The organism is Streptomyces sp. a15 (assembly GCF_059026085.1).
The window spans coordinates 109,282-284,985 of sequence record NZ_JBWLKM010000005.1 but is presented as its reverse complement, the minus strand read 5'-3'; the positions used below and the strand labels follow the sequence as shown (position 1 = coordinate 284,985).

Annotated in this window: 198 protein-coding genes, 2 pseudogenes and 1 riboswitch (1 of these 201 only partly in view); of the genes and pseudogenes, 66 read left to right on the top strand and 134 right to left on the bottom strand. The window is 70.8% G+C overall.

Features of this window, described 5'->3' with window-relative positions; genetic code table 11:
• Positions 1 to 199 precede the first annotated feature (199 nt).
• The 6 genes from AC5P09_RS08950 to AC5P09_RS08925 all read right to left on the bottom strand — a co-directional run bounded on the left by AC5P09_RS08950 (position 200) and on the right by AC5P09_RS08925 (position 5,286).
• Complete coding sequence (locus AC5P09_RS08950) at positions 200 to 958, bottom strand: endonuclease/exonuclease/phosphatase family protein (RefSeq protein ID WP_493873300.1); 759 nt, start codon at positions 956 to 958, stop codon at positions 200 to 202.
• 170 nt (positions 959 to 1,128) lie between these two features.
• Positions 1,129 to 2,082, bottom strand: a complete 954-nt coding sequence (locus AC5P09_RS08945; RefSeq protein ID WP_493873299.1) for an ROK family glucokinase — start codon at positions 2,080 to 2,082, stop codon at positions 1,129 to 1,131.
• 95 nt (positions 2,083 to 2,177) lie between these two features.
• Positions 2,178 to 2,675: a DUF5304 domain-containing protein gene (locus AC5P09_RS08940; RefSeq protein WP_493873298.1), complete on the bottom strand. Its 498-nt coding sequence runs from the start codon at positions 2,673 to 2,675 to the stop codon at positions 2,178 to 2,180.
• A 57-nt stretch (positions 2,676 to 2,732) separates the two neighbouring features.
• Positions 2,733 to 3,902: an ArsA family ATPase gene (locus tag AC5P09_RS08935; protein ID WP_493873297.1), complete on the bottom strand. Its 1,170-nt coding sequence runs from the start codon at positions 3,900 to 3,902 to the stop codon at positions 2,733 to 2,735.
• A gap of 59 nt (positions 3,903 to 3,961) precedes the next feature.
• Positions 3,962 to 4,405 carry an SRPBCC family protein gene (locus AC5P09_RS08930; RefSeq protein ID WP_307674194.1) on the bottom strand — a complete coding sequence of 148 codons (444 nt, stop codon included), beginning with the start codon at positions 4,403 to 4,405 and terminating at the stop codon, positions 3,962 to 3,964.
• Between the two features lie 125 nt (positions 4,406 to 4,530).
• The gene (locus tag AC5P09_RS08925) at positions 4,531 to 5,286 is read right to left on the bottom strand and encodes a metallophosphoesterase family protein (RefSeq protein ID WP_493873315.1); all 756 of its coding nucleotides are present in this window, start codon (positions 5,284 to 5,286) and stop codon (positions 4,531 to 4,533) included.
• Between the two features lie 360 nt (positions 5,287 to 5,646).
• Here AC5P09_RS08925 and AC5P09_RS08920 point away from each other — a divergent pair, with 360 nt between their 5' ends.
• Complete coding sequence (locus tag AC5P09_RS08920) at positions 5,647 to 7,443, top strand: AMP-dependent synthetase/ligase (protein WP_493873296.1); 1,797 nt, start codon at positions 5,647 to 5,649, stop codon at positions 7,441 to 7,443.
• A 28-nt stretch (positions 7,444 to 7,471) separates the two neighbouring features.
• Here the strand turns inward: AC5P09_RS08920 and AC5P09_RS08915 are convergent, their stop codons facing one another.
• Together AC5P09_RS08915 and AC5P09_RS08910 are read right to left on the bottom strand one after the other, a co-directional pair.
• Complete coding sequence (locus tag AC5P09_RS08915; RefSeq protein WP_493873314.1) at positions 7,472 to 9,094, bottom strand: GMC oxidoreductase; 1,623 nt, start codon at positions 9,092 to 9,094, stop codon at positions 7,472 to 7,474.
• An 80-nt stretch (positions 9,095 to 9,174) separates the two neighbouring features.
• The gene (locus AC5P09_RS08910; protein WP_493873295.1) at positions 9,175 to 10,317 is read right to left on the bottom strand and encodes a glycosyltransferase family 4 protein; all 1,143 of its coding nucleotides are present in this window, start codon (positions 10,315 to 10,317) and stop codon (positions 9,175 to 9,177) included.
• 122 nt (positions 10,318 to 10,439) lie between these two features.
• Between AC5P09_RS08910 and AC5P09_RS08905 the strand changes: the two genes are divergently transcribed.
• Positions 10,440 to 11,684, top strand: coding sequence for a glycosyltransferase 87 family protein (locus AC5P09_RS08905; RefSeq protein WP_493873294.1), 1,245 nt, complete (start codon positions 10,440 to 10,442; stop codon positions 11,682 to 11,684).
• Here the strand turns inward: AC5P09_RS08905 and AC5P09_RS08900 are convergent.
• Positions 11,636 to 12,961 carry an MATE family efflux transporter gene (locus tag AC5P09_RS08900; RefSeq protein ID WP_493873293.1) on the bottom strand — a complete coding sequence of 442 codons (1,326 nt, stop codon included), beginning with the start codon at positions 12,959 to 12,961 and terminating at the stop codon, positions 11,636 to 11,638. The genes AC5P09_RS08905 and AC5P09_RS08900 overlap by 49 nt on opposite strands.
• An 88-nt stretch (positions 12,962 to 13,049) precedes the next feature.
• Here AC5P09_RS08900 and AC5P09_RS08895 point away from each other — a divergent pair, with 88 nt between their 5' ends.
• A complete protein-coding gene (locus tag AC5P09_RS08895; protein ID WP_493873292.1) occupies positions 13,050 to 13,580 on the top strand; it encodes a PadR family transcriptional regulator in 531 nt (176 codons plus the stop codon).
• Between the two features lie 34 nt (positions 13,581 to 13,614).
• Here AC5P09_RS08895 and AC5P09_RS08890 read toward each other — a convergent pair whose 3' ends face one another.
• The 5 genes from AC5P09_RS08890 to AC5P09_RS08870 all read right to left on the bottom strand — a co-directional run bounded on the left by AC5P09_RS08890 (position 13,615) and on the right by AC5P09_RS08870 (position 19,116).
• Entirely contained in the window at positions 13,615 to 14,790 is a 1,176-nt protein-coding gene (locus AC5P09_RS08890) for a hypothetical protein (RefSeq protein WP_493873313.1), read from the bottom strand.
• A gap of 222 nt (positions 14,791 to 15,012) precedes the next feature.
• Positions 15,013 to 16,035 (bottom strand): C40 family peptidase, encoded by a 1,023-nt coding sequence (locus tag AC5P09_RS08885; protein ID WP_493873291.1) that lies wholly within the window; start codon positions 16,033 to 16,035, stop codon positions 15,013 to 15,015.
• A 220-nt stretch (positions 16,036 to 16,255) separates the two neighbouring features.
• Positions 16,256 to 17,290: a C40 family peptidase gene (locus tag AC5P09_RS08880; protein WP_493873290.1), complete on the bottom strand. Its 1,035-nt coding sequence runs from the start codon at positions 17,288 to 17,290 to the stop codon at positions 16,256 to 16,258.
• A gap of 209 nt (positions 17,291 to 17,499) precedes the next feature.
• Positions 17,500 to 18,843: an NYN domain-containing protein gene (locus tag AC5P09_RS08875; protein WP_493873289.1), complete on the bottom strand. Its 1,344-nt coding sequence runs from the start codon at positions 18,841 to 18,843 to the stop codon at positions 17,500 to 17,502.
• A 33-nt stretch (positions 18,844 to 18,876) separates the two neighbouring features.
• Positions 18,877 to 19,116, bottom strand: coding sequence for a hypothetical protein (locus AC5P09_RS08870; RefSeq protein WP_493873288.1), 240 nt, complete (start codon positions 19,114 to 19,116; stop codon positions 18,877 to 18,879).
• Positions 19,117 to 19,283: 167 nt separating this feature from the next.
• Between AC5P09_RS08870 and AC5P09_RS08865 the strand changes: the two genes are divergently transcribed.
• The 7 genes from AC5P09_RS08865 to AC5P09_RS08835 all read left to right on the top strand — a co-directional run bounded on the left by AC5P09_RS08865 (position 19,284) and on the right by AC5P09_RS08835 (position 25,476).
• A complete protein-coding gene (locus AC5P09_RS08865) occupies positions 19,284 to 20,027 on the top strand; it encodes a rhomboid family intramembrane serine protease (RefSeq protein ID WP_493873287.1) in 744 nt (247 codons plus the stop codon).
• Entirely contained in the window at positions 20,024 to 20,305 is a 282-nt protein-coding gene (locus AC5P09_RS08860) for an Lrp/AsnC family transcriptional regulator (protein WP_493873286.1), read from the top strand. The genes AC5P09_RS08865 and AC5P09_RS08860 overlap by 4 nt, the downstream gene beginning before the upstream one ends.
• A 109-nt stretch (positions 20,306 to 20,414) precedes the next feature.
• Positions 20,415 to 20,711, top strand: a complete 297-nt coding sequence (locus AC5P09_RS08855; RefSeq protein ID WP_493873285.1) for a small secreted hydrophilic protein — start codon at positions 20,415 to 20,417, stop codon at positions 20,709 to 20,711.
• The gene (locus AC5P09_RS08850) at positions 20,644 to 22,134 is read left to right on the top strand and encodes a sensor histidine kinase (RefSeq protein ID WP_493873284.1); all 1,491 of its coding nucleotides are present in this window, start codon (positions 20,644 to 20,646) and stop codon (positions 22,132 to 22,134) included. Before AC5P09_RS08855 ends, AC5P09_RS08850 begins: the two co-directional genes overlap by 68 nt.
• Entirely contained in the window at positions 22,131 to 22,796 is a 666-nt protein-coding gene (locus AC5P09_RS08845) for a response regulator transcription factor (protein WP_493873283.1), read from the top strand. Before AC5P09_RS08850 ends, AC5P09_RS08845 begins: the two co-directional genes overlap by 4 nt.
• A gap of 57 nt (positions 22,797 to 22,853) precedes the next feature.
• Positions 22,854 to 24,269, top strand: a complete 1,416-nt coding sequence (locus tag AC5P09_RS08840) for an SLC13 family permease (protein ID WP_493873282.1) — start codon at positions 22,854 to 22,856, stop codon at positions 24,267 to 24,269.
• 10 nt (positions 24,270 to 24,279) lie between these two features.
• Positions 24,280 to 25,476 carry a glycerate kinase gene (locus AC5P09_RS08835; protein ID WP_493873281.1) on the top strand — a complete coding sequence of 399 codons (1,197 nt, stop codon included), beginning with the start codon at positions 24,280 to 24,282 and terminating at the stop codon, positions 25,474 to 25,476.
• On the opposite strand, the gene AC5P09_RS08830 is transcribed toward AC5P09_RS08835, so the two are convergent.
• The 6 genes from AC5P09_RS08830 to ctaE all read right to left on the bottom strand — a co-directional run bounded on the left by AC5P09_RS08830 (position 25,428) and on the right by ctaE (position 32,595).
• A complete protein-coding gene (locus AC5P09_RS08830; RefSeq protein ID WP_493873280.1) occupies positions 25,428 to 26,825 on the bottom strand; it encodes an aminotransferase class V-fold PLP-dependent enzyme in 1,398 nt (465 codons plus the stop codon). The genes AC5P09_RS08835 and AC5P09_RS08830 overlap by 49 nt on opposite strands.
• A gap of 180 nt (positions 26,826 to 27,005) precedes the next feature.
• Positions 27,006 to 27,122: riboswitch (SAM riboswitch) on the bottom strand.
• A 76-nt stretch (positions 27,123 to 27,198) separates the two neighbouring features.
• Entirely contained in the window at positions 27,199 to 28,263 is a 1,065-nt protein-coding gene (gene trpD, locus AC5P09_RS08825; RefSeq protein ID WP_493873279.1) for an anthranilate phosphoribosyltransferase, read from the bottom strand.
• A 146-nt stretch (positions 28,264 to 28,409) separates the two neighbouring features.
• Positions 28,410 to 30,050: a cytochrome bc1 complex cytochrome b subunit gene (gene qcrB / locus AC5P09_RS08820; protein ID WP_493873278.1), complete on the bottom strand. Its 1,641-nt coding sequence runs from the start codon at positions 30,048 to 30,050 to the stop codon at positions 28,410 to 28,412.
• A complete protein-coding gene (gene qcrA, locus AC5P09_RS08815; RefSeq protein WP_493873277.1) occupies positions 30,047 to 31,105 on the bottom strand; it encodes a cytochrome bc1 complex Rieske iron-sulfur subunit in 1,059 nt (352 codons plus the stop codon). The genes qcrB and qcrA overlap by 4 nt, the downstream gene beginning before the upstream one ends.
• A complete protein-coding gene (gene qcrC, locus AC5P09_RS08810; RefSeq protein ID WP_493873276.1) occupies positions 31,102 to 31,911 on the bottom strand; it encodes a cytochrome bc1 complex diheme cytochrome c subunit in 810 nt (269 codons plus the stop codon). The genes qcrA and qcrC overlap by 4 nt, the downstream gene beginning before the upstream one ends.
• A gap of 63 nt (positions 31,912 to 31,974) precedes the next feature.
• The gene (gene ctaE / locus AC5P09_RS08805) at positions 31,975 to 32,595 is read right to left on the bottom strand and encodes an aa3-type cytochrome oxidase subunit III (RefSeq protein WP_266440806.1); all 621 of its coding nucleotides are present in this window, start codon (positions 32,593 to 32,595) and stop codon (positions 31,975 to 31,977) included.
• A 189-nt stretch (positions 32,596 to 32,784) separates the two neighbouring features.
• Between ctaE and AC5P09_RS08800 the strand changes: the two genes are divergently transcribed.
• Positions 32,785 to 33,186 (top strand): response regulator, encoded by a 402-nt coding sequence (locus AC5P09_RS08800; protein ID WP_493873275.1) that lies wholly within the window; start codon positions 32,785 to 32,787, stop codon positions 33,184 to 33,186.
• A 10-nt stretch (positions 33,187 to 33,196) separates the two neighbouring features.
• Here the strand turns inward: AC5P09_RS08800 and AC5P09_RS08795 are convergent, their stop codons facing one another.
• The 4 genes from AC5P09_RS08795 to ctaC all read right to left on the bottom strand — a co-directional run bounded on the left by AC5P09_RS08795 (position 33,197) and on the right by ctaC (position 37,683).
• On the bottom strand, positions 33,197 to 34,459 hold the full coding sequence (locus AC5P09_RS08795) for a L,D-transpeptidase (protein ID WP_493873274.1): 1,263 nt from the start codon (positions 34,457 to 34,459) through the stop codon (positions 33,197 to 33,199).
• Positions 34,460 to 34,589: 130 nt separating this feature from the next.
• Complete coding sequence (locus AC5P09_RS08790; RefSeq protein WP_266440798.1) at positions 34,590 to 34,988, bottom strand: cytochrome c oxidase subunit 4; 399 nt, start codon at positions 34,986 to 34,988, stop codon at positions 34,590 to 34,592.
• Entirely contained in the window at positions 34,985 to 36,727 is a 1,743-nt protein-coding gene (ctaD, locus tag AC5P09_RS08785) for an aa3-type cytochrome oxidase subunit I (protein WP_493873273.1), read from the bottom strand. Before ctaD ends, AC5P09_RS08790 begins: the two co-directional genes overlap by 4 nt.
• Positions 36,724 to 37,683, bottom strand: a complete 960-nt coding sequence (ctaC, locus tag AC5P09_RS08780) for an aa3-type cytochrome oxidase subunit II (RefSeq protein WP_493873272.1) — start codon at positions 37,681 to 37,683, stop codon at positions 36,724 to 36,726. The genes ctaD and ctaC overlap by 4 nt, the downstream gene beginning before the upstream one ends.
• A 272-nt stretch (positions 37,684 to 37,955) precedes the next feature.
• Between ctaC and AC5P09_RS08775 the strand changes: the two genes are divergently transcribed.
• Positions 37,956 to 39,332, top strand: a complete 1,377-nt coding sequence (locus AC5P09_RS08775) for a cysteine desulfurase/sulfurtransferase TusA family protein (protein ID WP_493873271.1) — start codon at positions 37,956 to 37,958, stop codon at positions 39,330 to 39,332.
• Here AC5P09_RS08775 and AC5P09_RS08770 read toward each other — a convergent pair whose 3' ends face one another.
• Positions 39,333 to 40,307, bottom strand: a complete 975-nt coding sequence (locus tag AC5P09_RS08770) for a carbohydrate kinase family protein (protein ID WP_266440783.1) — start codon at positions 40,305 to 40,307, stop codon at positions 39,333 to 39,335.
• A gap of 203 nt (positions 40,308 to 40,510) precedes the next feature.
• Here AC5P09_RS08770 and AC5P09_RS08765 point away from each other — a divergent pair, with 203 nt between their 5' ends.
• Both AC5P09_RS08765 and AC5P09_RS08760 read left to right on the top strand, forming a co-directional pair.
• Entirely contained in the window at positions 40,511 to 40,720 is a 210-nt protein-coding gene (locus AC5P09_RS08765; RefSeq protein WP_493873270.1) for a hypothetical protein, read from the top strand.
• 627 nt (positions 40,721 to 41,347) lie between these two features.
• A complete protein-coding gene (locus AC5P09_RS08760) occupies positions 41,348 to 42,883 on the top strand; it encodes a hypothetical protein (RefSeq protein ID WP_493873312.1) in 1,536 nt (511 codons plus the stop codon).
• Positions 42,884 to 42,970: 87 nt separating this feature from the next.
• Here the strand turns inward: AC5P09_RS08760 and AC5P09_RS08755 are convergent, their stop codons facing one another.
• Positions 42,971 to 43,327, bottom strand: a complete 357-nt coding sequence (locus AC5P09_RS08755) for an iron-sulfur cluster assembly accessory protein (protein ID WP_030596804.1) — start codon at positions 43,325 to 43,327, stop codon at positions 42,971 to 42,973.
• Positions 43,328 to 43,589: 262 nt separating this feature from the next.
• On the opposite strand from AC5P09_RS08755, the gene nadA reads away from it, so the two are divergent.
• Together nadA and AC5P09_RS08745 are read left to right on the top strand one after the other, a co-directional pair.
• Entirely contained in the window at positions 43,590 to 44,786 is a 1,197-nt protein-coding gene (nadA, locus tag AC5P09_RS08750) for a quinolinate synthase NadA (RefSeq protein ID WP_493873269.1), read from the top strand.
• Positions 44,787 to 44,880: 94 nt separating this feature from the next.
• Positions 44,881 to 45,318 carry a hypothetical protein gene (locus AC5P09_RS08745; protein WP_493873268.1) on the top strand — a complete coding sequence of 146 codons (438 nt, stop codon included), beginning with the start codon at positions 44,881 to 44,883 and terminating at the stop codon, positions 45,316 to 45,318.
• 3 nt (positions 45,319 to 45,321) lie between these two features.
• On the opposite strand, the gene AC5P09_RS08740 is transcribed toward AC5P09_RS08745, so the two are convergent.
• The 4 genes from AC5P09_RS08740 to AC5P09_RS08725 all read right to left on the bottom strand — a co-directional run bounded on the left by AC5P09_RS08740 (position 45,322) and on the right by AC5P09_RS08725 (position 48,406).
• Positions 45,322 to 46,005, bottom strand: coding sequence for a response regulator (locus tag AC5P09_RS08740; RefSeq protein WP_493873267.1), 684 nt, complete (start codon positions 46,003 to 46,005; stop codon positions 45,322 to 45,324).
• Positions 46,002 to 47,231 carry a sensor histidine kinase gene (locus AC5P09_RS08735; protein ID WP_493873266.1) on the bottom strand — a complete coding sequence of 410 codons (1,230 nt, stop codon included), beginning with the start codon at positions 47,229 to 47,231 and terminating at the stop codon, positions 46,002 to 46,004. Before AC5P09_RS08735 ends, AC5P09_RS08740 begins: the two co-directional genes overlap by 4 nt.
• A gap of 66 nt (positions 47,232 to 47,297) precedes the next feature.
• On the bottom strand, positions 47,298 to 47,576 hold the full coding sequence (pspAA, locus tag AC5P09_RS08730; protein ID WP_266440758.1) for a PspA-associated protein PspAA: 279 nt from the start codon (positions 47,574 to 47,576) through the stop codon (positions 47,298 to 47,300).
• Positions 47,577 to 47,608: 32 nt separating this feature from the next.
• Positions 47,609 to 48,406, bottom strand: a complete 798-nt coding sequence (locus tag AC5P09_RS08725) for a PspA/IM30 family protein (protein ID WP_493873311.1) — start codon at positions 48,404 to 48,406, stop codon at positions 47,609 to 47,611.
• A gap of 255 nt (positions 48,407 to 48,661) precedes the next feature.
• Here AC5P09_RS08725 and AC5P09_RS08720 point away from each other — a divergent pair, with 255 nt between their 5' ends.
• The 3 genes from AC5P09_RS08720 to AC5P09_RS08710 all read left to right on the top strand — a co-directional run bounded on the left by AC5P09_RS08720 (position 48,662) and on the right by AC5P09_RS08710 (position 51,229).
• Entirely contained in the window at positions 48,662 to 49,291 is a 630-nt protein-coding gene (locus tag AC5P09_RS08720; protein WP_307674222.1) for a DUF3043 domain-containing protein, read from the top strand.
• Between the two features lie 83 nt (positions 49,292 to 49,374).
• The gene (locus tag AC5P09_RS08715) at positions 49,375 to 50,076 is read left to right on the top strand and encodes a class I SAM-dependent methyltransferase (protein ID WP_493873265.1); all 702 of its coding nucleotides are present in this window, start codon (positions 49,375 to 49,377) and stop codon (positions 50,074 to 50,076) included.
• Between the two features lie 58 nt (positions 50,077 to 50,134).
• Positions 50,135 to 51,229, top strand: a complete 1,095-nt coding sequence (locus tag AC5P09_RS08710) for a S1C family serine protease (protein ID WP_493873264.1) — start codon at positions 50,135 to 50,137, stop codon at positions 51,227 to 51,229.
• A 69-nt stretch (positions 51,230 to 51,298) separates the two neighbouring features.
• Here AC5P09_RS08710 and AC5P09_RS08705 read toward each other — a convergent pair whose 3' ends face one another.
• Positions 51,299 to 51,511: a hypothetical protein gene (locus tag AC5P09_RS08705; protein ID WP_266440745.1), complete on the bottom strand. Its 213-nt coding sequence runs from the start codon at positions 51,509 to 51,511 to the stop codon at positions 51,299 to 51,301.
• A gap of 202 nt (positions 51,512 to 51,713) precedes the next feature.
• On the opposite strand from AC5P09_RS08705, the gene AC5P09_RS08700 reads away from it, so the two are divergent.
• Positions 51,714 to 52,916, top strand: coding sequence for a bifunctional adenosylcobinamide kinase/adenosylcobinamide-phosphate guanylyltransferase (locus AC5P09_RS08700; RefSeq protein WP_493873263.1), 1,203 nt, complete (start codon positions 51,714 to 51,716; stop codon positions 52,914 to 52,916).
• On the opposite strand, the gene AC5P09_RS08695 is transcribed toward AC5P09_RS08700, so the two are convergent.
• The gene (locus tag AC5P09_RS08695; RefSeq protein WP_493873262.1) at positions 52,840 to 53,634 is read right to left on the bottom strand and encodes a class I SAM-dependent methyltransferase; all 795 of its coding nucleotides are present in this window, start codon (positions 53,632 to 53,634) and stop codon (positions 52,840 to 52,842) included. The two genes, AC5P09_RS08700 and AC5P09_RS08695, sit on opposite strands and share 77 nt — an antisense overlap.
• 138 nt (positions 53,635 to 53,772) lie before the next feature.
• Between AC5P09_RS08695 and cobT the strand changes: the two genes are divergently transcribed.
• Both cobT and AC5P09_RS08685 read left to right on the top strand, forming a co-directional pair.
• Positions 53,773 to 54,882 carry a nicotinate-nucleotide--dimethylbenzimidazole phosphoribosyltransferase gene (cobT, locus tag AC5P09_RS08690; protein WP_493873261.1) on the top strand — a complete coding sequence of 370 codons (1,110 nt, stop codon included), beginning with the start codon at positions 53,773 to 53,775 and terminating at the stop codon, positions 54,880 to 54,882.
• A gap of 91 nt (positions 54,883 to 54,973) precedes the next feature.
• The gene (locus AC5P09_RS08685) at positions 54,974 to 55,669 is read left to right on the top strand and encodes a hypothetical protein (RefSeq protein ID WP_493873260.1); all 696 of its coding nucleotides are present in this window, start codon (positions 54,974 to 54,976) and stop codon (positions 55,667 to 55,669) included.
• On the opposite strand, the gene AC5P09_RS08680 is transcribed toward AC5P09_RS08685, so the two are convergent.
• The gene (locus AC5P09_RS08680) at positions 55,612 to 56,373 is read right to left on the bottom strand and encodes a hypothetical protein (protein WP_493873259.1); all 762 of its coding nucleotides are present in this window, start codon (positions 56,371 to 56,373) and stop codon (positions 55,612 to 55,614) included. The genes AC5P09_RS08685 and AC5P09_RS08680 overlap by 58 nt on opposite strands.
• Positions 56,374 to 56,433: 60 nt before the next feature.
• Between AC5P09_RS08680 and AC5P09_RS08675 the strand changes: the two genes are divergently transcribed.
• The gene (locus AC5P09_RS08675; protein ID WP_493873258.1) at positions 56,434 to 57,237 is read left to right on the top strand and encodes an adenosylcobinamide-GDP ribazoletransferase; all 804 of its coding nucleotides are present in this window, start codon (positions 56,434 to 56,436) and stop codon (positions 57,235 to 57,237) included.
• 5 nt (positions 57,238 to 57,242) lie between these two features.
• Here AC5P09_RS08675 and AC5P09_RS08670 read toward each other — a convergent pair whose 3' ends face one another.
• The 5 genes from AC5P09_RS08670 to AC5P09_RS08650 all read right to left on the bottom strand — a co-directional run bounded on the left by AC5P09_RS08670 (position 57,243) and on the right by AC5P09_RS08650 (position 63,882).
• Entirely contained in the window at positions 57,243 to 58,043 is an 801-nt protein-coding gene (locus AC5P09_RS08670) for an endo alpha-1,4 polygalactosaminidase (RefSeq protein ID WP_493873257.1), read from the bottom strand.
• The gene (locus tag AC5P09_RS08665; RefSeq protein WP_493873256.1) at positions 58,040 to 58,690 is read right to left on the bottom strand and encodes a spherulation-specific family 4 protein; all 651 of its coding nucleotides are present in this window, start codon (positions 58,688 to 58,690) and stop codon (positions 58,040 to 58,042) included. Before AC5P09_RS08665 ends, AC5P09_RS08670 begins: the two co-directional genes overlap by 4 nt.
• Positions 58,687 to 60,204 (bottom strand): hypothetical protein, encoded by a 1,518-nt coding sequence (locus AC5P09_RS08660; RefSeq protein WP_493873255.1) that lies wholly within the window; start codon positions 60,202 to 60,204, stop codon positions 58,687 to 58,689. The genes AC5P09_RS08665 and AC5P09_RS08660 overlap by 4 nt, the downstream gene beginning before the upstream one ends.
• The gene (gene pelF, locus AC5P09_RS08655; protein ID WP_493873254.1) at positions 60,201 to 61,721 is read right to left on the bottom strand and encodes a GT4 family glycosyltransferase PelF; all 1,521 of its coding nucleotides are present in this window, start codon (positions 61,719 to 61,721) and stop codon (positions 60,201 to 60,203) included. Before pelF ends, AC5P09_RS08660 begins: the two co-directional genes overlap by 4 nt.
• A 118-nt stretch (positions 61,722 to 61,839) precedes the next feature.
• On the bottom strand, positions 61,840 to 63,882 hold the full coding sequence (locus AC5P09_RS08650) for a hypothetical protein (protein ID WP_493873253.1): 2,043 nt from the start codon (positions 63,880 to 63,882) through the stop codon (positions 61,840 to 61,842).
• Between the two features lie 343 nt (positions 63,883 to 64,225).
• Here AC5P09_RS08650 and AC5P09_RS08645 point away from each other — a divergent pair, with 343 nt between their 5' ends.
• The 3 genes from AC5P09_RS08645 to sucB all read left to right on the top strand — a co-directional run bounded on the left by AC5P09_RS08645 (position 64,226) and on the right by sucB (position 69,269).
• Entirely contained in the window at positions 64,226 to 65,755 is a 1,530-nt protein-coding gene (locus AC5P09_RS08645; RefSeq protein ID WP_493873252.1) for a leucyl aminopeptidase, read from the top strand.
• Between the two features lie 251 nt (positions 65,756 to 66,006).
• Positions 66,007 to 67,395, top strand: a complete 1,389-nt coding sequence (gene lpdA, locus AC5P09_RS08640) for a dihydrolipoyl dehydrogenase (protein WP_482710863.1) — start codon at positions 66,007 to 66,009, stop codon at positions 67,393 to 67,395.
• A gap of 53 nt (positions 67,396 to 67,448) precedes the next feature.
• Positions 67,449 to 69,269 (top strand): 2-oxoglutarate dehydrogenase, E2 component, dihydrolipoamide succinyltransferase, encoded by a 1,821-nt coding sequence (sucB, locus tag AC5P09_RS08635; RefSeq protein ID WP_493873251.1) that lies wholly within the window; start codon positions 67,449 to 67,451, stop codon positions 69,267 to 69,269.
• A 59-nt stretch (positions 69,270 to 69,328) separates the two neighbouring features.
• Here sucB and AC5P09_RS08630 read toward each other — a convergent pair whose 3' ends face one another.
• Positions 69,329 to 70,027 carry a hypothetical protein gene (locus tag AC5P09_RS08630; protein WP_493873250.1) on the bottom strand — a complete coding sequence of 233 codons (699 nt, stop codon included), beginning with the start codon at positions 70,025 to 70,027 and terminating at the stop codon, positions 69,329 to 69,331.
• 236 nt (positions 70,028 to 70,263) lie between these two features.
• Here AC5P09_RS08630 and AC5P09_RS08625 point away from each other — a divergent pair, with 236 nt between their 5' ends.
• The 6 genes from AC5P09_RS08625 (at position 70,264) to AC5P09_RS08600 (ending at position 77,401) form a co-directional block, all read left to right on the top strand.
• Positions 70,264 to 70,887 (top strand): GntR family transcriptional regulator, encoded by a 624-nt coding sequence (locus AC5P09_RS08625; RefSeq protein ID WP_266440705.1) that lies wholly within the window; start codon positions 70,264 to 70,266, stop codon positions 70,885 to 70,887.
• A 267-nt stretch (positions 70,888 to 71,154) separates the two neighbouring features.
• On the top strand, positions 71,155 to 73,866 hold the full coding sequence (gene aceE / locus AC5P09_RS08620; protein ID WP_493873249.1) for a pyruvate dehydrogenase (acetyl-transferring), homodimeric type: 2,712 nt from the start codon (positions 71,155 to 71,157) through the stop codon (positions 73,864 to 73,866).
• A 93-nt stretch (positions 73,867 to 73,959) separates the two neighbouring features.
• Positions 73,960 to 74,949 carry a helix-turn-helix transcriptional regulator gene (locus AC5P09_RS08615; RefSeq protein ID WP_493873248.1) on the top strand — a complete coding sequence of 330 codons (990 nt, stop codon included), beginning with the start codon at positions 73,960 to 73,962 and terminating at the stop codon, positions 74,947 to 74,949.
• Positions 74,950 to 75,005: 56 nt separating this feature from the next.
• Positions 75,006 to 75,524, top strand: coding sequence for a DUF4240 domain-containing protein (locus AC5P09_RS08610; RefSeq protein ID WP_493873310.1), 519 nt, complete (start codon positions 75,006 to 75,008; stop codon positions 75,522 to 75,524).
• A 262-nt stretch (positions 75,525 to 75,786) separates the two neighbouring features.
• Positions 75,787 to 76,680, top strand: coding sequence for a helix-turn-helix domain-containing protein (locus AC5P09_RS08605; protein WP_493873247.1), 894 nt, complete (start codon positions 75,787 to 75,789; stop codon positions 76,678 to 76,680).
• A gap of 55 nt (positions 76,681 to 76,735) precedes the next feature.
• Positions 76,736 to 77,401: a hypothetical protein gene (locus tag AC5P09_RS08600; protein WP_493873246.1), complete on the top strand. Its 666-nt coding sequence runs from the start codon at positions 76,736 to 76,738 to the stop codon at positions 77,399 to 77,401.
• Positions 77,402 to 77,763: 362 nt separating this feature from the next.
• On the opposite strand, the gene AC5P09_RS08595 is transcribed toward AC5P09_RS08600, so the two are convergent.
• From AC5P09_RS08595 to AC5P09_RS08585, 3 genes and pseudogenes are all read right to left on the bottom strand, one after another.
• Entirely contained in the window at positions 77,764 to 77,970 is a 207-nt protein-coding gene (locus tag AC5P09_RS08595) for a DUF397 domain-containing protein (RefSeq protein ID WP_266440690.1), read from the bottom strand.
• 279 nt (positions 77,971 to 78,249) lie between these two features.
• A pseudogene (locus AC5P09_RS08590) lies at positions 78,250 to 78,482 on the bottom strand (hypothetical protein).
• Positions 78,483 to 78,579: 97 nt separating this feature from the next.
• On the bottom strand, positions 78,580 to 79,383 hold the full coding sequence (locus tag AC5P09_RS08585; RefSeq protein WP_493873245.1) for a peptidoglycan recognition protein family protein: 804 nt from the start codon (positions 79,381 to 79,383) through the stop codon (positions 78,580 to 78,582).
• Between the two features lie 188 nt (positions 79,384 to 79,571).
• Here AC5P09_RS08585 and AC5P09_RS08580 point away from each other — a divergent pair, with 188 nt between their 5' ends.
• From AC5P09_RS08580 to AC5P09_RS08570, 3 genes are all read left to right on the top strand, one after another.
• Positions 79,572 to 80,765 carry a MarP family serine protease gene (locus tag AC5P09_RS08580; RefSeq protein ID WP_493873244.1) on the top strand — a complete coding sequence of 398 codons (1,194 nt, stop codon included), beginning with the start codon at positions 79,572 to 79,574 and terminating at the stop codon, positions 80,763 to 80,765.
• A 54-nt stretch (positions 80,766 to 80,819) separates the two neighbouring features.
• Positions 80,820 to 81,437, top strand: coding sequence for a TetR family transcriptional regulator (locus tag AC5P09_RS08575; RefSeq protein ID WP_493873309.1), 618 nt, complete (start codon positions 80,820 to 80,822; stop codon positions 81,435 to 81,437).
• Between the two features lie 98 nt (positions 81,438 to 81,535).
• Entirely contained in the window at positions 81,536 to 81,757 is a 222-nt protein-coding gene (locus AC5P09_RS08570; RefSeq protein ID WP_307674249.1) for a hypothetical protein, read from the top strand.
• Here AC5P09_RS08570 and AC5P09_RS08565 read toward each other — a convergent pair.
• Complete coding sequence (locus tag AC5P09_RS08565) at positions 81,738 to 82,226, bottom strand: GNAT family N-acetyltransferase (RefSeq protein ID WP_493873243.1); 489 nt, start codon at positions 82,224 to 82,226, stop codon at positions 81,738 to 81,740. The two genes, AC5P09_RS08570 and AC5P09_RS08565, sit on opposite strands and share 20 nt — an antisense overlap.
• Before the next feature lie 72 nt (positions 82,227 to 82,298).
• Here AC5P09_RS08565 and AC5P09_RS08560 point away from each other — a divergent pair, with 72 nt between their 5' ends.
• Together AC5P09_RS08560 and AC5P09_RS08555 are read left to right on the top strand one after the other, a co-directional pair.
• Positions 82,299 to 83,195, top strand: a complete 897-nt coding sequence (locus AC5P09_RS08560; protein ID WP_493873242.1) for a TIGR01777 family oxidoreductase — start codon at positions 82,299 to 82,301, stop codon at positions 83,193 to 83,195.
• Positions 83,196 to 83,353: 158 nt separating this feature from the next.
• A complete protein-coding gene (locus AC5P09_RS08555; protein WP_493873241.1) occupies positions 83,354 to 84,727 on the top strand; it encodes an NAD(P)/FAD-dependent oxidoreductase in 1,374 nt (457 codons plus the stop codon).
• Between the two features lie 114 nt (positions 84,728 to 84,841).
• Here AC5P09_RS08555 and AC5P09_RS08550 read toward each other — a convergent pair whose 3' ends face one another.
• A complete protein-coding gene (locus AC5P09_RS08550; protein ID WP_493873240.1) occupies positions 84,842 to 86,278 on the bottom strand; it encodes an NsdA family TPR-like regulatory protein in 1,437 nt (478 codons plus the stop codon).
• 217 nt (positions 86,279 to 86,495) lie between these two features.
• On the opposite strand from AC5P09_RS08550, the gene lipB reads away from it, so the two are divergent.
• The 4 genes from lipB (at position 86,496) to AC5P09_RS08530 (ending at position 89,796) form a co-directional block, all read left to right on the top strand.
• On the top strand, positions 86,496 to 87,347 hold the full coding sequence (gene lipB / locus AC5P09_RS08545; RefSeq protein WP_493873308.1) for a lipoyl(octanoyl) transferase LipB: 852 nt from the start codon (positions 86,496 to 86,498) through the stop codon (positions 87,345 to 87,347).
• 212 nt (positions 87,348 to 87,559) lie between these two features.
• Positions 87,560 to 88,525 (top strand): lipoyl synthase, encoded by a 966-nt coding sequence (gene lipA, locus AC5P09_RS08540; RefSeq protein ID WP_307674255.1) that lies wholly within the window; start codon positions 87,560 to 87,562, stop codon positions 88,523 to 88,525.
• Positions 88,526 to 88,821: 296 nt separating this feature from the next.
• Complete coding sequence (locus AC5P09_RS08535) at positions 88,822 to 89,025, top strand: SCO2195 family GlnR-regulated protein (protein ID WP_266440658.1); 204 nt, start codon at positions 88,822 to 88,824, stop codon at positions 89,023 to 89,025.
• Between the two features lie 69 nt (positions 89,026 to 89,094).
• Positions 89,095 to 89,796 (top strand): DUF4191 domain-containing protein, encoded by a 702-nt coding sequence (locus AC5P09_RS08530; RefSeq protein ID WP_493873239.1) that lies wholly within the window; start codon positions 89,095 to 89,097, stop codon positions 89,794 to 89,796.
• Positions 89,797 to 89,899: 103 nt separating this feature from the next.
• On the opposite strand, the gene AC5P09_RS08525 is transcribed toward AC5P09_RS08530, so the two are convergent.
• Positions 89,900 to 90,367, bottom strand: coding sequence for an RDD family protein (locus tag AC5P09_RS08525; protein WP_493873238.1), 468 nt, complete (start codon positions 90,365 to 90,367; stop codon positions 89,900 to 89,902).
• Positions 90,368 to 90,566: 199 nt separating this feature from the next.
• Between AC5P09_RS08525 and glnA the strand changes: the two genes are divergently transcribed.
• From glnA to pspAB, 5 genes are all read left to right on the top strand, one after another.
• The gene (gene glnA, locus AC5P09_RS08520; RefSeq protein WP_266440652.1) at positions 90,567 to 91,976 is read left to right on the top strand and encodes a type I glutamate--ammonia ligase; all 1,410 of its coding nucleotides are present in this window, start codon (positions 90,567 to 90,569) and stop codon (positions 91,974 to 91,976) included.
• Between the two features lie 112 nt (positions 91,977 to 92,088).
• Complete coding sequence (locus tag AC5P09_RS08515; RefSeq protein WP_493873237.1) at positions 92,089 to 92,346, top strand: SCO2583/SCO2584 N-terminal domain-containing protein; 258 nt, start codon at positions 92,089 to 92,091, stop codon at positions 92,344 to 92,346.
• Between the two features lie 2 nt (positions 92,347 to 92,348).
• Positions 92,349 to 93,782 (top strand): hypothetical protein, encoded by a 1,434-nt coding sequence (locus tag AC5P09_RS08510; RefSeq protein ID WP_493873236.1) that lies wholly within the window; start codon positions 92,349 to 92,351, stop codon positions 93,780 to 93,782.
• Positions 93,783 to 93,882: 100 nt separating this feature from the next.
• Entirely contained in the window at positions 93,883 to 94,803 is a 921-nt protein-coding gene (gene htpX, locus AC5P09_RS08505) for a zinc metalloprotease HtpX (RefSeq protein ID WP_493873235.1), read from the top strand.
• A 2-nt stretch (positions 94,804 to 94,805) separates the two neighbouring features.
• The gene (gene pspAB / locus AC5P09_RS08500; protein ID WP_493873234.1) at positions 94,806 to 95,390 is read left to right on the top strand and encodes a PspA-associated protein PspAB; all 585 of its coding nucleotides are present in this window, start codon (positions 94,806 to 94,808) and stop codon (positions 95,388 to 95,390) included.
• Between the two features lie 71 nt (positions 95,391 to 95,461).
• Here the strand turns inward: pspAB and AC5P09_RS08495 are convergent, their stop codons facing one another.
• Complete coding sequence (locus AC5P09_RS08495; RefSeq protein ID WP_493873233.1) at positions 95,462 to 95,743, bottom strand: hypothetical protein; 282 nt, start codon at positions 95,741 to 95,743, stop codon at positions 95,462 to 95,464.
• Between the two features lie 269 nt (positions 95,744 to 96,012).
• Here AC5P09_RS08495 and AC5P09_RS08490 point away from each other — a divergent pair, with 269 nt between their 5' ends.
• Positions 96,013 to 97,638 carry an alpha/beta fold hydrolase gene (locus AC5P09_RS08490; protein WP_493873232.1) on the top strand — a complete coding sequence of 542 codons (1,626 nt, stop codon included), beginning with the start codon at positions 96,013 to 96,015 and terminating at the stop codon, positions 97,636 to 97,638.
• A gap of 30 nt (positions 97,639 to 97,668) precedes the next feature.
• On the opposite strand, the pseudogene AC5P09_RS08485 reads toward AC5P09_RS08490, so the two are convergent.
• Positions 97,669 to 97,893, bottom strand: a pseudogene (locus tag AC5P09_RS08485) (DUF2252 family protein); the annotation flags it as partial.
• A gap of 244 nt (positions 97,894 to 98,137) precedes the next feature.
• Here AC5P09_RS08485 and AC5P09_RS08480 point away from each other — a divergent pair.
• Positions 98,138 to 99,322 carry a winged helix DNA-binding domain-containing protein gene (locus AC5P09_RS08480; RefSeq protein WP_493873231.1) on the top strand — a complete coding sequence of 395 codons (1,185 nt, stop codon included), beginning with the start codon at positions 98,138 to 98,140 and terminating at the stop codon, positions 99,320 to 99,322.
• A gap of 167 nt (positions 99,323 to 99,489) precedes the next feature.
• Here AC5P09_RS08480 and AC5P09_RS08475 read toward each other — a convergent pair whose 3' ends face one another.
• On the bottom strand, positions 99,490 to 99,804 hold the full coding sequence (locus AC5P09_RS08475) for a hypothetical protein (RefSeq protein ID WP_493873230.1): 315 nt from the start codon (positions 99,802 to 99,804) through the stop codon (positions 99,490 to 99,492).
• A 498-nt stretch (positions 99,805 to 100,302) separates the two neighbouring features.
• Between AC5P09_RS08475 and AC5P09_RS08470 the strand changes: the two genes are divergently transcribed.
• On the top strand, positions 100,303 to 100,551 hold the full coding sequence (locus AC5P09_RS08470; protein ID WP_493873229.1) for a helix-turn-helix domain-containing protein: 249 nt from the start codon (positions 100,303 to 100,305) through the stop codon (positions 100,549 to 100,551).
• Between the two features lie 46 nt (positions 100,552 to 100,597).
• Here AC5P09_RS08470 and AC5P09_RS08465 read toward each other — a convergent pair whose 3' ends face one another.
• From AC5P09_RS08465 to AC5P09_RS08330, 28 genes are all read right to left on the bottom strand, one after another.
• On the bottom strand, positions 100,598 to 100,975 hold the full coding sequence (locus AC5P09_RS08465; protein ID WP_493873228.1) for a hypothetical protein: 378 nt from the start codon (positions 100,973 to 100,975) through the stop codon (positions 100,598 to 100,600).
• Positions 100,972 to 101,439, bottom strand: a complete 468-nt coding sequence (locus AC5P09_RS08460; protein ID WP_493873227.1) for a hypothetical protein — start codon at positions 101,437 to 101,439, stop codon at positions 100,972 to 100,974. The genes AC5P09_RS08465 and AC5P09_RS08460 overlap by 4 nt, the downstream gene beginning before the upstream one ends.
• A gap of 81 nt (positions 101,440 to 101,520) precedes the next feature.
• Positions 101,521 to 102,378 carry a helix-turn-helix domain-containing protein gene (locus AC5P09_RS08455; RefSeq protein WP_493873226.1) on the bottom strand — a complete coding sequence of 286 codons (858 nt, stop codon included), beginning with the start codon at positions 102,376 to 102,378 and terminating at the stop codon, positions 101,521 to 101,523.
• A 12-nt stretch (positions 102,379 to 102,390) separates the two neighbouring features.
• Positions 102,391 to 102,912, bottom strand: coding sequence for a DUF6879 family protein (locus AC5P09_RS08450; protein WP_493873225.1), 522 nt, complete (start codon positions 102,910 to 102,912; stop codon positions 102,391 to 102,393).
• Positions 102,893 to 103,153: a hypothetical protein gene (locus tag AC5P09_RS08445; protein WP_493873224.1), complete on the bottom strand. Its 261-nt coding sequence runs from the start codon at positions 103,151 to 103,153 to the stop codon at positions 102,893 to 102,895. The genes AC5P09_RS08450 and AC5P09_RS08445 overlap by 20 nt, the downstream gene beginning before the upstream one ends.
• Before the next feature lie 1,081 nt (positions 103,154 to 104,234).
• Positions 104,235 to 104,495, bottom strand: coding sequence for a hypothetical protein (locus AC5P09_RS08440; RefSeq protein ID WP_493873223.1), 261 nt, complete (start codon positions 104,493 to 104,495; stop codon positions 104,235 to 104,237).
• The gene (locus AC5P09_RS08435; protein ID WP_493873222.1) at positions 104,492 to 104,713 is read right to left on the bottom strand and encodes a holin; all 222 of its coding nucleotides are present in this window, start codon (positions 104,711 to 104,713) and stop codon (positions 104,492 to 104,494) included. Before AC5P09_RS08435 ends, AC5P09_RS08440 begins: the two co-directional genes overlap by 4 nt.
• Positions 104,714 to 104,715: 2 nt before the next feature.
• Entirely contained in the window at positions 104,716 to 105,435 is a 720-nt protein-coding gene (locus AC5P09_RS08430) for a peptidoglycan recognition protein family protein (protein ID WP_493873221.1), read from the bottom strand.
• On the bottom strand, positions 105,435 to 105,674 hold the full coding sequence (locus AC5P09_RS08425) for a hypothetical protein (RefSeq protein ID WP_493873220.1): 240 nt from the start codon (positions 105,672 to 105,674) through the stop codon (positions 105,435 to 105,437). Before AC5P09_RS08425 ends, AC5P09_RS08430 begins: the two co-directional genes overlap by 1 nt.
• Positions 105,675 to 105,741: 67 nt before the next feature.
• Positions 105,742 to 107,715, bottom strand: a complete 1,974-nt coding sequence (locus AC5P09_RS08420) for a hypothetical protein (protein ID WP_493873219.1) — start codon at positions 107,713 to 107,715, stop codon at positions 105,742 to 105,744.
• Positions 107,715 to 108,659 (bottom strand): hypothetical protein, encoded by a 945-nt coding sequence (locus AC5P09_RS08415; RefSeq protein WP_493873218.1) that lies wholly within the window; start codon positions 108,657 to 108,659, stop codon positions 107,715 to 107,717. The genes AC5P09_RS08420 and AC5P09_RS08415 overlap by 1 nt, the downstream gene beginning before the upstream one ends.
• Before the next feature lie 3 nt (positions 108,660 to 108,662).
• Complete coding sequence (locus AC5P09_RS08410; RefSeq protein ID WP_493873217.1) at positions 108,663 to 109,820, bottom strand: siphovirus ReqiPepy6 Gp37-like family protein; 1,158 nt, start codon at positions 109,818 to 109,820, stop codon at positions 108,663 to 108,665.
• Between the two features lie 3 nt (positions 109,821 to 109,823).
• Positions 109,824 to 110,798, bottom strand: a complete 975-nt coding sequence (locus AC5P09_RS08405; protein ID WP_493873216.1) for a phage tail family protein — start codon at positions 110,796 to 110,798, stop codon at positions 109,824 to 109,826.
• Positions 110,799 to 115,403: a hypothetical protein gene (locus AC5P09_RS08400; RefSeq protein ID WP_493873215.1), complete on the bottom strand. Its 4,605-nt coding sequence runs from the start codon at positions 115,401 to 115,403 to the stop codon at positions 110,799 to 110,801.
• A 13-nt stretch (positions 115,404 to 115,416) separates the two neighbouring features.
• Positions 115,417 to 115,815: a hypothetical protein gene (locus AC5P09_RS08395; protein WP_493873214.1), complete on the bottom strand. Its 399-nt coding sequence runs from the start codon at positions 115,813 to 115,815 to the stop codon at positions 115,417 to 115,419.
• Between the two features lie 17 nt (positions 115,816 to 115,832).
• Complete coding sequence (locus AC5P09_RS08390; RefSeq protein WP_493873213.1) at positions 115,833 to 116,174, bottom strand: hypothetical protein; 342 nt, start codon at positions 116,172 to 116,174, stop codon at positions 115,833 to 115,835.
• Between the two features lie 98 nt (positions 116,175 to 116,272).
• Positions 116,273 to 116,830, bottom strand: a complete 558-nt coding sequence (locus AC5P09_RS08385; RefSeq protein WP_493873212.1) for a phage tail tube protein — start codon at positions 116,828 to 116,830, stop codon at positions 116,273 to 116,275.
• An 83-nt stretch (positions 116,831 to 116,913) separates the two neighbouring features.
• Complete coding sequence (locus AC5P09_RS08380) at positions 116,914 to 117,291, bottom strand: hypothetical protein (RefSeq protein WP_493873211.1); 378 nt, start codon at positions 117,289 to 117,291, stop codon at positions 116,914 to 116,916.
• Positions 117,292 to 117,314: 23 nt separating this feature from the next.
• A complete protein-coding gene (locus tag AC5P09_RS08375) occupies positions 117,315 to 117,554 on the bottom strand; it encodes a hypothetical protein (RefSeq protein WP_493873210.1) in 240 nt (79 codons plus the stop codon).
• Complete coding sequence (locus tag AC5P09_RS08370; protein ID WP_493873209.1) at positions 117,554 to 117,922, bottom strand: hypothetical protein; 369 nt, start codon at positions 117,920 to 117,922, stop codon at positions 117,554 to 117,556. The genes AC5P09_RS08375 and AC5P09_RS08370 overlap by 1 nt, the downstream gene beginning before the upstream one ends.
• On the bottom strand, positions 117,922 to 118,275 hold the full coding sequence (locus AC5P09_RS08365; protein WP_493873208.1) for a hypothetical protein: 354 nt from the start codon (positions 118,273 to 118,275) through the stop codon (positions 117,922 to 117,924). The genes AC5P09_RS08370 and AC5P09_RS08365 overlap by 1 nt, the downstream gene beginning before the upstream one ends.
• Entirely contained in the window at positions 118,272 to 118,823 is a 552-nt protein-coding gene (locus tag AC5P09_RS08360) for a mobile element protein (protein WP_493873207.1), read from the bottom strand. The genes AC5P09_RS08365 and AC5P09_RS08360 overlap by 4 nt, the downstream gene beginning before the upstream one ends.
• Complete coding sequence (locus tag AC5P09_RS08355; protein WP_493873206.1) at positions 118,810 to 119,361, bottom strand: hypothetical protein; 552 nt, start codon at positions 119,359 to 119,361, stop codon at positions 118,810 to 118,812. The genes AC5P09_RS08360 and AC5P09_RS08355 overlap by 14 nt, the downstream gene beginning before the upstream one ends.
• Positions 119,358 to 119,570 carry a hypothetical protein gene (locus AC5P09_RS08350; protein WP_493873205.1) on the bottom strand — a complete coding sequence of 71 codons (213 nt, stop codon included), beginning with the start codon at positions 119,568 to 119,570 and terminating at the stop codon, positions 119,358 to 119,360. Before AC5P09_RS08350 ends, AC5P09_RS08355 begins: the two co-directional genes overlap by 4 nt.
• A 15-nt stretch (positions 119,571 to 119,585) precedes the next feature.
• Positions 119,586 to 120,914, bottom strand: coding sequence for a phage major capsid protein (locus tag AC5P09_RS08345; RefSeq protein WP_493873204.1), 1,329 nt, complete (start codon positions 120,912 to 120,914; stop codon positions 119,586 to 119,588).
• A gap of 12 nt (positions 120,915 to 120,926) precedes the next feature.
• Positions 120,927 to 121,832 carry an HK97 family phage prohead protease gene (locus AC5P09_RS08340; RefSeq protein ID WP_493873307.1) on the bottom strand — a complete coding sequence of 302 codons (906 nt, stop codon included), beginning with the start codon at positions 121,830 to 121,832 and terminating at the stop codon, positions 120,927 to 120,929.
• A 13-nt stretch (positions 121,833 to 121,845) separates the two neighbouring features.
• On the bottom strand, positions 121,846 to 123,777 hold the full coding sequence (locus AC5P09_RS08335) for a phage portal protein (protein WP_493873203.1): 1,932 nt from the start codon (positions 123,775 to 123,777) through the stop codon (positions 121,846 to 121,848).
• Positions 123,777 to 123,998 carry a hypothetical protein gene (locus tag AC5P09_RS08330; protein ID WP_493873202.1) on the bottom strand — a complete coding sequence of 74 codons (222 nt, stop codon included), beginning with the start codon at positions 123,996 to 123,998 and terminating at the stop codon, positions 123,777 to 123,779. The genes AC5P09_RS08335 and AC5P09_RS08330 overlap by 1 nt, the downstream gene beginning before the upstream one ends.
• A gap of 36 nt (positions 123,999 to 124,034) precedes the next feature.
• Here AC5P09_RS08330 and AC5P09_RS08325 point away from each other — a divergent pair, with 36 nt between their 5' ends.
• A complete protein-coding gene (locus AC5P09_RS08325) occupies positions 124,035 to 124,283 on the top strand; it encodes a hypothetical protein (protein WP_493873201.1) in 249 nt (82 codons plus the stop codon).
• On the opposite strand, the gene AC5P09_RS08320 is transcribed toward AC5P09_RS08325, so the two are convergent.
• The 22 genes from AC5P09_RS08320 to AC5P09_RS08215 form a co-directional block, all read right to left on the bottom strand.
• Complete coding sequence (locus AC5P09_RS08320) at positions 124,280 to 126,076, bottom strand: terminase large subunit (protein ID WP_493873200.1); 1,797 nt, start codon at positions 126,074 to 126,076, stop codon at positions 124,280 to 124,282. The genes AC5P09_RS08325 and AC5P09_RS08320 overlap by 4 nt on opposite strands.
• Complete coding sequence (locus AC5P09_RS08315) at positions 126,048 to 126,527, bottom strand: phage terminase small subunit P27 family (RefSeq protein ID WP_493873199.1); 480 nt, start codon at positions 126,525 to 126,527, stop codon at positions 126,048 to 126,050. The genes AC5P09_RS08320 and AC5P09_RS08315 overlap by 29 nt, the downstream gene beginning before the upstream one ends.
• 152 nt (positions 126,528 to 126,679) lie before the next feature.
• Complete coding sequence (locus AC5P09_RS08310; RefSeq protein ID WP_493873306.1) at positions 126,680 to 126,925, bottom strand: HNH endonuclease; 246 nt, start codon at positions 126,923 to 126,925, stop codon at positions 126,680 to 126,682.
• A 160-nt stretch (positions 126,926 to 127,085) separates the two neighbouring features.
• Positions 127,086 to 127,397, bottom strand: coding sequence for a hypothetical protein (locus tag AC5P09_RS08305; protein ID WP_493873198.1), 312 nt, complete (start codon positions 127,395 to 127,397; stop codon positions 127,086 to 127,088).
• The gene (locus AC5P09_RS08300; RefSeq protein WP_493873197.1) at positions 127,394 to 127,729 is read right to left on the bottom strand and encodes a hypothetical protein; all 336 of its coding nucleotides are present in this window, start codon (positions 127,727 to 127,729) and stop codon (positions 127,394 to 127,396) included. The genes AC5P09_RS08305 and AC5P09_RS08300 overlap by 4 nt, the downstream gene beginning before the upstream one ends.
• Before the next feature lie 14 nt (positions 127,730 to 127,743).
• The gene (locus tag AC5P09_RS08295; RefSeq protein ID WP_493873196.1) at positions 127,744 to 127,983 is read right to left on the bottom strand and encodes a hypothetical protein; all 240 of its coding nucleotides are present in this window, start codon (positions 127,981 to 127,983) and stop codon (positions 127,744 to 127,746) included.
• The gene (locus AC5P09_RS08290; RefSeq protein WP_493873195.1) at positions 127,983 to 128,312 is read right to left on the bottom strand and encodes a hypothetical protein; all 330 of its coding nucleotides are present in this window, start codon (positions 128,310 to 128,312) and stop codon (positions 127,983 to 127,985) included. Before AC5P09_RS08290 ends, AC5P09_RS08295 begins: the two co-directional genes overlap by 1 nt.
• Before the next feature lie 199 nt (positions 128,313 to 128,511).
• Positions 128,512 to 128,727, bottom strand: coding sequence for a MerR family transcriptional regulator (locus tag AC5P09_RS08285; RefSeq protein ID WP_493873194.1), 216 nt, complete (start codon positions 128,725 to 128,727; stop codon positions 128,512 to 128,514).
• A gap of 105 nt (positions 128,728 to 128,832) precedes the next feature.
• A complete protein-coding gene (locus AC5P09_RS08280; RefSeq protein ID WP_493873193.1) occupies positions 128,833 to 129,405 on the bottom strand; it encodes a DUF4352 domain-containing protein in 573 nt (190 codons plus the stop codon).
• 107 nt (positions 129,406 to 129,512) lie between these two features.
• Positions 129,513 to 129,695 carry a hypothetical protein gene (locus AC5P09_RS08275; RefSeq protein ID WP_493873192.1) on the bottom strand — a complete coding sequence of 61 codons (183 nt, stop codon included), beginning with the start codon at positions 129,693 to 129,695 and terminating at the stop codon, positions 129,513 to 129,515.
• Positions 129,696 to 129,772: 77 nt separating this feature from the next.
• Complete coding sequence (locus AC5P09_RS08270) at positions 129,773 to 130,198, bottom strand: hypothetical protein (RefSeq protein WP_493873191.1); 426 nt, start codon at positions 130,196 to 130,198, stop codon at positions 129,773 to 129,775.
• Positions 130,199 to 130,347: 149 nt separating this feature from the next.
• On the bottom strand, positions 130,348 to 130,722 hold the full coding sequence (locus AC5P09_RS08265) for a hypothetical protein (RefSeq protein WP_493873190.1): 375 nt from the start codon (positions 130,720 to 130,722) through the stop codon (positions 130,348 to 130,350).
• Between the two features lie 160 nt (positions 130,723 to 130,882).
• Entirely contained in the window at positions 130,883 to 131,098 is a 216-nt protein-coding gene (locus AC5P09_RS08260; RefSeq protein WP_493873189.1) for a hypothetical protein, read from the bottom strand.
• A gap of 21 nt (positions 131,099 to 131,119) precedes the next feature.
• Positions 131,120 to 131,290 carry a hypothetical protein gene (locus AC5P09_RS08255; protein ID WP_493873188.1) on the bottom strand — a complete coding sequence of 57 codons (171 nt, stop codon included), beginning with the start codon at positions 131,288 to 131,290 and terminating at the stop codon, positions 131,120 to 131,122.
• A gap of 169 nt (positions 131,291 to 131,459) precedes the next feature.
• Positions 131,460 to 132,140, bottom strand: coding sequence for a hypothetical protein (locus AC5P09_RS08250; protein WP_493873187.1), 681 nt, complete (start codon positions 132,138 to 132,140; stop codon positions 131,460 to 131,462).
• Positions 132,137 to 132,643: a hypothetical protein gene (locus AC5P09_RS08245; protein WP_493873186.1), complete on the bottom strand. Its 507-nt coding sequence runs from the start codon at positions 132,641 to 132,643 to the stop codon at positions 132,137 to 132,139. The genes AC5P09_RS08250 and AC5P09_RS08245 overlap by 4 nt, the downstream gene beginning before the upstream one ends.
• 1 nt (position 132,644) lies before the next feature.
• Positions 132,645 to 132,812, bottom strand: a complete 168-nt coding sequence (locus AC5P09_RS08240; protein WP_493873185.1) for a hypothetical protein — start codon at positions 132,810 to 132,812, stop codon at positions 132,645 to 132,647.
• Complete coding sequence (locus tag AC5P09_RS08235; protein ID WP_493873184.1) at positions 132,812 to 134,413, bottom strand: hypothetical protein; 1,602 nt, start codon at positions 134,411 to 134,413, stop codon at positions 132,812 to 132,814. Before AC5P09_RS08235 ends, AC5P09_RS08240 begins: the two co-directional genes overlap by 1 nt.
• Positions 134,414 to 134,475: 62 nt before the next feature.
• Positions 134,476 to 135,939: a glycosyltransferase family 2 protein gene (locus AC5P09_RS08230; RefSeq protein WP_493873183.1), complete on the bottom strand. Its 1,464-nt coding sequence runs from the start codon at positions 135,937 to 135,939 to the stop codon at positions 134,476 to 134,478.
• Complete coding sequence (locus AC5P09_RS08225; protein WP_493873182.1) at positions 135,936 to 136,109, bottom strand: hypothetical protein; 174 nt, start codon at positions 136,107 to 136,109, stop codon at positions 135,936 to 135,938. The genes AC5P09_RS08230 and AC5P09_RS08225 overlap by 4 nt, the downstream gene beginning before the upstream one ends.
• A gap of 72 nt (positions 136,110 to 136,181) precedes the next feature.
• Positions 136,182 to 136,580 (bottom strand): hypothetical protein, encoded by a 399-nt coding sequence (locus tag AC5P09_RS08220; RefSeq protein WP_493873181.1) that lies wholly within the window; start codon positions 136,578 to 136,580, stop codon positions 136,182 to 136,184.
• The gene (locus AC5P09_RS08215; protein ID WP_493873180.1) at positions 136,577 to 136,882 is read right to left on the bottom strand and encodes a hypothetical protein; all 306 of its coding nucleotides are present in this window, start codon (positions 136,880 to 136,882) and stop codon (positions 136,577 to 136,579) included. The genes AC5P09_RS08220 and AC5P09_RS08215 overlap by 4 nt, the downstream gene beginning before the upstream one ends.
• Positions 136,883 to 137,064: 182 nt before the next feature.
• On the opposite strand from AC5P09_RS08215, the gene AC5P09_RS08210 reads away from it, so the two are divergent.
• The gene (locus AC5P09_RS08210) at positions 137,065 to 137,310 is read left to right on the top strand and encodes a hypothetical protein (protein ID WP_493873179.1); all 246 of its coding nucleotides are present in this window, start codon (positions 137,065 to 137,067) and stop codon (positions 137,308 to 137,310) included.
• 95 nt (positions 137,311 to 137,405) lie between these two features.
• On the opposite strand, the gene AC5P09_RS08205 is transcribed toward AC5P09_RS08210, so the two are convergent.
• The 32 genes from AC5P09_RS08205 to AC5P09_RS08050 all read right to left on the bottom strand — a co-directional run bounded on the left by AC5P09_RS08205 (position 137,406) and on the right by AC5P09_RS08050 (position 154,619).
• Entirely contained in the window at positions 137,406 to 138,089 is a 684-nt protein-coding gene (locus AC5P09_RS08205) for a hypothetical protein (protein ID WP_493873178.1), read from the bottom strand.
• 56 nt (positions 138,090 to 138,145) lie between these two features.
• The gene (locus AC5P09_RS08200) at positions 138,146 to 138,727 is read right to left on the bottom strand and encodes a hypothetical protein (protein WP_493873177.1); all 582 of its coding nucleotides are present in this window, start codon (positions 138,725 to 138,727) and stop codon (positions 138,146 to 138,148) included.
• Positions 138,724 to 138,984 (bottom strand): hypothetical protein, encoded by a 261-nt coding sequence (locus AC5P09_RS08195; RefSeq protein ID WP_493873176.1) that lies wholly within the window; start codon positions 138,982 to 138,984, stop codon positions 138,724 to 138,726. Before AC5P09_RS08195 ends, AC5P09_RS08200 begins: the two co-directional genes overlap by 4 nt.
• Positions 138,981 to 140,321, bottom strand: coding sequence for a WDGH domain-containing protein (locus tag AC5P09_RS08190; RefSeq protein ID WP_493873175.1), 1,341 nt, complete (start codon positions 140,319 to 140,321; stop codon positions 138,981 to 138,983). The genes AC5P09_RS08195 and AC5P09_RS08190 overlap by 4 nt, the downstream gene beginning before the upstream one ends.
• Positions 140,318 to 140,941: a hypothetical protein gene (locus AC5P09_RS08185; RefSeq protein WP_493873174.1), complete on the bottom strand. Its 624-nt coding sequence runs from the start codon at positions 140,939 to 140,941 to the stop codon at positions 140,318 to 140,320. Before AC5P09_RS08185 ends, AC5P09_RS08190 begins: the two co-directional genes overlap by 4 nt.
• On the bottom strand, positions 140,938 to 141,237 hold the full coding sequence (locus AC5P09_RS08180; RefSeq protein ID WP_493873173.1) for a hypothetical protein: 300 nt from the start codon (positions 141,235 to 141,237) through the stop codon (positions 140,938 to 140,940). Before AC5P09_RS08180 ends, AC5P09_RS08185 begins: the two co-directional genes overlap by 4 nt.
• Complete coding sequence (locus AC5P09_RS08175) at positions 141,234 to 141,695, bottom strand: hypothetical protein (RefSeq protein WP_493873172.1); 462 nt, start codon at positions 141,693 to 141,695, stop codon at positions 141,234 to 141,236. Before AC5P09_RS08175 ends, AC5P09_RS08180 begins: the two co-directional genes overlap by 4 nt.
• A complete protein-coding gene (locus AC5P09_RS08170; protein WP_493873171.1) occupies positions 141,692 to 142,057 on the bottom strand; it encodes a hypothetical protein in 366 nt (121 codons plus the stop codon). Before AC5P09_RS08170 ends, AC5P09_RS08175 begins: the two co-directional genes overlap by 4 nt.
• On the bottom strand, positions 142,054 to 142,326 hold the full coding sequence (locus AC5P09_RS08165) for a hypothetical protein (RefSeq protein ID WP_493873170.1): 273 nt from the start codon (positions 142,324 to 142,326) through the stop codon (positions 142,054 to 142,056). Before AC5P09_RS08165 ends, AC5P09_RS08170 begins: the two co-directional genes overlap by 4 nt.
• A 91-nt stretch (positions 142,327 to 142,417) precedes the next feature.
• On the bottom strand, positions 142,418 to 142,663 hold the full coding sequence (locus tag AC5P09_RS08160; RefSeq protein WP_493873169.1) for a hypothetical protein: 246 nt from the start codon (positions 142,661 to 142,663) through the stop codon (positions 142,418 to 142,420).
• Entirely contained in the window at positions 142,660 to 143,658 is a 999-nt protein-coding gene (locus AC5P09_RS08155) for a hypothetical protein (RefSeq protein ID WP_493873168.1), read from the bottom strand. Before AC5P09_RS08155 ends, AC5P09_RS08160 begins: the two co-directional genes overlap by 4 nt.
• A complete protein-coding gene (locus AC5P09_RS08150; protein WP_493873167.1) occupies positions 143,655 to 143,870 on the bottom strand; it encodes a hypothetical protein in 216 nt (71 codons plus the stop codon). Before AC5P09_RS08150 ends, AC5P09_RS08155 begins: the two co-directional genes overlap by 4 nt.
• Positions 143,867 to 145,075 (bottom strand): WhiB family transcriptional regulator, encoded by a 1,209-nt coding sequence (locus AC5P09_RS08145; protein ID WP_493873166.1) that lies wholly within the window; start codon positions 145,073 to 145,075, stop codon positions 143,867 to 143,869. The genes AC5P09_RS08150 and AC5P09_RS08145 overlap by 4 nt, the downstream gene beginning before the upstream one ends.
• Complete coding sequence (locus tag AC5P09_RS08140) at positions 145,072 to 145,293, bottom strand: hypothetical protein (RefSeq protein WP_493873165.1); 222 nt, start codon at positions 145,291 to 145,293, stop codon at positions 145,072 to 145,074. Before AC5P09_RS08140 ends, AC5P09_RS08145 begins: the two co-directional genes overlap by 4 nt.
• Positions 145,290 to 145,607, bottom strand: a complete 318-nt coding sequence (locus AC5P09_RS08135) for a hypothetical protein (protein WP_493873164.1) — start codon at positions 145,605 to 145,607, stop codon at positions 145,290 to 145,292. The genes AC5P09_RS08140 and AC5P09_RS08135 overlap by 4 nt, the downstream gene beginning before the upstream one ends.
• Positions 145,597 to 147,387, bottom strand: a complete 1,791-nt coding sequence (locus tag AC5P09_RS08130; protein ID WP_493873163.1) for a hypothetical protein — start codon at positions 147,385 to 147,387, stop codon at positions 145,597 to 145,599. Before AC5P09_RS08130 ends, AC5P09_RS08135 begins: the two co-directional genes overlap by 11 nt.
• Before the next feature lie 97 nt (positions 147,388 to 147,484).
• The gene (locus tag AC5P09_RS08125; RefSeq protein ID WP_493873162.1) at positions 147,485 to 147,871 is read right to left on the bottom strand and encodes a hypothetical protein; all 387 of its coding nucleotides are present in this window, start codon (positions 147,869 to 147,871) and stop codon (positions 147,485 to 147,487) included.
• Positions 147,872 to 147,949: 78 nt separating this feature from the next.
• Positions 147,950 to 148,498: a hypothetical protein gene (locus tag AC5P09_RS08120; RefSeq protein WP_493873161.1), complete on the bottom strand. Its 549-nt coding sequence runs from the start codon at positions 148,496 to 148,498 to the stop codon at positions 147,950 to 147,952.
• Positions 148,495 to 148,728 (bottom strand): hypothetical protein, encoded by a 234-nt coding sequence (locus AC5P09_RS08115; RefSeq protein WP_493873160.1) that lies wholly within the window; start codon positions 148,726 to 148,728, stop codon positions 148,495 to 148,497. The genes AC5P09_RS08120 and AC5P09_RS08115 overlap by 4 nt, the downstream gene beginning before the upstream one ends.
• Positions 148,728 to 149,249 carry a hypothetical protein gene (locus tag AC5P09_RS08110; protein ID WP_493873159.1) on the bottom strand — a complete coding sequence of 174 codons (522 nt, stop codon included), beginning with the start codon at positions 149,247 to 149,249 and terminating at the stop codon, positions 148,728 to 148,730. Before AC5P09_RS08110 ends, AC5P09_RS08115 begins: the two co-directional genes overlap by 1 nt.
• The gene (locus AC5P09_RS08105; RefSeq protein WP_493873158.1) at positions 149,246 to 149,425 is read right to left on the bottom strand and encodes a hypothetical protein; all 180 of its coding nucleotides are present in this window, start codon (positions 149,423 to 149,425) and stop codon (positions 149,246 to 149,248) included. The genes AC5P09_RS08110 and AC5P09_RS08105 overlap by 4 nt, the downstream gene beginning before the upstream one ends.
• Positions 149,422 to 149,922 (bottom strand): hypothetical protein, encoded by a 501-nt coding sequence (locus tag AC5P09_RS08100; protein WP_493873157.1) that lies wholly within the window; start codon positions 149,920 to 149,922, stop codon positions 149,422 to 149,424. Before AC5P09_RS08100 ends, AC5P09_RS08105 begins: the two co-directional genes overlap by 4 nt.
• Positions 149,923 to 149,933: 11 nt before the next feature.
• Positions 149,934 to 150,248: a hypothetical protein gene (locus AC5P09_RS08095; protein ID WP_493873156.1), complete on the bottom strand. Its 315-nt coding sequence runs from the start codon at positions 150,246 to 150,248 to the stop codon at positions 149,934 to 149,936.
• A complete protein-coding gene (locus AC5P09_RS08090; RefSeq protein WP_493873155.1) occupies positions 150,248 to 151,159 on the bottom strand; it encodes a hypothetical protein in 912 nt (303 codons plus the stop codon). Before AC5P09_RS08090 ends, AC5P09_RS08095 begins: the two co-directional genes overlap by 1 nt.
• On the bottom strand, positions 151,159 to 151,527 hold the full coding sequence (locus AC5P09_RS08085; RefSeq protein ID WP_493873154.1) for a DUF6303 family protein: 369 nt from the start codon (positions 151,525 to 151,527) through the stop codon (positions 151,159 to 151,161). The genes AC5P09_RS08090 and AC5P09_RS08085 overlap by 1 nt, the downstream gene beginning before the upstream one ends.
• Positions 151,527 to 152,000, bottom strand: coding sequence for a hypothetical protein (locus AC5P09_RS08080; RefSeq protein WP_493873153.1), 474 nt, complete (start codon positions 151,998 to 152,000; stop codon positions 151,527 to 151,529). The genes AC5P09_RS08085 and AC5P09_RS08080 overlap by 1 nt, the downstream gene beginning before the upstream one ends.
• Positions 152,000 to 152,608: a hypothetical protein gene (locus tag AC5P09_RS08075; protein ID WP_493873152.1), complete on the bottom strand. Its 609-nt coding sequence runs from the start codon at positions 152,606 to 152,608 to the stop codon at positions 152,000 to 152,002. Before AC5P09_RS08075 ends, AC5P09_RS08080 begins: the two co-directional genes overlap by 1 nt.
• Entirely contained in the window at positions 152,608 to 152,892 is a 285-nt protein-coding gene (locus AC5P09_RS08070; RefSeq protein ID WP_493873151.1) for a hypothetical protein, read from the bottom strand. Before AC5P09_RS08070 ends, AC5P09_RS08075 begins: the two co-directional genes overlap by 1 nt.
• Positions 152,889 to 153,458 (bottom strand): hypothetical protein, encoded by a 570-nt coding sequence (locus AC5P09_RS08065; protein ID WP_493873150.1) that lies wholly within the window; start codon positions 153,456 to 153,458, stop codon positions 152,889 to 152,891. The genes AC5P09_RS08070 and AC5P09_RS08065 overlap by 4 nt, the downstream gene beginning before the upstream one ends.
• Positions 153,455 to 153,928 (bottom strand): hypothetical protein, encoded by a 474-nt coding sequence (locus tag AC5P09_RS08060; RefSeq protein WP_493873149.1) that lies wholly within the window; start codon positions 153,926 to 153,928, stop codon positions 153,455 to 153,457. The genes AC5P09_RS08065 and AC5P09_RS08060 overlap by 4 nt, the downstream gene beginning before the upstream one ends.
• 245 nt (positions 153,929 to 154,173) lie before the next feature.
• Complete coding sequence (locus AC5P09_RS08055; protein WP_493873148.1) at positions 154,174 to 154,350, bottom strand: DNA-binding protein; 177 nt, start codon at positions 154,348 to 154,350, stop codon at positions 154,174 to 154,176.
• A 29-nt stretch (positions 154,351 to 154,379) separates the two neighbouring features.
• Positions 154,380 to 154,619 (bottom strand): helix-turn-helix domain-containing protein, encoded by a 240-nt coding sequence (locus AC5P09_RS08050; protein ID WP_493873147.1) that lies wholly within the window; start codon positions 154,617 to 154,619, stop codon positions 154,380 to 154,382.
• A 169-nt stretch (positions 154,620 to 154,788) separates the two neighbouring features.
• Here AC5P09_RS08050 and AC5P09_RS08045 point away from each other — a divergent pair, with 169 nt between their 5' ends.
• From AC5P09_RS08045 to AC5P09_RS07990, 12 genes are all read left to right on the top strand, one after another.
• On the top strand, positions 154,789 to 155,313 hold the full coding sequence (locus AC5P09_RS08045; RefSeq protein ID WP_493873146.1) for a hypothetical protein: 525 nt from the start codon (positions 154,789 to 154,791) through the stop codon (positions 155,311 to 155,313).
• Between the two features lie 126 nt (positions 155,314 to 155,439).
• Positions 155,440 to 156,276 (top strand): hypothetical protein, encoded by an 837-nt coding sequence (locus AC5P09_RS08040; RefSeq protein WP_493873145.1) that lies wholly within the window; start codon positions 155,440 to 155,442, stop codon positions 156,274 to 156,276.
• A gap of 17 nt (positions 156,277 to 156,293) precedes the next feature.
• Positions 156,294 to 157,496, top strand: coding sequence for a site-specific integrase (locus AC5P09_RS08035; protein ID WP_493873144.1), 1,203 nt, complete (start codon positions 156,294 to 156,296; stop codon positions 157,494 to 157,496).
• A 183-nt stretch (positions 157,497 to 157,679) separates the two neighbouring features.
• On the top strand, positions 157,680 to 158,039 hold the full coding sequence (locus AC5P09_RS08030; RefSeq protein ID WP_493873143.1) for an arsenate reductase family protein: 360 nt from the start codon (positions 157,680 to 157,682) through the stop codon (positions 158,037 to 158,039).
• 58 nt (positions 158,040 to 158,097) lie between these two features.
• A complete protein-coding gene (locus tag AC5P09_RS08025) occupies positions 158,098 to 158,943 on the top strand; it encodes a hypothetical protein (RefSeq protein ID WP_493873142.1) in 846 nt (281 codons plus the stop codon).
• Between the two features lie 107 nt (positions 158,944 to 159,050).
• A complete protein-coding gene (locus tag AC5P09_RS08020; RefSeq protein ID WP_493873141.1) occupies positions 159,051 to 159,710 on the top strand; it encodes an SCO2207 family protein in 660 nt (219 codons plus the stop codon).
• 367 nt (positions 159,711 to 160,077) lie between these two features.
• Positions 160,078 to 161,106: a glutamine synthetase gene (glnII, locus tag AC5P09_RS08015; RefSeq protein ID WP_493873140.1), complete on the top strand. Its 1,029-nt coding sequence runs from the start codon at positions 160,078 to 160,080 to the stop codon at positions 161,104 to 161,106.
• Positions 161,107 to 161,453: 347 nt separating this feature from the next.
• A complete protein-coding gene (locus AC5P09_RS08010; RefSeq protein ID WP_493873139.1) occupies positions 161,454 to 162,026 on the top strand; it encodes a winged helix-turn-helix domain-containing protein in 573 nt (190 codons plus the stop codon).
• Positions 162,027 to 162,094: 68 nt separating this feature from the next.
• Positions 162,095 to 163,120 (top strand): NAD-dependent epimerase/dehydratase family protein, encoded by a 1,026-nt coding sequence (locus AC5P09_RS08005; protein ID WP_493873138.1) that lies wholly within the window; start codon positions 162,095 to 162,097, stop codon positions 163,118 to 163,120.
• A gap of 52 nt (positions 163,121 to 163,172) precedes the next feature.
• The gene (locus tag AC5P09_RS08000) at positions 163,173 to 164,450 is read left to right on the top strand and encodes a sensor histidine kinase (RefSeq protein WP_493873137.1); all 1,278 of its coding nucleotides are present in this window, start codon (positions 163,173 to 163,175) and stop codon (positions 164,448 to 164,450) included.
• Positions 164,435 to 165,088: a LuxR C-terminal-related transcriptional regulator gene (locus AC5P09_RS07995; protein WP_053755370.1), complete on the top strand. Its 654-nt coding sequence runs from the start codon at positions 164,435 to 164,437 to the stop codon at positions 165,086 to 165,088. Before AC5P09_RS08000 ends, AC5P09_RS07995 begins: the two co-directional genes overlap by 16 nt.
• A 202-nt stretch (positions 165,089 to 165,290) precedes the next feature.
• Positions 165,291 to 166,853 carry a DUF1996 domain-containing protein gene (locus AC5P09_RS07990; protein WP_493873136.1) on the top strand — a complete coding sequence of 521 codons (1,563 nt, stop codon included), beginning with the start codon at positions 165,291 to 165,293 and terminating at the stop codon, positions 166,851 to 166,853.
• Between the two features lie 88 nt (positions 166,854 to 166,941).
• Here the strand turns inward: AC5P09_RS07990 and AC5P09_RS07985 are convergent, their stop codons facing one another.
• Positions 166,942 to 167,394 (bottom strand): hypothetical protein, encoded by a 453-nt coding sequence (locus AC5P09_RS07985; protein WP_493873135.1) that lies wholly within the window; start codon positions 167,392 to 167,394, stop codon positions 166,942 to 166,944.
• Between the two features lie 100 nt (positions 167,395 to 167,494).
• Between AC5P09_RS07985 and AC5P09_RS07980 the strand changes: the two genes are divergently transcribed.
• The 3 genes from AC5P09_RS07980 (at position 167,495) to AC5P09_RS07970 (ending at position 170,834) form a co-directional block, all read left to right on the top strand.
• Complete coding sequence (locus tag AC5P09_RS07980; RefSeq protein WP_493873134.1) at positions 167,495 to 168,031, top strand: tetratricopeptide repeat protein; 537 nt, start codon at positions 167,495 to 167,497, stop codon at positions 168,029 to 168,031.
• A gap of 49 nt (positions 168,032 to 168,080) precedes the next feature.
• The gene (locus AC5P09_RS07975; protein WP_493873133.1) at positions 168,081 to 170,024 is read left to right on the top strand and encodes a hypothetical protein; all 1,944 of its coding nucleotides are present in this window, start codon (positions 168,081 to 168,083) and stop codon (positions 170,022 to 170,024) included.
• A 120-nt stretch (positions 170,025 to 170,144) separates the two neighbouring features.
• Positions 170,145 to 170,834, top strand: a complete 690-nt coding sequence (locus AC5P09_RS07970; RefSeq protein ID WP_493873132.1) for a TetR/AcrR family transcriptional regulator — start codon at positions 170,145 to 170,147, stop codon at positions 170,832 to 170,834.
• Between the two features lie 61 nt (positions 170,835 to 170,895).
• Here AC5P09_RS07970 and AC5P09_RS07965 read toward each other — a convergent pair whose 3' ends face one another.
• The 3 genes from AC5P09_RS07965 to pulA all read right to left on the bottom strand — a co-directional run.
• On the bottom strand, positions 170,896 to 171,252 hold the full coding sequence (locus tag AC5P09_RS07965) for a 5-carboxymethyl-2-hydroxymuconate Delta-isomerase (RefSeq protein WP_493873131.1): 357 nt from the start codon (positions 171,250 to 171,252) through the stop codon (positions 170,896 to 170,898).
• A gap of 32 nt (positions 171,253 to 171,284) precedes the next feature.
• The gene (locus tag AC5P09_RS07960; protein ID WP_493873130.1) at positions 171,285 to 172,907 is read right to left on the bottom strand and encodes a SpoIIE family protein phosphatase; all 1,623 of its coding nucleotides are present in this window, start codon (positions 172,905 to 172,907) and stop codon (positions 171,285 to 171,287) included.
• A gap of 71 nt (positions 172,908 to 172,978) precedes the next feature.
• Positions 172,979 to 175,704, bottom strand: partial view of a pullulanase-type alpha-1,6-glucosidase gene (gene pulA, locus AC5P09_RS07955; protein WP_493873129.1) — the 3' portion only. 2,662 nt of this gene lie beyond the right edge of the window; the window shows 2,726 of its 5,388 coding nt (coding positions 2,663-5,388); its start codon lies off the right edge, out of view; its stop codon occupies positions 172,979 to 172,981.

Genomic DNA, 175,704 nt, shown 5'->3' with positions numbered 1-175,704 from the left:
GCCGGACGAAAGGCCCCGTCGATGGCCTGGACGTACTTGGGGTTTCGGCCGGTGCGGCGAGAGTGCGTGCCGGGCGCCGTGGGTGCTGTGCGGGACTTTCGAAACACCCCCTAGGGCCTGTCCGGCGGATCATGCCGCAGACGCGGGGCATGGCGCGTCGATCAGGCACCGCCGATTGACCTGATCCGCCGGACAGGCCCTAGTAGCGCGGGTCCGACGCGGGAATTCTGAGGGCGGCCAGCACCGGAAGGTGGTCCGTGGCCGCCCTCAGGTCTGTCTCCGTCACGCCGGGATGCCCCAGCGGCACCCCGCACCCCAGCACCTCCACACCCTTCGTCGCGAAGATCGCGTCGATGCGCCGGCGGGGGTCGGTGCGTGTCCAGGTGTGTTCGCCGCCCCAGGGGGCGGTGGCCCGGCAGTCCTGGAGACTCTCGGTGAGGCGGGCGAAGGTGCGGCCGCCGGGGCGCTCGTTCAGGTCGCCGCCCGCGATCGCGTGCTCCACGCCCATGCCGGCGAGCCGGTCGAGGAGCAGGCCGGCCTGCTCGTACCGCTCGTCCTTCCGCAGCGACAGATGGCAGCTCAGGACGCCGACCCGGGCGCCCCCGAACCGTACGACCGCGGTGGCGAAGCCGCGGCGGTGCTGGCCCGGGGTGAGGGGGAGCAGAACGTCCTCGGTGCGCTCGACGGTGGCCCGGAGTGAGCAGAGGATCGCCGGTCCGGCCGCCGTGCCGCCGCCGGAGAGGATCACCTGGCCCGAGGCCGCGGCGAGCCGTGCCAGCTTCTTGCGCCAGCGGAAGAAGCGGGGGGCTTCCTGGACGAGGACCAGGTCGGGGGCGCAGGCGCTGATCACTCGGGCCAGGGCGGCGGGGTCGTCGCGCATCGAGCGGATATTGTAGCTCAGGACCCTGATGACCGCGGAACCGTCGGACTCAGTGCGGGAGTTGGGGAGCAGCACCATGTCGATCAATCTACGCCCAAAGGCTCGGGGCGCGAGGTGCATGGGCGACTGCCGGCTCGTCGTGGCTTGTCGCTCCCCCACTCTCGGCTTCGCTCGAGCGGGGGGACCCCCATCGCGGCGGAGCCGCATGTCTATGCAACCCCGCGCCCCTTGGGCCGGAACAGCGAGCGTCACATGATCGGGTCGGGCTCTCTCGCCAGGTCCGCCGCGCCGACCATGCCCGCCTTGTTGCCCAGCTGGGCGGCGATGACATCGGCCACCGGGCGCCAGTTGCCGCCGACCAGCCAGCGCTTGTACGACTTGCGGATCGGGTCGAGGACCAGCTCGCCCTCGTCCGAGAGGCCGCCGCCGACGATGAAGGCGGAGGGGTCGAAGAGGGAGGCGAGGTCGGCGAGGCCGGCGCCGGCCCAGCGGGCGAGCTCGCGGTAGGAGTCGACGGCGACGGGGTCGCCCTGGCGGGCGGCCATGGAGATGTGCTTGCCCTCGATGCCGTCGGGGGTGCCGTCGCCCAGGCCGAGCAGGATCTCCGCGTTCTCGGGGGTCGCGTTGGCGCGCTGCTTGGCGTACCTCACCAGGGCGCGCCCGGAGGCGTACTGCTCCCAGCAGCCCTGGCTGCCGCAGCCGCACAGCAGCCCGTCCGGGACCATGCGGATGTGTCCGAACTCGGCGGCCACGCCGAAGTGCCCGCGGCGCAGCTTGTTGCCGATGATGATGCCGCCGCCGAGGCCGGTGCCGAGGGTGATGCAGATGACGTTGCGGTGGCCCTTGCCGCCGCCGAACTTGTACTCGCCCCACGCGGCCGCGTTGGCGTCGTTCTCCACGACGACCGGCAGGTGGACGCGTGCCTCGACCTTCTCCTTCAGCGGCTCCTGGCGCCAGTCGATGTTCGGCGCGAAGTAGACCGTGGAGCGCTGGCGGTTGACGTATCCGGCGGCACCGATGCCCACGCCGACGATCTCGTGACCGGCGCGCGCACCCTCCACCGCGGAGGCGATGGCGTCCACGATGCCCTCGGACGTACCCGGGGTCGGCACCTTGAAGGTCGAGAGGATGTTGCCTTCCTCATCGACCACGCCGGCCGCGATCTTCGTGCCGCCGATATCGACGCCGATGGTGAGTCCCATGAATCCCTCAGTTTCGGTCGAGCCCCGCTACGGCCAACCGTACCCGAGGCCCTGCCGTCGGGGTCCCGTCGTCCGCCCGTCGGGCGGGGGCCCCGTCAGTCCAGGTCGATGCGCTCGCCGGGGCCCGGCTCGTCACCCTTGTCGGGGCGGCCCTCGTCCAGGTCACGGGGGTCGCTGCCGCCGGTCGTCCAGCGTCGCTCCTGGGCCTCGACGGCGGAGCGGTAGGCGGCGAGCAGTTCGTTGCCCGCGGCGGCCAGGTGGTCGAAGACGTCCGGGTTGCGTTCGATGACGGGTTCGACGGCCGCCTTGGCCTGCTGCACGACCTGCTTGACCACCTGCTGGGCGGCGGGTCCAGCGACGGCGCCGAACAGCGGGGACTGGAGGCCGGACAGCTTGTCCGCGACGCTGTCGACGAACTTGCGCAGTTCCTCGGCGGCCGAGCCCGGCGGCGGGCCGTAATCGGCGCGGCGGCGGGCCTTCTCCGCCGCGAGGTCCTCGGCACACGCCGTCGCCCACGCGTCGGCGTCGGTCGCCCGCACCTCGTCGACGGCCTCACGCCCGGCGGAGTCGGACGGGGGGAGCTCTTCGCTCATGACGGACTCCTGACTACGGTTCGTCCCTACGACGTTACCCGAACGGCCGTATGCGGTTCACCGTGTCCCGGGCCATAGTTCCGGGTCGGGCGCGAACCGGATCCGCAGCTCGCCCTCCCGCAGGGCGGCCCCGTCGACGGTGCAGCGGCGCAGGGCCGACGGCAGCGGGACGATCCGGCGGAACCGCCCCGCGCTGACGACGAGTTCGTCGCCGCGCCGGATGAGGTCCAGTTCGTGGCGTATCGCGCCGGGCAGCGGGAGGTGCCAGATGAGGACGCCGTCCTCGGCGAGGTGGTCGGTGACGGGCCACTCGACCGTGGAGGCCTCCGCCTTGACGCCGGGGGCGGCGAGCTCGGCCAGGTCGTCGGCGCCGCGCGGGTCGCGGCCCAGATGGGCCACGGGCCGGACGTCGTACGACTCCTGCCACTCCGCGAGGACCTTGCGCTGCTGGGCGACGGGCCCGGCGAGCCAGCTGTCCCCCGCCGCCTCCGGCAGCACCCGGTTCGCCACCAGGAGGTCGGGGCGCAGGCCGCGCAGGGCAAGGCCGAGGCCGGCACTGGTGACGGCGTCGGCGCCGGCCGGTGAGGGCTCGGCGACCAGTCGTACGGCGGTGTTCCGGTCGGCGACGACCGCCTCGACGGCGGCCAGTTCGACGTCCCAGCGGGCGGCGGTCTCGTACAGCCACTGCGCGGGCATGGGCACGCCGGCCAGTCGGCCGAGGACGGGGCGCAGGGCACGGGCCGCCTGCCGCTCGGGCGGGAGCAGGCGGCGCAGATAGCGGCGCAGCTCCTCGGGGAGCGCGAGCAGGGCGAGGGCCTGCGGGGTGGGCGGCAGGTCGACCACGAGCAGGTCGTGCGCCTCGGCGAGGACCGCGTCCCGCAGGGCGCGCAGCAGGGTGAGTTCCTCGGCGCCGGGGAGGGGGGTGACCTCCTCGGGGTCCAGGCGGGAGGCGCCCAGGAGGTCGAGGACGGAGGACGCGCGGTCCTGGAAGGCGGCCAGGTCGTCACGGAAGCCCGCGGTCGCGTCGGGGCGCCAGGCGGTGAGGTTCGCCGCGGCCCGTACCGGCGCCGGGCCCGTCGGCGTGCCGAGCACCGCGCCGAGGGTGTCGGTGCGGTCCGCACTGAGGACGAGGGTGCGGGTGCCCTCCCGGGCGGCGGCGAGTGCGGTGGCGGCGGCGACCGTCGTACGGCCGCTGCCGCCCGGGCCCGTGATCAGGATGGTGCGCATGGGGGTGAACGGTACCTCCGCGTACCGCCCTGGCGGGGACGGCGGCTTCGTCCCCGACGCTACTTCGCCCCCGACTCCACCCGCTTCTTCAGGCCGGCGAGCGCCCGGTCGATGATGACCTTCTCCGCCTTGCGCTTGATCATGCCGAGCATCGGGATCTTGACGTCGACGGTGAGCCGGTACGTCACCTCGGTCGCCCCCGCGCCCGCGGGCTTGAGGAGGTACGAGCCGTCGAGCGAGCGCAGCATCTGGGACTTCACCAGGGTCCAGGAGACCTCGTTCTCGCCGGTCCAGGTGTAGCCCAGGACCTGGTCGTCCTTGATCGCCCCGGCGTCCATGACCAGGCGGACCTGTTCGGCGCGCCCCTGGGCGTCGGTCGCCAGGACCTCCGCCTCCTTCACCTCTCCGGTCCAGTCCGGGTAGCGGGCGAAGTCGGCGATCACCCCCATGACATCGGCCGGTGCCGCCTCGATCGTGATGCTCGAGCTGGTGTGTTCCGCCATCGCTGTGGCTCCTCCAGATGCGGGCCGGTAGGCAAGTCCACCGTGCACAAGCCTGCGCACGTGTGTGCAGCGTGAAGGCTACCGCGCGGTCGACCGGCCGCCTTCACCCCCTCAGCTGCGGTCTCTCACCATTCGAGTGCCCAGGGCTTCCCTGATCCCGCGAAGTGCCCGACGTTCACGCATTCGGTCGCCCCGATCCGCATCCGGCGCACCAGCGGCTGGTGGACGTGACCGAACAGCGCGTAGCGGGGCCGGGTGCGGCGGATCGCGTCCAGCAGCGCCCGGCTGCCCCGTTCGAAGCGGCGCGCGACGGTGTCGTAGACCAGCTCGGGCACCTCCGGCGGGATGTGCGTGCACAGCACGTCCACCTCGCCCACCGCCTCGATCTTCGCCGCGTACTCCTCGTCGCTGATCTCGTACGGCGTCCGCATCGGCGTCCGCAGTCCGCCGCCCACGAAGCCGAAGACCAGGCCGCCGATCTCGACCCGCTCCCCGTCGAGCACGGTCGTGCCCGGACCGGCGTACTCCTGCCACAGAGGCGGCATGTCGACATTGCCGTAGGTCGCGTACGTCGGTGTCGGGAACGCCGCGAACATCTCGGCGTACTGCTTGCGCACCGCCTGCTCGATCACCTCTGCCCGGTGCTCGCCGACCCCCGCCCACAGCCGGGCCCCGAGCTCGCGTGCCTCCTCGAAGCGGCGGGCGGTGCGCAGCTCGACGATGCGGTCGGCGTTCTCCACGCCGAAGAGCTCGGGGAAGATCCCGCGCGAGTGGTCGGCGTAGTCGAGGAAGAGGACGAGGTCACCCAGGCAGATCAGGGCGTCCGCGCCCTCGCCGGCTCTGGCCAGGTCACGGGCGTTGCCGTGTACGTCACTGACCACATGAACGCGTGTCCTGCCGTTTCCGGCTGGTGTGGGTGCCATGACGATCAAGCGTAAGCGTGTGCGGCATACGTGAACAGTGGCGGCGGGGCCTGCGGTTACTGGCCAGTCAGTTAGGGGGTGGACTACTGTGCGCGGAGGAAAACCAATCCGTGTGACGCAGCGAACATCTCGCCGGGACCCCCTGTCGAAGAAGCCATACCGGCGGGTAACGTCCGGTCGGTCCAGTCGTGCTCAGGATTTCAACCACCGGGTCCCCGAGTCCCGGAGCGAAGCTCTGAGCACCCGCCCGAGTCTCGGACCGGACCGTCGCGCATCACACAACGTCGTGGCGCCGGCGCCCTATGAGGAGCAGCAGTCTTGCGCGAGTTCAGCCTTCCGGCTTTGTACGAGGTCCCTGCGGACGGCAATCTCACCGACATCGTCCGGAGAAACGCCGCGCAGCATCCGGATGTCGCCGTGATCGCCCGCAAGGTCGACGGTGCCTGGCAGGACGTGACGGCCACCGCCTTCCTCGCCGAGGTGCACACGGCGGCGAAGGGGCTCATCGCCTCCGGCGTCGAGCCCGGCGACCGGGTCGGCCTGATGTCCCGCACGCGGTACGAGTGGACCCTGCTCGACTTCGCGATCTGGTGCGCGGGCGCGGTCACCGTGCCGGTGTACGAGACCAGCTCGGCCGAGCAGGTCCAGTGGATCCTCAGCGACTCGGGCGCCACCGCCTGCATCGTCGAGCTCGACAACCACACGGCCGCCGTCGAGTCGGTGCGCGACAGCCTGCCCGCCCTCAAGCACGTCTGGCAGATCGAGGCCGGTGGCCTGGAGGAGCTGGGGCGCCTGGGCCAGGACGTCTCCGACGACACCGTCGAGGAGCGCAGTTCGCAGGCCAAGGCGGACGACCCGGCGACCATCGTCTACACGTCCGGCACCACGGGCCGGCCCAAGGGCTGTGTGCTGACCCACCGCAGCTTCTTCGCCGAGTGCGGGAACATCGTGGAGCGCCTGCGCCCCCTGTTCCGCACCGGTGAGTGCAGCGTCCTGCTGTTCCTGCCGCTCGCGCACGTCTTCGGGCGGCTCGTGCAGGTCGCGCCGATGATGGCGCCGATCAAGCTGGGCATGGTGCCGGACATCAAGAACCTCACCGACGAGCTGGCGTCCTTCCGGCCGACCCTGATCCTCGGTGTCCCGCGCGTCTTCGAGAAGGTCTACAACTCGGCGCGCGCCAAGGCGCAGGCGGACGGCAAGGGCAAGATCTTCGACAAGGCCGCGGACACCGCGATCGCGTACAGCAAAGCGCTGGACACCCCGTCGGGCCCGTCCCTCGGCCTGAAGATCAAACACAAGACCTTCGACAAGCTCGTCTACAGCAAGCTGCGCGCGGTGCTCGGCGGCAAGGGCGAGTTCGCCATCTCCGGCGGCGCCCCGCTGGGCGAGCGCCTGGGTCACTTCTTCCGCGGCATCGGCTTCACGGTCCTGGAGGGCTACGGCCTGACCGAGTCCTGTGCCGCCACCGCCTTCAACCCCTGGGACCGCCAGAAGATCGGCACGGTCGGCCAGCCGCTGCCCGGCTCGGTCGTCAGGATCGCGGACGACGGCGAGGTGCTGCTGCACGGCGAGCACCTGTTCAAGGGCTACTGGAACAACGAGGCGGCCACCGCCGAGGCGCTGGCCGACGGCTGGTTCCACACCGGGGACATCGGCACCCTCGACGAGGACGGCTACCTGCGGATCACCGGCCGCAAGAAGGAGATCATCGTCACCGCGGGCGGCAAGAACGTCGCCCCGGCCGTGATCGAGGACCGCATCCGCGCGCACGCGCTGGTCGCGGAGTGCATGGTGGTCGGCGACGGACGGCCGTTCGTCGGCGCGCTGGTCACCGTCGACGACGAGTTCCTGGGCCGCTGGGCGGCCGAGCACGGCAAGCCGGAGGGTTCCACCGCGGCGTCGCTGCGCGCGGACCCCGACCTGCTGGCCGCGATCCAGTCGGCGATCGACGACGGCAACGCCGCGGTGTCGAAGGCGGAATCGGTGCGGAAGTTCCGCATTCTGTCCTCCCAGTTCACGGAGGATTCGGGCCACCTGACGCCGTCCCTGAAGCTCAAGCGCAACGTGGTGGCGAAGGACTACGCGTCCGAGATCGAGGCCATCTACCAGAAGTAGCAAGGCCCCTGGCGTATTTGACGGACTGTCATGGCGCGGTGTCCTCCACGAGGACCCGCGCCATCGTCCGTTCGGCGAGCGCGGTGATCGTCACGAACGGGTTCACCCCGATCGACCCGGGCACGAGCGAGCCGTCGGTGACGTACAGCCTGGGATACCCCTTCACCCGGCCGTAGGTGTCGGTCGCCTTCCCCAGCACGCAGCCGCCCAGCGGGTGGTACGTGAAGTCGTCGGCGAAGACCTTGTTGGACGAGCCGAACAGGTCGTACCGGTAGATCGTCGAGTTCGCCGAGTTGATCCGGTCGAACAGCTTCTTGGCCATGGCGACGGAGACTGCGCTGTGGGCGGCCGTCCAGCCCAGCCGCACGCCGCCCGTCCCACTGTCGTACGAGAACGACGCCCGCGACGGGTTCTTGGTGATCGCCAGATACAGACTGACCCAGTGCTCGAGTCCCGTCGGCAGCGGGGCGATCTCCGCGAAGACGGGGTTGGCGGTGTTGGCCCAGTCGTCGATGCCCATGACCGGCATGGTCGACTGGTTCGCCCCGACCGTGTCCCAGAGGTGGTTGGCGCGGCCGAGCATCACGTTGCCGTTGGTGCCCCAGCCGGCGCCGACGCTCGCGTCCAGGGCGGGCAGCGTGCCCGTCTCCCGGGCGCGGACGAGGAGTTCGGTGGTGCCGAGGCTACCGCCGCCGAGGAAGAGGTACGCGCAGCCGTACTGCTTGGTCTCGACGACCGTGCCGGTGGTGTCGATGCGGTCGGCGGTGAGCAGCCAGGAGCCGTCGGCGGCCCGGCTGACGGCCCTGACCTTCTCCAGGGTGTGGATGGTGACGTTGCCGGTGCCGAGGGCCGCGGCGAGGTACGTCTTGTCGAGGGTGCGCTTGCCGTGGTTGTTGCCGTAGATCACCTCGCCGGCGAGCGCGGACTTGGTGGCCGTGCCGGCCGCCTCGCGCTGCATGTACCCGAAGTCGTAGACGTTCGGCACGAAGGTGGTCTTCAGGCCGGTCTTCTGGGCGTGGGCGCGGGAGATCCGGGTGAAGCGGTACCACTCCGTCGACTCGAACCAGGCGGGGTCGACGGTGTTGACGCCCAGCATGGAGCGGGCGCGCGGGAAGTAGGTGCCGTACATCTCGTCGGAGTCGACGGTGGGGAACTGCTCGGCGAAGTACGCCTTCAACGGCGTCACCGCCATCCCGCCGTTGACGAGGGAGCCGCCGCCGACGCCCCGGCCGACGTACACGGACATGGCGTCGAAGTGCACCCGGTCCAGGACTCCCGGGTAGGCGCTGATGTCCCTGTTGACGACGTCCAGCCACAGGAAGGTGGCCAGCGGTGCCTCGGTGCGGGTGCGGAACCACATGGACCGCTGATCCGGGGCGCTGGTGGAGCAGAAGACCTTGCCGTCGGCGCCGGGGGTGCTCCACGCCCGGCCCATCTCGAGGACGAGGGTGCGGATGCCGGCCTGGCCGAGGCGGAGGGCGGCGACGGCACCGCCGTAGCCCGAACCGACCACGATGGCGGGGGCGTTGTCGACGGCGGCGGGCTCGGCGCCCGAGGCCGTCTGGAGACCGATGCGGGTGAGACCGGACGCGGCGGCGGTCTGCAGGGCCACCATGCCCAAGATGTGACGTCTCGTCAGCTGACGTTGCATCAGTTTTGCTGTCATGTGCGCAGCATCGGCGGATTATTTCCCTCCGCCTAGGAGTCGCGCACCGGCAACTGGGAGTTCCGTTACAGCAACGCCTTCAATTCTTCCGCCAGCAGGTCCCAGCGCCACTTCTCCTCGACCCACGCCCGCCCCCGCTCCCCCATCCTGCGGCGCAGCTCGGCGTCCTGGAGGAGGACGAGGATGCGGTCGGCGGCCTCCTCGGCGGAGCCGCCCCGCACGACCCAGCCGGTCTCGCCGTCGAGGACCGCGTCCGGGGCGCCGCCGGAGTCGCCGGCGACGACGGGCAGCCCGGTCGCGGAGGCCTCCAGGTAGACGATCCCGAGCCCCTCGACGTCGAGTCCGCCCCGCCGGGTCCGGCACGGCATGGCGAACACGTCACCGGCGCCGTAGTGCGCGGGCAGCTCGGCCCAGGGCACCGCGCCGGTGAAGCGGACGGAGTCGGCGACCCGGGTCTGGTGGGCGAGTCTGCGCAGCTCCTTCTCGTACGGCCCGCCCCCGACGATCAGCAGCACCGCGTCCGGCTCGGCGGCCAGGATCCGCGGCATGGCGCGGATCAGCGTGTCCTGCCCCTTGCGCGGCACCAGCCGCGAGACGCACACGATCACCGGCCGCTCGCTCAGCCCGAGCCGCGCCCGGACCTCGGCGCCGCCCGAGCCGGGGTGGAAGGTCTTCTCGTCGACGCCCGGCGGCAGCTGCGCCATCCGCCCGGCCGCGTCCGACGTCAGCGCGCCGGCGATTCGCGAGCGCGTGTACTCGCCGAGGTAGGTGATGGTGTCCGTGGATTCCCCGATCCGGCGCAGCAGCTGTCGCGCGGCGGGCAGCTGCGCCCATCCGGCCTCGTGCCCGTGGGTGGTGGCCACGATCCGCTCGGCGCCCGCCTTCCGCAGCGCCGGCGCCATCAGCCCGAGCGGCGCCGCCGCCCCGAACCACACCGAGGTGCACCCGTGCTCGCGCAGCAGCCCGACCGCCCGCCGGGTCGCCGCGGGCGTCGGCAGCAGCATCGTCGTGGAGTCCCGTACGACGGTGAAGGGCTGCTCGGCGTCGAAGGCGGCGGTGGCCTCGGCGCCCTCCCGGCCGCGCTTCCAGGTGGAGGCGTACACGACGAGCCGCTCGGGGTCGAGGCGCAGCGCCATGTTGTGCAGGAACGCCTGGATGCCGCCGGGCCGGGGCGGGAAGTCGTTCGTGACGATCAGGGTCTTGTGCATCGACCCAGACCCTACCGAAACCGCCTGCTCACAGCCGCCTGCGGTGGCCCTTGTGGCACGCTCACAGGAGGGGACGACATCATGTTCCCCTCAAGGCGGGAATCGAACGGGCAGGGGATCACGTGGAGACGACGGGCGCGAGGCGGTCTCTGCCGTGGCTGCTCATGACCTGGGGCGTGACCAGGCTGCTGCTGCTGCTCTTCGTCTTCAAGGTGTACGTCTTCCCGGGCCCGGACGTCACCAGTGACGTGTCGGTCATCTACCACGGCTGGTACGACGTGCTGCGCACGGGCACCTTCCCGCTGGACGACGTCACCTGGCAGTATCCGCCCGCCGCGGCCCTTCCGATCCTCGCCCCCGGTCTGCTGCCCTTCCTCGACTACGCGTCGGCCTTCTTCGTCCTCGCCTTCCTCGCCGACCTGGTCGCCGTGTCCCTGCTGGTGTACGCGGGCCGGCGCCCGAACCGACGGCTGAGCGGCGCCTGGGTGTGGGTGGCGGGCGTACCGCTGCTCGGCCCCACCGTCTACGCCCGCTACGACGTGATGGTCACCGCGGTCGCGGTCGCCGCCCTGCTCGCGGGCTCCCGGCATCCCCGTCTGATGGGCGCCCTCGCGGGCTTCGGGGCGATGCTGAAGGTGTGGCCGGCGCTGCTGCTCCTGGGCGTGCGCACGCGCGGCGCCTGGATGTCGGCGGTGGCGACCATGGCCGCGCTGGCCGCGCTGTTCACCCTCGCGATGCCCGGCGCGTTCGCCTTCCTGACCTTCCAGCGCGACCGGGGCACCGAGGTGGAGTCGCTGGGCGCGCTGGTCTTCCACGTGGCCCGGCACTACGGCTGGGACGGCCAGGTGCTGCTGAACTACGGCTCGGTCGAGTTCCTCGGCCCGTGGGTGAACATCGTGAGCACGGCCGCGCTGGCCCTCACCGGCATGACGTTCGGCTGGCTGCTGCTGTGGCGGCTGGTGGCGACCCGGTTCGAGGCACACACGGCGGCCGACGCGGCCTTCGTCGGGGTGCTGATGTTCACCGTGACCAGCAGGGTCATCAGCCCGCAGTACATGGTGTGGCTGGTCGGCATCGCGGCCGTCTGCCTGTGCTTCCGCGCCACCCTGATGGGCCTGCCGGCCGGCCTGGTGCTGGCGGCGTGCTTCGTGACGGTCCTGGAGTTCCCGCTCTATTTCGGGAACGTCGTGGCCAGCGACCCCCTCGGCATCACCCTGTTGGTGGTCCGCAACGGCCTGCTGGTCCTCGCCGCCGTCGTCGCGGCCCGCCGGCTGTGGCGCTCGACGGTGCCGAAGCCCGTCCCGGCCGAGCTGCCCGATCAGGCCGCCGGCGCCGGTCGCGCCAAGGAGACCTCGGCCTCCTCCTGATTCCGGGCCCGCCGGAACAGCACCACCAAGGCCCCGCACTGCACCGCCATGGCCAGCGCCAGCGCCAGGCACACCCCCGGCAGGCCGAGGCCCGTGAGGCCGTACGCCAGGGGCAGCTGGACCGCCGTGCCGAGCACGGTCACCCGCAGCAGCGCCGGAGCGCCCCCGCTGCCCTCGAAGACCCCGCCGGCCGCGATGAAGCAGGCCATCAGCAGCAGATAGGGGCCGACGCAGCGCAGGAACAGGGTGCCGTCGTGGGCGACTTCGGGCCCGGCGCCGAAGGCAGCCATGATCCAGGGGGCGGCGACGAACAGCAGGGCGGCCGCCGCGAGCCCCGCCGCCCCGGACACCAGCACGGCCTGCCGCCCGATCTCCCGGCGCGCGTCCCGCCCGGCGCCCCGGGTGTGCGCGGTGTGGATCGAGGCGGCCTGGCGGACGGCGTAGAAGGCCATGGTGGCGACGTACATGACCTTGTACGCGATCGAGTAGGCGGCGACCGCCGTCACCCCGAGCCGCGCCACGATCGCCACCAGCGCCAGCGCCCCGGCCTGCCGCACGGTGAAGTCGGCGGACATCGGCAGCCCGGTCCGCAGCGTCCGCCGCGCTGCCGTCCAGGTGCCCTCCGAGGGCCGTACGCCCGCGCACTGCCGGAGCAGCTTGTTCCGGCGCAGGGCGAGCAGCCCCACCGCGAAGGCCACGCACCGGCACAGCACGGTGGAGACGGCGGCGCCCTGGACGCCGTAGAGGTGGATGAAGAACGGGTCGCAGACCAGGATCAGCCCGTTGGCGAGGAGCGCGAGCCGCATCGGGGTTCTGGTGTCGCCGGTGCCTTTCAGGATGCCGTCGACGAGGTTCTGCGCGAAGAAGACGGCGATGCCCGGTATCGAGACCGCGAAGTAGGCCACCGCGAGCGACACGGCGGCGCCTCCGCCCAGCACCAGCCGGGCGAGCGGCTCCCGCAGCAGCAGCCCGCCCGCCACGACCACCGGCGTCACCAGCGCACACAGCGCCCAGCCCCCGCGCACCGCCGCCCGTACCGCACCCGGATCCCGTGCACCCCTGGCGTGCGCCACCAGCACGGTCGTACCGGAGCCGAAGACCAGGGCGACGCCGAGCAGCACGTTCTCGGCGTTGGTCGCCACGGCCACGGCGGCGACGGCCGGACCGCCGAGCCGGGAGACCCAGAGGGTGTTGATGATCCCGGCGGCGACGGAGGCCAGGAGCGCGAAGTAGACGGGCTGGGCGAGCACTGTGAGCTGCTTGCGGTGGGCGTTCACCCTTGGCCTCCCTCGATTCGAGCTACCTCTAAGCGAGGTAGCTCGATAAGAGGTAGCATGGCGCTACGACACCCGCAAGGAGGAAACAGTGCTGGAGCTGTCGATCCTGGGCTTCCTGGCCGAACAACCGCTGCACGGTTATGACTTGAAGGAGCGCATCAAGGCGCTCAGCGGCCATGTCCGCCCGGTCAGCGACGGTGCCCTCTACCCGGCGATCAGCCGCCTGGTGACCGCGGGCAAGCTGGACCAGCACACCGAGCCGGGCACGAGCGCGGCCCCGCGCCGGATGCTGTCCCTGACCGACAAGGGCCGCGAGGACCTGCTGGAACGCCTGCGGCACCCCAAGCAGGCCGAGATCACGGACCACGTGCGCTTCAACACGCTCCTGGCGTTCCTGCGGCACCTGCCCGACCGCCGGGAGCAGGCCGCGGTGCTGCGCCGCCGGCTGGAGTTCCTTCAGACGCCCGCGAGCTTCTTCTACGCGGACGGGAAGCCCGTACGGGCGGAGGAGACCGGCGACCTGTTCCGGGAGGGCATGCTGCGGGTCGCCCGGGCGACCGGGCGGGCCGAGCGGGCCTGGCTCGAAGAGGCCCTCGCACAGCTCGATCAGCCGGGCTGACACGCCTCGGTCAGCCCGGCCGACACCACCTCGATCAGCCCAGCTGCTCCCGCAGATACTCCCGCCACTGCTCGGTGAACTCCCCCGGCGTCGTGCCGAGCACCTTCCGCATCGCGTCCTCGACCGCCCCCGGCCGCTTCTCGTGCGCCCCCACGGCCTTGTAGAACTCCTTCAGCCGCACCTCGCCCCAGCGCTCGGCGATCATCCGGCAGGCCATCCAGCCGCCCTCATAGGCCCGCGCGAGCCCGGCCGCGTCGCCGCTGAAGCCGAAGTCCCCGTCGGTCGGCAGCGCGGCCGGCAGGCTGCCCTCGGCGACGGCGTCCCACAGCTCGGGCGCGGCCTGGACCGGCGTACGGCCGCTGCCGCGGTAGCCGACCCAGTCGGCGTACCCCTCGGACAGCCACAGAGGCGTCGCGGGGGTGGTGTCGGCGCGGGTGGCGACATGGGTCGTCTCGTGGGTGAGCACGACCTGCTTGCCGACCGAGCCGAGGACGCCGTACGCGTCGGGGTTGACGATGATCCGGTCCGCGGGCGCCTCGGCCGGTGCGCCCGTCTCGCCGGTGGTGACCGCCGCGATGCCGCGGTAGGAGGAGGCGGGCGAGCCGAGCAGCCCCGCCATGCCCTCCAGCGACCTCGGTACGAGCACGACGACGCGCCGAGGCCAGTCGGTGCCCCACGCGTCCGACACGGCCGGTACGGCGCGGTCCGCCAGATCCGCGTAGGAGTGCAGTTCCTCGCCGGACCGGCCGACCCCGAGGACCAGGCTGTGCCGACCGCGTACGGCCATCACCTCGCCTTGGTCCCACAGTTGTTGGGCGGTCTTCTTCGCGGGCTGCTCGGCGTCCACGTACCACTGCCCGCCCGCGTCCAGGCTCAGGGTCAGGGTGCGGCCGACGGTGACGGGGGCCCGGTCGTAGCCCTGGACGCGGTAGCGCAGTTCGACGTCGGCGGTGGCGGTGCTGCCGGTGCGGTGCAGGGCGGTGACGCGGTAGGACCAGTCGGCGAGCGGGACCGCGGTGAGGTTCGCGAACCAGCTCAGCGCGCCCGTCTTCACGAACGCGGCCCGGTCGCGGTCCAGGACCGCGGTCGCCCGCCGGTCCAGGACCCGCTGCACATCGGCCTTCGCACTGTCGGTGGCGGGTTTCCCGCCGCATCCCACCAGCGCGACGAGCAACAGCAGACACAGCGCGACGACTCCGCGTCCCCCCAGCGCCCCAGGCCCTGTCGTCGAATTCCCGTCGTCCGCCCGGAGGGCGGGCCGCGCGGCGTCAGGTGCGTGCTCTCGGCGTGCCGGGCACAGACCCTCGTACTGGTTGTACGTGGGTTTGTGCCCGGTGCGGCGAGAGCGCGTGCATGGTGCCGCGCGGCAGGCGGGAATTCGACGACAGGGCCTGGCCACGCCCCCGATCGTACGGTGGTCGCGGCCGCCCGGTCAGACCCTGGTCACGGTCGCGCCCGGGATCATGCCCACCGGGTCGTAGCGCACCGGCGCTCCGGGATAGGGCGCGTGGATCACCTGGCCGTTGCCCATGTACATCGCCACATGGCTGGCGTCCCCCCGGTAGGTGACCAGGTCACCGGGCTGTGCCTGGGACAGCGGGACCTGGCGGCCGGCGTAGCGCTGGCCCTGCGAGGTGCGCGGCAGGGAGACGCCGGCCTGTGCGTACGACCACTGCATCAGGCCCGAACAGTCGAAGCCCGAGGGGCCGTTGGCGCCCCAGACGTACGGCTTGCCGAGCGCGGAGCGGGCGGCGGCGATCGCGGCGGCCGCACGGTCGGACGGCGGGGCGACGCCGCCGAGGTCGGGCAGGTCGGAGCGGCCGGAGCGGGAGGCCCGCTCGTAGGCGTCTCGTGCGTCGGACGGCAGGGCGTTGAGGAGCGCGCGTGCCTTGGCGAGCTTCTTCTCGACGGTCCGCTTGTGGGAGGCGACGGCCTTGCGGCTCTTCTCCAGTTCGCCGAGCTTCTCGGCCGCCTCGGAACGCTCCTGGGCGAGTTCGCGCATGGCCTCCTGGAGGTCCTTGAGCTCGCCCGCCTGGCGCGCGGTGATCCGGTCGAGGACGCCGGCCTTGTCGAGGTAGTCGTCCGGGTCGTCGGAGAACAGCAGGGCGAGGGAGGGGTCGAGGCCGCCGGAGCGGTACTGGGCGCCGGCGAGCGCCCCGAGCGCCTCCCGCATGCGGTTGATGCGCTCCTGCTGCCGGGCGATCCCGTCCTGCGCGGTGCCGACCTCCTCGCGGAGGTCGTCGGCGCGCTCGTCGGCCTTGTTGTAGGCCTCGGTCGCCTGCTCTGCCTCCTCGTAGAGGCGGTCCACCTCCGCGCGGGTGTCGTCGTGCGGTGCGGCGACGGCCGACGTGGCCGGCAGGACGCCGAGGGCCGCGGCGGCGACTGACAGGACGCAGAGCGCCGTACTGGCGCCCCGGTCGAACCCGGACGGTGCAAAGCGGCGATGGGACCCCACGGGAAGCCGCACTCCTTCCGCTGGCGGACAGGGAAACGCGGCAGACATTAGCCCCGAGGAGGGGGGCGCACCAACGACCTTGGCGGGCACACAAAGTGACGCCCCGCCTCAGACGCAGGTCATGGGCGGGGCGTGGGGTCAGTTCACGTGGCGATGATTCGCCCGAACGGGCGGTGCGGCGTGCCGATCTTGATGGTGATCGGACCCGTCCTGAGGGTGATCAGATCCGGACGCCGAACTGGAACGGCATGTTGTTGATCGACTCGTAGCGGACGACCGTGCCGGTGCGCGGGGCGTGCAGCACCTGGCCGTTGCCCGCGTAGAGGGCGACGTGGTGCAGGTCGCCGTAGAAGATGACGAGGTCGCCGACCTTGAGGTCGCTCTGCGAGTAGATGCGCGTACCGGCGTTGGCCTGGGCCTGCGAGGTGCGCGGGATCCCGACGCCGGCCTGCGCGTACGCCCAGGAGGTCAGGCCCGAGCAGTCGTAGGAGGCGGTGCCGGTGGCGCCGTAGACGTACGGCTTGCCGATCTGGGTCTGCGCGGCCTGGAAGGCGGCCATCGCCCGGCCGGAGCCGACGGGGGCGTCACCGAGGTCGACGCGCTCGCCGGCGTCGCGGCTGGCGCGGGCGTCCTCGGCGGCGAGGGCGGCCTTCTCGGCGGCCGTCAGGGTGTTGAGGAGCTTCTGCGCCGCGGCGAGCTTGCCCTGGACTTCCTTCTTCTTCTTGCCCAGTTCGGTGCGGGTGCTCGCGAGGTCCTTGAGCTTCTCGGAGGCCTCGGAACGGTCCTGGGCGAGCTCGCGCTGCTTGTCCTGGATCTTCTTCAGCGCCTCGACCTGCTGACCGCTCAGCTGGTCCATGGTCGACGCCTTGTCCAGGTAGTCGTCCGGGTCCGAGGAGAGGAAGAGCTGGACCGAGGAGTCGATCGACCCCGTGCGGTACTGGGCCGCGGCCGCCAGGCCTATGGAGTCGCGCAGCTCGTTGAGCTCCTCCTGGCCGCGGGCGACGTTGTCCTGGATGGTGGAGATCTCCTTCTGGAGCTTCTCCTGCTTCTCCGTGGCCCCGTTGAGCTTCTCGGTGGCCTGCTCGGCCTCTTCGTAGAGCTTGTCGACCTTGGCCTTGACCTCGTCCTTGCTGGGCTTCTCGCTCGGCGCGGCATTCGCGGCCTGCGAGCTCAGGGCGACCGCAGCGGCGGCTGCGGTGGTCAGCACGGTCACGCGTGCACGGCTCGGTTGCTTGGGTCGACGGTGGGACGCCACGGAGGTGAACTCCTTCTTTTGAGTGATCACCCGCTCGGAGGTTCGAGGCCAGACCCTAGTGACCTTCCCGTGATCAGTTCAAATCCTCACGAGAAAAATCTCGTCACACCCGTCATTCTTTACACTCAACTCACATGCAGTGAGGTTTGCTTGACGCTACGTTGCGTGACGGTTCCGTCAATTCGGACATTAGGCCCGTACGTTGACCTTCAGGACAACCGCTTGAGAAGCATCGCGGAAGCGACCGGCCGCGCCCCCGCCCGGGCCACCCCGTCGGCGACCTCACGGTCGGTCGAGGCGACGATGACCGGACGCCCCGGCGGCTCCGCGCGCACCAGCTGGCGGATCAACTCATCCGCGGTGACGCCCGGTTTGGAGAACAGCACCCGCACCCCGCGCGGTGGCGCCAAGAGCACCGGCGCGGCCAGTTCGGCCCCGTCGAAGACACACGTCACCTCGGCGCCGGTCTGCGCGGCGAGCTGGGAGAGCTGCCCGAGGAGCCTCAACCGCTGCTTCTCCAGGGGCATTTGGGGATAGCCTGTCTTGGTGACGTTGTAGCCGTCGACCACCAGATGGGCCTGCGGCAGCGCGAGGAGCTGGTCGAGGATCGCGGGGTCGTTCTCGGACAACGCCCGCGCCGCGATGTCCTTCGGGGTCATACGTCCCGGTTCGACCGCATCCACGGTCTCGGCCGGCCGTACGGACACCGGCGGCAGCGCGAGTTCCCGCCGCAGTCCCTGGGTCGCGTCGAGCAGGGTGTCGAGCAGCAGCCGTACGCGCATGTCCTCGACGCTGCGTCCCTCGCGGGCCGCCTTGCGGGTGGCCTCCAAGGCCGCCTCCGCCTCGCCGAGCCGTGACTTGAGCCGCCGGGACTCGCTCTCCGCGGCGGACACCTGGGCCTGCCCCTCCGCGCGCAGGGTCTCCATCTCGGCGTGCAGCTTGCGCAGGGCGGCCTCGCCGCGCTTGACGTCGCTCACGGCGGCGCGCAGCTTGCGGTGCAGCGAGTCCGCTTCCTTCTTGGCCGAATCCAGCTCGGTGCGCAGCCGCTCGGTCTCGCTCCGGGTCTGCTCACGGGCCCGGTCGAGTTCCTCGCGCAGCCGCTCCAGCTCGGCGCGGCTCTCCTCGTCGGCGCGCTCGGCGTAGGCCCGCTGGGCCTCCTCGCCGGCCGCGGTCACGAGCTTCACCCAGCCGGTGGGCCGCAGTACGTAGGCCGCGGCCGCCACGTCGAGCGGGTCCGCGGCCGGGGGCGGCGAGCCGGAGTCCAGGGCGCCGGAGAGCTCCGGCTGCGTCTCTCTGAACTTCTCCCCGATGCGCTGCCGGAACAGCGGATCGGTCTCCAGGGCGGCCGCCATGGCGTTGCCGGCGAACTTGGCGCGCCGGTTCGGCGCGAACCGGGCGTACTGTCGTAGCTGCGCGGGCAGTTCGCCGACGGTCAGTCCGCCGAACCCGTCCGAGACGATCTGTACGACCCTGCGGCGCACGCCGTCGGGCAGCGGACGGTCGAGCACCTCAGCGGCGCCGTCGCCCGGCCCCCCGCCTGCGGTCTCCACCATCCTCACCCCATCGCCTGTGCGGGGCCCGCTCCCTCAGGAGCCGGCGCCCGGCCTGTCCACGAGTTCCACCTGATCCACGGCGTTGCACCAGCGGCAGCGCACCGACTCGATGGTCTCACTGACCACGTCGCGCTCCTCGACCTTCGGCTCACCGGCCAGGTCGAGGTGGACGTACTCGACCACCTTCGACGAGCGGGTCACGTCGAAGCGCGTGAGGTTGCCGCAGAGGCTGCAGCGCCACCGCGTCGAGGCAGTCGGCAGGGGAACCGTCATCGTGGCTGTTCGCCTTCCTTCTTGTTCCTTCTAGTGTCCGTGACGCGCCGGGAACCCCGGTGCGTGTGGCTCGTTACCCTACGGCCTGGCGGGTACTCGCCGCTCCGCCGTCCACAGCGGCGAGGCGCTCCGTGCCGTCCGGTCCCCTTGCGTCATGCTCTGTGTTCATGATCAGCAACTGGAGCGGGACGGTCGGCAGGGCGGTCGGGGCGGTCCGGCGGCCGTCGGCGCCGATGACATACGGGCTGATCACCGTGTGCTGTCTGCTCTTCCTGGCCGGCCCGGCCTCGGGGCTCAATTCGTCGTACGGCTCCGGCGACGCCCTGCTCGCGGGGCAGCGGGCCTATTTCCACCGCTGGGGCGTGGTGCCCGCCGAACTGTTCGAGGGCTCGGCGCGGGCCGCGCTCACCCCCGCCACGGCCCTCTTCGTCCACGGCAGCTGGGTCCACCTGCTGGGCAACATGCTCTTCCTCTACGTCTTCGGCGTGCTGACCGAGGAACGGATGGGCCGCTTCCAGTTCACTCTCTTCTATCTGGGCTGCGGCTACCTGGCCCTGCTGGGCTACGCGGCCGCCAACGCCGACTCCGAGCAGTCCCTGGTCGGCGCGTCCGGGGCGATCTCGGCGGTCCTCGGGGCGTTCCTGTACCTGTTCCCCGGAGCCCGCGTCACCAGTCTCCTGCCGTTCCTCTTCTTCCTCCCGCTGCGCTTCCCGGCCTGGGTCGTCCTGCCCTTCTGGGCGGCCCTCCAATGGCTGGCCGCGGGCCGGGCCGGCCAGGGCCCCGGCGTGGCCTACCTGGCCCACCTGGTGGGCTTCGGCCTGGGGCTCACGTTCGCGTGGGTGCGCTTCGGGCGTGCGACTAGAGTGAAGGCCGCCCGAACTCCGTCCCCCGAGGGAGAGAACCAGCCGTGATCACCGCGATCGTCCTCATCAAGACCAGCGTGGACCGGATCCCCGAGATCGCGGAGTCGATCGCGGCGCTGGAGAACGTCAGTGAGGTGTTCTCCGTGACCGGCACGTACGACCTGATCGCGATGGTCCGGGTGAAGCGGCACGAGGATCTCGCGGAGGTCATTCCCGGGCACATCAGCAAGATCCCGGGCGTGGAGGGGACGGACACGCACGTGGCGTTCCGGACGTACTCGCAGCACGACCTGGAGGCGGCGTTCGCGATCGGCCTCGACAACTGAGGATCCAGCGCTTCCCGGCATGAAGAGTTCAGGATCAAGAGTTCAGGATGAAGAGTTCTTCATCCTGGGCTCATCCTCGCCACCGGGAGGCGGCCGCAGGATCGGGCCCATGGTCTTCTCTCGCCGGTTGGCGGCCCTCGCCGCCGTCGTGGTGATCCCGCTCGGCATCGCCGCGACCAGTTTCGCCCTCGCCGACAGCCCGCAGTCCCCGAAAGTCCCCTCCAAGGTGGAACTGGACAGCGGCTCCCCCTCGGCCACACCCACCCGGCCCGGGCCGACACCGAGCGACGAGGTGGTCTCCCGGCCCGAGGTGACCGACAGCCCCGCGGGGGACGACGATGACGACGATCGCGGCCAGGACGGCACGGACGACGGACCCGGCGACGACGGGCCCGGCGACGGCTGACGGCCCGCGCCGCCGGGTCACCGCCCGGGTCCGCATCCTGCTCTGGCTGCTGTTCGTGATGGCGGTCGCGCTCGCCTCGGTGGTCACCACCACCCGCTCGATCCTGCTGCGGGACGCCGACCACCGGATCGGCGGCCTGCTCGCCCAGGAGGCCGGCGAGTTCACCAACTTCGAGGAACGTGGCGTCGACCCGGCGACGGGCCGCCCCTTCACCGATCCGGCCCGGCTGCTCAGGGTCTTCCTGGAGCGGCAGTACGCCGACCCGGACGAGGAGCTGATCGGCCTGGTCGGCCGGGCGGACCGCGGCCCGGCGCAGATCATCCAGCCGCGTGACATCCCGGTCGCCGTGCCCCTGCACGAGGACGCCGGTGCCCGGCGCCGCGTCTTCGACTCCCCCGACTCCACCGGCACCCTCGACCGGGCCTCGGGCGAGATCCGCTGGGCCAAGGTCGCCGTCGCCCGGCACGGCAGCGAACCGGACGCCGCGTTCGTCGTCGCCTTCCACCCGGAGCGCGAACAGGCGCGCGTGAACGAGGTGTTCCGCATCCTGCTCGCCATCTCCGGGGTCGCCCTGCTGCTGACGACCGGCATCGGCTGGGTGGTCGCCGGACGGATCCTGAAGCCCGTACGGCTGGTGCGGACCGCCGCCGCCCAGCTCACCGAGCAGGACCTCACCCGCCGTATCCCGGTGCACGGCCACGACGACATCGCGGCCCTGGCCGACACGTTCAACGCGATGCTGGACCGGCTGGAGCGCGCCTTCGCCGCCCAGCGGGAGTTCGTCGACGACGCCGGCCACGAGCTGCGCACCCCGATCACCATCGTGCGCGGCCATCTGGAGCTGATGGGCGACGATCCGGCGGAGCGCGAGGAGACCGTCCGGCTGGTCACCGACGAACTGGACCGGATGAGCCGCATCGTCGAGGACCTGCTGCTGCTCGCCAAGGCCGAGCGCCCCGACTTCGTCACCCCGGAGCCGGTGCAGCTCGCCGAGCTCACCGCCGACGTCTTCGTCAAGGCCCGCACCCTCGGCGAGCGCGACTGGCAGCTCGCCGAAGTCGCCGACCAAGAGGCCGAGTTGGATCCCCAGCGGATCACGCAGGCGATGGTGCAACTCGCCCAGAACGCCGTGCAGCACACCACAGCCGGCCAGACCGTGCGCATAGGCTCCCGCGCCGACGGCTCCCGCGTCGAGCTGTACGTCGCCGACTCAGGGCCCGGCGTCCAGCCGCAGGACGCCGAGGTGATCTTCGAACGGTTCCGGCGCGGCACGGCCCGGCGCGGCACCCGCGGCTCGGGCGCGGGGCTCGGCCTGTCGATCGTGCGGGCGATCGCGGAGGCCCACGGCGGCCGGATCCGCCTGCACCACACCGAGGGCGGCGGCGCCACCTTCGTACTCATCCTGGAAGAGGCACGCCCGTGAACCGCATTCTCATCGTCGAGGACGAGGAGCGCATCGCCTCCTTCGTGGAGAAGGGCCTGCGCGCCAACGGCTTCACCACCACCGTGGTCGCCGACGGCGACGCGGGCTACGAGTACGCCCTGACCGGCGGCTTCGACCTGGTCGTCCTGGACATCGGGCTGCCCGGCCGGGACGGCTTCACGGTGCTGCGGCAGCTGCGCGAGTCCCGGGTGACGGTCCCGGTGATCGTGCTGACCGCGCGGGACTCCGTACGGGACACCGTGGCCGGCCTGGAGGGCGGCGCCGACGACTGGATGACCAAGCCGTTCCGCTTCGAGGAACTGCTCGCCCGGGTGCGCCTGCGGCTGCGTACGGCGGCCCGCGCGCCGGAGGTGACCGTGCTGCGGTCCGGCACCCTGAGCCTGGACCTGCGGACGCGGAGGGCTCGGGCGGGCGAGCGCACGATCGACCTGACGGCCCGCGAGTTCGTGCTCCTGGAGCTGTTCCTGCGCCACCCGGGCCAGGTGCTCTCCCGCGAGCAGATCCTGTCGCACGTGTGGGGCTACGACTTCGACCCGGGCTCCAACATCGTGGACGTGTACGTACGGGCACTGCGCAAGAAGCTCGGCGCCGAGCAGGTGGAGACGGTGCGGGGGATGGGGTACCGGCTGCCCGGCGGGTGAAGTCCCCTTCATGTACGGCTCATTCAGGGCTCACCGCCCGGATGAACCGTAGATGACGTGACCCTGAACCTCCGCCTGGCCGCCGCCCTGTGCGTGGCCCTCTCCCTGTGCGCGCTGCTCGCGGTCCCCGGCAACTTCCCCGGCCTGGGCGGGGAGGCGCGGCTGACCCTCGCGGTGTTCGCGCTGGCGACCTGCGCCTGGATCGGTACGCCGATCGACGACACGTACATCGCGCTGGGCGCCGGACTCGCCCTCACGGTGACCGGGGTGATCAGCAGCGACACCCTGTTCGGCACCCTCGGCGACTCGACGGTGTGGCTGCTGATCTGCGCCTTCGTCCTGGCGGCGGCGGTGGCCCGGACCGGGCTCGCCGGACGGGCGGCGGCGTTCCTGGTGGGCGGGGCGCGCACGGTACGGCAGCTCGTGCACCTGACGACGGCCGCGCTGGTCGTCACGGCGTTCGCGGTGCCGGCGACCTCCGGCAGGGCCGCCCTCGCACTGCCGGTGTTCCTGGCCCTCGCCAAGGCCCTTGCCGACCGGAAACGACTGGTCGTGATGCTGGCGCTGCTGTTCCCGACCGTGATCCTGCTGTCTGCGGTGGCGACCCTGATCGGGGCAGGCGCCCATCTGATCACCGTGTCGGTGCTGTGGGAGGCGGCCGGCGAGCGGATCGGCTTCACCGAGTGGCTGCTGCTCGGGCTGCCGCTGGCGGTGGTCTCCTCCCACCTGGCCGCCGAGGCCGTCCTGTTGACGACCACGCGACGCGCGGACCGCCGGGGCCCCGTGCACATCACCGCCGAGGAGATCCAGCAGCACACCGACAGCCCCGTCACCGGCCCCTGGACCCAGGCCGAGACGCGCTGCGCCCTGCTCCTCGGTACGGTCGTGCTGCTGTGGTGCAGTGAGCCGTTGCACCGGGTGCCGCCCGCGGTCGTCGCGCTGATCGGCGCGGTCGTGGCGGCCTCGCCCGCCCTGGGCACCGTACGCCTGAAGGACGCCCTGCGGACCGTGCCCTGGGCGCTGCTGCTGTTCATGGCCGCGACCATGGCGATGGGCGTCGCGCTCGCCGACTCGGGGGCGGCGAAGTGGCTGGTGTCCGGGCTGCCCCCGGGCGTTACTCCCCTGGTGTTCCTGACGGTCGTGGTCGTGGTGAGCACAGCGGCGCACCTGGTACTCCAGTCGCGTTCGGCCCGTTCGTCGGTGCTCGTCCCGCTGGTCGTCGCGGCGGCCGCCGGTGCCGGCGTCAACCCGGTCGCGGCGGCGCTCGCGTCCACCGCCGCCGCGGGTTTCTGCCACACGCTCCCCGCCTCGGCCAAGCCGGTCACGCTCTTCGCGGAGATCCCCGGCACGCCCACCTACACGCCCCGCGACCTGCTGCGCCTGTCCGCCGTCCTGGCACCGCTGACCGCCGCGCTCGTCCTGCTGTTCGCCGTCGCGGTGTGGCCGCTGCTCGGTGTTCCCGTCGTCCGTTAGGAGCTTTGCCATGCTGAGCCGAGTCGTCGTAGCCCCCAGCGGCTTCAAGGAGTCCCTGTCCGCGCAGGCCGCAGCCGACGCCATCGCGGACGGCGTCCGCCGGGTCCTGCCGGACGCCGCCCTCGACCTGATCCCCCTGGTCGACGGCGGCGAGGGCACGGCCGCCGCGCTGGCCGCCGCGACCGGCGGACGGCTCGTCGCGCTGCCCGCCACGGGCCCGGTCGGCGAACCGGTCGGCACCCACTTCGCGCTGCTCGGCTCCCGGGACACCGCGGTCGTGGAGATGGCCGCGGTCGCCGGCCTCTCCCTCGTGCCCCGCGCCCTGCGCGACCCGGGCGCCACCACGACGTACGGCGTCGGCGAGCTGATCCGCGCCGCGCTCGACACCGGCGTCCGCAGGATCCTGGTCGGCTGCGGCGACTCGGGCACGTCCGACGGGGGCGCGGGCGCGCTCCAGGCGCTCGGGGTCCGGCTGTTGGACTCGGACGGCTTCGAACTGCCCCACGGCGGGCGGGAGTTGATCCGGCTGCACCGCATCGACCCGTCCGGCCTGGACCCCCGCCTCAAGGGCGTCGAGCTGCTCGTCGCCTGCAATCCGTACAACGTGCTGTGCGGGGAGCGGGGCGTGGCCCGCGTGTTCGGCCCGCAGAAGGGGGCGACGCCCGCACAGGTGGAGGAGCTGTCGGCCGGCCTGGAGAACTGGGCGTACGTCCTCACCCGTGACCTGGCGGTCGCGGGCACCGACCTCCACGGCGGCCCCGGCACCGGTGCGTCCGGCGGCCTCGGTGCCGGTCTCGCCGCCCTCGGTGCCCGTCTCCTGCCCCGCTTCGACGTACTGCTCGACCACCTCGACCTGGACGCCCGGCTGGCCCGCGCCGACCTGGTCGTCACCGCCGAGGGCGCCCTGGACCGCCAGACGCCGCGCGGGAAGGTCCCCGCCGAGGTGGCCCGGCGGGCCAAGCTGCACGGACGCCCGGTGCTCGCGCTGGCGGGCACCCTCGGCGAGGGTGCGCACGACGTGCCGGGCGTGGACGCGTGCAGCGGGATCCTGCCGGCGCCGATGGCTCTGGCCGAGGCGCTGGTGCGGGCTTCGGAACTGCTCACCGACGCCACCGAACGCGCCCTGCGGATGATCCTGCTGGGCGCCCGGCTACCGGGTCACGCCGAGGTGGTGTCCGGCACGCAACGCCCGTCCTCGGTACGGTAGTTCCACTTCGCTCCGTCCCGGACCAGCTCCTTCACGGCGCTCACGAAACGCTCCACGTGCTCGTCCGGCGTGCCCGCGCCGAAGCTCACCCGGATCGCGTTGAGGGACTTCTCGCCGGGCGCGGCCTCGGGGGCACCGCACTCACCCTGGCTCCGGGGGTCGCTCCCGAGCAGGGTGCGCACCAGCGGGTGGGCGCAGAAGAGGCCGTCGCGGACGCCGATGCCGTACTCGGCGGAGAGCGCGGCGGCGAAGTGGGAGCTGTTCCAGCCCTCGACGACGAAGGAGATCACGCCGACCCGCGGGGCGTCGTCACCGAAGAGGGAGAGGACCCTGACCTCGGGGACCTCGGCGAGACCCGCGCGGACCGTGTCGATCAGGTGCTGCTCCCGGGCCACCAGCGTGTCGAAGCCGGCCTCGGTGAGGGCCTTGCAGGCGGAGGCGATGGAGTAGACCCCGATGACGTTGGGCGAGCCGGCCTCGTGCCGGGCGGCGCTCTCGTGCCACTCCACGTCCACTCCCCCGTCCTGGCGCCGCGTGACCTTGCGGCTGGCGCCGCCGCCCGCGAGGTACGGCTCGGCCGCGCGCAGCCAGTCGGCACGGCCGGCCAGGACGCCGGAGCCGAAGGGGGCGTACAGCTTGTGCCCGGAGAAGGCGACCCAGTCGACGTCGAGGTCCCGCACCGACACCGGGTGGTGCGGGGCCAGCTGGGCGGCGTCCAGGACGATCCGGGCGCCGTGCGCATGCGCGGCGGCCGCGAGCTCCCGTACGGGCCACAGCTCACCGGTGACGTTCGAGGCGCCGGTCACGCAGACCAGGGCCGGGCCGTGGCCCTCTTGAATAGATGCAGTGCGGTCGGCGAGGGCGCGCTCCAGGGTCGCCACCGCCTGGCGCGGGGTGCGCGGGGCGTCGAGGTAGCTGACGCGGGCGTCCTGCCAGGGCAGCAGCGAGGCGTGGTGCTCGGTCTCGAAGACGAAGACCTGGCAGTCGGCCGGGAGCGCGGCGGCGAGCAGGTTGAGCGAGTCGGTGGTGGACCGGGTGAAGACCACCTGGTCGTCGGCTCGGCAGTCGAGGAACTCGGCGACCGTCGTGCGGGCGTTCTCGAAGAGGTCGGTGGACAGCTGGGAGAGGTAGCCGGCGCCCCGGTGGACGCTGCCGTAGTACGGGGCGTAGGCCGCCACGTCGTCCCACACGCGCTGCAGTGCCGGCGCGCTGGCCGCGTAGTCGAGCGCGGCGTAGGTGACCTCGCCGCCGGTGACGAGCGGGACGGTGACATCCCGGCCCAGAACGGGCAGCGCGCCCGAAATGTCACTGCAAAGGGACTGGGCGGCGGCAACGGTGGAGACAGACATGGCGAACTCCCGTGAGAGGCAGGTGGAATCACCGCGCGAGCGGACGTGGCTCAGCGCAGGAGAAGGTGAAAAGGGGTGTGCGGAGGCGGGGCTCTGCGGCCCTATCGCATTCGCTTGCTCACGGAAGGCTCCCTCGACGACCAGGACCCCTGGTACTGCGCTCGTTCAAGAGCCGCGAGGGGTCCGCGCTTGCCGCGGGCCTTGCTGCCCACGACCTGGTCTTCACCCGGGGCACCCCGCCACGGACGGAGGGTTGCCGGACAGTCGGCCGGGGCCTCATGACTGTCACTCATGACCTGGTTCAAAAACGTACGCGAAGTGATCGCGGTCCCGCAACCCGAGTCCGGATCGCGGGACATCACGACGTGCGGTGCTACGCGTTGCTGGCCGCCACCCACCGCTCCAGCGTCCGCTTGGCCGCGCCCGAGTCGATCGACTCGGCCGCCTTGGCCATGCCGACCCCGAGCTGCTCGGCCAACGGTGCCCCGGTCGGCTCCAACGCCACCAGCGCCGCCGCCGAGTTCAGCAGTACGGCGTCCCGCACCGGCCCGGTCTCGCCGTCCAGCAGCCGCCGGGCGACCTCGGCGTTGTACGACGCGTCCGCGCCCCTGAGCGCCTCCACCGGCACCAGTTCGAGGCCGACGTCCCGCGGGTCGAAGGCCTCCTCGGCGACCTTGCCGTCGCGCACGACCCACACCCGGGAGGTGGCCGTGGTGGTCAGCTCGTCGAGGCCGTCGTCGCCGCGGAACACCAGCGCGGAGGAGCCGCGCTCGGCCAGTACGCCGGCGATGAGCCCCGCCATCCGGGTGTCGAAGCAGCCGATCGCCGAGGCGGTGACCCGGGCGGGGTTGGTCAGCGGACCGAGGAGGTTGAAGGAGGTCGGGATGCCGAGGTCCCGCCGGACCGCGCCGACGAATCGCATCGACGGGTGGAACTTGGCCGCGAAGCAGAAGGTGATCCCGGCCTCCTCCACCACCCGCGCGACCCCCTCGGGCGACAGGTCCAGGTTGATGCCGAGCTTCTCCAGCACGTCGGACGACCCGCTCGCCGAGGACGAGGCCCGGTTGCCGTGCTTGACGACCTTCGCCCCGGTGCCCGCGATCACGATGGCGGACATCGTCGAGATGTTGACCGTCTTGGCCCGGTCGCCGCCCGTACCGACGATGTCGACGGCGGGACCCGGGATGTCCAGCGGCTGCGCGTGCGCGTACATCGCCTCGACGAGACCGTTGATCTCCTCGACCGTCTCGCCCTTGGCCCGCAGCGCCACCATGAAGCCCGCGATCTGGGCGTCCGAGGCCTCACCGCTCATGAAGCGGTCCATCGCCCAGGCCGTGTCGCCGGCGCTCAGGTCCCGCCCGCCGAGCAGTGCGCTCAGTACCTCGGGCCAGGAACGGTCCGCCGCGGTGTCGCCTCCAGCGGGGGTCACAGCGCTCATAAGCCGCTCCTGGGTGTAGTCCCGTCCGACGGGACGCGAATCTCAACAGGGTCCACCCTATCCAGCGACGGGCACGGCAAAGGGCCCCGTCCGGTCTTCGGACGGGGCCCCTTCTACAGCTCTACCGCGCGTGGCGAGCGCAGCGATCAGTGGTGGCCGTGGCCGCTCGTGATCTCCTTGTACTCCTCGACGGTCGGCTTGGGGATCTGGGCCTCTTCGCCGTAGTACGCCTCGCTGAGCTTGGCGCGCAGCTTCTCGGAGCCCTTCACCTTGCGCTCGACGCCGTTCTCGTCGACCGTCGGGCCGATCTGCGCCGACACGTACTGCTCGTGCGCCGTGAGCGTGTGCAGCTGCTCCTGGCTGAGCGGCTCGTGCACCTCGATGAACTCACCGTGCGGCAGGCGCTTGATGATGCCCGACTCGCGGCCGTGCAGCACCTTGTCCTTGTCCCGGCGCTGGAGGCCGAGGCAGATCCGCTTGGTGATGACGAACGCGATGACCGGGGCGACGAAGAACGCGATCCGTACGAACCAGGTGATGGCGTTGATCGACAGGTGGAAGTGGGTGGCCCAGAGGTCGTTTCCACCACCGATCAGCAGCACCATGTACCAGGTGATCCACGCGACACCGAAGGCCGTACGGGCCGGCGCGTTGCGCGGGCGGTCCAGGATGTGGTGCTCGCGCTTGTCGCCGGTGACCCAGGACTCGATGAACGGGTAGACCGCGATCGCGACCAGGACCAGCGGGAAGATCATCAGCGGGATGAACACGCCCAGGACGAGCGTGTGGCCCCAGAAGTTGATCTCCCAGCCCGGCATGACACGGATCAGGCCCTCGGAGAAGCCCATGTACCAGTCGGGCTGGGCGCCGGTGGACACCTGGTCCGGGCGGTAGGGGCCCATGGACCAGATCGGGTTGATCGAGGCGATCGCCGAGATGGCCGCGATGACACCGAAGACCAGGAAGAAGAAGCCTCCGGCCTTGGCCATGTAGACCGGCAGCAGCGGCATGCCGACGACGTTCTTGTTCGTCTTTCCGGGGCCCGCGAACTGGGTGTGCTTGTGGTAGAAGACCAGGATCAGGTGGGCGACCACCAGACCGAGCATGATGCCCGGCAGCAACAGCACGTGGATCGAGTAGAAGCGGGCCACGAAGTCGCCGCCCGGGAACTCGCCGCCGAAGAGGAAGAACGACAGGTACGTGCCGACGATCGGCACGGACAGGACCGCGCCCTCCATGAAGCGGACACCGGTGCCGGAGAGCAGGTCGTCCGGGAGCGAGTAACCGGTGAAGCCGGTGAACATGCCCAGGACGAACAGCAGGAAGCCGAACAGCCAGTTGACCTCACGCGGCTTGCGGAACGCACCCGTGAAGAACACGCGCATCATGTGCACGAACATGCCGGCGAGGAAGATCAGCGCCGCCCAGTGGTGGATCTGCCGGATCAGCAGGCCACCGCGCACATCGAAGGAGATGTGCATGGTCGAGTTGAACGCCTCGGACATCAGCTGTCCCTGCAGCGGGACGTAGCTGCCGTGGTACTCCACCTCGTTCATCGACGGGTGGAAGAACAGCGTCAGATACACACCCGTGAGGATGATGATGATGAAGCTGTAGAGGCAGACCTCACCCAACATGAACGACCAGTGGTCGGGGAAGATCTTGCGCATGTTGGCCTTGGCCAGGGAGTAGATCCCCAGCCGGCCGTCGGCCCAGTCGGCGACGCGCTCGCCGGCCGGTGCCTTCTCGCGCGAGCGCGAGTCCTTGGTGGTGGTCTCAGTACTCATCCGCGCTCCCAGAAAGCAGGACCGACGGGCTCATCGAAGTCGCCGAGCGCCTCGAGGTAGCCCTCGTCGTTCACACCGATGCGCAGCTGCGGCAGGGCGTGACCGGCGGGGCCGAAGATCACCCGGGCGCCGTCGGAGAGGTCGAAGGTGGACTGGTGACAGGGGCACAGCACGTGGTGCGTCTGCTGCTCGTACAGCGAGATCGGGCAGCCGACGTGGGTGCAGATCTTCGAGTACGCCACGATGCCCTCGTGCGACCACTCGAGTTCGCGCTTGTCCTTGATGTCGTCCGGCTGGATCCGGACGATCATCAGGGCGGCCTTGGCGATCTCGGTCTGGAACTCGTGGTCGTGCTCCTCCAGGCCCTCGGGCTTGGCGAAGGTCAGCGAGCCGACCGCGACGTCGGAGGCCCGCAGCGGCTCGTTGGTGTTCATGTTGACGAGCAGCTTGCCCTTGGACCACAGGGTGTGGCGGAGCTTGGTGCCCGGCAGCGGACCGAGGTCGCGCAGCAGCATGACGCCGGAGAGCGGGAACAGGGCCAGCGCGCCGAACATCGTGTTGCGGATCAGCTTGCGGCGGCCGAGCGCGGACTCCTTGGCGCCCTGCTTGAAGTCGGCCATGACCTTGGCCTTGACCTCGGGCTCCGCCTCGATCGGGTGCCGCTCGTCGGCGATCTCCTCGTCGGACATCAGGGTGCGGGCCCAGTGGACCGCGCCCGCGCCGATCAGGAACAGCGCCGCACCGAGGGTCAGACCCAGGGCGAAGTTCAGCGCGTTGATGCGCCCGATCGGGAAGACGTAGATCGCCTTGTCGTGCGGGATCGCCACGTACGAGACGATGAAGCCGACGGTGGCCAGCATCGACAGCACGAACATCATGGCGACCGTGCGCTCGGACCGCCTGGCGGCCCGCTCGTCGATGTCCTGGATGCGGTGCTCGTGGGGCGGCAGCCCGGGGTCGGCGAACGGGTTCTTCTCGTCCGCGACGCCTACCGCACCGTGCGCGTGGTCCTGCTCAACGGGCAGGTTCTCTTCTGGAGTGTCTTGGCTACTCATGACTTCTTGGCCTTTGCGGTCCGAGCGGCGACCCAGACGGCGACCGCGATCAGCGAGCCGAGTCCGAAGATCCAGCCGAACAGGCCCTCGCTGACCGGACCGAGTCCGCCCAGTTCGAGGCCGCCGGGGCTCTCGGTGTCCTCGCCGTTGACCGCGTCGAGGTACGCGATGATGTCCTGCTTGTTCTGCTCCGACAGCGTGGTGTCGGGGAAGGAGGGCATGTTCTGCGGGCCGGTCTGCATGGCCTCGTAGATGTGCTTCGGGGAGACGCCCTCGAGGTCGGGTGCGAACTTGCCGTGCGTGAGCGCGCCGCCCTTGCCGGTGAAGTTGTGGCACTGCGCGCAGTTGGTGCGGAACAGCTCGCCGCCCTTGGCGATGTCGGCGCCCTCGGGGCTGTACTGCGCCTCGGTCGGGACGTTCGGACCGGCACCCAGCGAGGAGATGTACGCCGCGAGCTGGTCGATCTCGGCCTGCGAGTAGATGTTCTTCTTCTTCGGGACCTGCGCGCCCGGCTGCTGGGCCGGCATACGGCCGGTGCCGACCTGGAAGTCGACGGCCGCGGCGCCCACGCCCACGAGGCTCGGACCGTCAGTGGTGCCCTGACCACCGGTGCCGTGGCAGCTGGCGCAGCCGACGGCGTAGAGCTTCTTGCCCTCGTCGATGGCCAGGGACTGGGCGGTTGTGTCTGCCTTCGCCTCGCTCGTGGGTGCGAGCAGGACGTACAGCCCCCCGGTGCATGCCAGCGCGAGGAGTAGGACGACGACCGCCGCCAACGGGTGGCGTCGTCGTGCGGAGAGCTTTTTCACGGATTACTCCGGTGTCAGGATCTTCTGCGTCGATGCTTCTGGAAGGTGCGGGAGCGGGCCCGGCTACTTGATCAAATAGATCGTGGCGAAGAGGCCGATCCAGACGACATCGACGAAGTGCCAGTAGTAGGACACGACAATGGCCGCGGTCGCCTGATCGTGGGTGAACCTCTTCGCCGCATAGGTGCGGCCGAGGACGAACAGGAAGGCGATGAGGCCGCCCGTCACGTGCAGGCCGTGGAAGCCGGTGGTCAGGTAGAAGACCGAGCCGTACGGGTCGGAGGAGAGCGAGAGCCCGTCCTTCTTGACCAGCTCGGTGTACTCGTACACCTGACCGCCGATGAAGATCGCACCCATGACGAAGGTGACGATGAACCACATCCGGAGCTTCTTCACATCACCGCGCTCGGCGGCGAACACGCCGAGCTGACAGGTGAGGGAGGAGAGCACCAGGATCGTGGTGTTGGTCGCCGAGAACGGAAGGTTCAGGCTGTGCGCCATCTCCTTCCAGTGGTCGGGACCCGTCACCGATCGCAGGGTGAAGTACATCGCGAAGAGGGCCGCGAAGAACATCAGCTCGGAACTCAGCCAGATGATGGTTCCGACGCTGGTGAGGTTCGGCCGGTTGACCGACGGGTGCGCGTGCCCGGTTTCTACTGTCGTTGCTGTCGCCACGACCGACATTATGTCGGTCGCTTATCCCGCCCTCACTCCCGGGGGTGCCGTTGGGAGGGTTCGCAGCGTGTGTACTGCCCGTATGGCCCATCGAAGCGGTGTTCCAACAGGTGTTGACGGGCAGTTCAAGGGAGTAGCATCCGCCGCATCGGGCTCTGCCCGTCTTGGCCCGTACGACGCTGACGTCACGGAGGAAGCATGCAGCCGACCGCCACGGTGCTGGTCTACAGCGACGACTCCAACACCCGCGAGCAGGTGCGGTTGGCCACCGGCAGGCGGCCGGCTCCCGACGTACCCGTCGTCGAGTTCCTGGAGTGTGCCACTCCGGCGGCTGTGCTCAAGGAACTGGACAAGGGCGGGATCGATGTCTGCGTCCTGGACGGCGAGGCCGTGCCCATGGGGGGCATGGGGATGTGCCGTCAGATCAAGGACGAGGTCTTCGACTGCCCGCCGGTGCTGCTGCTGATCGGGCGGCCGCAGGACGCGTGGCTGGCCACGTGGAGCCGTGCGGAGGCGGCTGTGACGCTGCCGGTGGATCCGGTGGAGTTCGCGGCGGCGCTGGCTTCCCTGTTGCGGGAGCGGAAGGCTCTGAGCGCCTAGGAGCGCGGTCTCAGACGCTCTGCGGCCGCAGCCTGGCCTGCTCCTGCGGACCCGCGCTCTCCGGGTTGCCGACCGCCAGGGCGCTGCCGCCCCGCCAGTTCTTCCAGGCGAGGTTCCAGTCGCCGAAGCCGTTGCCGAAGCTCTCCATGGTGTTGCCGTCCGAGTTGACGACCTCGACGAGGTCTCCCTCGCGGACGTTCTTGAAGAACCAGGCGGCGTTGTCGGTGCTCATGCCGGTGCAGCCGTGGCTGACGTTGGCGTAGCCCTGGGAGCCGACGGACCAGGGGGCGGCGTGGACGTACTCGCCGCTCCAGGTGACGCGGGTGGCGTAGTACACCGGTAGGTCGTACGACTCCGCGGAGCCCTCGGCTATGCCGATGCTGGTGCCGCGCATGCGTACGAAGTACTCCTTGGCCAGGACGACCTTGACGCCGTTGCGGGTCTCGAAGCCGGGCTTGCCGGTGGTGACGGGGATCTCCTTGATCACCTCACCGTTCTTGTAGACCGTCATCACGTGGGACGAGGCGTCGGTCACCGCGATGACCCGGTCGCCCGTGGTGATCTTCAGCGGTTTCGAGGTGCCGCCCCACAGCCGGTCGCTGACCTTGATGCCGTCCAGGTTGCTGCGGACCTGGATGGTGGCCCGGGCGGGCCAGTACTCCTTGGGGCGGTAGTGGAGTTCCTTGTCGTCCACCCAGTGCCAGCCGCCGTCCACGGCGGGCATGGAGTCGACCTTGAGGGCGCGCTCGACGACGGCCCGCTGGGCCTTGTCCTTGACGGGTCTGCTCAGCTCGGCCGTGATGGGCTGGCCGACGCCGTATGTGCCCGCCTTGGGGCCGAAGGTCACCTTCAGGCGCTTCTTGGTGAGGGGCTTGCTGGTGTCGAAGTCGAGGACCCGGCGGCCGGGCGCGCCGTCCTCGTCCTCGGTGCTCACCCGGACCGTGTAGTGGGCGTTGGCGGCCAGCGGGGTGGTGCTGTGCCAGCGGCCGCCGTCGGCGGAGAGCTCGCCCGCCAGGTACCGTCCCGCCGAGTCCCTGGCCGTGACGTCCGTGATGCGGCCGTCGCCGTCCTCGGCGGTGATCTCTATGGGCTTGTCCGGGTCGGCTTTCTTGCCGTCTCCGGTGGGGCCGTTGAAGGCGATCTGGTCCGTCGCGTCGTACGGCGAGGCGGACAGTGGGTGGTCGTCGCTGCCGCAGGCGGTGACGCCCGCGCCGAGGGCGATCACCAGCAGCGTGCAGGTGACGACGGTACGGGTGCGGGGTTCGTGGTTCATGACTTCACGCTAGGGAGCTTCGTCAAGCGCGGCGCGCTGGGTGACTCGTACGAGTGATCAGTATTGCGGCAAAAGCAGGAGCCCGGACGCTCCTGACGGAGTGTCCGGGCTCCTGAGAGCTCAGCTCGTGCTACTGGGTGCGGTTCTCACCGCGGTAGTACTCGAAGACCCAGCCCCACAGGCCGATCAGGATCAGCGGCGCCGAGAAGTACATCAGCCACCAGCCGATCGCGACCGACAGGAAGGCGAGCGCGCCGCCGACCGCGAGGGAGAGCGGCTGCCAGCTGTGCGGGCTGAAGAACCCGACCTCGCCGGCGTCGTCCGCGACGTCCGCTTCCTTGTTGTCCTGCGCCCCCGCGTCGACCCGCCGGGCCGTGAAGCCCAGGTAGAAGCCGATCATGATGGACAGACCGAACGCCAGGAAGAGGGCCGTGGTGCCGGCCGGCTCCTTCGACCAGTAGCCATAGACGATCGCCATGACGAGGATGAAGACGCTCAGCCAGATGAACATCCTGCCCTGGATCTTCACTTGCCGGCCTCCTTGCCGCCGTTGCCGGCCAGAGCCTTGTCACCGTGAGGCGCGTTCTCGAGCTGGTCGAGAGCGGCGATCTCGGGGTGGTGCAGGTCGAACGCCGGGGATTCGCTGCGGATCCGCGGCAGGGTGAGGAAGTTGTGCCGCGGGGGCGGGCAGGAGGTCGCCCACTCCAGCGAGCGGCCGTAGCCCCAGGGGTCGTCGACGCCGACCGGCTTGCCGTACTTGGCCGTCTTCCAGACGTTGTACATGAACGGCAGGATCGACAGGCCGAGCAGGAACGAGCTGATCGTCGAGATCGTGTTCAGGGCGGTGAAGCCGTCGGCCGCGAGGTAGTCCGCGTAACGACGGGGCATGCCCTCGGCACCCAGCCAGTGCTGGACCAGGAAGGTGCCGTGGAAGCCGATGAACAGCGTCCAGAAGGTGATCTTGCCGAGGCGCTCGTCGAGCATCTTGCCGGTGAACTTGGGCCACCAGAAGTGGAAGCCGGAGAACATCGCGAAGACGACGGTGCCGAAGACCACGTAGTGGAAGTGCGCCACCACGAAGTACGAGTCGGAGACGTGGAAGTCCATCGGCGGCGAGGCCAGGATGACACCGGTCAGACCACCGAAGGTGAAGGTGATCAGGAAGCCGGTGGCCCAGAGCATCGGGGTCTCGAAGCTCAGGGACCCCTTCCACATCGTTCCGATCCAGTTGAAGAACTTCACGCCCGTCGGTACGGCGATGAGGAACGTCATGAAGGAGAAGAACGGCAGCAGCACACCGCCGGTGACGTACATGTGGTGCGCCCACACCGTCACGGACAGACCCGCGATGGAGATCGTCGCCGCGATCAGGCCCGTGTAGCCGAACATCGGCTTACGGGAGAACACCGGGATCACTTCGGAGATGATCCCGAAGAACGGCAGGGCGATGATGTACACCTCTGGATGGCCGAAGAACCAGAAGAGGTGTTGCCACAGCAGTGCGCCGCCGTTGGCGGAGTCGAAGATGTGCGCCCCGAACTTCCGATCCGCCTCCAGCGCGAACAGCGCGGCGGCGAGCACGGGGAAGGCGAGCAGGACCAGGACCGCGGTCAGCAGCACGTTCCACACGAAGATCGGCATGCGGAACATCGTCATACCGGGGGCGCGCATGCAGATGATGGTGGTGATGAAGTTGACCGCGCCGAGGATGGTGCCGAAGCCGGAGAAGGCCAGGCCCATGATCCACATGTCGGCGCCGATGCCCGGCGAGCGGACCGCGTCCGACAGCGGGCTGTAGGCGAACCAGCCGAAGTCGGCCGCGCCCTGCGGGGTGAGGAAGCCGCCCACCGCGATCAGCGAGCCGAACAGGTACAGCCAGTAGGCGAACATGTTCAGCCGGGGGAAGGCCACATCCGGAGCGCCGATCTGCAGCGGCATGATCCAGTTCGTGAAGCCGGCGAAGAGCGGCGTCGCGAACATCAGCAGCATGATCGTGCCGTGCATCGTGAACGCCTGGTTGAACTGCTCGTTCGACATGATCTGCAGGCCCGGACGGGCCAGCTCGGCGCGCATGAACAGCGCCATCACGCCGCCGATCATGAAGAACGCGAACGACGTGACCAGGTACAGCGTCCCGATCGTCTTGTGGTCAGTGGTCGTCAGCCACTTGATGACGACGCTGCCGCGGTTCTGGCGCCGGACCGGCAGCTCGTCCGTGTAGTGGGACCCTGCTGCCGCGGCACCCTGGGGTTCGTTGAGGATGCTCACAGGTTGTTCGTCTCCCGGTTCTTCTCGTGGCTCGTCTGCGCGATGCCGGCGGGAACGTAACCGGTCTGCCCCTTCTTGGCGAGGTCCTTGAGGTGCTGCTCGTAGCGCTCGGGGGAGACGACCTTCACGTTGAACAGCATCCGGGAGTGGTCGACGCCGCACAGCTCGGCGCACTTGCCTCGGAAGGTGCCCTCCTTGTTGGGGGTCACCTCGAAGGCGTTGGTGTGGCCCGGGATGACGTCCTGCTTCATCAGGAACGGCAGCACCCAGAAGGAGTGGATGACGTCACGTGAAGTGAGGACGAAGCGGACCGTCTTGCCCTCCGGGAGCCAGAGGGTCGGGCCGGGGTTGCCGTTCTGCGGGTTCCGCGTGCCGGGCGTGCCGACGTCGTAGACGCCGCCGGCGTTGGCCGGGAAGTCCTCCTTGAACCGGTCCGGAATGGCGTCCAGGTTCTTGTCGGTCTTCGCGTCACCCGTGGAGCCTTCGACGGGCTCGACGTAGTTGAAGCCCCAGCTCCACTGGAAGCCGACCACGTTGATCGTGACGTCCGGCTTCTTCTTGAGGCTGAGGAGCTCGGACTCGTCGCGAGCCGTGAAGTAGAAGAGCACCGAGACGATGATGAGCGGGACCACCGTGTACAGCGCCTCGATGGGCATGTTGTACCGGGTCTGCGCCGGGACCTCGACCTTGGTGCGGGTGCGCCGGTGGAAGATCGCACTCCAGAGGATCAGGCCCCACACCAGCACGCCGACGGCGAGCGCGGCAGCCCAGGAGCCCTGCCACAGGGAGAGGATCCGCGGAGCCTCTTCCGTGGTCGGGGTGGGCATACCAAGGCGGGGGAAGTCCTTGTATGTGCAACCGGTCGCGGTCGCCAGGACCAGGCCGGCGGTCATCGCCTGCAGCAGCTTCCGCCGCATCGGGCGCCGCGGCGAGCGGTCGGAGCCGTTGGGACTCACGTAGCGCCTTCCCGAGAGTCTCGCCCGCGCGGATTGAGCTGCGGCCTTCTCGCTGGTCGGTCGCCGCCCTGCGTCGGGCAGGGGTTTGGATGTTTATGCGGACCAAACCCTAGCCGACGCGATTTGGGGGTGCGCGGGGAGGGGTCGGCAACTCGCCGTGGGTTGTGCGGGGCGCCTAGTAGCTCGGAAGGTTCTGTGAGTTGGCGGCCACGGGGGCGTCGTGGTTTCTCGCGCAGTTCCCCGCGCCCCTTTGGGGCGCTTAGCGTTGCTGTATGTCCTACCTTGATGCCGCTTCCTCTGCTCCTCTTCATCCCGTTGCCCGTCAGGCTCTGATGGCTTCACTCGACGAGGGGTGGGCAGATCCTGCCCGGCTTTACCGGGAGGGGCGGCGGGCGCGGATGCTGCTGGACGCGGCGCGGGAGGCCGCGGCCGACGCCGTCGGGTGCCGGCCGGACGAGCTGGTGTTCACCTCCTCCGGCACTCGCGCGGTGCACTCGGGGGTCGCCGGGGCGCTGGCGGGGCGCCGCCGCGTGGGGCGCCACCTGATCGTGTCGGCGGTCGAACACTCTTCGGTACTCCATTCGGCGGAGGTGTTCGAGGCGGACGGCGGGTCGGTGACCCAGGTGCCGGTGCTGCGGTCGGGGGCGGTGACCGTGGGGGCGTACGCGGAGGCTCTGCGGCCCGACACCGCGCTGGCCTGTCTTCAGTCGGCCAATCACGAGGTGGGGACGGAGCAGCCGGTGGCGGGCGTCGCCGAGGTGTGCCGGGCGGCCGGGGTGCCGTTGCTGGTGGACGCGGCACAGTCGCTCGGGTGGGGACGGGTCGAGGGTGACTGGTCGCTGCTGGCGGCGAGTGCGCACAAGTGGGGCGGGCCGTCGGGGGTCGGGGTGCTCGTGGTGCGCAAGGGAGTGCGGTTCGCTGCTCAAGGGCCGGTGGACGAGCGGGAGTCGGGGCGGGTGGCCGGGTTCGAGAACATTCCGGCGATCGTGGCGGCCGCGGCCTCGCTGCGGGCAGTGCGGGCCGAGGCGGCGCAAGAGGCCGCGCGGCTGCGGGAGCTGACGGAGCGGATCCGGGCCCGCGTGCCGCGGCTGGTGCCGGACGTGGAGGTGGTCGGCGATCCGGAGCGGCGGCTGCCCGGTGTCGTCACCTTCTCCTGTCTCTATGTCGACGGGGAGACACTGCTGCACGAGCTGGACCGCGCCGGTTTCTCCGTCTCGTCCGGATCGTCCTGTACGAGCAGCACGCTGACGCCCAGCCATGTGCTGAAGGCGATGGGGGTGCTGAGTGAGGGGAATGTGCGGGTCTCGCTGCCGCCGGGGACACCGGAGGAGGACGTGGAGCGGTTCCTGGAGGTGCTGCCGGGGGCGGTGGCGGGGGTCAGGGAGAAGCTGGGAGCGCCGGTCGCCGAGGCCGTCGTACGCGACGACGCCCTTGTCGTCGACTCGCTGGGCAAGCGCTGCCCGATCCCGGTCATCGAGCTGGCCAAGGTCATCGGCGACGTGCCGGTGGGCGGCCTCGTCCGGGTGCTCTCGGACGACGAGGCCGCGCGGCTGGACATCCCGGCGTGGTGCGAGATGCGGGGCCAGGAGTACGTCGGTGAGGAGCCGGCGGACCGGGGTTCGGCCTACGTGGTCCGCCGGCTCTCGTGACTACGCGAGGTGCTTCTGGACCTCGGCGGCGGCTTCGTCGCCGTACGCCTTGGTGAAGCGCTCCATGAAGTGGCCGCGGCGCAGCTGGTACTCCTGGGTGCCGACCGTCTCGATGACGAGCGTGGCGAGCATGCAGCCGACCTGGGCGGCGCGCTCCAGGGAGACGCCCCAGGCGAGGCCGGAGAGGAAGCCGGCGCGGAAGGCGTCGCCGACGCCGGTGGGGTCGGCCTTGCGCTCCTCCTCAGGGCAGCCGACGACGATCGGCTCCTCGCCGGCCCGCTCGATGCGGACGCCCTGTGCGCCGAGGGTGGTGACGCGGTGACCGACCTTCGACAGGATCTCCTCGTCCGTCCAGCCCGTCTTGGACTCGATGAGGCCCTTTTCGTACTCGTTCGAGAAGAGGTACGTCGCCCCGTCCAGCAGTATCCGGATCTCGTCGCCGCCCATGCGGGCGATCTGCTGGGAGAAGTCGGCGGCGAAGGGGATGGACCGGGAGCGGCACTCCTCCGTGTGGCGGAGCATCCCCTCCGGGTCGTCGGCGCCGATCAGCACCAGGTCGAGGCCGCCGACGCGGTCGGCGACGGTCTTGAGCTCGATGAGGCGGGCCTCGCTCATCGCGCCGGTGTAGAAGGAGCCGATCTGGTTGTGGTCGGCGTCGGTGGTGCACACGAAGCGGGCGGTGTGCAGCGTCTCGGAGATGCGTACCGAGGCGGTGTCGACGCCGTGCCGGTCCAGCCAGGCGCGGTACTCGTCGAAGTCGAAGCCCGCGGCCCCGACCAGGATCGGCGCGGTGCCCAGCTGGCCCATGCCGAAGGCGATGTTGGCGCCGACGCCGCCCCGGCGGACGTCGAGGTTGTCGACCAGGAAGGAGAGCGAGACCGTGTGCAGTTGGTCCGCGACGAGTTGGTCGGCGAAGCGGCCGGGGAAGGTCATGAGGTGGTCGGTGGCGATGGAGCCGGTGACTGCGATGCGCACGGCGTTGACTCTCCTGTGGAATAAGAAGGGGCGCGCGATAGCGCTCATGGGAGGGGCGGTGGCGGGAGACGGAAGGGCGGGTTGACGGTTCACGCTATCGGGTTGGTGCCGGGCTCTGCGAGGCGTGCATCGGCACCGAAGAGGCCAAAACTACCCGATAGTAGATCTTTCTTCGCCGGCTCGACCGTGCCTACCGTGCCGTTATGACGAACCTCGAGGTCCATGCTCCCGTCCCGGCCGACCTGGACGGCGACCTGGCGTCGCTGCGCGGCGACTGCGCGCGGATGGCTCCCCACTGGGCGGTTCCCGACCGGATCACAGCTCTTCCCGTCTCCCCCTCGCTCATCCACGGCGTGACCGTGCCCCCGGCGTCGGCGCGGCTGCTGGACGAGATGTCGGAGTACGGAGACTGAGGCAGCGCTCTTAAGGGAACCGCGCGCTCCCCCGCTGCGTCCCATCGGCGTCCCCCGTAAAGGGGATGCGGGATACGACCCGTGGGCCGACTTCTTTGACAGGGTCGGGTCAGGGTTACGGGACAGATGCACAGCCGAAGGAGCGATGCGGTGAACACCGAGCGACCCGACAACGACGACGTCGGCCCGGAGGACGGCGCCGCCGAGAAGGCCGGCACGCCGCGGGACGCCGATGCCACCACCGGGCCCGCCGCGCAGGAGGGCGCCCCGGAGCGGGAGGAGACGCCGGACGCTCCCGAGTCGGCCTCGGAGCGGGAGGAGCCCCGGGAAGCCGGTGAGCCGGACCTGGAGCGGGAAGAAGCCCCGGAAGCCGCTGCCACGGCCTCGGAGCGGGAGGAGCCCCGGGAAGCCGGTGAGCCGGACCTGGAGCGGGAAGAGCCCCGGGAAGCCCGTGAGCCGGACCTGGAGCGGGAAGAAGCCCCGGAAGCCGCTGAGCCGGCCTCGGAGCCGGAGGAAGCTCCCGAAGCCACCGAGACGCCCTCGGAGCAGGAAGCCTCCGCGGGCGCCCCTGAGACCGACGCCTCCCCGGCTTCTGAGACCGACCTGCCCGCGGCCCCTGAGACCGACGTGTCCTCCGCCGCCCCTGAGTCCCACGCCTCCCCGGCTCCGGACGCCGCCGCGTCCGACAGCGACGGTCCCCACGCCGATGACCGACCCCGGCGCCGCCCCACCCTGGTCGCCGCCTCCGTGGCCGCCGCCGTGCTGCTCGTGGGGGGTGGCGGGGCGTACCTCGCCACCTCCGCCTCCGGGGGTTCCGGCGACCGTACGACGTCCGGGGCCGGCGGCGACGGCACTCCCCCGCCGCTCGCCCTCGACGGCTACTCCGAGGGCGCCGGCGCGAACGGCATCGCGCCCGGCGAGCCCAACCCGTACGGCGCCACCTACCGCGCCGACGGCACGCTCCCGGAGGGGCCCGGCTCGGCGCCCGTGTACCGGTCGGCCGGCACCGTCACCGAGGAGCAGGTGGCCGGGCTGGCGAAGGCGCTCGGCGTCGAGGGGAAGCCGGTGGTGCAGGGGCAGGCCTGGAAGGTCGGGGCGAAGGACGGGGCGGGGCCGAGTCTGCAGGTGGACCGGCAGGCGCCGGGCACCTGGACGTTCCACCGGTACGCGCCCGGCCCCGATGCCTGCCAGAGCGAGACCGTGTGTGCGAGCGACCCCGTGGACCCGTCCGCCGACCCGGTGAGCGAGGCGGTCGCCAAGCAGGCGGCCGCGCCCGTGCTGAAGGCGTTGGGTCAGGACGACGCGAAGCTGGACGCGAGTCAGGTGGCGGGCGCCCACCGGATCGTGAACGCCGATCCGATGGTCGGCGGGCTGCCCACCCACGGCTGGACGACCGGCGTCACCGTCGGCGCCCAGGGCGAGGTGGTGGGCGGCAACGGCCAGGTGCGGACGCCGGTGAAGGGCGACACGTACCCCGTGCTGAGCGCGGAGAAGACGCTGGGCCTGATGAACGCGGCGCCGGGAACCGACCCCCGCATGGGCATCGGCGGCTGCGCCAGCCCCGTACCGCTGAAGGACCGGGCGGAAGCCCCCTGTGGAGAGTCCGCCACCGCGCCGAAGGCGGAGCGGAAGGCGACGATCACGGTCGAGAAGGCCGTGTTCGGGCTGGCGTCGCAGTCCGTGGACGGGCGGCAGGCTCTGGTGCCGTCCTGGCTGTTCGAGGTGCGGGCGACGGGCGCGCAGGACACCTTCGAGGTGACGCATCCAGCGGTCGATCCGGAGTACCTGACCTCCACGACGGCGTCCGCACAGCCCAGCCCGCGGCCGACCTCACCCGGTGACGAGCCGACGGCCGCGCCGGCCACCCGGGACGTCCGGGTGGAGGGCTACACGGCCGAGGGGACGGAGCTGACCGTGAGCTTCACCGGCGGGGTGTGCGCCGACTACAAGGCGACGGCGATCGAGGGCACGGACGAGGTGACGGTCACGGTGACCCAGACGCCCTGGCCGGACAAGGTCTGCATCATGATCGCCAAGGTGTACCACCAGACCGTGCAGCTGGACGAGCCGCTCGGCGCCCGCAAGGTCGTGGGCGCGGACGGCAAGGAGATCCCGCTGGAGAAGTCCGGGGCGCGGCTCCCGGAGACGTCCGGGGCGCGGTAGCGCGGCACCGGACATGCGCGAAGGCGGCGGCCCTGTCGGAGGGGGCCGCCGCCTTCCTGCTACTCAGCAGCAGTTCAGCTGTGGGGCTTAGCTGAAGGAGTCGCCGCAGGCGCAGGAGCCCGTCGCGTTCGGGTTGTCGATCGTGAAGCCCTGCTTCTCGATGGTGTCGACGAAGTCGATGGACGCGCCGCCCAGGTACGGGGCGCTCATGCGGTCGGTGACGACCTTGACGCCGCCGAAGTCCTTCAGCACGTCGCCGTCGAGCGAACGCTCGTCGAAGAAGAGCTGGTAGCGCAGGCCGGAGCAGCCGCCGGGCTGAACGGCGACGCGCAGGGCCAGGTCGTCACGGCCTTCCTGGTCGAGCAGGGCCTTGACCTTCGCCGCGGCGGCGTCGGACAGGATGATGCCGTCGGTGACGGTGCTGGTCTCGTCCGATACGGACATCTACATCTCTCCCGGGTTGTACGGAGACTACTTGCCGACGGTTGCAACCGACGGGGCCGCGGATTCATTCCGGGCGGCACTTGTCTTTTCGCCTGTTCCTTCATGCTCGCACACCCGCGCTGAAGCGAACAGCGACCCGGGTGGGCTCGGACCCCGGCTTCGGGATTCACGTCACATCGACGTTATGACCATCGTGAAAGTGACGCGAAGCGGGTTATGATAGATAACGTCAGTTCGACGAAAAGTAGAAAGGGTGCGTGACGTGACCACCGCCCAGACCACGGAGCTCGACGTACAGCCGACTCCGCTCGCCCTGTTGCTGCTCGGCCGCGAGGCCGACCCGAGGAGCGAGCGGGGCGTCGAGTGTCCCGGCGACCTGCCCTCGCCCTCCGACCCTGACCTGGTCGAGCGCGCCCGCGCGGCCAAGGAGAAGCTCGGCGACAAGGTGTTCATCCTCGGCCACCACTACCAGCGCGACGAGGTCATCCAGTTCGCCGACGTCACGGGCGACTCCTTCAAGCTGGCCCGCGACGCGGCCGCCCGCCCGGAGGCCGAGTACATCGTGTTCTGCGGTGTGCACTTCATGGCCGAGTCCGCGGACATCCTGACGTCCGACGACCAGAAGGTGGTCCTGCCCGACCTCGCCGCCGGCTGCTCGATGGCCGACATGGCGACGGCCGAGCAGGTCGCCGAGTGCTGGGACGTGCTGACCGAGGCCGGCATAGCCGAGCAGGTCGTGCCCGTCTCGTACATGAACTCCTCGGCGGACATCAAGGCGTTCACCGGCAAGCACGGCGGCACGATCTGCACGTCGTCCAACGCCAAGAAGGCCCTTGAGTGGGCCTTCGAGCAGGGGGAGCCCTCGACAACAAAGGTGCTGTTCCTCCCCGACCAGCACCTCGGCCGCAACACCGCCGTGCGGGACCTGGGGATGACGCTGGAGGACTGCGTCCTCTACAACCCGCACAAGCCGAACGGCGGGCTGACCACCGAGCAGCTGCGCAACGCGAAGATGATCCTGTGGCGGGGTCACTGCTCGGTGCACGGCCGCTTCAGCCTGGAGTCGGTGCGGGATGCGCGCGAGCGCATCCCCGGCGTCAACGTCCTCGTCCACCCCGAGTGCAAGAACGAGGTCGTGGCGGCCGCGGACTACGTCGGCTCGACCGAGTACATCATCAAGGCGCTGGAGGCCGCTCCGGCCGGTTCCAAGTGGGCCATCGGGACCGAGCTGAATCTCGTACGCCGCCTGGCGAACCGTTTCGCTCCCGAGGGCAAGGAGATCGTCTTCCTCGACAAGACGGTCTGCTTCTGCTCGACGATGAACCGCATCGACCTCCCCCACCTGGTGTGGACCCTGGAGTCCCTCGCCGAGGGCAATCTGGTCAACCGCATCGAGGTCGACAAGGAGACCGAGGCGTTCGCGAAGCTGGCGCTGGAGCGGATGCTGGCGCTGCCGTAGGTCCCAGGCGCGCGGGCCCTTCCGTCCGGACAGGGCCCGCTGCACTGCCGAAACATCCCGCTCCCTTGGGGCGTCCAGGCCACGATCAGCACACATGCGTTCGATTTTGAGTGCGGATCGATGGGCCGTGGGTGGCACGCTCGCCATGCTCATTGGCATGGTCGTGCTAGCCCCGGCGGCTTCCTCGGCCGACCACGGTTGCGAGGGGTCACAGATCGCCGCCTATATGGTCACTGACGCCGGCGACAAGTTCGGCACGATCTTCGTGTACTACGACGCCGGCAGCGGAAAGAACTGCGCCGTGACGGTCTCGACAAAGGCCTCCGGCGTACGCAAGCCGATGCCTGTGCAGATAGACCGCTACCAGTACTGGGCCGGACCCCGTTCCATCAGTGCGGCCGGGCACTGTGTCCGGGTCACCGGGATCATCAGGATCGGTATGGACGTCGCGGGAAAGAGCGTCGTCGGCCACTGCGGCTGGCCTCCGCGGGCTCGCCATGAACAGGTGATGGGCCGGGTCCCACTTTTGTAGAGCTCACTCCGCCCTTGGACGTACCAGCCCCGACTCGTACGCGATCACCACGAGCTGCGCCCGGTCCCGCGCGCCCAGCTTGGCCATGGCCCGGTTGACGTGCGTCTTCACGGTGAGCGGGCTGACTTCGAGGCGTTCGGCGATCTCGTCGTTGGAGTGGCCCCCGGCGACCTGGACGAGGACCTCGCGCTCCCGCACGGTCAGCGCGGCGAGGCGTTCCGCGCGGGCGGGGTCGCGCTCGTCGTCCCCCGCGTCGCCCTGGGCGAGGAAGCGGGCGATGAGCCCTTTCGTCGCCGCCGGGGACAGCAGCGCCTCGCCGCCCGCCGCGACCCGGATCGCGCTGAGGAGTTCCTCGGGCTCGGACCCCTTGCCGAGGAAGCCGGAGGCGCCCGCGCGCAGCGACTGCACGACGTAGTCGTCGACCTCGAAGGTCGTCAGGATGACCACCCGGACATGGGTGAGCGAGGGGTCGGCGCTGATCATGCGGGTGGCCGCGAGGCCGTCGGTGCCCGGCATCCGGATGTCCATCAGGACGACGTCGGCCCGCTCCTCCTTGGTCAGCCGCACCGCCTCGGCCCCGTCGGACGCCTCGCCCACGACCTCCATGTCGGGCTCGGAGTCGACGAGCACGCGGAAGGCGCTGCGCAGCAGGGCCTGGTCGTCGGCGAGCAGGACACGGATGGTCATACGGGTTCCCCCGGCTTTCCGGTGACGGCTGTGCGGGTCTTGATCGGCAGGATCGCATGGACGCGGAAGCCGCCTCCGTAGCGGGGACCGGTGGTGAGGGTGCCGCGCAGGGCGGTGACGCGCTCGCGCATGCCGAGCAGGCCGTGGCCGCCGACGGTCTCCGGGTCGTGGTCCTCGCCCGCGCCGTTGTCGAGGACGGTGATCTCGATGTTCGGTCCCACGCGTACGACGCTCACCTCGGCCTTCGCCTCGGTCCCGGCGTGCTTCTGCACGTTGGTGAGGGCTTCCTGGATCACGCGGTAGGCGGCCAGGCCGACGGCGGCGGGCAGGGTGATCCCGTTGTCCGCGCGGGCCACCTCGACGTGCAGCCCCGCGCTGCGGAAGGTGCCGACGAGTTCGTCGAGCCGGTCCAGTCCGGGCGCGGGTTCGGTCGGGGCCTCCGGGTCGCCGGACTGTCTGAGCAGCCCGACGGTGGCGCGCAGCTCGTTCAGCGCCGAGCGGCTGGCCTCCCGTACGTGGGCCAGGGCCTCCTTGGCCTGGTCGGGCCGCTTGTCCATGACATGGGCGGCGACTCCGGCCTGGACGTTGACCAGGGCGATGTGGTGGGCGACCACGTCGTGCAGGTCGCGGGCGATGCGCAGGCGTTCCTCGGCGACCCGGCGGCGGGCCTCCTCCTCGCGGGTGCGCTCGGCCCGTTCGGCGCGCTCCCTTATGGCGTGGACGAAGGCGCGGCGGCTGCGGACGGCGTCGCCCGCGGTGGCGCCGATGCCGGTCCAGGCGAAGATCGCGAGGTTCTCCTGGGCGTACCACGGGAGCGGCCCGGCGAGCATGGAGGCGCCGGTGAGGACGGTCATGGTGAGCAGGCCGACGCGCCAGGTGGTGGGGCGGTCGGTGGTGGAGGCGACGGTGTAGAGCGCGATGACCGCGGACATGGCGACGGGGGCGCGGGGGTCGCCGGTGACGGCCTCCACGAGGGCGAAGCCTCCGGTGAGGGCGAGGACCGTCATCGGGGCGCGGCGGCGGAACACGAGGGTGGCGGCGGCGAGCACGATGAGGACGAGGCTGAGCGGGTCGGGGGTGCGCAGGATCCAGCTGACGTCGTGTTTGCTGCGCGGGTCGACGAACGAGCCGGCCACCATGCAGGCGAGCACGCCGGCCGCGAGGGCCGCGTCCAGCGTCGTGGGGTGCGCTTTGAGATGACGCCGGGCTCGCTCGAGGGTGCTCACGTCTGCCAACGGTACGGGGGCTCCGCGGGCTGCGGAACGGGGGCTACCTGTACGTTCCCCCTCACCTCAGCCCGGGATCAGGCCGTCGTCGCTCAGCAGCTCCCGTACCTCCTCCAGCGTCGCGTCCGGCGACGGCAGGATCAGTTCCGACGGTTCCAGGGAGTCGTCGGGCAGGGGGTCGCCCAGTTCGCGCACCTTGGCCAGCAGGGCCTGCAAGGTGCGGCGGAATCCGGGGCCGTCGCCGTTCTCCATCTCCCTGAGGAGTTCGTCGTCCAGCTTGTTCAGCTCGGTGAGGTGGCTGTCGGCCAGCCTCACCTGCCCCTCCCCCATGATCCGTACGATCATGTCGCCCTCCTAGGCGTGGGCCCCGGCCGGCGTTACTGCTTGTCGAAGCGCGGGGTGTCCTGCGGCTGCTGCTGGGACTGCTGCTGGCTCGTGCCACCTTCGATGGCCTGCTGGGACGAGGTGCCTCCCCCAGTGCCAATAGCCTGGGAGGTGCCCCCAGCCAGCTCCGCCTTCATGCGCTGCAGCTCCAGCTCTACATCCGTACCACCGGAGAGGCGGTCCAGCTCGGCCTGGATGTCGTCCTTGTGCATGCCGGACTGGTCGTCCAGGGCGCCGGAGGCGAGCAGTTCGTCGATGGCTCCGGCCCGCGCCTGGAGCTGGGCCGTCTTGTCCTCGGCACGCTGTATCGCCAGGCCGACGTCGCCCATCTCCTCGGAGATGCCGGAGAACGCCTCGCCGATGCGGGTCTGCGCCTGGGCCGCGGTGTACGTGGCCTTGATCGTCTCCTTCTTGGTGCGGAAGGCGTCGACCTTGGCCTGGAGCCGCTGGGCCGCCAGGGTGAGCTTCTCCTCCTCGCCCTGGAGGGTCGAGTGCTGCGTCTCGAGGTCCGTCACCTGCTGCTGGAGTGCGGCGCGGCGGGAGAGCGCCTCGCGGGCCAGGTCCTCACGACCCAGCGCGAGCGCCTTGCGGCCCTGGTCCTCCAGCTTGGACGACTGGGACTGCAGCTGGTTCAGCTGGAGTTCCAGGCGCTTGCGGGACGTGGCCACGTCGGCCACGCCTCGGCGCACCTTCTGCAGCAGTTCCAGCTGCTTCTGATACGAGTAATCGAGGGTTTCGCGCGGGTCCTCGGCCCGGTCAAGGGCCTTGTTCGCCTTCGCGCGGAAGATCATCCCCATACGCTTCATGACACCGCTCATGGGCTTCGCGCGCCCCCTTCTGACGGACTTCCAGCTCCAGCTCTGCAACAGAACCCACAGTACGGGCCCTGCATCCATTACCGCACTGTTCGGGGACGGATGCGCTCATCCCCAAGGACGACTGGCCAAGGCCCTGCTCCGGCGTAAGGAGTAGGTGACCATCAGGGTCCCTCTTCCCCACTACAGACGACCGGTGTTGCCGGATCGTTCCCCACCGGGCTGGGGTCCATGCCCCCTGACCCCGTACCCTTGGGTTTTGTGTTCCGAAGCCGTGCCAAGGATGAGAAGGCCCCGGCCGCCGACAAGGCGCCGCTGACCGACTCCAAGCAGACCCGCGACCCGCAGGCCCCGAAGGGCAGGCCCACGCCCAAGCGCAGTGAGGCCCAGTCCCAGCGCCGCAGCGTCGCCCAAACGCCCACGTCGCGCAAGGAGGCCTCCAAGCGCCAGCGCGACGAGCGTCGCGCGCAGCTGGAGAAGCAGCGCCAGGCGCTCGCCGGCGGTGACGAGCGGTACCTGCCCGCGCGTGACAAGGGCCCGGTGCGCAAGTTCGCGCGCGACACCATCGACTCGCGGTTCAACATCGCCGAGTTCTTCCTGCCGATGGCCGTGGTCATCCTCGTGCTGAGCATGGTGCAGGTCGGTGCGCTGCAAAGCATCGCGCTGCTGCTGTGGCTGGTCGTGATCGTGCTGATCGTGCTCGACTCGGCCCTCTCCGGCTTCCGTCTGAAGAAGCGGCTGGCCGAGCGCTTCCCGGACCAGAACCGGCGCGGCGCCGTGGCCTACGCGCTGATGCGCTCCCTCCAGATGCGTCGGCTCCGGCTGCCGAAGCCGCAGGTCAAGCGCGGAGAGCGGCCCTGAGCACTACGCCGTTCACCGGGGGCGCGGCGGATGCCTGGCTGAGCAAGCTGGGCGGGCTGCGGGACGTCGTACGACAGGAGCTGGTGGCCCGGCAGCTCGACGCGCAGATAGTCGGGCGGTTCCCGGTGGGGCAGCGCCTGCGGGTGCTCGACGTGGGGATGGGCCAGGGCACGCAGGCGTTGCGGCTGGCCCGGGCGGGGCATCAGGTCACCGGCGTCGAGCAGGACCCGAAGATGATCTCCGCCGTGCGGGAGGCCCTCGCCGCCGAGCCGGAGGGGATCCGGGAGCGGGTGCGGATCGTCCAGAGCGACGGCCGGGACACCGGAGTGCACTTCCTGCCGGGCAGTTTCGACGTCGTGCTGTGTCATGGCGTGCTCATGTACGTCGAGGAGCCCGATCCGCTGCTGGCCGGGCTGGCCCGGATGCTCGCCCAGGGCGGGCTGCTGTCGCTGCTCGTGCGCAACGCGGACGCGCTGGCCATGCGGCCGGGGCTGTCGGGCGACTGGGCCGGGGCACTGACCGCCTTCGACACCACCGCCTACACGAACCGGCTCGGCCTCGACGTCCGCGCCGACCGCCTGGCGACGCTGACCGCGACCCTCGCGGGCATCGGGGCGCCGCTCGCCGCCTGGTACGGCGTGCGGGTCTTCACGGACACCGCAGTGGACGACGCCGAGATCCCGGCAGACGTCGAGACGCTGCTGACGGCCGAGGAGCGGGCCGGGCGGACCGACCCGTATCGGGGAGTCGCGGCGCTGCTGCATCTGTGCGGGGTGCGGGGCTGAGCCCATTCGGGCGCGCAGCACAAGGCGGGCGCAGATCCCCGAAGTGAGACTCGGGGGCATGGACGCTTCCCGTATCCGTGCCCGTACCCGTGCTCCGCGGCTCGCCTCTCCCGTCGCCGCTCTCGCGTGCTGTCTCGCACTCGTCAGCGGGTGTTCCGACTCGGGGTCCTCGTCGAAGGCGGAGAAGTCGAAGGCGGAGAAGTCGACCACCCAGGCCGCCGTTCCCGCGGTGGACAGTGATCTGCAGAGCGACTACCAGAAGGTGATCAAGGACGTTCTGCCGTCGGTCGTGCAGATCCAGGCGAGCGGTGATCTGGGCTCGGGCGTGGTGTACGACGACAAGGGCCACATCGTCACCAACGCGCATGTGGTGGGCGACGCGAGGACCTTCGAGGTGACGACCGCGAACAGCGAGAACGTGCTCGCCGCGACGCTGGTCCACTCCTACCCCGAGCAGGATCTCGCCGTCATCAAGCTGGACAGGGTGCCGGACGGGCTGAAGGCGGCCGTCTTCGGGGACTCCTCGAAGGTCGAGGTCGGGCAGATCGTCCTCGCCATGGGTTCACCGCTCGGGCTGTCGTCCAGCGTGACGCAGGGCATCGTGTCGGCGACCGGACGGACCGTCAGCGAGGGCCGCGCCGACGGCGGTACGGGCGCGACGATCGCCAACATGGTGCAGACGTCCGCCGCCATCAACCCGGGCAACAGCGGGGGCGCCCTCGTCAACCTCGACGGTCAGGTCATCGGCATCCCGACACTGGCCGCCATCGACCCCGGCCTCGGGAGCAGCGCGCCCGGAATCGGGTTCGCGATCCCCGCGTCGATGGTGAAGACGGTCGCCGGCCAGATCATCAGGGACGGCAGGGTCACCGACTCGGGCCGGGCCGCGCTCGGCATCACCGCCCGCACGGTCGTCGACGACAGCTACCGGGCCGCCGGTGTCGCCGTCGTCGAGGTCGAGGACGGCGGGGCCGCCGACAAGGCCGGCATCGAGGCCGGGGACATCATCACCAGGTTCGGCGACACGGACATCACGACCATCACCTCGCTGACCGAGGCCCTGGCGGCGGAGAAACCGGGTGACAGGACGTCGGTCAGGTTCACTCGCGACGGCCGTACGAAGACCGTGGAGGTGACGCTGGGTGAGCAGTGAGGGAGCCGGACAGTGACATCCGGACAGTGACACGACGAGGGGCGGCCGGTGTCCGGCCGCCCCGGCCGGCTACGCCTCCTGGGCGTGCAGGCTCATCGGACCGTAGATCTTCGTCCCGTCCTCGAAGAGGTGCACCTGGTCCGCACCGCCTTCGAGCAGGTCCTTCCAGTACTCCCCGATCCAGGACTCGGCGTCCCCCTGCGTGGTGAACTCCTCCGGCACCACCGCGGGCTGAACCTCGGTGCCGTCGGACTTCTCGAACCGCCACGTCCATGCCGCCATGTACGCCTCCCTGGTGTGAGCCCTTGCACAGCGGGAGCCGGATCTTGGTCCGGCTCCTGCCCCGAGCCTATTCGTTCCGCTGGGCGGGCTGTTGAAGAACCTGCGGGTCGTCGTCACAGTGCGGGCCGTCCGGGGCCGGTCGCGCCCCTTGGGCGGCGTCCCAGACGCGCGATACCAACGGCGACCGGCGAGAATCGGGGCTGTGGACGTTACTTTGCTCGGCACCGGCGGCCCCGCGGGGCTCCCTCACCCCGATTGCCCCTGTGCTGCCTGCGCGGCCGCGCTCGGTGCGGATGCCCGGGCGGCGACCTCGTTGCTCGTGGACGGGGCACTGATGCTCGATCTGACGCCGGGCGCGGCGTTCGCGGCGGCGCGGGCGGGGCGTTCGCTGGGGGGCGTACGGCAGGTGCTGTTGTCCCATCCGCACGACGGGCCGGCGGTCGAGGTGCCGGCCGGGCTGCCGCAGCCCGGGCGGGTACCGGACGGGCGGGAGTTGGCGCTGCTGACAGGGCATCGGGTGCGGGCGGTGGCGATGGACGCGCCGGGGACCGGGTACGCGGTGACCGGGCCGGACGGGCAGCGGCTGCTGTATCTGCCGCCCGGGGGTGCGCCCGCCGGGCTGGAGAACGGGTTCGCCGAGACGTACGACCTGGTGCTCGCCGATGTGGGGGCGCGGCCGGACGCGCTCGCCAAGCTGCGGGCGGTGCGGGCGATCGGGCCGACGACGGACGTCGTCGCCGTGCATCTCGACCACGACGTGCCGCCGGGGGCGGAGGTGCGGCGGCGGCTCGCCGCGGCGGGGGCGCGGGCCGTGCCGGACGGCACGACGCTGGCCGTCGGCGCCTACGAGGACGTACCGGATGTGCCGCGGCGGACGCTGGTGCTGGGCGGGGCCCGGTCCGGGAAGTCGGTGGAGGCCGAGCGGCGCCTTGAGGCGTTCCCCGACGTGCTGTACGTGGCGACGGGCGGCGCCCGCAACGGGGACGGCGAGTGGGCCGCGCGGGTGAGCGCGCACCGGGAGCGGCGGCCGGGGTCGTGGCGTACGGCCGAGACCTGTGACCTGGTGCCGCTGCTGAAGGACGACGGGCCGCCGTTGCTCATCGACTGTCTGTCCCTGTGGCTGACGGACGCGATGGACGCGGTCGGGGCGTGGGACGACGCGGAGTGGGCCGACGGCGGCGAGCGGGCGCTGCGGGCGCGGGTGCGGGACGTGACGGAGGCGGTGCGGGCCACGCGGCGGACCGTCGTCGCCGTGTCGAACGAGGTGGGGTCGGGGATCGTCCCGGCCACGGCGTCCGGGCGGCGCTACCGGGACGAACTCGGGCGGCTCAACGCGGCGTTCGCGGCCGAATGCGAGCAGGTGCTGCTGGTGGTGGCGGGGCAGGCGCTGGTGCTACGGGGCTGACGCCCCCCCGGCGGGCGATCACGCGGTAGGTGTTCGAGCAGCGGGTCAGTACGAGCAGCGGTGCCAGGGCCTGCTCCACCGCCTTGGCCGCGGCCAGCAGCGGGATCTTCGCCCGGGTGGGCAGGGACTTGGGCAGGACCAGGAACAGGGCGCCCGGCAGGTCCCGGGGGACGTGCGCGGCCCGGCGGTCCGCGGTGACGACCGCGCAGCCCTGGGACTCCAGTTCCGCGCGCAGCTCGGCCAGCGGCAGCAGGTGGAGCCGACGGTGGCGTGGCAGCCAGCGCCTGCCGAGGAGCGTGGCGAACGCGCTCTGCGGGTCGGGGAGTTCGAGCAGGAGGTGGCCGCCCGGGCGGAGTACGGCCAGGGCGGCCCGGAGTTCGGCGCGTGGGTCCGGGGTGCGCGGCAGGTGGTGGATCATGCTGACCACGTCGTAGCGGGCGCGCAGGCGGGCGGTGATCTGCGGGTCGGTCAGCCGGCCCAGGTGGGCCTCCTCGACGCGTTCGGCGCGGCGGGCCCATTCGACACGGGGGGTGGGGTCGAGGCCGTCGAAGGACGTGTACGGGAACACCTGCCGGGCCGCCTCGGGGAAGCGGGCGTCGCCCGTGCCCACGTCCAGCCAGCTCTCCGGTTCGGGGAACGGCAGTATCGCGCGGGCGACGGAGCGCAGACGCCGGGCCAGAGGCGCGGAGGATGCGGAGGATGCGGAGGATGCGGACATGGGCGGCTCCCGGGGGCGTACGACATTCCGCTGCAAACCGGAACGTATGGGATGGCGATCTTGAGCGCAACGACGTCGCACGGTCGTCGTGGCGATGTGGCGCCTCCGTGTTCGATCAGGGCCGGTACTGTTCGGCGAATGAGCTCGCTTAATCTCGACGACTTCACCGATCTGATCGAGCGCCCGGACGGCGGGATGCGCCGTGACGCCGAGGCACGCCGGGAGCGTCAGGTCGTGCCGCCCGGAGCGCTGGGACGGCTGGACGAACTGGGTGAGTGGCTGGCCGCGGCGCAGTCGGCCGTGCCGGTGCGGCCGATCGAACGGCCGAAGGTCGTGCTGTTCGCCGGTGACCACGGCATCGCCGAACTGGGCGTCTCTGGGCGGCCCGCGGGCACCGCCGCCGCATTGGTGCGCGAGGTCATGGAGGGCGACCGGCCGGCGTCGGTGCTTGCCCGGCGGCTCGGCGTGCCGGTGCGGGTGGTCGACATGGCGCTGGACTGCGACCCCGAGACGCTGCCCGGCGAGGTCGCGGGGCACCGGGTGCGGCGCGGCAGCGGGCGTATCGACATCGAGGACGCGCTCACGCCGGAGGAGGCGGAGGCCGCCTTCCGGGCCGGGGTCGCCGTGGCCGACGAGGAGGCCGACTCCGGTACGGATCTGGTGGTGCTCGGCGATGTGAGCGTGGGCGGGACCACGGCGGCGGGCACACTGATCGCCGCGCTGTGCGGGACCGACGCGTCCGTCGTGACCGGGCGGGGCGGGCAGGCGATCGACGACCTGGCGTGGATGCGCAAGTGCGCGGCGATCCGGGACGCGCTGCGGCGGGCCCGGCCGGTGCTCGGGGACCAGTTGCAGCTGCTGGCGACGGTGGGCGGGGCCGACCTCGCCGCGCTGACCGGGTTCCTGTTGCAGAGTGCGGTGCGGAAGATGCCGGTGATCCTGGACGGCGTCGTGGTGGCCGCCTGCGCGCTGGTGGGGCAGCGGATCGCGTTCCGGGCGCCGGACTGGTGGCTGGCCGGGCAGAACAGCGGGGAGCCGGGCCAGGCCAAGGCGCTGGACCGGATGGCGCTGGAGCCGCTGCTCGACCATGGGGTGACGGTCGGGGAAGGCGCGGGGGCGTTGCTGGCGCTGCCGCTGGTACAGGCCGCGGCGGCACTGGCCGCCGAACTCCCCGAGAAGCCGGAGGTTTCCGAGAAGCCGGCGGACGCCGAGAAGCCGACGGACGCCGAGGGGTCCGAGAAGGAGTAACAGCGCACGAGATCGAGATCACTCGGGTCTCTCTCAACTTCGCCCTGTCTCGGTCGGTCTTCGCCGGTGGTACGACGATGAGGACCGCCGAATGAACACGCTCGCCCACCGGGCCCGCGCCGAATGGGGACTGCTGTACGTCACCGTGCGCGACGCGCTGCTCGAGCGCGGGTGGCGGGCGGTCCCCATGACCCTCGGGGCGGTCTGTCTGACGGCGGTCCTGCACTTCGTGCACAACCAGTCCTGGGGCTATCAGCTCGTGCAGAACCTCGGTGCCGTGCGGGCCGAGGACCCGCTGTGGCTCGCCCTTCTGCGCACTCCCCTGTCCCTGTTCGTGCCCGCCCTTGACCTGCCCGCCTGGGGCGCCCTGGGGCAGATCCTGCTGGTGTTCGGGATCGCCGAGATCTGTCTGGGCCGGTGGCGGACGCTCACCCTCGCCTACGCCGCCACGCTCGCCGGCACCCTGTACGCGCGCCTGGGTATCTGGCTGGGTCCGGACAGCCCGCTGGGTCTGCCCGGCTCGGACGCGCATGTGGTGGACACCGGGCCGTCGGCGGCCGTGGTGGGTCTCGCCGTGTTCGTCGGTTGGCGCTACGGCGCCCATGTCACGGCGGGTGCGGTGATCGCGGCGATGGTGGTCGAGGTGGCGCTGAAGGAGAACCTGGCCGGCAAGGAGCATCTGGCGGCGATCGGGGTCGTGCTGGTGCTGTGCGGGGTGGCGGCGCTGCGTCACCGGCGTTCGAGGGCGCGGACGGGCTCGTCCGGTCTGCCGCCGATCCAGTCCTGAACGGTGCGGCTGGGGCCCGCCCAGCGGCGGTCGTGGTGATAGGCGCGCAGTGTGGATCTGGCGCGGGCGCGCGGGCGGCGGCCGTAGAAGCGCGTGGCCCAGGGGGAGCCGGGGCGGGCCAGCCGGATGGCGCCGACGAGTGCGACGAGGGGGACGATCACGCCGAAGATCGCGGTGCGGGCCTTGCCCTTGGCCAGGGCGAGGAGCGAGAAGACGAAGTTCACGGCCACGCTCACGATGACGGAGCCGCGGTCCTGGAGTTCGTCGTCGTTGAGGTCGTTGACCCCGAAGGGCACGAAGCCGCACAGGACCAGGCCGACCAGGGCCGCGGTGAGTACGACGACCTCGACGCTCTTGCGTCCCGCCTCGGTCCAGTAGACGTCGTCGAGGTGCAGGATCAGCGCGAACTCGTCGAGGACCAGACCCGCGCCGATGCCGAAGACGACGGCGAACGCGGCCGAGCCGAAGCCGTGCCGGGTGCTGGCGACGGCGCCGAAGCCGCCGAGGACAGTGAGGACGACCCCGGGGACCACGTGGTGGACGTGCACTCCTCCGGCGCTGACGTTGCCGAAGGGCCCCTTGCCCGCCCGGATCATGCGCGTGACGACCCGGGTGACCAGGAACGTCAGCACGAACGCGGTGAGGGCGAGAAGCAGGGGCAGTTTGCCCGGCTCGATGATGTTCCGCTCCAGCCAATGTCCCATATGAGCACTTTATCCACGGCTGCCCTGGGCGCTCTCCCGACCGCCGGGTAACCTGCGCCGGTGTCCACGACCCCGACCTCCTCACCCTCCTCCTGGCCCGACGGCCTCCGCTTCGCCTTCGGCACCCTCACCGTGCTCCCGGTCAAGGTGACCCGCTGGGACCGGGAGGCCGCCCGGGGCGGCATGCTGTGCGCGCCTGTGGCCGGTCTGGCGGTCGGCGTGTGTGCGGCCGTGCTCGGCGTGTTCCTGCTGTGCCTGGGCACGGGCCCGCTGCTCGCCGCCGTCGCCTCCGTCGCCGTACCGGCCGTCCTCACCCGCGGACTGCACCTGGACGGCCTCGCGGACACCGCGGACGGGCTGGGCAGCGGCAAGCCCGCCGAGGACGCGTTGCGGATCATGAAGCAGTCGGACATCGGGCCCTTCGGGGTGATCACCCTCGTCCTCGTACTGTTCGCCCAGGTGGCCGCACTGTCCCAGCTCTACGCCGACTCCTGGACCCGGGGTGCCGTGGCCGCCGTCGTCTCGGCGACCGCCGCCCGCCTGGCGCTCACCCTGGCCGCCCGCACCGGGATACCGGCGGCGCGGCCGGAGGGGCTGGGAGCGGCGGTGGCGGGCGTGGTGCCGGTGCGGGGTGCGACGGTCGCCGCCGTCGCCGTCACGCTGGTGGCGGCCGGTGCGGGGGCGCTCTTCGGGCCGTACGACGCGGTCCGCACGGCCTTCGCCGTCCTTGCCGCCCTCGGCGTCGCCGAACTCCTGCTGCGGCACTGCGTCCGGCGGTTCGGCGGGGTGACCGGGGACGTGTTCGGAGGGCTCGCGGAGACGGCGGCCACTGCGGCGCTCGTCGCGCTGACCCTGGGGCGCTAGCCCGTTCAGCAGGCCCGGCGCCACACCCCCAGTTCGTACTTCTTGAGCATCGAACTCAGTTTCAGGCTGCGGGAGCCGGCGCAGAAGCGGCCGGTCGGCAGTTCGTACTCGACGTGGAAGACGGCCTTGCCCGCGGCGATGAAGGGCAACAGGTCGGCGCATTCGTCGTACTGGGCGCACTGTTCGTTGACCGCGAAGTCGAAGTCGTCCACCAGCTCGGGGATCTGGTCCAGGTCGTTCTTCAGGCCCACGGCCAGGCCGCGGTCGTGGGCGAGTTTCGCGATCAGGCGGTTGTAGCGGAGCTGGTCGGCGGCCTTCAGGGGGAAGCCGGTGCGGTTGCGGTAGCCGTCCATGTTGTCGGGCTCGACCGCGTCGAAGCCCTTCTCGCGGCACATGTCGATACGGGCCGCCATCAGGGGTTCCAGGACGTCGGTGCGGCGGATGTCGAGCCAGCGCTCGCCCTCCCAGCCGTTGCCGCGGCCCAGGACCGACTTGGGGAACTTCTTCGCGTCGGGGCGCCAGTCCTCCCAGGCGCCGGTCGAGAGGTAGCAGATGACCTTGCGGTCCTGGCGGTGCAGCGCGGTGACGGTCGCCTCGGACTGGTCGAAGCCGTCGATGTCGTAGACCGGGACGTCGACGCTGGTGTCGATCCGGCCGCTGAGCTGCCACTGCCAGGCGATGCCGGGGCGCGGCTGCCAGCGCTCACCGCTCGGCTCGTCGGCGTCCTTGTCCGGAACGGTCGTGCAGGCCGCCAGCAGCAGAAGCGAGGCGCTCAGCAGAACAAGGTGCAGGATCGGGCGTCTCACCGGGCGGGCTCCAGGGTGTGCGGCAACGTACCCCAGGGATGATCTCCCGCGCCCGGCACCGCACAGTGCACCGAGGCGCCCCGCGCGCGGGCGAGCTCCGCCAGGTCGACGTCGGGCGGGACGTCGTACACGAGGTGGCACAGCCGTACGCCGGTGGTGCCGGGCCGGGGCTGTGGTGGGAGGCGGCGGTACGAGTCCCAGGTGCCCTCGAAGGTGACGAGGACGTCGGCGATCCTGGCGTAGGAGGGGTGGGGCGGGGTGCCGTGGTTGAGGACCAGGGTGGTGCAGCCGAGGCCCCAGGCGGCCACCGCGAGCCTCTGGTAGTGCGGGAACTCCTCGGGACCCGCGCTGACTTGGTCGAGGAAGGCGCCGTCGGTGCCGTACCAGTCGCGGTACCGCGTGAGGTCGCGGACGACGTCGGTGTGGGGTCTGCGGCCGTAGTCGGTGTCGGTGTAGCCGAGCACCCGCGCCCCCGCCGCCCGCAGTCGGGCGGCGGTCTCGGCGAAGGCCGGGTCGGGGCGGTCGCCGGGGCCGCTGGCCGGGTTGAGGACGACGCCGTGGAGGCGGGGGGCCGCCGCCACGATCGCGTCCCATTCGGCGGGGCGGACGGACGGGTGCTCGTAGTAAGGAACCAGCAGGGTGCTCATCGGTGGGCGGTCGCCCTTCCCAACAGGGCGCAGACCAGGCCCGCCTGGGTGACCGCGGCCGTGCCGTACACGATCAGGCCGACCCAGTGCGGGTCGCCGGTGTGCGTGACGAGGGCGACGGTCTGGGCGAGGGCCGCCGCGCAGCACACCGCCGCCGCGCCGGTGACCGCGCCGAAGGACTGGAGCAGCAGGCCCGTCCACAGGACCACGCCGAGCAGGAGCAGCCCGGCCAGGCGGACGCCGGTGAGGCCCTGGGCGTGCGGCCACAGGGCCGAGGTGGCGAGGCTGAGGGCCAGCAGGCTGGCCAGGTAGCCGGTCAGGCACTGGACGACGGTGCGTGCCGTGGTCCGCCAGAACGCCTTCGGGGTGCTGCTGGAGCGCAGTCCGGCCAGGCCGCCGCTGCGGAAGCGGTACAGCAGCCATTCGGCCGGGCCCATGCTGAGGGTGAGCGCCACGGCGGCGGGCGCGGCGATCGCGCTCTGTTCCTCGCCGGCCAGGACGTCCCCGAGTGCCCCGTAGACGACGAGGACCCCGCTGCCGAGCCCGAACAGGGCGTACGGCAGGGAGGCCGCGAGCCGGGGGGCCGCGGTGCGCCGGTGCTCGGGGACCGGCCCGAACGCGCCGAAGGGCAGCAGCGCGGTCAGTCCGGCGGTCCAGCTGCCCTCGCCCCCGTCCCGCAGGGCGGGCGCCACTTCGCGCAGGGCGAGGACTCCCACCACGGCCAGCGAGCCGAGCAGCAGGGCGAGTCTCGCCGCGTCGGGCACGGGCTGGGCCACGGTGACGGCCGCGCCCGCCGCCATCGGCAAGAGGGCGATCAGCAGGGCCCGTTCGCGGCCCATCACCAGCAGGACGGTGGCCGCGCCCAGGTAGCCGGACTGGCCGGCGGCGAAGACGATCGCCGCCGGGTGGGCCGTACCGGCGACGGCGAGGGCGATCAGGGCGCCGAGCAGCGCGCCCGCCGGCGCTCCCAGGAGCAGGGATCGGCGGGCGGCCAAGCGGTCGCCGAGCCCGAGCCAGGAGTAGGCCCGGTGGGCGAGCCCCTGGTTCCAGGCCCAGCCGCACAGGGCGCCGGCCAGCAGCGGGACCGTGCCGGCCGGGAGGCCGAGGTCGCCCCCGGGGCCGGCGAGCAGGGGTGCCCCGAGGACGTAGCCGAAGCCCGGCAGGGCGAAGACGACCCCGCGGAGGAGGCAGCCGAGGAGGCGGATCTGCCAGGGGTCGTGGAGCGGGCCGTCCGGCTCGGGGTAACGGCGTTCGACGCGCTCGTACAGCTCCTCGGCGAGCGCGAAGGAGTTCTTCACGCCGTACCGCTCGCGTATCTGGTCGTCCGAGAGGCCGTCGGACTCCAGCACGGCGGCTATCTCGTCCGGGTGGACGGCCGCGGCTATGACGTCGTCGAGCCGCTCGGCGAGTTCGTCGACCGGGTCGGGCTGCGCCCAACTCGGGGTGTGCTGCCGGGGGATGTACGGGAGGGTGTCGGGGCGGGAGCCCGGGGGCATCCAGAGGCTTCCGCTCACCAGCCGGTTCCGTCCGTCGCGACCGCCGCGTACCACGGGTCGCGCAGTTCGAGGGTCCAGTCGGCGACGGTCTCCAGCGTGGGCTCGTAGACCTCGGGCAGGCCCGCGAGCTCCTGGTAGATCGTCCGGAAGGCGTCCACGCTGCGGCGGAGCGTGAAGCGGTCGATGACCCGCTGGCGGGACAGTTCGCCCAGTTCCAGGCGCCGTTCGTCGTCCCGGAGGAGGGTGAGCGCGGCCGCGGCCATCTTCTCCGGCTCGCGCGGGGGCACCACCAGACCCGTGTCGCCCACGGCCTCGCGCACCCCTCCGACGTCCGTCGAGACCGTCGTACGGCCGCAGGACATGGCCTCGATGATGGAGAACGGGAAACCTTCGGAGATCGACGACAGCATGACGACGTGACCGGCCGCGTAGGCCCGCCAGACCTCGCTGATGCGGCCCTCGAAGGTCAGTCCGTCCCTCACGCCGAGCTCGGCGGCGAGCTTCTCCAGTTTGGTGTGGTAGGCCTCGCCGCCGGCCGGGACCGGGCCGAACAGCCTGAGCCGGGTCTCGGGGATCTCGGCGCGGACCAGGGCATACGCGCGGAGAAGCGTTTCGAGGTCCTTGATGGGGTCGACGCGGCCGCACCAGGTGAGCGTGGGCACCTCGGGTTCGGGCCCCGCGTGCGGGAAGGCGGCCGGGTCGACGCCGTTGTAGACCGTGCGGATCTTGTCGGCGTCGGCGCCGCCGCGCTCCTCCCAGCGGCGGTTGTACTGGTTGCACGGGGTGATCAGGTCGGCGGCGCGGTAACCCAGGGAGTTGAGCTCGCGGTAGAAGCCGAGCATGAACGCCTTGACCGGCCAGCGCTGTTCGCCGCTGCGGTAGCCGAGGTAGCGCTCGCGCAGATAGATGCCGTGCTCGGTGAGCAGGAAGGGCACGCCGTCCAGCTTGCGGGCGGCGAGCGCGGGCAGGGTCGCCAGACCGCTGCTGACGGCGTGGGCCACGGAGTCCTCGGGGATGCGGACACCGAGCGGCCTGAGTGCGTGTTCGAGCAGGTCGGTCGCGGTCAGCGCGTCGTGGACGGTCGGACGGGCCGCGGCCGTCGCGAGCTGCGGCATCGTCCATATCCGCATCAGCGAACGCAGCGCGGACTCGGTGCGCAGCGCCGCCGACAGACGTCCGTCGCGGGCGAGTTCGGCGAGCTCGTACAGCGCCTCGCCGAAGTCGCAGTTCGCCTCCGGGGAGAGGAAGGAGAGCAGGAAACGCTCGTACGACTCGAGGAAGCGGCGGCGGGCCCGGCCGAGCGGCGCCCGTGCGCGCCCGGGCCGTGGGCCCCAGGTCGGCACGGAGGTGTGCCGGTAGACGTTGGGCGGCAGCTCCCAGGTCACGGGTTCGCGGCCGCTGCCGGTGAGCGACAGGACGTGGAAGTCGACCTCCGGCATGCCCTTGACGAGCTGGTCGCACCAGGTGCTGACCCCGCCGTGGACATGCGGATAGGTGCCTTCGGTGAGCATGGTGACATGACGGCCCGTACGCATCGCTACGCGGTTCCCCCTTGTAGTGCGGATGACGTTCGGGGAACTGCGGCTCGGCCCCCGGCTGCGGGCTCGTTGTGGCCGGTCGCGCAGTTCCCCGCGCCCCTGAAAGGGCGCTTCTCTACGGCAGCTTCAGCGTCAGCCCGGGCTGCAGCGCGGCTGGCGTGGTCCAGGCCGAGCGCGCTCCCGCGTAGGGCGTGCCGAAGGTGGTGGTGCCGATCAAGAGCTGCCTCTGCGTCCCTTCCGGTGCGGTCACCGGGATCTGCGTCCCGGACGGTGCGGTGACGGTGACTTCGTTCCCGATGCGGTACGCGGTGACCTGGCCGTTCGTGACGGCGGTCTGCCAGGCGGCGCGTCGTTGCAGCTCGGTGCCGATGGCGCTCTGCGCGAGGTTCTGCACCGGCGTGTTGTCGGCGAAGAGGGCCGCGTAGTCTGCCAGCACCTTGTCCATGACCGGGTAGAGCGTCCGGTCCTCGGCCAGGTTGGACTGGTGGGCGTAGTGCGGGCGCGGGTCGCCCGCGACGACGTGTCCGAGGGCGGTGCGGGCCTCCAGCGGGACGATGTACTCGTCGTAGCCGGTGGCGGTGTCCAGCGGCTCGTCGAGGCAGGTGGACGTGGGATTGTTCTCGCAGACGCCGCTGCCGCCGTCGGCCGCCGAGGTGTAGATCCAGTTGTACTCGTCGACCATCTCGGCGTCGGTGCCCACGTTGTAGTACACGTTCATCGGATGGCGCGGCACGGTCAGCGTGCTGGTGCCGACCGGACGCTGCTCGGCCTCGCGGGAGTTGTCCGAGGCGGTCCAGGCGATGCCGTTGTCGGCGAGAGCGCCGGCCAGGTTCGGGTTGTCGTCGGGCTGCTGCGGCAGCGTCCTGAGGCCCGAGTGCTCGCCGGTGACCAGCTCGGAGCGGTCCATCGGAAGGCCCTGCGTCAGCCCCCAGTCGTAGTTGGCGGAGATCTCCGCCGAGATGTCGGCGCGGCTCGGGTACCGCGTCGAGCCGTCGGCGTTCTTCGCGCAGCTCCACGGCACGGTGCTGGTGTCCTGGACGCAGCCCAGGTACTGGTGCGTGTAGGTGTGGTTGATCCAGCGGTACTGCTCCTTGTCGGCGAGCAGCTGGTCGGTGAGCGGGTCGCTGCCGCCGTGCTCGCTCTTCCACTCCTCGCCGGAGCCGGCGTTGTAGACCATGTCGAGCGTGAAGCCGTGCTCCTGCTGCCACCGCGCCGCGTACTGCGCGTCGGCCGCGGTCATACGGATCGGCGTGGTTCCCTCACCGTCGCCGCCCGCGCAGTCGAAGTCGCCGGGGGTGCAGTTGCGTTCGGTGTCCCAGCGGCTGTCGGGCGCGAAGACGTCGTCGACATGGACAGCGAAGTAGTTCCTGCTCTGCCCGAGGTGTACGCCCTGAGTCAGCCATTCGACAATGCCACGGGCAAGTACCCGGAACTGCTCCTGGTACTGGTTGTAGGCGAAGGTGACGACGAGTTCACGGCGTCCGTCGTGCGCGTACTCGCCGATCAGGCTGCCGGTGCCCTCCCCGGCGGGCACCGGGATGTCGACGTAACTGGTGAATCCCGTACGGGGCTTGGCGACGAAGCCGTAGCTCTCCTGCGTCGAGGCGTCGTTGTCCTCGAAGGTGAGGGCGCCGTCCAGATAGCCGAAGTATCCCGCCTTGCCGGCCGTGGTCACGGCCGCCTCACGCCCGTCGAGGGTGCCTGCCCAGCCGCCCTGACTCGTGTAGTCGAGGCCGACTCCCGGGTGCGCCCAGGTGTAGGCGTCGACCTGCGGGACGCCGTACGTCCGCTCGTAGGTCTCCAGGGCGGTCTGCTCGGCCGAGCCCGCCCCGAACGGGGCCTCGTTGGGCAGCACCACGCCCTGGTACTTGGCGCGCGGCGTGCCGTCCACCGTGTCGCTGAGGAACGTGTCCGTGATGGCCGGACGGTCGGCGTCGTTCAGGTTCACCGTCGTGTACGGGATGCCGGTGCTCTTCAGCTGGGCGGTGATGGCCTGGACCGGGCTGTCGCCGTTGTCCACCACCAGCACCCTGAGATCGATGCGCGGCTCCTCGGCCGCCGACGCGCCGGGTATGCCCAGTCCCAGCGCCATGAGCCCGGCGGCCGTCAGTACGGCGGCCGTGGTTCTCCATCTGTGTGCGAGCGCGCGATGCGCCATGGGTCGTCCCCTCCCCCTGTGAATCCCCCGATGGATCCCCATGTGGTCGATCAGAGGAGGATCCGTGGAAATCATGCAAAGCGGCGAGGCGTACGCTCGCCTGAACCAGACGAGTGTGACTCAGCTCACCGGCACTGGGGATCAAGAAGTGGCCAGGACGCCACCGATGGGTGAATGGCCGTAGGAATGATCGACAGCGAGCCCGAGCGTAGGCTCAGGGCGGGTGTTTACCTGCCCTGGTAAAGACCAGGCCGCAAGAGAGTTCCAGGGTCGGTTTTCGGGCTCGGCCGACCCACCCTTGTCCGGCCGCACAGGACTTTCAAGGAAGCGAGATTTCACCACCGTGACTGCTCTCACTCTCAGCACCGCCGCGGCGCCCGGCCTTCGGGCCGACGCGATCGTGATCGGTGTGGCCAAGGGTGCCGAAGGCCCGGTCGTCGCACCGGGCGCCGAGGCCGTGGACAAGGCGTACGACGGCAGGCTCGCCGGCGTCCTGGAGACCCTCGGTGCCTCCGGTGCCGAGGGCGAGGTGACGAAGCTGCCCGCGCCGGCCGGCTTCAAGGCGCCGCTCGTGGTGGCGGTGGGCCTGGGCGCCGAGCCCGAGAAGGGCTCCGGCTTCGACGCGGAGGCGCTGCGCCGGGCCGCCGGCGTTGCCGCCCGCACCCTCTCCGGCGCCAAGAAGGCGGCGTTCGCGCTGCCGCTCGCGGACGCCGCGGACGCGGGTGTGGTGGCCGAGGGCGTCCTCCTCGGGGCGTACTCCTTCGACACCTACAAGGAGAACGGCAAGAGCGACGCCAAGGCCAAGAACGGCAAGGCGCCGCTCGCAGAGGCCTCCCTGCTCGGCGGCAAGCCCCGCGACCGCGCCTACAAGGCGGCGATCGAGCGGGCCGCCGCGGTGGCCGAGGAGCTCAACCGCGCCCGCGACCTGATCAACATGCCGCCGAACGACCTCGACCCCGAGGCGTTCGCCGCCGTCGCGCAGGCCGCGGCCAAGGAGCACGGCATCAAGGTGCAGGTGCTCGACGAGAAGGCCCTGGTCAAGGGCGGCTACGGCGGCATCCTGGGCGTCGGCGCCGGGTCGGCGGCGGGCCCGCGGCTGGTGAAGCTGTCGTACACCTCCTCGAAAGCGAGCAAGCATCTCGCCTTCGTCGGCAAGGGCATCACCTACGACTCGGGCGGCATCTCGCTCAAGCCGGCCGGCCACAACGAGACCATGAAGTGCGACATGAGCGGGGCGGCCGCGGTGTTCGCCGCGGTGGTCGCCGCCGCGCGGCTGGGTCTTGAGGTCAACGTCACCGGCTGGCTGGCGCTGGCCGAGAACATGCCCTCGGGCTCCGCGACCCGGCCCGGTGACGTGCTGCGCATGTACAGCGGCAAGACCGTGGAGGTGCTCAACACCGACGCCGAGGGCCGGCTGGTCCTCGCCGACGCGCTGTGGGCCGCCTCCCAGGAGAAGCCGGACGCGATCGTGGACGTGGCGACGCTGACCGGCGCGATGATGCTGGCGCTGGGCAACCGCACGTTCGGGATCATGGCGAACGACGAGGCGTTCCGCTCCGCGATCCACGAGGCCGCGGAGGAGGTCGGTGAGCCGGCCTGGCCGATGCCGCTGCCGGAGCACCTGCGCAAGGGGATGGACTCCGCCACGGCCGACATCGCCAACATGGGTGAGCGGATGGGCGGCGGCCTGGTCGCCGGTCTGTTCCTGCGGGAGTTCGTGGGTGAGGGGATCACCTGGGCGCACCTGGACATCGCGGGACCGGCCTTCAACGAGGGCGGGCCCTTCGGGTACACGCCGAAGGGCGGCACGGGGACGGCGGTGCGGACTCTGGTCCGGCTGGCCGAACTGACGGCCGCGGGCGACCTGGGCTGAGGTCCTTTTCGGTGACGGGGCCCCGCGCGCGGGTAGGGCGGGGCCCCGTCGCCTTGCCGTGGCACATGTGACGGCACAGGAGAGTGCGACGTCTCACACACCAGCCCGGCGTCTCTTCCCGCGCCGACAAGTGCGAAGATGGGCCTCGGCAGGACAGGGCCCCACCGAAGGGCCGAAGAACGAGCGGCCGGACACCAGCCGCCGACCGGTCACCGCAGACCGGCGTGGCGCACATGCATGGAGGACGTGACGTGGCGAACGACGCCAGCACCGTTTTCGACCTAGTGATCCTCGGCGGTGGTAGCGGTGGTTACGCCGCGGCCCTGCGCGGGGCTCAGCTGGGCCTGGACGTCGCCCTGATCGAGAAGGACAAGGTCGGCGGTACCTGCCTGCACCGGGGGTGCATCCCCACCAAGGCCCTGCTGCACGCGGGCGAGATCGCCGACCAGGCCCGCGAGAGCGAGCAGTTCGGTGTGAAGACCACCTTCGAGGGCATCGACATCGCCGGGGTCCACAAGTACAAGGACGGCGTCATCGCCGGCCTGTACAAGGGCCTGCAGGGACTGGTCGCCTCCCGCAAGGTGACGTACATCGAGGGTGAGGGCCGCCTCTCCTCCCCCACCTCCGTCGACGTGAACGGCCAGCGCGTCCAGGGCCGCCACGTCCTGCTGGCGACCGGCTCCGTGCCGAAGTCGCTGCCGGGCCTGGAGATCGACGGCAACCGGATCATCTCCTCCGACCACGCCCTCGTCCTGGACCGGGTGCCGAAGTCGGCGATCGTCCTCGGCGGCGGTGTCATCGGCGTCGAGTTCGCCTCCGCGTGGAAGTCCTTCGGCACGGACATCACGATCATCGAGGGCCTCAAGCACCTGGCCCCCCTCGAGGACGAGAACTCCTCCAAGCTTCTTGAGCGCGCGTTCCGCAAGCGCGGCATCAAGTTCAACCTGGGCACCTTCTTCTCGAAGGCCGAGTACACCGCCGACGGCGTCAAGGTCACCCTCGCCGACGGCAAGGAGTTCGAGGCCGAGCTCCTGCTGGTCGCGGTGGGCCGCGGGCCCGTCTCCGCCGGTCTCGGCTACGAGGAGCAGGGCGTCGCCATGGACCGCGGCTACGTCCTGGTCGACGAGTACATGCGCACCAACGTCCCGACCATCTCCGCCGTCGGTGACCTGGTCCCCACCCTCCAGCTCGCGCACGTCGGCTTCGCCGAGGGCATCCTGGTGGCGGAGCGTCTGGCCGGTCTGAAGACCGTTCCGATCGACTACGACGGTGTCCCGCGGGTGACGTACTGCCACCCCGAGGTCGCCTCCGTGGGCATCACCGAGGCCAAGGCCAAGGAGATCTACGGTGCGGACAAGGTCGTCGCTCTGAAGTACAACCTCGCGGGCAACGGCAAGAGCAAGATCCTGAACACCTCGGGCGAGATCAAGCTCGTCCAGGTCAAGGACGGTGCCGTGGTCGGCGTCCACATGGTCGGCGACCGCATGGGCGAGCAGGTCGGCGAAGCCCAGCTGATCTACAACTGGGAGGCGCTGCCCGCCGAGGTCGCGCAGCTCATCCACGCCCACCCGACGCAGAGCGAAGCGCTCGGCGAGGCCCACCTGGCCCTGGCCGGCAAGCCCCTCCACTCGCACGACTGACCCTCGGTCGACGAACCCCCAGACTTCCGCACTTGTAAGGAGCAACCGAAACCATGGCGGTTTCCGTAACCCTTCCTGCGCTCGGTGAGAGCGTCACCGAGGGCACTGTCACCCGCTGGCTGAAGGCCGAGGGTGAGCGCGTCGAGGCCGACGAGCCGCTGCTCGAGGTGTCGACCGACAAGGTCGACACCGAGATCCCCTCGCCCGCCGCCGGCGTCCTGGCGTCCATCAAGGTCGCCGAGGACGAGACCGTCGAGGTCGGCGCCGAGCTGGCCGTCATCGACGACGGCACGGGGGCGCCCGCTGCCGCTCCGGCCCCGGCCGCCGAGCCGGCCCCTGCCGCCGCTCCCGAGCCGGCTCCGCAGGCCGCCCCGTCCACCGAGCAGGCCGCCCCGGCGCCTGCTCCCACCGCCGAGGCCGCCTCCGGCGGCGGCTCCGCCGAGGGCACGGACGTCGTCCTGCCCGCGCTCGGCGAGTCCGTCACCGAGGGCACCGTCACCCGCTGGCTCAAGGAGGTCGGCGACTCCGTCGAGGCCGACGAGCCGCTGCTCGAGGTCTCCACGGACAAGGTCGACACCGAGATCCCGGCGCCCGTCTCCGGTGTGCTGCTGGAGATCACGGTCGCCGAGGACGAGACCGCCGAGGTCGGTGCCAAGCTGGCCGTCATCGGCGCCCCGGGCGCGGCTCCGGCCGCTGCTCCGGCCCCTGCGGCTCCGGCTCCCGCGCCCGCCGCCGAGGCTCCTGCCCCGGCTGCGGCGCCCGCCCCCGCGGCTCCGGCCGCTCCGGCTCCGGCTCCGCAGGCGCCCACGGCTCCGGCCCCGCAGCAGCAGGTCACCCCGGCTCCCGAGCCGGCCCCGGCCGCTCCGGCGCCCGCCCCGGCTCCGGTCACCCCGGCCGCGGCGCCCGCCGCCACCTCCGGTGACGACGGCGCCTACGTGACCCCGCTGGTGCGCAAGCTCGCCGCCGAGAACGGCGTCGACCTGGCCACCGTCAAGGGCACCGGCGTCGGCGGCCGCGTCCGCAAGCAGGACGTCATCGCCGCCGCCGAGGCCGCGAAGGCCGCCGCCGCAGCTCCGGCTCCGGCCGCTGCCGCGACTGCCGGAGGCCAAGCCGCCGCCGCTGCCAAGAAGGCGCCGGTCCTGGAGGCCTCCCCGCTGCGTGGCCAGACCGTCAAGATGCCGCGCATCCGCAAGGTCATCGGCGACAACATGGTCAAGGCGCTGCACGAGCAGGCGCAGCTGTCCTCGGTCGTCGAGGTCGACGTCACGCGCCTGATGAAGCTGCGCGGGAGGGCCAAGGACGCGTTCGCGGCCCGTGAGGGCGTCAAGCTCTCCCCGATGCCGTTCTTCGTCAAGGCGGCGGCCCAGGCGCTGAAGGCGCACGCGCCCGTCAACGCCCGGATCAACGTGGACGAGGGCACGATCACCTACTTCGACACCGAGAGCATCGGTATCGCGGTGGACTCCGAGAAGGGCCTGATGACCCCGGTCATCAAGCACGCCGGTGACCTCAACATCGCCGGCATCGCCAAGGCCACGGCGGAGCTCGCGGGCAAGGTCCGCGCCAACAAGATCACCCCGGACGAGCTGTCCGGCGCGACCTTCACCATCAGCAACACCGGGTCGCGCGGCGCGCTCTTCGACACGATCATCGTGCCGCCGGGCCAGGTCGCGATCCTCGGTATCGGTGCCACGGTCAAGCGTCCGGCCGTCATCGAGACGGAGGAGGGCACGGTCATCGGCATCCGCGACATGACGTACCTGACCCTCTCCTACGACCACCGTCTGGTGGACGGCGCCGACGCGGCCCGTTACCTGACCGCGGTCAAGGCGATCCTTGAGGCGGGCGAGTTCGAGGTCGAGCTCGGCCTGTAAGCCTCAGCAGTGCCTGTACGGTGCCCCGTCCGGAGTCCTCCGGACGGGGCACCGCGCTGTCACCGGGGCGTCAGCCTCTTGTCCGACCACCCCACCAGCGACTCCACCCACACATTGGGGACGGCCATCTTCGGCGCGGGCACCAGGCCCCGCGTCCGGTACGCCTTCAGCACGTCGGACGTGGCGTCCAGGCAGTCCCGCGAGGTGAGCTTCCCGGTCCTCGGGTCGACGCCCACGAGGAAGCCGCGTTCGGCGACGGTACGGATCATCGACCGCGCCGCCGGCACGTCGCTCGTCGAGGAGGACGTGCAGCGGTAGCGGCTGTACGGGTGCTCTGACCTGCCGGGATAGTGCGCGTCCCGGGACATCTCGCTGAGCATGCGCGCGTACGTCCCCTCCGCCTGCCAGGCGCCGATGTCGCCGCCCGGCGGCGTGTACAGCCTGCCGCTCGGGTTCTCGATCGCGCCGTACACCCAGCGGTCGGTCCCGGTGATCCGGAAGCCCCAGCCGACATGGCCGAACTTCTGCGCCCCGTCCGGCTTGACGAAGACACAGGCGCCGCCCGCTCCCCGGGCTGCGCCCGCCATTCCCGTGATCTGTTCCGTGACCTCTTCCGTGCTCTCTTCCGTGATCGTGCGGCCCGGCTTCGCCTCCGCCCGGGTGGGCGTCTGCTGGCAGCCCGTCACCCCCACCAGCGCGCCGATCACGGCCGCCGCGGCCGTCCAGCGCAGTGCTCCACGCCGTCCCCCGATGTTCATGTCGCCCCCACTCGTGCCGAGGGCGCCCCGCGCGGGAGCCCTCTGCCGACGGCGACACCGAAGGAGCCCGCGGGGTTCCCCGTATTGACAGAAGACGCCGAGCTGAGAGCGTGTAAGCCTCGTCTCACCTGCGCGAAAGCGCCCCCGTGCGCCCCTCCTCCATGGGCCCGCGGCCTTATTGTCTAAACGTCAAACGCCCCCGGGGCCGATGGGCGGCCCCTCCCTAAGGAGCCCTCATGACCGCGCCCGTCGTCCACTCGCTGCGCGAGCAGATCCGCGAGCACATCGTGGAGGGGATCGTCAGCGGGCGCTGGAAGCCGGGCGAGCGGATCGTGGAGCGCCGAATCGCCACCGAGCTGGAGGTCAGTCAGACCCCGGTGCGCGAGGCGCTGCGCGAGCTGGAGTCGCTGCGGCTGATCGAGTCGGCGCCGAACAAGGGCGTACGGGTGCGGAACCTGACCGCGGCCGACCTGGAGGAGAGCTACCCGGTCCGGGCCGGTCTGGAGGCGATCGCGGCGGAGCTGGCGGCGGGGCGGCTGGCGCACGACTGCTCGGCCCTGGAGCCGCATGTCGCCGCGCTCTACGAGGCCGACCGCGCGTCGGACGGGACGGCCCAGGTGCGGCACACGGTGGCCTTCCACCGGGAGATGGTCCGGGCGGCGGGCAACTCGGTGCTGCTGCACACCTGGGAGGGGCTGGGCATCGAGGTCTTCACCGCGCTGTCGATCCGCTGGCTGGGGACGGTCCAGCAGTCGTACGCGGAGGAGCACGAGGAGTTGGTGGCCGCGTTCCGCCGCCAGGATCCCCGGATCGCCGAGATCGTGAAGGCACACGTGCTGGGCTGCGCACCGCAGGCGTGACCCCTGAGCGGTACCGCGCTCAAACGTCTGCCGACCTGCGAAAACCCCTGCAATGAGCGGCACCCGGTGTCTTTCTCGAAGGCACCCCGTGCCTACTTTCTCGTGATCAAGAGGTTTTGCCTCTCAACCCTTTGATCGATCATCGATCAGGGAGTTAGAGTCTCGACGGGCTTCCACCGAGGCCCCAGCCCTGTCCTGCCAAAGACCTAGGGCACCCCCGAACCCTTACCGATGAGGGAACCCCCTTCGACTGAGGAAGGCGGCGACATGACCGACCCCAACGCCATCCAGCCGAGCGCGCTCGACCAGCTCCCGGACCGGGACCCGGAGGAGACCGCCGAATGGCAGGCCTCACTGGACGCGGTCGCCAAGGCGGCCGGGCCGCACCGCGCGGCGTACCTGATGCGGCGCACGCTGGAGCGGGCCGAGGGCACCGGCATCGCGCTGCCCAAGCTCCTCGAGACCGACTACGTCAACACCATCCCGACCGCCGCCGAGCCGTCCGCGCCCGGTGACGAGGCGATGGAAGCCCGGATCACCGCCTGGAACCGTTGGAACGCGGCGGCGATGGTCAGCCGGGGCAGCAAGTACGGCGTCGGCGGCCACATCGCCACCTTCGCCTCCGCGGCCTGGCTGTACGAGACGGGCTTCAACCACTTCTTCAAGGGCAAGGAATCCCAGGAATCGCCCGGCTCCGGCGACCAGCTGTACATCCAGGGCCACGCCTCCCCCGGTATCTACGCCCGTGCCTTCCTCGACGGCCGGCTCAACGAGGACCACCTCGACAACTTCCGCCGCGAGTCCGGCGGCAACGGCCTCCCGTCGTATCCGCACCCCCGCCGCCTGCCCTGGCTGTGGGAGTTCCCGACGGTGTCGATGGGCCTCGGCCCGCTCTCCGCGATCTACCAGGCGCGCTTCAACCGCTACCTCACCGCCCGCGGCATCAAGGACGTCTCCCAGTCGCACGTCTGGGCCTTCCTGGGCGACGGCGAGATGGACGAGCCCGAGTCGACGGCGGCCCTCGGACTGGCCTCCCGCGAGGGTCTGGACAACCTGACCTTCGTCATCAACTGCAACCTGCAGCGCCTGGACGGCCCGGTCCGCGCGAACTTCAAGATCGTGCAGGAGCTGGAGGCCCAGTTCCGCGGCGCCGGCTGGAACGTCATCAAGACGCTGTGGGGCACCGCCTGGGACGAACTGTTCCGGCTCGACACCACGGGCGCGCTCGTACGCCGCCTGCGCGAGGTACCCGACGCCCAGGTGCAGACGTACCAGACGCGCGACGCCGCCTACATCCGCCAGGACTTCTTCGGCAAGGACCCGGCGCTCGTCGAGATGGCGAAGCTGCTGAGCGACGACAAGATCCTCGAGTGCTTCCACCTCTCCCGCGGTGGCCACGAGGCGCGCAAGGTGTACGCGGCGTACAAGGCGGCCGTGGACTTCAAGGGCGCCCCGACGGTCATCCTGGCCCAGACGGTCAAGGGCCACACCCTCGGCGAGGGCTTCGCGTCGAAGAACGCCAACCACCAGATGAAGAAGCTCTCGGTGGACGAGTTCAAGACGATGCGCGACCTGCTGGAGCTGCCGATCTCGGACAGCCAGTTCGTCGACGGGGTCGTGCCGTACGGCCACCCCGGCGCCGACTCCCCCGAGGTCCGCTACCTCCAGGAGCGCCGCGCGGCCCTCGGCGGCCCGGCCCCGGCCCGCCGTACCCATCCCCTGGCCCCGCTGCCGGCCCCGTCGGAGAAGGCGTTCGCCTCCTTCGACAAGGGCTCCGGCACGCAGAACGTCGCGACCACGATGGCCTTCGTCCGGCTCGTCAAGGACCTGGTCCGCGACAAGGAGTCCGGCAAGCGCTGGGTGCCGATCGTCCCCGACGAGGCGCGCACCTTCGGCATGGAGAGCCTGTTCCCGTCGCTCGGCATCTACTCGCCCAAGGGCCAGACGTACGAGCCGGTCGACCGCGACCAGCTGATGTACTACAAGGAGGCCACGAACGGCCAGATCCTCAACGAGGGGATCACCGAGGCCGGTTCGATGGCCGACTTCATCGCCGCGTCCACCGCGTACTCCACGCACGGCGAAGCGATGATCCCGTTCTACATCTTCTACTCGATGTTCGGCTGGCAGCGCACGGCCGACCAGATGTGGCAGCTCGGCGACCAGCTCGGCCGCGGCTTCCTCGTCGGCGCCACGGCCGGCCGGACGACCCTGACGGGCGAGGGCCTCCAGCACGCCGACGGCCACTCGCCGGTCATCGCGGCGACGAACCCCGCCGCGCTGACGTACGACCCGGCGTTCGCGTACGAGGTCGCGACGATCGTCAAGGACGGTCTGCGCCGGATGTACGGCGAGGCGGCCCCGGGTGAGGACCAGAACGTCTTCTACTACCTGACCGTCTACAACGAGCCGCTGCCGCAGCCCGCGAAACCGTCGGGCCTCGGCATCGACGAGGGCATCGTCAAGGGCCTGTACCGGTTCAGCACGGCGGAGTCGGCCGGGCTCTCACCGGTGGCGAACGCCCCGCGCATCCAGCTGCTGGGCTCCGGCACGGCGATCCACTGGGCGATCAAGGCGCAGAAGCTGCTCGCCGAGGAGTGGGGCGTGGCCGCCGACGTGTGGTCCGCGACCTCCTGGACCGAGCTGCGCCGCGACGCGCTGGAGGCCGACGCGGCGCTGCTGCAGGGCGAGGAGCGGGTGCCGTACGTCCGTCAGGCGCTGCACGGCGCCGAGGGCCCGGTGCTCGCGGTCTCCGACTACATGCGTCAGGTCCCCGACCAGATCGCGCAGTGGGTGGAGCAGGACTACTCCTCGCTGGGCGCCGACGGCTTCGGCCTCTCGGACACCCGTGACGCGGCCCGCCGCCACTTCGGTGTCGACGCCGAGTCGATCGTCGTCGCCGCCCTGGCCCAGCTCGCGAAGCGCGGCGAGGTCAAGGCGACCGCGGTGAAGGAAGCGCGGGCGAAGTACGGCCTGTAGGACCTGAGGTCCGCTGACATCGATGAAATCGATGAAGGGGTACGGCCGCCGCCGTGCCCCTTCGTTGTCAGTGGCGCCCGGCATCATGGCCGTATGCGTGCTGCCCGTCTGATCAAAATGGTGCTGCTGCTCCAGTCCCGGCCGTCCATGACCGCCGCCGAGCTGGCGCGGGAGCTGGAGGTGTCCGAGCGGACCGTCACCCGCGACGCGCAGGCGCTGTCGGAGGCGGGGGTGCCGGTGTACGCGGACCGGGGGCGGGCCGGAGGCTACCGGCTGATCGGCGGGTACCGCACCCGGCTGACCGGGCTGGCCCGCGGCGAGGCCGAGGCGCTGTTCCTGTCCGGGGTGCCGGGGGCGCTGCGGGAGATGGGCCTGGAGGACGCGGCCTCGGCGGCCCGGCTGAAGGTGTCGGCGGCCCTGCTGCCGTCGTTGAGCGACGCCTCCCGAACCGCCGCGCAGCGCTTCCACCTGGACGCGCCGAACTGGTTCAAGGAGCCGAAGACCCCCGAACTGCTGCCCGCCGTCGCGGACGCGGTGTGGGACGACCGGCGGATCACCGCGCGCTATCGCGGCCGGGAAGCGGAGGCCTCGCAGGACGTCGTGCGCGAGCTGGAGCCGTACGGGCTCGTCCTCAAGGCGGGCGTCTGGTACCTGTGCGCGCGGGTGGCGGGGCAGAGCGACTCCTACCGGGTGTACCGGATCGACCGGTTCACCGTGGTGACGGTCGGCGAGGAGCGGTTCGACCGGGACGAGGAGTTCGATCTGCCGGGCTTCTGGGACGAGCGGGCCGAGCAGTTCGCCCGGTCGCTGCTGCGGGCGGAGGTGGTGGTGCGGCTGTCCGGGGACGGGGTGCGCAGACTGCCGTACACCGTCGATCCCCTGTCGGCCCGGGAGGCGCTGGCAGCGGCCGGTGACCCGGACGGTGACGGGCGGGTGACGGTGACCCTGCCGGTGGAGTCCGAGGAGGTCGCGCACACGCAGCTCGCGGCGCTCGGGCCGGAGGCGGAGGTGCTGGCACCGGAGAGCCTGCGGGCGCGTTTCGCCAACGACACGGCCAGACTGGCCGCGCTGTACGGGACATAACAATCCGCCCCACTCCACGTGCGTCCCACCTCTTCAGGGCCGATGCTGGACCCGTGATGGACGAGACGGAGTTCTGGGAGCTGGTGGACGCCACCCGCGAGGCCGCCGAGGGCGACCCCGAGGAGCAGGCGGACCTGCTCGTGGACCGTCTTCTCCAGCTTGACCCGGACATGGTCCTCGACTTCGCCCGTCACTTCGAGGCCCGCTACAACCGCGCCTACACCTGGGACCTGTGGGGCGCCGCCTGGGTCCTGCTGGACGGCGCGAGCGACGACGCCTTCGACTTCTTCCGGTGCTGGCTGATCGGCCAGGGCCGCGAGGTGTACGAGGGCGCGGTGCACGCCCCCGACTCGCTCGCCGACCTCCTGGACGACTTCGACGAGGAGATCGACGGCGACGGCGAGGAACTCGGCTACGCGGCGGACGAGGCCTACGAGCAGCTCACCGGCACCGTCGCCCCCGACCTGGGCATCGCGCCCGCCCCCTCCGAGCCGGAGGGCACACCGCTCGACTTCGAGGACGAGTCGGTGCTGGCCGGGCGGTATCCGAAGCTGTGGGAGCGGTTCAGGGGCTGACCCCGGCCGACGCCCTGAACGGGGACTTCGCGCCCGGAACCCGCTCGCCCTCACCGCTGGACGGACCGTCAGAAATCCCGCCGTAGGGGCGTGTTCCCCTTTTCTCGTGCTCTGGAGGTAGGGTAGGGCAATCCACCGGGGCAGCCAGGTGGCAAGCCGTACCCGGGCAGTCTGCCACCTGGCAGTCTGCTCACCGGCTGTCCGCCAGGTGGCAACCACCCTGGAACACTCCGTCACCCTCGGAAGGTGGGACTACGAGGAGATGGCTTCGAAGGATCCCGCCGTGGAGCGGCGCCGGGTGCGGCTGGCCCTGCGCACGTTCCGCAACGAGGCGGGCCTGAACCAACCGGACGTGGCGCAGGCCCTGTCCTGGTCACCGTCCAAGGTGATCCGCATCGAAGGCGGCTCGGTCGGTGTGTCCGTGACCGATCTGCGTGCTCTGCTCGATCTCTACGGCATTACGGAGTCCGATGTCCGGCAACAGCTCGAGGAGGCCGCCCGTGAGAGCCGGAAGCCTCCGTGGTGGAGCCCCTACCGGGACGTGGTGGACCCCCAGTTCGCCGTATACCTCGGCTTCGAGAGCGTGGCCGCCGAGTTGTACGCCTACGACCCCACGTTCGTCCCGGGACTCCTGCAGACCGAGGCCTACACGCGCGCGCTGCTCAACAGCCGGCACTCTGCCGAGAGGGGTGACGCGATCGTGGCGCTGCGCGCGGAGCGCCAGGACCGGCTGCTGTGCGAGGCCTCGGAGCCTCGACTGAACTTCCTGGTCGACGAGGCCGCGCTACGGCGCTGGATCGGTGGACCGGCCGTGATGCGCGAGCAGTTGCGGCACCTGAAGTCCGTCGCGGAACTCGGCCACGTCGACCTGGGCGTCGTCCCCTTCGCCCTCGGTCTGCATCCGGTGCTGCGCAACGGCTCGATCGCCCTGACGTTCAAGGACGACAGTGACGTTCTCTTCGTGGAAGGTCCGAACGGCGCGCTGACGACCCGCGACGACCAGGAAAGTGTCGTCGGCTACCTGACGAAGTTCGACAAGTCCCGCACCGATGCCCTCTCGGGCAGCGCTGCGGTCCGCTTCATCGACGAGGTGCTGGCCCAGTACCCGCACGGCCCTGCGACCGCGTCGAACGCCCTGCGGGACGCCCCGTCCTAGCAGGAGCTTCGCCCCCCGCACCGGCGACACGTCGGACCGAGACCGGGAGAGGCCCGTGAAGGGTGTCTTCACACGGATACGCGACAGGCTGGCACGGAAACGTGCCCGCCCCGACACGCAGGGGTCGTCGACCGATGCCGTCGAGCCGACCGGCATCACCGAGCCGACCGCCATCAGCGAGTCGACCGAGATCGCCGAGTCGGCTCCTGTCGCGGACCCCCTGCCGCCGAACGCGTCGATCGTGTTCGTAGCCGCTCGGAAGGCGCATCCGCCGGCCGAACCGACCGGGCCGCAGACTCCGGCGCACGTGCTGCCGGAGCGGGAGCCCACGGGGAACGACGTGGTGCTCTACACCCTGCACATGGTCATGAGCTCGGACTCGGCCCTGAAGAACTTCTGCAAGGCCGTCGCGTGGATCGTCCTGGTGATCTGCTTGGCCGTCGGCATCACGGCGTCGGCGCTCTACGGCATCCTCCACCTCTTCGCCCCGAGCTCCGCCCCCTCCCTGCGCCCCTTGCTGGTGAGCGTGTTCGGATTCGGCGTGCTCGGCATCCTGATCGTGTGGGTTGGGATGCGAATACGCAGGCGTCCCAAGGCCGATCCCGCCATCGGCGATGGCGCCGCCCCCTCCGCCACCGTTACTTCCGGGACCGAACCCGTCCCTCGGACACCGGACGCAGGCCCAGACCCAGACTCGGAAACCGGCGGACAGCAGCCGTAGTTCCGCGATCGAGCAGCAGGCCCGCGACACTCGCCACGATCACGCCGGCCGAGGCCCACACCCATGGGCGCAGCGCGGGAGCCACCGCGAAGGAGAGGAGGACGCCCACCAGCGTGCCGGTTCCTCCGGACACCAGGAAGTAGGCGCCCAGCAACGCGGCCAGCGGCAACAGCGGTCTCGTAACAGGTCCGTGCGCGTGGCCGTTGGAAGCCTGTGGCCCTGTGGAATCCCCCATGTCGTCCCCAGACGGCTGTGTGTGACTCTGGTGGTGATCCGGACGCCGCGTCACTGCTGGGCTCAATCGAACCACAGGCACCCCCCGCCCCTATGCTCCCTCTGTCCCTGTGGCCGAAAACCGCCCATCACAGCGGTCCTTCCAGGGTTCTGGCACATAACGCCCCGAGAAAATCCCTCCAGGCCACGGCCCCCACGGAGATGACATTCCCCTCCGGACGAGTCGACTCACGCACGCGAACCCCCCTGGCCATCAGGGCGACTTCCACGCAATCAACCGGATCGCAGGCACTGCTTTTGCGCCAGTCGAGTACGAGCAGGTCACCATCGCCCACCCCTGACTCCCTCGCCCCACCAGGCCGGTGACCGCGCGGAACAGGGCTGCGCCTCGCCTGGAAACCCCCGTATTTCCCGCTCTTGCCGGCTTCGGCGCACCGTATCGCAGGCGCCGGAAGCCTCGCAGGATGACGGCGGGAGTGGCCAGTGCGCGGCACAACCGGACCGCAGGTCACACACTCCTGCCCCACATTTGTCCTGAAAGGTTAGGCTCTCCGAAGTTGTGCGCCAAGTTGCAAACAAGCCCGATTACCGCGGGTGTCCGAGCCACGGCGTCATCAAGTGGCCGTGGTGCGGCGGCGGTTGGTGTCCGTCGGGAGGTACGCCTGGGTGTTGTCGGCCTTCACGCGTGGTACAGCGGTGCCGCGTTGGCCTGTTCCAGGGCGGAGGCGGTGACGGCGGCCGGGCCCAGGACGACGGCGGCGACCGCGCAGACGACGGCCCAGGGGCCGCGGGCGGTCCTGGCCCAACCGCCTGCGGTCTCCTTGGTGTTCATACGACTGCTGTTCATGATCCCCACCTCCGGTCAGTGCGTGCCACTGACGCTATGGCGGCTGCCTCGGGGGAATCGGTGAGCCGGCTGGGAGGAACCTGTGAGCCGGTCGCCGCTACGTCCTGCCCTGCAGCCGGGCCGCCAGGTCTCTGATCTCCGGGAGGCGGGCGCTGAGGGCCGCGCCCGGGCAGCTGGTCATGTAGCCGTCGTCGTGGCCGGCCAGGGCGGGGAGGGCGGCGGCGGTGCCGGCGGCGTAGCGGCTGTGGCCGTTGCTGGAGACCAGGCGGACCGTCCGCCGGGGGTCGATGTCGGCGAGGCCCAGCTTCCAGGCGGCGAGGTGGGCGATCGCGTCGGTCATCACCTTCGGGACCGGCACTCCGGAGGTGAAGGTGCCGAGGGCGGCGATGCCGGTGGTGCGGTGGTTGAAGCCCTGGGTGTGGGCGCCGGTGACGGGGCGGTCGGTGCCGCCCGCGCGGCCTTCGTGGATGGTGCCGCAGCGGTCGACGAGGAAGTTGTAGCCGATGTCGTCCCAGTGACGGGATTCGGTCATGCCCGCGGCGAGGTAGCGGATGATGCGGGGCGCCTCGGCGCAGTCGTAGGCGTTGGGCGAGTCCGTGTGGTGGATGAACACCGCGAGGACCTTGTCGTCGTAGCGCGGTGGCGGCCGGGTGCGGGTGCTGTCCTCCCCCGCCCAGACCGAGCGCGGCACGATGTGCGGTCTGGTCGCGGAGTGGGCCGCGGCGGAGCGGGCCGCGGCCTGCCCGGCACCGGCGGCGGCCGAGCGCTCGACGCCGTTGGCACACAGCACCAGGACGACGACCGCGGCGAGGCCGGGCAGACAGCCGAGGAGCACCAGCGCGGCCCTGGGTATGTGCACCGCGTGTGTTTTCCGGGCACCCTTCGGTCTTCGGACACGCATGGTTTCCACTGTCCGACCGATCCGGTCCGCCCGCGATGTGTGCTGTGCCACCCGGTGGAACCATCGTCCCGGTCCGGGACGTTTTTCCAGGTGCACGCACGCGTGGCGGGTTCCGGACGCCACGCGCGCGTGGCTGATCACTGGGCGCATCCCGTGCGTACTAAGGGTTCCTGGAGAAAGGCGGCTCAGTGGACCTGCTCGACATCCTGCTGTTGCTGGTGATCCTCGCCTACGCGGCCGCCGGCTACCGGCGCGGTCTGGTCGCCGGCTGTGTCTCGCTCGCCGGGTTCGTGGGCGGCGCGGTCGTCGGTGTGTGGGCGCTGCCCTGGGTGATGGACCTGGCGTCACCGGGCACGACCGCGGCGACGGTGACCGCGGTGCTGACGGTGCTCGGCCCGGCCGCGGTCGGGCACGAGCTGGCGGGGCGGCTCGCGCTGCGGCTGCGGCGGGAGCTGGGCCGTGCCAGTCTCGGTCCGCTCAGAGTGGCCGACGGGGTCGGCGGCGCCGCGGCCAACTCGGTGGCCGTGCTGATCGTGGCGTGGGTGGCCGCGAGCGTGCTCGGCGCGTCCTCGTCGTCGCTGGTCACGACCGCGATCCGGGACTCGGCCCTGCTCGGCGCCGTGCAGAACACCATGCCGGACACCACCCCCGCCTGGTTCTCGCGGGCCACGTCCGCGCTCACCGAGGCGGGTTTCCCGCAGGTCTTCAACCCCTTCGAGAACGAGTCGACGGCCGAGGTCGCCAAGCCCACCGGCGACAGCGTCACCGCGAGCGCCACCAACGCCGCCAAGCTCAGCACGGTGAAGATCGAGGGCGTCTCGGGCACCCAGGGCCGCGAGGGCAGCGGGTTCGTGTACGCGCCGCAGCATGTGATGACCAACGCCCACGTGGTGGCCGGCATCGACGACCCGAGCGTGCGGATCGGCGGGGTCGGGCGGTCGTACGAGTCACGCGTGGTGCTCTTCGACCCGGACAAGGACGTGGCCGTGCTGTACGTGCCCGACCTGAGCGCCCCCGTCCTGAGCTTCGACGACACCGCCGCCCGCGGCGACTCGGCCGTGGTCGCGGGCTATCCGCAGGACGGCGACCTGAACCTGCAGGCGGCCACCGTCGCGGGCCGGGTCCAGGCGAACGGGCAGAACATCTACAGCGACGCGACCGTCACCCGCGAGATCTACTCGATCCGCTCGACCGTCCGCCCCGGCAACTCCGGCGGCCCGCTCCTCACCACCGACGGCAAGGTCTTCGGCGTCGTCTTCGCCCGCTCCACCTCCGACGCCGAGACGGGTTACGTCCTGACGGCGGACGAGGTCGCCTCCGACGCCGAACGCGCGGCGGACGCGACGGCGCCGGTGGACACGGGCGAGTTGGTGACGTCCTAGGCGTGCCGAGGAGGGCAGGCCGGAGGGTGGCTTGGCGCTCACCCGGGGAAGCGGCTGACTGAGCGCCGCAAGGCGGCGACCCAGCTGGACATCGCGCGGGCCGCCGCCGAGCTCTTCACCGAGCGCGGCCCGGACGGGACGACGGCGGAGGACGTCGCCGAGCGGGCCGGGGTCGCGCTGCGCACCTTCTACCGCTACTTCCGCAACAAGCAGGACGCTGTGGGCCCCCTGCTCGCGGCCGGCGGCGACCGCTGGCGAGGGCTGCTCGCGGCGATCGAGCCGGGCGCGGCCGTGCCCGAGGCGCTGGAGCGGGCGATGCGGGAGGCGCTGGCCGCCCCGGACGCGCACGCGGCCGGCGGTCTCCGGCAGACCCGGGCGCTGCTGCGGGCGGCCGCCGACGACCCGGCCCTGCGGGCCGTCTGGTACCGGGTGAACCAGGAGACCCGTCAGTACGGGGAGCAGCTGCTTCCCGTACTGACGCGGCTGGCGGGCCCGGACGCGGACGAGCTGGGGATCCGCCTGGCCGCCGCCGCGGCCACCGACGCCGTCCGGGTGGCACTGGAGGTGTGGGCCGCCACGGACGCCGGCCTGACGGGACCGGGGTCGCCCGCGGAGCTGGCCGTACGGTGCCTGCGGGAGCTGATGGGCGGGATGCGGCCGCTGACGGAGTGACGGGCCCGGCCGGGCACTTCCTGACTCGACGCCCCTCGCGTCGCCCTCGTACGGATCAATGCCCTCGGCCGGGGCACTCCCGGGCGTACCTCTGAGCCATGTCACGTGCTCTCGGCGCGCTCCGACCCGCCGCCGCCCTGGCCCTGGTCTCGCTGCTCACCCTCACCGCCGCGGCTCCGGCGCCGGACTCCGGCGGCAAGGGCTGGGTGCTGGCCGGTTTCGCCACGGCGGCCGCGGTGGCGGGGGTGCCGCTGTATCTGGTGGCGCGCAGGCGTCGTACGACGGCCTCGGCGGACCAGGTCAGAGACTGCGGCCCATGAGGACGTCGTCGACGTACCGGCCGTCCAGGAAGAACTCCTCGGGCAGCACGCCCTCCACGACGAAGCCCTCGGACTCGTAGAGCTTGCGGGCCGGCGTGTTGTGGCCGAGCACGCGCAGGGTGATCCGGCGCGCCCCCTGCCGCCGGGCCTCGTCCTGCGCGGCCCGCAGCAGCGCCCGGCCGACCCCGGTGCCGCGTGCCTTGTCGGCGACGGCGAGACCCTGGATCTGGCGGACGTGGGTGTTGCAGGCGAGCGAGGTCGGATAGGCCAGCCGGATGTAGCCGACGAGGCTGCCGCCGAGCTCCGCGACCAGATGGTCCAGCGGGCCGAACCGCTCGTTGAAGAAGGGCTCGTAGGGCGGCTGCGGGCGGGGCTGGACGGCGTGCAGCTCAGACCAGGTGTCGCGGTCGAGGCGGGCCAGCGGCTCCTCGTCGTCGGAGGTGGCGTGGCGTATGTACGGAACCGGCATCCGGTCACCCTACGACGGCGGTCCGAGAACCCCGCCGGGGTTTTCCGCGGCGGCTGAGCAAGGATGGTCCTCATGGAACGTTCGCGAATCGCGGTGGCCGGCGCGTCCGGTCTCATCGGCGCAGCCCTGGTGCGATCCCTGGCCGCCGACGGACACGAGGTGGTGCGCCTGGTGCGCCGGGAGCCCAGGACGCCGGACGAGGTGCGCTGGGACCCCGAGCGGAAGTACGTCGACCCGGCCGGGCTCGCCGGGTGCGACGCGGTGGTCAACCTGGCCGGGGCGAACGTGGGGTCGCGCCGCTGGACGGACGCGTACAAGGCGAAGATCCGGGACAGCCGGGTGCTGGGCACGGCGGCCCTCGCCGAGGCGGTCGCCTCCCTGGACCGGCCGCCGCGGGTGTTCGTCAACGGCAGCGCCATGGGCATCTACGGCGAGACCGGCGACCGTGCCGTCGACGAGGACGCCCCGCCCGGGGAGGGCTTCCTGCCCGAGCTGTGCGTGGAGTGGGAAGGGGCCGCGGCGCCTGCCCGGGCGGCGGGCGTGCGGACGGTGTTCACCCGGACCGGCCTGGTGGTGTCCCGCGAGGGCGGGGCGTGGGGCAGGCTCTTCCCCCTGTTCAAGGCCGGGCTCGGCGGGCGGATGGGAGACGGGCGGCAGTACTGGTCGTTCGTCTCGCTGCACGACGAGGTGGCCGCGATCCGCCATCTCATCGACACCGACGGCCTGTCGGGGCCGTTCAACGTGACCGCCCCGCACCCGCTGACGAACGCTGAGATCACCGCCGCGATGGGGCGCGTGCTGCACCGGCCGACCCTTTTCACGGTGCCCGCGCCCGTGCTGCGGGCCGTGCTCGGCGAGATGGCCGGGGACGTGCTGGGCAGCCAACGGGTGTTGCCGATGCGGCTGTTGGAGTCGGGGTTCACCTTCGCGTTCCCGGAGATCGAGGAGGCGATCCGGGCGGCGAAGTGACCCTTGCGATCGCATGCGACCGTCGTGCGACCGTGCCCTGTCGATGCGCGACTGCCCCGGACCGATCACGGCCCTACCCTCGACCCGAACTCGGGTATCTCCGGAGTCAGTTGGGGGCATGACGTCTCCACCGGCCGCGCAACCTCGAGGAGGGGCACGTGCTTGAGCCCGCGTACCAGGCGGACGTCGTGATCGTGGGAGCCGGGGTCGCCGGGCTGTCCGCGGCGCATCGGCTGACCAGCGCAGGAGTGACGACCGCGGTGCTGGAGGCCGCCCCGTGTGTGGGCGGCCGGATGACGACCGAGAAGGTCGACGGCTTCCGGCTCGACCGCATCGGACAGCTGCTGTCCACGGCGTATCCCGAACTACGGCTGACACCAGGGCTCGACGGGCTCGTGCTGCGGCCCTTCGCGCCGGGCGTCCTGCTCCACAGCGACGGCCGCCACCACCGGGCCGCACCGCCCCCGAACGCGGGGGGCGCACGGGGCGCACTCCACGCGGTACGCGCCCTGGCCGGCGCGCCCGCCAAAGGGCGTACGGCCCTCCGGCCGGCCTCCGTGCCGAAGGCCGGGGCGACCGCCCCGCTGGGCACCGCCGTCGACCAGGCCCGGCTCGGCGCCGCGCTGACCCGGATCGCGAACACTCCCGTCGAGCGCCTGCTGGCCCGTCCCGAACTGCCCGCCGGGCAGGCCCTCGCCGCCCGCGGTGTGCCGGCCCGCACGATCGACGGGTTTCTGCGTCCGCTGCTCGCGGCCCTGCTGTGCGACCCGGAGCTGACCACGTCCAGCCGGTGCGCGGACCTCGCGCTCAGGGCGTTCGCGGCCGGGCGGCTGTGCGTGCCGGAGGGCGGCGCCGAGGTACTGCCGGAGCTGCTCGCACAGACGCTGCCGCCGGGCACCGTGCACACCGGCGTCCGGGCCACCGCGATCTCCACGACCTCGGTGACGACGGCCGAGCACGGCGAGATCCGCTGCCGTGCCGTCCTGATCGCGACCGACGCCCGGCCCGCCGCCGAGCTGCTGCCCGGCCTGCGGGTGCCGGACTTCCACCCGGTGACGGTGGTCCACCACACGACGGACGAACTCCCGGCGACGGGCGCGGCCCTGCTGCTCGACGCGGACCGGGGCGGCCCGGTCGCGCACACGGCGGTGATCAGCCGAGTCGACCCGTCCCGCGCCCCCGCGGGCCGCACCCTCGTCTCCTCGACGGTCCTCGGCCCGCCGCCGTCCGACCTGGACACCGCCGTCCGTTTGCACCTGTCCCGCCTCTACGGCACCTCCACCCGCCGCTGGGAGACCCTCGCCGTCCACCACACCACCGAGGCGGTCCCCGCGATGCGCCCACCGCACGACCTGCGCCGTCCGGTACGGCTGCTGGCGGGCCTGTACGTGTGCGGGGACCACCGGGACACCAGCACCGTCCAAGGCGCGCTGCACTCGGCCCACCGGGCGTCGGCGGCGATCCTGGCGGACCTGGGGGCGGTGGGCTCGCTGCACCGGGCGGACCCGCTGCCCACAACACAGGCCGCCTGAAGCACCCCGGAAGGGGCGCGGGGCTGTTGTCGATATGCGGCTCCGCCGCGTGGGCGCGACCAGCCCAACGAACCCGCACCGGGCACACAGCAGTCAGCCCTACGGCGATACCCCCTACCCCAGAGCAGCGACCTTGTCGCGATACCCCCGCACCGGTGCCGCGTCCTTGTACGGCTCCAGCCTCCGCTCGAAGTCCCGTACGTACTCGACGGCCCGCACCGACCGCATCTCCGTCGCCTGGCCGGCCGCCTCCGCGCCCAGCGCGCAGGCCTGGTCGAGTTCGCCGAGGCCGAGGCGGGCGGAGGCGAGGACGACACGGCAGAACAGACGGCTGCGGGCGTAGGAGGGGGCACGCAGTTGCAGGGAGCGCTCGGCGTGCTGGGCGGCCGAGCGGAACTGCTGGAGGTCCCGGTGGCAGTGCCCGAACTCGTCGGCGAGCTGCGCCTCGTCGAAGAACCGCGCCCAGTGCGGGACTTCGTCACCGGGCCGGGCCGCCTCCAGGGCCCGCTCGGCCCGTACCAGCGACGCGGTGCAGGCGCGCACCTCGCCGAGCACCCCGTGCCCGCGCGCCTCGACCGCGTGCAGCAGCGCCTGCACGACGGGCGGGGCGTTGGTCCCCACCCCCTGCTGGGCCACCCGCGCGAGCTGTACGGCCTCGCGCCCGTGCCCGAGGTAGACGGCCTGCCGGCTCATCGTGACCAGCACATAGGAGCCGTACGCCCGGTCCCCGGCCGCCTGCGCGAGCCGCAGCGCCTGCACGAAGTAGCGCTGGGCGAGGCCGTGCGCGGCGATGTCGTACGACGTCCAGCCCGCGAGCCTCGTGAGGTCGGCGGCGGCGGCGAACAGGCGGCGGCCGGTCTGCTCGCCGTAGGTGCCGCGCAGCATCGGCTCGCACTCGTGCTCCAGGTAGCGCACGAGGGCCTGGCGGGCGTGGCCGCCGCCGTACATGTCGTCGAGGGAGCGGAACAGCTCGCCGACCGAGCGGAGGGCGGCGATGTCGCCGCCGGTGACCTTCTGGCCGGGACCGCGCTCGGCGGCGCCGCGCTGACGCGGCACCCCGGGGCGCCCCTGCGCGGGGACGCGGACGAGCGGCTCGCCGCGGGCCACCTTGTCGTCGGCCCGTCCGATCAGCCAGTCCCGGCTGGGGACGACCAGGCCGGCCGGGGTGAACGCGATCTTGCGGAGTTCGGCGTGACTGCCGGAGTCCTTGCGCCACAGCCCGCTGATGATGTCGACGGCCTCTTCGGGCGTGGCGGCGAACTCCAGGCCCGCGTAGACGGGGGCGCAGGCGTCGAGCCCGAGGTCCTGGGCGGTGAGCCTGCGGCCGAGGCGGCGGGTGAAGACCTCGGCGATGAGGGCGGGGGTGGTGCCGCGGGGCTGCTGGCCGCGCAGCCACCGGGTCACGGACGTCTTGTCGTATCTCAGGTCCAGCCCGTGTTCGAGTCCGAGCTGGTCCACTCGACGGGCGAGTCCCGCGTTGGAGAACCCCGCTTCTGCGATGAGCGCGGCGAGCTGGCGGTTGGGAGTGCGCTGCGCGGGTCGTTCCGTCATCTGCGGTGCGGTCTCCTGCCTTCGGGCGTCGCTGAGGCCGCTTCGTGCCTGCGGTACCTGCGTCGCCCGGATTGCCTGTGAGCAGCCCTTATGGCCTCTGTGAACGGCGTGAATGTAGCGGAGAGTGAGCAGGCGATCGCACACTTCGACGCTCGTTCATCCGATCGTGTGAGGATTGACCGCACGGCTGACGCGCGGCGCTCGGTCGTACAGTGGCGTGGGCACGGTTTGTGCCTTACGACCCGCCAGGGCTTCTAGGGAGGCGCTTGCCGTGAGTGAGTTGCGGTTCGTCCGTATGGGATTCGGTGCGGACGCCGTCGAGTACCAGGAGGCGTGGGACGAGCAACGCCGGGTGCACGCGGCGCGGTTCGCCGACGAGATCGCCGACACCGTGCTGCTGCTGGAGCACCCGCCGGTGTACACGGCCGGCCGGCGTACGGCGGACAGCGAGCGGCCGCTCGACGGCACTCCCGTCATCGACGTCGACCGTGGCGGCAAGATCACCTGGCACGGCCCCGGCCAGCTGGTCGGCTACCCCATCCAGAAGCTCCCGCGCCCGGTGGACGTCGTGGCGCACGTACGGCGCCTGGAAGAGGCCCTGATCCGCACCTGCGCGGAGTTCGGCCTGGAGACGTCCCGGGTCGAGGGCCGCAGCGGGGTGTGGGTGCTCGGCGACCCGGTCGAGACGCGGCCGACGCTCGGCGGTCTGTCCCTGGACTTCGACCCGCGGCTGCACGACGAGGAGTTCGACGCCCGCCTGAACGGGCCGGAGTACGCCCCCTCCAACGCCGGACAGCGCCGCGAGGACCGCAAGATCGCCGCGATCGGCATCCGGGTGGCCAAGGGCGTCACGATGCACGGCTTCTCGCTGAACGTGAACCCCGACAACCGGTGGTTCGACCGGATCATCCCGTGCGGGATCCGGGACGCGGGGGTCGCGTCCCTCGCGAACGAGCTGGGCCGCGACGTGACGATCGAGGAGGTGCTGCCGGTGGTCGAGCGGCATCTCCGAGCTGTGCTGGAGAACGCGGAGCTGAGCCCGCGGGTGGTGGAGCGGACACCGGCGTAACCCGACCGCCCAGGGGGCTCCGCCCCCTGGACCCCCGGCCTTCGCCCACCCACCACCCGACTCGGTGGGTCGAGAGGTGCGGCACCAGACGCCCGCACCGGCGCCGGACGCGGGAATGCCCCACAGTTCCGCAAGGTTGCCCACCCCGGGGACCGAAAACGCACGGGCGTACCCTGGTGTACGCCGAAGAATCGAAGCTACAGGGAGCCGATGTGTCCGCAGTCGCACCCGACGGACGCAAGATGCTGCGCCTGGAGGTCCGCAACAGCCAGACCCCCATCGAGCGCAAGCCCGAGTGGATCAAGACCCGGGCGAAAATGGGTCCCGAGTACACGAAGATGCAGAACCTCGTGAAGAGCGAGGGCCTGCACACGGTCTGCCAGGAAGCCGGCTGTCCCAACATCTACGAGTGCTGGGAAGACCGCGAGGCCACGTTCCTCATCGGCGGCGACCAGTGCACCCGGCGCTGCGACTTCTGCCAGATCGACACCGGCAAGCCCGAGGCGCTCGACCGCGACGAGCCCCGGCGCGTGGGCGAGTCCGTGGTCACCATGGACCTGAACTACGCCACGATCACCGGCGTCGCCCGCGACGACCTGGAGGACGGCGGCGCCTGGCTCTACGCCGAGACGGTCCGCCAGATCCACGAGCAGACCGCCTCCCGCGAGGCCGGCCGCACCAAGGTGGAGCTCCTCGCCCCGGACTTCAACGCCGTACCGGAGCTCCTGGCGGAGGTCTTCGCCTCCCGCCCCGAGGTCTTCGCGCACAACGTCGAGACGGTCCCGCGCATCTTCAAGCGCATCCGCCCCGGCTTCCGCTACGAGCGCTCGCTGAAGGTCATCACCGACGCCCGCGACTACGGCCTGGTCACCAAGTCGAACCTGATCCTCGGCATGGGCGAGACCCGCGAGGAGGTCAGCGAGGCGCTCCGGCAGCTGCACGACGCGGGCTGCGAGTTGGTGACGATCACGCAGTACCTGCGCCCGTCCGTGCGCCACCACCCCGTCGAGCGCTGGGTCAAGCCGCACGAGTTCGTGGAGCTGAAGGAGGAGGCCGAGCAGATCGGTTTCTCCGGTGTGATGTCCGGTCCGCTGGTCCGTTCCTCGTACCGCGCCGGGCGGCTGTACCAGATGGCCGTCGAGAAGCGCGGTTCGTACGTCGCCTCGCAGGCCGTCTGATCCCCTGACACACCGTTCCCCTGACACACCGTCACCCGCCTTCCCGGCAGGGCGTGCGGCAAGCGTGTGAATTCGCGCACAAGAGGCTACCCGCCGGTAGTGACCGATACGACGCGGTCCTGACCGTCCTCGCTGATGAGGGCGTACGTCAGGGCCGCGTCGTTGTTCAAGGGCGCCGCACCAAGGCTTCATTGGCGTTTGACCGGTCGGTCATGCCCTGGTAACACCAATCAGTGACAGTGGACTTACACCACGTACACCCATACCCGCAGCGGTATCGAGGGGGGACCTCCATCATGCAGGCCGCGCCCGTACGCGCCACACCGATTCCGACGTTCACCGACGCACTCCGCGCAGTCGAGTCCCTGCTCCTGAGCAGTGGCCAGCGCACCGCACGCCGCAATGCCTGGACGTCCGTCCTGGAGGACCGCCGCCGCGCCAAGGACCGGGTCGAGGCCCAGCGCGTCCTGGAGCAGACGTTCACCACCGCACGCCTCTGAAGCACCCCTTCCCCGCTCCTCGGGGCACTGCCGTCGTCGGCGCTCCTGGGGGCACGTAGACTTCGTGCCATGGCGAGGAAGGACACGGCAGCGGACGCTGCGAACCCCGGGCGACTCAAGCAGATCGCTCTGACCTACAAGATGACCCGCAAGGCCGACAAGAAGATCGGTCTTGTACTCGCGGCGGTCGGAATCGTCACCTTCGGTGTCTTCCTCGCGATCGGTTTCTTGATCGGTCACCCCATCTATCTCGGCATTCTGGGCCTCCTGCTCGCCTTCCTCGCGTCGGCGATCGTGTTCGGGCGCCGGGCCGAGCGAGCGGCCTTCGGGCAAATGGAGGGCCAGCCGGGCGCGGCAGCGGCGGTACTCGACAACATCGGCCGGGGCTGGACGACCACCCCCGCGGTGGCGATGAACCGCAGCCAGGACGTGGTGCACCGGGCCGTCGGCAAGGCCGGCATCGTCCTGGTCGCCGAGGGCAACCCGAACCGGGTGAAGAGTCTGCTGGCCGCCGAGAAGAAGAAGATGAACCGCATCGTCGCGGACGTGCCGGTGCACGACCTGATGGTGGGCACCAGCGAGGGCCAGGTCCCGCGGAAGAAGCTGCGCACGACCATGCTGAAGCTGCCGCGCGTGCTGACCGGCCCGCAGGTGACGGTCACCAACGACCGGCTGCGCGCCCTCGGTGACCTGATGAGCAACATGCCGCTCCCGAAGGGGCCGATGCCGAAGGGCATGAAGCTGCCGAAGGGCGGACCGAAGGCCCGCTGACTCCCTCTCGTACAGGCTCGTACAGGAAGGGGGCGCCCGGATCACTCCGGGCGCCCCCTTCGCCGTACCGAGGCCTTCGTCGTACCGAGGCGTCGTACAGACGCTAGATGCGCACTTCCACCGTGCGGGCCAGCCGGTCGTGCAGGCCGCGGCCGTCGCGGTCCCAGATCAGGGCCGGGACGGCGAGGCAGAGCAGGGCCGTGCGGAGCAGGGCGCGGGCGGGGCTGACGCGGCCGGTGTCGATGGTGACCACGCGCAGGCCGAAGAGGCGCTTACCCGGGGTGAAGCCGACGGTGCCCACGGTCAGGGCGCCGAGCAGGAAGAAGACGAGCAGCGCCCAGTTGCTGGTCGCCTGGTCGTAGCCCTGCGTGATGAGGCCGTATGCGATCAAGAGGCTCAGGCCCCAGTCGACGGCGATGGCGCCGAGGCGCCGGCCGGGGCGGGCGATCGAGCCCGGTCCCTCTTCCGGCAGGCCGAGCTGCTCACCGCGGTATCCGAAGTCGACACCGGCTTCCTCCGCGGCCGCGCGCGGTCCGGAAAGCCACGATCCGATTGCCTGCCTGTTGTCCACCCGTCCACGGTACTGCGCCCGTTTCGCGATACGGACAGGTGGGGTAGGCGTAGCGATGTCCGGTTAACTTGTGCGAAACAAATGGGTCACGTCTGAGAAATCACCCGTCCCTAGGGTCGAGGTCAGCGTGTGCCACCGCACTGGCCGCACGAACGAACTACCACCCCGGCACGGAACGGTCGGGGGTAGGAGGAGCTGGATGTTCCAGAACGCCGACGAGACCAAGAAGTTCATCGCGGATGAGGGCGTCAAGTTCATCGACGTCCGCTTCTGCGACCTGCCGGGCGTCATGCAGCACTTCACGGTGCCCGTTGAGGCGTTCGACCCGGACGAGGAGCTGGCCTTCGACGGATCGTCGATCCGTGGCTTCCAGGCCATTCACGAGTCCGACATGGCGCTGCGCGCGGACCTGTCGACCGCCCGGGTCGACGCCTTCCGCCGCGACAAGACGCTGAACATCAACTTCTTCATCCACGACCCGATCACCGGCGAGCAGTACAGCCGTGACCCGCGCAACGTGGCCAAGAAGGCGGAGGCCTACCTCGCCTCCACCGGGATCGCCGACACCGCGTACTTCGGCCCCGAGGCCGAGTTCTACGTGTTCGACAGCGTCCGCTTCGCGACCACCGCGAACGAGTCCTTCTACCACATCGACTCCGAGGCGGGCGCCTGGAACACCGGCGCCCTCGAGGACAACCGTGGGTACAAGGTCCGCTACAAGGGCGGTTACTTCCCGGTCCCGCCGGTCGACCACTTCGCCGACCTGCGTGCCGAGATCTCCCTGGAGCTGGCCAACGCCGGCCTCCAGGTCGAGCGCCAGCACCACGAGGTGGGCACCGCCGGCCAGGCGGAGATCAACTACAAGTTCAACACGCTGCTCGCCGCGGCCGACGACCTCCAGCTCTTCAAGTACATCGTGAAGAACGTGGCCTGGCGCAACGGCAAGACCGCGACCTTCATGCCGAAGCCGATCTTCGGTGACAACGGCTCGGGCATGCACGTCCACCAGTCGCTGTGGGCCAACGGCGACCCGCTGTTCTACGACGAGGCCGGTTACGCGGGCCTGTCGGACATGGCCCGCTTCTACATCGGCGGCATCCTGAAGCACGCCCCGTCGCTGCTGGCCTTCACCAACCCGACGGTGAACTCGTACCACCGTCTGGTGCCGGGCTTCGAGGCGCCGGTCAACCTGGTGTACTCGCAGCGCAACCGCTCCGCGGCCATGCGTATCCCGATCACCGGCTCGAACCCGAAGGCCAAGCGCGTCGAGTTCCGGGCGCCCGACTCCTCCGGCAACCCGTACCTGGCGTTCTCCGCGCTGCTGCTCGCGGGCCTGGACGGCATCAAGAACAAGATCGAGCCGGCCGAGCCGATCGACAAGGACCTGTACGAGCTGGCTCCCGAGGAGCACGCGGGCGTCGCGCAGGTCCCGACCTCGCTCCCGGCCGTCCTCGACCGCCTCGAGGCCGACCACGAGTTCCTGCTCGCGGGCGACGTCTTCACGTCCGACCTGATCGAGACGTGGATCGACTACAAGCGCGCCAACGAGATCGCGCCGCTGCAGCTGCGTCCGCACCCGCACGAGTTCGAGCTCTACTTCGACGTGTGATCGGTCTGTAGGCCCTTCGGCCACGCCCCCGTTCCTGGTTTCTCAGGGCGGGGGCGTCGTCGTATCGTTTTCGGTACAGCTGTTCGAGACGGAGACGACGGGGGTTACGGGGATGCCCGAACAGGACGACGCGGAGCGCGAGTTCGACATCAAGTGGGCCGACAACGCCGAGCACAAGGAGCCCTCCGCGCGGGCCAGGATGCTGGCCGCGCGCTGGAAGGAGAACCCGCCCGAGCCGCAGCCGTTCCGCGCCGACCCCGACCCGGCGGGGCCGCGCCGGTCGTCGTGGCTGTCGACGGTCATCGTGCTCGGGAGTGTGGCGGCGATCATCCTGCTGCTGGGGTACGCGAACTTCCGGGCGCCGTACTAAAGGTGCGCGAGGACATCAGGGCCGGCGGAGTGGCGGCGCGGCGGCTTGCCGAGGGGGCGGCGCTGCGGGACGTGCTCGATGCCGCCGACCCGGGGGCCTGGCTCGCGCTGGACGCGGGGACGCGTGCGTGGTGGGCGCCCCGGCCGCTGCCGACGCGGGCGGAGGTCGAGGACCGACGCGGGTGGCTCTCCACACTCCGCCGGCCCGACGCGCTCGCCGAGCCCCGGCTCGCACTCGCCCTCTGCCACCGCGACGGCCGGGTGCGTGAGGCGGCTCTCGGTCCGGCGGCGCAATGCCCGGCTCTGTTGCCGCTGGTCGTCGTCCGTACGACCGACTGGGTCGCCCCCGTGCGCGACCGGGCCCGCGAGGTACTGCGCGCCGCCCTCGATCCGGACGCCGCCCTCACGCTCGCGCCGCTGATCCTGCTCGTCGGCCGCCGCGGCCGGGGCGACTTCGCCATCGACCTGCTCGACGAGGTGCTGGGCCGGGCGCCCCGCGAACGCCTCGCGCTCCTCTTCACCCACCCCGACCGTGCCGTACGCCGCTTCGCCTACCGCCTGGCCGTCGCCGAGAAGCACCTCTCCCCCACCGAACTGGCCCGCGCCGCCGCCCGCGACGCCGACCCGGTCGTCCAGGACCTGTGCGCCGAGGCCGCCCTGGCCGCCGTACGGGAGAGCGGGGTGGACGAGGACGTACTCGAAGCGCTGCTCACCGCGCGCGGGCCGCGGGTGCGGTCGGCCGGGGTGACCGCGCTGCGGCGGGCCGGGCAGCCCGGCCGGGCGGAGGGGTTTCTCGCGGACCGGTCGGGGCTGGTGCGGGCCTGTGCGCGGTATGTCGCACGGCAGTCAGGGGGCGATCCTCTGGCCTGGTACCGGCGCCGGTGTGCCGAGCCGGGCGACCCGGCGCTGCCGACCAGTGCGGTCGCCGGGCTGGCGGAGTGCGGGGAGCGGGCGGATGCCGAGTCGCTGTCGGCGCTGCTCGACCACCCCGCGCCGGGCGTGCGGGCACGGGCGGTCGCCGGGTTGCGCGCCCTGGACGTCACGGACGTACCGCGGCTGCGGGCGTTGCTCGACGACCCGGCGCCCGGGGTCGTACGGGAGGCGACCGTGACCCTGCTGGCCTCGGCCCGGTCGCTGGACGACGCGTGGCTGATGCGGCGGCTGGCGGTGGGGCGGCCCCGGCATGTGCGGGTGGCCGCCTTCCGGTTGCTGGACGCGCAGGGTGGGCTGGTGCGGCTGCGGGCGGCGGTCGCGCTGCTCCATGATCCGGACCTCAGGCTGCGGCACTGGGCCTCACAGTCCGTGCAGGGCTGGCATGCGACGGCGGACGTGCCGCCCGGGTCGGTGGAGGTGGGCGAACTGCTCGACCGGGGACGCCATCTGTTCAGCGAGTACGTGCTGAAGAGGCGGAAGTGGGAGGCCGGGGTCAGGGGCTGAGCCTTTGCTGGTCCTAGAGATGATCGCGACCGCTTCATGGGCAGGGGCGGGTGCACACTGGGCTGTGGGGCGAGTGCCTGACTGCTGAGGGTGATGCCAGATGCAGAGCCGCTTTCGGAACGACCGGCGGTTGACCGTGCGGATGACGGTCACGATGTTTCTCCTCGGGCTGCTGTACGTGGCCTTCGTCGCGGCCTTGGTCGTGCTGTTGAAGTCGTGGGTACTGGTCGTGGTGGTCGCGGCGGCGATGCTCGGCGCGCAGTACTGGTTCTCCGACCGGATCGCGCTGTTCGCGATGCGGGGGCGGGTCGTGGAGCGGGAGGCGTATCCCGAACTGCACGCCGTGGTCGACCGGCTGTGTGCCCTCGCGGACATGCCCAAGCCGGTGGTCGCCGTGTCGGAGATGGACATGCCGAACGCGTTCGCGACCGGGCGGAACCCCGACAACGCCGTCGTCTGCGTGACCACCGGGCTGCTGCGGCGGCTGGAACCCGCGGAGCTGGAGGGCGTCCTCGCGCACGAGCTGTCGCACGTGGCGCACAAGGACGTCGCCGTGATCACCATCGCGTCCTTCCTCGGGGTGATCGCGGGGCTGATCGTGCGGTTCGCCTTCTACTCGCAGCTGTTCGGCGGCGGGCGCCGGGACCAGAACACCGCCGTCGTCTTCGCCGCCGTGATGGGGGTGTCGGCGGCCGTGTACGCGATCAGCTTCCTGCTGATCAGGGCGCTGTCCCGGTACCGGGAGCTGGCGGCGGACCGGGCGGCGGCGCTGCTCACCGGCCGGCCCTCGGCGCTGGCGTCCGCGCTCACCAAGGTCACCGGCGACATCGCCCGCATCCCCAGCAAGGACCTGCGCACGGCCCAGGCGTTCAACGCCTTCTACTTCACCCCCGCGCTGGGCGCCGAGCCGGGTGTGGCGCGGATCTTCTCGACCCACCCGAGCCTGGAGCAGCGGCTGGAGCAGCTGGGGCGGATCTCCGGTGAGCTGGGCGAGGCGGCGACGCCGGGGAGGGCGGGCTGAGGATGGGGCTGCTGGACATCCTGCTCGGCCGTACGAAGCCGGTCGCACCCGATCTCGACCAGCTCTTCGCGCTGCCGTCGGCGGCGGTGACGCTGGAGGCGGCCGCCTCCTTCACGCCGACCGGGCGGGGTGCGGTGTGCTTCGCCACGGTGGAGGGCGCGGCCTTCGAGCAGACGCACCGCGAGGTGCAGGCCCTGCTCGACGCGGACACCGACCGCGACGGACCGCCGGTGGAGCTGCGGCGGGACGGCTACGGGTATTCGTGGCTGGTGTCGGAGCGCACCCCCGACCAGCTGCCGCTGCTGGTCAACGACCTGCACGCGGTGAACAGTTCGATGGAGGTCAACGGCTTCGGGCCGCAACTGCTGTGTTCCCTGGCCGGGTTCCAGGATCCGGAGGGCCGGTCGCTGGCGCTGGTCTACCTCTACAAGCGCGGCAGCTTCTACCCGTTCGCGCCGCTGCCCGGCGAGGGACAGCGGCGCGACAACGCACTGGAGCTGCGGGTGAAGGCGGCACTGGAGGGCGATCTGCGGATCGAGCCCGACCTGAGCCGCTGGTTCCCGGTGTGGGGCGCCCCCGGTCTGTGACGACGACCGGGGCCACCTGGATCACCGGGTCACCGGGATCACCAGTGGTCTCACTGGTCGTCTCACCGGTCTCACCTGCTCTTCTCGCGCTCCTGACGGCGGGACTCGAAGGGCCGCTCGCGGCGGTAGCGGCGCTCCCACCTGGCCTGCTTGTCACGGCGGTCGCGATACGCGCGGTAGCTCGCGGGCGTGGGCCCCGCCGAGGATCCCCCCGCCGGCGACGAGGGCGAGGACCCGCCGCGTCCGTACTGCACGTACAGGAAGAGCACGGCGACGGCGGCGAGCCAGTAGAGATGGTTGTCGAATCCCAGAACGACCAGGACGACGGTCCCGGATATGACGATGGTGCCCATGACGGGCCTCCGTGGGCGTGGGTTGATCCGAGCGGTGATCCGTTCCCCGACGGGGCGCTGGGGGTGGGCGGCCGTCCGTCGGTGCGTAGAGAGTAGCCCCGAGTCCGCGGGGTGATGCCTGTCCTGCGGGACGCGGTGGTGGGCAGTTCCTCGACGCTTGTCCAGCGTAGGGATGCGGTCACTTGGCGTGCATCTCCTTTTCCCGCGCGGCGCGGCGGCGTAGGCGCCATGAGTGAACGCTGCCGTAGGCGCCATGAGTGAATGGGGAGATGAGCGAGCTGATCTCCTTCACACACGAGCACGCCGGGGAACACCTCAGTGTGAGGTACGGCGGTGACGGCGGTGGTCCGGACCGGGCCACCGCCGTTGTGCTGCACGGAGCGGGCAACGGCGGCAAGGAGCGGTTGCTCCCGCTGCTGGCGGAGTTCGTGGCACACGGCTGCCGCGGCCTCGCCCTCGACTTCTCCGGGCACGGCGAAAGCACGGGCGCGTTGCGGGAGTTGAGTCTGCGCCGCCGCTTCGAGCAGGCGGTGTCGGTCATCGACGCGTTCGCTCCGGCCAACGGGCCGCTGATCCTGGTCGGATTCAGCATGAGCGGGCAGACGGTGGCGGACCTCGCCGCGCACTACGGCGACCGGGTCACGGCGCTGGGGCTGTGTGCGCCCGCCGTGTACGCGGGCGAGGCGTGGGACGTGCCGTTCGGGGCGGGCGACGGTTCCTTCAGCGCGATCATCCGGACCCCCGGGAGCTGGCGGGCGTCGCCCGCGCTCGACGTACTGGGGGCGTACGAGGGCCGCGCGGTGCTCGCCGTGCCGGGTACGGACGCGGTGATCCCGCCGGAGGTGACGGAGGCCGTGCAGGACGCGCTCTGCAGCCGTGCGCAGTTCACGCGCTTCGAACTGCCGGAGGCCGACCACCAGTTGGGGCTGTGGCTGCGGGATCACGCCGAGGACCGGCGGGAGTTCGTGTCGGCCGTGCTCGCCCCGGAGTGGGCGGCGACCCGGTCGTGGCTGGCCAAGCAGCTCCCGGAGGGGCGGACGGTCCGCGACAGCCGTCCGCTGTCCGGCGGCTGGAGCTCCCAGATGCGCCGCCTGACCCTCGACGACGGCACCGGGCTGGTGCTGCGGACCTTCGTGAAACCCTTCTTCCGCCGACACGCCCCGGGACTGCTGACCCGCGAGGCGTCCGTCCTCGCGCTCCTCGCCGGGCAGGACGGCATCCCGGCGGCGCGGCCGGTCGCCGTCGACGCCTCCGGCGAACTCTGCGACCACCCCTCGCTGTTGATGTCCCTGCTCCCGGGCACGGTGCGGGTCGACGAGGAGGAGCTGGAGCGGCGCCTGGACCTGCTCGCGGCGCAACTCGTCCGGATCCACGAGGTCGTACCGGACGAACGCCCGCGCCCGTACCAGGCGTGGACGTCACCGGAGCGGGTGATGGCCCCGCCAGGACCGCTGTGGGAGCGGGCGGTCGACGTGATCCGCCGCGAACCCCCGTCCTATGACGGCTGTTTCCTGCACCGGGACTTCCACCCGGGGAACGTCCTCTTCGACGGGAGCGGCAACGGCCTGCGGATCAGCGGAGTCGTCGACTGGGTCGAGACGTCGTGGGGCCCCGCCGACCTGGACGTCGCCCACTGCTCGACGGCCCTGGCCCTGCTGCACGGCCCGGAGCACGGCCTCGGCTTCCGCGCACGTTACGAGGCGCAGGGCGGCCGGCGTCTCGCCGACGGACCCGACCACCTGTACTGGCGGCTGCTGGACGCCCTCGGCTACGCCCCCGACGCGGCGAAGTTCGCGGGTCCCTGGCGCGAGCTGGGCCGGACCGATCTGACGGCGGAGGTGCTGGGCGGGCGGCTGGAGGCGTATGTGGCCGGGCTGGTGGAGGCGTACGCCTGACGGCTGAGGCAAGCCTGCGCTGACCGGTTCTCAGACCCCGGGTGCGGCCGTCACCACGCCCGCCGCGACGGCCGCGCACAGGGTCGCGTGGTCGTGGGCGGTCTGGTCGGCGTAGGCGAGGGCGAAGTCGGCGACGGCCCGTTCGAAGGTGTCCGCGCCGCCCAGGTAGCCGGCGATCGCGACGCGGTCGCCGGAACGGGCGTGCGCGCGGGCCAGCGCCGTGCCGCACAGCCGGGCGTACGCCGCGAGGTCGGAGCGGTGGGCCGGCTGGGCCCGGTGGGCGGGGTCGGCGGGAGTGGTCATCTGCGCTGTCTCCGCATCACGCCTCCTCGGGTGCCCTGGTTTCCGTCACCTCCTGATCGCGGTGAAGGCCCGGCGCCGGGGCGTACGCATGCCGAGTACGGCAATCGGGTGACGGCACCCGGGCCTCGGCGCGGCCCGATTGTCAGTGGTGTCCGGGAGGATGCCCTCACGGTGGGCGTGACGAGTGGAGGCCGGGATGGGTGACGAGGAGCGGTACATCGGCGTGGCGGAGCGGCGGGCGCGGCTCGCGCTGCGGCACCGGCTGGCCGGGGCGGCACGGGCGGCGAGCCCCGAGGAGGTCGCCGGCTCCCTGGTCGCCCTGCACGGATCGGACCCGGCGACGGTGTACCTGGCGGTGGGCGCCCGGCTCGCGGACCCGGCCGGGACCGTGCCGGAGACCGGCCGGGCGCTGTACGAGGACCGCACGCTGGTCCGTATGCACGGCATGCGGCACACGGTCTTCGTGTTCCCGACGGAGCTGACCGCGGTCGTGCACGCCTCGACCGGCCTCACGGTCGCCGCCCGGGAGCGGGCCAGGCTGCTGAAGGACATGGCGAAGACCGGGGCGCCGGACGCGGCCTGGCTGAAGGAGGTCGAGGAGTCGGCGCTGGCCGCGCTGACGCGGCGCGGGCAGGCGACGGCGGCCGAACTCGCCGCGGACGAGCCGCGGCTGCGGGAGCAGTTCGTGTACGCGGCCGGGAAGAGCTACGAAGGCGTGCACACCGTCTCGACCCGGCTGCTGAAGGTGCTGGGCGTCGAGGGCAAGGTCGTGCGGGGCCGGCCGCTCGGCTCCTGGACGTCCAGCCAGTTCCGCTGGGCGGTGTCCCCCGCCCACCCCGAACTGAACGCGGCCGAGGCCCAGGCATCCCTGCTGGGGCGCTGGCTCGCCGCGTGCGGCCCGGCCACGGAGGCCGACCTGAAGTGGTGGACGGGGTGGAAAGTCACCGACGTCCGCCGGGCGTTGGCGGCGATCGGGGCGCGGCCGGTGTCCTTGGACGAGGGTGTGGGGTACGTCGTCGACGGCGACGTCGGCCCGGTGGCGGGGCCGGCCGAGCCCTGGGCCGCGCTGCTGCCGGCGCTCGATCCGACGGCGATGGGCTGGCAGCAGCGGGACTGGTATCTGGCGCAGGCGTTGCGGCCCGCGTTGTTCGACTACAGCGGCAATGTGGGGCCGACGGTGTGGTGGAACGGCCGGGTGGTGGGCGCGTGGGCCCAGCGGGCGGACGGGGAGATCGTGTGGCGGTTGCTGGACACGGAGGGGGTGGGGCGCGAGGCGGAGGCGGCGATCGCGGTGGAGGCGGAGCGGGTGCGGGGGTGGGTGGGGGCGGCGCGGGTGACCCCGCGGTTCCGGACGCCGGTGGAGAAGGAGTTGTCGGCGTAGGGGGTGGTTCGGCGTGGGCGGGGTGTTCGGTGCGGGTGGGTTTCTCGCCCCGTACCAGGGGGCTCCACCCCCTGGACCCCCGGCCTGTGCCCACCCACCACCCGACTCGGTGGGTCGAGAGGCACAGGTTCAGGGGCTGGGGACGGAGCCCCCAGGGGCTCCGAGGCCTACCGCGAGTACCTCATCAGCGCCCGCACCATGTGGCACGTCGTGTCCGACGGCGGGTGGACGCCGATCGTCTCCGCCGTGCTCCGTATCGTCTCGTTGCGGGCCTGGTTGGGCATGTAGACGCCCGAGTCGAGCAGGGCGATCGCGAGGCGCATCGCCTTGAGGCGGCGGTTGTGGCTGACGTACCACTCACGCGGACGCCCCGGCGGCAGCGGGCGCTTCTCCACGGGCGCGTACGGCATGTCGAGCAGCACGGAACGCTTCGCGGTGGACTGGGTGGGCAACAGCTTCGGCTTCAGTGCGGCAGCGGGCACAGGCATCCTCCTGTCGCGGTCAGGGCATCGGCCCCGGAGATCTCGACACCCCGGCGACACCCTCGAACACTGCTTCTAGTTTACTGCCCGGCACTGACATCCAGGGTGTCCAGGACGTCCACCAAATGCCCAGGTGGGCCAGGGAATTGCCGCCGTGTCACGCCAGGTCTGTGAGATATGTGTGAGACGGCGGCAATTCGAACGCGACCGCCGACCAGCGCAGCAAAGGCCCCGCCCATCCGCCACGGGGGTAGCGGACGGGCGGGGCCATGACCCGCCTCGTCAGTGTCTTCCGGGACACCGACGAGGCGGGCGTACCCGCCCCGGGTAGAGGCTTCCGGCGACCACGCCGGGACGGGTGCTCGAGGAGACGCACACAGCGCTTGACTTGAAGCTCTGCGCTGCGGCGTCTGCAGTCTCCATTCTTCCACGTCAAGATCGCAAAAAGCGGACTGCGTTCCGCAGACATTGGATCTTGATCAATCCAGCGTGTCTTGGATGCGAGATCTGCCCGACGCCGACACATGGATCACTGAGCGCCGCCGGGCTATCGGCGAGCACATCCGAACTGAACGCCTCCGCCAGAACCTCACCCAAGATCAGGTATGGCAGGCAGCCCGCGTCGACCGGCGCACACTGCAGTACGTCGAGGCTGGCGAGGAAGTGAAGCTCAGTACCCTCCTCCGTATCGCCTGGGTTCTCGACATCGAAGTGACCCTGGGCGGCCGCCCCCTACGGGGGACGTAAGGACGGCCGCCCGTTCCTCGCGGCCGATGCTGCTGGCCGGGAAGGCTCACATGCGGGTGCCGACCGCGATGCTGTCGTTGCCGGCGAGCTTGAGGATGGCGCGCTGCATGATGAGGAGGCGCCGCTCGTCGAGGTCCTCCACGGCCGCGATCGTGATGTGCCCGATGCCGAGGATCGATAGAACGAGGCCGAGAAACGCGCGCTGCGTGGCGTCCAACTGGAGCGTGTACAAGCGGCCCATCAGGTTCTCCCACCGGGCGACCATCTTCCCGGCCTCCTCGACGACCAGGACGGCGCGCACGTGGGAAAGGGCGAGGATCGACTCCTCCTGGGCGAGCGCTTCGGCGGCGATGCGGTCCCGCGGTCTGTCCGCAGACTGAACGATCAGCTGTCCGAGCTCCGCCGTGTCGATGATCGTCGTCATGCTGATGTCTCCGCAGGGGGTCGGTACCCGCCGGGGCCTAACGCATCGGCGAGCACGGTGGGATCGATGAACCGCCCCGAGCCGTCAGGGCGCCATAGCCAGAACCGATGCTGGACGTACGAGTCCATCGCTGGACAGGACAGAGACCATCCCGCGGGGTGCACCACCAACTGCCGCACGTCGGCCAGCTCTTCGGCTGCATCCAACGGCACCAGCCACCACGCCCTGCCCAGTTCCCCGTCGGCGAGCACCGGCCCGCGCAGCTCCTCGGGAAGGCGAGCGCAAGCCAGATAACCGGCAGTGAGGCCGGACTGGGCGACGAGCCACCGCTCGCCGGACGGGATGGGCGCGAGTTCGTCTGCGGCCCATGCCTTGCGCACGAGTTGCGGGTCCGCGGAGCAATCGGCGAGCCACGCGTTCCCGGCTTCGTACGCCTCAGCGCATCGGGACTCGAGTATGCCCACGCTCCCGCACCTCCATCCATCGGTCTTGTTACGGACCGTACGGACGGGATGCCTGAGAGTGCCAGAGAATTCTATGAGATTCTATGCGGATTCACCCCAGGGCTGGAGTGCCGCTGCAATCACGGTGCGGGCCTCGGGGCCGTAGACGGCGAGCTCCGCCAGCTCCGCGAACGCGTTGGCGTACAACTCGACTTCCGTGGGCTGCGTGATGGTCAGGTAGCCAGAGATCAGCTCGACGTTCACCTGCGCCGAGTCGTAGATCCAGAACCCCTCGGTCGGCCACCGCCCTCGGCCTGGCCGCATAGGCACCACGCCCAGGCTCACGTTGGGCAGCGAGCTGATCGTGATGAGGTGACCGAGCTGGCCCACCATCACATCCGAGTCGCCGGGCCCGGCCCTCAAGACTGACTCCTCGACGAGGAAGGCGAAGCTGCGAGACGGCTCGTACAGCAGCTGCTGGCGCTCCATCCGGGCGTCGACCGCCTCGGCCACATCGTCCACCAGGCCACGCCGCTCCTGGATCGCACGCAAGGCGGCAGCCGTGTACGCCCGGGTCTGGATCAGACCCGGCACCAGCCACGATGAGTACGAACGGAATCGCTGCGTACGTTCGTACAGCGGGAGCCGGGCCTCCTGCGCCCGTCGAAGGCCGGCGCGCTCCATACGACGCCACTCAACGAACATGCCCTCGACGAGGCGGAGCGACTCGATAAGCCCGGCGGCCTGGTCCGCGGCGCCGCACGCCGTACACCAGGCTTGGATGTCTGGGGCGGTTGGCACCGTAGTCGCGTTCTGGAGACGGGAGACCTTGGACGGGTACCAGCCGAGCGCGTCGGCGAGCTGGCGGCCGGTCAGCCCAGCGTCCCGGCGGATCTCGCCGAGCCGGTCGGCGAGATCCTTCTGGGCCTTCTGGACGCTGGATGAAGCTGAGGCTGCCATGGTGTGCGCGTGTCAGACGGGCCGGTAGTCCTCATGCGGGATGCCGCGTTCCCACGCGGCTTCGTACGCCGCGACGTACTGCTTCGCCAGGTCCGGGTCGCGCCAGACTTCCATGCGCCGGCCGGTCCACTGACCGTCCCCGCTGAAGTGGTGCAGGATCACGGTCTGTTCGTCCATGACCCACCCGTCCAGAGCAGGCAGCAGTAGGTCTTGCGCGAGGGAGCGCGGGAGCCAGCGGACCTGCTCGCCTGCGGCGACGTTGGTGAACGTCAGGTCGTACTCGTAGCGGATGTAGTCGCTGATCGGCTCGGACACCACGCGCAGACGACGCATCACGACACCTCGGCTGGTGGCCCCCTGGACGACGTCCAGCCAGGGCCGCCACCACGAAGCCCGGTCGCCGTTGGGATCGAACCGGTGGCCCTCCTGCCAGCGAATGAACTCCGGGTCGTCGAGCATGTAGCTGTCCCGCATCTCCAAGTGCAGCGCCGAACGCTGTGCCTTGGCGAGTTCCTCACGTACCGCTGTTGCCACCGCTGACCTCCGGGCGCGGGATGAACTGGAGCATGTTCGCGGGCAGACGGATCACCGTCTCGTGGTCGGGGACTTCCGTCGAGTGACCCGGGACCGACCCGACTTCCTGTGCCTGCCGGACGGTTGCATCGTCGGCCTTCCAGGACTGGATGACGAGGTCACCGGTCTCCTCGTCCTGCCAGATCGTCGGTGAGCCGTCGTCAGGGGTGTTGGGGTAGATCCCGAGGAATCGTAGAGCCATCGCTTCTCCAGGTGTCGACCGAATTCCACGTTGTTCCACGCACAATCAGCCCGTCGGGCTACATCGTCAAGCCCGCGTCACACACCGTGACGAATTTCGGTCATGAAAAAGACCCCCTCCAGCCCGAAGGCGGAAGGGGGCAGCTGCTGTTCACGGGTACTGCCGACGAGGATCCAGCGCAATCGCCAGCGGCCCGGAGCCTGCAGGCTGTAGCCGTACGGGCAGTCGTGCCCAGCCGGGCCCTGCTCGGCGCGGGGCCCCTGCTCGCCCTGCGTGCCATGCAGGGGGCGTTTCGTTATGCGTACTGGCGGCGGCTTGGGTCAAGGCCGGCGGAGAGCAGGCCGCCGTTGCCGGGCTCCGGGTCGGGGGCCCCGTCCTGGCGGCACACCTGCGCGTAGGGGTCATAGGACGGGGTCTGCCACGAGTAGCCCTCGGGGCAGGACTGTCCGGCTGGCCCAGGCGGGCCCTGCTCGCCGGTGTCCCCCTGCTCCCCACGCTCCCCCGGCGGACCACTCGGACCCGGGACAGTGGAGTCCGCGCCAGTGAGGACCCCTGGACGCACGAAAACGGCCCCGCCCTTCGGTCAGGAGGAGGGCGAGGCCGCTGCTGTAGTGCGGGGCGAGCGTGCCGACGTCGGTGGGGGAGGCCACCCGCCCCGCACAACCCATCCTGACCACGCTCGCCCAGGGACGCGACCGGCCCGCGTCCACATGGGGGCCCGGCCCGCCGCCACACCAACCCTGACGGGCCGGGACCCCCCTGATCGGGAGACTTACAGAGCTGCCGTCTGCCGGGCTGGGACACACCGTGGCGCGGGTGGGAGTTCACACGATCGGGCCCCCTTCCCTGCGTGTATGGAAGGGGGCCCGGGGAGAGCCTCGACTGCCCTTGTGCAGGGAGCCGGCCAGACAGGGCGGCCGAGGTGATCCACTGCCCACCCTGGCATCCCCCCGGCCAGCAGGCGACCGCTGCGACGCAGGCAGGTGACGGCCCGAGAAGGCCGGGCTGGAGTCGCCGAAGCCTGCGGCCCCGGGCATGACGAAAAACGGCCCCGCCCTCCCGGAGGAGAGCGGGGCAGCAGTCATCTGGCGAAGAGGGCGATGGCGCCTGTGGCGGCGCCGGCGACACCGGCGAGGACGCCGATCGTGGGCATGGGCCATCGGGCTCGTTCGAGGGTGCGGATCCTGAGCTCGTGGTCTTGGAGATCGCCGCGGATGTCCTTGGTCTCCTGAACGAAGTTGTCCACCTTGGATTCGATACGGCCGACCGTCTGAGCCAGGTCCCTCACCTCCTGATACATCTGGGCAGTGCTGATGTACACGCCGGGGTCCGGCGTCGTCACTGGGCCACTCCGCGAGGCGAGTGTCTGGCCGCCCATCCGGACACGAACGTGATCGCCGCAGGCACGAGCGCGAGCACGAACGGCGTGAGACCGGACGGCATCCAGCCGACCAGCTCGGCGTTGTCCTGTACGGCTTCCAGGCTGGCGAGCAGGCCGATGCTGCTCACGTAGGTGCCCGCGGTCGCCGCGGTCACCTTCTTCTCAACAGGTGCGGCCATGGTCAGGCTCCCTTCTCAAGCGCGGTGACGCGCTTCTCCAGAGCGGCAAGCCGCTCCTCGGTCGTAGGCGGCTTCGGGGCCGGCGGCTTCGGCGCGGACGGCGACCAGCTCGACGCGTGCTTCAACCGCTCGGCGACGCGTGCGCGGATGTCGGGCATGGACACCCCGGGGCCGCGCGGGTCGACCTTCCCGGGCTGCCACTCCTTGTGGCCGATCACGGACGTGGTGCCGTCCTTGCCCCAGCCGTGCGCCCGGCAGATCGCGGCGGCCGCGCGCACCATCGCCTCCACCTGGACGGCCGGCCACGGGTCTTTGCCGTCGCCGAAGTTCTCGCACTCGAAGCCGTAGAAGCGGGCGTTGCCGTCGACGGCGGCCTCGTTCGCCGCAGGCAGCGGCTTCTCCGCGATGACCGCGCGCAGCACGTCGTCGTCGCCGAGCCCTGCGTGGTTGGTGCGGCCGTAGCCGACGAGGTGGATGGTGCCGTCCTTGGCCACGACGCCGTGGCACAGCGGGCCCGGCAGACCCTCGTAGCCGTCGCGGCAGATCTTCACCGTGGCGGCAGTGCCCTTGGTGACGGTGTGGTGGACCATCACCCCGTGCACCTCGCCCCACGCGCCCATGTGATTGCGGTTGTGGGTACGCCACGAGCCGACCTCAACAATCTTGACGCCCTCAGCCTTCAACGCGGCGAGGAACTTCGCGGCAGACATCGGGGCCGACATCAGCGGTCCTCCGCCCCAGCGCGCGCGATCGCCGCGTTGCTTGCGGCGACGACCGCCCAGTTCTTCGCGTCCCACAGGCGCTCCAAGGCCTGAGTCACCTCCGGCCCGGCGAGGGTCTCGGCGAGCTGGTGCGCCAGGTCGTGGAACGGCCGGCTCACCGCCTGGAGGTGCTCGGGAAGGTGGTCGACCCGGAAGTTGTCGAGCAGCCGGGCGACAGTGGGATGGATCTCGACGGCCATTGCGCGCCTCCGAAGGGCATAGAGAAAGCCCCGGCCAGCGGCGCGGGGCGTGCGGGTGGTGGGGTGATCAGCTGAGTGCGGCCCAACGGAGGTAGCCGTTGAGGCCTTGAGAACCAAGAGCGATCGACGCGGGCAGAGACGTCTGACCGGCAGGTCCTGCAATCGACCGTCCTGTGCCAGTCGTCAGCCCCACGTTGAGACCGGTGGTGAACGCGTTGGACCCGCTCATGAACGTTGGGGGCGTGGTGGCAGCGTTCGCCAGGAACGCCACGTAGTAGCTCCCCACGTCCAGCGAGATCGGAGCCGTCAGCGCGGCAGTCTTCGCGCCAGCAGAGCCGAAGGCTGAGGTCTGGTCTCCGCTGACCGCCAGCCGGGTCCCGCTGCTGGTATAGATGGCGACGAAGTTCTGCCCGGCGGTGAGCCCCGCTGGGGTGTTACCGATCGCGTAGTGGATGTTCGACACCAGCCGCGACCGGCCCACGACCTTGATCTTCGACAGGTAGACCGTCCCGGATGTCGTGGTCCCAGACACCGAACAAGTGGCCGGGTCCTGGGTCCAGGCGATCAGACCGTGATCCACGGGGGCGAACGATGGCTCGTTGCTGGTGTCGGTCACGGACACCGTTCCGGTACCGGCGGCCGTGATGCCCCGGCGGACCGTCGTCCCGGCCGGGTTGGCTGTCCCCGTGACGGTGACCGCACCATCGGTGTACACCCGGGTGTCTAGGACCCGGTTGGGGATGCTGGCGTCCATGGTGTTGCCGTCGGCGTACAGCTGGCAGGCGTCGGTGACGTAGAGCAGGCCCGTGGACAGGACCGTGTTGTCGAAGCTGTTCGCGCCGAAGGTGAACGCGGTCAGGCCCGCCACGCCGCCGCGCAGGTTGACGTGGTTGAGGCGGAAGGTGTTGCCGCTGCCGTACTGCACGTCGATGAGCTTGTCGAACTCTTCGAGGTTCACCCCGCGCCAGTGGGTGTGTGCGGTGCCCCATCCGCCGACGCCGGTGATGTGGATGCCGGTGGCGCCGGTGCCCGAGGTGATGGCCTCGCACATCTCGAACTCGATCTGGTTCATCACGCCCTCGGGCGTGGTCGACTCGATCTTGTACGCGGTGCCGTTGTTGCCGACCAGCTCGACGAAGACTCTCTCCACCGTGCAGTCGCCGGGGTTGAAGTCGGCGTGCTCGCTGTAGAACCTGATCCCGTTGCCGACGCCGCCGATCTCGATGTTCTCGAACACGCTTCGGAACGGGCTGCCCATGTTGATGGCCCAGCCGGTGTGCGTACCGTTCCATGGCCCGTAGATCTGCAAGTTCTTGAAGGAAGAGTTCCAGAACGAGCGGTGGCCGCTGCTCGCGCCGTTCGTGGTCGACGAGGTGATGCCGTGCGTGCCGCCGCCGATGGTGATCCCGAAGTCCCGCAGGTGGACGCGGACCACCTTGGTCAGGTGGATCGCTGATGCCAGGCCGGAGGCGGCGTTGAGCATGGTGACGTCGGCGCCTTGGCCGAGCAGTTGGATGCCGACCTCGAAGTCGACGTCGTCGGTGCCCTCGATGGTCAGCTGCCCGGTCAGGTTGAAGGCCCCGACGGTGAGCTCAACGACGCCGCCGCCGTTGTCGCGGGCGTCGTTGAGGGCCTGCTGGATCTGCACCTGGTCGGCGATGCCGTCGCACACGTACTGCGCGGCCGCGCGCACGTCGGCGGACGCGGTCGCCGAAGCGACGATCCGGGTGATCGAGGTGTATGCGGTGCCGCCCCCGCCGCCCGTGTTGTGCGCCTCGATCCAGGCGCGGGACGTGCCGCCGGCGTCAGCCCACATTCCCGTGACCGCGTCGGGTCCGAAGAAGCGGGGCAGGAACCCGTTCTCATCTGCGGTCACCTGTGTGATCGGCGCGTTGCTGTCGTCGAGGAGGTCGGTGTACCGGGTGCCTCCAGTGGACGCATCCCAGAACTCCACGACCGCCCCGGGGGCTACGGCCCAAAGGCCGTCGGACGGCTGGACAACATAGTCCGCGATCCCGGAGCCGAACTCGAAGCGCGCCATCAGTCCACCACCCAACTGATCCCGGACGCGGGAAGAACGAAGTTCCCGGTGGAGATCACCGGCTTGTGCGTGAGCCACACCTGGCCGGCCCGTGTGTCGTGGGCCTTCGAATAGATGATGATCCGTCCGAGCTTCGCGCCACTGATGTAGGCCAGGCAGTACTGGTCACGTGTGGGGTGCCGGTACGCATCGGGGATGATCGCGGGCAGGCGGGATTCGATGTTCTCGGCGAGGGTGCCGCCCTCCCGCTCGAAAGCCCCCAGCCGCAAGTGCACGCTGCCGTTGCGCTTCTGCAGAACCGAGTCGACGGAGTTGCCCCAGGCCGCGAAGGGCGCGTTGATGTTGATGGTGCCGGAGTCGTCGGATACCGCCCGCCAGCTGCTGCCCGTCCACTGCATCGACCGCCCGGTGTCCACCTCGAAGTTGATCTCACCGGGGGCCGGTGTCGGGTTGCGGGTGGTCGAGGTGCACGGACGAAAGCGCGAGCCGGTGTACAGCTCGTTGCGGGTGACGGTGACGGACGCGGCGTTGTTGAGGACGGTGACGTTGGCGAGGAGGATCTCGTACACGCCGGTATCGCCCAGGTCCTGGGTCAGCGTCGGTGCACCGGCGCCCGGGGTTCCCTGCTTTACGACTGCGCGCACGGTCCAGTCGGCGCGGGTCAGGCGCAGCACCACACGGTCGGTGCGGGTCTGCCCGGACACGTTCGCTGCGACGGCCAGGACCACGGTGGAGGTGCCGGAGGTCCAGGCGTGCCCGCGCAGCGACCCGTACACGCCGCTGCGAATGTTCACGCTGAGGCCGGTACCGGCCGACACCACCGGATCACCGAGAGGTGACCCGTCCACACCGTTGTCGGAGAACCGTTGGGCGATCCTCTCGTACTCGGTGTCGGTGACGGCCCTGGCGTTGTGGCCTGGGCTGGGCCAGGAGTTCTGGGCCACGGTCTATCTCGCTTCCAATCGGCCGAGCCGACGGCTCAGCGTGCGGATCAGCCGCACCGTCTGCGGGTCTGTGGTGGCGTCCTGTGAGCCGACGACGGAGGCGACCTGTTCGCCGCTGTCCGGGGTGGCCTGCAGGTGGATGGCGCGGACGACGTCGGTGACCTGCAGGCCGTGCGGCAGTGCGATCGCTACGCGGTCGCCGAGCTGGTAATCGCGGCCGGCCTGCAGGTCCTCGGTGTCGACCGTGACGGTGGCGAGGGTGACGGGGGCGGCGCCCTCGGCGATCTCGCTGGTGCCGGCCGCGGTGAGCTCGCCGGTGGTGTTGTTCTCGGCGCCGCCGTCGACGTACTTCTCCACCCGCCACCAGGCGGCGGCCGCCGCTGTGTCGGTGACCTCGACGTAGGTGCGGATGCTGCTGCCCGTTGTCTCGGTCCCGGCGACCAGGGCGTGCGTCGAGGTGGGTGCGGACTGTGAGTACTGCACGCCGCGCAGGTTCCCCAGGCCGAGGGAGAAGCGGGCGGTGGCGGTCTTGTCGGCGGGGGTGTAGCAGCCGAACTTGATCTGGGTGCCGTCCTGCCGGGTACGGAACCCGATCGCCCCGCCCGCGCTGGCTGCGCGGCGGCAGGCCTCGAGGACGGGCTCGAACCGTGTGGTGATCCCGGTGTTGATGCCGACGCCCGCTGCTGTGTCGAGGACCAGGTTCGGGATGCGGCGCGGCGTCAGCGCGCCGGGCCCGCAGTTCTCGTTGACGAGGGTGCGGATGATCGTCTCTGAGTTGGTGGCGGTGAACTCGCGCCAGGTGTCGCCGTGCTGGCCCACCCAGGTCAGGGCGGGCTCGGGCCAGGTGATGTGTCCCGCGATGGTGGCGAGGTCGTCGCTGAAGTTGACGGTGACCTCACCGACGCCGCGCGCGTTGTCGACGGACCAGCTGTAGTCGGTCGGCTGCTCCATCGGGCCGGCCATCCAGATCTCCTCGTCGCGGATGACGACCAGGCGGTTGCCGGGCTGCAGCTGCTCCATGACCTCCGGGTAGGCGGGCAGCGTGGCACTGCCGGAGGCGGGTTCGTTGAACTTGAGCGTGGCGTCGAGGCTGGTCCACCCCACGAGGGGGTCGCCCTGGACGGCGAGATTCTGGTCGGTGATGAGGAGAGTGATGGCCATAGGTCAGGCCGTCTCGTAGCGGGGGTTGAACACAAGGTCCACGGCCGATCCCGGGCCGGATCCGGACAGGGCGAACGTGACCGGGTTGTCGCCGGGGGCGAGTCCCCACAGCGAGGCGGTGGGCCAGTTCAGGCCTCCGACCCAGTTGTCGCCGTTCTGGTAGCGGACCTGCGGCGGATCGGTACGGATGGTGACCTGCTGTCCGGCCAGGAGGTTGCCGTGTCCGATCGCGGGCGCGCTCGGGTTGAGGGAGAAGGACTCGCCCGTCCCGGCATGTGTGAACGTGATCAGCGAGGCCGGGCCCGTGACTACCCAGGTCGGCCACACCACGGTGTCCCCGGGATTGGTGACCGTGGTCGCCCCGAGGACCTGGCTGCTCGACACCGTCGGGAACGGGGTGAAGAACGACGACGGGGTGTCGGCTTGCCGGTGCACGGTCAGCGTGACGGGGTCGGTCCAGTACGGGTCCTCGCACCACAGGGACAGCACGGCACTGTCCGCTTCCCGGCCCCAGCCCTGCTTGTCCTGGCCCTCGAACCCGTCCTGGTAGAACACGGCGATCCGGCGGCGGGTGCCGTCCGGACGGGCGATCTCCAGCACGCCCGGGCCTTCGCCCTCCCGCAGGGTTCGGGTGAAGGCTGTCGCCAGCGCCCGCCACCGCTCGGTGAGCTCCATGTGCGTGGCGCCCTGTACGAACAGGGGCCACACGATCGTCCGTGGCTGCGCCTGGGCGTGCCGCAACCGGGACCCGCCGCGCGGCTGCGCATCGGAGGTGAGGTCGTACTTCACCGCGCCAAGCCCGGAGACGCCCTCGGCGAGGGTGAACCAGCCGGCGTCCCAGTCGGTCAGCGGCCACACCGTCCCCGCCGGGTCGGTGTACGAGGCGGTCGCGTAGCCGATCTCGGGGAGCGGGACCGGCGTACCGGGTCCGCCCCCGGGATCCGGCGGGGTGACCAGTGGTGCTGCTAGAAGCGGCATTTAGCGAGGCCTCCCCACTCGTGCCCGGGCCTCCTGGACGCGCTGGACGCGCTCGAGGTCGGCCACCGTGAAGTCCGCCGTACGGGCGTTGATCTCGTACGTGACGCCTCCGCCCTGTCCGGCGGCGACCCCGACGGCGGCGGCGCCCTCGAGGACCCGCAACTGCTGCGGGGTCAGGACCGGTTCGGGTGTGCCGAGGCCGTTGTAGTTCCAGCCCGGCTGCATCCAGCCGCCGTTGTCGAACTTGCCGGGCTGGAAGCCGTACCAGCTGGTGAACAGCTTGTCTCGGTAGCCGCGGGCCCCCTTGCCGATGACCACGCCGTCCCCGCCGCGGCTCTCGACGTTGACGCCGCCGATCGTGCCGGCGGTGTGGCCAACACCCTTATTCGTGATGCCGATCCGGTAGGCCGAGTCGCCGTGCAGGACCCAGCCGGGCGGCGCGGTCTTCCCGGAGAAGGAGCCGGTCGCCCAGCGGCGGTGCGGCTTCTGCCCGCGGATCACGGACTCGATCGCGGAGACGAGACCCGAGCAGTCCCAGCTGGGGTTGCCGTTGCCGCCCCACTGGTACGGCAGGCCATCCTGGGTCTTGGCCCACTTGAGGCCGGCCTGGATCCGCGGCCCGCCGATCCCGCCCGCGCCCTTCTTGTCCGCTTTCTCGGAGTACCCGAACAGCGCGTCCAGGATCTTGTCGGGGATCTTGCGGATCATCTGCCCGAGCGAAGTGTCCGCTCCCGGGAAGGACTTCAGCAGCGGGTCGACGACGGCCTTCATCCCCGAGCGCGCGGAACCCGCGAGCGTGTCGCCCAGCCAGGCTGCCCCCTTCTTGACCGCGTTCCACGCTTCAGACCCGGCACCCACCAGGGACGAGGCGGCACTGCCGATCCACCCGAAGATCCCGCCGTCGGCGAAGGCCTGCACGGTCCCGCCGGACGCGTACTTCAGAGACCGGTCCGTAGCTGTACGCGGGTTGCCGCCGAGCACCGGCGCCAGCGCCTTGCGGACGCTGGCCGAGCCGCCCGACTTGGCGAGGTGGTTCATGGCGCCGACGAACTTGGAGCCGACCGCCCGGGTGAACTCCGGCCGGAAGATCGACTCGCCGCCGGACATCTCAAGGGCCAGGCCGGACGGGCTGTAGAACTTGTGCGGGTCACGGCCCGGGGTGTAGCCGGGCAGCACGTCGTACACGCCACCGCGGGCGAATCCCTTGGGGTGGAACTCCTTCAGCTTCGGCGCCCCGAAGGCAGACGCGATCTTGTTCCAGACCCCCACGATCCCCGCGTTGTACACCGTCTTGATCACGAAGGACACGGGAGCCTTCGCGATCCCCTTCAGCTTGTCCCACGCGACCTTGATCGCCTTGCGTGCCGAGTCGAACGCCTCGCCCACCTTGCCGACCGCGGACTTCAGCACGTCGAACGCGGGCTTGATCCCGTTGGTGTAGGCGCCCTTCACGATCGAGACGACGCTGTCCCAGACCGGCTTGGCCACCTTGTCCCGCAGCCAGCGCAGCACGGAGCCCACGCCTTCGATGCCGGTGCGGATGGCCCGGAACTGCGGGCGGATGCCCTGCTCCCACGCGATGCGGATCGCCTCGCGGATAGCTCGCCAGACTGGCTGGATCACCTTGTCGTTGAGCCAGCGGAACGCCGGCCCCAGGTGCTTGGTGACCCAGGTGACCAGACCCGCGATCACGGTCACGATGCCGGAGATCCAGCCGATCGCGGTAGCCAGGGCACCGGCGAACGCCCCGATCAGGAACCCGGCGAGGGACAGCAGCGGCGGCAGCAGCCACGACAGCACGTTGACCGCGAGCGTGACCACGAGGCCGACGAGCTGGGCCAGAGGCGGGATGATCGGCAGCAGTGCCACGACCAGGTCGAGGCCGGCCTGCACCAGCTGCATCACAGGCGGCAGCAGCTGGACGAGGATCCCGGCTGCCATTCCCAGGACCATCCCCAGCAGTTCGCCGACCACCGGCAGCAGCGGCGCGAATGCGCTGACCAGGGTCATCAGCGCCTCAGACAGCGGGGGCAGGATCTGCGCCAGCGTGTCCGCGAGCATGCCGATGAGGTCCCCCAGCAGGGGGGCGAGGTCGGCGATGATCGGCGCGAACTGCCCGGCGAGGGCCGTCACCACCCCAGCGAGCGGTGGCACGATCGCCAGCAGCGCGCCGGAGATCGCGCCGAACGCGCCTGCCAGGGTCGGCAGTACGGGCAGCAGCGCGGCGAGCACGGTGTCGAGCAGCTGCATGCCGACATCGATCAGCGGCGTCAGTACGGGCATGAGCTGCGAGAGCGCGGCCGCGAAGACGCCCGCCAGGAGCTCGGCGACCTGGCCGATCAGCTGGACCAGTGGGGTGAGGAACGGTTCGAGCGACTGGAAGACCTCGGCGATGATCGTGCCGATGTCGGTCAGGACCGGGGTGAGGGCCTGAATGACCTGGGTCAGTGGGCCGATCAGCACACCGACCAGGCCGGTGATCACGTTGACGATCGGTGTCAGGGCCGGGGCCAGCGCGTTGATCACTCCTGCGATCAGGTCGGCGATCGGCTGCAGCAGCGGGGTGAGGGACTGGACGATGTCCACGATCGCGGTGCCGACCGTCACCAGGACCGGGCCCAGGGCCTGGATGATCGGCAACAGTGCGGCGCCGAGCGACACCGCGAGTTGCTGCAGCACCGGGCCCAGCACGGTGGCGAGCTGCGCGATCGGCTGGGCGATCGCCGCGAGGAGCGGCACGGCGGCCTGCACGACCGCCCCGATCACCGGCACGATCGATGTGACGATCTGTGCCACCGACCCGAACAGGTTCCTCAGTTGGGCCTGCATCTCCGGCGCGGCGAGGATCTTGTTGAGCTCGCCGAACACGGCGCCGAGCACGCCGACGATCTCGGCGCCTGCGTCGGAGGCGGCCTTGAAGATCTGGCTCACCGTGCCGAGGACGTTGCCGAGCAGCGTCCCGAACTGGGACAGGATGCCGAGCGCGGTGGTGATGCCCTGCTCGAGGCCGCCGGATTCGAACGATTTGGCGATGCCGTCCGTGAACGAGGTGATGGCGCTGGCGAACTGGGTGAGCAGTCCGTTGAACGCGGGCTGGGCGGCGACCGACAGCTGGCCGAACGCGGTGAGGATCTGGCCGGGTGTGTCTTTGAAGACGGCCAGGTTCTTCGTGGCGCCCGCGAGGATCTGGTCCAGCAACCCGGAGCGGGCCATCTGTGTGATGGCGCCGGCCGCGTTCTTGGCGATCTGGTTCCAGACTTCGGCGGTCGCGGTCAGCTGCCGCTGCAGCACCGGGATGGTGGCGTTGCCGAGGGTGGTGACGGTGGAGTCCAGGCCCTCGAACAGCTTGTTCTGGACGCCCAGTTTCATCGCGGTCCACGCCGGGCCCAGCGCCTGCACCGCCTTGACGAACGACCTGGCGTTGGGTGCCAGCTTGGCCATGGCCTTGTCGAACTGGGATGCCTGCCCGGCGGCCGCAGCCTGGGCGTCGGCGACCGCGGCCGCCGCGTCCGCTACGGCCGACTGGGCGTCCGCGATCTGCCGCTGCCCGTCCGCGCGCGCGTCGTCCACCCCGGACTGCGCGTCGGCCAGCGCACGCTGTGCGTCCGCGATGTCGTGGGCCGCATCGACCTCGGCGCGCCGCTGGTCCTCCCGCGCCTTGGCGAGATCGCGTGTCTTGTCGGCGACGTCGCGCTGTGCGTCGGCGATCTTCTCCTGGGCCTCTTGGACTTTCTTGCTGCCGTCGACGCCGGCCTTCTGCGCTGCGGCCTGGTCCTGGGCCAGGTTCTTGGTCTCGAGGGCCTGGTCCGCGACGGCCTGCGCCGCCTGGTCGTACGCCAGCTGCAGCTTGGCGATGTCCTCGGGCCTGTTGCCCGGCTTCGCCTGCGCGTCGCGGAGGGCCTCCTCGGCCTCCGTCATCTTGATGACGAGCTCGCGCTCCTCCAACCGGCTGTTGGCGAGCTTGGTGTTGAGGTCCTCGAGGTCCCGGGCGGCTTCCTGCCGGGCCTCGTTGAGGCTGGCCTGTACTTCCTTCGCCTCGCGCTGGGCGTCGGCCAGGTCGCGGACCGCGTCCTGGACCTTCCGCTTGGCGTCGACCTGCCGCTCGGAGGCGTCCTCCACCGTGCGGGTCAAGTTCCGCTCGGCGTCCTCCACCGCCCGCAGCGCATCGGCCATGCGCTCGGCGGCCTGCTCCCGCGCATCCGCCAACGCCCGCTGGGCGTTGGCCAGACCGCGCTGAGCGGACTCCACCGCGCGGGTAGCGGAGGCTGCGGACGAGGCCTGCGCGGAGCTGTCGGCGAACGCGGCCTTGAAGGCATCGCCCACACCCGACATGCCCAGCTTGAGGGCGCCTGCCGCCGCCCCGGCCGTCGTCAGCGCCGGGGCCAGGACGGCGGCACCGGCCGCGGCCGAGGACAGGTTCGCCCCGATGGCGACCCCGGCCAGCGCACCGATCCCCTTCAGACCGACAGAGAACGCCTTGCCGAACGCGCTGGCGCCGGAGCGGCCCGCGCTGGACGCGCGAGCATTGACCGAGCGGGACCAGTCCCCCTCGAACTCCGGCCTGATGCTGACGTATCCGCGACCGACGAGTACTCCGGCAGCCATCGCGCACCTCCCGTCAGGGGTTGGTGGCGCGGCCTCCGAAGACCTTCGCCAGCTCGGCGGCGCCACTGCCGTGACGCCCGCCGAAACGGATCACCTTGGAGTTCCGGCGCTTCTCCACACCGGGCCGCATGATCGGCTCGGGCGGCTTGACGCGCTTCGTCTTCTTCGGATCGCCGTGCAGCTTGATCTGCACGTATGTGGTCTCGCGCTGGGCGTCGACCATGGCGGCCATGAGCTGCCGGTCCGGGTTCCAGTAGTCCTCTTCAGAGGTGGAGCCCCGCACCGCGCGGGCGGTGGCTGAGTCCCAGGGCAGGTATCTGAGGAAGACCCGCAGTTCCCGCCAGGACATCTCGCCGCGGTACAGCTCGAGCAGGGACCGGCCCGGCCAGTACCGGGCGATATCCCACTCCACTGCCTCCCCGTGTTCCCTCAGGAACTGGAGGAGGCCCCGGATTCCCCCGGCTCCAGCCCGGACCGCTTCTGCCAGTCGAGGGCGATCACTTCGAGGTCGCCCAGCTGGTAGCCGGCCGCGTACATCTCTCGGACCTTGTCCTTGCCGAGGACCTCGCCCATCACGCCGATGGTGTCGTTGAGGTCGCCGACCTTCTCCTGCAATTCCCACGGCAGGGCCCGCATCGGCGGCAGGGTGAACTGGACGCCGAACAGCTCGTAGTTCGTGGGGTCGGGCAGGGCGTCGCGCTTCTGCTGGGCGAGCGCGTCGAGGGAGACGACCTCGGTCCCGGGGCTCTTCTTGCTGGTGGTGGTGCTCACCTGGTTCTCCTCAACTGGGTGCGGGTTTCAGCGGGTTGGGGCCCCGGCAGGCGCGACCCGCATCGCACACCTGCCGGGGAGCCGAGAGGGGGCCGCGGCTACGCGGCCCAGGCCGGGTCGTTGGACAGCCAGGTCGCGATCTCCGGGGCCGACGACGCGTATGCGGCAACGGTCATCTCGAGGCCGACGGCGGAGGAGCGGCCGAGCGAGATTGCCCCGCGGTCGGTGATCTCACCGCGCGGGATCACCATCCGGTTCTTGATGTCGCCGTCGATCCACTCCAAGCCGAAGGCGAACTCCTGCGGGCCGGGCGCGGCCGGGATGTCCAGGCGCTGGATGGCGCCGGACACGTTGGTGATCGTCGCCCCCGGGAAGTACGCGGTGATCGTGCGGGCCTTGAGCTCGATCGCCGTGAAGCCGAGCGTCATGTCGACCGAGGTGAGGATGCGGCGGACCGGGCTGAGGGACTGCCAGGCGTTGATGTCCTCGACGTCCGTCGAGTACTCCATCGAGACGCCGTCGTCGGACATGAACCCGAGGTCGGTCCACGCGGCGTCCCATGCGGTGTCGAGGTCGGTCGGTGCGGTGGACCCCTTGGGGGCCATGTAGATCGAGCCGGTGAGTGCGGCCCTTACGTTGTCGGCGTCGTTCGCCACGGATGCCTCCAGGCATGCGAAGGACCCGCGCGACCGACGGCCGACGGGTACGGAAACGGGGGAAGGGCTGCGGGTTGGTACTGCTACACAGGCCGAATGATCATGGCCATCACCAGCACGTACCGTGGCAGTGCCGTGATCGGGTCAGGCAGCCAGATGACGCTGATCTCATCGACTCCGTAGATCTGCGCGCGGGGCTGCACGGTCCCTTGGGCGGCGATCAGGTGGGCCGAGACGAGTGCGGCGAGGTCTCTGGCCTCGCCCTTGGTCGCGGCCAGGACGTCGATGTCGAGAGTACGGTCCGCGGTGATCGCCTTCTGGCGGGATCCGCCGCCGCCGAGCGATACAGCGACGGCAGGCAAGGCATCGGCCAGGTGCTCGGGCCATTCGGTTCCGACGCTCACCTGCGGATCGAGGACGCCGGCCAGGATGTCGACGGCGACTTGCTCGACATCAGGCATGGGAGCGACCGGCAGATGACCGCTCATCGTGGCCTTCGGCGCGATGCCGGTTCCTTGACCGGGGGATCGGCCAAGGTGCCCTCGGGCTCAGGACTCGCGGGTTCCTCCGTGCCGGCAGGCCCTTCCGGCACGTCGTGGTCGTCCTCGAGGACCTCAGCGACCCGGCCGTCTCGCTGCAGGTCCCGCAACTGGTCCGACTCGACAGCGATCACCTCGCCGGGGGCGTGCCCCTCGTACCAGTGGGCGAGCTTGACTCTGGGCATCAGTTGCTCCTCATGGCGTCCAGGGTGCGGCCCAGGACACGCCACTTGGGGGAGTGCCCTTCCTGCGGCCGCTCTTGAGTGGTGTAGGGGCGGCCTGATCCGAACTCCACCTGCAGGGCCCAGTCGACGTTGGCGCCGATCTCGCTGCGGTAGCCGAACGAGTTCCGGGTCAGCTTGGCGTCCAGGGACTTCCTGTAATCCCCGGCGCGGGCCGCGTCGCCCCACGTCGGCCCGGTGTACGTCGGTGCGAGCCCGCGGGCTATCTCCAGGCCTTCGTTGGCCAGACCGAGCAGGTAGGCGCCCATCTGCGGACTGGAGGCGATCTGACGGAAGACCCCGCGGTTGAACTCGACGCGTGTGCGTGCCACTAGTCGACCTCCTTCAGACGGGCCTCGATGTGGTGCACGCCGCCTGTGAACGGGTCGGGCCAGCGGCCGACCTTGCCGTCGACCTCCAGAGTCATGCCGTCGAATTCGATCCGGTCTGTCTCCCGCAGGTCCAGGTCGACGCCCTCGCGGGTCTGCAGGTTCCAGGCGGTGACCGTGGTCTGCCGGTCCTGAGTGTCCTCGTCTGACCGCACCGGGATGCCCGCCGGTTGGACGTTCACTTCGTCCACCGTCGTCCGTGCGGCGTTGTCCCAGTCGCGTTTCTTGTTCCGGTAGCGGTCCTCGACGAGCGGCGCCCGCGCTCGTACGACGGACTGCATGAACATCAGGGTCATGGATCCTCGCTCCGGTCCAGCCGGTACTTGTCCACCATCGCTGTCCACTGCGCGGTCACGCCGATCGAGGCCTGGGCACCGAACCCGATCTGCTGTCCGCCGACCTGCATGCTCTGCACGCCGGGACGGACGGTGTACTGCGTGCGGGCCTGGTCGATGACCACCTCGGAAATGTCCTCGGGGACGGGGTTGAACCCGTGACTCCAGGTCATCTGGACGCAGCGCAGCCGGTTGGGCCAGTGGCAGCCCAGGCGACGCACGAAGCCGTCCGCCGACCACTCGAAGTCGGTGCCGTCCACCAGTGGCACATCGTCCAGGAGGAGCGACGCAATGCCGGTGACCGGTGCCGCGGGCAGCAGGAGAGTCCGTGTGCCCGTACCGTCCAAGGTCAGCGTGTCATCGGCGACGAAGGACACGTAGTGGCGGACCTGCCCGCGGAACCGGCTGGAGGCGGCACCGAGCGCCTGCAGGAGCTTCGGGTCATTCGGAGGCACCCCCAGCCAGGTGGCCAGGTCCACAGGGCTGGCGAGGTACTCAGTCGTCGCCACCGCCGGCACCACCGTCCTTGGCTGCGGCCTGGGCCTTGTTCGCCGACGCTGTCCGGCGCTTGGCCGCGGCCTTCTTCGCCGGAGCCGGGCTGCCCGCCGACGCTGCTGCCGCAGCCGACGTCTGGCCGTCACCGCTGGAGTCGCCCGACTGCTGCACCGGCTGCGCGCCCGTACCGTCGCCGCTGCCCGGTGCGCCACCGTCACCAGCAGCGCCATCGGGGGCCTCGCCGCCGTCGTTGGCCGCGCTGCCTCCGTCGGCCTCCTCGTCGGCGACCGGCTGCACCGTCGGGATGGTGGAGGCCGCGCCGATCACCTGGTCCGTTCCCATGCCAAGCCGCTTGGCGTCGTCGTCGGACAGCTTCATCACGGTCTCCACGCCATTGCGTGTGACGCGGTACTTCTTCAGGGGTCCGCTCACCGCGGCCACCTCCTCGATGAGTTGGTCCACCGGCACCGCGGTGGAGGGCGGCCCGCACGTCGCGTTCTCGGCTCCGCACGGACAGCGCCCTCCGGCGTTGCGGTGGATGAACAGGCTCACGGTGCGAGCTGGCCGGATGCTCGGAGCTTGGCGAGCAGCCCGTTGATCGTCGTGCGGGCGGCCGTGAGGTCGGTGACGACCTTGTCGAACTCGGCCTTTGTGGGGTTGGCGCCGGCGGCGGCCGCCGTGGTGACGGCTGCCATGTCGGTCTGGGCTGCGGCCTGCTTGCCTTCGCGGGCGGCGCCCGCGGCGGGGTCCAGGTACGCCATGGGATCAGCCTCCTATCAGGCGGTCAGGTCGATCTCGACGAACGCGGACGGCTGCAGGATGCCGAAGGCGGCCCGCATTTCGGCGAGGATCGCCACCAGGTTGCGGACGAAGAAGTCCAGGTGGCTGTCGGTGACCTGGACGGTGGCCTGCTCGCGGTCCCACAGCACCGCCTTGCGGAAGTCACCGACGTACCCGGTGCCCTGCGGAACCGCCTCGGTCTCGATGATCGGCAAGTTCCACAGCGGCTGCGCGGTGCCGGTGCCGGACGGGCCGCCGAAGTAGAACCGCGCCTCGTTGTCCTGCAGCAGGTCCAGGGTCTCGAGGTCCGTCGGGTGCAGCAGGTAGGCGTTGGCGATGCTGCGTCCGATGGTGCGGACCTTGGTCTTGGCCTTGCGCAGCGTGGTGAGAAGGTCCGAGTCCCAGGCCTGCGCCTGGACGCCGGACACGTTGCCGAGGCCCTCGAAGTTCTCCCCGGTGCCGTCACCCTGGATCATCTGGTCCTCGAGCTCTTCCTCGAGCCCGTACATGAGGAACGCGTCGATGAGCGTCCGTACCTGTGCGGCGTCGGAGAGAGCGCGCTTGGTGGCCGGCATCCAGTGCGCGATCGTCTTGACCGCCGTGGTGATCTTCGCGAGGGCGATGCCGGACTCCGGCTTGTAGCCGCCGCCCAAGTTGTTCACCAGCGCGCCCGCGCCGCCCGGAGCGGTCGGCGCCGCCGAGCTGGTTGCCTCGGGGACAGGGGCGGCGTTGTTCGTCACCGAGGTGACGCGCACGTATTCCACCGTGTCCGAGGTGGTGCTGCCCGGGGTGACGACGTCCCGCAGGCGCAGCGGGCGCTGGAAGACGTCCAGGCCGACCTGCAGGCCGCGCCAGTCGTTCTGGACCAGGGCACCGCCGGAGGTGTCGGAGCCGCCGGTGACAAGCGACTTGAAGCCGACCATCTCCGACTGGACGCGCTGGTTCTTCGCGAACTGGCCGTTGGGCGCCTGGGCGAGCAGGGCCCTGTACTCCGTCGAGTCGGTGAACTGCTCACCGAGGGACTTGACCTTGTCCGGCAGCTGGAAACCGGACGCGGTCTGCCGCTGCCCCTTCTCGTCGGTGCGGACGTTGAGGGCGATGTCGTCACCGAGCTCGGCGAGCGTGCGGCGCAGCTCGTCGTTGCCCTTCAGCTTCTCGATCTCGGACTTGGCCTGGGTGGCCTTGCCCATGTACTCGCGAAGCTGCCCGGCCTCCTCGTCGGTGAAGTTGCGGTCACCGTCCTGCTCGGCGGCGAGGGTGATCTCACGCGCCTTGAGGAGCCATCCCTTGGCTTCCTCGGACAGTTCCTTGATGGTCTTGGCCATGGGCCGTATCTCCTATTCCGTGAGCGCTGCCTCGAGCTCCAGGAGCTCGAGATCGGTTCGCAGACGGGCGGAGACGGATCCGGCCTTGGCGGCATCCTCGGATGCTTCGCGGGGGCCCGGGGTGGTCTCATCCTCGGTGCTGCTCTTGCTGATGTCCTCGGGGGCTTCCTGGGCGGGCGCGGGCTCCTGGGGCTGGGCGGACGGCGCATCGCCGTTGGCCGTCGAGGAGCCGGGCTGGCCGGTCGTCTCCGGAGTGGTCTCGTTCTTCTGGGCCGCGGGCTGCCGGGACTTTTCCGGCTCGGCGGCGGCCAGCACCTCACCGATCGACTCATACGCGGCGGTGAGGCGGTCGTAGTTGGCCTGGGACAGGACGCGCCCGGCCTTGGCGCCGGCGGCGATGTGAGCTGCCTTCGCGGCGAGCAGCTCGGTCTCGCGGTTCACGCCGAGCAGGCACGGTCCGACTTCGTGCAGGTCGACCTGGCGCAGCTCGTAGTAGCCGCCCCAGCGGTGGTTGTCGTCCTTCACCCAGGCGCCGCCGCCGTTGGGCACGTCGTAGGCGAAGGAGAACTGGGTGACCCGGCGGCCCTTGAGCAGGCGGTAGACCTGTTTGGCGGTCGGGTTCTCGTCATCGCCCGTAACGTCGTCGATCTGCCCGAGGACCTCCAGGCCCTGGCCGGTCTCGGTTGCTTCGACGACGCGGCCGATGTGGGCGAAGGGGTCGGACCACTGGTGAGACCAGATGACCGGGATGCTGTCGCCCTTGGCGGCCCAGTCCGACAGGGTCTGGGCGAACGCCCCGGGGCGCACGACGTCGCCGTAGGTGTCCTCGTTGTCGAACACCGAGACGAGGGCGCGGAACTGCCCCTCGGCCAGGCCGTCGGCGACGCCCGCCGCCTTGATCTTCGCGGTTACTTCCATCGTGCGCACGGCGTCAGTCCTCCTTCGCGTAGTCGAGGGTGCAGCGACAGTTCGCCGTCTCGTCGGCATCGCCTGTGCTGTCACTGGGCCAGCGCAGCCCGTTGCTGAACACGCCGCCCAGCGGGACCTTCTCGCCGTTGACCGCGAGATGCTGGGAACGCGGGTTGGTACTGGTGGTCCGCCAGATCTTGAAGCCGAGGTCGGACGCCTCAGCCGCATCGTGGCCACCGAACGACAGGGCCTCCGTCGCCGCGGTTTCGCTGCGGGTCAGCGCTGCCGCTGCCCACACGCCGCCGGCCACCAAGAGGGCTGCGGCCACGCCGCCGTCCTCTGGAACGTCCTCAACCGCCGTGACAGCCGCTTCTTCGCCGGCCAAGTCGTGCAACTCGGCGTGATGAAGGGCCGCTACGGCAAGCCACGGCTCCATCACCTCGACTGACCAGCCGTCTTCAGTCGGGTTGAACTCCTCCAGGACGCGGCGAGCACCCACCAGGCCGAAGCGGACCATGAAGTCCGCGATGACCTTGACGAACCGTGCCTGCCGGACAGCACGGCCCGACTCCCACCAGGCCTGTACTGCTTCTGCATCCTCTGGTTCCGCCTCTGTCAGCCGAGCGAACTCGTCCGCGGTCAGGTCCTTCAACGCGGTGACGAACTCCTCGCGCAGTTCATCGTCTGAGGCGGTCTGCGAGGACTGCCCGGCCTTGGCCGCCACCTGCCGGGCCTGCGCTTTTGGGAGTGCGTCAGCCTCCGGAGCCGTGTCCCGCGGGCTGGCGAGTCCGCCCTGGGTGACGTTGAGCGGCACGATCAGTTCATCCCCGCCCTCGAGGCTCGGCAGGTTGTTGCGGGCCCGGATTTCGTTGCGGGTCATCCACGGGCCGCCTGTCGCAGTCGATGCCGCGGAAGCCTGCGATTCGAAGTCTCCGCGCATCTTGGCGTCCACGTTGAACTCGCAGTAGACGTCCTTGTTGTCCGGCAGGTCGGGCAGGATCTGCACGCCGAACTCCTGCTGCAGGTCTACCGTCCAGGGCCCCAAGGTGTCCTGGTACAGGTGGGCGTGCTGCTCCTTGATGTTGGAGTAGGTGGCGTGGTCGAGAATCCCGATCAGCGGCGGTGGGATGTAGTAGAGGGCCGCGACCTCCTCGCGGGTCAGCTTCCGTGCCTCGATGTACTTGGCCTGCTCGGGGTTGAAGCCGACCGGCTTGTAGTCCATGCCGTCCTCGAGGATCGGCGTGCCGCCCTCTGCGCCGCCGCCCTGCGAGAACGTTCGCCACATCTCGCGGAACCGGGCCTTCTCCTTCGTCCCCCAGTCGGGGGCGTCGGCCGGCCGGACGAGGACCCCGGTCAGGCGGGCCCCGCTCTTCCACATCTGGGCTCGGGACTTGGTCGCCTCGGCGGATTCGAGGATCAGGTCCCGTACGGCCTCGATCGGTGATTCGCCGTAGGTCATGTCTGCGGGTGAGTAGCCGTGGATGTGAATGACCTCGTCCACCGCGAACTGCCGTCCGCCCGCGGTCTCGTAGTACTCGGGGGCGATCCAGTTCCCGCCGTACGGACGGATCAGCGACGGTGGGACGGGCAGGATCCGCAGGCGCCCGTTGAGCTTCAGCTTGATCCCGTAGAAGTTGTCGTACAGCGCGCGGTCGGACACGATCCGCTCGATGAAGCGGTACTGCGTCATGCGGGGCAGCGGCTCGGCGAGCAGCTGCGCCAGCGGGTGATCGCGCAGCCGCTCGCGGTCGGTGTCGCTGATACGGCGGAAGACGTGCACGCCGAGCTGGGCGATGTTCCGCGCGATGAACCCGATGACCGTACGGACCTGCGGCTGCGTGCGCCAGATCGTCTCGTACTCCCACGGCTGCGCCCGGAACGTCGCCGGCGCGTAGGCGGGCAGTACGCCGGCCCCGGTGGTGGCCAGTTCACCGGAGCTGACCACGAACGCCATCAGCTCTCACCGCCCGCCAGGACCTGGATGAACTCCACCCGGGCGCGCTCGACGACGACCTCGCCGTCCACTGCCTGCGGGGCACGGCCGGGCTCGAGGAGCTCGGCGTCCCGCAGCACCAGCAGCGGGCCGCGCTTGGCCCACAGGATCGCGCGGAACGCCTTGTCGGCCAGGTTCACGACGACTCGCTTGCGTACGGCTGTGCGACGCCACGCGAACACGGCGACCTCCCTTGGTAGGGCCGCTACCGTGGCGGCATGAAGATGAGCTTTCGACAGCCCGCTCCCGCCGGTGAGATCTTCGCGGCGGGTGCCTTCGACGGGCAGGTCGGCAATGAGGTGCCGGTGAACATCCCGGGAGAATCCCCGAAGACGGGGCGCATCGTTGCGGCGCAGGTAGCCGGGGATGGCCAGTCCGTTGAGTTGACGATCGACGTCGACTGGCAGATGCCGGCCCCTGAGGCTGCGCCGTCGGGCTCCTACGGTGCAGCGTTCGGGTTCCGTTAGACGACCATGATTTCGTCGTCCTCGCCTTCGGCGTACCGGGACTTCCGGCGCGGCGGGCGAGCGAGGATCTCGGACATGGCGGTCAGCAGGGCGGACACGCCATCGATCTTGTCGCCGGAGTTGGCCTTGTCCGGCTTGACGTTGCCCGCAGGGTCCATGACGACGGCCAGGTTGTCGACGCACCAGCGGGCGACGGGATTGCCGCCATGGCGCAGCACGGTCCGCTCCGGCGTTCCCTGCAGGATGAGCCGCTGGGTCTCCTTCAACACCGGCGACATCGTCTGAAAGCCCTGCCGAACCTTGACCAGGTTGGCCCGCTCGGATACCAAGTCGTTCGTCAACTGGCTCGCGTTCCACGGGTCGTAGCCGATCGAGCGGACACGGAAGGTGTCTCGGTCCTTCCGTATCGCTGCTTTGATCCAGTCGTAGTCGGCGACGTTGCCCGGGGTGGCGGTCAGCCAGCCTTCCCTGACCCACTTCGACGCGGCCTTCGCCGTGCGCTTGTCCAGGGCCTCGAGGTTCTCCTCCGGCGTCCAGAACCGCCACAGCGCGTCCAAGGTGCCGTCCCCGTCATTGGGGAACAGCCAGCACAGCGCGCACAGGTCGGACGTCGCGGCGAGGTCCAGGCCGCCCCAGGTGTCACGGCCGGCGAGCACCTGCTCGTCGACCATGCCCGCATTGCGGTTCCACGCGTCCAGCGGCAGGTACTTCACGTCCTGCCGCGTGCGGATACCCAGGTGCAGCCGCTTGAAGGAGGCCAGGTCGACGGGCGAGGACTCGGCCTTGCGCGAGGCCTTCACCAGGTACGCCCTCGTCGGGGAGACACCGAACCCCGGGTTGGCCGCGCGCCAGGTCGCCTCGGCGTGCGGGTCCGCGTCATTGTCCGCAGCGAAGATGACGCCGTACACGCTGTGATCGGTCAGGACCCGGCGGGCCAGCTGCTCAATCCGCCGGCGCTTGTTGTCGTACGGCGTCTCCTTCTTGCCGGTGTCGGCGGTCGTGATGACCACGCCGAGCGGCTGACGCCGGGAGCCGGTGCCGGACTCCAGCGTCTCAAGCATGTCCGGCGTCTTGTGGATGTGCAGCTCGTCGCACACGTAGCAGTGCAGGTTCGCACCGTGCTGCGCGTCGGCCACGTTCGAGATCACCTGGAAGTACGAGCCAGACCGCTGGTGAAGGATCTTGTCCTTGAGCGGCTTGACGTGTCCCTTCAGCGCAGGCGCCGAGTCGGCCAGGCGTCGGATCGGATCGAAGACGAACCGCGCCTGGTCCTTCGTCGTGGCCGCGGCCAAGACCTCCGCACCAGGCTCACCATCGGCGCACGTCATGTAGATCGCGATGCCGCCGCACAACGTGCTCTTGCCGTTCTTGCGCGGCACATCTACGTACAGCTCTTGGACGATCCGCACGTAGCCGTCCGCGGCGTCGTCCCAGTGAACCCACCCGAAGACCGGGGCGATCACGTACGCGACCTGCCACGGGTCCGGCCTCAGCGGCTGTCCGGCCCACTGACCCTTGGTGTGCCGCAGCTTGGAGAACGCGTTGATGACCTTGTCGACGCGAGCCGGGTCGAACACCGCGCCCGGGGCCTCGCCCGGCGACGGCGTCTGGAACAGCGGGGGGCAGTCCGGCAGCGGGATCCCGCGCGAGACCAGGTACCAGGCGACCTCGGGCGAGAGCTTCAGCTCATCGAGCGTCTCCTGGTCCGGCAGCCCGATCGTGTCCGTGCGCTGCGCCGCGCGCGGCTTGCCCGGCTTGCGTGAGCTACGCGAAGGGGTTGTCGTCCTCGCCATCGTCGGCCCCTCTCGCCAGGGCCTGCTCGCTCGAGGGGGTCAGGCCGAACTGACTGGCGTACGCGCGCAGTTCGCGGCCGGCGGACCGGGCGATCGACACGGCCGGGTGCGGCACGGTGCGCGTCGTCTCGCTGCCGGAAGCGCTGATGGTCGTGACCTCGGACGTGATGCCCTCGCGGGTGACCGTGCGGGTGGCCGTGACGAACTGGGACCACGTCTCGCAGTACGCGGCGAACGTCGCGCGGTCCTCCTCCTTCAGCAGGTCCAGACGCTGCAGGCCAGGCGCTACGCGCCGCCACTCGGCACGAGCCTCGGCGCTGAGCCAGGTCGGAGGGTTCGGAGCGATGCGACGGAAGGCCGGCCCCGGATTGACCTTGCGCCCGCCGGAGTCGGTGCCGTTCCCGCGACCGCCGATGAGCTTCAACGCGGCGGGCTGGGCAGTGCGACCCACGGCGATCACCTCCTGACCTGCAACTTCACTCAGCGTGACTGTCCGGGGGGCCCACCGCCCGAAATTTTTTCTGAGACGGTGTGTGCCGCTCTGGCCGCGGCGGTCCCCCAGCGATCTTGAGTCGTGATTTCGACTCCCCTACCCCCCGGCGACTACTCGGCTGGGTCTCGGTTTCGCGAGCGTTTCCGGCGCGCACGACGTGATCCCTCGAGGGCCTCGCGTGCCGTCTTCTCGCGGTGGCAGGGCTCAGAGTGGATCAACCCGAGGTTGTCCAGGTCGCGGGGCGCTCCGCCCTGGCTCACTGGGATCTTGTGCTCGAGCTCGTCGGCGTCTTCGCCTCCGCAGACGTAGCAGCAGCCGTTGTCGCGCCGTGCCACCTGGGCCTTGAGCGTGCGCATGGTGCCGCTGCTCATGCCGTATCGATCTTGAGGGGATGGTCTGCCACGCCACGGTTCGCGCTGGTGGTCGTCGCAACGACCGTGTGTCGTCAGGGCGGTGCACTCTGGTTCTGCGCAGCGGGAGGGTGGGGATGTTGGCATGGCGATCACCTGCCTCGGGTCACGGAGGTGGTGTGGTTGCCGTGTCAGCACGGTAGGCGGCCAGGGCGGCCTTCACCTTGGCCTCGCTGCTGTCGGCGCTGTCCCACCGTTCGATGGCCTGCCAGAGGTCGGCAAGCCGGGTTACGCGTACGGCGGCGCGGGTCTGCCACTGGCGGAAGAGGACGAGGAGTTCCTCGGTCTCGCGTGCGGCGTCCTGGGCGTAGCCGAGGCCTGCGAGGCGTTCGGCCATGGCCTCCAGGTCGTGTTGCCGGGCTTGCAGGTCCTCGAGGTCTGCGATTTCGTACAGCCAGTTGTAGCTTCCGCCGCTCACGACGGGTGCCGCCCGGCTGCGATGCGGGCCTGGGCGTTGCGGATCTCCCGCTCAGCCTGGTCACGGAACGCGGTGAAGTCGCCCTCGACGCGGAGGGTCACGGGCTCACGGTCGAGGGTGATCTCGTTGGCCGGGAGATCGATGGTGTTCTCGAAGCACAAGACCGCGCGGGCCCCGGTACGTGCGACGAAGTCGCCGTCCTGGAGGTCATTGCGCAGGGCCTCGAAGGTGAGCTCGTCGCGCGGGACCTGGTCGAGGATGAGGAGGTACGGCGTGGTCATGTCGTCGCCGTGGTGCTCGGTGGGGAGTTCGAGGATCTGGAGGCGGGGCATGCGGGTGCCTGCTTTCAGGGGTCGTCAGTGGATGCTTCGGTGTAGCCGTCGTTCTCGAGGTGCTGGGCGGCGGTGATCATGCCGAGGCGGGTGATCCAGTCGAGGGATTCCGAGCGGGCGCCGCTCATGCTGACGGTGCCGTCTGCCTTGATGATCCGGAGGATCACGTACGCGTCGGTAGGAAGGTCGCCCTCGTCGAGGGTGGCCTCTACGCCGAGGGCGTCGATGATCTGGCCGATCTTCTGCTCGGGCATCAGATGCCGAAGGCGAGGAGCTTGAGTTCCGCGTTGTCGACGTCGACCTGGAGCTGGCTGCCGTAATCGCCGGTGGGGAAGGGGCCGAATCGGCGGGTGCTTGAGATGGGGATGCTGACGGCGCGGGGTGTGACTGCCTGGCCGTCGACGGCGCCGGGGAAGCGGAAGGTGACCGTACGGGCCACGGTGGAGCCGCTGTTGCGGACATCGAGGAACATCTTCCCGTTGTTCGGGATGACGTGGTTGTTGACGGCGTCGCCGTTGGTTTCGGCAGGCGCGGCGACGCCGGCGCGGGTGATCTGAGTGACGGGGACGGCGGTGCGCGGCATGGCGCCCTCCAGGTGTGTGTGGGTGACGCCGGGGGCGGCGCAGGGTGTTGTGGGTGAGCCGGCGCGGCGGACGCGGGCACGACGAAGGCCCCGGGATTCGTCTCGCCGGGGCCTTCGTGTTGCGTTCTGGGCTGTCCGCTTTTGGACATGGGTGTGCGGGAAGATCGTGGCGCATCGATTCGCGCACGTCAAGCAGGGTTTACCGCGTGGCGCGTTGACCTGCCCGCGTGGGCTTGGGCGCGGTCTTGGCTGCGATGACGTCGTCGAGGCGGTAGATGGGGCGGCGGGGTGAGCCTCCGTAGCGTTGGAGGAGGCCTCGGCGGACCCAGTCGCGGATCGTGGCCGGGTCTACGCCGCAAGCCATGGCGGCCAGGTTGGTCGTGAGCAGGCCGGGCGGCAGGTGCGTGTACTCCATGTGGCCCATGGTGCAGGAGAGCAACCGTGGGCGGCGGGGCTGGGCGCGTTGTCCTGCGGTGGGGTGCGCCCGCTCCCGGGGGTGTCGGCAGCGGGCGCCGTGTGCCTAGTTGATGGCCCACTCGACGGGCTCGCCGCCGCTGGGCTCGTACACCAGGCGGTCGGGCTTCGTGTCGCTGGGGACGGGGTAGGCGATGAGGCCGGCGGCGCAGCGCCCGGCCTTCACGGCCTTGTCCATGGGGTACTCGGGCTTGGGCATGTCGCCGCCGGACGAGCCAGTGATCTCGACGCTGGTGCCGTCCTTGTAGGCCAGGGACCATACGGATTGGTCGACGGAGAAGGTGGTGCCTTGCAGGTTGCACACCTTGACGCTGGCGGTGGCCCAGATGTCGCCGCCCTGGAAGTCGAAGGGCTTCTCGGGCTGAGGGCCCTTGTAGGGCTGCTGGTACTCGAGGGCCTGGACGGTGAAGTGGACGTCGTTCTCGGTGTCGTCGACGGTCTTCTTGGCGCCCATCTTGAGGACACCGGCATCGGCGTCGGCTGCGGCCTGGGCGGTCGGTGAGGCCGGGACGGTCTGGGTGACGGTGACGCGGATGGTCTCCGGCTCGCCGCTGCTGCTACAGGAGGTGGCAGTGGCTGTGATGAGCAGGGCGGTGCAGACGGCTCTACGGACGTGCATGGTCCCCCCAAGGACGTTTGGTACTGAAGGGGCATCATGCGTCGCATGGCGGTTGTACGGAGTTGGTGTGTCCGTGTTGTGACCGTCGCGGTAACGGTCACGGCGAGTCAGTCTTCGGCATCGTCGGCGAGCGCTACCTCAACCTGCTTGATCTTCCCGGACGTCGACAGCTCCGCGCGGATGTGATTGCCGCCGGGGACGCCGGCCTTGCGGGCGTCCTCGACGAACTGGGCGAGCTCGTCGAGGGTCATGTCCTTGTCTTCCCCTGTGGCCCGGATGGCAGTTGGCATGGGCCCAGGATGACGTACGAGGGCCCCGTTGTGACGGGCGTGCGCGCAGCGAGGCCCGTTGGTACGAGGCGTTGTGGTCATTCAGCCGTAGTCGTGCGGCGGTATGCGCGACGCCCCTTGAGGGCTTGGGCGGCGGTGGCTCCAGTCCAGCGCTTGGTGCCGTCGTCGGTGCTGTCGGGGGCGGGCCAGCGGCCCCGGGCGAGGTCGGCGCGGATGGTGCCGGCGGTGATGCCGATGCCTGCCGCCTCGAGCTCAGCGGCGGTGTAGAGGCGGCGAGGGTCGAGGTCGACGGCCTGGCGGTCGATGTGGTCGCGGACGAACCGGTCGATGGCGTCGGGGTCGTACTGGACGCGGCGGCCGCGCTTCTCGGGCAGGGGCTTGGGCCAGGCTGGGTGGCGGCGCCAGGTGTTCTTCACGGTGGTCAGGGGACGTCCGAGGCGTTCTGCGACCTCCTCGACGGTCTCGGGCGAGCGAGGGGCCGCGGGTTGCTCGCGGTCTACCATGGAGGTTCTGTCCTTCCTCTTGGGTGGGATGGATCCGACCGGCGAGGGTTTCGCGACGGCGCTTGCGCCGAAGGCTTCGGCCTGGCCCTTGCCGGTCTCTCGTCTTCAGTGGATACCGCCCCCGGCTGGGTGCCGGGGGCGGTAAAGGATCAGTCAGCCTCGTTGATCACCAGCCAGAGGGCCAGGGACTTCAACTCCTGCTCCGCGTGCAGGAGGTTGACTCCTGCACCCTCGGCTCGGGTGTCCTCGTACCTCGCAGCGCACAGGGCGTAGAGGTCGATGGCGGCCAGAAGGTGAATGCAGCCGCTGTACAGCTGCATCGTCTGGAGCTCACCCATGGGCTGATCGTGGGCGACCTCGGAAACCCGCTTGATGGCGGGGACTGCGTCCGAGGCGGGGATGTGATGGTCGGTCGGGAGACCGATCTTCACGGGGAGCGCCCCGCAGATGTCGACCAGCATCGTGTAGATGAACGAGATGGAGTGCGCGAGCGACTCCATGATCTCGTCCTGATGGTCAGCCATGTGACTGTCCTTCCACTGTTGAGTTGAGATGGATCCGAGTTCGGGGTTCGCGGCCCCTCCCTCTTGAGTAGTACTTTACAGCGCTTGAGTAGTGGATTGCAACACCCTTGGGCGAGGAAAAGCCCCCGGATCCGCGCGGGATCCGGGGGCCGTCGCCGTCCTACGCCAGGCGCCAGCCGGACAGCCGGTCGTCGCCCCCGACCTCGGCCGTCAGTCGCGCACCTGCGAGCTCGCGCACGGGTACACCGGCGGCCTCGGCGATCTCGGCGGCCGCGTATCGCTGAGGCTCGCCGCGCTCCTCGGGCGGGACGTCGGCGACGATCTCGGCCTGGTCACCGATGAGCAGCAGGACTCGTACGTTCACGCGATCATTCATGGAAGAGATCCTCTCGTGCCGTCAGGCCAGCTGGTCCGGCTCGGTGATGCCGTTCTGCTCGCGCATCGCGCGGTCGGACTGGGTGGTGAACTGCTGCCGCTGCTCCGGCGTCCAGGTGGCTACCTGCTGCGGGAGGTCGGCCACGGTCTCGGCCAGCTTGTCGGTCTCGCTCTTGCTGCTGAAGAGGCCCATGATGGGTGTTCCTGTCTCTCGGGATGGGTGGACCGGGGCGGGCCGCAGCGTCTTGGCGGATGGGGCGGCCCGCCCCGGGGTCTAGTGCACGACGGCCGCGGCCGTCGTGGCCCAGCCGACGATGAGGGCGGCGATGGCGCGGCCGCGGTTCAGCGCGGTGAGTGTCGGGTCATCGGTCGCTCGCCTTCCCGGTACCGGGGGCTGGTGCCGAGTGGTCCCTGGATGCCTCGGCGAAGAAGCGGTTGACGAGGTCGTAGACCGTGAAACCTGCGTCAGTGCGCTCTACACGCACCCCCTTCTCCCCGCCCCCTTCTAGGCCGTTGTTGGTGTTGGTGTTGTCGCCTGACCTGCAACAACAACCGTTCCCGTGTGAGTTGGCGGCAGGGGAGCGGGCGGGCGGGATGTCGTCCTTGTGGACGGCCGGCCCATTCCCCTCTCGGGTGCGCACGGCCTTCCACGTGATGCCGTCCTTGTCGAGGAGAGCCTTGACGGTCTTGGTGTTGGGGAGCTTCAGGTCGTCGCGGAGCCGGGTGAGGAGGACGCCGTTGTCGTCGCCGACGAGGCGGCGCAGCGCCTCGCCGACGTCCGGCCGCGCCGCCTCCTCCTGCTCCCCCGCGGCGGGCTCGCTGCGCCGGTTCGCGATCCAGGCCCGGACCTTCTGCCAGCTGAGGCAGGCGATCACACCGAGCACGATGTACGCGGTCTCCGGCAGCACGGCGACAATCCCCCACATGGCCAGCAGGGCGACGGCCAGGAGCACGGCCTTCGCGGTGCGTTCGCTCATCCCGCCGGACTCCCCCGGCTCCTCGGTGTCTGCCTCGGGCGTCTGCTGCTGCTCGTCGTCGTTCATCCGAAGACTCGCGTGAAGCCCTGTCCGGCGAAGTTCACGCCGGAGCCGAGTGGGATGGCCGCGACCCCAGCGACGTTGCCGGACAGGGCTATGAGGATTCCTGCCAGGCACCCGAGAAGGATCTTCGACTTGGACTGCTTCGGGCCCCACTTGAGCAGGCAGACCAGCACGATCGTGAAGAGGAAGACGATGACGTAGCCGCCGTCGGTGAGGACGATCTGCTGGGCGCGGGTGACGTCGGGGGCGTTGCCGCCGATACCCCAGACGAGTGCGGCGTATCCGGCGACGTTGCCCGCCCACAGGCCGACCCAGGAGACTGCGCCCAGGACGGACCAGGCGCCGAGGGCGGCGAGCGCGGCGAGCATCCCGTACAGCAGGGACAGGACGAACGGGACGAGGGCGCCGAGCCTCTTCTTCTCCTTCATGACCCAGCGCATGACGAAGGCGAGGATGATGCCGACGCCGAGGGCGACGCCTCCGAGGTTGATGGCCATGTACGGCATGTCAGTGGCTCCAGATGGCCGCGACGTACGCCACGGCGAGGCAGAGGGCGGTCACGGTGCAGGAGACCGGCCAGAGGTAGAGGCCGGGGGCGCGGCGGGGCGCGACGATGCAGAGGCCGGCGGCCGCGAGGACGGTGGCGAGGGGCCAGATGATGAGGCCGATGGGCATCAGACCCTCCCCGACAGTGCGTCGCGGAGCCGCTGGGCCTTGGGCTGGCCGACGCGGAGTTCCGTTTTGAGGGTCTGGATGGACGCGGGCCGGCCGTGGGTACGGAGGTGGTCGGCGTCGACCTGGCGGGCCCGGGCGAGCAGGTCGTCCCAGCTACCCGTACCTGGCGTACCTGCCGTCTCGGGCGTGCTCCCTACTTCAGGTAGCGCGGGGTCGGGTACGGGTACGGGGTCTACCTGGACGCGGGTACGGGCCTGCTCGGTGTCGGCCGCGTGCTCTGCTTCGTTGAAGCTGCGGAGGTAGGACCGGGTGCCGCCGCCGACGGCGACCGAGACGTCGGGCAGGTCGGGTACGCGGGCGTGTACCTCGGTGCGGGTAGGGCGGCGGCGGATCATCGCGGCGGGTACGGCGGAGGCGAACTCGCGGCGTACTCCGGCCTCGGTGGTGAGGTCAAGGTGCAGGCCACCGGACTGGTAGGCGTACTCGATGGTGTCGGGTACGGCGGGTAGAGGCGCACTGTCCTCGACGGGCCCGGCGTCGAGTTGGGGCCGCTCGGGCGTGGCAGGTGCCGCCGCGAGTGCGGGGTCCGGGGTGGCGGCGCGGAGGGCGATGCGTACCTGGGTCTCGGAGACGGGTACGCCGTACCTGGTGGACAGTGCGGCGAGCTCGACCGGGGTGGCGTCGGGGTGTGCGGCGTGGATCAGCAAGATGACGTCGAGCGGGTCCATCCGACGCAGTTCGGCGCCGGTGACGCCGAGCGGGGTGGCCGGGTAGGGCTCGGGCACGGGCACAGGTACCCAGGGCGAGGTGACGGGTACGGTGCGCAGCTCGGCTGCGCCGCGGCGGGCGGCGAGTTCCTGCATGAGGTGGTGGCGCTGGGTGCCGTCGACGGCAGCACCGGACCGGTGGACGCTTGCCTTGAGGGCGGCCCTTCCCCACGGGCCCAAGTGCTTGCGGGAGGCGAGGCGTACGGCGCGGGCGGTAGCGCGGTCGCGGGTGACCTGGGCGGCGGTGCGTCCGCGTACAGCGAGGCCGAGGTAGGACAGCAGCCGCTCGCGGAGCTCGTGACCGATCTGCGCGGGCAGGCCGGTGGACAGGGCCTCGGGGCGGGCGACGCGGATCTCCAGACCCATGGCGAGGTGCCAGAGCAGGCCGGCCATGACCGGGCCGATGACGGCGCGGACGGTGCCGCCCCAGAATCCGGACTCGCTGTAGGCGGGGATGATCTGGATGCCGGTGATGCACCAGACGAGGACGCCGGGCACGCCCGGGGTGCCGGCGCCGCCGTCGATGGCGGTGGCCTTCTTGTTGGCACGGGCCATGACGGCGCAGGCAAGCAGGGCGATCTCACCGGCGGCGAACATCACCAGGCGCTCGTCGGCCTCGGTCATGCCGAGGCGGTGCTCGGCGAAGCGCCAGGACGTGTCGGCGGTGTAGGCGGTGCAGACGAGGGCGCCGATGCCCGCGGTGAGGACGGCGCCGCTGGTGCGGCGGACGATGAGGGCGCAGGTGGCGGTGAGCAGTGCGACGAGGACGCCCGCGGCCAGGAGGACGGCCACGGGGTGGTCGGCCGACCATGCGATGGGCTGGTCCAAAGACACGTGGGCTCCAAGGGAAGAGAGGTAGGGCGGCCCCGCGTGGGGGTGGGACACGGGGCCGCTGGTCAGCGGGCGGGCAGCGCGACCTGCAAGGTGATCTCGGAGTCGGGGTCGTACAACTTCAGGAGCGGGAGCCGCACGGTGTCCTCGTCCAGCACGGCGGCGGGTGCGGCGGTGTCGAGGGTGACCTCGGCGCCGTGCTGGCGTGTGCCCCAGCCGGTACGGGCGCAGGTCGCCATCCCCCACCAGCGCATGGCGCGCAGGACGGTCCATGAGCCGAGGACAGCGAGGGGCATGAGCAGCCACGTCGCGCAGCGGTGGCGGATGCGTTCGTCGGAGCGGATGACGCCGAGGTAGCGCAGGGCCTGGGCCCAGCCGATCAGTAGCGGCACGATCAGGAAGGTGGCGGGCGGCTGGTTGCCGTAGCGCAGCGGTTCGATGATCAGGAGCCAGGCGAGGACGCTCGTGGACAGGGCGACGGTGAACCAGCGGATGAGGTGCGCCCAGTACGCCCAGCCGGTGACGGGGAGGTAGCGCATCCGCCATAGGGATCGGATGGTGGAGCCGCGCATCCAGCGCATGTACATGCGGGCGAAGTGGCTGGCGCGCTCGGGCAGGGCGGTGAACACCACGGCGGACGGCTGCTGGACCGTACGGCCGCGCAGCAGGGCGTACAGGGTGAGCAGGGAGTCGTCGGAGAAGCCGACGGGGCGGCCCATGAACGTCTCGCCGAGGTAGGAGTCGAGGTTGTCCCGTACGACACCGGCCCGGTAGGCGGCGAGGGGCCCGGAGTTGACGAGGACGGCGCCCATCGCCGAGAGCGCGGACCGGTCGGTGAGCTGCCCGGTCACGAACCACAGGTCGGTGATGCGGGTGAGCCAGTTGGTGCGGTGGTTTGTCGCGAGGACGATGCCGGCGACCGACTGCACCCGGGCCTTCGCGAACGGAAGGAGGAGCTCATCGAGGGCGTTCGGTGCGAGGCAGGAGTCGGAGTCGACCGTCACGTACACGTCGGCCTGGGGGCTGGCATGGACGCCGGCGGCCTGGGCGTGGCGCTTGCCGCGGTTGGGGGTGCGCTGCCACGTGGTGGCTATGCCGGCCTCGGCCGCCGCGCGTAGCCACCAGGCCCGTACGGCCGCGTAGTCGCCGCTGGTCGATCCGTCGTCGACGACGTGCACGGAGTCGGGTCGTCGGGTCTGGGCGAACAGCGACTCAAGGCCGAGGCGCAGGTACCCGTCGTCTTCGTTGTAGACCGGGGCCAGGACGGCGACGTGCAGCGCGTCGAGCTGGCGGCGCGAGCGCGGGGACGGGCGGCGTACCCGCTCGCAGTGGTACATGAGGGTCTGCACGAGGAGCAGGAGGAAGGTCACCGACCAGACGGCGGCGAGGCGGCTGCCGGTCTGCTGCCCGTAGGCGGCGGCCTGGACGGCGTGGTGTGCGGCCCACGCGGCGGCGGCGAGGAGGGTGACGGCGGCGGAGAGTGCCATGCCGGAGCGGTGGACGCGTGCGGCGAGGAGTGGTCTGGTCATCGCTGGCCTGCCCCGCGGCCGCGGCGGAACCCGAAGCGGATACAGAGGGCGCCGCCGAGGACGATGGCGGCCGCGATGGCGAGGAGGTACCAGCCGGTGATGACGGTGCCGCCGATGACGATGGCGCCGGCAGCGGTTCCGGTAGAGGCGAGCTTGGCGTGGTCGGACACGTGGGTTCCTGTTTCTGGTAGTGAGGCCGGGCCGCGCAGGGGGTTGTCGCGGCCCGGCCGGCTTGTGGGTGTTCAGGCCTCGGGTCTGTCGGCCTGGACGTGTGCGTCGTCGCGGTGGTCCTGCCGTTCGCGGTCGGACTCGGCGTCGGCGAAGTCCTGGTCGCTGAGGTCGTGCAGCTCGGCGACACGCTCGGCGCGGGCGCGGGGCTGGCTGGGCGGCTCGGCGGCCAGGCGCAGCTTCGCGGCGTACGCGCGGCGGGTGATCGGCTCGGTGATCTCCGGCGCCTTCGCCCGCAGCGCGGAGGCGAGCGGGGGCGACATGGTGGTCGCCTGGATCAGCGCGATCCGGCCGACCGCGGTGAGCGGCACGCCGGGGCGATGGGCCTCGAGGCGCTCGGCCATCTCGATGAGCATCTGCCGCACCAGCTCTGCCGTCTGGGCGTGCTGGCGGATGTAGTGCCCGCCGGTCATCCGAGAGCCTTCGCAGCGGCCCGCAGGCGCAGGGCGTACTCGCCGCGCGTGATGGGCGCCAGGGGCGGGAGGACTCGGTACAGGCGGTCGAGGCTGTCGCGGCAGACGACGTCGGGCAGGGTGCGCAGGATCGTGTCGGCGGCGATGTCGATGGCGTGCTCGCGGGCGGTCCCGGTGACGGGTTGCGCGGCGTCCATCTCGAGGAGGCGGGCGGTGACGGTCAGGGCCTGGGCGGCGTAGCTGGGCTGTTCGATCAGCCGGCGGATGTCTTCGTCTGTCGGGCCGGGCTGGGTACGCTCCATGCGGGCCTGCCTTCTTTGATCGCTTCATGGGCGGGTCCACCCCTCGACCCGGAGCAGCAACTCCGTGTGGGCCGAGGGGTTTTGCCGTTGTGCCGGTTTCAAAGTAGCGACCTCCTTGCCATATGGCAAGGAGGTCAGACAGGATGGTGCCCATGCCCGAGGCCGAAGGAGGAGGGCCGGACATGGTTTCGTTTCGGGAGCTCGCCCGGAGGCTCGTCGCGGACGGGATCGTGGAGCGCATCACGCACCAGCGCGTGTCGCAGATCCGCAGAGAAGATCCCGACGGCTTCCCCCCCGTCGTCCCCGTCGGGCGGTCCATGGCCGTCGACTACCGGCTTGCTGCCCCCTACTTCCGGAAGCGGGTCACCCGCCCAGGCTGGCGTACCGACCTGAAGGGAAGGCCGTCGGAGACCGAGCCACAGGAGTGATCGGGCGTGGTGCCCCTGGCAGAGCGTGATGACCAGGGGCACCGCTATGTCCGACGCAGGGCCCATGCGCGGGCGGCCGGCACCATGACGGCGCATCAGGCGGCCGCCTCCTGCAGCTGCTCAGCCTCGCCCTGTTTTTCCTCGCCGGGGCCGTGCCCCCGGCCGGGCTGGTAGTGCCGGAGCGCGAGCCACGTGTTCGGCGGGTAGGGGCAACGACACCAGGCGCACTGGACGGTGCTGGTCATGTCGGCGTAGAGCGGGTGGCCGCAGACCGTGCCGGAGGGGTCGACGGCGATACATCGGCCGAGGAACGTGGGCACGTCTTCGTCCCGGCCGGGCAGGACCACGGCGCGGACGCGGTCGACCAGGCGGCGGACCTCCTGCCCGAACTGGCCGCCCTGCTCCCACAGCACGATGAAGTGGATCTGGTCGGCCAGACCGCGGCTGGCCCGGCCGACGCGGTGCGTGAGGGAACTGGCGCGTGGCGGGGCGGTCAGGCCGCGGGTCTCGCAGACGGCGGCATGCCAGTCCTCGAGGACGCCGACGATCCCGCCGGCGGACCGCAGGTCGAGTACCTCCGTGTCGAGAGGGAGCGGGGCCTCGGCGCGGCGGACGCGGCCGCCGTACAGCGCGGTGCCTGTGGCGCCGGGCGCGAGCCAGGCGTCGAGCGAGGCCCACATGCGGGGCAGGCGCTGCAGCCGGTCGACGGTGACGAGCATGCAATCGGGGCAGAGGTAGAGGTAGTCGAGGGTGCGATGTTTGCACAGGGTGCAGATCATGGGATCGGTCCGCCTTCCTGCTGTTGGTGCGTGGTGGGTGGGGCGTGGCCACGGGGTCAGGGTCTGGCCGGGGCGGGGATGGGTGGGCGTACGGGCTGGGGGATGGTGAGCTGGCCATAGCCGTCACCGATGCCCGCCTCCTCGAGGACGCGCTGCACTTGGTCGAACACCCGGCGGGCAGCGTCGGGGTACAGGCCGAGGTCGGCGGCGAGCCGGGCCACTCTTCGCTCGGTGTTGGCCTGGGCCGCGGTGAAGAGCGGCTCGAGCATCTTCCTGAGCGCTTGGTTGGCCAGGCCTTCGAACGTGTACTCCGTGCTGAGGACGGTGTGCCTGCCGTGCTGGTGGGGCCAGGCCATGACCAGCTCGGGGTCGGGCTGGCCGAAGTCGATTCCGGCGATCGGCCCGCTGGTGTAGCCGAGGTGTTGCCAGTCGTCGGCCCCGTGCGGGCGGATCCACACCTGCTGCAGGTTGTCCGCCGACGGGTCTGAGGGGTACTGCTCCACCAGTGCGTTCTGTACCTGGGCGATGCCCTGCTCAACGGCCTCAGTAGCTGGGCGCATCCGGGCTATGGCGAAGTCGTGGAGAACGCGGTCGGTGATCTTCCGGGCCGGGTCCGGTGGCATTGGTACGGCGATCATCCGTGCCCCCTGCGCTGGGGCGGACCGTACGGGGACTGCCAGGCGGGCCGGTCGGCGGGCCTGATGGGCTTGAAGTCCTCGTCGAGGATGCCGGCCTCGCGTAGCCCTTCCATTGCCTGGTTCAGCTGGGCCGCGGCGGCGATCACGGCAGGTGCGACGGCTTCGGCCATCTTCCGGATCTCAGCGACGGTGGTGACGATGCGATCGAGCATCTGCTCGCGCTGCTCGTCGGTGAGCTGGGCGACAGGCATGGTCATCGGTTCCTCGCGATCTCGCAACGGCCGCTCTCGGTGTGCTGCTCGGCGCAGGCCGGCCCGCACCGCTGCATCAATTCGGCCGTGAGAGCGGCGATGTGCGCGTACTTGGCCTCGGTGGTGTGGCCGTCCCACTGCGCGCGGGGGTCGTCGGCGGGCACATGCTCGAGAGGCTCGGCCAGGTCGGCGTCACGAGGGCCGAAGTGCCACGACGCCTGAGCGCCGCCGAGGTAGAGGTAGGCGATCTGCCAGCCGTGCTCGGCCACATCCGGGGCCGGAGCCACGACCGCGCCGTCGGTGTGCGCGGCCAGCAGTGAGATGAGGGCGTTGCGCTCCCGGTACGCACCGTCCCGCTCTTGCTCCAACGTGTGCTTCTGCTCGCCCACCGCTTTCAGCTCGGCCTCACGCTGATGGGCGACCGCTTCCCAGTCGACGGGCGCGCCCTGCTCCTGGTGCTCGGCGGGCTGTTCGAGGGTGGCCAGGTCGCGTACGAGGCGGGTGACCAAGGAGCGGTGGACGATCAGGCGGTGGACCCGCTGCTGAAGCGGGTCGCCCTCCGAGTATCCGGTCAGGTCGATCATGTAGGGCGGGTCGTTCGGCACGACCGGATGCGGGTCGGCGACGACCGCGGCGTACGAGATGGGGAAGAACAGGTCCTCAGCCTCGGGCGGCAGCCCTCGCATGAGAACTTTCGGGTGGCCCAGCTGATCCGCTGTGAGGTTCTCCGGCTCGACCAGGGCCCTGGAGTGCGCCAGTTCGGCGTAGGTGCGTTGACGCACACGGCCGCAGAGATCGGCCCACCAGCTGGCCCACGAGGTGTGGCCTTGGTGCCTGGCCTTGTCATCGACTGGCAGGCCGAGTGCCTGGTGCAGGTCCATTGCCGTCCACCCCTGCACGCCCCGGATCTCCTCCTCGCGTGTGAGCTCGCGGTCGGCATCGCTGTCCTGGGTATCGGTGCTCGGCGGCTGGGCGGGGAGTTGGCCGGCGAGGTAGGCCTCACCGATCGCTGCGGCAAGCCGCGTGTTCACGGTCTCGAGGGCGCCTTCAGCGGTACCGCCCCGGATGATCTCCACGCTGGACGCGAGGCCGGTGAGCATGCCGGAGATGAACAGGCCCGCGGGTGCGGCGAGCTCCGACGGGTTGGTCTCCTTCAGCGTCTCGAGGACGGCCTTGATGTGGGTGAGGGCGCGCTCGTCCCGCTCCTGCACCGCCTTCCGATGACGGGCTTGCAGGGCCTCGAACTTCTTCCGGAGCTCGGGGGTGAGGACGTCGTCGGCCCGCGCGTCGGGCGTTCCCTGCTGCTGGATGTCCTGGATGAGTCGTTGCTGCTGCTCGTTCACGTGTTGTCCTTCGTGGTGGTGTGCCGCCAGGCGGCGGGGTCGGCTTTGTGGTCGCGGGTGGGCAGGACGATCGGGTTGCCGTAGATGCCGTGGCCGATGACCCGGCCAGGCCCGAGGTGGGGGTTGCCGGCGGACAGGCCGCCGCAGGATCCGCAGGGGTCGCCCTCGTGGCGGCCGTGCTGGCAGCGATCGAGGTCGGCGAGGATCCCGGCCAGGCGCAACGCCCACCGGTCCTTGGCCTGCTCGCCGGAGTCCCCGGGCCGAGAGAGCGAGCCCTCCGGCAGGGTGAGGGCATCGCCGAGTTCGATGAGCCGGGCGTCCCACCATCGGGAGATCGAGATGCCGATCGGCGGAGCTCCGCTCTTCAGCCAGGTCCGCCGCAGTTCGACGACCTGCTGGACGATGGCGCCCTGCTCCTCCGCGAATCTTCGGGTGGCGACCCGGACGAGGGCGGTGAGGACAGCGCTGCTCGCCTCGTCCATCTCGCCGCTGCCGCGGACGCGGACGGTCTCGCCGTCGACCTCGAAGGGGCGGCAGGTGTCGACGGGTGCGGCGCAGGATCCGTCCGGCCGGTTCTCGCGGGACTCGCAGTTCCACGCAGTGGCGTCGCGTTCGGTCATGTCGCCTGTTCCTTGATCGAAGCTTCGTTGACGGGCGTGCCGTAACCGGGAGCGAAGGCGAGGGCACGGCAGCAGGGGGTACAGCGGCGGCGTCCTAGTCGGGAGAACAGTCCGGGCAGCGACCACCGGCGGCGCAGCCCGCACACTGCCCGTGCGGGGATCTGCCGGCCCTCGTCGATGGCGGCGCGCATCTGGTCCGCGGTGACGTCGTGGCCGCGGATGGCGTGTAGGCGGCGTTCCTTGCCGCTCACCAGCCACCAGCAGTGGCCGTTCTCCGGGATGGGATGAGAGGTCATGAGGTTGTGGAGTCCTCTCGCTTCTGGTCCGGGTCGCGGAAGGGCTCGGTCGGCAGGGGCCGGCCGGTCTGCTGGGCCCACCAGCCGGCGCAGATGAGTTCGCCGAGCGGGATGTCCCGGGTGTGGCCGGGCGGGCGCCAGGATCCGAGGGGGACGTTGGCGCCCTGGTAGCCGCGGGCGGTGCCGTGGTGGCACCAGAACGGCCCGTCGTCGGGGAAGCACTTGCCGCCGTCCTCGAGCTCCGGAGAGCCGGGCCGGAATGCACAGTCGCGGCAGGGCTGACGCATGACGCCGGGCGGCACCGGCGCCTCGACGACCATCTCCTCGGGCACGTTGTCGACGTCGTTGGTCAGGCCGGACCCGGCGCAGTGCAGGCACCGGCCGGTGCTCGGCCCCATGTCGCCCTCGGTACAGAACGGGCAGCGGTACCGGTAGACGATCAGTTCGGTCCCGCTCACGCGCTGCTCCGGCCGCTGTGGCGTCGCGGGAGCGGGGGCTTGCTGCCGCCGTGCTCCCACTTCGTGGGGTCGGTGCAGTTACGGTCGTGGGCCTGGCCGTGCGAGGCGCGGGCGAGGAGGCAGCACGGGTCGAGGGGGCCGGGGTTCTCGCCGAGGGCGCGGCGTCTGGCCCAGTCGCACTCGGCCCGGACGCGCTGATACCGGAGGTGCTCGCGCCATGTGGCCTCGCCGAGGACGATGGCGCCGAGCGCGAGGTACGCGGCGTGCAGGTAGAGGCCGTTGAGGGTGCTGGCGGTCGCGGCCGTGGTGAGGAAGAGGGCGCCGGCCGTGGCGGCGTGCTGGTAGAGGCGGGGCCAGGTCATAGCGGGTGTACCTCCGGGTCGATGAGGTCGATGTACTCGCGGGCGATGCAGCACGAGCAGCTGCCGCACACGCAGTCGAGGTCGTAGCCCTGGCTGCGGAGGTGGTCGCGCTGCTGCTCGGCGAGCCGATGCGCGAGGACGTCTTTGATGGCGGTCTGGTGGTCGTCGACCAGCTGCGCCACCCGCTCGTGCGCGCGGGGTCCTGTCACGCCCTTGTAGAGCCAGGCGTGCAGTTCCTGCCGGGCCCGCGCCAGTTCGGCCATGCTCATGGCTGCCTCCCGCTGCGCAGGGCGAGGACAGCCACGCCGACGAGGGCGGCCAGGGCAATCAGTGGGCAGGCGGCGCCGACGAGGGTGGCGATCACGCTGCCTCCCGGTAGTCCTGCGACCGCGTGCGCCGGCGGGCCAGGAGCCGGGCACGGATGGAGCCGCGGGCCCAGGAGGGGACGCGCCGTCGTACGGCACGCGTGGCGGGCGCGATGAGCGGGCTGATCGCGAACAGCACGATGCACAGGGCGACTGCCGCGGCGGCGGCGAGGATCTTCACCCATCGGATCGCGGTGTCGACGAGGACTACGAAGGTGTCCGCGGCTTCGAAGATGATCACGACGGCTGCTCTGGGTTGCGCTCGGCCTCGACGGCGAACCGCACGGCGGCAGACACGGCGGCGGAGGGGGTCCCGGGGCAGGTGCACCGCTCGCTGGCACTGACGAGCGCACCGCACGGACCGTCGCCGTCGCAGCGCCAGTGACGGCAGACCGGGCACTCCGGCACCGGCTGAACGGAGACCGCCGTAGTGCGCTGCGCCATCCGCCACGTGATGTTGGAGTACTTGGCGCGCTTGGCAGCCAGCCGCTCAGTTGCCCAGTCGAGGGCGTCCATGAAGCTGCTGGCGGACTCCCATGTGCCGTCGTCCTGCTGAGCTTGGAGGAAGTACTCGATCGTCTCGCGCCTGCCGCACGCCTCGGCTTCCGTGTCGGGCTGCGCCTCGTCGGCCCTGCAGCGCAGACCCCTGACGATGTCTCGGACCGCGGTCCAGTAACGGGGGTCGCATTGGACGTCCGCGCCCATGTCCGTCAGCAGCTGGTCGTAGAAGTCGGCGGCCTCCCGCAGCGCGGCGGCCCGGATGCCGGCTGTGTCACCGGACCTGCCAGGCAGCACCCCCAGCACCGCGTCGGCCAGCTTCGGCACCCATTCCTGCGTGTCCGGCTCACCTTCGAGTAGATACGAGACGTCGTCGAGGCCGAAGTTGTCGAAGGGGAAGTCGCGGATCACGTCGGCGATGCGGTCACGGGGGGCGGCCCGGTCCGTGGGAGGCGCGCTTTTGGCCGCGGGCTCGTACGTTTCCGCGAAGATCGAGGGCTCGCAGGCGTAATGCTCGCCTCGTACGCCCTCGATCAGTACCCAGGTGGGTGGGATCTTGTCGGGCTCAGAGCCGCGCTCCATCGTGCGGATGAGGAGCGTCCACTCCCCGTCCCCGTCCTCGGTGCCGACGAGATCGGCCCCGAGAAAGGCACGGACGGCGGGAAGGTCAGCCTCCCTGCCGCTCCAGGGCAACGCGGTGATCGTGACGGGACGCTTGCGGTAGCTGGTGGCGGTCATGCATTCATCTCCGGCGAGTCGAGGGGCAGTTGCCCGGCCGTGTGAGGCGGCGGTTGGGTGAGGACGACGCGGATGCGAGCGGGGTCGCGGCGGATCGCGGCGCGCTGGTCGGGCCGGAGCTTGCGCCAGCAGCGGGACCCGATCCGCCGCGCCCGGGCGGCGGCGGACCGGACGGGCTTGTGGCACAGCGCGCACTCGGCGGTCTCGCTCATGGCGTGCCAGCGCTGTTGCCGGTGGCTTCACGCCATGCATCGACGACGGACTTCGGCACGCGGCCCTTGGGAGGGCAGGCGATGCCCTCTTTCCTGGCCCACGCGCGTACCTCGGCCGCGGGGTAGCCGACTGGCTTGCGCTCCGTCTTCAGTTTGGCCGGGGCCAGTTGGGCCTGGCGGGCCTGCAGTTCGGCGAGCCGCTGCTGCAGCTCCTCAGCTTCGGTGTTGATGGCGGCCAGCTCTTGGTCGGCGGCATGCCGCTGGCGCAGGCCGCCGAGGATGACGCGGGCGCGGGCGGCCTGGTCCTGGACGTCCGGGTCCAGGTGCGCGTCGCCCCAGGCGAGGAGTTTCCCCTCGGACAGGGTCGTGGGTTCGAACGGTGCGGCGGGTGCGGGCGGGGTGTCGGCCATGGGTTCGCTGGTCCTTTCGGAGGGCGGGGCGTTGCGCAGCTGGTGATCGGTGAGGTGGGGGCCGGCGATGCATGTGATCTCGCCGCAGTTGCTGCGGACGCGGCCGACGGGCGGGCGGCCGTGGTGCTCCTCGAAAACCACGTGCCGGGCGTTGAGCTGGAGGCCCTCGGCGTGGAGCTGGGGCATGCGGCCGGCCATCGGGCCGGTCCACCGGGCGTGCCCGTCGCCGTACGGCTCGACAGCCGCAGCGAGGGCGTCGGCCTTCGTGCGCGCCGGGTGCCCGCCGGTCAGCCCGGACGGCGGGATGCCGGCCTTCCTGCGGATGCGGGCGATGGTCGGCGCAGTGATGCCGACCTCGGCGGTGACCTGGCTGTTCGACGCACCAGCCCGTAGCAGCTCCTTGGTGCGGCGCTCGTACGCGGCGCGCTCCTCGGGCGAGTACCGGCCGCCCGGCTTGACGGTGGTGATGCGGCTGCCCACGTCGGATGTCCCTTCGTCAGGAGCGGTGGTGTCGGAACTGCCGGGGAGGAGGTTGCGCAGTACGGCGATGGCCTGGCGTCGCCCCTCCGGCAGGGGCGGCAGCGCGCGTCGCTCTTTGCGGGTGAGGCCGCCCCAGACGCCGTTCGGTGCGTCTGCCTCGAGGGCGTCGTGCAGGCACTCGGGGCGGACGGAGCAGCCCTGACAGATCGCTTTGGCAGCGGCGGGCGAGGGAACGAAGAACGCCTTGCTGTCGGTGCCACCGCAGGCCGCGGACGCATGCCAGTCCGCGGCCGCTGCCAGGGCGTGCCCGTTCACCGCGGCTCTCCGCCAGCGCGGGGTGGGCGGCCGACGGTGTAGTCGGCGATGGCGTCGGCCAGGACGGCCATGTGCTCGGCCTGCTCGGCCGGGGTGCAGGGCCGGTAGCGGGGCGGGAGCAACGGCGCCTGCGGCCGTGGCTTCGGCGCGCGCCAGGCCGCACCGGTGGAGCAGTCCTCGGCTGGCACCGGCTGCGCCTGGTCCACGTCGGCGGTCATCGGGTCCACCGCCAGGCGCCGGGCCGTACGACGGGGCGGCGGGAGCTCGAGGCGCCCCGCGGCCGCGGCCTGGGGCGCGGGCTCTTGCAGGTCGCGGCGTGCGGCATGGCCTGCCACTCGGCGTGCTCGAGGGTCGGCCGCTCGGCACTGAGCACGCGGACCTTCAGCGTGCCGGTGCCGTCCGTGTGCGCGGCCAGGTTCCCCTCGGGGTCGGGGTCGGCGTTGACGGCCTGGCGGCGGCCGTTCACGGTGATGGCCCACCGGATCCGCTCAAGGCAGCCGTCGCAGCGGGCGACGTCGTGGTCACTGGGCATGAGTCCTCCGGTCGTTACCGGTCTCGGATGGGGCTGACAGGAGCGGCAGCACCCGGAGATGGCCGTAGATGTGCAGGGCGACCTCGGGCCCGTGCGTGGCGATCGCCGCCCGCACCTGGCCGTCGGTCGCCGCGTCGCGCTGGCGGTACGTCTTCTTCGGCGGCAGCACGACAGCGCCTGCCAGGCGCAGTTCGCCGGGCAGGCCGGGCAGAACGAGCTGCTCTTCGTCCCCGTGCGCGCCATGCGCCTCGGCCGCCTGGCGCTCGGCGCGGAGCTGCTGCAGCCGGGCCTCGAGCTCGCGGGCTTGGCGCCACTGAGCACGCGTCACCTGCCGGTGGTGGGCGCAGATCTCGCACGGGTCGCCCGTCGGCCACACGTAGCCGTCCTCGCACGACGGCACGCCGCAGCCCTGGTGCCTGATGCCGACCGCGAGGAGCCACGCGCCGACGTCGCGGATGTCGGCGCGCATCACGTTGCGGTAGCGGGCGTGGATGCGGGCGGCCATGCGCTCGCTGCTGATGCCGGCGTCGAGCTGGCGGCCGACCTCGCGGGCGATGCGGCGCAGCACGAAGCGTCGGACGTCGTCGAGTTCGTGGCTGACGGGTGCGAGGGCGTCGCGGATGCGCTTGGTCCAGCGCAGCTCGGGCCCGGTGTAGGCGCCGGGGTTGTCGTTGTGCTGGTTGCGGCTGGGAGCGGAGGAGAGGCGGTTTCCGCGCGGAGCGCGAGACGCGGCCGAGCGGAATGTGTCCGGCACTGGGTTGTCCACAGGAGCCGCGACCCACTTACGGTCACCTCGCCTACGGCGGGAACCCCCACCCACCTGCGTAATCCCGTCAGTAACAACCCCACTGTCTTCCTTGATCGCGAGGGATCCGCCACTGGTGTCCGCACCCGATCCGCCATGGATGTCCGCACACGCCTCGCCCAGACCGGGTGTCTCCGGACGGTCGCCCGTGGACACCCGGTCGGTGGCCGGGCCCAGTTCGTCGGGCTCGCCTGCCGGCGTGCCGGTGGCCAGGGTGGTATCGGGCCGGTCGATATCGGCCGAAGCCGCGGGCGGGGTGGGAGCGTCGGTGAGAGGGCTGGGCTGCAGGGGGTGGTGGTGGACGGTGACGGTGTTGCGGCCCTGGTGGCCGGCGCGGTGGCCGACTCCGATCCAGCCGGTGTCCTCGAGGCTCTTGAGGATGCGGCGGGCCGTGCGGTCGGTGAGTGGTTCGCCCTGATGGTCGCCGTGGTGGTGGAAGAGTTCCCCGGCGAGTTCGGCGGCGGTGAAGACGTGGCCGTCTTGCTCGGCGTGCAGGGCCAGAAGCGCGGCGCGTAGCTGGCGGGGGGTGAGGGCGTCGCACATCGTGACCGGGACGCGGACGGACCGCTCGCTGGTGGTGACCGCGCGCACGCTGCGGATGGCGGTGCGGCCGGTGCCGCCCGTACGGGTCATGCGGCGGGTGGCGAACTCGGGCGGGCCTCCGTCGGGTCCGGGTATGTGGCCCTCGGTGAGGGCGCGCTGGACGTCGCGGACGGACAGGCCGGTAAAGCGGGCCAACTGCTCGACGCCGGCGTTGCAGTGCTCGATGTTCCCGTCGAGGTCGAGGGCGGCGATCTTTCCCCAGGCCTTGATGAAGACATCGCTGTAGTGCGAGCCGCGGTAGATGCGTTCGGGGATGTCGACCATCTGCGTAGCGCGCCGTGCCGGGCGACGCGGCAGCACACGCACGGCCGCAGCGCTGCTGGCCCCGCCACGAAGGTGGCGGGGCGCAGCGAGCGCGACGGCGGCGGACATCCGGTTCCTTCAGGGGGTGGAGGTGGTCAGTGGGCGGTGCAGGCGGTGGCGAGGGCGATGACGGTCAGGGCGGTGCAGAGGAGGCCCAGGAGGCGGGTCATCGCGGGCGGCCGCAGGTGTGTTCGCGGCCCTGGGTGAAGAAGCCGGCCTGGCAGCAGTCCTGTTGGGCGGCCTCGTACGTGGCACGGCGGTCAGCGAGAACCTGGGTGGCCCGGTCCTTGCTGGCGAGCATGTCCTTCATGAACTCCTCGCCCGCCTCGCCGTCGTGGGCGGCATCGATGTACGCCAGGACGGCGCCGAACAGGCCCGGGGCGACGCAGGCGGGGATGAGGATGCCGATGTCCTCGGTGCTGCCGCCGCGATTGCTGAAGAGGTGGAGCGAGACGGCTGGGCTGCCGTGCGCGCAGGGGTGATCGAAGTTGAGGCCGGCGCCGCCCTCGGTGGCGTGGAAGAGGCGGCTGGGTTCGGTGACCCTGATGTCCATGGGGCGCCTGTCTGCTGGTCGGAGGTGGGCGCTGGGCGGGCGCGGCATGGTCAGCGCCCGCCCAGCCGTCGAGGGGTGTCAGCTGGTGGGCTGGGGTTCGTGGGCGCGGGCGCGCAGTTGCTCGAGGACTCCCGCAGGTACGGCCAGTTGCATGGAGGGCTGGCCGGCGCGGGGGCCTTCGGCCATGGGCCGGGTGTAGAGCCAGCCGCGCTGGGTGAGGATCTCGATCTGCACGAGGACCTGGCCGGTGGTCAGGCCGGTGGCGTACGAGAGCTGCTCGGTGGTCGGCATCCAGCGCGGCTGGAGAATGCCGGTCTGGAAGTTCGCGTAGCCGAGCAGGGTGTGGGCGACGAGGCGGGCCTCGGGGTGCATGCGGCTGACGCGCAGGCCCAGTACATAGAGGGGGCGCAGCCGCTCCTTGCGGGTGAGCTTGCCCGGCTTGATGGAGTCCTCAGCGCTCAGCTTCTTCGGCGTGTACGACTCGCGGTCCGCCGGGCGAGCGGCGGGCTTCCCGGGTACTGCCTGGGCTCGGGGTGCAGTCGTCTTCAGTGTTGTGGCGGGGCGGGCCGGGGGCGGGGTGGGCTTGGGTGCGGGGCGGCGGGCGAGGTCGGCAGGGGTCGGGGTCATCTCGGTTCCTGTTCGTGCTGGGTGCTGGTGCGGTCGGCGGCCTCGGGGTCGGTGCCATGTGGGGGATGGCGGCGGATGGGCCAGCCCGGCCCAGGCGGAGCCTCGGGCTGGCCCTGCTCAGCGGCGGGCGTGTGGTTCGCGCACCGCCAGCCGGTGATGTAGCGGCGGGCGTAGGTGAGGGCGTGCGGGAACGCGAGGGACTCGCACGCCCTGCGCTGCCAGGGCTGCATCACTCCTCGGCATCCCAGGCCGTCGCGGCTGCCTCGAGCGCGTCGGCGCTCTCCCACGAGCCGCCGATGATCCCGCCGTCCCACTTCGGTCCGCTGTGACCGTGGAAGCTGCCGGCGCCGATCTCGCGGGAGATGACCTTGTGTGCGGCCTCGACGACGGCGGCCGGGCTGGCGTAGCCGTACACGGGCAGGCCGGTCGGGTACTCGTTGGAGCCGTCGGGCTTCAGCTCCGCGAACAGCCAGACAGGGCCGCGCTCGGGCTCGCCCTCCTCGCGTCCGGTGTGCCACTCCCAGATCAGCAGCAGCCCGTGCGGCCACGCCGCGGCGTCCTGGGCTTCCTCGTCGTCCGAGGCGAGGGTGCCGGACGGGTCGAGGGTGATCACGGCGTTGAGGTAGCAGTACGTGCCGCGGGTCTCGCAGTCATCGGTCCAGCAGTGGTCGGTGAGTTCCAGGCCAGCGGCGGTGAGTGCGTCACAGACGGCGGTGATGTACGGGTCGTGCGGCAAGGGGCGCTCGGTCATGACGCTCCGTTCGAGGGCGTGATCGTGGACGTGCTGGAGGGCGCGCTGCTGGGGCGGGGCCAGACCTGGCCGTACTCCTCTTCGTGGCGAGCGGCGATCGCCCGGGCGGCGTCGGGGCCGCACCACATCTCGCCGCGCTCGATCTGGCCGAGGACGCGCTCGGTGTCGGGGGTCATGAGCGGGTTACCTCCGTGGTGGTGTGGCGTTCCCAGAGACCGGCGAGCGCGTCGGCGGACTCGGCGGACGTGATGCGGCCCAGGCGCCGGCCGCACTGGCAGGAGCCGAGGAACTCGCGGTCGCCGTACTCGATGACCAGGGCGTGGCCGCCGGCGAGGGTCTCGACGAACTCCTTGTCGGCGACGTCGGCGTGGGGTTCGCGGTGGGCGCGGGCGAGGGTCTCGGCCGCGGCGGGCAGGTTGTAGCCCGCGGCCTGCAGGAGGGCGAGGATCTCGGCGCGAGCAGTGGACGCCGTCCCCTGGGGGATGTCCTTCTCCTCGCGCGCTGCCCGGGCCAGGGCGGCGTCGATCTCCTCGGCGAGCAACTCAGGGGGCGCCTGCCAGGTCGGGTCCGTGGTGCCGGGCGCGAGCAGCTGCACGACCGAACCGCGCAACTCGTAGGCAAGTGGCCCGCGTACGGGCTGCGGGTGTCGCAGAACGGCCGCGATGGTCTGCATGCGGGACGGCATCAGCTGTCACCGCCCGGGCGCATGGGGACGGCGCGGAGCTCGGCGCGGGCACGGGCGATCGCCGCGCACCGGCTGGGGCAGTACCAGTGCGCGGCCGCGCCGTCGGCGGCGCCGTGGACCTGCACCATGCCCTGTGCCGGCGGGCGCCGGGAGATGGCCGGGGTACCGCACGCGTCGACCGAGCACGCCTCGACGGCAGGCGTGTCGGCGGCCTGGCGGCTGGTGCCGGTCTTCCCCTCGTTCCAGGCGAGCCGGGCCTTGCGCTGGCCCTCGCTGATCTCGGGCAGCCGCGGCCGCTGAGCGGAGGACGGCATCAGCGGTCACCGTCCTCGGCGAGGAAATCGGCGATCTCGCTCCAGCGGCCAGCGACGCTGCGCAGGAGCGTGCGCTCTCGTTCCATGGCTTGCGTCGCCGTGTCCCAGAGGTCGACGTCCCGGCAGTCCCAGATGTTCTCTTCGATGAGCCGGTCGAGCAGGCTCGGCTCAAGAGCGTCGAGCTCCCAGCTGCTGCGCCCGTGCTCGCGGATGTAGCCGGTGGCGCGAGAGTCGGTCAGCTTGGCCGGGTTCGGCGGCGGCTGGTGCTCTTCGACCTGGTCCATGTTCAGCGCGATCCGCCGCACCTCGACCTCGGCCCCGAACAGGGCCAGTCGCTCGCGGATGTCCCGGGTCATGTCCACCCCGGACGGGTCGTGGTCGCCGAGGTGGATGATCACGGGCTTCTGCCCGGCGTTCTGGTAATTGATCATCCGCTGAGCGGCGCCCCACAGTTCGGACTGCGAGGTGTAGCCGCGGCAGGAGAAGTAATCGACGTCGTAGCGCTGGCAGACACCGGTGATGACACCGACGAGGGCGTCCTTCTCGATCCAGACCTCGACGCGATGCGGCTGGTCCGCCCACCGCTCGGTCCGGTAGCTGCTCGCCGCGGACCTGATGACCGAGTGCGGGTTGTCCCAGTGCGGGAGGCCACGCAGGTTCCGGGTGCGGTCGACGATGTAGTCCCAGTCGAGCAGGCCCGCCAAACGCGCGTCGTTAACTACGCTGCCCAGCCTCTTGTACTCGGACTGCTTGTTGGGCAGCAGGTCACGGGCGACAAACTGGTAGTACAGCTGGCGCAGGGTCAGGTCGTAGCCTTGCGCGGCGTAGGCGCGGCAGATCTCGTCGGCCTTCGTGATCAGCGCCATGCTGGCCGGGCTGAACTTGCGCTCGATGTAAGCCTCGCGGGGCATCAGCTGTCACCGCCGTCGGCGGCCTGGGCCTGCTCGAGCGGGACGACGTTGATCGTGCCGAGGAAACCGATGGAGGACGGGTGGCCGTGATAGTCGGGTGTCTCGGTCTCCTGCCACTCCCACACGGCACCGGGCGCCGGGGCGTAGCCGAGCTTTGCGAGGGCGGCCGTGCGCTCGTCCGGGGTGGGGACCTGGTGGCGTCGGGAGGCCGGCCACTTGTGAGCAGGCCACTCGTCCGTCGTGTTGTAGACGACGAGGTACAGCTCCCAGCGGGCACGGCTGGTGGAGCCGATCAACTTGTCGGGGCTGGAGTCGCAGCACAGACGGTGGACCTGCGCGCGCTCCACGACGGGCGTCTTCTCGGTCATCAGCGGCCACCGCCCTCGGGCTCGGGGGTGCCGCAGTAGACGCAGGCGATCGGGGAGTCCGTCAGCGTGCCCTTCTTGAAGAAGTGCTGGCCGACGCCACCGTCACCGTCGATCACGTTGCGCGGGCACCCGTCCTGCGGGGTCGCCTGCTGTTCGGCCTGGTGCTTGGCGACCTTGTCCGGGTCCAGCTGCCAGTCGCCGTCGCGGTGTACGGCAAAGCGAGTGAGGTGGTGCCAGGTGTAGTGGTGCGGTTGGTGGTGGTACATCGACGGCGGAGTCTTGGCCAGCCAGCGGCGGATGATTTCCCAGCCGATCTTCTTGACCAGCTCGCCAGCCAACTCGTCGCCGAAGGGCGCGGGGTTGAACTGAGCCGCGTGCCACAGCGCCACCAGGTAGTCGTCCGGGACACGGGGCAAGGCGCTGAGGTCGACGTCGATGGCGATCGAGGCCTTGGTGTTGGGGCCGATGCTCATCAGACGGCCACCACCAGCGTGCGCTCGGCGGGCAGTTCAGCGGTGGTGATCCAGGCGGCGGCGTCCTCGAGGGCGGCCAGGCCGCGGGAGGCATGGCGCCATCGGGTGGTGGAGACCTGGTGGGCGCCGTCCTCGTCGGGGACGGCGGCCGCGATCCAGCGCGGAGCGTGGTCGGCGTCGCGGTAGCGGGTGATGATCCCGTACAGCGTCTCGGCGGTGAGACTAGCGGGCTGGCGGGTGACGAGGTACTGGTGCGGCTCGCCGCCCGGGACGGCCGGGCGGCCGGGCCACAGCCACACGTCGCCGTGCCGGGCTGGGGCCTGGCCCCAGCCGGTCAGCGAGGTGTGGGAGCAGACCTCGGTGAGGCCTTCGCCGGTGATGGTGCGGACGGTGCTGCAGTCGCGGCACAGCAGCCGCACCTGCACCCTCCCGAACGTGTCGGTGTGGGAGCACACGTCGTTGGGGCAGGCATGGGGCTCGGCGCCGGTGGCAGCCGGGCGGGCGCCCTCGGTGCGGCGCATCTCCACCACGTCCCAGGAGGGGTTGGCGCAGTCGACGGCGTGGGACAGCGGGTCCCACCCGAGATAGGTCTCTTCGATCAGCTGCATCAGGCGGCCTTCTTGGCGTGGCGTGCACGGGTCGGCTGCACGCAGGTGACGGGCTGGGTCTCGTCCGGGGCAGGCGGGCTCGCGTGCCGGCGACGCTGGTGCCGGGGCGGCGCGTAGCTGGGCATGGGCGGTACGCGCGGCGGGGGCGGGGTGCGGGTGGCCCAGTAGTCCGGCAGCTCGCCCTCGTCCAGGGCGAGCTTGAGCAGGCCGAGGAGGACGGCGCCGGTGCCGGTGCCAATGGCGCCCGCGGCCAGCCACTGGGCGGTGGTCGCGGGCCCGCTCACGGTGTGTCCGGTGCGATCACGCCCGCGAGCCGGGCGGCCGCGCGGTCGGTAAGCAGCTCGGGCACGCCGTCGCCGCGCAGGTGCACGGTGACACCGCGGCGGTGGCCGGTGGCCGTGGCGCTGCCGTCCACGGTGTTGACCTTGGCCGGATCGATGTCGAAGTAGTGGAGCCACCAGCGCCAGGCATCGATCGACTGCGGGTCGACGGTGATGCCGAGCGTCGTGGCGTCGGGCACGTCGGTCGCCGTCACGTCCGGCTGCTTCGACCGCAGATCGTGCGCCATCAGCGCGGCCGGTGAGTCGAGGTCGATGTCCGTGCGGATGCGGGTGGTGCAACCGGCGTACTCCGAGACGTCCGTGTCCGCACTGACGGCGGGGTCCGCGACGGCGTACGCGACGGGCACGGTCGCGGTGATCTGGTCGGCCTGCTCGGCGAGCAGCGCCTTGACGGCGGGGGTGAGCTCGAGGGCCAGGCGCTCGATGTGTTCGGCGGACAGCGGCAGATCCAGCATCGTGACGGCCGTGTCGATGCTGCTGTGCAGCTTGTGCTGCAGGCCCCGGCTCACTGCTCGTGGCCCGTCGGCTGTGCAGCGGTCACCGGGGTGACGGCCTGGACCTGGGCGAGGACGCTGGCGCCGAGCGGTACCGGCTCGACGGTCGGGGGTTCGTCCTGCTCGGGCTGCGCCTCGCAGACGGCGGCGGCCTCCGCGGACAGGAGGACCTCGGCGCAGACGGGGATGCCCTCGATGATGGCTCGTGCCTCGAACCAGACGCCGGATCCCTTGTGGTCGCGGACGGCCTCGGTGTCGGCGATCGCAGCGAACTCCAGAACGCCGGCCGGGTCATTGGTGCCGAAGTTCAGCCGGACCCGGAAGCCGGTCAGGTCGCCGACAACGGCGGCCGAGCGCGGCAGGGTCTTCAGCTGGTCGACGATGCGGTCCGCCAGCGCGGAGGCCTGCTTGTACGCGAGGCGCTCCTGCTTTTGGGCGTCACTGGTGGATGCGGTGGGCGTAGCGGGGTGGGTAGCCTGTTCCACGTGAACCTCATTTCTCAGTGGTGAGGTGACGTCTTCGAGCGGGGTCGTACGGACCGGGCAGGGTCCGGGCGGCCCCGTTTGTCATGTCGCTGGTGCTGGCCGGCAAGCGATCCGTCGGGTGCACCGGGGTCAGGCGCCGAGTGGGCGGTCCCTGCGGCACTTCCTGCACTGCATCCGCGATGGCGGGTTCCGGTGCTCGCAGGTGGGACAGCGCCAGGCGAGCAGGGCCCGCACGAGCGCCCGCATCAGGCGCCTTCCAGCAGGTGCACGAGCGATGCGGTGATGACTCGGTTGCGCCCGCTGATGGGAAGGACCTTGACCGGCGCCTGGTCCTGCTTGATCAGCTCGTGCAGGTAGCTCTTGGAGATGCCGAGCGCGGTGGCGGCCTGCGGGACGCTGATCGTGGCTGGCCATCCACGCACTTCGCTGAGGGTCGGAACGCCGGCGTCCATCAGGCGGCACCCGCCGGGTTGTCCGCGTCCGTCAACGGCGGCATCAGGTCAGCGACCTGGCAGTTCAGGGCCTCTGCGAGCCGTGTGAGAACGCGGGGTGAGGCTCCGCGGAGGCCGCGCTCGAGCCACGACATGTGCGAGGGGTGAATGCCGGCCTTGTCGGCGAGCTCCCCCTGGTTGAGTCCTGCCTCGATCCGTCTGCGCTTGAGTCTCTGTGGGTCTTGGGTGGGTGGAGACATGCAAGAACAGTAGCTGGAAGTAGAAGCAAGTCAAGGCGAAAGTAGAAGTATGTAGAACTCCGTTTGTGAAGGAGTTGTGTGGTGGGGTTCTCGACTTTCAGGGAAGCGCGTACACCTGCAAGAGTTGACTGAAGTTGACGAAAGTCCACAGGAGCAGAAGGAAGTAGCCATGGGCTCGCCCGAGCACGGTTCCCCCGCGCCGCCGCCCGAGGCAGACCTCATTCGCCTCGCCCGCCAGGCACGCGGCCTCAGTCCCGAGGAAGCCGCCGACCTGACCCCCGTCAGAATCAAAGGCTTCCGATGGCGCCAGATCGAGAAGGGATGGAAGGGCAAGCCCGGTTCCTCAGACGCCGTCAAAGCGCCCTCCAAAACCCTCGCTCACATGGCGCACACCGTCGGACTGTCGTCAGCCCGACTCGCCGAGCATCGGCCGGACGCGGCTGCGATCCTCCGTGAAATTGAGATCCAGCACGTGGAGCGGTCCGAATCGCTGCCTGATCCGCTGGCCAGACTGACTCCCGAGCGGCAGCGCATCATCATGAACATGATCGCCGAGCTACCCGTCGGGGACCGCGCCCCCGCACTACGTCGCCTCGCAGAACGCGTAGAAGCCGGCGAGCTCGAGAGCGCGGGCGAAGCGCCACCGCAGGCGCCAATCCGCGCAGTCGAACCACAACAACCCCGCGTCGGATAGTAACTATTCAGTCACGAACTGTGTTTATGTGAGTGGTAAAGGTCAACTTGGGGGGCATCGTGTCTACCCCGCGCACCCCGCCGACGTGCGTGGTAACCGAGACCCACCGTGCCACAGGGGATGAGAATGATCTGGATCATTCTCGCGGCTGGGCTCGGCTTGCAAATCACCATCGTGGTGCTGCTCTTCCGGCGGCTGAGGCTGGACCTCAACCGGCAGCTACGCGACATGCGTGCCGAGCACAACAGCGAAGTCATACTGCGCGCCCTCAAGGAGGCGTCCGAACCAAGACAGGAAGCCGCACTGGCAGCCGTTAGCGGCGGGCTGGGAACCGAGTCGCCATCCGGCGGCCTTCAGCCGGTTCGCCGCAAGAAGCACTTGGGACTGTTCATCGGCGGCGCCGTTGCCGCGCTGGTCGTGACGCTAGGTCAGACAGCGCGCGAGGCATGGGAAACGCGCCGAGGACAGGTGGTAGGCATCGCGGCCGGAGTGGCCGCAGCGGCTACCGCCACCGCCGTCATCCTGGCGTATGCACCATGGGAGGACGGCAGCCACAGCCCGCCGTCCTCCGCACCGACGGCGGAGCCGACACCCACCTACACTCAACCGCCGCCCAGCGGCCCGACGCCCAGCCCGTCGCAGTCGACGAACGGGCCTCAGCCAAGTCAAGGCACCAGCCCCACCAGCAGCGTGCCCGGGCCCGCGAGCGCGATGGCCACCGCATCGCCGGTGCCCACCGTCGACGGGCCGGAGCCGACAGCGACACCGAGCCAACCCGCAGAGACCCCAACCCCAACCAGCGAGGTCCCGACCGGTTCGCCTCCGCCGGAGCCGACGCCCTCGGCGGAGCCGCCAGCCGACGAACTGACGGGATCGCCGACCGCCTCAGGCCTGTGTATCGGCCTTGCCCTGGCACCGCTGCTCGACATCGAGGCATGTCTCCTGGGCGGGGGTGGTGGCTGAACCGAGAGAGGAGAGAAGTGCCAGAAATCAAGAAGGTCGTACTGCAGAGCGGCAAGGTCCGCTACCGCACTGTCATCGACGCAGGCCGTGACGCCGAGGGCAAGCGGAAGCAGCTGACCATCACCAAGGACACGGTCAAGGAAGTCCGGGCCGAGGTGTCGCGCATTCAACACCAGCGCGACACCGGTCAGTTCATCATGCCCAGCAAGATCACCATGTCCGAGTGGACCGCCAAGTGGCTGGAGAAGAAGAAGGAGGACCTCGAGGAGACGAGCCTCTACAACTACAACAACATGCTGCTCCACATTCACACCGGTCTTGGTGGCGTCCGCGTCCAGGAGCTGACGGAGGAGGACGTCGAGGACTGGGTGGAGTGGCTGCTCACTTCTGCCCGGCGCAGGGGCGGAAAGCCTGGCACCGGGCTGCGCCCCTCGACGGCCGACGTCATCCTCGGGCGGCTGAAGGAGATCCTCGGCCGCGCGGTCACCCGGAAGCTCGTACACACCAACGTCGCCCAGTACGTGACCATCCCACGCCAGGCCAAGAAGAAGGACCGGCGCGAGAACGAGCGGGCCAAGCCGTGGGACGTCCACGAAGTGGGCACGTTCCTGGCCGGCATCAAGGGCGACCGCCTGGAGGCGCCGCTACACCTCTCCCTCATGGGCCTGCGGCCGGCCGAGGTCGCGGGCGGGCGCTGGGAGGAGGACATCGACCTCAGGGCCGGGACGCTCGCCGTCCTCAACACACGCACCATGCTGGGCAACCTCGTGGTGCACGAGAAGGACACCAAGACCACCAGCGGCGAACGCACCCTGCCCCTTCCCCAGTTCGTCTGGGACTCGGTGAAGAAGTTCAAACGGATCCAGGCCCGCGAGAAGCTGGCCGCCGGCGAGGGATACACCGACTCCGGGTACTTCTTCGTGGACGAACTGGGCGTGCCGATGAGCACGCGGGACCTACGCGAGTACGCCTACAAGAAGATGGCGGAGCTGGGACTGCGCCGGGTGCGTCTGTACGACGCCCGGCACTCAGTGCTCACCCTGCTCGCCGTCAGCGGAGTCGACGACAGCGTTCTTGCCGCCTGGGCCGGGCACACCAACGCGGCCTTCACCCGGGCCAAGTACGTCCACCCGAACCCAGAGGACCTGCGCCCCGCCGCACTCGTCATCGACGGTCTTCACCAGGCTGCCGCCAACAGAGGCCGCAAGTCTCCGGTGTGAGATTCCGTGAGAAACGATCTCACTATCGGTCGCCCAGATTGCCTCTGACCTGGCCATAGAGGCAGATTCATAGAATCCTGCTTCTATTCTACTGCCCGCCACTGACAAAAGGCCCTGGCCACAAGGGCTTTCGGGGGTGCTGTGGCACAGGTGAAGGACGGGTTTTCGCGTACCGTGGGCCGTATGGAGATCTGGATCAATCCGGCCTGTTCGAAGTGCCGCAGCGCGCTCACCCTGCTCGACGCTCAGGGCGCGGACTACACCGTCCGCCGCTATCTGGAGGACGTGCCGAGCGAGGACGAGATCCGGGACGTCCTGAACCGCCTCGGTCTCGAACCCTGGGACATCACCCGCACCCAGGAGGCCGCCGCGAAGGAGCTCGGTCTCAAGGGCTGGTCCCGGGACGACACTTCGCGCGACCGCTGGATCACCGCCCTCGCCGCGCATCCCAAGCTGATCCAGCGTCCGATCATCACCGCGGACGACGGTACGGCGGTCGTGGCCCGCACCGACGAGGCCGTACGGGACGCTCTGTCACGATAGTCAACGGTTTGTCGGGCGGCGGGAGTTCGGAGGGTCTGCGCTGTTACCCTCCGCCGCCATGACCTTCGGCGATCAAGGAATGCCCCCGCACAGCCCCGACCCGTACACACCTGGCCCGTACACACCTGACCCGTACACCCAATGGGTGGCCGAGCAGGAGCGCATACGCAGAAGACGCCGTACCCGGCGCGCGGTCGCCGCCGGCACGGCGGTCGTCCTCGTGGCGGCGATCGCCGTGGGCGCCGTGATGTACGTGAGCGGCGGGGAGGGGGACGAAGCGACGACGGCGACCCCGCTGACCTCGGCCACCACGGGCTCCGGCACCGCCGCCCCGTCCGTCGACGTCTCCCTCCCCTCCGACGCCCCGACCGCCCTGTCCTCCCTGCTCGCGCGGCCCGTCATCCGGCCCGAGCAGGCCTTCCCGCAGCAGAACGTGCGCCTGAAGGACGGTTCCCGGCACCACCGTGTCGACCTCGCCACCACCACCGACTGCGCCCGTGCCATGTCTCCCGAGCTGGCCGCGCTGCTCGAACAGGGCGAGGGATGCGTCCGGTTGACGGCGGCGCTCTTCACGGACACCGAGCGGCGTTCGCAGGTGACGGTGAGCGTGCTGAGTTTCCGGCGCGTCGAGGACGCCTCGGCGGTGTTCACGATGGCCTCGATGGACCCGGTGACGTATCAGGTGGTCGCGCTCGACCCGCCGCCCGAGGCGGGGCTGCCGACCGTGCCGCCCGGTTCGGCGGGGGTCTTCCGGCGGCTGATGACCGTGCGCTCGGTGGTGTTCGCCAGTGGGCAGTGGGGGGACGGGGCGGAGACCGGGGAAGCCGAACTCACGGGCCACACCGAGGGGTTGCTCCAGCACGTCAACGACACCGTGGCGGCGTACGAACAGGACCAGAGCTGACACCGATGTGACGCGCACCACTTTGGTGACTCCTGTAACCGCTGAGTAACTTCGTTCGGTATCTCGTACATGGCGGCGTACGCTCCCCTACCTCTCAGGAGCCGCGCATGTCGCGTAGGAGAACGCTCGGCACGAAGAAGAAGCTCGCGCTGCTGGCGAGTGCCGCGACGGTGGCGGGAGGCGGCGCCTTCGTCATGGCGGCCACCTCGAACGCCTCGCAGTCCCCGCAGACGGCCGCCGAGTCGACCGTCTGCCAGGGGCTCGCCACCGCCCTCGGCAACAACCAGCGGTTCATCGACGGCCAGCGGGCCGCCCCGGACGCGCAGTCCGAGGCCCGGATCGCCAACCGTGAGGCCGTCATCGCACAGATCAGGGTGCAGCAGGAGGCGTCCGGGTGCGTCGTCGGGGAGTCGGCTCAGGACCCCCGGGCGACCCAGCCGGCCCAGACCACGCCCCCGGCGCAGACCGCGCCACCCACGCAGGCCGCGCCCCCGGCGCAGGCCGCGCCGCCCGCCCCCGGTCAACAGGTGTGCAACGGCTCGACCGTCACCCTGTCCGGCGAGGACGGCGCCCCGGCCGCGTCCAGCAACCAGTTCCCGGCCGGCACGAGGCTGAAGGTCACCAACCTGGACAACAACAAGTCCACGACGGTGGAGGTCGCCTCGGTCTCCGGCAGCTGTGTCCTGCTCAACAACGCGGCCTTCGAAGAGGTACGGGAGCCCGGCAAGTTCCTGATTCGCCGGGCCGTGATCGAGAAGGTGGGGTGATGCCACGACGCCCGTAACCGTACGTGTCACCGGTCCCGCCGCCCCCGGCCAGGGGTGGCGGGACCGGCATGTCCGTGACCTTGCATGCCCCCGCGCCCCGCCCGCAACCCCATCGCATACGAGCCACCCCCCCGCGCTCCGTTCGGGGCGTCTTTCCCTGTCGCTCCGCGCACCACTCCCCGCGCAGCGCCGGCCCTCACAGCGTGAGTCGCGCCACAGCACCACCAGGTAACACGGGGTTCACATTCGAGCAATGACCGGGAAATCGCCTGTTGACAGGCTGCCTGGCATCGAAAGCGGTGCCCCAGTGCCGCAGCGCCGCAGCACCCGCACGTGCGTCTAGACACACCCCCGAAGGAAGTGGCCCGTGACCTTCAAGGCTGAGTACATCTGGATCGACGGCACCCAGCCGACGGCGAAGCTCCGTTCCAAGACGAAGATACTGGCCGACGACGCCAAGGGTGCCGAGCTGGGAATCTGGGGCTTCGACGGGTCTTCCACGAACCAGGCCGAGGGCCACTCCTCGGACCGTGTCCTCAAGCCGGTCTTCTCCTGCCCCGACCCGATCCGCGGCGGCGACGACATCCTCGTCCTGTGCGAGGTCCTCAACATCGACATGACGCCGCACGAGTCCAACACCCGTGCCGCGCTGGTCGAGGTCGCCGAGAAGTTCGCCGCACAGGAGCCGATCTTCGGCATCGAGCAGGAGTACACCTTCTTCCAGGACGGCTACCCGCTGGGCTTCCCCAAGGGCGGCTTCCCGGCCCCCCAGGGCGGCTACTACTGCGGTGTCGGCGCCGACGAGATCTTCGGCCGTGACGTCGTCGAGGCGCACCTGGAGAACTGCCTGAAGGCGGGCCTCGCGATCTCCGGCATCAACGCCGAGGTCATGCCCGGCCAGTGGGAGTTCCAGGTCGGCCCGGTCTCCCCGCTGGAGGTCTCCGACCACCTGTGGGTGGCCCGCTGGCTGCTCTACCGCACCGCCGAGGACTTCGGCGTCGCCGCGACGCTGGACCCGAAGCCGGTGAAGGGCGACTGGAACGGCGCCGGTGCGCACACCAACTTCTCCACCAAGGCGATGCGCGAGGGCTACGACGCGATCATCACCGCGTGCGAGTCGCTGGGCGAGGGCTCGAAGCCGCTCGACCACGTCAAGCACTACGGCGCCGGCATCGACGACCGCCTGACCGGTCTGCACGAGACCGCCCCGTGGAACGAGTACTCCTACGGTGTCTCCAACCGTGGCGCCTCGGTCCGCATCCCGTGGCAGGTCGAGAAGGACGGCAAGGGCTACATCGAGGACCGCCGTCCGAACGCCAACGTCGACCCGTACCTGGTGACCCGCCTGATCGTCGACACCTGCTGCTCCGCCCTGGAGAAGGCCGGCCAGATCTGATCACCGCGCACTTCCCGGAAGGGGCGCCCGCCATCTCGGCGGGCGCCCCTTCCGCGTGCCGGACGAGAGCGAGTTCACGCCAGGCAGGCGTCCAAGCAGTGAGAGCAGGCTCCTGTCGCGGAGTCGTGTCTGCTTCAATGGGCCCATGGCCGGCTTCCAGAACCACACCGCGACGGGTCGCCATGACCTCGAGCCGTTCTGGCCTTCCCGTCAGCACCACGACTTCGACCGGGTGTGTTGCCGCGCGACGAACGCGCCGGCCCTCTAAAGCCGTACACCCCGGCCTTCGGCCAGCGCGCACGACGTACGTTCCCGTCGGACCTCTCGCGCGAAAGAGCTGACCTCTCATGGCGACCACTCGTTCCCTGTCCACCGCCGTTCCCTCCTCCCCCAACGGTTCGCGTCATCGACTGCGGGCCGTCGACCGGGACGAGGTGATCGACGTCGCGGAGTTCCTGCCGCCGGGCGCCACCTGGCTGCCCGCTCCCCCGCACACCCTCCCCACCCTGCCGGGGCAGCCGCCGATGATCGGCTACCTGGTGCTCGTCCCGGCCGACCAGCAGCCGCCGTTCCCGCCGGTGGCGGTGCCCGACGCGGCGGCGCCGGAGGGCGGCGAGACCGCCGCCGACCCGCTCGTCCGCGTCGACACCGTGCAGCGCACGGCCGCGGTGGACGGACGCGAACTCGACCTGACCTACCTGGAGTTCGAGCTGCTCGCGCATCTGGTCACCCACCCCCACCGGGTGCACACCCGCGACCAGCTGGTGACGACGGTGTGGGGGTACGGCCATGTCGGCGACGGCCGTACGGTCGACGTCCACATCGCCCGCCTGCGCCGCAAGCTCGGCTCCGAGCACCGCCGGGCGATCCAGACGGTGCGCCGGGTCGGCTACAAGTACGCGCCGCCGACCGGACGCTGATCCCCTAAGCCTCTGCTGACGGCAGATACCCGTTCCGTCCCGCGGTTCCACCGGGCACAGTCACCGGCATGAGACTTCTGATGCTGGGCGGTACGGAGTTCGCGGGGCGGGCCGTCGTCGAGGCGGCCCTCGGGCGCGGCTGGGAGGTGACCGTCTTCCACCGGGGACGCCACGAACCTGAGGCCGGCGTGCGGTCCCTGCACGGCGACCGCACCGCCCCCGAGGGGCTCGCCGCCCTGGCCGCGGCGGACGGCGACTGGGACGTGGTCGTCGACACCTGGTCGGCCGCGCCCCGGGCGGTGCACGAGGCGGCGCGGCTGCTGCGGGGCCGCGCCGACCGGTATGTGTACGTGTCGAGCTGCTCGGTGTACGCGTGGCCGCGGGGCGCCGGGTACACCGAGGACTCGCCCCTGGTCGAGGGAGCCTCGGCCGACGCCGAGCAGACCGACTACGCCCGGGACAAGCGGGGCGGCGAGCTGGCCGCCGTCGAGGCCTTCGGCGCGGACCGCTCCCTGCTCGTACGGGCCGGGCTGATCCTCGGGCCGTACGAGAACATCGGCCGGCTGCCCTGGTGGCTGAACCGGATCGCCCGTGGCGGCCCCGTCCTCGCGCCCGGGCCGTACGACCTGCCCATCCAGTACGTCGACGTCCGTGACCTCGCGGAATGGATCCTCGACTCGGCGGAGCGGAAGGCGAGCGGACCCTACAACCTCGTCGGGCCCTCGGGGCACGCCACCATGGGCACGTTCCTCGACGCCTGCGTGGACGTCACCGGCGCCGCCGCCGAGCTGCGCTGGACCGAACCGGACGTCGTCCTCGACGCGGGCATCGAGCCGTGGCAGCAGCTGCCGGTGTGGCTGCCGCCGGGCAGCGAGGGGCATGCGGCCCTGCACAGCGCGGATGTCTCCCGGGCGCTCGGGGCGGGCCTGCGCTGCCGTCCGGTCACCGAGACCGTCGCCGACACGTGGAACTGGTTGCGGAGCATCGGCGGGGTGGCGCCGCAGCGCCCGGACCGGCCGACGGTGGGACTGGACCCGGAGCTGGAGGCGAAGGTCCTCGCCGCGACCGGGGGTGTATCTGGCACCACCTCCTGACCGGCCGCCCAGCCCCAGTGACCCCCGCCTTCCGCTCGGCCAGACTGACGCCATGACGACCATCGAGACGAAGAGCGGCACCGGCCGCACCGGGACGCGAGGCGTGGGGCGGGCGGCGGTACGGGGGCTCGGGCTGGCGCTGGTGACGCTGCCGGGGGCGGTGCTCTGTTTCACGCTCACCCTGGTGTCCCTCGCGCTGATACCGATCGGGATCGGGATCGTCACCACGCCGTGGGTGCTCACGGGGGTGCGGGCGTTCGCCGACTGGCGGCGGGTCCTGGCCGCCCAGTGGTGCGGGGTGCAGATCCCGTCGGCGTACCGGCCGGTCCCGAAGGACGCCAACCCCTGGATGCGTACCTTCGCGATGCTGCGTGACCCGGCGACCTGGCGGGACCTGAGGTGGCTGCCGGTCGACATGACCGCGGGGTTCCTCACCGCGCTGCTGCCGGCCGTGCTGCTCTTCTACCCGCTGGAGGGGTTCGCGCTGGCGGCCGGGCTGTGGCGGGTCTTCCCGGACGGGTACTGGTACGGGTTCGTGCCCGTCTCCGGGCAGGCCACCGCGCTCGCCGCCGCCGCGCTGGGCCTCGTCCTCCTGTTCTTCGCCCACTTCCTCACCCCGCGGCTGCTGGAGGCGCACTTCCGGCTGACCCGGGCGGTGCTCGCCTCCAACCAGGGCGAACTGGCCGAGCGGGTGCGGGTGCTGACCGAGACCCGGCGCGACGCCGTCGACACCTCCGCCGCCGAACTGCGGCGCATCGAGCGGGACCTGCACGACGGGGCGCAGGCCCGGCTGGTCGCGATGGGCATGGATCTCGGCACCATCGAGGTGCTGCTGGACAAGAACCCCGAACAGGCGAGGAAGCTGCTCGCGCAGGCCCGCCAGTCGTCCGTGGACGCCCTCACCGAGCTGCGCGACCTGGTGCGCGGCATCCACCCGCCGGTGCTCGCGGAGCGCGGACTGGGCGACGCGGTACGGGCGTTGGCGCTGCGGCTGCCGGTGACCACCGAGGTGGAGGTGGACCTGCCCGGCCGGGCGGACGCGCCCGTGGAGTCGGCGGCGTACTTCGCGGTCAGCGAGGTGCTCACCAACGCGGTCAAGCACGCGGACGCCGACCGGATCTGGGTCGATCTGCATCACGTCGCGGAGGGCGCCGGCATGCTGCGGATCTCGGTCACCGACAACGGCAGGGGCGGCGCGGCGACCGGGGCCGGTTCGGGTCTGGCCGGGGTGGAGCGGCGACTGGGTACATTCGACGGCGTCCTGGCCGTCAGCAGTCCCGCGGGCGGTCCCACCATGGTCACCATGGAGATCCCTTGCGCGTTGTCCTAGCCGAAGACCTGTTCCTGCTGCGGGACGGACTCGTCCGTCTCCTGGAGGCGTACGACTTCGAGATCGCGGCGGCCGTCGAGAGCGGGCCGGAGCTGGCCGCCGCGCTGGCCGAACTGGAGCCGGACGTCGCGGTGGTCGACGTACGACTGCCGCCGACGCACACCGACGAGGGCTTGCAGTGCGCGCTGAACGCCCGCCGGGACAGACCCGGTCTGCCGGTGCTGGTGCTCTCGCAGCACGTGGAGCAGCTGTACGCGCGTGAGCTGCTCGCCGACGGCAGCGGCGGGGTCGGCTATCTGCTGAAGGACCGGGTGTTCGACGCGGAGCAGTTCGTGGACGCCGTACGGCGGGTCGCGGCGGGCGGTACGGCGATGGACCCGCAGGTGATCCAGCAGCTGCTGTCCCGCCGGGCGGCCGACGACCAGCCGCTCGGCCGGCTCACGCCCCGGGAACGCGAGGTGCTGGAACTGATGGCGCAGGGCCGCACCAACGCGGCGATCGCCGCCAAGCTGGTGGTCACGGAACGGGCGATTGCGAAACACACCGCCAATATCTTCGCCAAACTGGGGCTGGAAGTGTCGGACGACGACAACCGTCGCGTCCTGGCGGTTCTCGCGTATCTCGACCACGGCCGCTGAAATCGGGACCCTGCCCGGGCACCTCCTGTGAGGGATCAGCAACTGCATGTATTTCATGGGCAGTTGAAACCGAATTGTCTCGCGAACCTCTCACCAATTTCTGAGACGGCTGAACACCACTGGGACCGCTTGCGTATTCAGGGGAGCCGCTTCACTCCTGTCGGGCGCCTCGATAGCCCCGCAAGGAAGTCAGAGGAGTTCCATGGGACGCAACACAAGAAAACGCCGTATGCCACTGGCCACCAAGGCCGTTGCCGCTTCGGCAGCCCTAGCGCTCGGTGGGGGCGGGCTGATCTGGGCAAACTTCTACGCCTCGGCTCATGAGACAGGCTCGGGGCAGAATCAGACCAAGGCCACGGGCGCTCAGGTCGCGACGATCAACTGCCCGGACGTCGGCCAGAAGCTGACGGACGTGCCAGAGGGCGCGCGCCAAGGCGTCGCCAAGGAGCTGGCGCTGCTCGACAGGCAGATCACGGACGCCTACACGCGTCTCGCGGACACGCGCCAGGCCCAGGCAGGAGACGCCGGCTACGTCAACAACGCCATCCTGGGCCCGCTGAAGTCCAAGCGGGTCGCCACCATCGACCGGATCGGCATCAACATCAACCGCGTGGGCGGTAAGGCTCCGCAGGGGATCGACCAGCTCGCCGAGTGTCAGGGTGTCCCGGCCGAACAGCCGGAGACCAACGACGGTCAGGGCGGGGACCAGAACAACGGCGGTCAGGACCAGGGCCAGGACAACGGCCAGGACCAGGGCGGCGGCCAGGACCAGGGCGACGGTCAGGACAACGGCCAGGACCAGGGTGACGGTCAGGACCAGGGCAACGGCGGTCAGGCCGGCAACGGCCCGGTGGCCGACGACTTCGTCAACATCGAGGACGTCCAGCCCAATTCCCGCAACCTGCCGAACGGCCTCGCCGCGAACGGGGACACCGGTTCGACGGGCAGCTTCACCACGAACTGCGGCACCAACGAGAACGAGAACCGCAACTCGGACAACGTGATCGTCGCTCCCGGTGTCAGCAACGGTGCGCAGCACCAGCACGACTACGTCGGCAACCAGGCCAACGACGCTTTCGCGAGCGACGAGGACCTGGCGAACGGCGAGACGACCTGCCAGAACCAGGGCGACAAGTCGTCGTACTTCTGGCCGGTACTGCGGGTGCAGGACGGCCAGAACGACATCGACGCGGACGCGCCCGGTGGCGGTCAGGACAGCAACGTCGGCACCATCCAGCAGACCGCCGAGGCGGAGCTGAAGTTCGTCGGCAACAAGACGAGCGATGTCGTCGCGATGCCGACGGCCCTGCGCATCATCACCGGTGACGCCAAGGCCTTCACCAACGGTCTCGCGAACGCCAACACCGCCTGGAGCTGCACCGGCTTCGAGGACCGGCAGGTGACGGACAAGTACCCGATCTGCCCCGAGGGCAGCTCGGTGGTGCGCACGTCCGCCTTCCAGAGCTGCTGGGACGGCCAGAACATCGACAGCGCCAACCACCGTACCCACGTGGCGTTCGTCCAGGCCGACGGCACCTGTGCCAACGGCTTCCAGGCCATCCCCCAGCTGCAGGTCCGTCTGGTCTACGACGTGCCGGCCCCGCAGATCGAGAACGGGCAGGTCGTGAACCCGTTCGCGGTGGACTCCTTCCCGGAGCAGCTGCACAAGCCGATCACCGACCACAACGACTTCATCAACTTCTTCGACGAGGACGTGATGAACCAGATGGTCGACTGCATCAACAGCGGCGAGGACTGCCAGTAGTCCTGACCCAGTAGGAAGCCGGCGGTGGGATTTCCCACCGCCGGCTTTCGTTTGCCCTCAAGAGCCTCGCGCGAAAAGACCCGCGCGGTCAGCCGCCGTGGCCGGAGCCGGAGTGCGTGGCCTCGCCGCCCGTACCACCGTGGCCGCCGTTCATGTGAGCGGACCCCTCCTCCATGGTCCCGCCGAGCGTGGTCCGCAGCTCGGTGACCGTCTTCTCCTCGCCGACGGCGACCCACTTGCGGCCGACGAGGTAGTAGCCGCCGTAGTCCTTCGCCCCGTTCAGCCACTCGCGCTGGCCGCGGTCGGTGGCGAAGGTGGCGAGGACGTACTTCTGGTCGCCGTCCTTGCAGATGGCCTGCCGGATCGTGTCCGCGTCCGTCTGCATGTTCGGCTTGCACTTCGCCTCGGCCGCCAGGTGCTCGAGGCTGCCGGTCGCCGTCTCCGGAACGGCCGCCTCGCCGTCCCCGTCGGATCCGCAGCCCGCCAGCGCAAGCACCAGCGCCGCGCCGCTCAGCGCGAGCATCGGTCGGGTCACCCTCATCTGTTCCTCCGGTCGCCTGCATCGGACCATGCCTCGGTCGGCCCCGGCAAGGGGCCCGTCCCCTTCGATACGGCTCCCGGGCCCGCCGCGCTCAAATCCGATGCCACGACGGGCACACCCGTGCGAAAGTGTCCCGGTGAACCAGGACTGGGAAGATCGCGTGACCGCAGCTTGGGCGAGCTTCGACGACTACGCCGAAGAAGATGCGGCCGACTTCCGCGCGGTGATCGACGCACTCGTCGCCGAATTGCCGGCCGGCAGCCCGCTCGGCCCCTTCGAGCAGGCCTGCGCCTGGGATTCGACGGGCCACTCGGACAAGGCCGTTCCGCTGTATCGGGAGGCCCTCGCCCGCGGCCTCGACGGCTACAAGGGGCGGCGCGCCAGGATCCAGCTGTCCAGCTCCCTGCGGAACACCGGACAGGCGGAGGAGGGCGTCAAGCTGCTGACACCCGAACTGGACGCCCCTTCGGACGAGTTGGACGACGCGGTACGCGCGACACTCGCCCTGTGCCTGTCCAGCCTCGGCCGCGACCGCGAAGGCCTCTCCCTCGTCCTGGGCGCCCTCGCGCCCCATCTGCCGCATTACCAGCGGTCGATGGCGAACTACGCGCGGGCTCTCGTCGATCCTCGGGGTTGAGTCACCCGGGTGGCGGTGACCAACCACCGATTCGCTCGTTCTGCTGAACGTGCAGTCACAGGATGTCGCCCCGCGCCCCGCACCCGGCTCCGGCTCCGCCGCCGCTTCCTCGTCGTCCGACCCGCTCGTCGATGTCGAGCAGGCAGAGGCGGCGCTCGTCGAGCACTACCCCCGGCTCGTCCGGCTCGCCTATCTGGTGCTGCCACCGGGCCTCGGCCGCAACAGGCGCGTTGTGACCGCACACGCGCTCACCCAGCGCGCCCTGCCCCGGCGCCGGACGCCGGCGCCCGTGATCCCGGCCCAGTCGACCGGCCGCGAGGGTGACCCGGGCTACGCCTTCGTCCGACTCCAGGTGCTGCGTACGGCACTGGAGGCGGGCCTGCCGCTGACGCTCAGGGCATGGCCCAAGCGGTCCCAGCTGCCGCCGCTGCTGCCCCAGGTGTGGGGCCTGCGTCTCTTCCCGCGCTCGGGCGGCGCCGACGAACTCGCCCTGGACCAGCGGCTGTCCGCCCTGTCCGGACCGGCCCGCGCCGCGTACGTCCTGCGCGGCCTGGAGAAACTCCCGGACGGCGACGTACGCGAGGTGCTCACCACGGCGGGCGTCGACGACGTGGACGCCGCGCTGGACGAGGCCGACGAGGTCCCCGCGCAGTACGCGCTGCTCGACTCCCCCGAGTTCGACCCCTGTTCGCTGCAGGCCCGGGCCACCGACCTGATGCGGCGCCGCCAGCACCTGAAGGCGGCGCTCGCCGCCGCGGCGGCCGTCGCGGTGTGCGGGGCGTTGCTCGGCCTGCCCGGTGACGGCTGGGCACCCGACGGCGCCGCCGCCCCGTCCTACGCGCAGAACCCGTCGGCCCAGGCGGCCCTGGACCCGGCCAACTTGACCAAGGTCCCGGACACCGCGTGGCAGTCCGCCTCGCGCACCGACTTCTCCGTCTGGCCCGCCCGCGGCGAACTCACCGGCGACAAGGCGCTGCTGCGCCGCGCCCTCGCCGTCTGGGCCCGCCCCGGCGAGACCGTCCAGGTCTCCGCCACCCCGGGCACCCCCTCGGGCGGCCCGGCCGGCCCGCCGCAACTGCTGTACGCCGGGGACGTCGACAACGCGCGGGTGGTGATCCTCTACGACGGTCTGCGCATCGCCCGGTACGCCGAACCGAAGGACAGCACCAAGGGCGCCGCCCTCGACTTCGCGCGGGTCGACGGCGCGACCGGCGCCGAGTCGAACGCGGTGGTGCTGGGCCGGGCCGACGGCAACGTCCGCTATCTGACGGCGCCTTGGGTGAAGAAGGCGGCCGAGCGGGATCTGCTGAAGCCGGGCGCCGGCGCGATGGACCTCACCCTGACCGACGGTGTCACCTCGCCGCTGGCCAGCGCCGCCCTGCAGACCGGCGCGTGCACCTCGTGGAACGTGCTCCAGCTGACGGACGGCTCCGGCACCCGCCTGTCCACCGACCTCGGCGAACTGGTCCCGGCCCGCCTCACCACCGGCCGCCCAGGCGCGGAGCGCGACGCGACCGGCGCGGCGGCGCTGCGCGCCTGGGCACCGTTCGCCTGCTCGCTGTCCGCCGTGCGCTCACAGGGAGTGCGATCCGTGAACGCCTGGGAGTACGCCACCCAGTCGCTGCCCGACGCGAGCGGGTCGGCCTCCTGGGTGTGCACCCGCGCCGAGACCTGGCGGGGCGGCGGGACGCGCGTGCTCGCGCAGTTCCACACTCCGGGCGGGGCGTACGGTGCGGTCGCGGCGAAGGCCGAGAACGTGCCGGCGTGCGGCCCGCGCGACCCGCACGTGCTGGCCGGCGTGCTGTGGAAGTCGGAGGCGGGGTCCTGGTACCTGCTCGCGGCGGGTGGCCGGGGCACCGCGTCGATCACGGCGACGGGCGGGGTCGACGGTTCCGCACAGGGCAACCTGCTGGCCGTGAAGACGAAGGCGGGAGCTCAGGCGGGCCTGAAGGGCGAGCTGGAGAGCGGACGGTCGATCAACGCCCTGCGGTAGCCGGGCACCGACGTCCTGCCGCCGCCCGGGCCGAGGACGCGATCGTCTTGTGTCGAATATGTGGACACCGCTGGCCGGTCCGGTCCGTTCGGGGCCGGATCCGATCGGTAAGGTGTTCGCATGACTATCGGGGTGCGCCGCAGAATGGGTGTCGAGGAGCGGCGGCAGCAGTTGATCGGCGTCGCCCTCGACCTGTTCAGCCGTCGCTCGCCCGACGAGGTCTCCATCGACGAGATAGCCGCGGCCGCCGGCATCTCCCGCCCGCTGGTGTACCACTACTTCCCCGGCAAACTCAGCCTGTACGAGGCCGCGTTGAAGCGCGCGTCGGAGGATCTGGCAAGCCGGTTCGTCGAACCGCGGGAGGGTCCGCTGGGGGCCCGGCTGCTGCGCGTGATGCACCGGTTCTTCGACTTCGTCGACGATCACGGGCCCGGTTTCTCGGCGTTGATGCGCGGAGGCCCGGCCGTCGGCTCCTCGACGACCAACGCGCTCATCGACTCCGTACGGCAGGCCGCGTATGACCAGATTCTTTCGCATCTGCGCGTGGAGCACCCGCCCGCGCGACTGGAACTGGTCGTCCGCTCCTGGATCTCGCTCGCCGAGTCGACCGCGCTGATCTGGCTGGACGGCCGGCGCATCCCGCGCCGCGAGCTGGAGGCACAGCTCGTGCACGACTTCGCCGCGCTGGCCGCCGTGAGCGCCGCGTACGACGAGGAGATGGCCGCGCTGGTCCGGCACATGTTCAAGGACGAGCCGACCGACGGGCCGTTCACCGACCTGGTCGGCCGGCTGATCGCGCTGGGCTCCTAGGCCCGGACAGCCCTGAAGGGGCGCGGGGCGACATCGGTATGCGGCTCCGCCGCGCGGGCGCTCAGCTCTCGAACTTGCGGTACGAGGCCTCCAGATCGCGCACCTCGGCCGAGGCGTGCAGCGCCAACCCCTCGGCGGGCTTCACGTACGTGCGGAGCAACTCCAGTACCGCTTCGGTCAGTTGCGCCTTGGTCTCGTCGGTGCGGCCGGCCAGCAGGCCTAGGGAGACATGGACGACGGCGTGACCGTTCTCGTCCCGGCCCACGGTCGTGTCCTCGGTCGCCCGGAACTGGGTCTTGCACGCCTCGTGCTTAGCGGCCGCGATCTCCACCACCGCGTCGTGCAGCGCGAGCGCGAAGCCGCGCCGGTCGAAGCCCTCGGCGAGGGGCATGGAGTAGTCGACGGTGATCTGCGGCATGGGGACTCCTGTTCTGGGCAACAGGACCCACCTTAGTTCTTCAGTTGCAGCGCCAGCATCGCGATGTCGTCCTCGCGCTCGTGGCCGAAGCAGGCGAGGAGCGTGTCGCACAGGGCGTCCAGGCCCGGCAGGGAGCCGGTGGCGGCCGCGCGGAGGTGCTCCATCGAGACCTCGAGGTCGGTGCCCCGGTTCTCGATCAGGCCGTCGGTGACCATGAGGAGCCGGTCGGAGGGCTCCAGGAACAGCTCGGTGGGCGGCGGATGCGGCAGGCCCACGCCGAGCAGCGGACCGTTGACCTTGGTGTAGTCGGCGCTGCCGGTGTCCCGGATGATCAGCGGCGGGATGTGCCCCGCGTTGGCGATGCGGGTGCGGCCGGTGCCGGGGTCGATCAGGGCCAGGCAGACAGTGGCCGTGACGTCGGGGTGGTAGACCTGGAGCATCCGGTCGAGGCGCTCGGCGAGCACGGCCGGGTCGCTCTCCTCGAGGCAGTAGGCGCGCAGCGCGTGCCGGATCTCGACCATGACGGTCGCCGCCTCCAGCGAGTGCCCGACGACGTCACCGACCGCGGCGAGCACGCCGTCGCCGGTGCGCAGTACGGCGTAGAAGTCGCCGCCGATCTCGGTCTCCCGGGACGCGGGTACATAGCGGACCACGACGTCCATGCCGGGCAGCTCGGGCAGCCGGTGCGGCAGGGGCAGGAAGCTGTGCTGGAGGGTGAGGGCGACGTGCCGCTCGACCTGGTACATGAGCAGCGGCTCGGCGGCGAGCGCGGTGGCCTGGGCGAGCCGGGCCAGCAGGGCCTCGGCCTCGGGGCCCGCCCGGCGCAGCCCGCGGGTGGGTACGGCCAGGCACACCGGGGCCCTGCCGTCCTGGGTGACGACGAGCGCCAGCCGGGCGTCGTGCTGCACGCCGGGCCGGAAGAACCCGGCGGGCCACAGCGGTGCGGGCACGGTGGTGATCTGCACTCCGGCCTGTCCGCGGGTGAGCCGTCGCAGCAGGCCGGCCACGGTCCGGTGGGCGCTCTCGTCCGGCAGCGCGATCGAGGTGCGGTCCCGGGAGAGGCCGCGGTACAGCTCGTCGTCCTGGCCGAGGACGAAGACGGCGGCGGGAGAGCCGGTGAGCCGCGCGGTGCCGTCGGCGGCGGCGTCGGCGAGCTCCTGCAGGGAGCGCGCCGCCTGGATGGTGACGATCGTCTCGGAGAGCATGGTCAGCCGCCGTACCTGCGCCTGGCCGTCGGCGCGCAGCCGGGCGGCGCGCACCACGGCCCGGACCGCCGCCTCGATCGCCTCGGGCTCGGCGGGCATCGCCAGGAACGCCTCGGCGCCCTCGTCCAGCGCCTGGCAGCGGTCGCCCGGGACCACGGCGACGGCCGAGCAGTGCACGACGGGCAGGCCGGCCACGCGCGGCCGTTCCTTGAGCCGGCGGCACAGTTCGAAGCCGCTCATGTCCGGCAGGTTCACGTCGATCAGAGCCGCGTCGGGCAGGTTGCCCTTGCGCAGCCGGGTGTCGATCTCGGTGAGCGCCTCGTGGCCGGTGGCGACCTGGACGACCCGGTGACCGGCGCGGCTCAGTACGGCGGCCAGGGCGTACCGGCTGTCCGCCACGTCGTCCACGACCAGCACGGTCGTGCCTGTCTGCTTGCCGTTGACGTCCATCTGCCAGCCCCTCGGACACACCGGTGGGGCAGACCTGGTTCGGGGTCTGCCCCACCAAGGTAATGCCCTTGTCAGGAAACCGGGGAGAATACCGCCACGGTCCGCCCAGGAACCGTGAAGGTGCCCGATATCCGCTCGTATGACGAGGACTTGACGACGGAGTCGGCACCCGACGCCTGCACCGGGTGCAGGCGGTAGCCGGTCCCGGCGAGCGGACCGACCCGCTGCTCCTGCGCTGTCGGCGTCGCGTTGAACACGACGACCAGATCACCGAGCTCCATGGTGATCACGCCGGGTGTCTCGTCCTTCCCGGAGAGCGGGAAGGTGAGCTTCGACTGCACCTGGCCGGCCGTGTCGAGGGAGAAGTCCCGCTCCGTCGTCCGGATCTTCAGAAGATCCCGGTACGCCGCCGAGGCCCCCTCGATCTGCGGGCAGCCGACCTTGATCGCGCCCAACAGGGGCTTGGCGTACGGCCACTTGGACGCGTTGTCGGCGGCCATCGGCAGTCCGCGCCCGAAACCGTTGCCGTCCTTGCAGTTCCAGTGGACGGCGTTGAACCAGTCGCCGCTGTCGTAGGAGTTGCGGTCGAGAGACTTGGACCGCAGCAGGTCGGTGCCCGCCTGGGAGAGGGCCGGGCCCTGCGAGAGGGTGGCCGTCGCCATGGCGAGGACCTGCATCCGGGCGCGGTCGGACGCGGACGTGCCCGCGGACAGCTTGAAGGCCAGCGCGTCGAACAGCGTCTCGTTGTCGTGCGCGTCCGCGTAGGCGAGGGCGTCGCCGGGCGCGTCCGCGTAGCCGGCGGGGGCGCCGTTGTAGTCGACCTCGGCGCCGGTGACCTCCTTGCCGTCGGTGTCGGTGAAGGTGAACGCCTTGAGGTTCCCGGAGAGCCCGACCTTGATCAGGTCCTGGTAGTGCAGGAGGCGGGCCTTCTGCTGTTCGGGCGTCCCGTTGTTCGCGGACGCGTTGGGGTCGGTGTACAGGCCGGACGCGAAGCCCTGGACGCCCGGGTCCTCGTCGAAGGGGCCGCCGCCGCGCACGGCGTCACGGGCGCGGTCGGAGAAGGTCGCGACTCCGGTGCCGGCCATGTTCTTCTGCGTGGCCTGCACGAAGCGGGCGTCGTCGGCGACCTCGCCGAAGTTCCAGCCCTCGCCGTACAGGATGATCTTCTTGCCGTCGACGCCGTCCTCGGCGACGGTGAGCGCGTCGAGGGCCTTCCTGACGGCCAGGATGTTGGCCTTCGGGTGGTGGCCCATGAGGTCGAAGCGGAAGCCGTCGACCTTGTACTCCTTGGCCCAGGTGACGATCGAGTCGACGACCAGTTTGCCCATCATGGCGTTCTCGGTGGCCGTGTTGGCACAGCAGGTGCTGTTGGCGACCGAGCCGTCGGCGAGCAGCCGCTGGTAGTAGCCGGGGACGATCCGGTCGACGACGCTGGTGTCCGCCTGGCCGCTCGCGGCCGTGTGGTTGTAGACGACGTCCATGACGACCCTGAGGCCGTCCTCGTTCAGTGCCTTGACCATCTCGCGGAACTCGACGGTACGGCCGCTGCCCTCGGGGTCCGTCGCGTACGAGCCCTCGGGGACGGTGTAGTGGTAGGGGTCGTAGCCCCAGTTGTAGGCGTCCTTCGCGGCGACCGCGGAGACGCATTCCTGCTGCCGGTCCGAGTCGGCCCCGTAGGAGGCCAGGTCGCAGTCGACACTCGCCTGGTCGGACTTCTTCTCGGGGATGGTGGCGATGTCGAAGGCGGGCAGGAGGTGCACGTACGACGTGCCCGACTTCGCCAGCTCACGGAGGTGCTCGGAGCCGTCGCTGTCCTTGTCGGTGAAGGCGAGGTAGGTACCGGGGTCGGCCGCCGTCCTGTCCGCGACGGAGAAGTCCCGGATGTGCAGTTCCTGGATCTGCGCGTCCTTGAGGGGCACGGCCTTGGGCTTGGCCAGCGAGGACCATCCCTTGGGGGCGAGGGAGCCGTCGTCGAGGTCGACGACCAGGCTGCGCTCCGAGTCGGTGGTCAGGGCGAGCGAGTAGGGGTCGGTGACCTTGTTGGTGACGACCTTGCGGACACTGGGCGCCCAGACTGTCACGGCGTACCGGTAGGCCTTGTTCTTCCAGGACTTGGGGCCGGTGACGGACCAGACTCCGGTGGTGGCGTCGCGCTTCATGGCGACCGTGGAGCCGTCGAGTTCCAATGAGACCTTTTGCGCGGTCGGTGCCCAGACCGCCAGCGTCGGACGGCCGTTGCGGAACGTCGGTCCGAGCTCCGCCTTCGTCGCCGCGGGGTACAGGTCGTCGAGTACGCCGGCGATCTGGACGCCCGTCGCGGCGAGCACCGCTCCGTTGGCGGCCCGCTGGGAGGCGACGACCTGGCCGCTCAGCGCACCGCGCACCCGGTCGCGGTCGCGCGGGTCGACGGACCAGGCGGTGTAGTCCTTGAGGTGCGGGAACCTGGTCTTCTGGGCATCGGTGAGGGCGGTTTTGGAGAGGCGGAGCCACTTGGCGTCTCCGGTCAGCGTGCCCTTGTCGACGGCGATCGAGCCGTCGCGGGAGTACAGCAGCTGTGTGGAGGCGGCCGTCTCGGAGCCGTTCCAGGCGACCGTGTTCCGGTCGATCCAGACCGCCTTGGAGGTGGTCAGGTCGAGCGCGGCGGCGGAGCCGGCCGGCTGCGGGAGCAGGTACTTCTCCTGGCCGCTCACCAGCCACACCTCGTGGCCGTCGGCCGTGAGGTCGAGGGACTGGTCGGTGGGCAGGTCCTTCTCGTCGCCCTTGTGGATGATGTAACTGAGGCTGCCCGCACCCTCGT

Bases quoted from the DNA above. Each gene is read 5' to 3' on its own strand.
- AC5P09_RS08605 (WP_493873247.1), top strand. From the start codon at position 75,787: ATGGCTTCGAAGGATCCCGCCGTGGAGCGGCGCCGGGTGCGGCTGGCC.
- AC5P09_RS08740 (WP_493873267.1), bottom strand. From the start codon at position 46,005: ATGACCATCCGTGTCCTGCTCGCCGACGACCAGGCCCTGCTGCGCAGC.
- AC5P09_RS08855 (WP_493873285.1), top strand. From the start codon at position 20,415: ATGGTCTTCTCTCGCCGGTTGGCGGCCCTCGCCGCCGTCGTGGTGATC.
- AC5P09_RS08405 (WP_493873216.1), bottom strand. From the start codon at position 110,798: ATGCCGCTTCTAGCAGCACCACTGGTCACCCCGCCGGATCCCGGGGGC.
- AC5P09_RS08610 (WP_493873310.1), top strand. From the start codon at position 75,006: ATGGACGAGACGGAGTTCTGGGAGCTGGTGGACGCCACCCGCGAGGCC.
- AC5P09_RS08125 (WP_493873162.1), bottom strand. From the start codon at position 147,871: ATGGACATCAGGGTCACCGAACCCAGCCGCCTCTTCCACGCCACCGAG.
- AC5P09_RS08830 (WP_493873280.1), bottom strand. From the start codon at position 26,825: ATGTCTGTCTCCACCGTTGCCGCCGCCCAGTCCCTTTGCAGTGACATT.
- AC5P09_RS07980 (WP_493873134.1), top strand. From the start codon at position 167,495: ATGCCACGACGGGCACACCCGTGCGAAAGTGTCCCGGTGAACCAGGAC.
- AC5P09_RS08255 (WP_493873188.1), bottom strand. From the start codon at position 131,290: ATGGGCCTCTTCAGCAGCAAGAGCGAGACCGACAAGCTGGCCGAGACC.
- AC5P09_RS08630 (WP_493873250.1), bottom strand. From the start codon at position 70,027: ATGAACATCGGGGGACGGCGTGGAGCACTGCGCTGGACGGCCGCGGCG.
- AC5P09_RS08495 (WP_493873233.1), bottom strand. From the start codon at position 95,743: ATGGGCACCATCGTCATATCCGGGACCGTCGTCCTGGTCGTTCTGGGA.
- AC5P09_RS08705 (WP_266440745.1), bottom strand. From the start codon at position 51,511: ATGGCGGCATGGACGTGGCGGTTCGAGAAGTCCGACGGCACCGAGGTT.
- AC5P09_RS08000 (WP_493873137.1), top strand. From the start codon at position 163,173: ATGACGACCATCGAGACGAAGAGCGGCACCGGCCGCACCGGGACGCGA.
- AC5P09_RS08725 (WP_493873311.1), bottom strand. From the start codon at position 48,406: ATGATCTTCCGCGCGAAGGCGAACAAGGCCCTTGACCGGGCCGAGGAC.
- AC5P09_RS08870 (WP_493873288.1), bottom strand. From the start codon at position 19,116: ATGACGGTTCCCCTGCCGACTGCCTCGACGCGGTGGCGCTGCAGCCTC.
- AC5P09_RS08165 (WP_493873170.1), bottom strand. From the start codon at position 142,326: ATGAGCATGGCCGAACTGGCGCGGGCCCGGCAGGAACTGCACGCCTGG.
- AC5P09_RS08110 (WP_493873159.1), bottom strand. From the start codon at position 149,249: ATGACCGAGCGCCCCTTGCCGCACGACCCGTACATCACCGCCGTCTGT.
- AC5P09_RS08535 (WP_266440658.1), top strand. From the start codon at position 88,822: ATGCAGGCCGCGCCCGTACGCGCCACACCGATTCCGACGTTCACCGAC.
- AC5P09_RS08080 (WP_493873153.1), bottom strand. From the start codon at position 152,000: ATGAGCATCGGCCCCAACACCAAGGCCTCGATCGCCATCGACGTCGAC.
- AC5P09_RS08585 (WP_493873245.1), bottom strand. From the start codon at position 79,383: ATGCGTGTCCGAAGACCGAAGGGTGCCCGGAAAACACACGCGGTGCAC.
- AC5P09_RS08530 (WP_493873239.1), top strand. From the start codon at position 89,095: ATGGCGAGGAAGGACACGGCAGCGGACGCTGCGAACCCCGGGCGACTC.
- AC5P09_RS08200 (WP_493873177.1), bottom strand. From the start codon at position 138,727: ATGATCGCCGTACCAATGCCACCGGACCCGGCCCGGAAGATCACCGAC.
- AC5P09_RS08615 (WP_493873248.1), top strand. From the start codon at position 73,960: ATGCGTGCTGCCCGTCTGATCAAAATGGTGCTGCTGCTCCAGTCCCGG.
- AC5P09_RS08180 (WP_493873173.1), bottom strand. From the start codon at position 141,237: ATGACCTCTCATCCCATCCCGGAGAACGGCCACTGCTGGTGGCTGGTG.
- AC5P09_RS08425 (WP_493873220.1), bottom strand. From the start codon at position 105,674: ATGGCCGTCGAGATCCATCCCACTGTCGCCCGGCTGCTCGACAACTTC.
- AC5P09_RS08285 (WP_493873194.1), bottom strand. From the start codon at position 128,727: ATGGAGTACACGCACCTGCCGCCCGGCCTGCTCACGACCAACCTGGCC.
- AC5P09_RS08270 (WP_493873191.1), bottom strand. From the start codon at position 130,198: ATGGTAGACCGCGAGCAACCCGCGGCCCCTCGCTCGCCCGAGACCGTC.
- AC5P09_RS08465 (WP_493873228.1), bottom strand. From the start codon at position 100,975: ATGACGACGATCATCGACACGGCGGAGCTCGGACAGCTGATCGTTCAG.
- AC5P09_RS08430 (WP_493873221.1), bottom strand. From the start codon at position 105,435: ATGTCGGCCCCGATGTCTGCCGCGAAGTTCCTCGCCGCGTTGAAGGCT.
- AC5P09_RS08755 (WP_030596804.1), bottom strand. From the start codon at position 43,327: ATGTCCGTATCGGACGAGACCAGCACCGTCACCGACGGCATCATCCTG.
- AC5P09_RS08005 (WP_493873138.1), top strand. From the start codon at position 162,095: ATGAGACTTCTGATGCTGGGCGGTACGGAGTTCGCGGGGCGGGCCGTC.
- AC5P09_RS08050 (WP_493873147.1), bottom strand. From the start codon at position 154,619: ATGTCTCCACCCACCCAAGACCCACAGAGACTCAAGCGCAGACGGATC.
- AC5P09_RS08320 (WP_493873200.1), bottom strand. From the start codon at position 126,076: ATGGCGAGGACGACAACCCCTTCGCGTAGCTCACGCAAGCCGGGCAAG.
- AC5P09_RS08185 (WP_493873174.1), bottom strand. From the start codon at position 140,941: ATGACCGAACGCGACGCCACTGCGTGGAACTGCGAGTCCCGCGAGAAC.
- pspAB (WP_493873234.1), top strand. From the start codon at position 94,806: ATGGGGCTGCTGGACATCCTGCTCGGCCGTACGAAGCCGGTCGCACCC.
- AC5P09_RS08140 (WP_493873165.1), bottom strand. From the start codon at position 145,293: ATGACCGCCGACGTGGACCAGGCGCAGCCGGTGCCAGCCGAGGACTGC.
- AC5P09_RS08020 (WP_493873141.1), top strand. From the start codon at position 159,051: ATGTCGCGTAGGAGAACGCTCGGCACGAAGAAGAAGCTCGCGCTGCTG.
- AC5P09_RS08720 (WP_307674222.1), top strand. From the start codon at position 48,662: ATGCCCCCTGACCCCGTACCCTTGGGTTTTGTGTTCCGAAGCCGTGCC.
- AC5P09_RS08515 (WP_493873237.1), top strand. From the start codon at position 92,089: ATGCCCGAACAGGACGACGCGGAGCGCGAGTTCGACATCAAGTGGGCC.
- AC5P09_RS08155 (WP_493873168.1), bottom strand. From the start codon at position 143,658: ATGACCGCCACCAGCTACCGCAAGCGTCCCGTCACGATCACCGCGTTG.
- AC5P09_RS08090 (WP_493873155.1), bottom strand. From the start codon at position 151,159: ATGCCCCGCGAGGCTTACATCGAGCGCAAGTTCAGCCCGGCCAGCATG.
- qcrA (WP_493873277.1), bottom strand. From the start codon at position 31,105: ATGAGTAGCCAAGACACTCCAGAAGAGAACCTGCCCGTTGAGCAGGAC.
- AC5P09_RS08665 (WP_493873256.1), bottom strand. From the start codon at position 58,690: ATGAGCACCCTGCTGGTTCCTTACTACGAGCACCCGTCCGTCCGCCCC.
- AC5P09_RS08135 (WP_493873164.1), bottom strand. From the start codon at position 145,607: ATGCCCAGTGACCACGACGTCGCCCGCTGCGACGGCTGCCTTGAGCGG.
- aceE (WP_493873249.1), top strand. From the start codon at position 71,155: ATGACCGACCCCAACGCCATCCAGCCGAGCGCGCTCGACCAGCTCCCG.
- AC5P09_RS07985 (WP_493873135.1), bottom strand. From the start codon at position 167,394: ATGAGGGTGACCCGACCGATGCTCGCGCTGAGCGGCGCGGCGCTGGTG.
- AC5P09_RS08560 (WP_493873242.1), top strand. From the start codon at position 82,299: ATGGAACGTTCGCGAATCGCGGTGGCCGGCGCGTCCGGTCTCATCGGC.
- AC5P09_RS08695 (WP_493873262.1), bottom strand. From the start codon at position 53,634: ATGTCCGCATCCTCCGCATCCTCCGCATCCTCCGCGCCTCTGGCCCGG.
- AC5P09_RS08240 (WP_493873185.1), bottom strand. From the start codon at position 132,812: ATGCCCATCGGCCTCATCATCTGGCCCCTCGCCACCGTCCTCGCGGCC.
- AC5P09_RS08490 (WP_493873232.1), top strand. From the start codon at position 96,013: ATGAGCGAGCTGATCTCCTTCACACACGAGCACGCCGGGGAACACCTC.
- AC5P09_RS08710 (WP_493873264.1), top strand. From the start codon at position 50,135: ATGGACGCTTCCCGTATCCGTGCCCGTACCCGTGCTCCGCGGCTCGCC.
- AC5P09_RS08795 (WP_493873274.1), bottom strand. From the start codon at position 34,459: ATGAACCACGAACCCCGCACCCGTACCGTCGTCACCTGCACGCTGCTG.
- AC5P09_RS08310 (WP_493873306.1), bottom strand. From the start codon at position 126,925: ATGCGCACGCTCAAGGCCCAGGTGGCACGGCGCGACAACGGCTGCTGC.
- pelF (WP_493873254.1), bottom strand. From the start codon at position 61,721: ATGCGTACGGGCCGTCATGTCACCATGCTCACCGAAGGCACCTATCCG.
- ctaE (WP_266440806.1), bottom strand. From the start codon at position 32,595: ATGTCGGTCGTGGCGACAGCAACGACAGTAGAAACCGGGCACGCGCAC.
- AC5P09_RS08455 (WP_493873226.1), bottom strand. From the start codon at position 102,378: ATGGCAGCCTCAGCTTCATCCAGCGTCCAGAAGGCCCAGAAGGATCTC.
- AC5P09_RS08865 (WP_493873287.1), top strand. From the start codon at position 19,284: ATGATCAGCAACTGGAGCGGGACGGTCGGCAGGGCGGTCGGGGCGGTC.
- AC5P09_RS08765 (WP_493873270.1), top strand. From the start codon at position 40,511: ATGACGAACCTCGAGGTCCATGCTCCCGTCCCGGCCGACCTGGACGGC.
- AC5P09_RS08115 (WP_493873160.1), bottom strand. From the start codon at position 148,728: ATGCAGCCCTGGCAGCGCAGGGCGTGCGAGTCCCTCGCGTTCCCGCAC.
- AC5P09_RS08340 (WP_493873307.1), bottom strand. From the start codon at position 121,832: ATGGAAGTAACCGCGAAGATCAAGGCGGCGGGCGTCGCCGACGGCCTG.
- AC5P09_RS08835 (WP_493873281.1), top strand. From the start codon at position 24,280: ATGCTGAGCCGAGTCGTCGTAGCCCCCAGCGGCTTCAAGGAGTCCCTG.
- AC5P09_RS08445 (WP_493873224.1), bottom strand. From the start codon at position 103,153: ATGGCTCTACGATTCCTCGGGATCTACCCCAACACCCCTGACGACGGC.
- AC5P09_RS08045 (WP_493873146.1), top strand. From the start codon at position 154,789: ATGGGCTCGCCCGAGCACGGTTCCCCCGCGCCGCCGCCCGAGGCAGAC.
- AC5P09_RS08295 (WP_493873196.1), bottom strand. From the start codon at position 127,983: ATGCCCGAGCAGAAGATCGGCCAGATCATCGACGCCCTCGGCGTAGAG.
- AC5P09_RS08435 (WP_493873222.1), bottom strand. From the start codon at position 104,713: ATGGCCGCACCTGTTGAGAAGAAGGTGACCGCGGCGACCGCGGGCACC.
- AC5P09_RS08075 (WP_493873152.1), bottom strand. From the start codon at position 152,608: ATGCAGCTGATCGAAGAGACCTATCTCGGGTGGGACCCGCTGTCCCAC.
- AC5P09_RS08550 (WP_493873240.1), bottom strand. From the start codon at position 86,278: ATGACGGAACGACCCGCGCAGCGCACTCCCAACCGCCAGCTCGCCGCG.
- AC5P09_RS08030 (WP_493873143.1), top strand. From the start codon at position 157,680: ATGGAGATCTGGATCAATCCGGCCTGTTCGAAGTGCCGCAGCGCGCTC.
- AC5P09_RS08265 (WP_493873190.1), bottom strand. From the start codon at position 130,722: ATGGCTGACCATCAGGACGAGATCATGGAGTCGCTCGCGCACTCCATC.
- AC5P09_RS08680 (WP_493873259.1), bottom strand. From the start codon at position 56,373: ATGGGACATTGGCTGGAGCGGAACATCATCGAGCCGGGCAAACTGCCC.
- trpD (WP_493873279.1), bottom strand. From the start codon at position 28,263: ATGAGCGCTGTGACCCCCGCTGGAGGCGACACCGCGGCGGACCGTTCC.
- AC5P09_RS08130 (WP_493873163.1), bottom strand. From the start codon at position 147,387: ATGTCCGCCGCCGTCGCGCTCGCTGCGCCCCGCCACCTTCGTGGCGGG.
- AC5P09_RS08365 (WP_493873208.1), bottom strand. From the start codon at position 118,275: ATGACCCTGATGTTCATGCAGTCCGTCGTACGAGCGCGGGCGCCGCTC.
- AC5P09_RS08010 (WP_493873139.1), top strand. From the start codon at position 161,454: ATGGCGACCACTCGTTCCCTGTCCACCGCCGTTCCCTCCTCCCCCAAC.
- AC5P09_RS07965 (WP_493873131.1), bottom strand. From the start codon at position 171,252: ATGCCGCAGATCACCGTCGACTACTCCATGCCCCTCGCCGAGGGCTTC.
- AC5P09_RS08380 (WP_493873211.1), bottom strand. From the start codon at position 117,291: ATGCCTGATGTCGAGCAAGTCGCCGTCGACATCCTGGCCGGCGTCCTC.
- AC5P09_RS08250 (WP_493873187.1), bottom strand. From the start codon at position 132,140: ATGAACGACGACGAGCAGCAGCAGACGCCCGAGGCAGACACCGAGGAG.
- AC5P09_RS08345 (WP_493873204.1), bottom strand. From the start codon at position 120,914: ATGGCCAAGACCATCAAGGAACTGTCCGAGGAAGCCAAGGGATGGCTC.
- AC5P09_RS08205 (WP_493873178.1), bottom strand. From the start codon at position 138,089: ATGATCTGCACCCTGTGCAAACATCGCACCCTCGACTACCTCTACCTC.
- AC5P09_RS08875 (WP_493873289.1), bottom strand. From the start codon at position 18,843: ATGGTGGAGACCGCAGGCGGGGGGCCGGGCGACGGCGCCGCTGAGGTG.
- qcrB (WP_493873278.1), bottom strand. From the start codon at position 30,050: ATGAGTACTGAGACCACCACCAAGGACTCGCGCTCGCGCGAGAAGGCA.
- AC5P09_RS08930 (WP_307674194.1), bottom strand. From the start codon at position 4,405: ATGGCGGAACACACCAGCTCGAGCATCACGATCGAGGCGGCACCGGCC.
- AC5P09_RS08410 (WP_493873217.1), bottom strand. From the start codon at position 109,820: ATGGCCATCACTCTCCTCATCACCGACCAGAATCTCGCCGTCCAGGGC.
- AC5P09_RS08480 (WP_493873231.1), top strand. From the start codon at position 98,138: ATGGGTGACGAGGAGCGGTACATCGGCGTGGCGGAGCGGCGGGCGCGG.
- pspAA (WP_266440758.1), bottom strand. From the start codon at position 47,576: ATGATCGTACGGATCATGGGGGAGGGGCAGGTGAGGCTGGCCGACAGC.
- AC5P09_RS08275 (WP_493873192.1), bottom strand. From the start codon at position 129,695: ATGCCAACTGCCATCCGGGCCACAGGGGAAGACAAGGACATGACCCTC.
- AC5P09_RS08260 (WP_493873189.1), bottom strand. From the start codon at position 131,098: ATGAATGATCGCGTGAACGTACGAGTCCTGCTGCTCATCGGTGACCAG.
- htpX (WP_493873235.1), top strand. From the start codon at position 93,883: ATGCAGAGCCGCTTTCGGAACGACCGGCGGTTGACCGTGCGGATGACG.
- AC5P09_RS08300 (WP_493873197.1), bottom strand. From the start codon at position 127,729: ATGCCCCGCCTCCAGATCCTCGAACTCCCCACCGAGCACCACGGCGAC.
- AC5P09_RS08420 (WP_493873219.1), bottom strand. From the start codon at position 107,715: ATGGCGCGCTTCGAGTTCGGCTCCGGGATCGCGGACTATGTTGTCCAG.
- AC5P09_RS08100 (WP_493873157.1), bottom strand. From the start codon at position 149,922: ATGCAGACCATCGCGGCCGTTCTGCGACACCCGCAGCCCGTACGCGGG.
- AC5P09_RS08025 (WP_493873142.1), top strand. From the start codon at position 158,098: ATGACCTTCGGCGATCAAGGAATGCCCCCGCACAGCCCCGACCCGTAC.
- AC5P09_RS08325 (WP_493873201.1), top strand. From the start codon at position 124,035: ATGAAGATGAGCTTTCGACAGCCCGCTCCCGCCGGTGAGATCTTCGCG.
- AC5P09_RS08280 (WP_493873193.1), bottom strand. From the start codon at position 129,405: ATGCACGTCCGTAGAGCCGTCTGCACCGCCCTGCTCATCACAGCCACT.
- AC5P09_RS07990 (WP_493873136.1), top strand. From the start codon at position 165,291: ATGGGACGCAACACAAGAAAACGCCGTATGCCACTGGCCACCAAGGCC.
- AC5P09_RS08910 (WP_493873295.1), bottom strand. From the start codon at position 10,317: ATGCACAAGACCCTGATCGTCACGAACGACTTCCCGCCCCGGCCCGGC.
- AC5P09_RS08290 (WP_493873195.1), bottom strand. From the start codon at position 128,312: ATGCCGCGCACCGCCGTCCCCGTCACTCAGATCACCCGCGCCGGCGTC.
- AC5P09_RS08570 (WP_307674249.1), top strand. From the start codon at position 81,536: ATGTCACGTGCTCTCGGCGCGCTCCGACCCGCCGCCGCCCTGGCCCTG.
- AC5P09_RS08150 (WP_493873167.1), bottom strand. From the start codon at position 143,870: ATGAGCGAGACCGCCGAGTGCGCGCTGTGCCACAAGCCCGTCCGGTCC.
- AC5P09_RS08120 (WP_493873161.1), bottom strand. From the start codon at position 148,498: ATGACCCCGACCCCTGCCGACCTCGCCCGCCGCCCCGCACCCAAGCCC.
- AC5P09_RS08210 (WP_493873179.1), top strand. From the start codon at position 137,065: ATGGTTTCGTTTCGGGAGCTCGCCCGGAGGCTCGTCGCGGACGGGATC.
- glnA (WP_266440652.1), top strand. From the start codon at position 90,567: ATGTTCCAGAACGCCGACGAGACCAAGAAGTTCATCGCGGATGAGGGC.
- AC5P09_RS08095 (WP_493873156.1), bottom strand. From the start codon at position 150,248: ATGCCGTCCTCCGCTCAGCGGCCGCGGCTGCCCGAGATCAGCGAGGGC.
- AC5P09_RS08105 (WP_493873158.1), bottom strand. From the start codon at position 149,425: ATGACCCCCGACACCGAGCGCGTCCTCGGCCAGATCGAGCGCGGCGAG.
- sucB (WP_493873251.1), top strand. From the start codon at position 67,449: ATGGCGGTTTCCGTAACCCTTCCTGCGCTCGGTGAGAGCGTCACCGAG.
- AC5P09_RS08915 (WP_493873314.1), bottom strand. From the start codon at position 9,094: ATGCAACGTCAGCTGACGAGACGTCACATCTTGGGCATGGTGGCCCTG.
- AC5P09_RS08170 (WP_493873171.1), bottom strand. From the start codon at position 142,057: ATGACCTGGCCCCGCCTCTACCAGCACGCCGCCACGGCCGGCGCCCTC.
- AC5P09_RS08940 (WP_493873298.1), bottom strand. From the start codon at position 2,675: ATGAGCGAAGAGCTCCCCCCGTCCGACTCCGCCGGGCGTGAGGCCGTC.
- AC5P09_RS08230 (WP_493873183.1), bottom strand. From the start codon at position 135,939: ATGACCAGACCACTCCTCGCCGCACGCGTCCACCGCTCCGGCATGGCA.
- AC5P09_RS08650 (WP_493873253.1), bottom strand. From the start codon at position 63,882: ATGGCGCATCGCGCGCTCGCACACAGATGGAGAACCACGGCCGCCGTA.
- AC5P09_RS07960 (WP_493873130.1), bottom strand. From the start codon at position 172,907: ATGGACGTCAACGGCAAGCAGACAGGCACGACCGTGCTGGTCGTGGAC.
- AC5P09_RS08245 (WP_493873186.1), bottom strand. From the start codon at position 132,643: ATGCCGTACATGGCCATCAACCTCGGAGGCGTCGCCCTCGGCGTCGGC.
- AC5P09_RS08950 (WP_493873300.1), bottom strand. From the start codon at position 958: ATGGTGCTGCTCCCCAACTCCCGCACTGAGTCCGACGGTTCCGCGGTC.
- AC5P09_RS08220 (WP_493873181.1), bottom strand. From the start codon at position 136,580: ATGACCGGCGGGCACTACATCCGCCAGCACGCCCAGACGGCAGAGCTG.
- AC5P09_RS08040 (WP_493873145.1), top strand. From the start codon at position 155,440: ATGATCTGGATCATTCTCGCGGCTGGGCTCGGCTTGCAAATCACCATC.
- AC5P09_RS08215 (WP_493873180.1), bottom strand. From the start codon at position 136,882: ATGGAGCGTACCCAGCCCGGCCCGACAGACGAAGACATCCGCCGGCTG.
- AC5P09_RS08745 (WP_493873268.1), top strand. From the start codon at position 44,881: ATGCGTTCGATTTTGAGTGCGGATCGATGGGCCGTGGGTGGCACGCTC.
- AC5P09_RS08470 (WP_493873229.1), top strand. From the start codon at position 100,303: ATGCGAGATCTGCCCGACGCCGACACATGGATCACTGAGCGCCGCCGG.
- AC5P09_RS08685 (WP_493873260.1), top strand. From the start codon at position 54,974: ATGAACACGCTCGCCCACCGGGCCCGCGCCGAATGGGGACTGCTGTAC.
- AC5P09_RS08945 (WP_493873299.1), bottom strand. From the start codon at position 2,082: ATGGGACTCACCATCGGCGTCGATATCGGCGGCACGAAGATCGCGGCC.
- AC5P09_RS08400 (WP_493873215.1), bottom strand. From the start codon at position 115,403: ATGGCTGCCGGAGTACTCGTCGGTCGCGGATACGTCAGCATCAGGCCG.
- AC5P09_RS07970 (WP_493873132.1), top strand. From the start codon at position 170,145: ATGACTATCGGGGTGCGCCGCAGAATGGGTGTCGAGGAGCGGCGGCAG.
- AC5P09_RS08375 (WP_493873210.1), bottom strand. From the start codon at position 117,554: ATGCCCAGAGTCAAGCTCGCCCACTGGTACGAGGGGCACGCCCCCGGC.
- AC5P09_RS08625 (WP_266440705.1), top strand. From the start codon at position 70,264: ATGACCGCGCCCGTCGTCCACTCGCTGCGCGAGCAGATCCGCGAGCAC.
- AC5P09_RS08565 (WP_493873243.1), bottom strand. From the start codon at position 82,226: ATGCCGGTTCCGTACATACGCCACGCCACCTCCGACGACGAGGAGCCG.
- cobT (WP_493873261.1), top strand. From the start codon at position 53,773: ATGAGCTCGCTTAATCTCGACGACTTCACCGATCTGATCGAGCGCCCG.
- AC5P09_RS08850 (WP_493873284.1), top strand. From the start codon at position 20,644: ATGACGACGATCGCGGCCAGGACGGCACGGACGACGGACCCGGCGACG.
- AC5P09_RS08195 (WP_493873176.1), bottom strand. From the start codon at position 138,984: ATGACCATGCCTGTCGCCCAGCTCACCGACGAGCAGCGCGAGCAGATG.
- AC5P09_RS08085 (WP_493873154.1), bottom strand. From the start codon at position 151,527: ATGACCGAGAAGACGCCCGTCGTGGAGCGCGCGCAGGTCCACCGTCTG.
- AC5P09_RS08335 (WP_493873203.1), bottom strand. From the start codon at position 123,777: ATGGCGTTCGTGGTCAGCTCCGGTGAACTGGCCACCACCGGGGCCGGC.
- AC5P09_RS08350 (WP_493873205.1), bottom strand. From the start codon at position 119,570: ATGGCGTACCTGGACCCCGCCGCGGGCGCCGCCCGCGAAGGCAAGCAG.
- AC5P09_RS08800 (WP_493873275.1), top strand. From the start codon at position 32,785: ATGCAGCCGACCGCCACGGTGCTGGTCTACAGCGACGACTCCAACACC.
- AC5P09_RS08935 (WP_493873297.1), bottom strand. From the start codon at position 3,902: ATGCGCACCATCCTGATCACGGGCCCGGGCGGCAGCGGCCGTACGACG.
- AC5P09_RS08775 (WP_493873271.1), top strand. From the start codon at position 37,956: ATGTCCTACCTTGATGCCGCTTCCTCTGCTCCTCTTCATCCCGTTGCC.